This is a genomic window from Amnibacterium setariae (assembly GCF_003581425.1).
Taxonomy (GTDB): Bacteria; Actinomycetota; Actinomycetes; order Actinomycetales; family Microbacteriaceae; genus Amnibacterium; species Amnibacterium setariae.
This window is the reverse complement of sequence record NZ_QXTG01000003.1, coordinates 1-221,782: the sequence shown is the minus strand read 5'-3', so window position 1 is coordinate 221,782 and position 221,782 is coordinate 1. Positions and strand designations below refer to the sequence as shown.

Below are 221,782 nucleotides of genomic sequence, written 5' to 3'. Positions count from 1 at the left end.
GCGCCCCGATCGGGCCGGGCGGCGCGCCGACGACGACCTCGGCACGAATCGCCGAGGATCCGCCGAGTGCTTCCGCTCAACGGGAGAGGCTGCCGCCCCCCGGAGGCGACCCGGTCGGCCGGACCGCCTCCGCGGCGCCTCAGTCGAGGAGGAAGGCGACCGCTGCGCGGGCGCGGTAGACGGCGTCGTCGAGGTCCTCCCCGGTCGCGGTGACGTGCCCCACCTTCCGGCCCGGCCGGGCCGTCTTGCCGTAGAGGTGCAGCTTCGCGGCGGGCTGGTCGGCCATGAGCAGCGGGACGCGGGCGTCGAAGTCGCCGTCGGCGGGTCCCCCGAGCACGTTGATCATCGCGCTCCACGGCGCGATCGGCTCGGTGCTGCCGAGCGGCAGGTCGAGCACGGCGCGGAGGTGCTGCTCGAACTGGCTCGTGACCGCGCCGTCGATCGTCCAGTGGCCGGAGTTGTGCGGGCGCATCGCGAGCTCGTTCACGAGCACGCGGTCGTCGGCCGCCTCGAAGAGCTCGACGGCGAGCACACCGGTGACGCCGAGGGCGTCGGCGATCCGGTGCGCGATCTCCCGCGACACCCGCTCGGTGAGCGCGGTGGCGCGCGGCGCCGGCGCGAAGACCTCGCGGCACACCCCGTCGCCCTGCACCGTCTCGACGAGCGGCCACACCGCCACCTCCCCCGAGGGGCGCCGTGCGACGAGCTGGGCGAGCTCCCGCCGGAAGTCGACGAGCTCCTCGGCGAGCAGCGGTCCGTCGGCCAGCCAGTCGTCGGCCTCGTGCGCCGCCGACACGACGCGCACGCCGTGCCCGTCGTACCCGCCGCGGGGCGTCTTCACCACGGCCCGGCCGCCGACCCGGTCGAGGAAGTCCGCGAGCTCGGCCGCGTCGGCGACCTCCGCCCACTCCGGCTGAGCGATGCCGAGCTCCTGCAGCCGGCGGCGCAGCACGAGCTTGTCCTGCGCGTGCTGCAGCGCGTCAGGGCCCGGCCGCACGGCGATCCCGGCGTCGACCAGGGCCCGGAGCACCGGCTGCGGCACGTGCTCGTGGTCGAAGGTCACGACGTCGACGCCGCGCGCGAAGGCGAGCACGGTCTCGAGATCGCGGTGGTCGCCGACCTCGGTCACCGCGATCCGGGCCGCCGCCTCGACGGACTCCCCCAGCACGGCGATGTCGACGCCGAGCTCGACCGCGGGCGGCACCATCATGCGGGCGAGCTGCCCGCCTCCGATCACTCCGACGCGCACGTGCCCGCTCCTTCTCGTCATGTGTTCAGGCCCGTTGCAGGGCTTCTCCGGGTTCTCCGGGGCAGCCGCGCCTGCGCGGCCCGGGACGTGACCTATTCTCCGACGGCGGCCGCCGCACCGGGCGACGGACCCTGGAGCAGGAGGCGCGCATGCGGAGACTCGCCGGGTCGGCCCTGCTCCGCCAGCTGACCAAGTTCGCGCTCGTCGGCGGCGTCGGCTTCGTCGTCGACACCGTGTCGTTCACCCTGCTGCGGCTCACCCCGGCGTTCGCGGGCAGCCCGCTCAAGGCGGGCATCATCTCGACGGTCCTCGCGATCATCGCGAACTGGGTCGGGAACCGGTACTGGACGTTCGGACCGCACCGCAGCACGCGCAGCGCCTGGGAGGCCGTGGAGTTCGTCGCCGTGAGCGTGCTCGGCATGCTCGTGGCGCTCGGGTGCCTCGCCGTCTCGCACTACCTGCTCGGCTTCACGACGCTGCTCGCGGACAACATCTCGAAGAACGTGGTCGGTCTCGTGCTGGGCTCGGCGATCCGCTTCCTGCTCTACCGGCACTGGGTCTACTCGCCGGCGCGGCGGAACCGCGTGGCGGCGCAGCGCGTACCGGAGCCCGTCGAGTAGGCCGGAGCTCTCCAGCGGATCAGCCCTCGACCGGATCGGCCCTCGAGCGGGTCAGGCCGACGCGGGCGTCGCCCGCTCGATGAGCTCCGAGATCGCGCGGTGCACGAGCCGGGCGCGCGGCACGTCGCGGAGGATCAGCGTGCCCTCCGCCCCGGCGTGGACGATCACGTCGCCGCTGCCGCTCAGCAGCTGCATCGGGCGGCGGCGGAGCACCGCGTCGGAGGCGCGGCTCAGCAGGAACTCGGTGCGCTCGCGGACGAGGAAGCCCTGGGTGACGATCAGGCGGCGGGTCGTGATGATCGTGACCCGGTTCAGCCAGAAGACGAGCGGCAGGACGGAGAGCAGCACCGTCAGCCCCAGGGCGACGATCGGCACGGCCGTGTTCAGCCACGGGAGCGGCAGCCGCTGCCACCAGTAGCCCGTGCCGAAGCACAGGGCGAGGAAGAACACCGCGGGCCAGACGAGGTGGCGACCCGAGCGGCGGAGGCGCACGACCACCTGCTCCGGCGCCTCTCTGGACGGCGGCAGCGACGTGGGGCGACGCTCCGTGCGCACGCGCGCGGCACCTCCCACCCCGACCGACACGGCCTATTCATACCGCAGGTGCTCGACATCGCCGGAGGCGCACGCCGCGGTGCCGAGGACCGGTCCCCGATCGACCAGGATCCGCCCCTCCGCGTCGATGTCGACGGCCTCCCCCACGACCGGCTCGCCCGCCGAGGTGACCCGGACACGGCGCCCGATCGTGTCGCTCGCGGCGAGGACCGCGGCGCGCAGCCCGCTCGCGTCCGCGTCGCCGCCCGCGCGCTCGAACGCCGCGACGAGCGGCAGCAGCCGCTCGAGCCACGCCGCCACGAGGAGGTCGGGGTCGACGGGGCCGCCCTCCTCGGCCAGCGAGGTCGCGGTCGGCACCGGGAGGTCCTCGCGCCGGGCGGCGTGGTTGAGGCCGGCGCCGATCACGACGCCGGAGCCGCGCCGTCCTGCGGCACTCGAAGGCTCCGGCAGCGCCTCCGCGAGGACCCCGCACACCTTCCGCCCGTCGATCAGCACGTCGTTCGGCCACTTCGCGCGGGCGGCGACGCCGAGCCCGCCGAGCGCCTGCGCCATCGCGGTGCCGGCCGCGAGCGACAGCCAGCCGAGCCGCGCGCGCGGCACGGCCGGTCGCAGCAGGACGGAGACGGCGAGCGAGCCGCCGGCGGGCGCGCTCCAGGCGCGGCCGAGCCGACCTCGCCCCGCGGTCTGCGCGTCGGTCGCGAGCACCGCGGGCGCGGGCCACGCCTCGGGGTCGGCGGCGACGAGCCGGACGAGCTCGGTGTTCGTCGACCCGACCTCGTCGAGGACCTCGAGGCGGGCGACGAGGGCGGCGGCGCGGGGCAGTTCCACCCGAGGCAGGCTAGGGCGGCCGCCGACGCCGCGGCGGAGCGCCGAGGCTAGGCTCGCTCCCCGTGACGGACTCCTCCGGGCCTGCGATCACGAACGTGACGACGGCCGAACGCCTCGCCGACCTCCGGGACCGCTACCACGAGGCGGTGACCGCCAGCGGCGCGGCCGCGATCGAGAAGCAGCACGCGAAGGGCAAGAAGACCGCCCGGGAGCGCATCGAGCAGCTGCTCGACCACGGCAGCTTCGTCGAGCTCGACGAGTTCGTGCGCCACCGCACCACCGCCTTCGGCATGGACGCGAAGCGCCCCTACGGCGACGCGGTCGTCACCGGGCTCGGCACGATCCACAACCGGCCGGTCGCGGTCTACAGCCAGGACTTCACGATCTTCGGCGGCTCCCTCGGCGAGGTCGCCGGCGAGAAGATCATCAAGGTCATGGACCACGCCCTGAAGACGGGCGTCCCGATCATCGGGATCCTCGACTCCGGCGGCGCCCGCATCCAGGAGGGGGTCGTCGCACTCGGCAAGTACGGCGAGATCTTCCGGCGGAACACCGCGGCGTCGGGGGTGATCCCGCAGATCTCGATCGTGATGGGGCCGGCCGCGGGCGGCGCCGTCTACTCCCCCGCCCTCACCGACTTCGTGATCATGGTCGACAAGACCAGCCAGATGTTCGTCACCGGCCCCGACGTCATCAAGACCGTGACGGGCGAGGACGTCGGCATGGAGGACCTCGGCGGCGCGCTCACGCACAACACGCGCTCCGGCGTCGCGCACTACCTCGCCTCCGACGAGGACGACGCGCTCGACTACGCCCGCACCCTGCTCGGCTTCCTGCCGGACAACAACCTCGCGGACGCCCCCGTCTACAGCTCGCAGGCCGCGCTCGAGATCACCGACGACGACCGCCGGCTGAACACGCTGATCCCGGACAGCCCGAACCAGCCGTACGACGTGCACGAGGTCATCGAGACGATCGTCGACGACGGCGACTTCCTCGAGACCCAGCCGCTGTTCGCGCCGAACATCGTGGTCGGCTTCGGCCGGATCGAGGGCCGCAGCGTCGGCATCATCGCGAACCAGCCCTCCGCGATGGCGGGCACGCTGAACATCGACGCGGGCGAGAAGGCCGCCCGGTTCGTGCGGTTCTGCGACTCGTTCTCGCTGCCGATCATCACGCTGGTCGACGTGCCGGGGTACCTGCCCGGCACGGACCAGGAGTGGACCGGCGTCATCCGCCGCGGCGCGAAGCTGCTGTACGCCTACGCGGAGGCGACCGTGCCGCTCGTCACGATCATCACGCGCAAGGCCTACGGCGGCGCCTACATCGTCATGGGCTCGAAGCAGCTCGGCGCGGACCTCAACTACGCCTGGCCGACCGCGGAGATCGCCGTGATGGGCGGCCAGGGCGCCGTCAACATCCTGTACCGCGGGGAGATCCGGAAGGCGGAGGCGGCCGGCGAGGACGTCGACGCCGTGCGGACCCGGCTCGCGAACGAGTACACCTACAACGTCGCGAGCCCGTTCCTCGCGGCGGAGCGCGGCGAGCTCGACGGCGTCATCGAGCCGGCGTCGACGCGGATCACGGTCATCAAGGCGCTGCGGGCGCTCAAGACGAAGCGGGCGTCGCTGCCGCCGAAGAAGCACGGGAACATCCCGCTGTGACCGACGCCGAGCCCCTGCCGATCCGGATCGTCTCCGGCTCCCCCACCGACGAGGAGACCGCGGCGATCACCGCGCTCGTCAGCGGGCTGCTGCTCGAGCGCGCCGTCTCGGCCACGCCGCTGCCGAACGAGCCCGTGCGGTCGAACTGGGAGCGGACGAGCCGCTCGCTCCGGGGTCCGTGGCCGGTCGAGAAGGACTGGCGGGACCGCTGATCAGCGGCGCCTTTCGGCGCCCGCGGCCCCCGAAGGGGTGCAGATCCGGCGATCAGTGAACAGGTCGGTCCGAATTTGTACCCCGAAAGTCCTCCATTCGGCCGACTGTGCATCTGCTGGGAATCCCGCACACTGGTAGCACCAAGCGCGCAGCCGACCCACGGATGCGTCGCCCCGGGCGAGAGCCGAGTCGGGTAACTCGGCTGCCCGGACAGGAAGCGGGATGTTTTCGGGTTGTCCCGCCGACTCGGGGGTGCACAGGGCCCGGTCTGGGGAGGCCGGGCCCTTCTCCTGTTCCCGGGCCTGTTACGGCTTTGCTCGAGGTTCCTGCGCGTCGGTCCGAGGCGGCTCGACCCGAGTCGTGGGCCGGGTCCTCGGGATGGCCGGCTCGTGTTCCGGCCGATGCGCGTGTCTGCGTTTTGAAGGTGTTCTGGTCACGAGTCGATCTGCGGCTGCGGGTCCGCTGCCACCAGAACACCTTCAAAACGAAGCGCTGTGATCGCTCGGGTGATCCACCCGGCCATCCCGACGACTCAGCCGACGACCCGGGTCGGGCGACCTCGGACCGACGAGCGGGTGTCAGACCGCGGCCGGGACCGGGCGCGGGAGCTCGAGCCAGAGGTCGATCTGCGGCTGCGGGTCCGCTCCGACCAGAACACCGTCAAAACGAAGCGCTGTGATCGCTCGGGTGATCCACCCGGCCATCCCGGCGACTCGGCCGACGACTCGGGCGAGAAGGCTTCGGACCGACGAGCTGGGCGTCAGACGCCGGCCGGGATCGGGCGCGGGAGCTCGAGCCAGAGGTCGACCTCCTCGCCCTCGTCCTCGAGGCCGAGGGCGGCGGCGGTCTCGTCGATGGTGATCGCGACGACCGTGACGGACTTGTCGGAGCCCCGCGGCGCCGTGCGGATGATGATCCGGTCGGAGCGCACCTGCGCCAGCTTCGCGGCCACCTCGTCGAGGATCGGCTCCATCAGCTCGGGGTCGACGTCGTCGAGGCCGCCGTCGTCGAGCACCTGCACGAAGGCCCCGCGGCGCCGGTGCTCGATCACCTGGTCGCGCAGCGCCTCGTTCAGAAGCCGGCGACCGCGGATCTCGTCGCGGATCGTCTGCTCGAGCACGCGGCACTCCTGCTTCGCGTCCTCGTCGAGGTCGCCGTCGACGTCGGCGATGTGGCGCAGCATCGGCATGGCGACGCGGCTCGTCTGCGTCAGGCGGACCTGGCGCTCGAAGTGGTGCGCGTCCTGCGCGGCCTGCCACTCGACGGCCTCGCGCTCCGACCGGGCGAACTGCTGGATGTCGCGCATCGCGTGCGAGAGCGAGCGGATGCCGAAGTAGGCCGCCGCCACCCAGAGCGCCATCGTCGCGACGCCGAGGTCCAGGACGCCCTCCGGGCCCGCCCAGAGCAGCGTCTGCGCGGCGACGAGCGCGGTGCCGATCCACGCGTGGGCGGGTCGGCGGCGCACCATCGTGAGGACGAGGAGGCAGCCGGCGGCGGCGATGTACCAGTGCTCGTCGCCCGCGGTCCGGTCCGACTCGAGCCCGCTCGCGCACAGCAGCGCCATCGCGAAGCAGACGCCGGCGTTCAGGCCGGACAGCAGCCCGTTGAGGATCGGGCGGCGATCGAGCATCGTCAGCACGAACGCGACCACGTAGAGGCCGATCGCGACCTCGACCCGGACCGGGTGCCGCGCCTCCGGCAGGGAGAGCACGCCGTTCGTGATGGTGCAGGCGGCGACGCCGGCGGCGAGCAGCGCGAGCAGGACGCGCGGGAGCGGGATCACGCGAGCACCGCCTCGTCGGCGTCCGCGGCGACGGGCGCCTTCGCGGCGGCGGGCCAGGACAGCGTGAACACGGTGCCCTCGCCGAGGGCGGTGGTGAGGTCGACGGCGCCGCTGACGCGGCTCATCCGCTCGATGATGGAAACGCGGAGGCCGAGGCGCTCGGACGCGACCTTCGCGGGGTCGAAGCCGCGCCCGCGGTCCTCGACGAGCACGCGGACGGCGTCGCCCTCCCCGCCCGCCACGAGCACCGAACGCGGCACCTCCGGCCCGCCCGCGTGCTTGACGCTGTTCGTCATCGCCTGCACGGCCGCGGACACGATCGCGTCGGCGACGTTCTCGGGCACCACCCGGCCGGCGACGTCCTGCGCCGCGAAGTCGAACGAGTCCGCGACGGCGCCGGCGTCGTCGCGGATGCGCTCCAGCAGGTCGCTCACCGGCACCTTGGGGCCGATCGAGGAGGCGACGGTCGCGCGCGAGAGCACCTTCATGGTGTGCACGGCCATCCGCGCGGCCAGGGCCCGGCCCTCGGGCGTGTGCGCCGCGGCGGCGGAGAGGAAGGTGGTGAGCACGGAGTCGTGCACGAGCGCGTCCGTGCGGGTCCGCTCCGACTCGGTCGCCTCGTCGATGCGCGCGTCGGCGTACCGGCTGAGCGCGGTCCCCTGCGCGGTGTCGACGTTGCGGGCCGCGCGTCGCACGGCGGACACGACGAGCAGCAGGCCGAACCCGACCTCGGCGACGCCGAGCGCGTCGAGCACCGCGGTGGAGCCGGTGACCGCGCCGCCGGAGGGCGAGAGGCGCAGGGCGCCGACCGCGACGGTCGCGGTGAGCACGTAGGCGACGGCGACGGGCCAGCTCGCGGCCACCACCATCAGCGCGGACGGCACGCCGGCGAGCGCGAAGAGCCAGGGCGCGTCCTGACCCTCGTACCGGCCGGGGACGGCCAGGGGCCAGACCGCGAGCGCGAGGAGGTAGACGATGCCGACGGCGAGGAAGACGGGCCGGGTCCACTGGTGCAGCAGGGCGGAGAGCGCCGCCATCAGGACCGCGCCGTAGACCGCGACCGCGAGGGCCGCCCCGACGAGCAGGTTCGTCTCGCCGGCGTTCTGGACGAGCGCCTCGAGCGTGATCGCCGAGAACAGGAGCCCGAAGGTGCTGACCATGCCGGCCAGGAGCATCTCGATGCGCCGCGTGCCGATCGGCGCGAGCCCCATGCGGGCCGCGAGGTCGCGCCCCCGGCCGTCAGTCGTCATGGACGGGGGCGTCGGGGTCGAGCCCCGGCAGGATGCCGTCCTCGACCGCCCGCCGCAGCAGGTCGACCTTCGTCGGCGCCGGGCGCCCGACCTCGACGTACTTCACGCGGATCCGGTCGAGGTACTCCCGCACGGTCGAGGGCGCGATGCCGAGCTGCTCCGCGACCATCCGCAGCGGCAGGCCCGAGGCGTACAGGTTCAGCACGTCGCGCTCACGGCGGCCCAGCTGCGCCTTCGCGAACTCGACGTCCGCGTCGATCGCGGTGGCCCACTCGAGGTTGTTCAGCACCTGGCCGGACGCCACGCTGCGGATCGCGGCCATGACGACCGCGGTCGCGGCGGACTTCGGGATGACACCGGCCGCACCGGCGGCGAGCGCCTCGCGGATGCCGGCGGCGCGGTCGGCGATCGAGTGGATCAGCACGCCGGCGCCGGTGGCCTGGATCGCCTTCACGTTGTCGGTGATGCTGACGCCGTCGCCGAGCGACAGGTCGAGCACGACGACGTCGACCTCGCGGCCGCCGAGGCGCCCGATCAGCTCCGCCACGGTCGCGCCCTCGTCGACGAACTGGTAGCCCTCGCGCATGCACGCGGCCAGCAGGCCGAGCCGCACGGACTCGTGGTCGTCCACGACGGCCACCCGCACGACGTCGGTCGCGCTCTCAGCGGTGATCGTCGACATGGGCGGGCTCCTTCCGGGACGAGGACTGCGCGAGCATAGGAGCCGTCCGGCAACCATCCGCGGCGCCCACACCGGGACGGGGATCCCCAGTACGGGGGTCGACGGCGGTCATCGGACGACCACCGGCCGGTCGAGCTCGAGCCACAGGTCGACCTGCTCCTCATCGTCGTCGATCCCGAGGGCGGTCGCGATCGGGTCGCTCGACATCCCGACGACGGTCAGGGCCTTGTCCGAGTCGCGCGGCGCGGTGCGGATGATGATGCGGTCGGACGCGATGCCGGCGAGCGCCTGCGCGACCTGGGCGAGCAGCGGCTCGACCACGGCCGGGTCGAGGTCGTCGATGCCGCCGTCGTCGTTGACCTGCACGTGGGCGCCGCGGCGGCGGTGAGCCATGACCTGCTCGCGCACGGCGTCGTTCAGGAGGCGGCGGCCGCGGATCTCGTCGCGGATGGTCTGCTCGAGCACGCGGCACTCGGCGCGGTCCTCGTCGGTCAGGCCGTCCGTCGCCGTCGCGATGCGCTGCAGCATCCCGGAGGCGAGGCGCGCGGTCGTGGCCAGGCGCACCTGGCGCTCGTGGTGGTACGCGTCCTGCGCGGCCTGCCACTCGAGGGTCTCCCGCTGGGCGTCGGAGAACGAGGCGAGGTGCTGCTCCGTCTTGACGACCGCCCAGCCGCCCGCCGCCATCAGCACGATGATCAGGGCGGCCGCGAAGACGCCGTAGCCGTTCAGGGCGTCGAACCCGCCCCAGACGTAGGTGTGCAGCAGGAGCACGGCGAGCAGCGCCGATGCGGCGACGGCGCGCCGGCGCCACAGCAGCACGACCACGAGGCAGGCGACGCCGCTGATGTACCAGGCGCCGCTGCTGTAGCTGTCGCGCACCGGGTCGAGCCCGGTGGACCCGAGCAGCGGGAGGAGCAGGCCCGAGCCGCCGACGACGACCGTGACGGGCAGGGACGCCTGGCCGGTCCGGGCGATCGCGAGGCCGAACGCGAGGCCGAACAGGCCGAGCGCGATGAGGTTCGCCATCGGCGCGACGCCCATGGCGATCGTGATGACGGCGAAGGCGGCCGTGTAGACGGCGACCGCGACGGCGATGCCGCCGGAGAACCAGCGCGGCACGGAGATCATGCGGGCACCTCGGTGCGCTCGGGTCGCGGCGCGGTGCCGCTGATGACGATGGAGCCCCAGCTGAGCGTGACGACGGTGCCGGTGCCGGCCCCGGTCCGGATGTCGGCGCGGCCGTCGACGGAGCGCATGAGCTCCACGACGGACTGCAGCGCCTCGACGCGGGGGTCGCGGCCCTCGCGGGGGTCGAAGCCCCGCCCGTCGTCGGCGAGGACGACGCGGATGCCGTCGGCGCCGAGCTCCGCCATGGTGATCGAGCGGACGGTCGCGCCCTCCGCGTGGAGCACGCTCGCGGACATCGCGTGGACCATCGAGGCGATCAGCGCCTCCGCCGCGTCCGCGGGGAGCACGAGGTCGCCGAGCGCGCCGACCTCCACCTCCCAGCCGAGGATCAGCGGGTCGAACCGCTCGACGGCCTCGCCGAGCGCCATCGAGAGCGGCACGACGGGCCCCGTCGCACCGGACTGGTTGACATGGGCGAGCACGCGGAGCGCGTTGGCCGCCATGCGCCGCGCGAGCTCCTCCGACTCGGGGTCCCGCGCCGCGGCGGCGGCGAGGAACGTCGTGAGCACGGAGTCGTGCACGAGCGCGTCCGTGCGCGTCCGCTCGTGCTCCGTGGCGTCGTCGAGGCGCGAGCGGCCGTAGCCGTCGAGCGCCGCCTGCTGGGCGGCGTCCGCGCGCTCCACCCCGCGGCGGACCGCGGAGATGAGCACGACGAGGACGAGCGAGATCACGATGCCGAACAGCGCGTTCGCCACGGCGTCGGCGACGGACAGCCCGCCGCGCACGACGAGCACGGTCGCGATGCCGACGCTGAGGGCGGCCGAGGCCGAGAGGGAGGCCGCGGGGCGGCGGAACGCGGTGGCGAGGAACGCCGCCTCGACGGGCAGCAGCCCGATGAACCACGGCATCGGGGTCTCCGGCACCGGGCCGGTGAGCGAGAAGGGCCACACCGCGACGGCGGCGCAGAACAGGATGGCCGCGCCGAGGAAGAGGCTCCTCCCCCGCGACGGGACCGCAGCGGCGACCGTGCCGAGCAGCACCGACCCGCCGACGAGCGCGACGGCGGCGCCGCCGACCGGGCCGGCCATCGTCGGCCAGCCGGCGACGAGCGCGTCGAGGGTCTGCAGGGCGTAGAGCACGCCGAAGGCGCCGACGATGACGCCGAGGTAGCGCTGGAACCGCGCCGCGCCGACCGCGGGGGTCGACGGCTCGGGCGCGTCAGTCGTCATGGACGGGGACGTCGGGGTCGAGCCCCGGCAGGATGCCGTCCTCGACCGCGCGGCGCAGGAGGTCCACCTTGGTCGGGGCGGGCCGGCCCACCTCCACGTACTTGACGCGGATCCGGTCGAGGTACTCGCGCACCGTGGAGGGCGCGATGCCGAGCTGCTCGGCGACCATGCGCAGCGGCAGGCCCGAGGCGTAGAGGTTCAGCACGTCGCGCTCGCGGCGGCCCAGCTGCGCCTTCGCGAACTCCGTGTCGGCGTCGATGGCCGTCGCCCACTCGAGGTTGTTGAGCACGGCGCCCGAGGCGACGGTGCGGATGGCGGCCATGACGACGGCGGTGGCTGCGGACTTCGGGATGACGCCGGCGGCACCTGCGGCGAGCGCCTCGCGGATGCCCGCGGCGCGGTCGGCGATCGAGTGGATGAGCACGCCCGCGCCCGTGGCCTGGCAGGCCTTCACGTTGTCGGTGATCGAGACCCCGTCGCCGAGCGACAGGTCGAGCACCACGACGTCGATCTCGCGGCCGCCGAGGCGGGCGAGCAGGTCGGCGACGTTGGCGCCCTCCTCCACGAACTGGTAGCCCTCGCGCATGCACGCGGCGAGCAGGCCGAGGCGCACGGATTCGTGGTCGTCCACCACGGCGACGCGCACCACGTCGGTGGCGCTCTCGGTGGCTTGTGCGATCGACACGACCGGACTCCTCGTTCGGGGATCAGTTGATCCACGGTAGGAGCGCCGCGTCCCCCGTGTCCCGTCCCCGTCCGGGGAGGGGCGGGCCCCAGTTCGAGCGCCCCGGAGGACGCGGGAGGAACGGCTCGCGGCGGCGGAGCGCGGGTCAGGCGTCCGGGACGAGCCGCGCCACGGCCTCGAGGTGGTGCGTGTTCGGGAACAGGTCGAACGCCTCCAGCGTCGCCGGTCGCCAGCCGCGGGACGCGAAGACGCCGAGGTCCCGCGCGAGCGCGACCGGGTCGCAGGCGACGTAGACGACCTGGGCCGGGCGGGCGTCCGCGATGGCCGCCACCACGTCCGCGCCCGCGCCGGAGCGGGGCGGGTCGAGCAGCACGGTCGCCCCCGGCCGCGGCACGGGCTCGCCGGTCAGGAAGGCGTCGACGCGTGCGGCGACGGCCCGGGCGCGCGGCAGGTCCGCGAGGTTCGCGGCGGCGTGCGCGCTCGCGCGCGGCTCGGACTCGACGGTCGTCACCCGCACGTCGCCGTCGCCGGCGAGCGCGGCGGCGAGCAGCCCCACCCCGCCGTAGAGGTCGAGGTTGTCGGCGTCCGGGTCGAGCAGCGCCGGGTCGACCGCCCGGCGGACGGCTCCGGTCAACACCGCGGGCGCAGCGGGGTGCACCTGCCAGAACCCGAGCGCCTCGAGCCGGAACTCCCGCTCCCCCACGCGCTCGACGACCGGGCCCCGGGCGTCGCGCGGTCCCGCGGCGAACGCGCCCGACCCGCTCGCAACGAGGTCGAGCTCCCGCCCCCGGGCCCGCCGCGGCAGGAGGCGCTCCGCGGCCTCGACCGCGAGCGGCAGGTCGTCGACCGGGACGACGCGCTTCGAGCGCGCGGCGAACGGGCCGACCCGCCCGGAGCGGTCGACGTGCAGCCGCACGCGGGTGCGGGACCGGATGCCGTCCTCGCGCCCGGGCACCGCCGCGACCGCGGGGTCGAGCGCCGCGACCTGCTCGGCGGTCAGGCCGCCGATCCGCTGCAGCGCGTCCCGCAGCACCTCGGTCTTCAGCCTCCGCTGCCGGGCGGGCGCGATGTGGCCGAACTCCGCGCCGCCGGCGCGCTGCGCGGGGTCGCGGTCGATCGCGGCCGCGGCCCAGACGTGCGGGACGCGGTCGGGCGACGGCTCGAGCACGCGGACGGCGTCGGCGCGCCAGAACCGGTCGTGCCGGTCGTCCGTGATCCGCGCGAGCACGCGTTCGCCAGGCAGCGAGTCGGCGACGAACACCACCCGTCCGTCGAGCTCGGCGACGGCGACGCCGCCGTGCGCGATGCGGAGCACGTCCAGCTCCACCTCGCGCCCCCGCGCTTCGTCCGCCATCCCTCAACTCTCCACCACTTCCCGCCGTAGCGTGGTCGGCCGTGCGTCTCGTGCTCGCGTCCACCTCCCCGGCCCGTCTCGCGCTGCTGCGCGCCGCGGGCATCGAGCCGGAGGCCGTGCCGCCGGGCGTCGACGAGGAGGCCGCCGTGGCCCGGGCGGAGGCGGAGCGCGGAGCGCCCCTCGCGCCGGAGGAGCTCGTGCAGCTGCTCGCGCGGCTGAAGGCGGAGGCCGTCGCCCGGGCGCTCGGCACGACGGACGCGCTGGTCCTCGGGGGCGACTCCGCGTTCGCCTTCGGCGGCGTCACCTACGGCAAGCCGCTCGAGCCCGCGGTGGCGCTCGCCCGCTGGCACGCGCAGCGCGGCGGCACCGGGGTGCTCCACTCCGGCCACCACCTGATCGACGCGCGCACGGGCGAGGGCTTCGGCGCGACCGCGCAGGCGACGGTCCGGTTCGCCGACGACCTCGACGACGACGAGCTCGCCGCCTACGTCGCGACCGGCGAGCCCTTGCAGGTCGCCGGCGCGTTCACCGTCGACGGGCTGGCCGGCCCGTTCATCGAGCGGGTGGAGGGCGACCCGTCGACCGTGGTGGGCCTGTCGCTCAGCACCCTCCGGCACCTCGTGCGCCGCACGGGGACGTCGTGGACGTCGCTCTGGAACCGAGCAGACCGCGCCTGAGGTTGTGCGAGCCGCACGCCCTCCGGGAGGGGAGTTTGTGGGAGGTCACCAAAGAGGCCCGGCGACCTGCGAATACAGTAAGGATCCATGTCGTCACCGGCGCCGCGTCGCATCACCAAGCTGCTGATCGCGAACCGGGGTGAGATCGCCGTCCGCATCATCCGCGCCGCCCGGGACGCGGGCATCGCCTCGGTCGCCGTGTACGCCGACCAGGACCGCGACGCGCGCCACGTCCGGCTCGCCGACGAGGCGTACGCGCTCGGCGGCACGACGAGCGCGGAGACGTACCTCGTCATCGACAAGCTGCTCTCGGTCGCTCGGCGCAGCGGCGCCGACGCCGTGCACCCCGGCTACGGCTTCCTCGCCGAGAACAGCGCGTTCGCGCAGGCCGTGATCGACGCCGGCCTGATCTGGGTCGGCCCGTCGCCCGAGGCGATCGAGGCGCTCGGCGACAAGGTCACCGCCCGGCACGTCGCGGAGTCCGTCGGCGCCCCGCTGGCCCCCGGCACCCTGAACCCGGTGGCGGACGCCGCCGAGGTGGTCGCCTTCGCGGAGCAGGTCGGGCTGCCCATCGCGATCAAGGCGGCGTTCGGCGGCGGCGGCCGCGGCCTCAAGGTCGCGCGCACGATCGAGAAGATCCCGGAGCTGTTCGAGTCGGCGACCCGCGAGGCCGTCGCGGCCTTCGGCCGCGGCGAGTGCTTCGTCGAGAAGTACCTCGACAAGCCGCGGCACGTCGAGACGCAGTGCATCGCGGACGCGTTCGGCACCGTCGTGGTCGTCTCGACCCGTGACTGCTCGCTGCAGCGCCGGCACCAGAAGCTCGTCGAGGAGGCGCCGGCGCCGTTCCTCACGGAGGAGCAGCGCGAGCTGCTCTACCGGTCGTCGAAGGCGATCCTCAAGCAGGTCGGGTACGTCGGTGCGGGCACCTGCGAGTTCCTGATCGGCGCCGACGGCACCGTGTCCTTCCTCGAGGTGAACACCCGCCTGCAGGTGGAGCACCCGGTGTCGGAGGAGGTCACGGGCCTCGACCTCGTCCGCGAGCAGTTCCGCGTCGCGGAGGGCCAGGCGCTCGGCTACGACGACCCGGCGCCCCGCGGCCACTCGTTCGAGTTCCGGATCAACGGCGAGGACCCGGGCAGAAACTTCCTCCCCTCCCCCGGTCCCGTGCAGTCCTTCCGGGTGCCCGGCGGCCCCGGCGTCCGCATCGACTCCGGCGTCACCACGGGCGACGTCGTCTCCGGCGCCTTCGACTCCCTGCTCGCGAAGCTGATCGTGACGGGCGCGGACCGGGCGGACGCGCTGGAGCGCGCGCGCCGGGCGCTCGCCGAGTTCGAGGTCGCCGGTCTGCCGACCGTCATCCCGTTCCACCGCGCCGTCGTCCGCGATCCCGCGTTCACGGCCGAGGACGGCCGGTTCGGCGTGTTCACGAACTGGATCGAGACCGAGTTCGTGAACGACATCGAGCCGTGGAGCGGCTCGCTCGGCGACCAGGACCCGACCGGCCCGGTCCCCGCCGACCGCCAGCGGGTGACCGTCGAGGTCAACGGCAAGCGCATCGAGGTCTCGCTGCCGACCGCCCTCGCGCGGCCCGAGAGCGCCGCGCCCGCCGCCGCTCCCCCGCGCCGCCGGTCCGCCGCCTCCCGGGCCGGCACCACGAGCGGCGACGCCGTGAAGGCGCCGATGCAGGCCACCGTCGTCAAGGTCGCGGTGACCGAGGGCCAGAAGGTCGTCGCCGGCGACCTCGTCGCCGTGCTCGAGGCGATGAAGATGGAGCAGCCGCTGACCGCGCACCGCGACGGCGTCGTGACCCGGCTCACCGCCGTGCCCGGCACGACGGTCTCCTCGGGGACGGTCCTGCTGGAGATCCTCGACGAGGTGCCCGCGCTCGCCTGAAGATCGCGGTCGACGCGAGGAGGGACCCGGCGCCGATGCGCCGGGCCCCTCTCCGTCCGTGCCGTCGGGCTAGTGCTTGAGCGCCGGCGCGCGCGTCGCGAGCGCGAGCGTGCCGTCCTTCGCGCTGCCCCACGCGTAGACGATCGCGTTCGTCCCGGCCGCCACCGGCAGCTTCGCGCTGAGCACCGTCGTGTTCGGCGACGCCGCGAGCTGCACCTTCACGTCGTAGGTGCCCGCGTAGAGCACGCCCTTCGCCTGGTGCGGGTTCTTCAGGAACGGCACGGCGACGAAGCCGTTCACGACGACGCGGACGGGCGGCGCCGCGGCGACGTGGCGGACGGTCAGGCGGGCCTGGCCGGCACCCACGGCCCGCAGGTCGTTCGTGTACTTCGTGAGGGTCGGCCTGCCCTTCTCGGTGAGGTGCGCGATCAGCGAGTAGCTCTTCGCCGACTTCAGCGACACGTGCGCCTTGAGGATCGGGTGCTTCGCGTTCTTCGCCGTCGCCGCCGTGACGCGCACGAGGTAGGTGCCCTGCTTGAGCGAGAGCGACGGGGAGAAGGTGCCGGGCTGGAAGTCGTCCAGCACGCGCTTCGACCCGACGTAGACGTCCACGGGCGTCTTCGGGATGCCGTGGAAGACGCCCACCGTGGCGGGGGCCTTGCCGTAGTGAGCGGGCTTCGCCTCGGCGGGGACCGCCAGACCGAGGGCGGCCACGAGGCCGAGAGCGGCTCCGGCCGTGAGTGCGCGTCGCATGGGACTCCTTCGTCTCCGACGTGGGCGAGGGGCCGCCCACGGGAGCACCGTCCCGCATCCCGCGCCTCGGGCGCAGGACTCATACGACCTCCGCAGCCCGTGCAGGTCCGTCGCAGGTCCAGGGGGCGCCGGCGCGGGCCGCCCGGCGCGGGTCAGGCGACGATGTGCATCGCCCTCGCGGCGTCGGTGATCGCGCCGGAGAGGCTCGGGTAGACGCTGAACGCCCGGGCGAGCTGGTCGACCGTCAGGCGGTGCTCCACCGCGAGCGCGATCGGCAGGATCAGCTCGCTGGCCCGCGGCGCGGCGATCACCCCGCCGATGACGGTGCCGGAGCCGGTGCGCGCGAAGAGCTTCACGAACCCGTCGTGCATGCTCTGGATCTTCGCGCGGGGGTTCGACGACAGCGGCAGCTTGTAGACCTCGCCTTGGGCGATCCCGTCCTCGATCTGCTTCTGCGTCCATCCGACGCTCGCGACCTCCGGCGCCGTGAAGATGTTGCTCGTCACGTTGCGCAGCTCGGTCGGGGTCACGGCGTCGCCGAGCGCGTGGAACACCGCGGTGCGCCCCTGCTGCGCCGCGACGGAGGCGAGCGGGAGGAAGGTCGTGCAGTCGCCCGCGGCGTAGACGGAGGGCCGGGAGGTGCTCGCGACCCGGTTCACGCGGATGTGGCCGCTGTCGGTCAGCTGCACCCCCGCCTCCTCGAGGCCGATGCCCGTGGTGTTCGGCACGGAACCGACCGCCATCAGGCAGTGGCTGCCCCGGATCTCGCGACCGTCGGACAGCGTCACGACGACGGAGTCCCCGTCGCGCACGACGCTCGTGGCGCGGCTGCGGGACATGAGGTGCATGCCGCCGCGGGTGAAGACCTCCTCGAGCAGCTCGGCGCCGTCCGCGTCCTCGCCGGGCAGCACCCGGTCGCGGCTCGACACGAGCGTCACCTCGCTGCCGAGCTGCATGTAGGCGGAGGCGAACTCCGCGCCCGTCACGCCGGAGCCGACCACGACGATGTGCTCCGGCACCTCGTCGAGCTCGTAGAGCTGCGTCCAGGTGAGGATGCGCTCGCCGTCGGGCAGCGCCGTCGGCAGCTTCCTCGGGCTCGCGCCGACCGCGATCACGGTCGTGTCGGCCTCGATCTCGTCGAAGTCGTGCGCCGTGCGCCCCCGGCCGGTCGAGACGACCACGCGGCCGGTCCCGTCGAGGCGGCCGTCGCCGACGACGATCCGGACGCCCGCCTGCTCCAGGTTCGTCCGCATGTCGGCCGACTGCTGCGCGGCGAGGTCCTTGAGCCGCCGGTTCACCGCGCGGAGGTCGACCGAGATCTCGGGCGCGACGTGCCGGCCCTGCTCGTTCGGCACCGAGAAGTGCACGCCGAGGCGGGCGATGCGCGCGATCGCGCCGGTCGCGTTCGCGGTGGCGATGAGCGTCTTCGACGGCACGACGTCGGTGAGCACCGCGGAGCCGCCGATGCCGGCCCGCTCGACGACGGTCACCTCCGCGCCGAGCTGCACGCCCGCGAGCGCCGCCTCGTACCCGCCGGGGCCGCCGCCCAGCACGACGATGCGGTGGTTGCGCTCGAACTCGTACGTCACGCCTGCCATTGTGGTCCGCCGCGGCGCGCCGGGCCCGCTCCACCTCGGGGGCCGGAGGCGCCGCCCCGCGACCGGTGCCGCGGGTGCGCCGCCTCCGTAGGGTGGGATCGTGACCGCTCCCTCGCTCGACGACCCCGCCACCCCGCCGACCGCCGTCGCCCAGCTCGCCGCCGCGGAGATCGCCCGCCGCACCGGCGTCGAGCGCCACGAGATCGCGCTGACCCTCGGCAGCGGCTGGGGCCGTGCCGCCGAGCGGCTCGGCGAGACCGTGGCCCGCATCCCCGCCGAGGAGGTGCCGGGCTTCACCGCCTCCGGCATCCCCGGCCACTCGGGCGTGCTCACCTCGATCCGCCTCGAGAACGGCCTGCACGCGCTCGTCATCGGCGCCAGGACCCACTTCTACGAGGGGAAGGGCGTGCGCCGCGTCGTGCACAGCGTCCGCACCGCTGCGGAGGCCGGTGCGAAGGTCATGGTGCTGACGAACGGGGCGGGCGGCATCGACCCGTCGTGGGAGCCCGGGACCCCGGTGCTCATCTCGGACCACATCAACCTCACGGCCGCATCGCCGCTCGAGGGCGCGACGTTCATCGACGTGACCGACCTCTACGCGAGCCGGCTGCGGGACCTCGCGCGCGAGGTCGAGCCGTCGCTCGCGGAGGGCGTCTACGTCCAGTTCCGCGGGCCGCAGTTCGAGACGCCCGCCGAGGTCCGCATGGCGCGGACGATCGGCGGCACGATCGTCGGGATGTCGACCGCGCTCGAGGCGGTCGCGGCCCGCGAGGCCGGTGTCGAGGTCTTCGGCATCAGCCTCATCACGAACCTCGCCGCGGGGATCTCGGACAGCCCGCTGAACCACGAGGAGGTGCTCGAGGCGGGGCGGAACGCGGAGGACCGGCTCGCGGACCTCCTGTCCCGGATCGTGCGCCGCATCGCGCAGGACCTGGCGTGACGGACGACCCCGCCGCCGCGGCACGGGCCTGGCTCGCGATCGACCCGGACCCGGCGACCCGGGCGGAGACGGAGCGCCTGCTCGAGGGCGGCGACGAGGCGGCGCTCGCCGCCGCGTTCGGCGGCCGGCTGCGCTTCGGCACGGCCGGCCTGCGCGGGCCGCTCGGCGCCGGCCCGCTCCGGATGAACCGGGTCGTGGTCCGGCAGACGACGGCCGGTCTCGCGCGCTTCCTCCGGGACCGCGAGGCGCACCCGTCGGCGGTCGTCGGCTACGACGGGCGGCACGGCTCCCGGGTCTTCGCGGAGGACGCGGCCGCGGTGCTCGCCGGCGCGGGGATCCGCGCGGTGCTGCTGCCGCGCGCCCTGCCGACGCCGGTGCTCGCGTTCGCGGTCCGGGACCTCGGCGTCTCGGCGGGCGTCATGATCACGGCGTCCCACAATCCCGCGCCGGACAACGGCTACAAGCTCTACCTCGGCGGCGCGGACGCGGGCTCGCAGCTCGTCTCCCCCGCGGACGCCGAGGTGCTCGCGGCGATCGACGCCGTCGTCGCGGAGGGCGGCGGCGCCGACGCCGGCGATCCCGCCGCGGTGGTCACCGCCGGCGAGGACGTGCTCGACCGCTACGTCGCGGCCACCGCGGCCGCGACCGCCGTCGTCGGCGGAGCGCCCGCCGCGTCCGCGCTGCCCTGGGTCTACACGGCGATGCACGGCGTCGGGCTCGAGACCGTGCGGCGGGTGCTCGACGCGGCGGGGCTACCCGTCCCGGCCGTCGTCGCCGAGCAGGCCGACCCCGACCCCGACTTCCCGATGGCGCCGTTCCCGAACCCCGAGGAGCCCGGGACGCTCGACCTCGCCTTCGCGCTCGCGGGCCGCACGGGCGCCGAGCTCGTGCTCGCGAACGACCCCGACGCCGACCGGCTCGCGGTCGCCGTGCCGGACGGAGGCGGCGGCTGGCGCCGGCTCACCGGCAACGAGACCGGGCTGCTGCTCGCGTGGCGGATCGCGAGCCGGGCGACGACCGCCGGCGGCACCCTCGCCTGCTCGATCGTCTCGACGCCCGGGCTCGCCCGGATCGCGGACCGCTTCGGGTTCCTCGCCGTCGAGACCCTGACGGGCTTCAAGTGGATCTCGCGCGCGCCCGGCCTGCTGTTCGGCTTCGAGGAGGCGCTCGGCTACCTCGTGGACCCGGACGTGGTGCGCGACAAGGACGGGATCTCCGCGCTCGTCGTGGTGCTCGCCACCGCCGCCGACCTCCGCGCGGAGGGGCGCTCGCTCACCGACCTGCTCGCCGAGGTGGAGGCCGCGATCGGCCGCTTCGACTCCGACCAGGTCGCCGTGCGCGTCGACGACGTCGCCGAGACCGGCCGGATCGTGGAGCGGCTCCGCCGTGCTGCGCCGACGGCGATCGGCGGGGTGCCCGTCGACGCGGTGGACGACCTCGCCGTCGGCGGCGCGCTGCCGCCGACCGACGGTCTGCGCTTCCGCCTCGCGGGCGGCTCGCGGGTGATCGTGCGCCCCTCCGGCACCGAGGCGAAGCTCAAGGTCTACCTCGACGTCGTCTCGACCGCGGCGACGCCGGAGACGCGCGCCGCGGAGACCGCGGCGTCGCTCGACGCGCTCCGCACCGGCGTCCGCGACCTCCTCGCCGCGTGAGCTCCGTCTCGGAGGCAGGACCTGCCTCCGAGACGGAGGGGCGGGGTCAGAGCAGGAGGCGGAGGCCCGCGGTCGCGAGGGCGGCCGCGAGCACCGCGACGAGCATGGGAGCCCGGAGCAGCCGGGCGGCGACCGCGACGACGACGCCCGCCACGACGAGCGGGTCGAACGCGGACCACCGCGGGCCGACGACCTCCACGACCACGAGCGCGGCGACCAGCGCCGGCGCGATCACGGCCACGACGGCCCGCACCCGGCGCGGGAGGGGCCTCGCCCCGAGCAGCGCCGGTCCGACGCCCTTGATGGCGGCGCTGATCAGCGCCGCGGCGGTGATGCAGACCCACACGACCGCCGTCACCGGACCTCCTCCCCCGCCAGGCCGACGAGCGCGGCGAGCGCCCCGCCGAGGAGGGCGACGCCGGGCGGCACCACGAGCAGCAGCCCGAGGGCGATCGCCCCGCCGAGCACCGCGGCGGTGAGGGCGCGACGGGACGTCCGCGCCTCCTCGAGCAGCAGCAGCGCGAAGAACGCCGGGAAGACGACGTCGAGCCCGAGGGAGCGGGCCAGCTCGGGCGGCGGCGCGACGAGGACGCCGACCAGGGTGCCGGCGACCCACAGCGGCCACTGCGGCAGCGTCGCGCCGAGGAGGAGCGACCGGTCGAACCGGCCCCCGCCCCGGTGCGCCGCGACGAACGAGGCGTCGACGACCGCCTGCCCTTCGAGCGCCCGCCGCAGCGCGTTCCCGCGGAGCGTGCCGGCCAGCGCGACGCCCATCGGCAGGAACCGCAGGTTGATGAGCGCGGCGGAGAGGATCGCGGCGCCGGCGCCCGCACCGCTGCCGAGGGCCGTCAGGAGGGCGAACTGGGCCGAGCCGGAGAACACGACCGCGCTCGCCACGACGGGCGCGACGGGGCCCCACCCCTGGTCGACCGCGGCCGCTCCGAAGGACACGGCGAGCAGGAAGGAGCCGAGCCCGAGACCGACCCCGATGCGCAGCCCGGCGCGGAAGGGTCCGTCGTCGGCCACGTCAGTCGAGGGCGTCGGCGAGCTTCGCCTCGACCTCGGCCTGGTCGAGGATGTTGTCGACCACGATCACCTGGGCGTACGTCCGGCCGATCGACGCGATCTTCTCGCTCGTCGCCAGGATCACCTGCGCGTCGTCCGCGAGGGCGGCGACGTGCTCGGCGTCGGTCGCGGTGACCACGGCCTCGATGCCGAGGCGCTGGAGCGCGCGCTGCGCGGTCACGCGGAGGATCTCGCTCGTCCCGACGCCCGCACCGCACACGGTGAGGATCTGCACCGCCATCGGCCGCCCCTACTCGATCGCCTCGAACCCGCTCGAGATGCGGTCCGCGAGCTCCTCGCGGGCCTCGAGCGGCAGGAACGCGGCCTCCGCGGCGTTCAGCTGGAACGTCAGCAGGTCGTCGAGGTCGTAGTCGAACGCCTCGGTCAGCAGCGCGAGCTCGCGTGACAGGGTGGTGCCGCTCATCAGGCGGTTGTCGGTGTTCACCGTGACCGTGAACCCGAGCTGGTAGAGCAGGTCGAACGGGTGGTCCTCGAGCTCGTCGCCCCACGCCGCGATCGCGCCGGTCTGCAGGTTCGACGACGGCGACAGCTCGAGCGGGATCCGGCGGTCCCGGACCCACCGCGCGAGCCGGCCGACGGTGACGAAGGAGCGGTCGCCCGCCCCGCGCTCGAGGACGAGGTCCTCGGCGATGCGCACCCCGTGCCCGAGCCGGAGGGCGCGCCCGTCGAGCAGCGCGGACCGGATGGAGTCGAGCCCGTCGGCCTCGCCCGCGTGCACGGTCGCCGGGAGCTGGTGCTCGGCCAGGTAGTCGAACGCGACGCGATGGCGCGAGGGCGGGAAGCCCGCCTCCGCGCCCGCGATGTCGAAGCCGACCACGCCGCGGTCGCGGTGCCGCACGGCGAGCTCGGCGATCTCGAGCCCGCGGTCGGCGTGCCGCATCGCGGTGACGAGCTGGCCGACGCGGATGGAGCCGCCGGTGCGCCGCACCTCCTCGACCCCGGCCTCGAGGCCGCGCTGCACGGCCTCGACGGCGCCGTCGAGGGTCAGGCCGCGGGCGAGGTGCTGCTCGGGGGCCCAGCGGACCTCGCCGTAGAGCACGCCGTCGTCCGCGAGGTCGAGCACGAACTCCCGGGCGACCCGTTCGAGCTGCGGCGCGGTCTGCATCACCGCGGTCGTCACGTCGAACGTGGTCAGGTACTCGACGAGGGAGCCGGAGTCCGCGCGGTCGCGGAACCACGCGCCGAGCGAATCCGGGTCGTCCGCCTCGAGGTCGATCCCGGCCTCGGTCGCGAGCTCGAGCACCGTCGCGGGCCGCAGGCCGCCGTCGAGGTGGTCGTGCAGCGACACCTTCGGCAGGGTCGCCGCGTCCACGTCCCCCCACAGAAGCCACTCCGCCACGGGGACAGGCTACCGGCGGGTCAGGCGATGCGGGCGGCGATCAGGTCGCGGGACGGCACCGCGGTGCCCGCGGGCGCGACGACCAGGGCGCCCTCGAGCGCGTCGATCGCGCGCGGGAACCGGTCCGGCTCGTCGGTGAGCAGCGTCACGAGCGGCTGACCGGCGCGCACGACGTCCCCCGGCTTCGCGTGGAGGCGGACGCCCGCCCCGTGCTGCACCGGGTCGCCCTGCCGGGCCCGACCCGCCCCGAGCCGCCACGCGGCCACGCCGACGGCGCGGGCGTCCTGCTCGGCGAGCACGCCGTCCGCCTCGGCGAGCACCGGGTGGGACTCGCGGGCGACGGGCAGCGGGGCGTCCGGGTCGCCGCCCTGGGCCCGGATCATGCGGCGCCAGGCGTCCATCGCCCGCCCGTCGTCGAGCGCGGCGGCGGGGTCCTCGCCGTCGCGGCCGGCGAGCGCGAGCATCTCGGCGGCGAGCGCGACGGTGAGCTCGCGGACGTCGGACGGGCCGCCTCCGGCGAGCACCTCGACGCTCTCCTCCACCTCGATCGCGTTGCCGGCGGTGAGGCCGAGCGGCACCGACATGTCGGTCAGCAGCGCGACGGTCGCGACACCGGCGTCGCCGCCGAGCGCGACCATCGTGCGCGCGAGCTCCTCGGCGCGCTCGCGCTCCGGGAGGAAGGCGCCCGAGCCGAACTTCACGTCGAGCACGAGGGCGCCGGTGCCCTCCGCGATCTTCTTCGACATGATGCTCGAGGCGATGAGCGGGATCGCCTCGACGGTGCCCGTCGTGTCCCGCAGGGCGTAGAGCCGCTTGTCGGCGGGCGCGAGGTCCGCCCCGGCCGCGCAGATCGCGGCGCCGACGTCCGCGAGCTGCGCGCGGAGCTCCGCGGTCGTCAGGTCGGCGCGCCAGCCCGGGATGGACTCGAGCTTGTCGAGGGTGCCGCCGGTGTGGCCGAGGCCGCGCCCGGAGAGCTGCGGGACGGCGACGCCGAACGAGGCGACCAGGGGCGCGAGCGGCAGGGTGATCTTGTCGCCGACGCCGCCGGTGGAGTGCTTGTCGACGGTCGGCTTCGCCAGATCGGCGAAGGACATCCGCTCGCCGGAGTCGATCATCGCGAGGGTGAGGTCGCGGATCTCCCGCCGGTCCATCCCGTTCAGCACGACGGCCATGGCCCAGGCGGACATCTGCTCGTCCGCCACGACGCCGCGCGTGAAGGCGTCCACGAGCCAGCGGATGCGGGCGGTGTCGAGCGCGCGGCCGTCCCGCTTCGCGGCGATCACCTCGACGGCGTCGAACGGTTCGGTCACCGCACCACGCTACCGAGGCGGCGGTGCGGCCGGGCTCAGCGCGGTACGACGGGGCCCACGGTCATGAACGAGGGGCCGGGCGAGCAGGCGACCGCGGAGGAGTCCTGCACGAAGAACGCGCGGGTCGAGTGCGGCGGGTAGACGCGGTACCCGTCGCCCTTCCGCACGGTGCAGCCGTCGAGCGGTCCGCCGTTCGTGCCGATGTTCACGACCGACAGGGGCGCCATCACGGTGTCCCCCGCCTGCAGCGTCAGGGTCCGGACCGCGGCCTGGTCGCGCGCCGCCGGCTTCCCGAGCTGCGTGCCGTCCCCGCCGCCGACGACGGAGACGCCGGGCGTGCCGCGCAGCGCGCACGGGGTGCCGCCGGTGTTCGTGAACAGGACCTGGTACGCCTCGCTGCCGGCACCGCCGCCGCCCGGGGCGGTGATCACGCTGACGCCGAGGTCCGTGCACTGGTTCGCGGGCCGTCCCGGGTCCGCGGCGGTCCGCGTGGAGGTGGGCTGCGGCGTCGCCGTCCGGGTCGTGCTCGCGGTCGCGCTGGGCGAGGGCGCGGTGCTCGAGACGCTCGGCGCGGGCGCGACCGTCACGGTGGCCGTCCGCGTCGGCTGGGTCGCCTGCGACCCGCATCCGGTCAGCGCCAGCACCAGCGCGGCGCCGAGCACCGCTCCCCCGAGGACCCGCATGCAGCGCACGCTACCGCTCGTCGCCCGCACCGATCGCCGCACGCGCGGCGGTCGCTCGGCCCTCGAGGCGCTCAGCCCTTGATGTAGGGCCTGCCGGCGGCGGCGGGCCCGCGCACCTGCCCCACGAGCCCCGCGACGGCGAAGATCGTGACGACGTAGGGCAGCATCAGCAGGAAGTCCGGCGGGACCGGGCTGCCCACGATGCCGAGCACGTTCTGCAGGTTGCTCGCGAATCCGAACAGCAGCGCCGCGAGCGTCGCCTTCACCGGGTTCCACTGCCCGAAGATGACCGCGGCGAGGGCGATGAAGCCGGCGCCGGAGGTCACGTCGCGGGTGAACGACGGCACGGACGCGAGGGTCAGGTAGGCGCCGCCGAGACCGGCGATCGCGCCGGCCAGGCTGACGTTCCAGAACCGCGTGCCGCCGACGCTGATGCCGACCGTGTCCGCGGCCTGCGGGTGCTCGCCGACGGCGCGGAGGCGGAGGCCCCACTTCGTGCGGAACAGCCCGATCGTGACCGCGACGACGCCGAGGTACATCAGGTAGACGATCACGGTCTGGCGGAAGAGGACCGGCCCGAGCACCGGGATCGCGGAGAGCACCGGGATCGCGATCGGCGAGAACTGCGGCGGGCTGTTCAGCGTCGCCGACGCCGGCACGAGGACGAGCGTGTAGAGGAAGTTCGTGAGGCCCAGCACGAGCACGTTGAGCACGACGCCGACGATGACCTGGTCGACGAGGTACTTGATCGCGAAGGCCGCGAGCACGAAGGACACGAGCATGCCCGCGACCATCGCGGCGACGAGGCCGACGATCAGCGACCGCGTGAGCGATGCGACCACGGCGCCCGTGAAGGCGCCGGCGAGCAGCTGGCCCTCGATCGCCACGTTGACGACGCCGACCCGTTCGGAGATGACGCCGCCGAGGGCGCCGAAGATCAGCGGCACCGCGAGGGCGAGCGAGCCGCCCAGCAGGCCGGGCAGCGGCACGGACTGCCCGGCGCCGGTCGTCGCCCAGGTGAGCAGGCCGACGACGAGCGCGACGGCGAAGACGACGGGCAGCCACAGCGGCTGGTGGCGGTCGCGGCGGCGCAGCAGCACCGCGGCGACGGTGCAGGCGATCGCGACGAGCGCGACGACGATCCCCGTCGCGAGGCCCGGCAGCACGACCTCGGGCAGCTGCACGAAGTCGCTGCCCGTCGCGAGGCCGAAGCGGGCGACGCCCGGCCGGGCGAAGCCGACGAGCACGACGAGGGCGATCGCGGTCAGCACGCCGTAGATCCAGACGACGCGCCAGGAGCGGCGCGGCCCGGCGGCGCCGACGACGGCACCGGTGGTGCTGGTCTCCAGCGTGGTCATGCCCGTGCTCCCTTCGGGGCCGGCAGGCGGAAGATCGCGCGCACCAGCGGCGGCGCGGCGATGAACAGGACGATGAGCGACTGCACGACCGAGACGACGTTGAGGTCGACCGCGTTCGCTGCCTGCATCGTGTAGCCGCCGTTCTGGAAGACGCCGAACAGCAGGCCGGCCCAGAAGACGCCCCACGGCTTCGAGCGGCCGAGCAGCGCGACCGTGATCGCGTTGAACCCGATGCCCGCGTCGAACGCCGTGCTGAAGCCGCTCGTGGTCTGGCCGAGCACCTGGTAGGCCCCGGCGAAGCCGACGAACACGCCCGAGATGACCATCGCGGCGATCGTCATCCGCTTGACGTCGATGCCCGCCGTCCGCGCGGCGGAGGCGTTCTCGCCGACCGCCCGCAGCTTGAAGCCGAGGCTGGACCGGTCGAGCAGGTACGCGGCCGCGAGCACGAGCAGGACGACCAGCGGGAAGCCGAGGTTGACCGGGCTGCCGAACAGCTGCGGCAGGACCGCGTCCGGCGCGGTGGGCGCGGACACCGGGGTGTTCGAGCCGGGCGCCTGGAGCACCGGCGTGTTCAGGAAGTAGTCGAGCAGGTAGAAGGCGATGTAGTTGAGCATGATCGTGACGATCACCTCGTGGGCGCCGGTCCGGGCCTTCAGGACGCCGGGGATCGCGGCCCAGAGCGCGCCGCCCAGCAGGCCGCCGACGAGCGCCGCGATCAGGTGCAGCGGCCCGGGCAGCGGGAGGCTGAAGCCGATCCAGCCGGCGACCGCGCCGCCGATGAGGATCTGGCCCTGGCCGCCGATGTTGAAGAGGCCGGCGCGGAAGCCGATGGCGATGCCGAGGCCGGCCGCGATGAGCGGCGTCGCGAAGCCGAGGCTGCGCAGCAGCGGCTGGATGCCGGCCCAGAAGCCGACCGCCGAGAAGTCGATCAGGCCGCCGCGGAACAGCGAGCCGTAGGCGCCGCCGACCGCGTTCAGCACCGCGGAGACGGTGTCGCCCGGGCGGGCGAAGAAGTAGCCCGACGCCTGGATGACCGCGGGGTTCGTGACGGCGATGAGGATCGCGCCGATGACCAGCGAGACGACCACGGCGAGCACGCTGAGCAGCGCGCTGCCGGAGAGGATCTCCCGCAGCACGCGGCGCGCGCCGTGCTCGGCCGGCCGCTCCGGCCGCTGCTGCTGCGGGTCCTGCCCGGGCTCGAGCCCCTGCGGCTCGCGGCCGGTCTCCGCGACCGGCAGCGCCTCGCCGGTCACGCCGCCACCGCCTGCGGGGCCTCGCCGGCCATCATCAGGCCCAGCACGTCGCGGGGCGTGTCCGCCGGCACGACGCCGACGACCCGCCCGCGGTACATGACGGCGATGCGGTCGGCGAGCGCGACCACCTCGTCCAGCTCGGTCGACACCACGATCACCGGCACCCCCGCGTCGCGCGTGGCGACGATCTGCTCGTGCACGAACTCGATGGACCCGACGTCGAGGCCGCGGGTCGGCTGCGCGGCGACGAACAGCCGCAGCTCCCGCGACAGCTCGCGGGCGAGCACCACCTTCTGCTGGTTGCCGCCGGACAGGCGGCCGACGCGGGTGCCGATGCCCTGCGCGCGGATGTCGAAGCGGCGCAGCCGCTCCTGCGCGAAGGCGGCGAGGTCCTTCAGCCGCAGCGCGCCGAGCCGGACGAAGGGCTCCCCGTCGGCGCGGTCGAGCATGAGGTTCTCCGCGATGGTGAACTCCGGCACGAGCCCGTCGTGCTGCCGGTCCTCCGGCACGAAGCCGGCGCCCGCGTCGAGCACCTGGCGCACGGTCCGGCCCGTCAGCTCCTCGCCGTCGAGCACGATCCGACCGGTGACCTGCGGCTGGAGGCCGAAGATCGCCTCGGTCAGCTCCGTCTGGCCGTTGCCCTGCACCCCGGCGATCGCGAGGATCTCGCCCGCGCGGACGGTGAGGCTGACGCCGTCGACGACGGGCACGCCGTTCAGGTCGTAGACGTGCACGTCGTCGAGGACGAGCGCGTCGGCGCCGGGCCGGGCCGGGGTCTTGTCGACGGTCAGCTCGACGGCGCGGCCGACCATGAGCGAGGCGAGCTCGGCGTTGCTCGCGGTGGGCTCGGCCTCGCCCACCACCTGGCCCAGCCGGATGACGGTGATGCGGTCCGCGACCTCGCGCACCTCGCGCAGCTTGTGCGTGATGAAGACGATGGCGGTGCCGGAGTCGCGGAGCTGCTTCATGATGCCGATCAGCTCGTCGGTCTCCTGCGGCGTCAGCACCGCGGTCGGCTCGTCGAACACGAGCACGCCGGCGTTGCGCGACAGCGCCTTGATGATCTCGACGCGCTGCTGCACGCCGACGGGCAGGTCCTCGATCCGCGCGTCAGGGTCGACGTCGAACCCGAACCGGTCGGAGATCTCGCGCACGCGGGCGCGGGCCGCGTCGAGGTCGAGACGGCCGCCCGCCTTCGTCGACTCGTGGCCGAGCATGACGTTCTCCGCGACGGTGAAGACCGGCACGAGCATGAAGTGCTGGTGCACCATGCCGATCCCGGCGCGCATCGCGTCGCCGGGGCCGGAGAAGTGCTGGACCTCGTCGTCCAGCAGGATCTCGCCCTCGTCGGCCTGGTAGAGCCCGTACAGGACGTTCATCAGGGTCGACTTGCCCGCCCCGTTCTCGCCGAGCAGGCAGTGGATCTCCCCCGGGGTGACCACGAGGTCGATGTGATCGTTCGCGGTCAGGGCGCCGAAGCGCTTCGTGATGCCGCGCAGTTCCAGCTTCATCGCCGTCGATCCTCTCAGGAACACGGCCGACGGGCCGCGGCGTGCAGCACGCCGCGACCCGTCGGGTTCGATCCGGGACGGATCAGTTGGTGAAGGCGGCCTTCGACGAGACGTCGATCGAGCCGTCGATGATTCCGGCCTTGATCGTGTCGAGGTCGGCCGAGAGGCCCGAGGGCAGCTTCGACTCGTAGTCGTGGAAGGACGACAGGCCGACGCCGCCGTTCTTCAGGTCGCCCACGTACTGCTTGTTGTCGAAGGTCTTCTCCTTCGCCGACTGCTCGACGACGTCCTTCGCGGCGGTGGAGATGTTCTTCAGGATGCTGACGAGGATCAGGTCCTTGGCGCCCGACGTGTCGGTGTTGTACACGTCGGCGTCCACGCCCTCGAGCACGGCGGTCTTGCCGGACGACTTGATCGCCGCGCCGGCGCCCTGGTACAGGCTGCCCGCGACCGGGATGATCACGTCGGCGCCCTGGTTCAGGAAGTTCGTCGTGAACGTCTTCGCCTTGTTCTGGTCGTTGAAGTTGCCGACGAACGTGCCCTTCTGGCTGTCCGCGTTCCAACCGAGCAGCTTGACGTTCTTGCCCTTCTGCTTGTTGTAGTACGCGACGCCCTTGGCGACGCCGTCCATGTAGATCGTCACCGGCGGGATGGCGATGCCGCCCCAGGTCGCGACCGTGCCGGTCTTCGAGTACGCGGCGGCCGCGTAGCCGCCGAGGAACGCGGCCTCGTTGGTGTTGAACACGACGTTCTTCACGTTCGGCAGGTCGATCGAGTTGTCGTCGATCATCGCGAAGTCGGTCGAGGTGCTCTTCTGCGCGGACGCCTTGACGGCGTTGACCAGGAGGAAGCCCGACGCGACGACGATGTTGCACTTCTGCGCGACCAGGTTGTCGATGTTCGACGCGTAGTCGTTCGCGGTCGCGGACTGCACCGACTTGAACTGGCTGCCGAGGTCGCTCGCCGCGGCCTTGACGCCCTCGAGGCCGAGCTGGTTGAAGGAGCGGTCGTCGAAGCCGCCCTGGTCGGAGACGATGCAGGGCAGGTACGAGGACGAGGCCGCCGCGCCGCTCGACGCCGCGCCGGAGCTCGAGGTGGCGGAGGGCGCCGTGCCGCAGCCGGTGAGCAGCGCGATGACGCCGATGGACGCGGCGGCACCGACACCGATGCGCTTCGAGAGTGAGGTCAAGGGGAACCCTTCGTCGTGGGCAGGTGGCGCCTCTCAGGCACCGGACAGCACGACAGGCTAGACGGCGCCATGACGCCGCGTGACGATCGGGCTTGCACCCGGGTCGGGTGTTACCGATCCGATACCGGAGGCCGGCCCGGGACGCTCAGCTCTCGGGGCGGGTCTCCGCGTACTGGACGAGCTGGCGCGGGCCGAAGGCGTCGGGCAGCACCTGGTCGATCGTGCGGAGGCCCGAGACGGTCTCGAGCACCATGCCGGGCGCGGCGTGCTCGACGAGCAGCTGGCGGCAGCGGCCGCAGGGCATCAGGACGCGGCCGTCGCCGTCGACGCAGGCGAAGGCGGTCAGCAGGCCGCCGCCCGTCATGACGAGCTCCGACACCATCGAGCACTCCGCGCAGAGCGTCACGCCGTAGGAGGCGTTCTCGACGTTGCAGCCGGAGACGATCCGGCCGTCGTCGACCAGCGCGGCGGCGCCGACGGGGAAGTGCGAGTACGGCACGTACGCCTTCTCCATCGCGGCGCGAGCCGCCTCCCGCAACCTGCCCCAGTCGACGTCAGCCATGCGTCCGATTCTGCCCCTGGTCCGGGCACGGGCGCGGGGCGCCCGTGCCCGGACCGGGAGGACTACAGGACGTCGGTCCTGCCGCTGAGCTTCAGGGCGTCGACGACGCTCTTCACGCGCTGGGCGTGCTCGCTCGTCGTGACGAGGAGCGCGTCCTCCGTGTCGACGACCACGATGTTCTCGACGCCGATCAGGGTGATGAGGCGGTCGCGGTCGGTGACGACGATGCCGCTCGAGGAGTCGGCCAGCACGCGGGCGTGCTCGCCGAGGATCGCGAGGTCGCTCCCCCGGCCGCCCGACTGCAGCTTCGCGATCGAGGCGAAGTCGCCGACGTCGTCCCACTGGAAGTCGCCCTCGACGGTCGCGAGCCGCCCGGCGGCCGCGGCGGGCTCGGCGACGGAGTAGTCGATCGCGATCTTCTCGAGCCCGGGCCAGATCCGGTCCACGGCGGCGCCGCGCTCCGCCGTGTCCCAGGCGGCGGCGAGCTCGCGGAGCCCGGCGACGAGCCGCGGCTTCGACTTCGCCATCTCGTCGAGCAGCGTCGTCGCCCGCGCGATGAACATGCCGCCGTTCCAGAGGTAGCGGCCCGACTCGACGTAGGAGCGGGCGGTCTCGAGGTCCGGCTTCTCGACGAAGCGGGAGACGGCGTAGGCGCTCGTCGTGCCCGCGACGTCGAGCTTCTCCCCCGCCTCGATGTAGCCGAAGCCGATGGCCGGCTCGGTCGGCACGATGCCGATCGTCGCGATGTAGCCGGCGTCGGCGACGACGATCGCCTCGACGACGGCGCGGCGGAACCGGCGCACGTCGCCGATCACGTGGTCCGCGGCGAACGAGCCGATGATCACGTCCGGCTCGCGCAGCTCGAGGATCGCGGCGGCGAGCCCGATGGCGGCCGAGGAGTCCTTGCCCTCGCTCTCGAGGACCACGTTGCGGTCCTCGAGGGCGGGCAGCTGCGCCTCGACGGCGGCGCGGTGCGCGCGCCCGCAGACGACCATCACGCGGTCCTCGCCGCTGATCGGCGCGAGGCGCTCCCAGGTCTCCCGCAGCAGCGTCTGGCCCGAGCCGGTGAGGTCGTGGAGGAACTTCGGCGCGTCCGCGCGGGACAGCGGCCAGAGGCGCGACCCGATCCCGCCCGCGGGGATGACCGCGTAGAAGCGCTCCACCGCGTCCGGCTCGGTGCCCCGCCCGGCCCAGTGCATCCCGTCCGTCATGGCGTCAGCGTAACGACGGGTCGCAGCAGGGTCTCAGCCGCGCCCCCGTTTCCGGACGCAGCGCGCCCCCTCGTGGAACGTAGGATCGAACGCGTCTGCTCCCGATCCGAAGGGCTGCTCGAACGATGGTGTCTCTCAAGCCGGCTCCCGCGCCAGGGCGCGTCCCGCTGCCGAAGGCGCCCGCCGGCACGGTGTACCGCGGGCACGAGGGCATGTGGTCGTGGGTGCTCCACCGCATCACCGGCGTCGCGATCTTCTTCTTCCTGCTCGTGCACGTGCTCGACACGGCGCTGGTGCGCATCTCGCCGCAGACCTACAACGGCGTGATCGCGACCTACAAGAACCCGATCATGGGGCTCGGCGAGCTCTTCCTCGTCGCGGCGATCGTGTTCCACGCCTTCAACGGGCTGCGGATCATCCTGATCGACTTCTGGTCGGTGGGCACCCGGCACCAGCGCGCCATGTTCTGGATCGTGATCGCGCTCTGGGTCGTGACGATGGCCGGCTTCGCGCCCCGTCAGCTGATGGTGATCATCTCCGAGGTGGCGTCCTGATGGCCACGACCTTCGACGCGCCCCGCACCTCCGCCCGCCGGGGGAACCTCGAGAAGTGGGGCTGGATCTACATGCGCGCGTCCGGCGTCGTGCTGGTCGTGCTGATCTTCGGGCACCTCTTCATCAACCTCGTCGCGGGCGAGGGCGTGAAGCAGGTCGACTTCGCGTTCATCGCCGGGAAGTGGGCCAGCCCGTTCTGGCAGGTCTGGGACGGCCTGATGCTCTGGCTCGCCCTGATCCACGGCGGCAACGGCATGCGGACGATCACGAACGACTACGTCTCGAACCCGACCGCCAACAAGCTCCTCAAGGGCGCCATCCTCGTGGCGGTCGCCCTCCTCATCGTCCTCGGAACCCTGGTGATCACGACGTTCGACCCCTGCCCGCCCAACGCCGCCCCCGGCACGCTGCCCGACTTCTGCTCGGCGCTCACCCGATGAACGCGAGGATCGAGAACCCGACCGGCCCGATCCGTCGCATCGTCGAGCGGATCACGCACCACGAGGACCGCCCCGACGCGGCCGCGACGGCGACGCCGCGGAAGGCGCCGCGCCGTCGCCCGAGCGAGACCATGGGCTGGACCGACGAGGGCCCGGACGAGCGCGAGATCGACGGGATCCTGTACCACCGGCACGACGTCGTCATCATCGGCGCCGGCGGCGCGGGCATGCGCGCGGCGATCGAGGCCGGCCCGAAGGCGAAGACGGCCGTCATCACGAAGCTCTACCCCACCCGCTCCCACACGGGCGCGGCGCAGGGCGGCATGGCCGCCGCGCTCGCGAACGTGGAGGAGGACAGCTGGGAGTGGCACACCTTCGACACGGTGAAGGGCGGCGACTACCTGGTCGACCAGGACGCCGCCGAGATCCTGGCGAAGGAGGCCATCGACGCGGTCATCGACCTCGAGAACATGGGCCTGCCGTTCAACCGGACGCCCGAGGGGAAGATCGACCAGCGCCGCTTCGGCGGGCACACCGCCGACCACGGCAAGAGCCCCGTGCGCCGGGCCTGCTACGCCGCGGACCGCACCGGCCACATGATCCTGCAGACGCTGTACCAGAACTGCGTCAAGCACGGCATCGACTTCTTCAACGAGTACTACGCGCTCGACCTCGTGATGACGGACGTCGAGGAGGGCGGCCGGATCGTCTCCCGCCCCTCCGGCGTCGTCGCCTACGAGCTCGCGACCGGCCGCATCCACGTGTTCCAGGCGAAGTCGATCGTCTTCGCGACGGGCGGCTTCGGGAAGATCTACAAGACGACCTCGAACGCGCACACGCTGACCGGCGACGGCGTCGGGATCATCTGGCGCAAGGGCCTGCCGCTCGAGGACATGGAGTTCTTCCAGTTCCACCCGACCGGCCTCGCGAAGCTCGGCATCCTGCTCACCGAGGGCGCCCGCGGCGAGGGCGCGATCCTCCGCAACGCGTCCGGCGAGCGGTTCATGGAGCGCTACGCCCCGACGATCAAGGACCTCGCGCCCCGCGACATCGTGTCCCGCTGCATGGTCCAGGAGGTCGCGGAGGGCCGCGGCGCCGGGCCGCTGAAGGACTACGTGCTGCTCGACTGCACGCACCTCGGCGCGGAGGTCCTCGAGACGAAGCTGCCCGACATCACGGAGTTCGCGCGCACCTACCTCGGCGTCGACCCCGTCGTCGAGCCGGTGCCGGTCATGCCGACCGCGCACTACGCGATGGGCGGCATCCCGACGAACGTGAAGGCGGAGGTGCTGTCGGACAACGACACCGTCGTGCCCGGCCTCTACGCCGCCGGCGAGTGCGCGTGCGTGTCCGTCCACGGCTCGAACCGCCTCGGCACGAACTCGCTGCTCGACATCAACGTATTCGGCAAGCGGGCCGGCAACAACGCGGTCGACTACGCCCGCGAGGCGTCGTTCGTGCCGCTGCCGAAGGACCCGGCCGCTTCGGTGCGCGACCTCGTCGAGCAGCTGCGCACGTCGACGGGCACCGAGCGCATCGCCGACCTGCGCAAGGAGCTCCAGGACAACATGGACGCCTCCGCGCAGGTGTTCCGCACCGACGAGTCGCTCGCGAAGGTGACCGAGGTGATCCACGGGCTGCGCGAGCGCTACCGGAACATCGGCATCCAGGACAAGGGCAAGCGGTTCAACACGGACCTGCTCGAGGCGATCGAGCTCGGCTTCCTGCTCGACCTGGCCGAGGTCGTGGTCTTCTCGGCGCGGAACCGCAAGGAGAGCCGGGGCGGCCACATGCGCGACGACTTCCCGAAGCGCGACGACGAGAACTACATGAAGCACACGATGGCGTACCTCACCGGCGACCCGCACTCGTCGGACGCCGCGGACCACATTCAGCTCGACTGGAAGCCCGTCGTCGTGACGCGCTACCAGCCGATGGAGCGGAAGTACTGATGACGATCACTGCTCTCCCCGGCGTCACCGACGCCGTCATGAACCCCGCGATCAAGCGCCGGCCCGCCGAGGGCTTCACGACGATCACGCTGATCGTCCGGCGGTTCGACCCCGAGGTGGACAGCGAGCCGCGCTGGGTCGACTACGACGTGGACACGCTGCCGACGGACCGGATCCTCGACGCGCTGCACAAGATCAAGTGGGAGCAGGACGGGTCGCTGACGTTCCGCCGCTCGTGCGCCCACGGCGTCTGCGGGTCCGACGCGATGCGCATCAACGGCCGCAACCGGCTCGCCTGCAAGACCCTGATCAAGGACCTCGACCCGACGAAGCCGATCTACATCGAGGCGATCAAGGGCCTGCCGCTCGAGAAGGACCTCGTCGTGGACATGGAGCCGTTCTTCGCCTCCTTCCGCGCCGTGCAGCCCTTCCTGCAGTCGCACACCGCGCCGCCGGAGGGCCGCGAGCGCCTCCAGTCCGCCGCGGACCGCGAGCGCTTCGACGACACCACGAAGTGCATCCTCTGCGCCGCGTGCACCTCCTCCTGCCCCGTGTTCTGGACCGACGGCCAGTACTTCGGGCCGGCCGCGATCGTGAACGCGCACCGCTTCATCTTCGACAGCCGCGACGAGGAGGCGGAGGTCCGCCTCGACATCCTCAACGACAAGGAGGGCGTGTGGCGCTGCCGCACGACCTTCAACTGCTCCGAGGCCTGCCCGCGCGGCATCCAGATCACGAAGGCGATCAGCGAGGTCAAGGCGGCGACGATCCGCCGGCCGGACAAGATCAAGATCGCCTGACGTCCGGTCCGGGACGCCGACGGCCGTCCGCCTGCACGAGCAGGCGGACGGCCGTTCCGCTTTCCGCGCCCGGACCGGCCGATCCGGCCGATCGCCGTGTGGCGCGCGGTCCCGGCCGGAGGCCCCTCGTAGCGTGGCGGCGCTGTGAGACGGAGAACTGAGGGCCCCGGGTCGAGGCGGATCCGAGCGGCGGTGACCGCGGGAGCGCTCTGCGCCGTGACGCTGGCGGGGCTGCTCGTGGCCGCGCCCGCCGACGCCGCGACGCCGAAGCCGACCGCGAAGCCGACGCCCTCCCCCACCGCGACCCCGTGGCCGGTCGGGCTCGCGATCCGCGCGCAGGTCGCCGCGGACGGCGGCGTGCTCACGCTGCCCGCGGGCGACGGGCTGCGCGACCGCACGACCGTCCGGATCCTCGCCGCCTCCGGCGGACGCGTCGACGTCGACGCGATCCGCGGGAAGAAGAAGGTGCACCTCGCCACCGGGATCGCCCTCAAGAAGGTGAAGCAGGGCTGGGCGAAGACCGTCGCGGTCGACGTGTCCGACCTGAAGGCCGGCACCTGGCGCCTGCGCTCGCAGCGCTCCGACCTGCACGGCGTCTGGGCCTGGGGCTCCACCTCGATCCGGGTCGGCTCCGGCGCGGCGACGCACGTCGCCGTCCGCCCCGCCGCGCGCACCCTCTACCCCTACCGGGACGGCTCGCTCGACGCCGCGGTCGTCACGGTGGTCGGCCAGGACGAGACGATGACCGTCGTGCCGGTCACCGGCACGGTCCGCATCGACGCCGGCCGCAAGCACGTGACGCGGAAGCTGTCGAGGGCGGGCACGGCGACCCTCCCCGTCACCGCGCTGCCGCTCGGCGCCGCGACCCTCACCACGACGGTCACCGGGCCGGCCGGGAAGAAGGCGGTGCGCCGCACGGCGCTCACCCTCGCGCCCACCGCCGTCGGCGCCCTCCGCGTCGTCCGGTCCGCCGACACCGTGCAGCCCGTGCGCGACGGCCTGCTCGACTCGGTCGTGCTCACCACCTCCGGCACGGCCTCCGGCGGCTCGAAGGCGAAGGTCTCCGGCACCCTGACGATCGCGAAGGGGAAGACGGTCGCCGCGACCTTCCCGGTGAAGGACGGGAAGCCGCACGCCTTCACCTGGAACGGCCGCGTCGGCGGGACCCTCGACGCCGGCGGCACGGTCGTGAGCGGCACCTGGACGGTCACTCTGTCCCTCCGCGGCCCGCAGGGCGTCGTGCGGACGAGGACGACGACGCTGAAGGTCACGAAGGACCACCTCCCGTACGCGGTCCGCGGCATGTTCACGCTCGCCGACGGCAACCAGCAGGGCCTGGCCGTCCGCAACGGCTCCTTCTACGTCGGCTACGACATCGGGAACGACCTCTCCCGGATCGACGTCTACGACGGCACCGGCCTGCGCGTCTCGTCGCTCGGCCCGGTGCCGATCGCGCACGTCGCCGAGCTCGCCTACTCGACGGTGACCGGCATGCTCTACGCGGCGACCGGCGGCGCGCAGACGCCGACGAAGGTGTTCGTGCTCGACCCGACGGACCCGCAGTGGAGCACGCCGACCGACCCGACCCAGGCGATCAGGCGGACCCTCGACTACTCCGGCACCCTCGGGAACAACGCGATGGTGAGCGTCGACGACGCCGGCAACCGCCTGCTGATCTTCTCCGGCGCGTCCGGCGCCTACTCGATCAGCTCCGCCACCCTGCAGGACTCGACGGACCTCGACGACGCCGGGAACCCGAAGGTGCCCGCCGGCACGATCACCGCGACCCGCGGCGTCGCCATCCGCGGCGTGCCGCAGGGCATGGACCTCGTCGGCGGCCAGCTCTGGATCTACACGAGCCTCAAGGGCAAGAACCTCGTCGAGAAGTACGACCTCGACGGCAGCGGCCTCTTCACGACGGCCGCGAGCACCGAGGGCCTCCTCTACTGGGGCGGCGAGGGCGAGGGCATGGCGACCGTGCAGGCGACGGACACCGGGAACGGCCTGCCGGCCTGGATCTTCGTCGGCGCGCACAACCCGGTGAAGGGCGGCCCCAACCTGCTGGGCCAGCTGGTCCCGGTCACCGCCGCCGACTGACCCCGCTTCCGTTCTGAAGGAGTTCCCGGGCCTTCGGCTGAGGAACTCCTTCACAACGGATCAGGCGGAGGCGGGGACCTGCCCCGCGTTCGCGGCCGCCTCGCGGGCGGCCGCGGCGCTCGGCGCGGCGAGCGCCGCGGCGGCGCGCGCCTTCGCCTCGTCGAGCGACACCGTCAGCAGCTCGGCGCGCACGTCGGCGAGCGCCGCCGGCGTCATCGAGAGGCTCTTCGCGCCGAGGCCCACCAGCACGACCGCGAGCGCCGGGTCGGCCGCGGCCTCGCCGCAGATGCCGACGCTCTTGCCGGCCGCGGCGCCCGCCTTCCCGACCTCCGCCACGAGGCGGAGCACCGCCGGGTGCCACGGGTCCTGGAAGGCCGCGACCGTGCCGAGGAGGCGGTCCGCCGCCAGGGTGTACTGCGTCAGGTCGTTCGTGCCGATCGAGACGAAGTCGGCCGACTCGAGGATCTGCGCGGCGAGCAGCGCCGCGGACGGCACCTCGACCATCACGCCCGGGGTCCGGATCCCGAGCTCGCGCGCGAGCGCCGTGAAGTACTCGCTCTCCTCGGGCTCGGACACCATCGGCGCCATCACCCAGAGGTCCGCCTCGGTCTCGGCCGCCGCCTCGGCGAGCGCCGTCAGCTGCTCGCGGAGGATGTCCTCGTGGGTGCGCAGCACCCGCAGGCCGCGCAGGCCGAGCGCCGGGTTCTCCTCCTCGCTGTCGTTGAGGAACGACAGCGGCTTGTCGGCGCCCGCGTCGAGCGCGCGGACCACGACCTTCTTGCCGGGGAAGGCCTTCAGCACGGCGACGTACTGCTCCTTCTGCTGCTGCACGGTCGGCGCCGACTTCGAGTCGAGGAACAGGAACTCGGTGCGGAACAGGCCGACGCCCTCCGCGCCGAGCTCGACCGCCTTCGCCGCGTCCTTCGCGCCGCCGATGTTCGCGAGCAGCTGGACGGTCGTGCCGTCGGCGAGCGCGCCGGGCGTGATGGGCGCGTTCGCGGCCGCGCGGCGCTCCTCGATCAGGCGGAGCGCGGCGTCGACGGCCGACGGCTCGGGGTCGACCTCGACCGTGCCGGCACCGGCGTCGACGATGACCGCGCGCCCGTCCTCGAGCGACTCGGCGCCGCTCACGCCGACGATCGCGGGGATCGACCGGGCGCGGGCGAGGATCGCGGTGTGGGAGGTGGGGCCGCCGTCCCGGGTGATGAGCGCGAGGACCTTGTCGAGGTCGAGCAGCGCGGTGTCGGCCGGCGCGAGGTCCCGGGCGACGAGCACGAACGGCACGTCCGACTCCGGGATGCCCGGGGCAGGAACACCGGTGAGCCGCGCGATGATCCGCTGGGCGACGTCGCCCAGATCGGCGGCGCGCTCGGCCATGTAGCCGCCGAGCCCGACGAGCATCACCTGGAACTCGAGGAACGCCTCGTGCACCGCGCGCTGGCCGGTGCGGCCCTGCTGGATCCGCGCGACGACGTCGTCGACGAGGGTCGGGTCCTCCGCCATGAGCGCCTGCGCCTCGAGCACGTTCTTCGCGTCGCCGCCGGCGCGGGCGCCGCGCTCGGTGAGCTCCGCGGCGACCTGCTGCAGGGCGGTCCGCGTACGCGCGACCTCCGCGTCGCGGTCGGCCGGCGACTCGCCCTCCGGCGGCTCCGGCAGCGGATCGGGCATCCGGCGGACCGGTCCCGTCGCGATCGCCCGTCCCACGCCGATCCCGTTCAACCGCATCGCCCGTCTCCTTCGCCGTGGCCCTGTCGGACAGTCGATCAGTGTAGGACCGGGGTTGTCGAGGACAACCGTGGAGGCCGCCGGAGCGCTCATCCCGCTCCCACCGGATCGGCAGCGCGCGCTCGGTAGCCTCCCGGTGTGAGCGACTCGCGCGACGACCAGGGGGTCCGCGACGACGAGATCCCCGTCCGCGCGTCGGGCGCGCAGCCGGACCCCGAGCAGCGCGCGACCGGCATCGCGGGGCTGATCCAGCGGGTGCTCGCGCTCCGGCCGGTCCGCGTCCTCCTCCACTACAACAGCGACAACGGCCCGCTCATCGCCTCGGGCATGACGTACCAGGCGTTCTTCGCGCTCGCGGGCGCCCTGTGGTTCTCGTTCGCCGTGCTCGGCTTCTCGCTGCAGGGGAACACGGCGCTGCAGGACCAGGTGTTCGGCACGATCAACCGCTTCCTGCCGAACCTGATCGCCTACGGCACGAGCACCACCGGCGCGATCAAGGGCGCCGACCTGCTCTCGGCGAGCGGGCTGTCGCTCTCCAGCGCGCTGTCCCTGCTCATCGTCCTGTACACCGCGGTCGGCTTCCTCGCGACGCTGCGCACCGCCATCCGCATCATGTTCGGCCTGCCCAACGAGGAGGGGAACTTCTTCCTCCTGAAGGCGCGCGACCTGGGCCTCGCGGTCGCCTTCGGCGCCGTCGTGCTGCTCACCGCCGTGATCACGGTCGTGAGCAACGCGGCGCTCGACTTCGTGCTCGGGCTCCTCGGCCTCGGGAACGCGGGCCCCGTGCAGCAGGTGCTGACCGCCGCGGTCGCGCTCGTCGTGCTGGCGGGGATCGAGGCCGTGATGCTGGCGGCCGCGTTCCGGATCCTGTCCGGGATCCCGGTGCCGCGGCGCCGGCTCTGGGCCGGCGCGGCCATCGGCGGCGTCGCCCTCGCCGTGCTGCAGACGCTCGCCTCGAGCCTGCTGCACCTCGGCACGAACAACCCGGTCATCCAGGGCTTCGCGGTGCTGATCGGGCTGTTGGTCTTCTTCAACTTCGCCTGCCAGATCATCCTCGTCGCCGCCGCGTGGGTGGCGGTCGGCATGCTCGACGCCGGCGTCGACGCCTCCTCTCTCTCTCCGGACCAGCGCGAGCAGTCGGAGGCGGAGCGCCTCGAGGACGCGCGGCGCCTGGTCGCCCGCGCGAACCGGCAGGCGCTCGAGGATCGCGTCCGCTCCTCCCGCGGCCTCGCCCGCTGGCGGCTGTCGCGGCAGCTGCAGCGCGAGGTGCGGGCGGAGGCGCGGCGGCGGCAGGAGGTGCCGACGGCGAGCGAGTACCGGGAGGCGCAGCAGCGCACCGGGGACCCGTCGCCCGACGAGCACGAGGTGGAGCGCGCGGACGGGTGACCGGGCCGGAGGACGTCGCCCGGTGCTCCTAGGCTTGGGCCCATGGCGCAGCAGACGGTGAGGGTCGCGACCGTCAATGTCAACGGCGTGCGAGCGGCCTTCCGCAAGGGCATGGGCGCGTGGCTCGAGGACCGCGGCGTCGACGTGCTCGCGCTGCAGGAGGTGCGCGCGGCGACCTCCGACCTCGAGGAGCTGCTCGGCGCCGAGTGGGACGTGCTGCACGACCCCGCCACCGTCAAGGGCCGCGCGGGCGTCGCCATCGCGTCGCGCGGGAAGGCCGAGATCCACCGCGTCACGATCGGCGACGAGGACTTCGACACCGCGGGCCGCTGGCTCGAGGCCGACTACGCGATCGGCGGCGAGATCCTCACCGTCGTCTCCGCGTACGTGCACTCGGGCGAGGCGGGCACGCCGAAGCAGGACGACAAGATGCGCTTCCTCGAGGCGTTCGAGCGGCGGATGCCGGAGCTCACCGCCCACAACCCGCTCTCCCTGATCGTCGGCGACCTGAACGTCGCGCACCGCAGCCTCGACATCAAGAACTGGAAGGGGAACCTGAAGAACAGCGGGTTCCTCCCCGAGGAGCGCGCCTTCTGGGACCGGTTCGTCGGCGCGGAGGACGCGGCCGACTACAACGCGGGCGGCGGGCTCGGCTGGGTCGACGTCGGCCGCCGCGCCGCCGGCGAGGTGCAGGGGCCGTACACGTGGTGGTCCTGGCGGGGCCAGACCTTCGCCAACGACGCCGGCTGGCGCATCGACTACCACCTCGCCTCGCCCGCGCTGGCGGAGCGGGTCGAGCAGGTCGCCGTGGACCGCGCGGCGACCCGGGACGAGCGATGGTCCGACCACACCCCCGTGGTCGTGGACTACCGCATCGGCGCCTGAGCCGCCCTCCCCTCCCCCTCCTTCTCCTCCCTCCTCCTCTCGAAGGACCGCCATGAGCGCCAAGCCCCGCATCTTCTCCGGCATCCAGCCCTCCGCCGACTCCCTCCACATCGGCAACTACATCGGCGCCATCCAGCAGTGGAAGGGGATGCAGGACGACTTCGACGCGATCTTCTGCATCGTCGACCTGCACGCGATCACCGTGCCCCAGGACCCCGCGGGCCTCCGCGACGCGACCCGGACGCTCGCGGTGCAGTACATCGCCGCCGGGATCGACCCCGAGCGGTCGACGATGTTCGTGCAGTCGCAGGTGCCCGCGCACGCGCAGCTCGCCTGGGTGCTGAACACGATCACCGGGTTCGGCGAGGCCGGCCGGATGACCCAGTTCAAGGACAAGTCGGCCCGGCAGGGCGCGGACGCCGCGAGCGTCGGGCTGTTCACCTACCCGATCCTCATGGCGGCGGACATCCTGCTGTACGACACGGAGCAGGTGCCGGTCGGCGACGACCAGAAGCAGCACGTCGAGCTCGCGCGGGACCTCGCGCAGCGGTTCAACTCCCGGTTCGGGGAGACGTTCGTCGTGCCGAAGCCGCGGATCCAGCAGGAGACCGCCCGGATCTACGACCTGCAGACCCCGACGGCGAAGATGAGCAAGTCGGCGGCGACGGACTCCGGCATCGTCTGGATGCTCGACGAGCCGACGAAGGTCGCCAAGAAGATCCGCTCCGCCGTGACCGACACGGGCCGCGAGGTGCGGTTCGACCGGGAGGAGAAGCCGGGCGTCTCCAACCTGCTCGCCATCCTCTCCGCGGTCCGCGGCACCACGATCCCCGCGCTCGAGGCCGAGTACGAGGGCCGCGGCTACGGCGACTTCAAGCGCGACGTCGCCGACGCGGTCGTGGCGGAGTTCGCGCCGATCCGCGAGCGCACCCTCGAGCTGCAGGCGGACCCGGCGGAGGTCGACCGGATCCTGCAGCGCAGCGCCGAGCGCGCGAACGCGCTGGCCTCGGCGAAGCTCGCGGCCGTGCACGAGCGCGTCGGCCTCTACCCCTCCCTGTGACCGCCGCCCGGTCCCGGCGCCCCGGCGTCGGGACCGGGCGCGAAACCGCTGCGCAACACGCGCGCGATAGGACTGCGGCATGCGCATCACGGCCGACATCGCGATCATCGGCGGCGGCATCGCGGGGCTCTCGCTCGCGGCCGCGATCGGCGGCCGGGCGTCGGTGGTGGTGATCGAGGCGGAGCCGGAGCTCTTCCACCACACCTCCAGCCGCTCCGCGCAGCAGATGCAGCCGACCTACGGCCCCGCGCCGGTCCGCGCGCTCACGGCGGCCTCGATCCCGATGGTGGAGGCGCGCGCCGACGCCGCCGGCCGCCGGATCTACGTCGATCGCCCGCTGCTGTGGCTGCACTACGACCCGGCGCCGGAGCGCTTCCAGCACCTGCTCGCGACCGTGCCCGGCCTCACCGCGATCGGGGCGGACGAGGCGGTGCGCCTGCTCCCCGCGCTCCATCGCGCGCCGCTCGTCGACGCGGCGGTCGACCTGTCGGCCGTCGAGGTCGACGTGCCGGTGCTGCTCGGCTGGTACGGCGACGACGCCGTCGCCGCGGGCACCCGGATCGTCGCCGGCTCGCGGGTCGCGCGGGCGGAGCGGGTCGGCGGGTCGTGGCGCCTGACCGCCGGCGACGAGGTCGTGGAGGCGCCGCTCGTCGTCGACGCCGCCGGGGCGTGGGTGGACGCCGTGGCAGGGCTGTTCGGGGTGCGCCCCCGCGGTCTCGTGCCGAAGCGGCGCACCGTCGCCGTCGCCCCCGCGGCACGACCGGTCGATCCTCGCTGGCCGATGGCGGCGGACGTCGCCGACCGCTTCTACTTCCGGCCGCGCGGCGAGGCGGTGCTCGCCTCCGCCCTCGAGGACGTCGTCAGCGAGCCGGAGGACGCCCGCCCGCTGCCCGAGGTCGTCGCCACCGTGCTGGAGCGGGTGGACGCGGTGACGGACCTCGGCCTCGGCGCCCCGATCACGACGTGGACGGGGCTGCGCACCCTCTCCCCCGACACGGTGCCGGTCGTCGGGTTCGACGACGAGGTGCCGGGCTTCTTCTGGCTGGCGGGGCAGGGCGGGTACGGGATCCAGACGTCCGCGGCGCTCGCGCAGGTCGCCGCCGGCCTGCTGCTCGGCGCCGACCACGGCCTCGACGGGCTGGCCGACGTGCCGGCGCAGCTCACGCCGAGCCGCTTCTGACGGGACGCGTCAGACGAGCGCGCGGTACCGGAACGTGAGCACGAACCGGTGCAGCGCGATCGAGGTGGCGTCGCCCACGCCGACGAAGACCGACGCGGAGGCCGGGTTCCCGGACCAGCGGATCGTCTTCCCGGTCGTCGTGCCCCGCGCCGCGGTGCGGGTCGTGTGCCCGGAGCCGACGCCGTAGGCGAGGGTGGCGCGGCCGTCGAGCCTCGACGCCTGCACGGCGACCCGCAGCTCGGGCCGGCCGAGGGCCGTCGCGGCGCGCACCGCCTTCGGCACCGACACGCTGCCGCCGACGACGGCGGCGTAGGGCGCGCCGTCGACGGCCGTGCCGGTGCGGCAGAGGACGTCGTCGATCAGGGAGCCGCACTGGCCCGCGTCGCCGGTGCCGTCGTAGGACTGCCAGCGGGTGAGGACCGCGGCGGCGGTCCGGGTCGTGGTCGCCGTGCGGGTGACGAGCCGCTTCGGGCTGACGACGACCGAGGATCGCACGGTCCTCGCCGCGCCCTGGGGGCCGCGGGCGGCGACGGTCAGCGTGTAGCGGCCGGGCTGCACGCCGCGGCTCGTCCTGCCGTTCCAGGTCAGCCGGTTGTCGCCGGCGTGCAGCGTCCAGGACTTCGCGGTGCGGCCCGCTCGGGCGAGCCTCGCGGTGCCGGTGACGCGGGCCGACCTCGGACCAGCGACGGTCGGCCGCACGGTGAAGACGACGGCGTCGCGGTAGCCGTCCCGCACGGGGTAGACGGTGGGCAGCGAGCGCCGGACGCTGAGGCCGGTGATCGCGGCGACCAGCCGCTGCACCCGGAAGGTCGCGGCGGCCGACGCGCCGTCGGTCGTGGTGACGGTCGCCGTCCAGTCCCCCGCTGCGAGCGCGGTGGTGGGCACGCGCACGACCGTGGCGCCCGCGGGCAGCGCCACGGCGTCTGCGACGACGATCGGGGCGTCCCCGGCGCGCTGCACGGCGACGGACGCGGTCGCAGCGGCCGCGGCGGCGATCGTGAGCGACTCGGTGTCGAGCCAGCCGTCGCCGATCGGCAGCGAGACGACCGGGGCCGTCGCGGAGACGACGACCTGCGCGGCGTCGGCCTGCGCGGGGACGGCCGCCCCGACGACGAGGACGGCGGCGGCGACGGAGCCGGCGAGGAGCTGCGGGAGGCGGGTGGCGGGCATGGGCTCTTCCGACGACGGCGCGGGTTCACCGGGCGATGATGGGCAGTTCACAACTGTCGCCCAGGGACCCCCGGGCGGCCAGCCCCCGTGCGAGTGCCGGGCCGACCGAGCGCCGGCGCCGGCCGCTGCGAACCCCTCCCGTGGACGCGGGCGACGAGGACGAGGCGGCGCTCGGGCTGCGTCGGATCGTCGCGGAGACCCCGGTCGGGCCCGTCGTCGCGCGGGTCGGCGGTCCCGCCGCAGGACCGGCGACCGTCCTCGTGCACGGCGCCGCCGGCTCCTGGCGGGGCTGGCTGCCGCTGCTGCGGACCGCGGCCCGGCGGGGCCGCCCGCTCCTCGGCGTCGTCGCGGTCGACCTGTCCGGCTGGGGCGAGAGCCCCGACCCGTCGCGCCCGCTCGACCTCGCGGGCGCGGCGGAGGCCGTCGGTGCCGTCGCACGGGCCGCGGGAGCGGAGCGCTGGATCGTCGTCGGACACTCCCTCGGCGGGCTGGTGGCGCTCGCCGTGGCGGACCGCGAGCCCGCCCGCACCGCGGGCGTCCTCCTCGTGTCGCCGACCGGGCCCGCGGTGCTCGCCGCGATCCGCCGTCCCCTCGTCGGCGGCGCGCGGCTCCCCTGGTTCGCCGGCATGCTGCTCGCCATGCGGGTGCTCACCGCCCTGCCGGGCGGCGGCCGTCCGCTGCTGCGCGCGCTCGGTCGCGCGGGAACGCTCGGCGCGCTCGCGGCGCCGCTCTTCGCGGACCGCCGCGCGGTCGACCGGTCGGTGCTCGAGGCGTTCGGCGACGAGACGCGGCCCGCGGCGTTCGCCGCCGCGGCGCGTGCGGCCGCGGGGCTGGACCTCGCCCGCCTGTCGATCGTCTGCCCCGTCCGGTCGGTGCGCGGGACGCGCGACGTGTTCGTGGGCCGGCGTGACGCGGCGGCGTTCGCCCGCTTCCCCGGGTTCGCCGAGCGGGTCGTCCCGGGCGCCGGGCACTTCGCGCTCGCCGAGCGGCCGGAGGCGGTGCTCGCCGAGCTCGACGACCTGCGACGTCTCGGGGCGTCGCATCCATGCGGACGCATGGGCCGCCGGGCTTAGACTTCCCCGCAAGCAACACGTGCTCCGGGGTCGGTGGAAGTCCGAACCGGCGGTCAGAGTCCGCGAACCCGCATCGCCCGCGAGGGCGGCGCGGGCCGATCCGGTGGAATTCCGGAACCGACAGTCACAGTCTGGATGGGAGAAGCACGAGGGCCGTCCCGCCTGCCGGGACGCCCAGCGGCGCCGTTCCGCGACCCCGGGAGCACCCGACGAGGGAAGGAACGCGTGGGTCCCGCTGCGGTCGACACGGACGTGCACGTCGTGCACGCGATGCGCCGCGCCCTCGAGCTCGCGGAGCGCGGCCCGGCCGGCGGTCCCAACCCGCGCGTGGGCTGCGTGCTGCTCGGCCCGGGCGGCGAGCCGATCGCGGAGGGCTGGCACCGGGGCGCCGGGACGCCGCACGCGGAGGCCGACGCGCTCGCGAGGGCGCCGCTCGGCGCCGCCGCGGGCGGCACGGCGGTCGTCACCCTCGAGCCCTGCGACCACAGGGGCCGGACCGGCCCCTGCTCGGTCGCCCTCCTCGACGCCGGCGTGCGGCGGGTCGTGTACGCGCAGGCCGACCCGAACCCGCTCGCGGCGGGCGGTGCCGAGCGGCTCCGCGCCGGGGGCGTCGAGGTCGTGGCCGGCCTGCTGTCGGACGAGGCCGCCGCGCTGAACGAGCGGTGGACCGCCGCGCTGCGGCTCGGGCGCCCGTGGGTGACCGCGAAGTGGGCGTCGAGCCTCGACGGCCGCGTCGCCGCGCAGGACGGGTCGAGCCGATGGATCACCGGGCCCGCCGCGCGCGCGGACGTGCACCGGCGGCGGGCCGAGCACGGCGCGATCGTCGTCGGCACCGGCACGGTCCTGGCGGACGACCCCGCGCTGACCGCCCGCGACGGCGACGCGCTCCTCCCCGCGCAGCCGCGGCCCGTCGTGGTCGGGCTCCGCGACGTCCCCGCGGAGGCGGCCCTGCACGGGCACCCCGAGCCCGTGCTCGCCGTGCGCACCCGCGACCCGCACGAGGCGGTCGCGGCGATCGCGGGGACCGGTGCGACGAGCGCCTTCCTCGAGGGCGGCCCGACGCTGGTGTCGGCGTTCCTCGCTGCGGGCCTCGTCGACGAGGTCCTCGTCTACCTGGCGCCGACGCTGCTCGGCGGCGACCGGCTCGCCACCGCCGATCTCGGCGTGCGGACGATCGCCGGGCAGCGGCGGCTCGCGATCCGCGACGTCGTGCGCCTGGGCGACGACCTGCTCGTCGTCGCCCGACCCGTGGAGGAGGACTGACCGTGTTCACCGGCATCATCGAGGAGCTCGGCCGCATCACCGGCTGGACCCGCACGGAGGACGGCGGCGCCCGGCTCGTCATCGACGCGCCCCGCGTGACCGAGGACGCCCGGCACGGCGACTCGATCGCGGTCAGCGGCGTCTGCCTGACGGTCGTCGACCTCGCCGACGGCCGCTTCATCGCCGACGTGATGGGGCAGACCCTCGCGGTCAGCGCGATCGCCGACCTCGGCGAGGGCGACCGGGTCAACCTGGAGCGCGCCGCGAAGGTGGGCGACCGGCTCGGCGGCCACATCGTCCAGGGGCACGTCGACGGCGTGGGCGCGGTGCTCGCGGTGCGCGACGAGGGCTCCTGGCGGGTCCTCCGGATCTCGCTCCCGGACGACCTCGCCCCGCTCGTCGTCGACAAGGGGTCGATCGCCGTGGCCGGCACCTCGTTGACGGTGTCCGCCGTCGGCGAGGACGCGGGCCACTGGTTCGAGGTGAGCCTGATCCCCGAGACCCTGGCCGCGACCACGCTCGGCGGCCTCGCCCCGGGTGCCCGCGTGAACCTGGAGACCGACGTGCTCGCCCGGCACGTCGCCCGCATGCTGTCGTTCCCGCGCGCCGCCGTGGCCGCGGAGGAAGGGGTGGCGTGATGCCGCTCGCACCGGTGGAGGAGGTCCTCGCGGCGCTCCGCGAGGGCCGCGTCGTGATCGTGGCCGACGACGAGGAGCGCGAGAACGAGGGCGACGCGGTCGTGTCCGCCGCGCTCGCGACGCCCGAGACGATCGCGTGGGTCGTGAACCACTCGTCGGGGTTCATCTGCGCCCCGATGACGAACGCGATCGCGGACCGGCTCGATCTGCCGCTCATGGTGCGGGAGAACCAGGATCCGCGCGGCACCGCCTACACGGTGAGCGTCGACGCGACCGACCGGCTGTCGACCGGCATCAGCGCCGCCGACCGCGCCCACACCCTCAACGTGCTCGCCGACCTGGACTCGACGCCGGCCCTCGTGAGCCGGCCCGGTCACGTGCTGCCGCTGCGCGCCGTGGACGGCGGCGTCCGCCAGCGCGGCGGCCACACGGAGGCCGCGGTCGACCTGATGAAGCTCGCCGGCCTCGCGCCCGTGGCCGCCATCGCGGAGATCTCGTCGCCCGACGGCACCATGACCCGGCTGCCGGGGCTGCTCGAGCTCGGCGAGCGGGAGGGCGTGCCGGTGACGACGGTCGCCGCGATCCGCGCGCACCTCGACGAGCACCCCGCGGAGTGCGACGCCGCCGCGATCACCGTGCCGCCGCCCGCGCCGCGCGTGCGGTTCGAGGTCGAGACGAACCTGCGGACCGTCCACGGCGTCTTCCGCACCCGCGCCTACCGCGACCTGCTCACGGGCGACGAGCACGTCGCGCTCGTCGCGGACGGCGAGGGCTCGCGGCCGCCGGTCGTGCGCGTCCACTCCGAGTGCCTCACCGGGGAGGCGTTCGGCTCGGCGCAGTGCGAGTGCGGCCCCCAGCTCGAGACCGCGCTGCAGCGCGTGCAGCAGGAGGGCGGCGCCGTCGTCTACCTGCGCGGGCAGGAGGGGCGCGGCATCGGGCTCATCGACAAGCTCCGCGCCTACCGGCTGCAGGAGGACGGGTTCGACACCCTCGACGCGAACCTCGCGCTCGGCCTCCCGGTGGACGCCCGCGAGTACGGCGCCGCGGCCGCGATCCTGGCGGACCTCGGCTTCGACGGGATCCGGCTGCTCACGAACAACCCGGACAAGATCGCGCAGCTCGAGGCGCACGGGGTGCGGATCGCGGCGCGGGAGCCCCTCGTGGTCGGCGTCGGCGCGGCGAACGAGCGGTACCTCGAGACCAAGCGGGACCGCATGGGACACCTGATCGACCGCCCGCACGCGGTCGACACCGAACGGAGGGCCGGATGAGCGGAGCAGGGCGGCAGAGCGGGGAGCCGATCGACGGGAGCGGCCTGACCGTCGCGATCGTGCACGGCACGTGGCACCCGGTGATCGCGGACGGGCTGCTGGAGGGCGCACGCCGCACGATCGCCGCTGCGGGCGCGACCGCGGTCGAGCACCCGGTGCCCGGCAGCTTCGAGCTGCCGGTCGTCGCGAAGGCGGCGCTCGAGGCCGGGGCGGACGCCGCGGTGGCGCTCGGCGTGATCATCCGGGGCGGCACCCCGCACTTCGAGTACGTCTCGAGCGCCGCGACCGACGGGCTGACGCGGGTCGCGCTCGACACGGGCAAGCCCGTCGGGTTCGGCGTGCTCACGCTCGACGACGAGGAGCAGGGCCTCGACCGAGCCGGGCTGCCCGACTCCCGCGAGGACAAGGGCGCCGAGGCCGCGGAGGCCGCGCTGCGCACCGCGCTCGCCCTGCGAGCGATCCGCGGGGCCTGAGCCGAGCCGCTCGCCGCCGGACTGGTCAGCGGTCGTCGGGCTCGGGCTGCGCGCCCGCGTGCTCGACGGACCGCGCTGCCGCGGCCGCCGCGGCCCGCATCGCCGGCTCGCGGTCCTCGCCGGCGGCGAGCGCCGCCGCGAGCGCCCCGCAGTAGGTGTCGCCCGCGCCCGTCGTGTCGACCACGGTGCCGGCGCGGTCGGCGGGGACGGCGATGCCGCCCCAGGCGGACCCCTCCTCGCCCCGCGTGACGAGCAGCTCGGCCGGCCGGCCACCCGCGGCGCGGAGCAGCTCCGCCTCCGACGCGTTCGCGACCACGGGCTCCGCGAGGGCCAGCACGTCCGCCGGCAGGTCGGCGTAGGGCGCGGTGTTCAGCACGACCCGGGCGCCGGCCGCGGCCGCCGTCCGAGCGGCCGCCGCGACCACGTCGAGGTCGACCTCGAGCTGCAGCAGCAGCACGTCGCCCGCGACGATGCCGCGGAGCGCGTCCAGGTCCTGCCCGCCCACCGCCGCGTTGGCGCCGGGCGAGACGATGATCGTGTTCTCGCCGTCGTCGGCGACGGCGATGAACGCGCGGCCCGTCGGACCGGGCACCCGGCGCACGCCCCGCACGTCGACGCCGAAGCGGGCCAGCCGCTCGCGGTAGGCGGCGCCCTCCGCGTCCTCCCCGACCGCGCCGATCATCCGCACCGCGGCGCCGGCCCGCGCGGCCGCGACGGCCTGGTTCGCGCCCTTGCCGCCGAACGCGAGGGCGGGATCGCCGCCGATCAGCGTCTCCCCCGGCTCGGGATGCCGCGGCACGCGCACCACGACGTCCACGTTCAACGAGCCGAGCACCCAGACGTCCGCCACGCCTCCATCGTCCCAGCACCCGGGACCGCCCGGACCTGCATCCGACGTGACCGCGGGCGGCAGGACGAGGAGAATGGTCGCTCATGGAAGGTGTCGTCATCGCGACGCTCATCGGCGTCTCGCTCTTCGTCGGCGGCGTCGTGGCGTGGAAGACGCGGCTGCCGGCCCCGCTCGTGCTGCTCGCGCTCGGCATCGTGCTCGGCTACGTCCCCGCGCTCGGCCGGATCGAGCTGCCGCCGGAGCTCGTGCTGTCCCTCTTCCTCCCCGCGCTGCTCTACTGGGAGTCGATCAACACCCCGGTCCGCGAGGTGCGGCGCAACCTCCGGGTCATCCTGATGCTGTCGATCCCGCTGGTGCTCGTGACGGCGGCGGCGGTCGCCGGCGCCGCGCACCTCGCGGCCTTCGCGTGGCCGGTCGCGATCGCCCTCGGCGCGATCGTCGCCCCGACCGACGCGACGGCCGTCGGCCCGGTCACGCGCCTGCTGCCGCGGCGGTTCCGCACCACGCTGCGTGCGGAGAGCCTCATCAACGACGGCACCGCGCTGACGATCTACGCGATCGCGGTCTTCGCCATCGAGAACCACCAGGAGGTGGACCTCGGCCGCGGCGCGCTGGCGTTCGTCGTCGCCTACGCAGGCGGGATCGTCGCGGGCGTCGTCGCCGCGGCGCTCGCCTACGGCGCCCGCCGACTCGTGCGCGGGCAGACCCTCCTCGAGAACACGGTCAGCGTGCTGACCCCGTTCGTCGCCTACCTCATCGCCGAACCCGTCGGGGCATCGGGCGTCGTCGCCGTCGTGGTCTGCGGCCTGATCCTCACGCACTTCACGCCGCGGCTCATCTCGGCCCGCACCCGCGTGCAGGCGCGCGGGTTCTGGCAGCTCGCGAGCGGCGTCGTGAACGCCGCGCTGTTCCTGCTGGTCGGCCTGCAGGCCCACGCCGTGCTCGACGGGCTCGGCGGGAACCCGGGACCGGTGCTGGCGCTCGGCCTGCTCGTCGCCGCCGTCGTGATGGTCGTCCGGCTGGTCTGGATCTACACGACCCCCTACCTGATCCGCGCGCTGGACCGACGGCCGATCCAGCGGACGCTCCGGGTCTCCGCCCGGCAGCGGCTCGTCACCGGCTGGGCCGGGTTCCGCGGCGCCGTCTCGCTCGCCGCCGCGCTCGCACTGCCGCCGGGGGACGGCTATCCGCGGGACGAGCTGATCGCGATCACCCTGGTCGTCATCGTGGTCACGCTCGTCGTGCAGGGGCTCACGATGCCCGCCGTCGTGCGGTTCGCGCGCCTGCCCGCGGATCCCTCGGAGCTCGAGGAGGAGCGGCTGGCGGAGGAGGCGATGCGCGACGCGGGGGCCGGCGCGCTCGGCCCGATGGCCGAGCGGCTCGGCACCCCGGACGACATCGTCGAGCGCGTGCGCCGCCAGTACGAGGAGGCGCATCCGCGGACGTCCGACGGACGCGCTCCGCTCTGGGCCGACGGGTCGGAGGGCGAGCTGCGGCGCGCGGTCATCGCCAAGAAGCGGGAGGCGGTCATCCGGCTGCGCGACGAGGGCCGCATCGACGACACGATCCTCCGGCGCATGGAGGACCGGCTCGACATCGAGGAGCTGCGGCTCTCCCCGATCGCCGCCGACGACTGACCTCCCGGCGGCCCGCGCCGACGGCGGTGGGAGGCTGGACGCGTGGTGCAGCGCCAGTTCCCGAAGCCCGTCGAGGTGCTCGAGCACCTCAAGTTCAAGACCCCCGAGCTCGACCGGAGGAAGGCGCGGCTGGAGTCCGCGCTGACGATCGAGGACCTCCGCACGATCGCGAAGCGGCGCACGCCGAAGGCCGCCTTCGACTACACCGACGGGTCCGCCGAGGCGGAGATCTCGATCCGCCGGGCCCGGCAGGCGTTCCGCGACGTCGAGTTCCACCCCGAGGTCCTGCGCGACGTCGCGCACGTCGACACGACCGCGACCGTGTTCGGCGCCCCGTCGGCGCTGCCGTTCGCGATCGCGCCGACCGGGTTCACCCGGCTGATGCAGACCGAGGGCGAGACCGCCGGTGCCGGCGCGGCGGGCGCCGCGGGGATCCCGTTCACCCTCTCCACCCTCGGCACCACCTCCGTCGAGGGCGTGCGGGCGGCGAACCCGGACGGCCGGAACTGGTTCCAGCTGTACGTCATGCGGCAGCGTGAGATCTCCTACGGCCTCGTCGAGCGCGCCGCGCAGGCCGGGTTCGAGACCCTCTTCTTCACCGTCGACACCCCCGTGGCCGGCGCCCGCCTCCGCGACAAGCGCAACGGCTTCTCCATCCCGCCGCAGCTCACGGTGCGCACGATCGTGGACGCGCTGCCCCGGCCGTGGTGGTGGATCGACTTCCTCACCACCCCGAAGCTCGAGTTCGCGTCCCTGTCCGACACCGGCGGCACCGTCGGCGGCCTGCTCGACATGGCGATGGACCCCACCATCTCCTTCGACGACCTGAAGGTCGTCCGCGACCTCTGGCCCGGGAAGCTCGCGATCAAGGGCGTGCAGACCCTCGAGGACGCCAAGCGGTTCACCGACCTCGGCGTCGACGGGATCGTGCTCTCCAACCACGGCGGCCGCCAGCTCGACCGCGCCCCGATCCCCTTCCACCTCCTGCCCGACGTCGCCCGCGAGGTCGGCCGCGACACCGACGTGATCGTCGACACCGGGATCATGAACGGCGCCGACGTCGTCGCGGCGATCGCGCTCGGGGCGAAGACCACCCTCATCGGCCGTGCCTACCTCTACGGCCTCATGGCGGGCGGGCGCGCCGGCGTCGACCGGGCCATCGCGATCCTCGCCGACCAGGTCGACCGCACCATGAAGCTGCTCGGCGCCCACTCCCTCGCGGAGCTCGAGCCGCGCCACGTCACCCAGCTCGAGCGCCTCGTGCCCCGCGCCCGCGGCTGAGCCCGCGCAGCCTTCGGATGCCGGATCCGGCGGAGGACGGGAGGATGCAGGGGTGACGGACGAGACCCGACGGACCGCGCCCCTCCTCCCGGCCGGGGCCCTGCGATGAGGGCCGACGCCGACCTCGACCTCCTCGGCGTGCTCGTCACGCGGCGCGGGCGGCTCATGGAGGTCGCGACGGTGCTGCGGCGGTACGGGTTCGCCTCGATCGCCGCGCAGCTCGACTCCGCGGGCGGGCCCGGTCATCGCCTCGTCCAGCGCGTGACCGACCGCTTCATCGACCCGGAGCTGGCCAGCGCGTCGGCCGGGGAACGGCTTCGGGGCGCGCTCACCGAGCTCGGCACGACCGCGATCAAGCTCGGCCAGCTGCTCAGCCTGCGCCCGGACATCGTCGGCCCGAACGTCGCCTCCGCGCTCGCCGAGCTGCGCGCCGGGGTGCCCGCCGACCCGCCGGGCCACGCCGAGGACACGGTGCGGGCCGAGCTCGGCGCCGACGTGACGGAGCTGTTCCGGGAGTTCGACCCGACCCCGCTCGCCTCCGGCTCCGTCGCGCAGGTGCACCGCGCGGTGCTGCACGACGGCACCCCCGTCGTGGTGAAGATCCTGCACGAGGGCGTGCGGCGGCGCGTGCTCGACGACCTGCAGCTGCTCAGCGCCCTCGCCGTCTGGAGCGAGGCGGTGTCCCCGATCGCGCACCAGCTGCGGTTCGCGGCGGTCGCCGCCGACTTCGACCGGAGCATGCGCGGCGCGGTGGACCTGCGCGAGGAGCTCGCGAACCTGCAGCGCTTCGGCGCGATGTTCGCCGAGGACCCGGGCGTGCGCATCCCGGTCGCCTACCCGGAGCGGTCGTCGGCGGGCGTCCTGACGATGGAGGAGATGACCGGGCACGTCGTCGACGACGGCGAGAGCGTCCGCGCCGCCGGCTGGGCGCCGGACGAGCTCGCCACCCGCACGGCGAGCATCTACCTCACGATGGTGTTCCGGCACGGGATCTACCACACCGACCCGCACCCCGGGAACTTCCTCCTGAACCCCGGCGTGATCACGATCCTCGACTTCGGCGACGTGGCCCGGATCTCCTCCTCGAAGCGCGAGCAGCTCGAGGACCTCATCGCCGCGGTCGGCGGCGGCGAGCCGAGGTCGGTCACGGACGCGCTGCTCGCGATCACGGACGCGCCGCCCGGGATCCGCGAGGACGAGGTCGTGGACGACGTCGAGGCGCAGATCACGGACCACCTGACGGGCGGCGTCGACGCGATCGACCTCGCCGCGGTGACGCGCGGCGTCGCCGTGGTCGTGCACCGGCACGGCCTGTCGCTGCCCGCCGAGATCGCGCTCGTGCTGCGCGTCGTCACCCTGCTGCAGGGCCTCGCCGCCGACATCGGCGCGGACATCGACCTGCGCTCGATCACCCGGCCCTTCGCGCTCGACCTCGCGCGGCGCCGGCTCGACCCGAAGGTGCGCCTCGGCCGCGCGGTCCGGACGGGCCGGGCCTGGGAGCGCCTCGCGGAGACGCTGCCCGGCGAGCTGAGCGCGCTGCTCGACCACATCCGGCGGGAGGGCGGCGCCGACCTGCGCCTCCGGGACCCCGACGGCATCGCCGACCACCTCGTCGACGGGCTCCTGACCGCCGCGCTCGTGCTCTCCGCCGGCGAGCTCGTCTCCCGATCGGTCCCGCCGAAGCTCGGCTCGCTCTCGGTGCCCGGCCTCGCCGTCGCGGGTGCCGCCTGGCTGCGCTACCGCTCGATCCGGGCCCGGCGGGCGGGCGCGCCGAGCGCCGCGGCGCGCCTCCGCCTCGCCGAGCGGGTCATCCGCTCCGCCCGCCGGCCGGGCACGTCCTGACGCCGGCCCGGCCGGCTCCGGGCGGCGGTCCGGTACCGTCGCACCGGCCGCGATGCCGCGGGGAACGGAGCAGCGCGTGAGCAGCACGGAGAGCCGTCGACGGACCGTCGACCCCGAGATCGCCCGTTCCTGGCTGCTCGTGAACGGCAACCGGCCCGAGACGTTCGACGCCGCCCGCGCCTCCCGCGCGGACCAGATCATCCTCGACGTGGAGGACGCGGTCGACCCGGCGAAGAAGGACCAGGCCCGGTCCGACGTCATCGCGTGGCTCTCGGCGGGCAACCGGGCCTGGGTTCGCATCAACGACCGCTCGACGCCGTTCTGGGAGCAGGACGTCGCGCAGCTCGCCGGCGTCGACGGGCTCGACGGCGTGCTGCTCGCCAAGACGGAGGCGTCGGAGCACGTCACCGAGACCTTCGACCGGCTCGGCGGCGCGGTCCCCGTGCTGCCCCTCATCGAGTCCGCCGTCGGCATCGAGGCGGCCGTGCAGATCGCGGGGGCCCGTGGCGCGTTCCGCCTCGCCTTCGGCAGCGGCGACTACCGGCGCGACACCGGCACGAGCGCGGACGACCTCGCCATGGCCTACCCGCGCTCCCGCCTCGTCGTCGCGAGCCGGGTCGGCGGCCTCCCCGGCCCGATCGACGGCCCGACCGTCGGGTCGAGCCACCCCGTGCTGCGCGAGCAGGCGCACACGACGGTCGCGCTCGGCATGACGGGCAAGCTCTGCCTCGACGTCGGCCAGCTCCCCGTCATCAACGAGGTGATCAGCCCGACCCCCTCCGACGTCGCCTGGGCCCGCGACTTCCTCGCCGACTTCGAGGCCCGCGGCCGCGTCATCCGGGACGGCAGCGACCTGCCCCGCCTGGGCCGCGCCCAGAAGATCGAGAAGCTCGCGACCGCCTTCGGCGTGAACCCGCTCTGACCCTCCGTGCCCCCGGAACGCGGGGCAGTTGACACGACGTGTAACATCCCGATAACGGCGGACCGGCACCCTGCCCCGCCGCGCCCATGTCGGGCAACTCCACCGGCCCACCGAGCCATCCCGGCTCACCGACCGACGGACATCGGAGCAGGCACTGGACAACCAGACGGATGAACGCGACCGCTCGGTGCTGGGACGCGCCGTCGGCGTGCTCGACGCCTTCGCGGGCGCGGAGAGCCCGGAGCTGTCGCTGACGGAGCTCGCGGACCGCGCCGAGCTGCCCCTCACCACCACGCACCGCCTCGCCGGTCAGCTCGTGAACGAGCGCCTGCTGGAGCGGCTGCCCTCCGGCCGGTTCCGCATCGGCCAGCACATGCAGGAGCTCGGCTCCCTCGCGCAGCGCGAGGTCGCGCCGGAGGACGTCTCGCACCCCTACCTGCAGGACCTCGCCGACGTCACCGGGCAGCCGGTGCAGCTCGTCGTGCTGGACGGCACCGACACGGTCGTCGTGGACCGCAGCGAGGGCACCGCCCCGGGCCGCGGGCCCGACCGCCTGCCCGCCCACGCCTCCTGCAGCGGCCTCGTGCTGCTCGCCGCCGCGCCGAAGCCCGTCGCCGACGCGGTGCTCGACGGCCCGCTCGAGCGCCGCTGGGACGGCACCCCGGGCGCCGTCGCGAAGGTCCGCGCCGCCGTCGAGGTCGCCCGGCGCCAGGGCCACCTCGAGCTGCGCAGCAACGCGGCCGGCACCGTCTCCGTCGCCGCACCGGTCGTCGTCGGCGACGAGGTCGTCGGCGCCCTCGGCATCAACAACGCGCCCGCCTCGCCGAGGTCGCTCGCGCCCGTCGTGCTCACCACGGCCCGGAGCATCGCCCGCGCCATGGGCGCGCCCCCGACCGGAGCCATCCCGATCATCCGCTGAGCGGGCTCGGTAGGCTCGGAGGTCCGCCGAGCCCCCGGAGCCGCCATGTCCTCGATCGCCGCCGCTCAGCCGCCCGTCAACAGCCGGGGTCGGGTGATCGTCGCCAGCCTCGTCGGCACCTCGATCGAGTTCTACGACTTCTACGTCTATGCGACCGCCGCAGTCCTCGTCTTCCCGGCGCTGTTCTTCCCGAACGACAGCCCGGCCGCTGCGCAGCTGTCGTCGTTCGTGACCTTCGGGCTGGCGTTCCTCGCCCGTCCGGTCGGATCCGTCCTGTTCGGCCACTTCGGCGACCGGGTCGGCCGCAAGGCGACGCTCGTCGCGTCGCTGCTCGTGATGGGCATCGCGACGTTCCTCATCGGCGTGCTGCCGACGTTCTCCGCCATCGGCATCGCCGCCCCCGCCCTGCTCGCCGTGCTGCGCTTCACGCAGGGCATCGGCCTCGGCGGCGAGTGGAGCGGCGCCGCGCTGCTCGCGACCGAGAACGCGCCCCGCTCGAAGCGGGCGATCTACGGCACGTTCCCGCAGCTGGGCGCGCCCATCGGGTTCATCCTCGCGAACACGCTCTTCCTCGTGCTGTCGCTCACGATGAGCGACGCCGCCTTCGCGGCGTGGGGCTGGCGCGTGCCGTTCCTGCTGTCGGCCGTCCTCGTGATCGTCGGCCTCTACGTGCGGCTCCGGCTCGTGGAGACCCCGGCCTTCACCCGGACGCTCGAGACCGGCACGCGCGCCCGCGTGCCGCTCGGCCGCGTGTTCCGCTCGAGCTGGCGGAACGTGATCCTCGGCACGTTCATCATGGTCGCGACCTACGTGCTCTTCTACTTCATGACCACCTTCACGCTGACGTACGGCACCGCGAAGGGCAGCGTCGCGGCCGGGCAGGCGGCGGCGGAGGCGGCCGGCAAGCCGTTCAACCCGGCGACGTTCCAGATCGGCCTCGGCTACCTCCGCAACGACTTCCTCGTCATGCTGATCATCGGCGTCGTGTTCTTCGGCGTCTTCACGCCGGTCGCCGGCCTGCTCGCCGACCGGTTCGGCCGCCGGCCGATGCTGCTCGTCACGACGGCGCTCATCGCCCTCTTCGGCCTGTCGTTCGAGGTCTGGTTCGGCGGCAGCGCCGGCGCCCCCGTCGTCACCACCGCGTTCCTCGCGGTGGGTCTGGCGCTGATGGGCCTGACCTTCGGCCCGATGGGGGCTCTGCTGCCGGAGCTGTTCCCGACGAACGTCCGGTACACGGGCTCCGCCATCGCCTACAACGTCGCGAGCATCCTCGGCGCCTCCATCGCGCCGATCGTCGCGGTGCTGCTCTGGCAGCGGGACGGCGACATCACGCTGGTCGGCCTGTACCTGACCGGCGCGGCCGTGATCACGTTCGTCGCGCTGCTGCTCTCGCGCGAGACGCGGGACGTCGACCTGCTCGAGGCGAGCGTGGCGGAGGCGCCCGCAGCGCCCTGACGTCAACCCGGGTTGACAGATCGTCCTCCTCGGGCGTCAACTAGAGTTGACACATGCCCGAGGAGGACGCCGTGACCGTCACCGCCGCCGAGTCCGGCGACCCGTTCGAGGTGCTGCGCCGGATCGCCGAGCAGCGCCGGGAGCTCGACCGCGCCGAGGCCGTCGCCGTGCGGCGGGCCCGCGTCGGCGGCGCCTCCTGGGCGTTCATCGCCACGATCCTCGGCGTGACGCGGCAGGCCGTGCACAAGCGGTACGGCCGCCGCTGACCCCGCTCGGCACGCGCACCCGCCGGAGCCGAGGATCATGGACGTCGACATGACCACGAGCACCGCCGCCGCGCCCCGGCGCGGCCTCCTCCGCCGATCGGCCGACAGCGGGCCCCGCGCCCGGCTCCGCGACCTCCTCCCCTACCTCGCCGAGCACCGCGGCCCGATCGCCGCGGTCGTCGTGCTGAGCATCGTCGGCGCCGCCCTGTCGCTCGCCCAGCCGCTGCTCGTCGAGCAGGTCGTCACCCGCGTCCAGCGCGCGCAGCCGCTCGGCGGCGTGGTCGGCCTGGTCGCGGCGATCGTCGCGGTCGGCGCCGTCATCTCCGGCGTGCAGCACTACCTGCTGCAGCGCACCGGCACCTCGGTGGTGCTCTCGGCCCGCACGCGCCTGATCCGGCACCTGCTGCGCCTGCCCGTCGCGGACTTCGACCGGCGCCGCACCGGCGACCTCGTGGCCCGCGTCGGCACGGACACGACGCTGCTCTACGCGGTGCTGACGCAGGGCCTCGTCGACGCGGTCGGCGGCGCCTTCACCTTCGTCGGCGCCCTCGTCGGGATGGCGCTGCTCGACCCGGTCCTGCTCGGGCTCACGCTCCTCATCGTGGTCTTCGCGATCGTCGTCGTCGGCGGGCTCTCGCGCCGCATCCGCGTCGCGAGCCGGGCGCAGCAGGACGCCGTCGGCGCCCTCACCGCGGACGTCGAGCGCTCGATCTCCGCCGTGCGCACGATCCGCGCCTCCGGCGCCACCGACCGCGAGACGGAGTCCGTGCTCGCGGGCGCCCGCCGCGCCTGGACGGCCGGGCTCGGCGTCGCCCGGGCCTCCGCGCCGGTCGTCCCCGTCGCCTCCCTGACCCTGAACCTCGCCTTCCTCGTCGTCATCGGGGTCGGCGGCTTCCGCGTCGCGTCCGGCGCGATCGGCATCGGCAGCCTCGTCGCGTTCCTGCTGTTCCTGTTCCTGATGGTGATGCCGCTCGGCAGCGCGTTCGGCGCCGCCAGCTCCGTCGCGAGCGCGCTCGGCGCCCTCGGGCGGATCACCGAGGTGCTCGACCTGCCCGCCGAGACCGCGACCGACGCCGCGGACCAGCGGCTCGAGCCGACCCGGGTCCAGGCGCCCGCCGTCGAGTTCGAGGGCGTCTCGTTCTCCTACCGCGGCGCCGACGGCGAGCGGGTCGACGTGCTGCACGACGTCTCGTTCACCGTCCCGCGCGGCACCCGCACCGCCCTGGTCGGCCCGTCCGGCGCGGGCAAGAGCACGATGCTCGCGCTGCTCGAGCGCTTCTACGACGTGGACGGCGGCGCCGTGCGCGTCGGCGGCGTCGACGTGAAGCGGCTCCCCCGCGACGTGCTGCGCAGCCAGTTCGGCTACGTCGAGCAGGACGCGCCCGCCCTCGCGGGCACCATCCGCGACAACCTGAGGCTCGCCGCGCCGCTGGCGACCGACGACGACGTCCTCCGGGCGCTCGACGCGGTGAACCTCCGCGCGACCGTGCTGAAGCATCCCGAGGGCCTCGACGCCGAGGTCGGGGAGGAGGGGGTGCTGCTCTCCGGCGGCGAGCGCCAGCGGCTCGCGATCGCGCGGGCCCTGCTCGCGGACGCGCCGATCCTGCTGCTCGACGAGTCGACGTCGAACCTCGACGGCCGCAACGAGCAGCTGCTCCGCGACTCGCTCGCGGCGGCCTCGGAGGGACGCACCACCATCGTGATCGCGCACCGGCTGTCGACCGTCGTCGACGCCGACCAGATCGTGGTCGTCGACGGCGGCCGCGCGGTCGCCGCCGGCCGGCACGAGGAGCTGCTCACGACGAGCCCGCTCTACCGCGAGCTCGCCGCCACCCAGCTGCTCGTCTGACGTCCGCCCGGCCGCCCCGCTGATCGAGGTGCGACGAAGGAGCCTCTGGATCGCCCGCGTGGCATGGTCTCGAGGCTCGCTACGCTCGCACCTCGACCAGCGGAAGAGCGGCAGAGGTCCCGCGGGGCCTCGAGATCGCCCGCACGAGCACTCTCGGGGAGCTCTGCGCTCGCACCTCGACCAGCGGAGGAGCGGCAGAGGTCCCGCGGGGCCTCGAGATCGCCCGCACGAGCGCTCTCGGGGAGCTCTGCGCCCGCACCTCCACCAGCGGAAGGGCGGCAGAGGTCCCGCGGGGGGCTCGGGGTCAGGCGAAGGGGGACGGGGTCATCGTGTACTTCGTCGAGAGGTACTCGTGGATGCCCTCGAAGCCGCCCTCGCGGCCGACGCCCGACTGCTTGACGCCGCCGAACGGGGCCGACGCGTTGGAGATGACGCCGACGTTCAGGCCCATCATCCCGGTCTGCAGGCGCTCGATCATCCGCTGACCGCGGGCGAGGTCCTGCGTGAAGACGTAGGACACGAGGCCGTACTCGGTGTCGTTCGCGAGCCGCACCGCCTCCGCCTCGTCCTGGAACCGGACGATGGACACGACCGGGCCGAAGATCTCCGTGCGGAGGATGTCGCTGCCGGCCGACACGCGGTCGAGCACGGTCGGCGCGTAGAAGGTGCCGGGGCCGTCGACCGGGCCGCCGCCGAGGCGCACCTCGGCGCCCCGGTCGACCGCGTCGCGGACCAGGTCGTCGGCCTTCGACACGGCGGCGGCGTTGATGAGCGGACCGACCTGCACGCCCTCCTCCGTGCCGCGACCGACCTTCACCGCCTCGACCTCGGCGGTGAGCCGCTCCGCGAACTCGTCCGCGACCGCCTCGTGCACGATGAAGCGGTTCGCCGCCGTGCAGGCCTCGCCGACGTTGCGGAACTTCGCGAGCATCGCACCGGTCACCGCGGCGTCGAGGTCGGCGTCGTCGAAGACGAGGAACGGCGCGTTGCCGCCGAGCTCCATCGAGGTGCGCAGCACGTTCTCGGCCGCCTGGGCGAGCAGCCGCTTGCCGACCGGGGTGGACCCGGTGAAGCTCAGCTTCCGCAGCCGCGGGTCCTTCAGGACCGGTTCGGTGAGCGCGCCGGCCGACGTGGTCGGCACGACGTTCAGCACGCCGGCGGGCAGCCCCGCCTCCTCGAGGATCGAGGCGGTGAGCAGCGTCGTGAGCGGCGTCAGCTCCGCGGGCTTCACGACGACGGTGCAGCCGGCGGCGAGCGCCGGGCCGATCTTCCGCGTCGCCATCGCGAGCGGGAAGTTCCAGGGGGTGATGAAGTAGCACGGCCCGACGGGGTGCTGTGAGACGATCGTGCGCCCCGACCCCTCCGGGTTGACGCCGTAGCGGCCGGTGATCCGCACCGCCTCCTCCGCGAACCAGCGGAAGAACTCGGAGCCGTAGACGACCTCGCCCGCGGCCTCCGCGAGCGGCTTGCCCATCTCGAGCGTCATCAGCAGCGCGAGGTCGTCCTTGCGGTCCTGCATGATCTGCCAGGCGCCGCGGAGGATCTCGGAGCGCTTCCGGGGCGCGGTCGCCGCCCACTCGTCCTGCGCGGCGACGGCCGCGTCGAGCGCCGCGATCCCGTCCTCCGGCGACGCGTCGGCGACCGAGGCGAGCACGTCGCCCGTCGACGGGTCGAGGACGTCGAACCGCTTCCCGCCGGCGGCGTCCCGCCACTCGCCGCCGATCAGCAGCCCCGTCGGGATCCCCGCCAGCAGGGCCTTCTCGTCGTCCACGGACATGTGTCGCCTCCTGCCGCCGATCCTACGGAGGCGCGGGAGGGCGGCCGCTCAGACGGTCTCGACGCCGACCGCGCGGAACTCCTCGAGCGCGGCCTCGCTGGTCGCAGGCGCGACACCGGCGACGAGGTCGGTGAGCACCCGCACGCGTTCTCCGCTCTCCAGCGCGTCGAGCGCCGACGCCCGCACGCAGTAGTCCGTCGCGATGCCGACCACGTCGAGGTCCGTGACGCCTCGCTCGTGCAGCACCTCGGCGAGGCTGCGGCCGTCGTCGGTCGTGCCCTCGAACGCGGAGTAGGCCGGCCTGCCCTGCCCCTTCTTCACGTGGACGTCGATCCCGCTCGTGTCGAGCGCGGGGTGGTAGTCCGCCCCGGTGGTCCCCGCGACGCAGTGCACGGGCCAGGTGACGGTGAAGTCCGGCGCGGCCGACGTGGCGAAGTGGCCGCCGTTGTCGCCCTCGCCGTCGTGCCAGTCGCGGGACGCGGCGACCAGCGCGTACTCGCCGCGGTGCTCCGCCAGCCAGCGGGTGATCCGCTCGGCGACGGCCGCGCCGCCGTCGACGCCGAGCGCGCCGCCCTCCGTGAAGTCGTTCTGGACGTCGACGATGAGGAGCGCACGACTCATGCGCCCATCCTGCTCTACCGCTTCGCCAGGCGGTTCCCGCAGGACCACACGTCGGCGGTCAGGGAGTCGAGGGCCTGCTTGGCCGACGGCCGCACGTTCCCGAGGGCGTAGAACGCGAAGGTGAGGGGTGTGCCGTCCTTCGCGCGGATGACGCCGGCGAGCGTGTAGCCGGTGTCGATCCAGCCGGTCTTCGCCCGCACCTTCCCGTCGGCGCGGGAGGCGGCGCCCGAGAAGCGGTCGGCGTAGGAGAGGGAGCCGGTGCGGCCCGCGATCGGCAGGCCGCGGTAGACCGGGCCGAGCCCGTCGCTCTTGTGCAGCACCTTCACGAACAGCTTCGTGAGGTAGGCGGGCGGGATGCGGTTGTCGTCGCTGAGCCCGCTGCCGTCGACGACGCGGACGCCGGTCGGCTCGATGCCGTAGGCGCGGAGCGCGGGGACGACCGCGGCGTCGATCGCGGAGAACGTGTTGCCGGTGCCGGCCTCGATCGCGGTGACGCGGGCGAGCGCGTCGGCGATCGTGTTGTCGGAGTAGAGCAGCGTCTGCTGCACGAGCGTGCTGACCGGCTGCGAGCGGACCGTGCCGAGCACCGCCGCGCCCTTCGGGGCCGTGCCCCGGGTGATCGCGACGTCGCCGAAGTAGCGCGCGAAGGCGGCCCCTGCGCGGCCGATCGGGTCGGAGCCGCGCGGCGAGGTGTTGAGGGCGGGGTTCGCCCGGTCGCCGTCGACCATCAGCGCCGTGATCTTGGGGGTGGAGCCGAGCGCGCGCTCCTTCACCTTCCACGTCGGCTGCCAGCTCGGGCCGCCGAAGTAGGAGCTGTCGAGCACGACGCGCGTGATGCGCTGCCCGGGGTGCTGCGCCTTCCACGCGGCTTTCACCTGCCGCGCGAGCGTGGAGAGGTGCGGGGCGCCCGCGTACGCGGTCGCGGTGCCGGCCGGGGTGCGCGACAGCGTGACGTCCCCACCGCCGACGAGCACGATCTCGCCGGGGCGGGAGCCCTGAACGACCCGGGTCGTGAGCCGGTGGTCGGGGCCGAGCACCTTCAGCGCGGCCGCCGACGTGAGCACCTTCATCACGCTGGCGGCACGCGAGGCCTTCGCGCCCCTGCGGTCGAAGAGCACCTCGCCGGTGCGGGCGTTGCGGACCTGCCCCTGGAAGCCCGCGAGCCGCGCGTCGGACGCCGCGCCGGCCACCGAGCAGGTGCGCGCGACGGACGCGGTCCGCGTCGTGCGGGTCGGCGTGGGCGTCGGCGTCGCCGTGCGCGCCGGCGGGGCGGCGGCCGCGGTCGAGGCGGCGTCGACCGGGGCGGCCGTGCTGGCCGCGGCGAGCGGCGAGGGGTCGCCGAGGGCGTACCCCGCGGCCCAGCCCGCGGCGACGAGCCCGACCACGACGACGCCGCCGGACAGGGCGAGGGCGGTCCGTCTGCGCATGCCCGCCAGGGTAGGGGCCCCGAACGGGGGTGCCGGGCTCCCCCGCCGGACACGACGGCCGCCGATGGCGGGGAGCCGCGCGCCATCGTCTACACTCGTCCGGGCACCTTCGCCGCCTTAGCTCAGTCGGCAGAGCGATTCACTCGTAATGAATAGGTCTGGGGTTCGATTCCCCAAGGCGGCTCCGAACCGAGAAGCCCGTCCCGTCCGGGGCGGGCTTCTCGCATTCAGCGGGTGGTCGCGGCCGCGATCTCGCGGAACTCGTCGAGCGCGCCGAGCATGCACTCCGACAGCGTCGTGGCGCCCTCGCCGGCGGCCCAGCGGCTCCAGCCGTGGCGGGCGATCGTCAGGCACAGCAGCGCGGTGAACGCGGCGCGCTCCTGCAGCGCGACCTCGTCGGGCATCCGGCCCTCGCGGAGCTCGTCGGCGCGGAGCCGTTCGGCGACGATCGCGACGATCTGCTCCCGGAACTGCTGCATCAGGGTCGCCTTGTCCCCGAACAGCCGCGACTCGCGGTGCATCAGGTCGCGGCGGAGGCGGTGCAGCTCGAAGTCCTCCTTGCCGGAGGCGCGGCCGGCCATGAGCACGACGAGATCGGTGAGCGGGTCCGCCGCGCCCTCCTGGTACCGCGCGACCTCGTCCTCGCTCAGCTCCACCGGGCCGTGGGGCGCCGTGAGGGCCTCCTCCTTCGAGGCGAAGTAGTTGAAGAAGGTGCGGGTCGAGACCTGGGCGGCCTGGGCGACCTCCTCGACGGTGACGTTGTCGAAGCCGCGCTCGAGCGCGAGCTGCAGGAGGGCCAGCTGCAGCGCCCGCTTGGTCGCGATGCGCTTCTGCTCGCGGAGGCCGGGAGCCGCGGTGTCGGTCACGCCGTCAATTCTTGCACGGACTGCAAACTTTGCGGGTCACCCGCACGTCGTGGCGGTGGGCACGACGCCGTCGACGAGGTAGCGGTCGACCCGGTCGTTGATGCACGCGACGCGGTTCCGGTACGCCGTGTGGCCCTCGCCGCGCAGGGTGAGGAGCACGCCGCCCGGCAGCTGGGACGCGACGCTGCGCGCCCACTCGACCGGCGTGGCCGGGTCCCCGGTGGTGCCGAGCACGACGATGGGCGGGGCCCCCGCCGCGGTGATGCGGCGCACGGTGCCCTGCGCCGGCACCGGCCAGTTCGCGCAGACCGGGTCGCCGAGGTCCTCGGTGTTGTCGGCCGCGCGCAGCGGGTCGGCGGCGTCGAGCTCGGCGCCCTCCCTCCGCAGCTGCGCCGGATCCTTCGTCACCGGCTTGTCGAGGCAGTTCACGGCGTAGATGGCCTCGAAGAGGTTGCCCGCGTAGCCGTTCCGCCCCCGCTCGACGTACGCGTCGGCGAGCTGCTGCACCTCGTCGGGCCGACCGCGGACCAGCGAGCCGATCGCCGTCGTGAGGGTGCTCCACTGCCCCTCGTCGTAGAGGGAGGCGTCGATCGCGGTCCGCAGGACCGCGCCGTTGACCTCGCGGCCGTCGGTCGCGCGCAGCGGCGATCGCCGCAGCTCGACCAGCAGCGACGCGACGTCGTCCACCGCGGCGTCGACGTCGTCGCCCTCGAACGGGCAGCCCGAGGTCCGCAGGCAGGCGGCGAGGTAGGCGCGCAGCGCCGACCCGAACGCCTTCGTGTTCGCGAGGGACTCCTGGAAGCTCGAGATGGAGGGGTCGACGGCCCCGTCGAGCACCATGCGGCCGACCCGCGACCCGTACCGGTCCGCGTAGAGCGCGCCGATGTAGGTGCCGTAGGAGAAGCCGAAGTAGTCGAGCCTCCGCTCCCCGAGCGCCGCGCGGAGCATGTCGAGGTCCTGGATCGTGTCGGCGGTGCCGACGTGGGCGAGCCGGCTGCCGGTGCGCGTCGCGCAGGCGCGCCCGAAGGCGACCGCGTCGCCCTCGACCTCCTTCCGCAGGACCGCACTGCCCTCGGGCAGGTCCGGGTCGCTGAAGAGGAACTCGTCGAGCTGCCGGGTGCCGTAGCAGTCGACCGGCGCGGAGGCGCCGACCCCGCGGGGGTCCCAGGCGACGAGGTCGTAGTGGTCGAGCAGGTCCTGGTCGAAGATCGAGGCGCCGCCGCCGCGCAGGAAGTCGACCCCCGAGACGCCGGGCCCGCCCGGGTTCGTGAAGAGGGTGCCGATGCGCTTCCCCGACGCGGGGCGCATCGTCAGCGCGAGCCGGATGCGGGCGCCGCCCGGCGCCGCCCAGTCCTCGGGCGCCGCAGCGGTGGCGCAGCGGAAGCCGCCGCGGCAGTCCTTCCACACCACGCGCTGCCCGTAGAAGAGGCGCAGCGCCGCCTGCACGCCCGTCGCGTCGGGCGTCGACGTGGTGTCGGGCGCCGGCAGGATCCCGCAGCCGGCCAGCAGGAGCGCCGTCACCAGCGCGAGCGCCGCGGCGGCCGCGCGCCTCACGAGGTCCTCGCGAGCGCGACGCCGATGAGCATCGCCTCGAGGGTCAGCAGCGGCGGCACGTTCGCCGGCAGCCGCCGGCGCGCGTCCGCGATCGACTCGAGCACCGCGAGGGTCGCGGCCGGCTTCGTGCGCGCGGCGAGGTCGCCGACCTGCTGCGCCCACGCGGCGTTGACAGGCGCGAGCCCGGTGCCGAGCTGCACCATGAGCACGTCCCGGTAGACGGAGAGCAGGTCGACGAGCACCCGGTCGATGCCGTCGCGGAGGCCGCGGGTGGCACGCCGCTTCTGGTCCTCCTCGAGCTGCCGGAGCACGCCGCGCAGGGCGGGCGGCACGGACCCGCCGGGCTCGACGCCGAGCGAGGCGAGGGCCTTCTGCCGCTCGGCCTCGTCCCGCTCCTGCGTCAGCGCCGTCGAGTCGGCCTTCGCGACGTCGAGCAGCCGCTGGGCGCCGCGCACCGCCTTCGGCACCGTGTCGGTCTCGAGCACGAGCCGGATGCTGTCGTCCCGACGGCTCCGGGCCTCCGGGTCCGTGGCGAGCCGGTGGGCCATGCCGATGTGGCTCTGCGCCTCCTCGGCGGCGCGCAGCGCCACGGCGGGGTCGACGCCGTCGCGCTCGACGAGCAGCTCGGCGACCTCCTGGGGCTCCGGCACCCGCAGGCGCACGACCCGGACGCGGGAGCGGATGGTCGGCAGCAGGTCCGCCTCGCTCGGCGCGCAGAGGATCCAGACGGTGCGCTCGGGCGGCTCCTCGAGCGCCTTGAGCAGCACGTTGGAGGTCCGCTCGGTCATCCGGTCCGCGTCCTCGACGACCATCACCCGGTAGCGGGCGACGGAGGGCGAGTACGCGGAGGCGCTCACGAGCCGCCGGACCTCGTCGATCGTGATCGTGACGCGGTCGGACGCGAGCACGGCGAGGTCCGGGTGCGTGCGCGCCTCGACCTGCGCGCGGACGGCCTCGTCGACGCGGCCGTCCTCCGCCCCGTCCGGGCCGAGCAGCGCGGCGGCGAACGCGTAGGCGAGGTTCGAGCGGCCGGAGCCGGGCGGACCGGTGATCAGCCACGCGTGGGTCATCACGCCGACGCCGCCGTCGGCGCGGCGCGCGTCGCGGGCGGCGGCGGTGATGGCGTCGACCGCGGCGGCCTGGCCGACGAGCTCCGCGTAGGCGCCCCGGGCGCTCACGGCCGCAGCCGCGGTTCGACGGCGGCGCGGATCGTCGCCGCGACCTCCTCGGCCGGCCGGCCGGCGTCGACGACGACGAACCGGTCGGGCGACGCGGCGGCGAGGGCGAGGAAGGCGGCTCGGACCCGCTCGTGGAAGTCGTCCTCCTCCGCCTCGAGCCGGTCCTCGGCGGCGCGGTCGCCGCGGCGCTCGCGCGCGACGGCGGGGTCGAGGTCGAGCAGGACGGTGAGGTCGGGCAGCAGCCCCTCCGTCGCCCACGTCGACAGCCCGCGGACCTCCTCGGGGTCGAGCACCCGTCCGGCGCCCTGGTACGCGACGGACGAGTCGAGGTAGCGGTCCTGCACGACGACGTCGCCCCGCTCGAGCGCCGGCCGCACGACGGTCGCGACGTGGTGCGCGCGGTCGGCCGCGTACAGCAGCGCCTCCGCGCGGGGCGCGACGTGGTCGCCGTGCAGCAGCAGCGACCGGATCTCGACGCCGAGCGCCGTGCCGCCGGGTTCCCGGGTCCGCACGACGGTGCGCCCGAGGTCGGTGAGCCAGCGCTCGAGAGCGATCGCCTGCGTCGTCTTGCCCGCCGCGTCACCGCCCTCGAGCGTCAGGAACACCCCTACGCCTTCTTCGTCGTGCGCTTCGCGGTCGTGGTGCGCTTCGCCGGCGTGCGCGCGGTGGTGGTCTTCTTCTTGGGCGCGGGGCCCTTGGCGCGCTTGTCCGCGAGCAGCTGCACGGCCCGCTCGAAGTCGACCGCCTCGACGTCCTCGCCGCGCGGGATGGTCGCGTTCGTCTCGCCGTCGGTGACGTAGGCGCCGAACCGGCCGTCCTTGATGCGGATCGGCTTGCCGCTGGTCGGGTCCGCGTCGAACTCCTTGAGCGCGGAGGAGGCGCGGCGGGCGCCGTACTTCGGCTGCGCGAACAGCTCGAGCGCACCGGGCAGGTCGACCGTGAAGATGCTGTCCTCGTCCGGCAGCGTCCGGGTGTCGGTCCCCTTCTTCAGGTAGGGCCCGTACCGGCCGTTCTGCGCCGTGATCGGCTCGCCGCTCTCCGAGTCGTCGCCGACCGTGCGCGGCAGCGCGAGCAGCTGCACCGCGGTGTCGAGGTCCACGCTGTCGGGCGACATCGACTTGAACAGCGACGCGGTGCGCGGCTTCGGCGCGTTCTTCGCCGCGGCCTTCCCCGTGGGCACCTCGTCCTCCGGGATCACCTCGGTGACGTAGGGGCCGAAGCGGCCGTCCTTCGCGATGATGGTGCGCCCGGTCTCCGGGTGCTGCCCGAGCACCCGGTCCTCCTGAGGCGGCGCGTCGACGAGCTCCTGGGCCTTCGCGGCCGTCAGCTCGTCCGGCGCGAGGTCGGGGGGCAGGTTGACCCGGCGCACGGCGGGCTCCGGCTCCGTCACCTGCCCCGTCTCCGGGTCGACGACGGGCTCGCCGGGCTCGAGCACCTCGAGGTACGGCCCGTAGCGGCCGATGCGCAGCGTGATGCCGTCCGTGACCGGGATCGAGTTGATGCTCTTCGCGTCGATCTCGCCGAGGTTGTCGACCACGGAGCGGAGGCCCGGGTGGCCGGTGTGCCCGAAGTAGAACTCGCGCAGCCAGTCGACCCGCTCGGCGTCGCCGTCGGCGATGCGGTCGAGGTCGTCCTCCATGCCCGCGGTGAAGTCGTAGGCGACCAGGTCGCTGAAGAACTCCTCGAGCAGCTTCACGACCGAGAACGCGATCCAGTTCGGCACGAGCTGGGTGCCGCGCGGCACGACGTAGTTGCGGTCGACGATCGTGGAGAGGATCGACGCGTAGGTCGACGGGCGGCCGATGCCGAGCTCCTCGAGCTTCTTCACGAGGCTCGCCTCGGTGTAGCGCGGGGGCGGCGAGGTCTCGTGGCCGTTCGCCTGCGGCTCGGACGGGGTGAGCGCCTGCCCCCGCTCGAGCTGCGGGAGGCGCTCGTCGTCGGAGTCGGCCGATCCCCCTGGGGCGCTCGAGGTGTCGCGCTCCTCGTCGCGCCCCTCCTCGTAGGCGGCGAGGAAGCCGCGCACGGTGATGACCGTGCCGCTCGCGGAGAACTCGGCGTCGCGGCCGCCCGCGTTCACGCCGACGACGACGGTCGCGGTGGATCCGGTCGCGTCGATCATCTGCGAGGCGACGGTGCGCCGCCAGATCAGGTCGTAGAGCCGCTGCTCGGTCGACGTCAGCGCGCCGCGCAGGGAGTCCGGCGTCGGGAAGACCTCGCCCGACGGGCGGATCGCCTCGTGCGCCTCCTGCGCGTTCTTCGACTTGCCCGAGTAGAGCCGGGGCGCGTCGGGCACGGTGTCGGCGCCGTAGAGCGCCTTCGCCTGGGTCCGGGCGGCCTGCGTGGCCTGGGCGGAGAGCGAGGGCGAGTCGGTGCGCATGTAGGTGATGTGCCCGTTCTCGTACAGGCTCTGCGCGACCGACATCGTCTGCTTGGCGCTGAACCGCAGCTTGCGCGCGGCCTCCTGCTGCAGGGTGCTCGTGGTGAACGGGGCCGCGGGACGTCGGCGGTACGGCTTCGTCTCGAGGGAGACGACGCGTGCTGCGGGCGACTCCGACTCGATCGCGGCGACGAGCGCGCGGGCGCCGGCCTCGTCGAGGGCGAGCGCGTCGGTCTTCAGCCGTCCGCGGTCGTCGAAGTCGCGGCTGCCGGTGGCGACGCGCTTGCCGTCGAGCCGCTGCAGCCGCGCGGTGAAGGACGAGCCCTCCTGCGGCGCGAAGCGGGCGACGACGTCCCAGTAGGACGCGGAGACGAACGCGAGCCGCTCCCGCTCGCGGTCGACGACGAGCCGGGTCGCGGCGGACTGCACGCGGCCGGCGGAGAGCCCGGGGCCGACCTTGCGCCAGAGGACGGGCGAGACCTCGTAGCCGTACAGCCGGTCGAGGATGCGCCGGGTCTCCTGCGCGTCGACGAGCGCGGTGTCGAGCTGGCGCGTGTTGTCGCGGGCCTTCGTGATCGCGTCCTTGGTGATCTCGTGGAACACCATGCGCTTGACGGGCACCTTGGGCTTCAGCACCTCGAGGAGGTGCCACGCGATGGCCTCGCCCTCGCGGTCCTCATCCGTCGCGAGGAAGAGCTCGTCCGCGTCCTTGAGGGCGCGCTTGAGGTCGGCGACCGTCTTCTTCTTCTGGTCGGAGACGACGTAGTAGGGCTCGAACCCGTTCTCCACGTCGACGGAGAACTTGCCCATCGAGCCCTTCTTGAGCTCGGCCGGCAGGTTCTTGGGCTCGATGAGGTCGCGGATGTGCCCGACCGAGGCCTGCACCTCGTATCCGGGCCCCAGGTACTTGGCGATGGTCTTCGCCTTCGCCGGCGACTCGACGATCACCAGCTTCTTGCTCCCGGGCATGGCCACCTCCTCGCACTCCGCGCGACGCCCCCGTCGACGACCGGCCGCTCCGGGGTCGCCGGGGCCGGTCCCGCACACCATACACACGGCGCCGACACCCGCCGGGCGCCGCCGGGCGGACTCGCACCCCCGCATCAGCGGGCCGGAGGGGGCCCCGCGACCGCCGCGGCGCCCACCGGGACCCCTGCGGCGGTCGCGGTCACCCGGACCCGGACGAGCTCCCCGTGCTGCTCGCAGCGCTCGAGCCGGACGCCGGCCGAGGCGACGACCTCGGCGGCCCGCGCGCAGGGCGTGCCGGTCGCGTTGCCGAGCGCCGTGTCGGCGCCGGCGAGCGCCGCGGCGTCAGCCGCCGCCACCGCCGCGCGGTGCGCGACGAGCACGGCGCCCACGACGAGCAGCAGCCCCGTCAGCACCGCGACGGCCGCGGCGATCCCGACGGCGAGCGCGGTGCCGGCGCCGGTGTCGTCCCTCACGGCCGGAGCCCGGCCAGCGCGCACGACGTCGCCTCGACGGGGACGGGCACGCCGAGCACGGTCGCGGTGCTGCCGACGACGACGCAGACCGTCTCCCCCGATCGCGTGCGGCCACGGACCTCGGCGCCGATCCGGGCCGCGGCGCCCTCCGGGGCCTCCCCGATCGCCGCGAGCCGCGCCGCCTGCGCGGCCGCGTCCACGACGCGGATGCGCTCGACGCCGACCCGGAGCCCGCCGAGGCAGGCCGCGAGCACGAGCAGCACCGCGGGGATCGCGACCGCGACCTCCGCGGTGACGGCCCCCTCAGTCCGGCATCGCGAGCGCACGAGTCACCAGGCTCAGCAGCAGGCCGCGCACCTGGTCGCTCCGCAGCACGACGACGAGCAGCGCGGCGAACCCGACGGCGGCGATCGTCGCGATGGCGTACTCGGCCGTGACCGCGCCGTCGTCCTCGAAGGCGTCGAGCCGTGCGCGCAGCAGCGGTTCGCGTTCCATCCCGTACCTCTTTCTCTTGTTCGCACGACCGCGACCTCCGTCGCGGCCCCGGCACGGGCGCGCCCATGGTGGCGCCTCCCGTGCCGGGATCACAGCGGCAGGGCTGTGGAGGAGAGGACGGCGAGCCCGACGGGCACGGCTCCGAGCAGGAGGAACGCGGGCAGCACGAGCAGCCCGAGCGGCAGGAGGAGGCGGACGGCCAAGGCCTCCGCGCGCACGCGGGCGTCCGCGAGGGCCGCCCGCCGGACCCGGTCCGCCTCGGCGAGGAGCAGCCCGACGACGGGCAGCCCCGCCCGGGCGGCGAACGCGAGCACCTCGTCGACGTCGTCCTGCACCGCGACGCCGGCCGCGCTCCCCGCGTCGGCGGCGAGCGCGCGGGCCGCCGGGACGGGGAGCCCTGCACGGACGGCGGTCGCGACGAGCTCGAGGCCGAGCCCCGTCGTCCACGACGTGGTGCGGGCGGCGCGGACCAGCCGGCGGCTCCAGAGGCCGGCGCCGGCGAGCAGGGCGCCGCCGACGGCCACGAGGACGGCGCCGACGCCGGAGAGGAGCACGCGGGGCACGTCGAAGCCGAACGCCCAGCCGAGCAGGGCGGTCGCGGGAGGGAGGGCGAGCACGAGCCGGGCGCTCGCGACCGGCCCGGCCATCGAGGCGGAGACTGCGCGGTGGAGCTCGGCCGTCCGGCGCGCGCCGGTGGCGGCGGTCCGCAGCGCCGCGGCGAGCGGCGCACCCGTCTCCGCGGCGAGGCCGACCACGGCCCCGGCGCTGCGCCATGCGGCGGAGGCGTCGCGGAACGCCGGGGCGAGCGGGGCGCCCCGCGCGGCGGCGTCGGCCGCACCGCGCGCGAGCGCCGCCGCGACGGGGTCCGCGGTGGTCGCGAGGTACGCCCACGCCGCCTGCTGCGTCGCGCCGGCGCCGACGAGGGCCCGGAGCCGCTCGAGGTCCGCCGCGACGCCGTCCGCCTCCGCGGCCGGGTCGACGCGCCTCACGGGTCGACGACCACGAGGGAGCCGTCCGCCCGGGCGGCGAGGGCGCCGATCCGCTCGACGCGCCGCAGCCCGCCCGACCGCCCGAGCTGCACGACGACGTCGATCGCCGCGAGGGCCTGCGCGCGCAGCGCCGCGGGCGGCAGGCCGGCGAGCGCGCCGAGCGCCTCCAGGCGGGCGCCGAGCCCGTCCGGGTCCGCGCAGTGCACGGTGCCTGCGCCGCCGTCGTGCCCGGTGTTGAGCGCGCTCAGCAGCTCGGCGATCTCGGCGCCGCGGCACTCCCCCACCACGATGCGGTCGGGTCGCATGCGCAGCGTCTCGCGCACGAGCGCCGCGAGGCCGACGCCGCCGACGCCGTCGCTGTTCGGCTGACGCGCCTCGAGCCCGACGACGTGCGGGTGCTCCACGACGATCTCGGCGACGTCCTCGACGGTGACGATGCGCTCGTGCGCCGGGACCTCGGCCATCAGCGCGGCGAGCAGGGCGGTCTTGCCGCTGCCCGCGGGGCCGCAGACGAGGAGGTTGCGACGGAGGCGCACCGCCTCCCGGAGCGCTGCGCCCTGCGCGGCCTCGAGCATCCCGAGGCGCTCGAGGTCCACGAGCCGCCACGGCGTCGCCGGCGCGATGCGGACGGAGACGAGCGGGCCGCCGGTGGAAACCGGCGGCAGCACGGCGTGCACCCGGGCGCCCGGCAGGCGGACGTCGACGCACGGCGTCGCGTCGTCGAGGTGGCGGCCGCCGGCGGCGACGAGCGCGACCGCGAGCCGACGCGCCTCGGCGGCGTCGAGCGGCGGCAGGTCGGGCACCGCCTCGAGCCCGTGCCCGGCGTCGCGCCAGAGGGCACCGGCCCCGTCGATCAGCAGGTCCGTGACGGCCGGGTCCTGCGCGTGGGGCGCGAGCGGGCCGAGCTCCGGCAGCCGGATCGGCGCGGGCGACGCGGCCGCCGATGGCGCGCCGGGCGGGACCGCCCCCGGGGGCGCGAGGGGCACGAAGGGCGGGACCACGCGCGCACGCTACGAGCGGCCGGGACCCTCCGCACGGCGGCCGCCTGGGGAGGAGGGGAACCGCGGCTCTGCGCCCGCCCCGGAAGCAGGGGTCAGCGGGGAAAAAGAAGGGGCGGCACCTATTGGGGGGAACAGGTGCCGCCTCAGCAGCGCCCGACTGGGGGGAATCGACAGCGCCGCAAGCCAAGCTCTTCACTCGACGTCTGCGAGTGTACCCAATTCGAGGTCCGGTGCAAGCGATACCACCGCGTGTCGACCTCGGCGTGTCGCGCATGAATCCGGGGATCGCCGTGGCACGGCCGGTCGCCGGTCCGGGCTCCTCGCGGATCCGGAGATCCTCGCCGACACGCCGTGCTGCAGGGCGCCGCCGACGGCGTGTCGCATCCGATCTCCGGATCCGCGACGGAAGTCCGGATCCGCGATCAGCGGAACTGGGCGATGAGCTCGACCTCGACGGGGGACCCGAGCGGGAGGGCGGCCACGCCGACGGCGGAGCGCGCGTGGCGGCCGTGGTCGCCGAATACGTCGACGAGCAGGTCGGACGCCCCGTTGATCACGGCGGGCTGCTGCGAGAACCCGGGCGCGGAGGCGACGAACCCGGTCACCTTGACGATCCGCACGACGCGGTCGAGGCCGCCGAGGACCTCGGCGACGGTGGCGAGCGCGTTCAGCGCGGCGGTCGCGGCGAGGTCGCGCGCCTCCTGCACCTCGACGTCCTGACCGAGCACGCCGGTCCGGGCGAGGGCGCCGTCGACGAACGGCAGCTGCCCGGAGGTGAAGACGAGGTCGCCGCTCGCGACGGCGGGTACGTACGAGCCCGCGGGCGCGGCGACGGGCGGGAGGACGAGGCCCAGCTCGGCGAGCCGGTCGGCGACGGCCATCAGGCGCCGGCCTTCTGCCGCTTCAGGTATGCGACGAGCCCGCCCTCGGGACCGACCACGATCTGGACGAGCTCCCATCCGTCGGCGCCCCACGTGTTCAGGATCGCGGTGGTGTTGTGGATCAGCAGCGGCGTGGTCGCGTACTCCCAGACGGGCATCTGTCCTCCTTTTTGGGGGTTGCGGCGGGGCGCCGGGCCGCGCGCGGACCCCGACCTAGCATCGAGCCTATGTCTGCTCGCCCTCGTCGCACCGGGTCCGCCTTCGCGGGGATCCTCGGCATCCTCGTGGTGGCCGGCGTCATGCTCACGGCCGGCGTCGCGCCCGCGATGGCGCTGACCGCCAAGGACGCCACGGGCGGCTCCGGCTGGTTCGCCCCGATCCCCGACGACCTGAAGCTGACCAACTACCAGCAGAAGACGCAGATCTACGCGAAGAGCGGCGGCAAGGACAAGCTGCTCGCGTCCTTCTACAACCAGAACCGCGAGGTCATCCGCTGGGACGACGTGCCCGCGACGGTGAAGAACGCGACGCTGGCCGCGGAGGACACCCGCTTCTACGACCACGGCGGCGTCGACCCGACCGGCATCCTGCGCGCGTTCGTGTCGAACCTGACGCACGGCGGCGGGCAGGGCGCCTCGACGATCACGCAGCAGTACGTGAAGAACGTCTGCATCCAGGAGGCGGAGCTGCTGCCGACGGAGGCGCAGGTCACCGCCGCGTACCAGGAGTGCACCGGCGGCATCCAGCGGAAGCTGCGCGAGGCCCGCAACGCGATCGGCCTCGAGAAGGTCTACGACAAGGACCAGATCCTCCTCGGCTACCTCAACATCGCCGGCTTCGGCGGCCGGATCTACGGCATCCAGGCCGCGGCGAAGTACTACTTCGACGTCGACGCGAAGGACCTGTCCGTCGCGCAGGCCGCGAGCCTCATGGCGATCGTCAACAACCCGGCCTTCCTGCGCATCGACGAGAAGGCCAACCTCCCGGCGAACAAGGTCCGCCGCGACTACATCCTCGGCGTCGAGAAGAAGGAGGGCTGGATCACCGCCGCGCAGTACCAGGAGGCGGTCCAGACCCCGGTGAAGCCCAAGATCACGCCCACCACGGCGGGCTGCGCCGGCGCGGGATCCGCCGCCTACTTCTGCGACTACGTCAGCAAGATCATCCAGAAGAACAAGACCTTCGGCGAGACGGACCGCGAGCGGTACAACAAGCTGCAGAGCTCCGGCTGGAAGATCTACACGACCCTCGACCTCGGGCTGCAGAAGAAGGCGTCCGAGGCGATGAAGACCTACGTGCCCTCCGCGTCGCCGGTCGGGACGGACATGGGCGGAGCGGCCGTGAGCGTGCAGCCCGGCACCGGCCGGGTGCTGTCCATGGTGCAGAGCAAGCGGTACGACGACACCGGCGGCAAGGGCACCGGCGGGAAGCAGTACACCGCGACCGCGGTCAACTGGAACACGGACCGGGACTACGGCGGCTCGGGCGGCTTCCAGCCGGGCTCGACCTACAAGACGTTCTCCCTGGTCGACTGGCTCGAGCACGGCCACGGCCTGAACGAGGTCGTCGACGGCAGCGGGCGCACCGTGCCCGCCGGCAACATCACGGCGTGCAAGCAGCCCGCCGCGCCGTACCCCGTCAAGAACGACGAGCCGGGCGAGGGCGGCTACCAGACGGTGCTGTTCGCCACCCAGAAGAGCGTGAACGGCGCCTACGCCTCGATGGCCGAGAAGCTCGACCTGTGCGACATCCGCGACCGGGCCGAGGACCTGCTCGTGCACCGGGCCGACGGCGACCCGCTGCAGTACAAGAACCCCTCCTCGATCCTCGGCACCAACGAGGTGGCGCCGCTGACGATGGCGACGGCCTACGCGGGGATCGCGAACAAGGGCGTGGTGTGCGCCCCGATCGCGATCGACAAGATCGTCGCGTCGAACGGCGACGAGGTGCCGGTGCCGAAGGCGGACTGCCACCGGGCGATCCCGGCGGCCGTCGCGGTCGCGGCGGGCTACGCCCTCAACAAGGTGATCACCGGCGGCACGGCGGCGGCCGATCGCTACGCGGCCGGCTCGGCCTGGAGCTTCGCCAAGACCGGCACCACGAACGACGCGATCGACACCTGGGTCGTCGGCGGGACCACGAAGGCCGTGAGCGCGGTCTGGGTCGGCAACGTCGGGAGGACCGCGCCGAAGCAGAGCCTGCGGCTGACGCGGGGCTTCCCCTACTGCCAGAACAGCACCGTCGCGGCCAACACCCGCCACTGCCTCTGGAGCGCCGTCATGGCCGCGAACCAGGCGAAGTACCCGGGCGACACCTCCTGGCCGACCCCGGAGTCGCAGTACCTCTACGGCCAGAAGATCTCGGTGCCCGACGTCACCGGCAAGGCGCCGGCCGAGGCCCGGAAGATCCTCGAGACCGCGGGCTTCCAGGTGAAGCGCGGCGGGACGGCGAGCTCCGACGTGCCGAAGGGGCAGGTCGCCGGCACCGATCCGGCGGCGGGCGGCTCCGTGCCGGGCGGCACCGTGGTCACCCTCGCGATCAGCGCGGGACCGGCCCCGCAGGCGCCGCCGGCCCCGCAGCCGGGCACCACGGCGGTCGTGCCGAACGTGATGGGGTCGCCGATCTCGAACGCGCTCGCCACCCTGGCGCAGGCCGGGTTCACGAAGGTGGACGTGCAGTGGTTCCCGCAGGGCGGCAACCTGTGCCTCGTGGCGCAGCAGACGCCGAACAACACCCCGGCCGACCCCGCCGGCACGACCGTGCAGCTGTCCGTCGCCGGAGACCAGAACGCATGCCAGCAGCAGCCGCCGGCCCAGTAGGCGCGGTGCTCCGCACGGCGGCGGTCGCGGGAGCGGCCGCCGCCGTCTGGGGCGTCGGCATCGAACGGCTCGCCTTCACGGTCCGGCGCGCGACGCTGCCCGTGCTGGCCCCCGGCTCGCGGGACCTCAGGGTGCTGCACCTGTCCGACCTGCACATGGCGCCGTGGCAGCGGCGGAAGCAGCGGTTCGTCCGCGAGCTCGCCGACCTCGAGCCGGACCTCGTCGTCGACACCGGCGACAACCTCGGGCACCCGGTCGGCCTGCTCGGGCTGAAGGCCGCGCTCGAGCCGTTCCGCGGCGTCCCCGGCCTGTTCGTCTGGGGCTCGAACGACTACTGGGCGCCCCAGCCGAAGAACCCGTTCGCCTACTTCGGCGGCCCCTCCGGCGCGCACGCGGAGCCGAAGGCGCTCGACACGGACGCGCTCGGCGCCCACCTCGGCTCGCTCGGCTGGACGAGCCTGAACAACCGGACCGCGAGGGTCGAGGTGAACGGCGTCGTGATCGACGCGTTCGGCACGGACGACCCGCACCGGGAGTACGACGACCTCGCCGCCCTGACGCCCGGCCTGCGCGGCCTGCGGTCGCGGAAGGTCCGGCCCGCGCTGACGCTCGGCGTCACCCACGCGCCCTACCGCCGGATCCTCGACGCGTTCGTCGACCGCGGCGCGGACCTGATGCTCGCCGGGCACACGCACGGCGGCCAGGTGTGCGTGCCCGGGTACGGCGCGCTCGTGACCAACTGCGACATCCCGCGGCGGCAGGTGAAGGGCGTCTCGTCCTGGACGCACGACGGGAGGACGGCCTCGCTCGAGGTCTCCGCGGGGCTCGGCACCTCCATCTGGGCGCCGGTGCGCTTCGCCTGCCGGCCGGAGGCGACGCTGCTGACCCTCACCGCCCGGTCCGTCTGAGGCGCGGCGCGTCGCTCGCAGCGGGGGCGGCGGCGAGGGGCCGGGCGGTCCGCTATCCTTGACCAGCCCGCTCACGCGGGCGACCGGGATATAGCGCAGCTTGGTAGCGCGCCTCGTTCGGGACGAGGAGGTCGTGGGTTCGAATCCCGCTATCCCGACCAGCGCCGGCCGGCCTCAGGCCGGCCGGCTCCCGTCCTCCTCCAGCGCCCGCACGGTGTGCCGATAGCCGACGCGCTCGTGGCCGACGACCTCGACCACCGCGCTGAGGGCGACCAGGCCGACGACGACGGCCAGCGCGGCCGTGTCCCCCGCGTCGCGCAGCTCGAGCGGCCCGTCCCCGCCGAGGACCGCGGCGACGACCAAGGCCAGCCCGAGCGGCAGCAGCGACAGCGCGAGCAGCGGGACGTGCGTCAGGTCCGCGGACCGCAGCAGCACGCTCCACGTCGCGAAGACGATCAGCACGACGAGCGCGACCGGCACCGCGAGGGCGAGCGCGATCTGCAGCAGCGAGAGGTGCGTCTCCTCCCCCACAGCCACCGCCGCCACGCGGAGGCCGGCGCCGACGGCCGCGATCGCCCCGAACATCGGCAGGTGCGCGTACCGCCACGCGAAGGTCCGCCCGGGGTCCCGCTCGAGCAGCGGACGCGACGGGATGAGGAAGTACGCCCACCAGAGCCCCGCGGCGAGCACGAGGCCGGACGCGGCGATCACGATCGCCGCGCCGGACCAGCCCTGCTCCTCCACGAGCGCGCCGACCGCGGCGACGGTCGCGGCCACGACCTCGCCGAGCGTGATCAGGGTGACGAGGCTGAACCGCTCGGCGATGTGCCCGGCGTTCCAGGGCACGCGCCCGACGCGGCGCTCGAGCACGACGGGCGCCGCGAGCTCGGCGAGCGCCAGCACGACGAGCGCGACGACGACGACCGGGACGGGCAGCGGCAGCACGACGGTGAGCACCCACCCGAGCTGCGCGACCGCGACGACGACGGCGTAGCCGACGTCGGAGCGGCGGTGCGCCGGGTCCTGCCGCGCGGCGCGGAGCCACAGCGCGATGAGGGGCAGCCGCATGACGAGGTAGCCGGCGACCAGGAGCGCGTTGTTCGGGCTGCGACCGTCCGCCGCCGCCGCGAACGCGACCGGCAGCCCGAAGATCAGCACGACGACGCCGACCATCTGCACGATCGTCGCGACCCGGAACAGGGCGTCGTCGTTGCCGTAGGCCGACGCGAACCAGGTGAAGCTCATCCACGCCCAGCTGATCGAGAACACCGCGAAGCCGTACGCGCCGAGGGCGGGCCCGACGTCCCCCTCCCCGATCCGGTGGGCGAGCTGCTCGGCGGCCGCGGAGAACGCGATGACGTAGACGAGGTCGTAGAGCAGCTCGAGCGGGGTCGCGCTCCGGCCGCGCTGGTCCGGGTCGCGGCCGGTCATCGGCCGCAGCCGGTGGCGCAGCTCGTCGCGCAGCCGCGAGCGCAGCTCCGGGTCGACCTCGGGCATCCGGCTCCCTCCGCCTCCGCACGCTAGCGGCTGCGCCGCGCCTCCGGAACGGGCGTGGACAGGCCGCCGCGCCTGTGGCTGAATGCACCCGTGCCCGCGCCGATCGACCTGTTCGTCGTCGCCGACGCCACCGCGTGGCGGGCCTGGCTCGACGACCACGAGGACGACTCGGACGGCGTCTGGCTCGCGCTCGCGAAGAAGGGCGTCGTCGAGCCGACCTCGCTGACCTATGACCAGGCGCTCGAGGAGGCCCTCTGCAGCGGCTGGATCGACGGGCAGAAGCGCGGCTGGGACGAGCGGGTGTTCGCGCAGCGCTTCACGCCGCGCCGCCGCGCCTCGCTGTGGTCGACCCGGAACGTCGGGATCGTCGCGGCGCTCGACGCTGACGGCCGGATGCGGCCGCGCGGGCAGGCGGAGATCGACCGGGCGAAGGCCGACGGCCGGTGGGACCGCGCCTACGCGGGGTCGTCCGCCGCGGCGGTGCCGGAGGACCTGGACGCCGCGCTCGCGGCATCCGCTCCGGCCCGGGCCCGGTTCGACGAGCTGAACCGGCAGAACCGCTACGCCGTGATCCACCGCGTCGTCACGGCGCCGAGCGCGACGGCCCGCGCGAACCGCCTGGCGAAGCTGGTCGCGCTGCTGGAATCGGGCGGGGCGCCGTACCCGCAGTGACGCGACCGGCCCGGGCGAACCGCTCGGCGAGCGCCGCGAAGGCCTCCCGCAGGGCGGGCGGCCCCACCACCTCGACCTCGGCGTCGAAGCGCCCGATGCGCGCGGCGAGCGCCGCCCAGGACCAGGCGCCGAGGACGAGGCGGCAGCGGCCGTCGTCCACGGGCTCGACGACCCCGTCCTCGACGTACGGTGCGACCGCGGACACCGGGCGGTCCAGCAGCACCTCGCCCGTGCACGCCCAGGTGCCGGGCCCGTCCGCGCCGCGGAACCGCCCGGCGAGCCACGCGACGGGATCCCCGCCCGGCACCTCCCGCGGCGTGAACGAGCCGCCCGCGTGGCTGCGCGGCACGATCCGGTCGACCCGGAAGACGCGCCAGTCGGCCCGGTCGAGGTCCCAGGCGATCAGGTACCAGCGGCCGCCGGCGGCGACGAGCGCGTGCGGCTCCGCCCGCCGCGGCGCCGCCGGGACCGCGCCGTCGCGGTCGCCGTAGTCGAACCGCAGCACGGTGCGGGCCTGCACCGCCGTCGAGACCGCGAGGAGCACGCCGGGGTCCGCGGCGGCGCCCGGCGGCGGCAGGACCAGCGCGTCGAGGGCGTCGACGCGGGCGCGGAGCCGGGCGGGCAGCACCTGCCGCAGCGTCGCGAGCGCGCGGTCGGCGTCCTCCTCCACCCCCGCGCCCACGGCGGCGGCGGCACGGAGCGCCACGGCGACCGCGACGGCCTGGTCGTCGTCGAGCAGCAGCGGCGGCAGGGCCGCGCCCGCCTCCAGCCGGTAGCCGCCGGCCGGGCCCTTCGTCGCGCGGACGTCGTAGCCGAGCGCGCGGAGGCGGTCGACGTCGCGCCGGACCGTGCGAGGCCCGACGTCCAGCCGCTCCGCGAGCAGCGCGCCCGGCCAGTCCCGACGCGCCTGCAGCAGCGACAGGAGGGAGAGGAGCCGCTCGGTCGAGCTCATGGGTCGATCCTGGCTCAAGTGGAGGACAGGGTCTGACCGCTACCGCTGGAACCGTGGTCGTCGTCGCCGGATCTCGGCGGCTTCGACCGGAAGGAACCCGATGTCCATCGCCGTCACGCCCCACCTCAACTTCCGCGGGGACGCCCGCGCCGCCCTGGAGCACTACCGCGCCGCGTTCGCCGGCGAGGTCGTCGCGATCACCTACGCCCAGATGGGGGCGCCGCACGACCCCGCGCAGGCGGACGAGATCGTCTGGGGCCAGGTGACGGCCCCGTCCGGCTTCCGCGTCATGGTCTACGACGTGCAGTCGGACCGCCCGTTCAGCCGGGGCGACAACCCCTTCTACGTCTCCGTGCGGGCGACGGACCCGCAGGAGCTCGAGGCGGCCTGGCCCCGCCTCGTCGAGGGCGGGCAGGTGCTCGTGCCGCTCGGTCCCGCCCAGTGGTCCGCCCGCTACGGGATGGCGGTCGACCGCTTCGGCATCACCTGGGTGCTCGACGTGGAGCCGACGGCCTGATCCGCGCCGGCCCGTCGCTCCGAGCGGCGGGCCAGCGCCTCAGGCGAAGTCGGCATCCGGCCCGAGCTGCTGGCCGACCACGACCGCCTCGCCGTCGAGCACGCCGCCGGACTCCGCGAGGTAGCACGCGGCGCAGAGCGACTCGTAGGCGACGTCGTTCAGGGTGTCGATCGCCACCTGCTGGCCGTCGAACACGTACCGGTCGCCTATGCGGCGGGCGTTGAAGAGCGCCTTCCGGCCGCAGCGGCAGATCGTCTTCAGCTCCTCCAGGCTGTGCGCGACCTCGAGCAGCCGGGCGCTGCCGGGAAACGCCTCCGTGCGGAAGTCGGTGCGGATGCCGTAGGCCAGCACGGGCACGTCCTGCACCACCGCGATGCGGAGCAGGTCGTTCACCTGCCACGGGGTGAGGAACTGGGCCTCGTCGATCAGGAGGCAGGCGACGGGCGAACCGGTCGCCTCCTGCAGCAGGCGGCGCTGCGCGAAGAAGAGCTCGAGCACGTCCGCGCCCTCCTCGATGAGGAAGTGGACGGGCCGGGTGACGCCGAGCCGGGAGACGATGTCGCGGTCGCCCTTCGCGTCGACCCCCGGCTTCGCGAGCAGCACCCGCTGCCCGCGCTCCTCGTAGTTGTACGCGGCCTGGAGCAGCGCGGTGCTCTTGCCGCTGTTCATCGCGCCGTAGCGGAAGTAGAGCTTCGCCATCAGATGTACCCGTCCTCCGTCGCGCGCTGGATGAGCTCCGCCTTCCGGCTCGCGGGCCGGCTCACGCGCGCGTACTTCTCGCGCACGCGGCGGAGGTAGGTCTTCGCCGTCTCGAACTGGACGTGCATCTCCGCGGCGACCTCGTTCGTGGACCGGCCGGAGGCGTAGAGCCGCAGCGCGGCCTCCTCCCCCAGGCTCAGCCGCGGCCGCTGGAGCTGCTCGGCCGCGCGCGGCAGGGGGCGCCAGTCGCGCTGCACGGGGTGCTCCGCCGTGAGCCCCATGACCTCCCGGGCGACGGCCAGCACGTCCGCGAGCGGCCGCGACTTGCCGATGAACCCGGCGGCGCCCGCGCGGAGCGCGCGCTCGCGCAGGTCCGGCGTGTCCAGGCCGGTCAGCACGATGACCCTGGCCCCGGCGGCGCGGCAGGTGCGGACGCGCGCCTCGATCGACACCGGCTCGCGCAGCTGCACGTCGATGAGCACGAGGTCCGTGGGGAACGCGGGGCTGTGCACGAGCTCGAGCCAGGAGGTCGCGGTGAGGGTCACGTCGAAGTCGGGCGCGTTGCTCCGCAGCCAGGAGGCCATGCTGTCGAGCAGCACCTCGTGGTCGTCGAGGAGCGCGAGCCGCACCGCGCGCTGGGGCGAGGGCCGGGCGGCCGGCGGTGCGGTGCGCGGCAGCCGCGCCGACCCGCCGATCACGGTAGGGACGGGCGGGAGGTCGTCGTCGACGGGCATCGGGCTCCTCGGGGGACGCGGCCGGCGCCGCTGTCCCCCGATCATGCAGCAGGGCGGCGACACCCGGCGGAGGAACCGGCGTCGGGACCCCGGACTGGGGGCACGGGGCCGCGTCAGAACAGCGTCGGCTGCGGCGCGGTCGCGACCGCCTGCACGATGCCCGCCGACCGCGACCGGGTCGTCCCCGTCGTGTCGTCGACCGCGCCGCGGCGCAGCCCGTGCTTCGTCAGCAGCGGCTCGATCCGCTCCGCGAGCCACCGCCGGTACGCCTTCGGCGCGTACGGGCCGTCGGCGTACATCCGCCGATACGCGGCGTCGTGCTGCGGGAAGTGCCGGTGCAGCCAGTCCAGGTACCACTGCCGCACGCCCGGCTTCAGGTGCAGCGCGGTCCAGACGACGTAGGACGCCCCGGCCTCGGCGATCGCGGCGAGGGCCGCGTCGAGGTGCGCCGTCGTGTCGGTCAGGTACGGCAGCACCGGCATCAGGAAGACGCCGCACTCGAGGCCCGCCTCCCGCGCGGCGCGCACGGTCGCGAGCCGCGCCGCGGCCGTGGGCGTGCCCGGCTCGACGAGCGCCTGCAGCTCCGGGTCGAAGACGGCGACGGACATCGCGAGGTCGACGGGCCCGTGCTCGGCGATGCGGGCGAGCAGCGGCAGGTCGCGCCGGAGGAGGGTCCCCTTCGTCAGCAGCGAGACCGGGGTGCCGGAGTCCGCCAGCGCCTCGAGGACGCGCGGCATGAGCCGGTAGCGGCCCTCCGCTCGCTGGTACGGGTCGGTGTTCGTCCCGAGGGCGACCGGCGACCGCGTCCAGGACGGCTTGGCGAGCTCGGTGCGCAGCACGTCACCGACGTTGACCTTGACGACGACCTCGGCGTCGAAGGCGCCCGGGTCGTCGAAGTCGAGGTACCGGTGGGTCGGCCGCGCGAAGCAGTACACGCAGGCGTGCGAGCAGCCGCGGTAGGGGTTGATCGTCCACGCGTAGGGCGTGCCGGGCACGCTGCCGGGCACCTTGTTCAGCGCCGACTTCGCCAGGACCTCGTAGAAGGTCATGCCCGCGAACTCGGGCGGACGGGAGGTCCGCACGAGGCCGTGCACGCGTGCCAGCCCGGGCAGGGCGCCCGGGGCCTCCGCCTCGAGCTGCTGTCCCGACCACCGCATGCGGCCATTCGAACACGCGTTCGAACGATCCGCAAGTCGGTCAGGCGGTGAGGCCGAGCGCCTCCGCGGTCGACGCCTGGATCCGACGGGCGTTCCGCGGGTCGTCCGAGAGCAGGCCGCCGTAGGTCGGGATGAGCTCCCGCAGCTGCGGCTCCCAGGCGCCGAGGCGCTCCGGGAAGGAGCGGCGGATCACGTCGAGCATGATCGCCGCCGCCGTCGAGGCGCCCGGGGAGGCGCCGAGCAGCCCCGCGATGGTGCCGTCCGCGCCGCCGACGACCTCCGTGCCGAACTGCAGCACGCCGCCCTTCTTCGCGTCCTTCTTGATCACCTGCGCGCGCTGGCCGGCGCCGAGCGGGTACCAGTCCGCCGGGTCCGCCTCGGGGTAGAACTCCTGGAGCGACGAGAACTTCGCCTTCCGCGACTTCGTGAGCTCGCGGACGAGGTACTGCACGAGCGCGAAGTTGTCCTTCGCCACGGCGAGCATCGGGATCAGGTTGTGCGGCCGCACCGACAGCGGCAGGTCGAGCAGGTTCCCACGCTTCAGGAACCGCGGCGACAGCCCGGCGTAGGGGCCGAACAGCAGCGACGCCTTCCCCTCGACGATGCGGGTGTCGAGGTGCGGCACGCTCATGGGCGGGGCGCCGAGCGACGCCTTGCCGTAGACCTTCGCGCGGTGCTTCGCGACGACGGCCGGGTCGTCGCAGCGCAGCCACTGCCCGCTGATCGGGAACAGGCCGTAGCCGCGCGCCTCCGGGATGCCGGCCTTCTGCAGCAGCTTGAGGGCCCAGCCCCCGGCGCCGACGAAGACGAAGCGGGCGCGGGTCTCGTGCTTGTCCATGCCGACCACGTGGCGCGAGCGGATCCGCCACGTGCCGTCCTCGAGGCGCTTCAGGCCGGTGACCTCGGTGTTGAGCCGCAGCTCCGCGCCGTCCCCGACGAGCCCGTCGATCAGGGCCCGGGTGAGGGCGCCGAAGTCGACGTCGGTGCCCGCCTCAGCCCGGGTGGCCGCCACGGGCTCGAGGCGGTCGCGGCCGACCATGAGCAGCGGCGCCCAGTCGTGGATGACCTTCGGGTCCTCCGAGAACTCCATGTCGGAGAAGAGGGGGTGGTCGGTCAGCGCCTCCCACCGGCGGCGCAGGTAGTCGACGTGGTCCTTGCCGCGCACGAACGTCATGTGCGGCGTGGAGTTGATGAAGAGCGCGTCGGAGGGCACCTTCGCGTGCCGGGCGAGCGACGCCCAGAACTCGCGGGAGATCTGGAACTGCTCGTTGACCTTCACCGCGGAGGTGATGTCGATGGAGCCGTCCGGCCGCTCGGGCGTGTAGTTCAGCTCGCAGAGCGCCGCGTGCCCGGTGCCGGCGTTGTTCCAGGGGTTGCTGGACTCCTCGGCGACACCGCCGAGCCGCTCGTAGATGCGGATGCTCCAGTCGGGCTGCACCGCGTGCAGCAGCGTCCCGAGGGTGGCGCTCATGATGCCGCCGCCGATCAGGACGACGTCGATCGTCTCGTCCTGCGCCACGGTCCGACAGCCTAGTTCGCGCGCGGCCGGTCAGCCGCCGACCACGACGGCCGCGACGAGCACGGCGCCGAGGCCGGTGACGGAGAGCACGCACTCCATCAGGCTCCAGGACTTCAGGGTCTGCCCGATCGACAGCTTGAAGAACTGGTTCACGAGCCAGAAGCCCGCGTCGTTCACGTGCGACAGGAAGACCGAGCCGGCGCCGACGGCGAGCACCATGAGCGAGATCATCGGCGCGCTCATGCCCTCCGTCAGCGGCTGGAGGAGCCCGGCCGCGGTCACCGTCGCGACGGTGGCGGAGCCGGTGGCGACGCGGATCAGCGCGGCGACGGTCCACGCCACGAGCAGGGCGGTGATCCCCTCCCCCTGGGCGACCTTCGCGATGACCTCCCCGATCCCCGTGTCGACGAGCACCTGCTTGAAGCCGCCGCCCGCCCCGACGATGAGCAGGATGCCGGCGATGGGCGGCAGCGCCTCCGTCAGCGTCGTCGAGATCCGGCGGCGGTCCATCCGGGCCGGCAGGGCCAGGAGCAGGAAGCCCGCCACGAGCGCGATCGTGAGCGCCACGGTCGGCGTGCCGATGAAGTCCGTGAGCGACTTCCAGGCCGCAGTCGAGTCGGGCGCGACGATGTCGCCGATCGCGCCGACGAGCAGCAGCGCGACCGGCAGCAGCACGCTGATCAGGGCGAGGACGAACGGCGGCCGGACGGCGTCGTCCGCGGTGTCCTCGTCGTACTGGGAGTCGGGCGCGTCGACGGGCACGAGCCGCCGGACGAGGTAGCTGAGCAGCGGGCCGGCGACGACCACCGTGGGGATCGCGACGACGATGCCGAGCAGCAGGGTCGTGCCGAGGTCGGCCTTCAGCCCCGCGATGGCGACGAGCGGGCCGGGGTGCGGGGGCACGAACCCGTGCATGGCCGACAGCCCGGCGAGGGTCGGGATCGCGACCGTCATCAGCCGGACCTGCGCCCGCTTCGCGACGAGCAGGATGATCGGCACGAGCAGCACGAGGCCGATCTCGAAGAACATCGGCAGGCCGATCAGCGCGCCGATGAGGCCCATGATCCAGGGCAGCGAGCGCTTCCCCGCCCGGGCGACGAGGGTGTCGACGATGCGGCCGGCGCCGCCGGAGTCGGCAAGCAGCCGCCCGTACATGCCGCCGAGGCCGATCAGGATGCCGACGGAGGCCGAGGTGTCCCCGAACCCCTTCGCGAAGCTCGTCACGACGTCCGGCCCGCTCGCGCCGGCGACGAGACCCGTCGTCAGGGCGCCGAGCAGCAGTGCGAGGAACGGGTGGACCTTCAGCCAGGTGATCAGCGTCACGATCACCGCGATGCCGATCAGCGCCGCGATCACCAGCTGCGGCTCGGATCCGGTGGCCTTCGCCGCGAGCAGGATCTGCATGCGCTCCTCATTCCCTTTTGAAGGAGTTTTCCGAGCGCGGCTTGAGGATCTCCTTCGAAACGGAAGAGTTCAGAGCGTGGCGAAGGCCGCGCGGAGCACGTCCGCGCCCTCGCGGCCGAACCAGAGCAGCGCCAGCGCGACCGCGGCGGCCCCGGCGAGGACCAGCAGCACCGCGGCGGTCAGCCGTGCGCGGCGCAGCGGCGGCACGCGGTCGCGCCGGAACGCGAGCACGACGGAGGAGCCCGTCGCGACGACCATGACGCCGAGCCCGACGAGCAGCACGACGGCGTAGAACGCCCCCACCGCGAGCCAGAGCAGCACCACCGCTCCAGTGCATCACGCCCCGGGCCGCGGCGCCTCCCCCTTTCGGAGGGCGGCGTGACGGACCGTCAGCGGCGGGCGAGGTTCGCCGCCACCAGCTCCGCGATCTGCACCGCGTTCAGCGCGGCGCCCTTGCGCAGGTTGTCGTTGCTGACGAACAGCGCGAGGCCGCGGCCCTCGGGCGCGCCCTCGTCCCGGCGGATGCGACCCACGTAGCTCGGGTCCTTGCCGGCGGCCTCGAGCGGCGTCGGCACGTCGGTGAGCACCACGCCCGGGGCGTCGGCGAGCAGCTCGTGGGCGCGCTCGGGCGAGATCGGCTCGGCGAACTCCGCGTTGATCGAGAGCGAGTGCCCGGTGAACACGGGCACGCGCACGCAGGTGCCCGACACGAGCAGGTCCGGGATCGACAGGATCTTGCGGCTCTCGTTCCGGAGCTTCTGCTCCTCGTCGGTCTCGTCGCGGCCGTCGTCGACGAGGGCGCCCGCGAAGGGCACGACGTCGAAGGCGATCGGGCGCACGTACTTCGTCGGCTCGCCGAGGTCGACCGCGGAGCCGTCGTGGGTGAGCGCCTCGATGTCGCCGCTCTCGACGCCGCGGCGCACCTGGCCGGCGAGCTCCGCCACGCCCGCGAGCCCGCTGCCGGACACGGCCTGGTACGTGCTGACCGTCAGCCGGGTGAGGGTCGACTCGTCGTGCAGCACCTTCAGCACCGGCATCGCGGCCATCGTGGTGCAGTTCGGGTTCGCGACGATGCCCTTGCGCGCATCCGCGAGGGCCTCGGGGTTCACCTCGCTGACGACGAGCGGCACGTCCGGGTCCATCCGCCAGGCGCTCGAGTTGTCGATCACGATCGCGCCGGCGTCCGCGAACCGCGGCGCGAGGCTGCGGGAGGCCGTGGCCCCCGCGCTGAACAGGGCGACGTCGAGCCCGGAGGGGTCGGCCGTCGCCGAGTCCTCGATGACGATCTCCTCGCCGCGCCACGGCAGGGTCGACCCCGCGCTGCGCGCGCTCGCGAAGAAGCGCACCGACTCCACGTCGAGCCCGCGCTCGTCCAGCAGCCGCCGCATGACGGTGCCGACCTGCCCGGTCGCACCGACGATCCCGACCCGCAGCCCCATCAGCGCCCCGTTCCCGCGTACACGACTGCATCCTCGTCGCCGTCGAGCCCGAACGCCGAGTGCACCGCCAGCGCGGCGGCCCTGATCGAGTCGGCCCGGGTGACGACGGAGATGCGGATCTCGGAGGTCGAGATCATCTCGATGTTGATGCCCGCGTCGAACAGCGCGCGGAACAGCTGCGCGGAGACGCCCGCGTTCGTCCGCATGCCGGCGCCGACGAGCGCCAGCTTGCCGATCTGGTCGTCGTGCTGCAGGGACGCGAAGCCGAGCGTCGCCTGCTCGGACGACAGCGCGGTGAGCACCGACTGCGCCGAGGCCTTCGGCAGCGTGAACGAGATGTCCGTCAGGCCCGTCGCCGCGGCGGAGACGTTCTGCACGATCATGTCGATGTTCGCGCCGGTGCGGGCCACGGCCGTGAAGAGCTCGGCCGCCTTGCCCGGTTCGTCGCGGATGCCGACGACGGTGATCTTCGCCTCCGACAGGTCGGTGGCGACGCCGGCGATGACCGGTTCTTCCACTGGTGCTCCGTTCTCGTCGAGCCCCGGGCCGGCCGGGTTGTAGACGATGGTCCCCTGCTTGTTGCTGAAGGACGAGCGCACGTGCAGCGTCACGCCGTGGCGGCGCGCGTACTCCACGGCGCGGATGTGCAGGACCTTCGCGCCGGCGGCGGCGAGCTCGAGCATCTCCTCGCTGGTGATGCGCGGCACGGCGTGCGCGCGGGGCACGATGCGCGGGTCGGCGGTGAAGATGCCGTCGACGTCCGTGTAGATCTCGCAGACGTCGGCGTCGAGCGCCGCGGCGAGCGCGACCGCGGTCGTGTCGGAGCCGCCGCGGCCGAGGGTCGTGATGTCGCCGGTGCCGCGGTTGAAGCCCTGGAAGCCGGCGACGATGGCGATCGATCCCTCGTCGAGCGCCGCGCGGACGCGGCCGGGCGTCACGTCGACGATGCGGGCGGCGCCGTGCTGCGCGTCGGTGATCATCCCCGCCTGGCTGCCCGTGAAGGAGCGCGCGTCGTGGCCCATGCTCTTGATCGCCATCGCGAGCAGCGCCATCGAGATGCGCTCGCCCGCGGTGAGCAGCATGTCGAGCTCGCGCGGCGCCGGCAGCAGCGTCACCCGGTGGGCGAGGTCGAGCAGGTCGTCGGTCGTGTCGCCCATCGCGGAGACCGCGACGACGACCTCGTTGCCGGCCTTGCGCGTCTCCACGATCCGCTTCGCGACGCGCTTGATGCTCTCGGCGTCCGCGACGGAGGAGCCGCCGAACTTCTGGACGATGAGCGCCACGGAGGACCTTCCACTGACTGCGGCGCCCGGATCCGGCGCCGGAACATGGTACCGGCGCCCCGTCGCTCCCCCGTCAGCGGCCGGCCGCGACGGCCCAGGCCTCGCGGGCGCGCCGCGCCGTCAGATACGCCTGCCGCAGGGCCGGGACCCGGGAGGCGCTCCGGCGCACCCGGCTCGCGAGCGACGGCTCCGGCGCGGGCAGGTCCGCCACCAGCCGGCGGAGCCGCTCGAGGCCGACGTAGCGGCGGAGCACGGCGGCCTGCCCGGGCGCCAGCGCACGGACCGCGGCGTCGTGCACCCCGAGCTGCTGCTCGAGCGTGCCCGGCTGCATGCTGATCGCGGTCACGGCGGCGACGAGGTCGACGAGCACCGGATCGGGCTCGGCGGGCCGGAGGGCGCCGCCGCCGAGCGGCACCGACTCGTTCAGCAGGTCCGCGAGCACGATCGCCATCCGGTTGCTGTTCTGGTACGGCCGCAGCCGCTGCAGCACCGCCGCGGCGCCCACCGACACCGTGCGGATCCCCATGGCGCGGGCCGTGAGCAGCGCCGTCGAGAAGCAGCTCACGACGAGCGCGACGTCGAGCGCCGAGAAGAGCGTCTCGACCAGCCCGCTCGTCGGCAGCAGCCGTACGTCGTGCCCCTCGGCCGCGAAGCCGGCGACCACCGCCGCGGTCGCGTGCGCCGCGGCCTTCGGGTGCGCCCGCACGAGCACCGGCCGGCCGGGGAGCTGCTCGGTGGCGACGCGGATCATCCGCGACAGCAGCTCGGCGTCCTCCTCCGCGGTGAGCAGCCCGAGGTCGGCGAGGTACTGCCCGACGACGACCGCGACCGGGCCCTCGACGGGCGGCGCGTCGACCCGCCCCACGGACTCGAGCACCCGCAGGAACCCGTCGAGCGGGAACGAGCGGTACTCGGGCCCGAACTCGCGCAGCACCCAGGGCTGCAGGCCGGGCACGAGGTCGAGGTGCACGACCTCGTCGACGCGGTCGCCGACGAGCGCCGGGATGCCGATGCGGGTCGGCCCGTAGGTCATCAGGCCGTCCGCGTAGACCGAGATGCGGGCGTGCTCGAACAGCCGGACCAGGGACGCTGACGCGGTGCCGTGGATCGACTCCACCCACAGCCGGTGCTCCTCCCCCTCGTCGATGCCGCACGCGGCATGCAGCTGCGCGGCGGCGAGCCGGGCGGCGTGCGTGCCCGGGCTCGGCGACCAGCCGTGCGGGTGCTCGGGCGCGATGAGGTCGTTCAGGTGGACGACCCGGCCGAACAGCCGCAGCAGCGGCGCGTACTCCGGCAGCTCGTGCACCGCGGGCACGGCCTCGAACGCCTGCACGGTGTTCGCTACGAGGAGCACGCGGTCCTCCGGCGAGCCGGTGTCGAACCGCTCGATGATCGCGGCGACGCCGCACAGCCCGAACCCGGTGGAGACCTCGAAGACGTGACGCACGGGGCGGACCGTAACCCCCGCCGGTTACCGGCGGTCCACCGTCCGGCAACCATCCGGTGACACGGTGGCCGCCCTCGACCTCCACCGGAAGGCGCCCTACCGCGTGACCCAGGCCCCTCGGCTCTCCGTCGTCGTCCCGCTGCGCGACGTGGCCCCGTACCTGCCGACGCTGCTCGCCACCCTCGCCCGCACCGAGCGGCAGGACGTCGAGCTGCTGTTCGTCGACGACCACTCGCAGGACGCGACGCCCGACATCGCGGCGGCCGCGCTCGGCGGCTTCCCGCTCGCGCGGCTGCTGCACCTCGACGCGACGACCGGTCTCTCGGCGGGCCGCAACCGCGGGCTCGCGGAGGCGACCGCTCCCGTCGTGACGTTCCTCGACGGCGACGACTGGATCGCTCCGCGCTACCTCGACGAGGCCCTTGCGCGCTTCGAGGAGCGCGACGTCGACGTGATGCGCGTCGACCACACGCGGGTCACGGGCAACCGCCGCGACGTCGTGCGGAACCCGATCGGGGTCCGCGGCCGGCCCGTCGACGTCCGCGAGCACGTCCTGCCGGTGCACCGGCCGTCGATCGTCGACTTCCCGACGGCGTGGGGCGGCTTCTACCGCCGGTCGTTCCTCCTCGAGCACGGCCTGACGTTCGCGGAGGAGCTGCTGACCGCTGAGGACCGCGACTGGTGGTGGCGCGTCCTGCTGTCCGGCGGCCGCGTCTCGTTCGAGGACCTCAACGGCTACCGCTACCGGCGCGGCGTCACGACCTCGCTCACGCAGATCGGTGACGCACGGCAGCTGCACTACTTCGACTCGCTCGAGCGGTCGCTCGTCGCCGTGTCGGCCGACCGCGAGGCGGAGCGGTTCCTGCCGAAGCTGTGGCGGGGCTACCTGGCGATCCTGCTGTCGCAGCACCGGCGGGCCGCGCGGCTGCTGCCGGCCGTGCGGCAGGAGCAGGCGCGTCGCAACGCCGACGTGCTGGCGCGGGTGCCCCGGCCGCTGCTGCACCGCATCCTGATCCAGATGTCGGGCTCCGACGTCGAGGTGCTCCGCACGCTCGGGCTCGCCGTGCCGGACCCGGAGGTGCTGCAGCTCGGGAAGCGGCGCGCGCCCGCGGACCTCGTCCCGGACGTCGACCCCGACGCCGGGTCGGGCGGCGCCGTCCGCTGAGGGGCGTCGCCCGCCGCTACGCGGCGCGCAGGAACGGGATCAGCGCGCCGTTGACCGCGTCCGGGGCCTCCTCGGCGGGGTAGTGCCCGGCGTCCCGCGCGACGACCGAGTGCACGCGGGAGACGGAGTGCGCGAGCGCCTCGGCGACCTGGCCGCCGCGACCGAACCGGCCCGCGATCGCCAGCCCGGGCATCGGCAGCCGGCGGCGCACCGCGCGCCGGACGGCGACGGCGTCCTCCTGCGCCGACCGGTAGAGCGCGAGGGTCGAGGCGAGCCGGTCGTCGGTGGCGTAGGCGCTCATGTACCCGACGTGCGCGTCGAAGTCGAGGCCGGCGGGGCCGGCGCTGCCGCCGAGGTAGGCGTCGACGGTCGCGTCGAGCCGACCGGCGAGCAGCCGCTCGGCCACGCCCTCCGGCGCCGTGAACAGCGGGAGGTGCCAGGAGGGGTACGAGTCGGACTCGTGCGCCTCCACCTCGATGCCGGGCGACACCTCCTCCTCGACGGCGATCGCGGCGACGCGGCCGGGCTGCGCCGCCGCCATGAGCAGCGCGATCGTCGCGCCGACGTCGTGGCCGACGACCGCGAACCGGCGCACCCCGATCGCGTCGAGCGCCGCGAGCACCTCGTCCGCGAGCGTCGCCTTCGCGTGGCCCCCGCGTCCGGACGACGCGTCGCCGAGCCCGCGCGCCTCGACCTCGATCGTCCGGTACCCGGCGCGGAGCAGCACGGGCACGACGTGCCGCCAGTGCAGCGCGGTGACGGGCCAGCCGTGCAGCAGGACGACGGCCGGGCCGTGCCCGGCGTCCGTGAGGGAGATGGTGGTGCCGGCGCCGATCGGGACGAGCATGCGCGATCGTAACGCCGGACCCGCACGCCGCCGCGCTGCGACGCGACCGCGTCGGGCGGGCTAGTGCTCGACCAGGCGACGGCCCTCGAAGGCGCGGCCGAGCGTGACCTCGTCCGCGTACTCCAGGTCGCCGCCGACGGGCAGGCCGGAGGCGAGGCGGCTGACGGGCACGGCCATCGTCTTCAGCAGGCGGGAGAGGTAGGTCGCGGTCGCCTCGCCCGTCATGTTCGGGTCGGTCGCGATGATGACCTCCTGCACCTCGCCGTCGGCGAGCCGCTGGACGAGCTCGCGGATGCGGAGGTCGTCGGGGCCGATGCCGTCGATGGGGCTGAGCGCGCCGCCGAGCACGTGGTAGAGCCCCCGGTACTCGCGGGTGCGCTCGATCGCGGCGACGTCCTTCGGCTCCTCGACGACGCAGATCGTCGCCCGGTTCCGGCGCGCGTCGCGGCAGATGCCGCAGCGGTCCTGGTCGGCGACGTTCCCGCAGAGGGAGCAGAAGCGGACCTTCTCCCGCACCTCGAGCAGGATCTCGCCGAGCCGGGAGACGTCGAACCCGCGGGTCTGGACGATGTGGAACGCGATGCGCTGCGCCGACTTCGGGCCGATGCCCGGCAGGCGGCCCAGCTCGTCGATCAGCTCCTGGACGATGCCTTCGTACATGGGCTACCGCACCTCGGTCGGGGTGATCACGGTCTCCTCGAGGAAGCTCGCACCGAGCAGCTCCCGCACCACGGCTTCGCCGTAGCGCTGGTGCTCGTCCGGGCGGATCGGCGGGACCGGTGTCGTGACGGCGGCAGGAGCCGGCTCGGGCTCCGCCGCCTCGGGCTCGGGCTCGGGCTCGGGCGCCGGCACGGGGACCGGAGCGCCCCAGCCGGCGGGCGGCAGGGGCTCGGAGACCACCGGGACGACCGGCGGCGCGGGCGGGGCGACGTCCGGCGCCGCGGCCCGCACCGGCACCGGCGCGACCGGGGCGCGACGCGGCTCCTCGTCCTCGTAGGGGTCCGGGGGCGGCACGTCGTCGGGCGGCACGTCCTCCGCGGGCGGGTCCGCCACGGGCGCGGTCGCGGCCGGGGTCGTCTCGGCCCGGCCCGCGCCGCCGTCGACGCGCGGCAGGAACTTCACGCGGACGCCGAGCACCTCGAGGATCGCGGTGCGGAGCACCTCGCTCACCCCGCCGCCGGTCTGGGCGGGCCGCTTGAAGCCCTCGACGTCGCTGCGGCTGACGAACGCGAGCGTGAGCACGTCGTCCTGCAGCGCCAGCGGGTAGGAGGTGTAGACGACGGCCCAGGCGCTGCGCTTCGCGCGCTGCACGGTCTCGAGGACCTCGGGCCAGGCGTCGCGGACGTGCTGGATCGTGAGCGGCGCCCCCGCCGGGCGCGCCGGCTGGGGCGCGGGCACGTCGGTCGCGGCGGCGGGCGGGGTCGCCGCCGCAGCGGCGGGCCGCGCGGGCGGGACCGGGGCCGAGGGCGGCGGCACGTCGAACGACGGCGGTCGGACGACCGGCGCCGCGTCCGCCGCCGGACGGGCGGGCGTCGCGACCGGTGCCGCCGGTGCGGCGGCCCGGGCGGGCGCCGACGCGGAGGGCGCGGCCTCGACGCCGACCCGGCGCTCGAGCCGCTCGATGCGCGTCGCCGCGGCGCCGATGTCGGTCGCGGGCACGAGCATGCGCGCGACCATGAGCTCGAGGTGCAGCCGCGGCGAGGTCGCCCCGACCATCTCGTCGAGCGCGTCGCTGATCGTGTCGGCGATGCGGGAGAGCTCGGCCGTGCCGAAGCGCTGCGCCTGCACCGTGAGCGCGGCGAGCTGGTCGGCCGGCGCACCGCGGAGCACGCTCGCCGCCGCGTCGCCGGTGGCCGCGACCACGATGAGGTCGCGCATCCGCTCGAGCAGGTCCTCGACGAACCGCCGCGGGTCCTGCCCGGTCTGCACGATCCGGTCGACGGCCGCGAACGCGCCGGCCGCGTCGCCCTCCGCGACCGCGGCGACCACGTCGTCGATGAGCGAGGCGCTCGTGTAGCCGAGCAGCGCGGTCGCGCGCTCGTACTCGACCAGGTCGCCCTCCGACCCGGCGATCAGCTGGTCGAGCAGCGACAGGGTGTCGCGGGGGGACCCGCCGCCGGCCTTCACGACCAGCGGGAGCACGCCGGCCTCCACGCGCACACCCTCCTCCTCGCAGAGGTGCGCGACGTAGTCGAGCAGCTGCGCGGGCGCGACGAGGCGGAACGGGTAGTGGTGGGTGCGGGAGCGGATCGTGCCGATGACCTTCTCGGGCTCCGTCGTCGCGAAGATGAACTTCACGTGCTCCGGCGGCTCCTCCACGATCTTGAGCAGCGCGTTGAACCCCTGCGAGGTCACCATGTGCGCCTCGTCGAGGATGAAGATCTTGTAGCGGTCGCGGGCCGGGGCGAACACCGCCCGCTCGCGCAGGTCGCGGGCGTCGTCGACGCCGTTGTGGCTCGCCGCGTCGATCTCGACCACGTCGAGCGAGCCGCCGCCGTCGCGGCCGAGCTCCACGCAGCTCGGGCAGACGCCGCACGGCGTGTCCGTCGGGCCCTCGGCGCAGTTCAGGCAGCGCGCGAGGATGCGCGCGGAGGTGGTCTTGCCGCAGCCGCGCGGACCGCTGAAGAGGTACGCGTGGTTCACCCGGTCGGTCCGCAGCGCGGTCCGCAGGGGATCCGTGACGTGCGCCTGCCCGATCAGCTCGGCGAAGGTCTCCGGCCGGTAGCGGCGGTAGAGGGCGGTGACCACTGCACGAGGGTAACCGCGGGGTCGGACAGCGCCGGGCGTGTCCGCCGACCGCGATCGGGCCGGCCGGCGGCCGGCCGAGGTCGACGCTGGACCGCCGGGCCGAGCGGGTGGAGGATGCCGACGACCGCGAGGAGGCGCTGATGACGGGCAGGATCTCGATCGACCTGTTCCTGACGCTCGACGGCGTCGGGCAGGCCCCGGGCGGACCGGACGAGGACCCGAGCGGCGGCTTCGTCTGGGGCGGCTGGCAGGCGCCGTTCGAGGACGAGGTCGTCGGCGCCGCGGTGCTCGAGCGGATCGCGGGCATCGACGCCCTGCTGCTCGGCCGCAGGACGTACGACATCTTCGCGGCGTACTGGCCGCGCCACCTCGACGCGATCGGACGGCACCTGAACGCGATCCCGAAGTACGTCGCGTCGCGCTCGCCGCGGACGCTCGAGTGGGAGGGCGCGGTGCAGCTCGGGGCCGACGTCGCGGCGGAGGCGGCCGCGCTCCGGGACCGGCACGAGCGCGTGCACGTGATCGGCAGCCTCGACCTGGTGCGCACGCTGCTCGCGGCGCGGGCGTTCGACGAGCTCGCGCTCTGGATCTACCCGGTGGTGCTCGGGCAGGGGCGGCGCGCCTTCCCGGAGGGGGTCGTGCCGACGGGGCTGACCCCGCTCGCCCCGCCGCTCGCCGGCCCCACCGGCGCCGTCCTGCTGCGCTACGGGCCGGGCGCCGACCCGACCACGGGGCGGATCGAGTCCGGCGACGACTGAGGCCTCGTAGTTCCGTGCACTCGACGGGATCCGGGCTGCATTCGCTGTGAAGTCGCTGGGCGGCGTGAGGAAGTCCGCTCCGAAGCGCTCCTGCTCATCGAAGGGCGAGCAACAGCGGCACCCGGCCGCGGCCCGAGAACGAGTGAGGAGCGGATCCATGGCCTCCGCCACGGCTTCCCAGACCACGACCGGCGCGCTGAACACGGACACGTCGCACGGCACCACCACGGTCGACGACTCCGTCGTCGAGAAGATCGCGGGCATCGCGGCCCGCCAGGTCGCGGGCGTGCACGACCTCGGCGGCGGCGCCGCCCGCGCGATCGGCGCGATCCGCAACGTCATCGGCAACCAGGACCGGGGGCAGGGCATCTCGGTCGAGGTCGGCGAGAAGCAGGCCGCGGTCGACGTGACCGTCATCGCCGAGTACCCGGTGCCGCTGCACCGCGTCGCCGACGGCATCCGCTCCGCCGTCATCGAATCCGTCGAGGGCCTCGTCGGTCTCGAGGTGACCGAGGTCAACGTGACCGTCTCCGACGTCTTCATCCCGTCGGACGACGACGACGCCGACTCGGCGCGCGTCCAGTGACCACGACGCAGACGGCGATGGCCGTCGGAGCGGTGCTCGCCATCGTCGGCATCACGTTCAACTTCGGCGCCCTGGTCCTGGTCGCCCTCGCGATCGCGATCGGCTGGGTCGTCGGACGGATCCTCGAGGGGCGCCTCGACGTCAGCGAGATCGTCGCCGCCGTCCGCGGGCGCAGCAGCTCGTCATGAGCGATGCGGCACGCGGCCGCGACGTGATCAGCACGAGGGCGATGGAGGCGGTCGTCCGCGCGGTGACCGCCGAGGCGTTCGGCGTCGCGGCGAAGGCGGTCCAGGCCGACCTCGCCGACGACGGCGGGCGGCTCGCGCTCTCCGTGCGCACGCCCATCCGCCTCGTCTCGATCGACCGGCTCCAGCACGAGCCGTCGGCGCTCCAGCGCTCCGGCGGCAGCGTGCTCGAGCGGGCCGCCGCCGCGGAGCGGACCATCGCGGACCGCGTCAGCGACATCACCGGGACCGACGTCCAGCAGGTCGGCGTGCGGATCACCGCCGCCGACGTCACCAGGGAGAGGAGGGTGCGATGAGCACCGACACCGCGCTCGCCAAGCGCGTCGTCCGACGCGAGCTGCACTCCTCGCGATCCGGGGCCGCCGTGCTCGTCGCGCTGCTCGCGCTGATCGCCACGGCCTGGATCGGCACGGAGTCGGTGCTGGCCGCCCTCGGGCAGCCGGCGCTGCTGCTGACCCCGGCCGCGATGGCCGCCGGCGTCCGCGGCCTCGCGACCGTCCCCGCGGCGGGGCTGATCACGGCGGGCGCCGTGCTGGTCCTGCTCGGCCTCGTGCTGCTCGTGCTCGCGTTCGGCCCCGGCCGGCGCGGCAAGCACGTCGTGACCGGGCCGACCCCGACGGTCGCCGACGACGCGGTCCTCGCGTCGTCGCTGTCCCGCGCGGCGGCGGACGCCGCACGGCTGGACCCCGACCGGGTCGTCGCCTCCGTCGGCCGCCGCACCGCGACGGTCCGCCTCACGCCCACCACGGGCGTCCCCGTCGACCGCGGCGCCGTCCAGCGCGCCGTCGCCGAGCAGGCCGCCGCGCTGAACGTCCAGCCCGCGGTCCGCGCCCGGGTCGTCGTCGACCGGAAGGGGAAGGTGTCGTGAACGCCACCAACCGCGGCCTGAACCGCCTGTTCCTCGCGATCACCGGCCTGCTGCTGATCGCCGCCGGCGCCGTGCCGCTGGCGCTGGCGCTGGTGCCCGCCGTCGCCTCGCAGTGGCGCGCCACGGCGAAGGACCTCGCGTCCGGCGCACCCGCGTGGGTCGCGCAGCCGACGACGGGGAAGGCGAGCGCGCTCGTCCTCGGCGTCGCGGTCGTGGCCGTGATCCTGGTCCTGCTGCTCCTGGTCTTCATGATCCGGCGCGGCGGCGGCAGGACCGGCGCCGCGATCGAGCACCGCGGCGAGAGCGGGACCACCCGGATCGACCTCGCCGTGCCCCGGAGCCTGCTCGAGGAGCACCTCGGCTCCCGCGACGAGTTCGCGGGCGTGCGCATCGCCTCCTACGAGGTGCGGGGCACGCCGATGCTGGCGATCTCCGCGCGCTGCCGGCGCGGGGTCTCCCCCGCCGCCGCGGCCGAGCTGATCGGCCGCGCGGTGACCGACCTCGAGCGCATCCTCGGCACCGACGTGCCGACCCTGGTCCGGCTCTCGGGCGGGTTCCGCCTCGGCAGGGCTCCGGCCCGCGCCGTCTGACCGCACCGATCGCAGCGGGGTCGGGCGCCGTTCGCAGGACGGCGCCCGACCCCGCTGCCGCTGCGCTCGCGACGGGCGCGGGACCGGCCCGGTGCACCAGACTCGACCCGTCGACGGCAGCGGGGAGGACCGGTTGGACGCAACGGACCGACGGATCCCGGACGCGCTCTCCGAGCGGTACGTGCTGGGCCCGCGGATCGGCGGCGGCGAGACCTCGTCCGTGCACGTCGCCCACGACCGGCTGCTCGGCCGCCGCGTCGCGATCAAGCTGTTCGACGCGCCCGCGAGCTCCGTGGAGACGCTGCGCCGCCAGGAGCGCGAGGCCCGCCTCATCGCGTCGCTCGACCACTACGCGGTGACGACGCTGCTCGACGCCGGCGTCGAGACGGCGGACCCCGCGCGCCCGCAGCTCTACCTCGTGATGGAGCACGTCCCGGGCGGCGACCTGCGCCGGGTGCTGCGGTCCGGGCGCCTCACCTGGCAGCAGGTCGCGTGGCTCGGCCACGATCTCGCGGAGGCGCTCGACGCGGTCCACGCCGGCGGGTTCCTGCACCGCGACGTCACGCCGGCGAACGTCCTCGTCGCGACCCGCGACGCGGATGCGCGGCTGCGCCCGAAGCTCGCGGACTTCGGCTTCGCGACGGAGGTCGGGGCGCTCCCCGGGCCGGACCGCTCGGCGAGCGCGACGACCGCCTACCTCGCTCCCGAGCAGCTCGAGGGGGCGGAGCCGACGACCGCCTCGGAGGTGTGGTCGCTCGGGCTCGTCCTGCTCGAGGCGCTCACCGGGCGCCCCGACCCGTCGCAGGAGGACGTCGCCGTCGAGGGCGGGGAAGGCGCCGTCGCCGTGCTCGAGATCGTCCGCGCGATGACGCGGCGCGACCCGGCCGCGCGCACGACCCTGCGTCGCGCCGCCGCCGGGTTCCAGGACGCGGTGATGGAGGAGCAGGTCCGGCGGCGCGACGCGCGGGACCCGGGACCGGCGGCGTCCGAGGCCGCTCGCCTCGCCGCGCTGCGGCGCTACAACGTGCTGGACACGCCGCCCGAGAAGGGCTTCGACCGGGTCACCCGGGTCGTCGCCCGCACGCTCGACGTGCCCGTCTCGGCGATCGCGATCGTCGACGTGGACCGGGTGTGGCTGAAGAGCCGCCGGGGCGTCGACCGGGAGGAGTTCGACCGGCCCGTCGCGCTCGCGATGACCGCGGTCGACGGCGCGGACCGGCCCTGGTCGGTGCGGGACGCGCTGCAGGACCCCGCGACGGCGGAGCACCCGCTCGTCGCCGGTCCGCCGCACGTCCGCTCGTTCGCGGCGGCCCCGATCGTCACGCACGACGGGCACCGGCTCGGCGCGCTCTACGCGGCCGACGTCCGCCCGCGCGCCTTCACCGCCGGCGAGCTGGAGACGCTCGGCGACTTCGCCGCGATCGTGATGAACGAGCTCGAGCTGCGGCTCGCGAGCCGCAGGGCGCTCTTCGACCGCTGACCCGGCCGTCAGCGCGCGGACGCGGCCCGTCGGCTGGCGAGGCGCAGCTCCAGCTCGTCCATGACGATCTCCGCGAGGTCCTCGAGGGTGCGCAGCGCCTCGCCGTCGAACTCCCGCGGCTCGAGGTCGTACACGCACAGCGAGCCGAGGTGGTGCCCGTCGCGCGTCGTCAGCGGCGCGGCCGCGTAGGAGCGGACCTTCGGGTCCCCGAGGACGACGGGGTTGTCGGCGGTCCGCGGGTCCGCGCGGGCGTCCGGGATGGTCCATGGGCCGGTGCCCGGGTCCGTGACGACGCAGAAGGAGGTGTTCCGGTCCACCGCCTCGGCGTCGTAGCCCCGCCGCGACTTCAGCCAGACCCGGTCCGTGTCGACGATCGAGATGAGCGCGATCGGCGCGCCGAGCAGCCGGCTCGCGAGCCGGGTGACCTCGTCGAAGGCCGCCTCCGGCGGCGTGTCCAGCACGTCGTAGCGGCGGAGCGCGGCGAGCCGGACCGCCTCCGCCTCCGCCTGCGGCCGCACCTCCGGGCCGCGCCGGCGGACGAGGTCGTCGACGAGCTCCTCCTGCAGCCGCACGGCGACCTCGCCCGGCCCCGGTCGCCGTGCCGGGTCGCGCGCCGTCATCGAGCGGAGCAGGGCGTGGAGGCCGTCGGGGAGGTCCGTCGGCAGGTCCGGGTCGCGGTCGAGCCGCGCGAAGGCGGAGGTCTCGACGTCGCCGGGGAACGCGACGCGGCCGCTGAGCGCCTCGACGAGCACGAGGCCGAGGGAGTAGACGTCCGAGGCGGGCCCCGCATCGCGGCCGTCGACCTGCTCCGGGCTGAGGTAGGCGGCCGTGCCGGTCACGAACTCCTCCCGCTGCACCCGCCCGACGAGCGCCGCGATGCCGAAGTCGGTCAGCTTGGCGCGGGGACGCGTGCCGACGTCGACGGCGGCGAGCAGGATGTTCGCCGGCTTCACGTCGCGGTGCAGGAAGCCGGCCCCGTGCAGGTACTCCAGCCCCTCGGCGAGGTCGTGGCCGATCGCGCACGCCTGCTCGAGCCCCAGGGGCCCCGCGGTGAGGGCGGAGCGGAGGTCCGCGCCCCGCACCCGCTCCATCACGAGGAACAGCTGCGGGCGAGCCGGATCGCCCGCCTCGACGCCGGCGTCGAACAGCGTGGTCAGCGCGTAGTGGTTCAGGCTCGCGACGATGCGCGCCTCGGTCTCCTGCTCCCGGAGGACGGCAGGGTCCGCGGCGCGGTCGTGGAACACCTTCACCGCGACGCGACGGCCGAGCAGGCGGTCCTCGGCGTCGTACACGGTGGCGCGCCCGCCCCGGCCGAGCGGCCCGGCGAGCGCGTAGCGGTCGGCGAGGACGATTCCCGCGGTCGGGTCGTCACCGGCTCCGGGCCCCACCTCGATCACCACGCCAGTGCGCTCCCCTCGTCCCCCGACCGTACCGGCGGCGCGCCGCGGTTCGGGCGGGCCCGCGCCGCCGGGTCGACGGGCGAGCCGATCCTTCCGGAGAGCGGACCCCGAGCCGACCCGGGGTAGCGTCCGCGTCGTGGCGCAGCGGTTCGAGTACGGCGACGGCCCGATGCAGTACGGCGTCCTCCGCACGGCCGACGGCCCAGCGCTCGGCACGGTCGTGCTGATCCACGGCGGCTTCTGGCGCGGCACGCCCGACTACTTCGACGGCCCCGCGCCGCTCGCCGAGGCGCTGGTCGCTCGCGGCTGGCACGTCTGGCAGGTCGAGTACCGCCAGACGCCGAACGGCGGCGGTTTCCCGGCGACCCTCGACGACACGGCCGCCGCGGTCGAGCACCTCGCCGTCGCGGCCTCCTCGCTCGGCGTCGAGCCCGGGCCCGTCGTCACCGTCGGGCACAGCGCCGGCGGCCACCTGGCCGTGTGGGCGCTGTCCCGGCCCGGAGGCGTGCTGCCGCTCGCCGGCGCCGTCAGCCTCGCCGGCGTGCTCGACCTCCGGCTCGGCGAGCGCGAGGCCATCGGCCGCGGCGCCGTCGCCGCCTTCCTCGGCGGCTCCTCGTCGCAGCACCCCGAGCGCTACGCCGCGGCGGACCCGGCGACTCGCATCGTCCCCGCGCTGCCGGTGCGGGTCGTCCACGGCCGCCAGGACGACGTCGTCCCCCTGAACCAGTCGGAGTCGTACGCGGAGGCGGCCCGTCGGGCCGGGCAGGACGTGGCGGTCGCGGTCGTCGACGCCGATCACATGGCCGTCATCGATCCGACCCGCCCCGCGTTCGACGCGCTGCTCGAGGCGCTCGACGAGATCCGCGCGACGGTCCGCTAGCCCGGGCGGCACCGCGGATCGCGGGCGGTCCGACCACGGCAGCCTCGGCATGCCGTAGAGTCGCCCGCCGCTTCGCGATGAGGACCGTCCCGTCTGGACGCCCCGCTTGAGGCGCACGTTTCGCTCTGCGAAGCAGAGACCGATTGGAGCTGCCGTGCCGCAGCATGTCCGCACCCGCCCCGGAGCCCGCTCCGCCCCTCGTCGACGCCCGCCCCTGCGCTGGCACTCGCCCGCCGACGAGCTCTGGATCGCCACGGCGGGCGGCGAGTACGCCGGCATGGCCGAGCCCGTGCGGGGCGGCGGCTACCGCGCGTTCGGGCCGACCGGCGGATCGCTCGGCTCCTTCCCGACGCTCGGGGCCGCGCTGATGGCGCTCGAGGGCCGTGCCGAGGACGACGAGCGGGCCGGTCGGCCCCTCCGCTCGGGCGCGACGCCGGCCGCGGACGCGTGAACCCCGCATGCCGCGGGCGGGGTCACCGCTTCCCGCGGTGCACCTGCCCGGGCTGCCGGGCCGCGCCCTGCATGCGGTGCGCGGCGCCGCGGGATCCGGCGGTCCTCCGGCCGCCCGGCGAGGTCCCGACCGACCGTCCGCGACCGGCGGCGCGCTAGCGCGCCGCCGGGGCCGTCGCGACGAAGCGCGGCCCGTGGTGCCCGCGGGCGCAGCTCCAGGTGAAGCCCCCGTCGGCGAGGTCGACGCCGAGGGACGGCTCGACCTCGGCGCCGCAGTTCCTCCGCGGACACGCGTCGGGCGCCGCGGTGGACGCCGGCGCCGGCGGCGCCCAGTCGGCCAGCGCACGGCGGGCGCCGCTCCGTCTCGTCACCGTCGCGCCTTCCGTCCGCAGCCGCCGCAGTGCCACGACGCGACGGGCGCCGGGCCGACGCGTCCGAGGCGCATCCGGTCCCCGCAGCGGCAGGCGCGGATGCTGTAGGAGGTCGTGTCCGGCAGGAAGGCGAGGCTGGTCATGAGGACCCGCTGTCTGGGGCACGTCGGCCCCGGTTCGAGCTCCAGCAGGTCCCGCTCGCGCCGCAGAGTGCGGGATGTCTTCGCGGGGCCACGTCGTTCTGGGGCTGGTGCGATCCTAGCGGCCGCTCCCCCTGAACGGGGGAGCGGCCGCGGACGGGCGATCCGGCGGCGGCCTCGCACCGCGTCGCCACGCGGGCCGGCACCGCGCGGGTCGGAGGACGCCGTCGGACGCGGCGCGGCCTCCGCGGCCGATCCACGCCGTTCATCTCGTGTGCGTAGCGTCCGGCTCATGCCGGAGACGTTCGACGCGGAGCAGGTCATCCTCGAGGTGACGGGGACCCTCCTGTCGAAGTTCCCGGACAAGGACCCCGCCGACGTGGAGCGTGCGGTGCGCGAGCAGGTCGAGGACCTGCAGCGCCGGCCGGTCCGTGACTACGTCTCGGTGCTGGCGCGGAGAGCGGCGAAGAAGCAGCTCGAGTCGAAGGACTGACCCGCGCGATCGACGGGCTCGGGTCCGGGAGGTCCCCGCGCGTCGAGCCGCACGGGCTCCCGGTGCTCCCCGGTCGAAGGCCATGAGGTGAACACTCGGCGATCGTTCGCGCCGGGCCCGGTCGTGGCGCTCGGACGGATGAGACGCTCGGCCCGTGCCCGCCCTCGCGCTCCAGCGGGCCTCGGCGGACCGGGACGCCGAGAAGGCGACCGCCCGACGAGGGTCTCGGCTGGAGATCCAGGCGCTGCGAGCGATCGCGGTCGGGGTCGTGGTGGCCTACCACCTGCGACCCGCGGCGCTCCCCGGGGGCTACGTCGGGGTCGACATCCTCTTCGTGATCTCCGGGTTCCTGATCTCGCGTCATCTGGTGCGGGAGGCGGAGACGACCGGCGGGATCCGGCTCGGTCGGTTCTGGGCCGGACGGGTGCGGAGGATCCTGCCGGCGGCGCTCGCGACGACCGTCGCGGTCGTCGCGTTCTCGGCGGCGGTGCTGCCGAGGACGGCGGCGGCGGAGGTCGGCGTCCCCGGGATCTGGGCAGCCCTGAGTGCCGCGAACTGGCGGTTCGCCGCCAGCTCGACGGACTACCTCGCGCAGTCCCCGGACGCCTCGCCGTTCGAGCACTTCTGGTCCCTCGGCGTGGAGGAGCAGTTCTACCTGCTGTGGCCGCTCGCGGTCCTCGTCGCATCGGCGCTCGCGCGTCGGCGTCTGCGCCCGGTCCGGCGCACCGTGCTCGTGCCGTTCCTGCTCGTGCTGGGCGCCTCCCTCGCGTTCGGCATCGTGCTCACGGCCAGCGGGTCGCCCGCGGCCTACTTCGTGACGCCGACGAGGATGTGGGAGCTCGCCGCCGGCGGTGTCCTCGCCGTGCTGCTGGCGGACCGGCAGCCGCCTCCGCGCGTGGCCGCCGTGCTGCAGATCGCGGGAGTCGTCGCGGTCGCGGTCGCCGTGATCGTCTTCACCGCCCGGACGCCCATGCCGGGCGTCGCGGCGATGCTGCCGGTGGCCGGTGCGGCCGCCGTCATCGCGGGAGGCGACGTGCGCGGGCTGCGCCGGGTGTGGGCGCTGCCACCGGTCCGGTTCGTCGGCGCGGTCTCGTACTCGCTCTACCTCTGGCACTGGCCGGTGATCGTGTTCACCCGGCTGCTCCTCCCGCAGCCGCTCGGCCCCATGTCCGCCGCTGCGGTCGTCGCGCTGTCACTCCTGCTCGCGACGGGCTCGTACCTGCTCATCGAGCAGCCGCTGCGCCGGGTCCCGATCCGACGCCCCGGACGGATCGTGGCGCTCGGCGTCGCCTGCTCCCTGGTCGTGGCGGGCATCGCCGCCGTGCCAGTCCTCACGAGCGCGGCCGCCGACGACGCGGAGCAGGACTCCCGGGCGGCGGTGCTGCGGCCGCAGGGTGCCGCGATCGGCTGGCCGCAGCTCACGCCGGACGCCACGCGCACGTGGGCTCGACCCGAGCACGTCGTCGTCCCCGCGCCGAACGCATTGAAGGACGACCTGGCCTACGGCAGCTGCACCATCGAGCCGTTGTCCACCACGTCGCCGGTCTGCGTCGCCGGCGACATCCGCAGCCGCACCACGATCGCCGTCGTCGGCGACTCGCACGTCCGCCAGTGGGCGGCCACGATCTCCCGTCTCGGCGAGGAACGGCACTGGCGCGTGATCACCGTCCTGCACAACTCCTGCCCGTTCAACCTGCTGCCGCGCCCGCTCGAGCAGGACCACCTGTCGCGGTGCACCACGGCCGTGCGGTGGGCGCTACCCGTCCTCCGTCGCGAGCACGTGTCGCTGGTCGTCACGTCCGCGTACCGCAGGTCCTATCCGGGCACCGACGCGCGGCGAGCCGCGGAGGCGTACGCCGACATCTGGCACTCCCTGCAGGCCGCCGGCATCCAGGTCGTCGCACTCGGCGACACGCCCACCCCCATGAGCGACCCGATCGACCGGGACTGCATCGTGCAACGCGACCCCGCCCGGTGCGGACTGAGCCGAGCCCGCGCGACGCAGGTCGTCGATCCGCTGCGGCTGGCCGCCGCTCGTGCCCCCGGAGTGGCGTTCGTCGACCCGACCGACGCGTTCTGCGGGACCACCTGGTGCCCCGGCGTGATCGGCAACGTGGGCGTGTACGTCGACGACAACCACGCCAGCAACACCTATCTCGGCACCGCCTACACGTGGGTCCGACAGCACATCGGCACCGCCGTCGACGACGGGCTGCACCGTCAGCGATGAAGCCCGCTCGAGACGCGTCCGACCCGGCACGGGCGCGTCGGACCCGCGGCGGTGAGCGGCGCCGGATCCGAGGGCCTTCTCGCGGGGGCCGGAGAAGGACGGAGGCCCCCGATCCGCGTCTTCTCGCGGATCGAGGGCCTCTGACAGCTGGCGGAGGATGGGGGATTCGAACTCCCCGGTGCCAACACGCATGGCAGCGCTTCCCGGTACCTCGAGGCACGGAATGACGCGGAACCCGGGGCTCCGATCGGACCGCGTCTGCATCGAGATACTCCGAGATGCCGCGTCGGTAGCACACCGATCAGCACACGAGGACTTGCGCGCTCACGCGCGAGCACGGCGGGTATCCGCACGCCGTGAGAACGACGACCCCCGCCGAGTAGCCGCTCGGCGAGGGTCAGGTCAGCAGCCGCAGGAGGGCTACAACCATGAGCACCGTAACGAAGCCGAGCACTCGTCATCAGCGGATGTCGAGCGTCGCGCTCATCAGCTCGGGCGAGCACACGTTCACCGTGGAGCGCTGCATCACGCAGCACGACGACGGTCCGCTCGAGATCTACACCCTGACCGTGCCGCCGGAGGAGGGCTCGATCCGCCTCGCTCGACGGGGTCTGCACAACGACGGACCGTTCGGCGTCGAGTTCGAGTTCGACAGCAGGACCGCGCTTTCGACCGATCGGGGCATGTGGTGGGCGCACGCGCTGCACGCGATCACCTGCCTTGCCCAGGAGCTCAACGTGCGAGCACAGCGCCTGGTCTAGAAGGTCCGGCCTCGCCCTCCGGAGCGGTCCTCGCGGATCCTCCGGAGGGCGGCGTCCGTCAGTCCCCACGGGTTCGGGGAGGGCTGGACGGTGTGCTCGGCGATGTAGGCGTCGAGCGCGCTCTTCGGGAAGACGAGGGCCCGCCCGATCTTGAGGAAGCCGATCTCGCGCCGGCGGACGAGCGCCTCGATCGTCTTGATCGTGATCGGGGCGCCGCCGAGGTACTCGACCGCTTCGGCCTTCGACAGCAGCCGGCCGTCGTTCTGCTTCTCGTCGCTCATACGCTTCACCCTGTCCGCTACGCGGCGACGCCGAGCTGCTCGAGCACGCGAGCGCGTTCATCCTGGCCGACGACGATCGTGATCTCGGTGGAGTTTCCCTTGGCTCGGATCCGGACCTTGGCGTCGAGGAGGCCGGTCAGCAGCTGTGCGATGCCGGCGAGCTGGTCATCGACCGGTCGTTGCTCTCGCCGACCGCCCGGGCCCCTGGTCGCCCGATCGGCGGCGAAGCGATCAGCGAGGGCGTCCTGCTCCTCCCCCGCCGGGCAACGAAGGAGGTCGCGTGCCTGCTGAGCGGTGATGACGCCGGCGGCGACGCGCTCCCGGAGGTGCTCCGGCAGCGCGAGGAGTCGGATGGTGTTCGAGATCTGCTCGCGCGAGATCCCGAGCAGGCGACCGAGCTCGGCCTTCGACGTCAGCCCGAGGGCCTGCATCGCGTACTCGTAGGCGTTGGCGAGGTCGATGGGGTTGAGGTCGTCGCGGTGCAGGTTCGCGACAAGACTGTCGAGGAGCGCGTCGCCGTCGGTGGACTCGCGGACGATTGCGGGCACGGTCGTGCGGCCGGCCTTGTGCGCGGCGCAGAGGCGCCGTGCGCCGTCGATGACCTCGAGCCGAGCTCCGACACGGCGGACCAGGACGGGCGTGACGACGCCGCGCTGCTCCACGGACGCGATGAGGTCGTCGACATCACCCGGGGACGTGCGCGCGTGGGTCGGTGCAAGGTCGATCGAGGTGATCGGGACCTCGGTGAGCAGCGAGACGGGGAGCCCGTCGGTGTCGCCGCCGAGGAACACGGCGATACCGACCTCGATGGACGGGACACCCTTGATGCCGGCCGCGATTGCCGCGCAGTCGCTGCAGAGCGCGGAGAGGTCGGTGGGGACCGAGGTCCACTCATCGATCTTCTGCGACCGGATGGGGTGCGCGGCGCAGATCGGGTTGAGGAGGCCGGTGTCGCGTCGGGAGACGATGTGCATGAGCGCGTCGGACCGAACTGCGGCGCGGGCGAGCAGGAACTGCAGGGACGTCGTCGCGGTGCTCATGCGGCGACTGCCTGGGCGAGGCGGGCGACGGCGGCCGCGCCGGTGAAGAGGTCGGTTGCGAGCTCGGCGCGTGCGTCCTCGTCGAGGAGGCCGGCGTCCAGGCGCTCGATGAGCTCCTGCAGGGAAGCGATGATGAGGAGCTGCGCCTCGTCGAGCGCTGCGTCCGCCTGTGCTGTCGTCATAGCGACACGCTACAGCGGTGTAGTGCAACCGCTACGCCCCCTGTACTAGGGTGCCTGCCGCCCCTATCGTGGGGTAGTGGCCAACCTCGACGCTCTGCTCAAGGACCTGGCCGAGGCGTCCGACGTGATCGCCTCACTCGATCGAGACCGTGCTGCCGCTGTTGCCCGCCGCGACGCTGTCGTTCGCGAGGCAAGCAAGGCGGGCGCCACGTGGGTGAAGATCCGCGAAATCACCGGCATGAGCCCGACCACCATCAGCAAGGCGCTCAACGGCCGCGCATGACAGACGACCCGCTCGACACCGCGCTCCCGAACTGCCCTCGCTGCCTCCATCGGCTCGAACCCGCCGGCGACCCGCCCGACCTCTACTGGGTCTGCAGCTGCGGCGTCACAGCGATCGAAACCGGTGCTGAATGAACCCGGACCTCCTGCCGCTCATCGAGGAGGCGGTGATTCCAGCTGCCGCAGATCTAGTCGAAGCCCGCGCGGCGATCCTCGCAGTGCTGAGCTCGCAAGCGACGGCGACGCAAGAGTTCTTCATCCGGCACCTGCTCGAGCGCCGCGAACTGACCCTCGGCACCGACAGAGATCCGCCTCTCCAGGTGCAGCGCGCCGCGGACGGCACGCCGCAGGTCGATCGCGACGATCCCGTCCTTGTGCGCGCCAGGATCGGCCGGGCTGTTCTGGAGGCGCTCGGAGTTCTTGCCGCGGACGGATTGATCATGCAGGCGTCGGGGAGCTACTACGGCCCCGGCACCGACAGCATCGGTGTGCACGATGTGGCTCGAGGCATGACCGGAGGGGTCACCTTCGTGACAACCGTTCCGGCGTTCGGCGGAGACGGGTGGAACTCGCCCTGGCGGCTCACACGACCCGCCAACCACCCGGTGCAGGAGATCGCGCGCCTGGAACTCGTCGACGGCGTCGAGGACCTCCTTGGACCTCGCGGCGTCACGGTGCTCCGCGAAGCCGTCCGCTGCTTCCAGCGCGGTCTGTACCTCGCGGCCGTCGACCTGCTGGCCGCAGCGAGCGAGGCAGCGTGGTTCACACTCGGGTCGAAGGTTGAGGGCAACGCCGCCCTGCGTCGCTCGATCCGATCGGGCAGGGACGCTGGCGAGGTCATCGCGGGGACAGTGAAGGCTCTTCGAGACGGAGCCGTGCTTGGCTCGACCGTGCTGACAGAGCTGCACGCCCGCGCTGGGCATCTCCGCGAACTCCGAAACTACGGGCTGCACCCGCTCGGCGCGGTCCGCGAGGAGCACGAGGACGCTTTCACTGAGGCTGGCGCCGCGCTGCTGTTCATGGGGACCCGGTCCTACTTCTTGACCCTGCACACGGCACTCGAGGCCCTGCAGGCGCCCCCTGCGCAGTAGGCGTAGGAACGCGTCCGAGGCTGTCGGTACGGTCCGCGACGTGAGCGACGAGCAGACGGCGGTCGAGTGGGGCGGAGTCCGCATCGACCTCGCACACGTGCACGAGTCCACGCGGCGGTCGATGATCCGCGAGGCGCAGCGGTGGATCGCACAGGGGCAGCGGCCGCCGATCCTCACCGTGAAGGACGACGGCGTCGACGTGTCCACACGCCCCGAGTTGTGGCCAGCGCGCGTGCGCGACTATCGCGGGCTCGGGCGCGTGGAGTGGGTCGCCGAGTGACGTCGGCGGCCCCGGGTACCGTCCGTCCATGGCGATACCCGAAGCCGGCCGTCTTGCCGGCCATGTTCTTCTGGATGCCGTCGCCGCATGGGACCCAAGCGCAGAGCTCGAGGTCAACGGTCGAGCACTGAACCTCGCGCTCGAGCGGTTGGGCGAGATCGGCGCAGTTGAGGTCCACGTCGACAACGCCGCCCGCTCCATCCAGACCGACGCGTCGAACTTGGTGGGCCCCGCGGTGCAGCTGCTACTTCACGCCGTGCAGCTCGCGGCGCTTCGCGGTCCATCGGAGCAGGTCGTGATCGCCGACCTACGTCGAGGGCTCGACGCCGACTAAGGGGCTCGAGATGGCCGGCCACGCGCCTTGAAGTCGCTGCCGGACCGGACGATGCAGGAACGCGCTACACCCCTGGTCCCTGCCCACCACCTTCGCCGCGGCTAAGCAGACACGCGAGGGGTCTGCCACGAGGCACGGAGCTGAGGCTGGACCGGCGCCTGGACCTGCGGCTGGAACTGCAGGCGATCGCGCTCGACCAGCCGCTCGCTGCCGTTCTCGACCCGACTCTCGGCACCGGGCAGCCGGTACTCACCATGCCCAGTGCGCTCGAGGAAGTCCTCCGAAGCCATGCGGGAGAGCAGATTCGAGACGAAACCGCGGGGGTCAGCCGACTTCGTCGTCCAACCGCGGCGAAGTAGCGCGTGGTAGACGTCGCCCGTCTTGAGCCCCTGCCCGGGACTGCCCTCGAAGACGGACAGAACGAGGGCCCTGTTGCCGGAAGGCTCAGCGTCGGCTTCCTGGCCAGCGTCATCAGCATCGGCGACGGCCTGCCCGTGGTCGTCCGGAGCCTTGAGGGTCTCCCGCAGGCGGAACCGGTCGACTCGGTGCTCGAGACCCTCGATCAGCTGATCCGTCTCAGCCAGCGCTCGAGCGCGCTCGACGCGCTCTTCACGGAGCTGGCGCAGTACCTCTTCGATCGCGGTCATGGCACCAGGGTAGGTGAAGTTCACCGGTGACGGAAGGTGAATTTCACCGATGTGGTGATCTCGGGTTGAAGTTCACCGCCGCGACATCTACCGTGATGACCGAAGGCCGACCCCCATGCGGGTGCCGGCCTTCGACTGAGTGATCTTGCGAGAGGAGGTACGGCACATGCCGCCGCCATAGAGGTGGCGGACCGTTCGATCAGGTGCAACTGGTCGGGCGGTCCGTCCGCCTCTACCCGGGCCGGGGCTGTGGAGCCAGGCGTCCCTTTGGAAGATGCCCTAGCGGGTTCGAACCCCGTCCGGTCCACTGCGATCGTATCCACGCCGTGATCTATTCGCCAACAGTGCGGCGATCTATTGCGCGTTCTATCGCGTTCGGATGCAGTCCCCATCACGTCGCGCATCAGGAGTTCTGTCGCGCGAGGCTGGCGATGAACCCGTCGAGGTACGGGCCCCACTCGGGCACGTCCCGCAGGACGTTGACGACCTCGAGCAGCTGCCCCAGGACGTGTCCTAGCGCGCGGAAGATGCTGGGCGCGTCCTCGACCTGAACGCTCGGGAAGGAGTCGGCCACGTAGGTCGCGACGAGCTCCGGAGACTCTCTCGCCGCGGTGAGCAGTGCGATCGTGATGGCGCGCAGCTCTTCGGCCGGGAGGTCGAATCGGCCGCTGTCCTCGATGTACTCGGTCAGGAGACCCTCACCTTCGGGATGTTGACGCCGGCGATCGCGCGTCGCGCCTTGGTCGCGATGCCGTCCGCGACCTCGTCCCGCGTGTAGCCCATCGGCCCGTTGAAGATCTGCGTCACCGGGGCTGGCGCTACCCCTGGCGCCATCGCGACGGACGACGCCGCGGCGCCCACGATCGGGCGCGGCACGAGGTTCTCGATCGCGGATTCGACGTTCCCCTGCTGTCCAACGAGGCCGTTGACGAAGCCCTGCCCGGTCTGGTCGCCGAGCTCGGCGAACACGCGCGACGGCGAGTGGATGCCGAGGACCTTCTTCAGCCTGTTGACCGCGTTCTTCCCGAGCTCGCCGATGACCTTGTCGAGGTCGGACGCCTTGCCCTTGATCCCGTCAGCGAAGCCGGCGGCGACCTGCGCGCCGGCGCCCTTCGTGAGCGCGGACGTGTTGATCCCGAGGACCTTCACGGACTGCGCCATGGCGGTCTCGAGCAGCGCGATCGCGGCCTGGTTGTCGACGATCTTCGCCTTGATCCCGTCCACCGTGCCCTGCGCGGCGTCGACCCCGGCCTGGTAGAGCACGGTGGAGGTCTGCGTGCCGAGGGACTGCCCGACGGTCGCAAGCTGGCTCTGCAGTCCGGCGACCTGCTGCACGAGCGCGGGCCCGCCCTGCACGAGCTCCTGCGCGGCGCCGATCCCGCCGCCGGCGACACCCTTCTCGACGATCTGGCTGTAGGTCGTGTCGTCGACGCCGAACGACTTCAGCTGCCCGAGCAGGGTCTGGAACGTCTGCGTCTGGCTGATCGCGTCCTGCAGGTTCTTGATGATCGCGGGGCCGGCGGACTGCGTGGCGGCGACCTGCGCATCGTTCAGCTTCGACTGGGTGTTCGCGATCTGGTCGCTGTAGTCGGCGACCTTGCCCATCTGCTCCGCGAGCGTCGAGGCGAGGTCGATCCGGTTGCCCTGCAGGTCCGCGAGCTTCGAGGCGTAGTCGGTGCCGTAGGCGGACAGCGACGCGATCTGCTGGTCGACGACGGCGAGCTTCGCCCGCGTCGTGTCGGCTTCCTTCGACGCGTCGGCCTGGCTGGACGCGAGGTCGCCGAGGTTCGTCTGCAGCTCGGCGATCGAGTCCGACGCGGTCTTCCGCGCGTCGACGACGTCTGCGTAGGCGTCCGTGATGTTGCCGAGCCCGATGGTGGTGGCCTTCACCTGCGCGGCGAAGTCGTCGCGGACCTTGACCGCGTCGGCGAGCTTGTCCTGCGCGGCCTTCAGGTCGCCCGCGAGCTTGTCGCGCCGGCCCGCGAGCGAGGTGAGCTGGGCGGTGTCGGCCTTCAGCGTCGCGATGAGGTTCTTGCGCTGCTTCGGGCTGACGTCTGACGCGCGCCCGAGGTCGATGACGAGCTTCCGCTGCTCAGCGATCTGGTCCCGCAGCTTCGCTGCGGACGCCTTCCCGGACTTCGTCGAGGTGTTCGTGGCGGCGAGCTGCTTGTTGAGCTTGATCAGCTTCTTCTGCGAGGCCTCGCGCTGGTCGCCGAGCTTCGTGAACGCGTCGGTCACCTGGTTCACCAAGCTCGTCGCTGCGTCCTTCACCTGCGACTGGGACCCGGCGAGGCCCTTCACGAGGCCCTGCCCGACGTAGCGACCGATCGACGCGAACACGCGCGAGGGGGACCGGATGCCGAGGAGGTGCTTCGCCCAATCGATCGCGCCGTTGACGACGCCGCCGATCGCGCCGAGGACGGCCTTCGCGTTGTTGCGGATCCCGTTCGCGAGGCCGGAGACGATCTGCCCACCGATGGTCAGGACGGTGTTGATCGAGCTCTTCAGGATCGCGACGCCGGCGTTGACGATGCCGGTGAGCGCGGCGCCGACGATGCCGATCGCGCCGCGGAGGACGCCGACGACGAGGTTGATCGCGCCGGCGACGATGCCCTTCAGGCCCCGCCACGCCTGCGCGAAGTTCCCGGTCAGCAGCCCGACGACGACGTTGATGACGCCGGTGACGATCTGCAGCGCGGCACGGATGATCGGCACGATCGCGCCGAACACGGCGGTGATGATCGGCAGCAGCGCCCGGATGGCGCCGGCGAGCACCGTGCCGAGGATCTGGATCACCGGCGTGATCGCGGGGATCAGGGCTCGCAGGATCCCGATGACCGGCGGCAGGACCTGCTGCACGAGCTGTATGAAGGCGGGCAGCAGCGCCGCGAGGAGCCGACCCGCGAGCTGCACGACCACGCCGATCAGGGGCGCCGCGGCGCTGACAACGGTCGTCAGGACGCTGGCGACGAGGCCGATGATCGGCGTGAGGACCTGCAGCGCCTGTGTCAGGGTGCTCGCGAGCATCGTCGCGAGCTGCGTGACGACCGGCACGACGGACGAGAGCACCGGCCCGAGCGCGCCGGCCAGCGTGGTGACCAGCATCGTGATGGCCGGCATCAGCTGGCCGAGCAGGTTCGACGCGAGGCCGAGCAGCGTCCCGAGGAGTCCGTTGATCGCCGTACGGAAGGTCTCGTTCGACGCGTACGCGGCGGTGAGCAGCGTGATGAGGATCCCGACCGGGCCGGTCAGGAACCGGAACGCGCCCGCGATCTGAGGCAGCAGGCTCGCAAGGGGACCGAAGCTGGTCGCAAGCCGGGCGATGATCGCCGGGAAGTTCGAGGTGACGAGGAAGGCGGTGATGCCGGCAGCGAGGCCGCCGATGAGGGGCAGCAGGGGCTGGATGCCCGCAGCGATGCTCCCGAAAGCGGCTTGGGCTGGCGGGCCGATCGTCTGCAGCACCGACCCGATTCCCGCTGCGGCCTTCGCGCCGAGGCCGAGGGAGCCGGCCCAGGCGACGACCTTCGATGCCGTCCCGACGAGCGCGGTGAGGGCCGGCATGGCGGCGGTGGCGATCTCCTCGCCGAAGTCGCCGACGGCGTCCTGCAGCTGGTAGAGCTGCCCGGAGAAGGTCGCCCGGTAGGCGGCGCCGGAGCCGCCGAACTCCTTGTTCAGCTCGGCGAGGATCACCTTCTGCGCGCCGATCTTGTCGCCGGAGGCCTGCAGCGCCTTGACCTGCGCCTGCTGCTCCTTCGTGAAGGTGACGCCGGAGCGGGTCAGGCGGGTCATCCCGGCGGCCGGGTCGTTCAGCGCCTTGCCGAGCAGCATCGCCGCGGAGGGCACGTCGGTGCCGAGCGCGCGCGCCATGTCGACCGCGGCCGCGGTCGTCTGGTTGAAGACGTCGTTGCCCTTGCCGGCCTCGTTCCTGATCCCGCGGAAGGTCAGCAGCAGGTTCGCGCCCTGCTGGATCGACTCCGCCTGGGTGGACGTCTGCCCCTCGAGCGACTGCGCGAGCGCGTTCACCTGCTGCGCGGTGACGTTCGCGGCGCCGCCGGTCGCCTTCACCGCGGAGGCGGACTGCGCGTTCAGCGCCTGCCAATTCGCGACCGCGCTGATGCTGTCCGTGACGTAGCCGGTCAGCTTCGCGATACCGAGGCCGGCCGCCGCGATCCCGACGTACGGCGTCACCGCGCCCAGCACGCCACCGACACCCTTCGACAGCAAGCCGCCCGTCCGCTTCCCCGCGGACAGAGCCTCCTTGTCGAGCGGGCTGCCTGCACCGAGACTCTTCGAGATCTCGCCCTGCACCCCCTTCATCGACGGGACGATCTGGACGTAGGCGCGGGCGAGCTCGACCGACATCAGCCGGCGCTCCCAGCCGCGCGCGCACGCTCCTCGGCCTCGAGCCGATCCAGAGCGGGCTGCCCGTCGACCAGCCCGACGTCCGCCACGCCCTCGCTGCCCGGCACGCGCCGCCATCGCGCGTAGCGCGCGTCCTTGCTATCCGCGACCGTGACCCGGCCGCCCGTCTCCGGATCGATGAACGTCGACATCGTCATCTCCTTCTCTCGCTCGCAGGGAGGAGCGCACACGTCACGGCGTCCACTCCTCGTCCGGCGTCTGAGCCGCATCGGCAACTGGGGACTTCGTGGCCGCGTCGATCGCCTCGATCTCCGCTGCAACGTCGACGAGCCGGCGCGACAGCGGTGCGAGCTCGCGCGCTCCGACGCCCTCGTCGAGCTGCGCGGCGATGTGGTCTCGCAGCGCGACGAGCAACTCCCGCCGATTGCCCGAGCGCGCAGCCGACGCGATCGGCTTCGGCTTCACAGCCCGCCGCCGCGGCGTCCCTCCCCCAACTGGCTCCACAGCACGCACCGACACCTCAGGCACCGCCCCTGGGTGAAATTGCCGTATGAGTAAGAGCCCTATGCCTGGTGGCGGGCCGTGAGGGGGCGGGGAGGGGCTCCTCCCCTGGTGTGCTGACGAGGGCGACGTGTCGGCAGCGGACTGGGCAGCACGGCTCAAGGTGCTCGTCGAGCGTCACCATCTGCGTTTTGTGCCGCTCAGAGGAGACGGGCCGAGTAGGCGGCGGTTCGCCGCAGGAGGTAGTTCGCTGTGGTCGTGCCCTGCTGGATCTGGGCGAGCAGGGCCAGCTTGGAGCCGGTGGCCGGGTGCTCGCTTTCGTAGGCCCGCACCACGCCCTGGTACCCGCGGACCGCGGCGACGCGAATGATGGCTTGCGCAAGGTGCTTGTCGCCGGCTCGTTCGGCTCGCTCGAGGAGCGCCTCTGCCTCCTTGGAGTCCTGGAGGCGGTCCGCGCGGTCGTCGGCGTCGCGTCGGCTGATGATCTCGGACGGGTCGGTCGTGCTCGTGTAGCCGAAGACGCTGCGCTCGAGCGAGGTGGTCTTGTCCTTGATCGCCTTCACCTCGGCTGCCTTGAGCTGGTCGAGTCGGGTCTGGGCGCTGTCGCGCAGGGTGGCGATCTGCTCGCGTCGGCCCTGATCGCTGAGGTTGGGGTCGGCTTCGATCGCGCGCTTGGCGGCGCCCAAGTTGCGCTGGACGGTGGCTGCCTCGTCGCGGAGCTTGTCGAGGCCATGGTCGAACTGGGTGAACTCGTCGGTCACGCGGTGCTCCTTCGGTAGGCGTCGAGAGCGGCTGTTGGGATGCGCCAGCGGGCTTGGTGCTTCTCGGCTGGGAGTCGGTGCTCTCGGATACCCCGACGGATGGTGTCGGGCTTGACTCCCAGCCGAGCTGCTGCCTCGGCTGGCGTGAACCAGTGGACCGCGGGTCGCGCGTCCGTCGCGCGCGGAGTCGCGTCGACGCGATCGAGCCAGGCCATCGCGACTTTATGGATCGCCTGAAGGGTGGCGTCGACGTCCGGGTCGTCGCCTCGGATGCTGCCGCGGAGGCGGTTGAAGTCGAACTCGCGCTCGAGGAACAGGCAGATCGCCGGCGGGAGGACGACGCCTTGCACAAAGCCTGGCGCGCTCATCGGGTGTACCGGTCCGCGATGCGCGCCAGGCGGTCGAGCTCGACGAGGCAGGCCGAGACGGTGGCGTCGGGAAGGTCGAGTTGCTGAGCGATCATCGCCGGTGTGGCCTCGTGCTCGTGGAGTTCGGCGACCTTGCGCAGCAGCGCGCGAGGCGGAGTGCTGAGTTCGGGGTCGGTCAGCAGCGCCGCGCTCGTGGCGACGAGGTCTCCGACGAGTAGGGGCACGTTGGTGCCGGCTTGCTGCGCTCGAGCGCGGAGCCGGCGGTTGACGTCGGGCGCGACTCGGATGGTGATCTCGGTCATCGGGGTCGCTCCTCGGGGTTCGGCGAGCGTTGCGCTGGAAACGGTGGGAGGTCGGGATCGAGGTCGATGGCGACGATCTCGTGTGCGCCTTCGCACCCGGGTCCGCAGCCGAAGACGTTGAACTCGGCGAGAAGCGTGTGTGCCCAGCGGAGGCGTTCGACGAGGACGACGCGGGCGTCGGGGCAGGTGATGACGATGGCGAGCTGTCCGCGGCCGGTGACCGAAGCGCCGGGCCACGCGCAGCGCGCGAAGTAGGTCGAGTTCCGGTGACGCTTCGAGCAGTGGTGCTGCTCGACGACGGGGATCACGCGACCTCGGACGGGCGCGGGCTGATGTCGGGCTGCGCCTGAAGGAGGTCGATGAAGCCGAGTTCGTGCTGGAGCGAACAGCCCATGTCGCACTTCTCGGCATCGATGCGCTGCAGCTCGGCGACGGCAGCAGCCTTGCTCCCGTGCAGCGAGATCGACGAGATGAGACAGCGCGAGAGGACGACCCACTGCCCGTTGCCGCGGATCGGGATCCAATTGGGGAAGGCGCACTGCGCGAAGCTCGCGCCTGAGAGGTGTCGAGATCGGCACCGGTGCCAGCGGTACCGCTGAGGGCTCACGACCCACCCCCAAGGAGAACCCTGCTGCTCTTGCGCGCGTGCGCGTCCAGGTGGGTAGTGGTCATTGCAGGTAGTTCCGGTCCTTCAGATAGAGGGGACGGAGAACGTCCGCTGTTGAGGACGGTGACCGTCCCGTGTACCGGACGGTCTTCGTCGGAATTCGGACGGTCTTCGTCCCGTGTACCGGACGGTCTTCGTCCCCCTCTTTCCGACCGCGGTCGCTGTCGTGAGTTGGTGTCGATCGGGTCGAGCGTGAGCTTCCACTCGGCGGTCTTCCCCGGTGAGGAGCGACGCATCCTGGTGATCAGGCCAGCCGCTTCGAGCGCACGGAGCGCTCGCTTCACGGCAGCCTGCGCGGCCTTCGCACGCTCCTCGTCGTCGAGCTCGTCGAGGACGTAGCCGAGACCGCCGGCGGCGGTCTGCCAGCCGGCGAAGTAGGTCATGGCCGGCCGGTCCCCCTGCGTCCTGTCGGTGACGGTGAAGGCCATGTGCAGCAGCAGGACGCGCGCGGCGTGCTTCTCGCCGAGGCGGTAGGACTGGTTGAAGGCGGCCCGCACCGCCTCGAGCCCCACGGCTATCGCTGGGACGGGATGAGAGCGGGCTGCGCCGTGAGCAGTGCGAGCAGCGGCTCCCGCGGGATGACGACGCGGCGCCCGATGTGGATGGCCGGAATCGTGCCCGCTGCGATGCCGGCCGTGATCGTTCTGGGGTCACAGTCGAGCAGCTCTGCCGCGTCTGCTCGCGTGATCGTCGCCGCTTTCGACCGACGAAGTTCGTCCAAGTTCACGGCCCGCTCCGTTTCTTATAGCCGCCCCTAGAGGCGTTGCAAGGAACGTAGGGGCACCCCCTTGTGGGTGTCAAGTATCGGGCGCTACGTTTCTTGTATGGCATCCGAGCGGCAGCGCGGGAACGAGATCGGGCCCACCGGGGTCACGGTGGCGTTCAACCTCCGCCGCCTCAGGACGAGCGCTGGCCTCGATCTGCGTCTGATGTCGAAGCTCCTCGGTGAGCTCGGCCGACCGATCTCTCCGGCCGCCCTCAGCCGAATCGAGAACCTCGAGCGCCGCGTCGACGCCGACGACCTGATCGTCATGGCGCTGGCGCTCGAGGTGAACCCGAACGCGCTGCTCCTACCGCCGACAGGGCATCCAGCGAAGGTGATCGAGCTCGGTCCGACCGTGCGAGTCAACGCCGACGAGGCATGGCGGTGGGCGCGAGGCGAGCACACGATCGGGAGCGCCGCAGCCGGTCGCGCTGCGATGGACGAGTTCCTCGAGCGGGCGCCCGGGACGCCAGAAGCCGAACGGTGGGCGATCGTCCGCGAGCTGCTCGAGGCGGAGCACCTGAAGTTCCGTGCTCGGGTGACGCCCGGTACGCCGGCAGACGCCGGCCCCTCGGTGACCGACGACCCGGGCGGGGATCGTGGCTAGGTCGCGGCGCCGCGGTCGCGGCGCCCTCTACCGGTACAAGACGGCGGCTGGCGAGCGGTGGCGCTGGCAGCTCTACGTCCCCGTCGACCTTGACGACCCGGACGGCGAGCAGCGCCGCGTTGGCGGCGGCGGGTTCCGCACGATGGACGACGCGGACGATGCCCTCCGAGAGGCCGTGCGGAAGCTCCGTGCGCAGGAGGCGTTCGCGTCAAAGGGGGTGCCGACGATCGCCGCCTTCGCCGAGCAGTGGCTTGCTGGGCTCGAGCTGGCGCCGTCGACGCTGCAGGGGTACCGGAAGATCATCCGGAACCACATCGCGCCGCACATCGGCCGGATGCAGGTCGACAAGGTCACCGCGACGCGAATCGCGCGCCTCTACCGCGAGCTCCGCGAGAGCGGCCGACGCGACAGCACCGGACTTGGAGAGCCATTGTCGGCGAACTCGGTGCAGAAGGTTCACGTCGTGCTCGGCGCGATCCTGCAGGCCGCCGTCGACGACGGCCTTGTGCCGACGAACCCCGCGCGCCGGACGAGGACCGTGAAGGCGCCGACCGGGAAGGTGATCCGGGCAGCGCGGCCGGAGATCACTACGTGGAGCGCGAGCGAGCTGCGCTCCTTCCTCGACTGGAACCGCGAGGTCTTCAACGACGATCTGCACGCCCTCTGGCGCACGCTCGCGTTCACGGGGATGCGCCGCTCCGAGTCCCTGGCGCTGCGGTGGGCGGACGTCGACTTCGAGGGCGGGCGGCTCAGCATCCGACGCGCTGCCGACGTCACGACCCGCAACGCCGTCAAGACCACGAAGTCGGGGCGGAGCCGCGTCATCGACCTCGACGAGGCGACCCTCGCGATGCTCCGCAGCTGGCGCGCACTCCGCGGGACGATCAGCCTGGCGCTCGCTCGCCCCGACGCCTACGTCTTCGGCAACCTGACCGGCGAGGTGCGCTCCCCCAACGAGGTCGGCCGGCGCTGGACCCGACGCGTCGCCGCGGCTCAAGCGGCACTGCCGGGGCTGGCCAGGATCACGTTGAAGGAGCTGCGGCACACGCACGCGACGCTGCTGCTCGAGGCCGGCGTGCATCCGAAGGTCGTGCAGGAGCGCCTCGGCCACGCCTCGGTGATGATCACCATGGACATCTACTCGCACGTGACGCCGACCGTGCAGAAGGCCGCCGTAGACCGCTTCTCCGCGATGCTCGGAGGCGCGTAGCACATGGGTCAGCACACGGCTGGAACGACGAAGCCCCTGACCTGGACAGAAGTCTTGGTCAGGGGCGGAACGCCTACTGCGGAGGATGGGGGATTCGAACCCCCGAGGCTGTTACACCAACACGCTTTCCAAGCGTGCGCCATAGGCCACTAGGCGAATCCTCCTGAGCCGTGCCGGAGCACGGAGCCGCGGAGCATCCTACCGGCACGACGGACCGCTCCGCCGTCGCGTACACTTCGAGACGGCTCCCCGCGTGGCGCCATCCAGGCCAACTCCCCCAGGGCGGAGACGCAGCAAGGGCAACCGGGCTCTGGCGGGTGCGCGGGGGGTCCTTCTTCGTTCCGGAGCCGTTCGGCCCGGCTGCGCTCGGCCGCCCCGCCGTCTGGGGACTGCTCGCCGCCGCGTCGTCCCCGTACGGTGCTGGGCATGACGACGGCCACCGCGGATCGGACCCTGCGCCCGCTCCGGCACCTCGCCTGGCGCACGACGGCGGCCGGCAACATCGCGCTCGTCGTCCCCGGCGCCGCCGTGGCGGTCGTGCTGGCGATCGGCGAGGGCCGCCCCGTCGTGGCCGGCGTCGTCGCGCTCGCCGCCCTGGTCGTCGCGGGCTTCGTGATCCTGCCGGCGCTGCGGATCCGGACGACGCTCGAGGCCGACGGCATCACGACGCACTGGAAGCAGCGCATCGGCCCCCTCCGCGTGCCGCGGTCGGCCGTGCGCCGAGCGGTGATCCGCACGATCTACAACGGCGACGGCGTCACCACGAACCGGCACCTGTTCCTGCTCGACGCGACCGACCGCACCGTCTACCGGATGAACGACCGCTGGTGGACCGACGAGCAGCTGCTCCGGGTCGCGCACCACTTCGACGTGCCGCTCGACTCGCAGAGCCAGCCCGTGCACCTGGCGGAGATCCGGCGCACGGCGCGGCAGCAGCTCAACTGGGCGGAGCGGCACCGCTGGTCGGCGACGTTCCTGCTCGTGGTGATCGCGTTCCTGCTCTGCCTCGCCTTCGCCGCCCTGACCGCCGGCGCGCTCTGACGCGTCAGCGCTCGGACAGCCCCCACGGCTGCCCGTAGCCGCCCTCGGCGACCGGAGCCGCCATCAGGTCCAGGTAGGGCTTCGCGTCGAACGCCTCCGGCCCGAGCACGCCGGTCCCGCTCCACTCGCCGCGGGCGAGCAGCTCGAGGGCGATCACGGGGTTGAGGGCCGTCTGCCACACCACGCACTGGCTCTCGTAGTCGCGCATCGTTTCCGCGTTGTCCGACACGTGGTACAGGTACACGGCTCGCGGCTCGCCGTCCTTGCCGGTGCCGGTGACGTAGGTGCCCGCGCACGTCTTGCCCTCCATCCGCGGCCCGAGGGTCGCGGGGTCCGGCAGCGCCGCGGCGACCACGTCGCGGGGCGCGACCTCGACCGGGCCGCCCGCGCTGCGCACCCGGATCGGCACGGTGGAGGCGAGGCCCAGGTCGCGCAGGGTCCGCAGGACGCCGATGAACTCGGCGCCCAGGCCGTACTTGAAGGTGACGCGCTTCGCGTCGAGCCAGCGCGGCATGAGGAGCACCTCCTCGTGCTCGACGTTCACGCACTCGACCGGGCCGATGCCCTCGGGGAAGTCGAACACCTCCGGCTCGCTGAACGGCGCCGTCGTCGTCCAGCCGCTGTCCCGCTCCCAGATCACGGGCGGGTTGAGGCACTCCTCGAGCGTGGTCCAGATGCTGAAGGAGGGGGCGAAGATCTCGTTCCCCTCGTCGTCGCGCACCACGAGGTTCGCGCCGTCGCGCACGCCGAGCTCGTCGACGGACGAGAAGAGGTGGTCCACGGCGTACCGGGCGAAGACGTCGCTGAGGCCCGGCTCGACGCCCATGCCGACGAGCGCGAGCCGCCCCTGCGACTCCCAGTCCCCCGCCTGCGCGAACTGGTCGTCCCCGAGCTTGACGCCCGTGGTGGAGAAGGGGTCGGTCGGGTGGGGCTCGGACAGGCTCATCGCCATGTCGAGGTAGTCCGCCTCCGCGGCGATCGCCCCGGCGAAGACCGACGGGACGAACTTCGGCTCGACCGCGTTCATCACGTGGGTGATGCGGTTCGCGCGGGCGACCGCCGCGACCGCGTCCGGGTCGGACGCGTCGATCCGAGTCGTCGCGAACCGCGATGCCACCTCGGCGCCGTGCCGCTCGGCGATCCAGGCGACGGTCCGCTCCGCGCGGGAGACGTCGTAGTCGCTCACGACCACCGCCTCGTAGAACGACCGGGTCGCGGCGATCTTCGCGATCGCGTCGCCCACTCCCCCGGCCCCGACGATGAGGATGCGCATGGAAGGGAACCGTAGCGGTTCCCCTCCCGCACGGTGCAGGACGACGGAGATCGCTCCGCTCGACGATCGGATCCGCAGCGGATCCGGGTCGAGCGGCGCGATCTCCGCCGTGCTGCCGGGTCAGGCCCCGGCGACCGCCGAGCCGGAGGTCAGGTCGTAGACCGTCACGCCGCCGATCGTCGTCGAGGTGAAGTTCGCCTCGACCCACGCGGCGATCTCGGAGGACGCGCTGGAGCCGCCGTTCGACCGCCCGATGCCGCCGCCGCCGATGAACCAGTGCACCTTCCCGTCCACCACGTACTGCTCGAACTCGGCGAGGGTCGGCGACGGGTCGCTGCCGTTGAAGCCGCCGAGCGGCATCACGGCCTCGCCGGACGCGAGCTGGTAGCTCGCGGCGTTCTGCGACCCGACCGCGGCCGCCGCCCAGGTGTAGTCGGAGGCGTTCGACTGCAGCGCCCGGACGAGCGCCGACGCGACCGTGGTGTCGCCCCCGAGCAGCCCGCCGGCGCCCCCGCGCATGCCGCCGGCGAAGCCCTGGGTCGTGGCGCCGAAGCCGCCTTGCGGGGGCTGGAAGCCCTGCGCGCCCTGGCCGCCGAACCCGCGGAACGTGCCCTGGCCGAAGCCCTGCCGCATGCCGCCGCCGAACCCGCCGCGACCGCCGAAGCCGGCCGCGACCGCCGGGCCCGCGGTCGGCAGCGAGCCGGTGTGCGCGGTGAGGGTCGTGTTCACCGACCAGGCGAGGGGCGCGGCGAGCGCCGCGACGAGCGCGGCCGCGACCGCGATCGGGGTGAAGGCACGGAGGACGGGCAGCGCGATCAGCGCCACGGCGGCGAGCACGCCCGCCATGACCACGACGACGCGGAGCCACGGCAGGAAGCTCGACGCCTGCGCCATGAGCACGACCGACCACCAGGTCGTGCCGAGCACGACGACCGCGGCGATGATCCGCGCCCAGAGGGCGCCGCGGCGCTGCCAGAGCAGCCACCCGCCGGCGCCGACGAGGCCGCCGATGGCCGGCGCGAGGGCGACCGAGTAGTAGGGGTGGATGATGCCGGCGCCGAAGCTGAAGGCGAGGCCGGTGACCACGAGCGTGCCGCCGAGCAGCAGGACCGCGACGCGCGCCCCGTCGACCCGGGGGCGGCGCCACAGCACCACGACGCCGACGACGAGGAGGGCGAGCGCGGCGGGCAGCAGCCACGCGATCTGCGTGCCGAACTCGCCGGAGAACAGCCGGCCGATGCCGGTCTCGCCCCACATGCCGCCGCCGGCGTTGCCGCCGCCGCCCGTGACCGAACCGGTCTCGTTCCCGGTCAGCCGGCCGAGGCCGTTGTAGCCGAAGGTGAGCTCCAGGAAACTGTCGTCCTGCGACCCGCCGATGTACGGCCGCGTGCCCGCGGGCACCAGGGTCACGACCGCGACCCACCAGCCGGCGGAGACGACGAGCACGCCGAGCGCACCGAACAGGTGCGCGAAGCGGGTGCCGAGGCGGCGCGGGGAGGCGTAGAGGTACACGCCGACGAGGACCGGCAGGATCAGGAACGCCTGCAGCTGCTTCGTCAGGAACGCGAAGCCGATCGCGACGCCCGCCCACAGCACCCAGCGCACGCGCCCGTCCTCGATCCCGCGCATCGTCAGGTACGTCGCGAGGGTGACGAGCAGCACGAGCAGCGCGTCCGGGTTGTTGAACCGGAACATCAGCGTCGCGACCGGGGTGAGCGCGGTGACGGCTCCGGCGATCAGGCCGGCCTGCGGCGAGAGGTGGCGCCGGACGATCGCACAGACGAGCGCGACGGTCAGCACGCCCATGATCGCCTCGGGCAGCAGGATGCTGAACGACGAGAGCCCGAAGAGCCGCACCGACAGCGCCATCACCCACAGGGAGGCGGGCGGCTTGTCGACGGTGATCGAGTTGCCGGCGTCGGAGGAGCCGTAGAGGAACGCCTCCCAGTTCGAGGCGCCGGCCTGCACCGCCGCCGAGTAGAACGCGTTGGCCCAGCCGTTCGCCGACAGGTTCCAGACGTAGAGCACGGCGGTCAGCGCGAGCAGCCCGAGGAAGGCGGGCCGCACCCACGCGGCGTCGGCCGCGCGGCCGCGCCACAGGGCGAGCAGGAGCGCGCGGGCGCGGGCGCTGCGCGGCGATCGGACGGCGCGCGCGGTCGCGGGCGGCGTGCTGGCGGTCGAGGTCACTGGACGAGCTCCTTCGTGGTGGTCGGTTCCGGCGCGCCGCGGCGGGCCGGGGTCTCGGGGGCGACGCGGCGGGAGCGGAACACCCAGCCGCGGAGGAGGACGAAGCGAACGACGGTCGCGACGAGGTTCGCGCCGGTGAGCACGAGGATCTCGGCGAGCGGGGACGCGTGCGGGGTGGTCGAGTGCAGCGCGAGCAGCGATCCCGACGTGATGCACCAGGCGATCCCGAAGACCACGAGGCCCTGCAGCTGGTGGCGCACGACGCCGAGCCGGTCCGTGACGCCGAACGTGAACCAGCGGTTCGCCCAGGTGTTGCCGATCGCGGTGGCGAGGAGGGCGAGGAAGTTGGCCGCCTGCCCGCCGAACAGCGGCCGCAGCAGCAGGTAGAGCAGCGCGTAGGCGAGCGTGGACGCCCCGCCGACGGCGCAGAAGCGGATCACCTGGCTGCCGAAGCTGGGCCGCGCGGCCGGCGCGAGCGGGCGCCGGCCCAGCTCCTCCGCGATCGCCTCGACCGGGATGCGGTGGCGGGTCAGGTCGGCGAACAGGCGGGCCATGCCCATCAGGTCGTCCTTGGCCGTGCGGACGATGTCGACGCGGCTGTCGGGGTCGTCCTGCCAGTCGACGGGCACCTCGTGGATGCGCAGGCCGCTCCGTTCGGCGAGCACGAGCAGCTCGGTGTCGAAGAACCAGGAGTCGTCGCGGACGAGGGGCAGCAGCCGGTCGGCCGCGGGCTTCGTGATGGCCTTGAACCCGCACTGGGCGTCGGAGAAGGAGGCGGACAGCACGGTCCGCACGAGGCCGTTGTAGGAGCGGGAGATGAGCTCGCGCTTCGTGCCGCGGACCACGCGGCTGCTTCGGCTGAGGCGGGTCCCGATCGCCACGTCCGAGTGGCCGGAGAGCAGCGGCGCGATCAGCGGCGACAGCCCGGCGAGGTCGGTCGAGAGGTCGACGTCGAGGTAGGCGAGCACGCGGGCCTCCGACGCGCCCCACGTCGTGCGGAGCGCGAGGCCCCGGCCCTTCTGCTCGAGGTGCGTGGCGACCACGTCGGGGAGGCTCTCCGCCAGCCCCTCCGCGACCTCGGAGGTCGCGTCGGTGCTCGCGTTGTCGACGATCGTGATGCGCCAGGAGACGGGCAGGTGCTCGGTGAGGTAGGCGTGAAGGCGCCACACGCTCTCCTGGAGCACGTGCGCCTCGTTGTGGACGGGCACGACGAGCTCCACGTCGAGGTCCGGTTCGCGTTCAGGCATGCGGAGGAGGTTCGGCGCCACCCCTTTCGGCTTCCTATGACGCCTCGATGAGCGCTCGACGACACCGCAAGAAACCGTTGAGAACGCACCACGACGTGGGGTCGCACCTCCGCGCGTCCGTCGGTCGAGGCCTCTCCGCCCGCGAGGTGCTTTCGGCACGGGCGCGGAGCGCCCGGCTCAACCACCGGGTTCCGCCGCCCGAGGTAGGAGAGCAGCGCGCCTCGAGGCCGCCCTCCCCCGTTGGTCGAGGTGCGAGCGCAGCGAGCCTCGAGACCACCCCGCACTGGTCAGGCGGACAGGTTCACCGGCGGCACCGGACCGCCCGGCCGACGCCTACCCCTGAGATCGACATGCGGTGGTGGGGTCCACCACCATCTCCCGTCCTCCCGCGCGACCTGCCATCCGTGCTCGTCGTGGAGTCGATGTCATCGCCAGCAGAGCAGTATCCCGTTCTCGATCGACGTCGAGCCGTATCCCGCTGGATCGATGTGGACGGCGTCGCACCCCGGTTCATACCCATCCGAGCACGCGGCACCGACACGGCATCCCGTTCTCGGCCAGAACTTTTCCGCTCAGCGGGACGGCGTGTCCTCGTGCGGGGAAAGCGGACGAGTGCGGTCGAAACGGACCGACTTGCTCCGGATTCCTGCCGCTTCGAGGACCTCAGAGCGGCACGAATCCGGAGCAGGTTCGAGGCAGTGGTCTCGAGGCTCGCTGCGCGCGCACCTCGACCGACGGGGTGGGTGCGGGGTGGCGCCGGGTCGACGAGCCCGGCACGAGGCGTCGAGCGGGCGGGGAAACGTCGCATCAGGCGGGCTGGATCTCCGCGTCCTCCGCCTCCTGCTCGGCCGCGAGCCGGGCGTAGAGGCCGCCGAGGCGGACGAGCTCGTGGTGCGTGCCGCGCTCGACGATGCGGCCCGCGTCGACGACGAGGATCTCGTCCGCGTCGACGATCGTCGAGAGCCGGTGCGCGATCGCGATCGTGGTCCTGCCCGCTGCCGCGGTGTCGAGGGCCTCCTGCACCACCCGCTCGGACACGGAGTCGAGCGCGCTCGTCGCCTCGTCGAGCACGACGACGGGCGGGTTCTTCAGCAGCACACGGGCGATCGCGATGCGCTGCTTCTCCCCGCCGGACAGGCGGTACCCGCGCTCCCCCACCACCGTGTCGTAGCCGTCGGGGAACCGCTCGATCGTGTCGTGCAGGTTCGCGGCCGCCGCGGCGGCCCGGATCTCCTCGTCGGTCGCGTCGGGCTTCGCGTACTTGAGGTTGTCGCGGATCGTCGCGTGGAAGAGGTAGGTCTCCTGGCTCACGATGCCGATCGAGCCGAGCAGCGACTCCTGCTGCAGGTCCTTCACGTCCACGCCGGCGAAACGCACCGAGCCGGAGGTCGCATCCCACAGCCGCGGCACGAGGTACCCGATGGTCGTCTTACCCGCACCGGACGGGCCGACGAGCGCGACGGAGGCGCCGGGCTCGACGGTGAATGTCACGTCCTCGAGGATCCGCACCGGCTCCTGACCCGGGCCGCCCGGGTAGGCGAAGCCGACGTGGTCGAACTCGACGGAGCCGAGGCGGGCGTCGCGCGGCACGGGGCGCGCGTCGGCGCGGTCCGTGATCGCGGGGCGGAGGTCGAGGTACTCGAAGATCCGCGCGAACAGCGCCGAGGACGTCTGCAGGTCGAGCGCGACGCGGAGCAGGCCCATCAGCGGCCACGTCAGCCGCGCCTGCACGGTGGTGAAGGCGACGATCGTGCCGGCGGTGATGTCGCCGCCGTTCGCCAGCAGCAGGCCGGAGACCAGGTAGACGAGCGCGGGCACGATGAGGAGGAAGACCTGCACCGTCGCGAAGAAGCCTTGCCCGGTCATCTCCTGCCGGATCTGCAGCTTCAGCTGGCGCGTGCTCTCGGCCGTGTACCGGTCGGTCTCGTGCCGCTGCCGGGTGAAGGCCTTCGCGAGCAGGATGCCGGAGACGCTCAGCGCCTCCTGCGTGATGGCGGACAGCTCGGAGAGCGACTCCTGCGTCTGCGTCGCGATGCGCGCGCGGCGCTGACCGACGCTGCGCTGCACCACCGCCAACAGGGGCAGCAGCACGATCGCGACGAGGGCGAGCTGCCAGCTCAGCAGGAACATCGCGACGAAGGCCGCGATGACCGTGACCGTGTTGCCGACCACCGAGGACACGGTGTTCGACAGCACGTTCGCAACGCCGCCGACGTCGTTCGCGAGCCGAGACTGGATCACACCGGTGCGCGTGCGGGTGAAGAAGCCGAGCTCCATCTGCTGCAGGCGCGAGAAGAGGCGCTCGCGGAGGGAGGCGGTCACGCCGTTCCCGATCGTCGCGGTCAGGTAGGTCTGCCAGACGCCGAGCAGCTGCGAGACGAGCCAGACGAGCACCATCGCGCCGACGATCTCGGCGAGGCGCTCCAGGTTCGGGCCCCCGCGCGGGAACAGGCCCTGGTCGAACGCCTGCTCGGTGAGCAGCGGCGGCAGCACCGTGAGGCCCGCGGTGATCAGGACCAGCACGATGGTGAGCGCCAGCGGCCGCCGGTAGGGCTGGAACAGGTCGCGGATCCGCCGGCCGAAGTCAGGGATGCGCGGCGCCTTCTCGTTCTCCGCGCGGAGGGCGTCGGCGTCCTGCCGGGATGCTCGGACCGCCCTCATGCTCACCGGTGAAGGGTAAGCGGCCTCGGAGGACGACCCATGTCGTGTTCTCGGACCGCGATCAGACGGGCATCGGGCGGCTCGCAGGCTCCGCTCCTACGGTCCGGCCATGACCGACAGCACTCCCACGTCGTCCTCCGGCACCGGCGCCGCCGACGACTCCCGCCTCACCGTCGAGGACACGGGCTCGACGACCGATCCGGCCGACCTCGCGCGCGACGGCTCAGCCGACCGCGGCGCCTCGAGCGGCGCCCCGGCCACCGCGGTCGCCGCGGGCGGCTCGCACGCCGTGCGGCCCGGGTCCGACGACGCCGACCGCACCGGCGACGCGGACCACAACGACCACGACCACAGCGACCATCTCGGGAACGACCACCACCACGGCCACGAGGGTCACGACCACGACCACGACCACGACCACGACCACGACCACGACCACGACCACGACCACGACCACGACCACGACCACGACCACGACCACGCGAGCACCGGCACCGGCGGGGCAGACGGCCTCTCGGCGCTCCAGGGCGACGACATCGGTCACGTGTTCGACCAGACCAACGGCGTGATCGACGGGCTCGAGGGCGACTCCGACGGCACCGCCGCCAGCGACGACGCGAGCCGTGCCGAGCGCGCGGACGAGAACAGCACGCTCGACGGCCGCGACGGCTACGTCACCGAGCGCGACGACCGCTGAGGCAGTACATGCCGCTCGGGTGATGCGTCAGCCGACGCCGTGCAGCACCGCGTCCAGCGCGGCGCGGTGGTGCACGGCGTCGCCGACGTACAGCGCCGCGTGGTCGGGCAGCCCGCGGGCGGCGGCGTGCTCGGCGAGGTCGTCGAGCAGCGGTCCGACCGCGCCTGCGATCGCGCCCGGCTCGACGTCGCCGTAGGCGCCCGCGAGCAGCCGGAGGCGTCGTCCCCGCTCCTGGATCGGCGTCGGCCGGCCGTCCTCGTTGCCCGGCGCGGTGAGCGGCACGAGCCGGTAGGCGAGGTGCGCGAGGTCCCGCACCCGCGGCCCCGGCGCCGCCTGGTCGAGGTCGATGACCCCGGTGATCGCGTCGCGGTCGAGCACGAGGTTGTGGGGCGCGAAGTCGTTCACCGCGATCACCTCGACGGGCTCGCGGACCGGCTGCTGCCAGACGGCGTCGTCCGGTGCGAAGCCGACCGACGCGTCGTGGAGACGGCGCAGCACCGCGGCCGCCTGCGCGAGGAACGCGTCGCTCCAGACCGGCTCGGGCAGCGGGTAGGCGGGCACCGCGCCCGGCAGGAACGCGAGCACCTCTCGGCCCTGCTCGTCGAACCCGAACGGCTCGGGCACGAGGTCGACGCCGTGCGACCGGAGGTGCCGCAGGTACGCGTGGACCGTCGGCGTCCACGGCCCCGCCACGCGGTGCACCCGGTCGCCGAAGCGGACCGGCGCGTTGCTGTTGCCGCCCTCGAGCGGGACGCCCTCCATCGCCGCTACGCCGGGTCGCGCAGCCACGCCGTCGCGTCGGCGGGCAGCACCCGGCCCGCGCCGATCGGCGCGCTCGACAGCAGCACCTCCCCCGGCGGCAGCTCCGCAGGGGCCCCGAACGCGGTGATGCAGCGCCAGCCGCCGTCGCGCTCGAACTCGATCACGCCCTCGCGCCCGTCGACGAAGCGCACGCCCTCGCCGGCGAGCAGCCCGGCGCGGACCGCGAGCGCCTCGCGGTACCGGTTCAGCACGGACGCCGGGTCCGCGTCCTCGACCGCCACCGCGTAGCGGCCGAACCAGGCGGGCTGCGGCAGGTGCGCGCCGCCGGCGCCGAAGCCGAACGACGGGCCGTCCGCGGTCCAGGGCAGCGGCACGCGCGCCCCGTCCCGGCCCTTCTCGACGTGTCCCGTGCGCTCCCAGATCGGGTCCTCGAGCGCCTCCGGCTGCAGGTCGGCGACCTCGGGCAGCGCGAGCTCCTCCCCCTGGTACAGGTAGGCCGAGCCGGGCAGCGCCAGCAGCAGGAGCGAGCCGGCGAGCGCCCGGGCTGCGCCGCGCTCGCGGTCCTCGACCGGCGACGTGCCCTGCGACAGCAGCCAGGCGTTCAGGTCGGTGCCGGCGGGCAGGCCGAAGCGGCTCGCGTGCCGGACGATGTCGTGGTTCGACAGCACCCACGTCGAGGAGGCGCCGGCCGCGCGGGCGCGCTCGAGCGCCACCTCGATCGACCGGCGGAAGGCCGCCGCGTCCCAGGGCTCGAGCACGAGGTCGAACTCGAACGTCTGCCCCAGCTCGTCCGGCCGCGCGTAGAGCGGCAGGCGGGACGGGGCCGCCCACGCCTCGGCGACGGCGGAGCGGGGCGGGTCGTACTCGTCCATGACCTTCCGCCAGCCGCGGAAGATCTCGTGCACCTCGTCCCGGTCGAACAGGACGTCCGTGCCGTCGTCCTTCAGCACGTCGCGGGCGATCCGCGGGTAGCTCGGCAGCGGCTCGGTGAGGTCCTTGGCCAGCGCGTGGGCGACGTCGACGCGGAAGCCGTCGACGCCCCGGTCGGCCCAGAAGCGGAGGATGCCGTGGAACTCCTCCCGCACCTCCGGGTTGCTCCAGTCGAAGTCGGGCTGCTCCGGCGCGAAGAGGTGCAGGTACCACTGCCCGCCCCGTCCTGAGCCGCTCGAAGGGTCGGGCACCCGGGTCCATGCGGACCCGCCGAAGTGGCTCACCCAGTCGGACGGGGGCAGCTCGCCGTGCTCGCCGAGCCCGTCGCGGAACACGTACCGCGCCCGCTCCGGCGAGCCGGGTGCGGCGGCGAGGGCCGCCTGGAACCACGCGTGCCCGGAGCCGGAGTGGTTCGGCACGATGTCGACGACGATCCGGATCCCCTCCGCGTGCAGGGCGGCGACGAGCTCGTCGAACTGCGCGAGCGTGCCGATGCGGGGGTCGACGTCGCGGTAGTCGTCGACGTCGTAGCCGCCGTCCGCGAGGGCGGAGGGGTAGAAGGGGCTCAGCCAGACGGCGTCGATCCCGAGCCGCGCGAGGTACGGCACGCGGTCGATCAGCCCGGCGAGGTCGCCGATGCCGTCGCCGTTCCCGTCGGCGAAGCTCCGCGGGTACACCTGGTAGACGACGGCGGTGCGCCACCAGTCGGCATCGGTCAGGTCTCGGGTCCGCGTCGACACGAGGCAGCACTGTAGGGCTGGAAGCGCTTCCAGGCATCGGCGCGCCAGGATGACCGCGTGCCCTCCGACCGGGAGCGGGTCGACGCCGACCCCCAGCTGCTGGCAGCCGTGCGCGCCGGGTACGACGGCGACGCGGACGTGCTCGACGTGCTCTGGTGGCTCGAGCACCCGGGCGAGCCGACCCCGGCAGGCCGCGAGGACCCGGCGGTGGACCTCGAGCGGCGTCGGCGCGCGCTCTACCGGCCGGGCGCGCCCGTCGACGGCGCGGACCGGGTCGCTGCGGCGGAGCGGGCGGCGCAGCGCGACGCGGAGTCGGCCCGTCGAGCCGTGGCCGCGGCGCTCGCCGCGCACCGGCCGACGAGCCGCGCCCGGGAGGCCGCGCGGTCCCACCCCCGCCGGCTGCTCGCGGCGGTCGGCGTCGCGGGCCTGCTCGTCGGCTCCGTGGTCGGCGCGCTGGTGGCGCGCCCGCCCGGGCGGCCCGCCGCGCTCGCCGTGCTCGACCGCGCGCAGCGCGCCGACGACCGGCCGCCGTCCTCGGCCCCGCTGCCCGACGGGATCGCGCCCTCGAGCCTGCGCCTGCTCGGCTCGTCCTCCGCGAGCGGCACCGAGGTCTTCGCGGCCCGGGCGCGGGACGGGCGCGTCTGCCTCGTCGCCGTCGTGCTCGCCCTCGAGTTCCACAGCACCTGCACGACGGAGTCCGCCTTCGCGCTGGACGGCCTGCGGCTCGCCTACGACGCGCGGGTCGACCCCGCCGACCTCTCCGGCGCGGTGCGGATCCAGGAGATCACCGCCACCTGGTCCCCCGGCGGCGCAGTGCGGTTCTGACCCGCCGGTAACCGATCGGTCACGACCGATGTAAACGCTTGCAACTTCCAGCCGCCCTCTCCTACAGTCCCCGGACGAGGCACTTCGCGTGCCCTCCCGATGCACCACGTGCAGCACACGACTCGATGAGGAGTTCAATGAAGAAGGCGATGCGCGCCACGGCCGCAACCGTGACGCTTCTGCTCGGAGGGCTCGGTCTCGCGGCCTGCTCGAGCTCGACCACCACGACGCCGGGCGGCACCAGCTCGACCATCGCGAAGAGCGAGTACGGCCCGATCACGGTCGTCCAGGGCAAGGACAACAACGGCGTGCTGCCCAAGTACGCGGCCATGTGGAACGAGAAGCACCCGGACCAGAAGGTCACCTACAAGGAGCAGTCGGACCAGGCCGACCAGCAGCTGCAGGACCTCCTGCAGAACTTCCAGCAGAAGCTGACCGACTACGACGTGGTCTCGACCGACGTCGTGTGGACGCAGCAGCTGGCGTCGCAGGGCTACCTGCAGCCGCTGACCGGGGCCTACAAGCTCGACGAGTCCGGCGTCATCCCCGCCGTGCTGAACACCGCGAAGTACCGCGGCATCCAGTACGCGGCGCCGTCGTCGACGGACTCGCAGATCCTCTACTACCGCAAGGACTGGCTGGGCGACCGGCCCGTGCCGAAGACGTACGAGGAGATGTTCAAGCTCTGCGACATCGCGAAGTCGAAGGGCGCGGGCTGCTACTCCGGCCAGTACGCGAAGTACGAGGGCCTCACCGTGAACTTCTCCGAGGCCGTCAACTCGGCGGGCGGCACCGTCGTGAACGACAAGGGCGAGCCCACGCTCGACACCCCCGAGGCGAAGCAGGGCCTGCAGACCCTGGTCGACGCCTTCAAGGACGGCGACATCCCGAAGGCCGCGATCACCTACCAGGAGGAGCCGGGCCGGCAGGCCTTCGAGGCCGGGAAGCTGATGTTCTACACGAACTGGCCGTACCAGTACTCGCTCACCACGACGGGCGACCAGTCCTTCGCGAAGAAGAACCCCGACGCCCTCGGCATCGCCGGCTTCCCCGGCAAGTCGAGCCTCGGCGGCCACAACTGGGCCATCAGCCAGTTCTCGAAGCACAAGGGCACCGCGCTCGAGTTCCTGAAGTGGTACCAGTCGGAGGAGATCCAGAAGTTCGGCGTCGAGAACGCCTCGAGCGCGCCGGTGCTCTCGAGCGTCTACGAGGACCAGGACCTCGCGAAGAAGTTCCCCTACCTGCCGACGCTGAAGGACTCGCTCGACAACGCGGTCCCGCGGCCGGGGTCGCCGTACTACCAGGCGGTCTCGACGGCGATCCAGAACAACGCCTACGCGGCGCTGCAGGGGTCGAAGTCGGTGGACCAGGCGCTGACCGACATGTCGACGGCCATCAAGCAGGCCAGCGGCAGCTGATCCCAGCCCACCATCGAGGGGGTCCGGCTCGCGGGCCGGGCCCCCTCGTTCTGCTCGGTCGACATTCAAGGGAGCATGGATGACTACAGCAACACCTCCGGCACCGCCCCGTCCGAAGGACGTGACGGAGGCCGGGCGGGCCAGCCTCGAGGCCAACCGCCGCCGCATCACCCGCACCAGCTACGCGCTGCTCGCCCCGACGATCGTGGTCATGGCCGTGATCGTCGGCTACCCGATCGTCCTCTCGGTGATCAACTCGTTCCAGGCGGACGCCCGCCTGGACCCCGCGACCGGCTTCTTCGTCACGGGCGGGTTCACCGGTCTCACCAACTACGCGCACTGGCTCCTGCAGCAGTGCTCGACCCCCGCCGGCACCGCCGCGTGCGCGCAGGGCAACCTGGGCGCCAGCTTCTGGACGGCGACGTTCAACACCTTCTTCTTCACGGTGATCACCGTCGCGCTCGAGACCGTCATCGGCCTCTGGATGGCGATCATCATGAACCGCAACTTCCGGTTCCGCGGCCTGCTCCGCGCCGCGGTCCTCGTGCCGTGGGCGATCCCGACGGCCGTCACCGCGAAGCTGTTCCTGTTCATCTTCGCGACCGCCGGCATCATCAACGCGCTGCTCGGCATCGAGGTCATCTGGGGCGCCGACCTGTGGGCCTCCCGGTTCGCGATCATCATCGCCGACACGTGGAAGACCACGCCGTTCATGGCGCTGCTGATCCTCGCGGGCCTGCAGCTGATCCCGGAGGACACCTACGAGGCCGCCCGCATGGACGGCGCGACGACGGTGCAGCAGTTCTTCCGGATCACGCTGCCGCTGCTGCGCCCCGCGCTCGTGGTCGCGGTGCTGTTCCGCACGCTCGACGCGCTCCGCATGTACGACCTGCCCGCGATCCTCACGGGCGGCGGCGGCGGCCGAGGCGACGCGACGACGACGCTGTCGATCCTCGTCGTCCGCGAGATCCAGAACACCGCGGTCAACTCCGCCGCGGCGCTCTCCACGATCACCTTCCTGATCGTGTTCGGCGTCGCGTTCCTCTTCATCCGCGTGCTCGGCGCCAACCTCACCGGCGGCGAGAAGAAGTCCAAGAAGGTCGCAGGCGTCCGATGACCACCGTCGCAGGTCCCACCACCGCCGCCGCGGAACGGCCCGTCTTCGACGACCGCGCCGCCTCTCGCGTCCGCGCCCGCCGGCGGCGCGCGGCGGGCAGCTCGGTCCGCACCGGCATCCAGGCGGCCCTGATCGTCATCTGGTGCCTCCTGCCCGCGTACTGGATGCTCATCACCGGCTTCCGGCGCTCGGACACCGTCTACGAGACCACGCTGCTGCCCACGACGCCGACGTTCGACAACTTCATCCAGGCGTTCAACCCGGCCCGCAACCAGCTCGGCCGCGCGCTGCTGAACAGCTTCGGCATCGGCGTGCTCGTCACCGTGATCGCGCTGGTCGTCGGCGTCTCGGCGGCCTACGCGATCGCGCGGCTCAACTTCCCCGGCAAGGGCCTCATCATGGGCGCCGTCCTCGGCGCCTCGATGTTCCCCGGCGTCGCGCTGCTGACCCCGCTGTTCAGCCTGTTCACGCAGCTGAACTGGCAGGGCAGCTACCAGTCGCTGATCATCCCCTACATCGCAGGGGCCCTGCCGCTGACGGTGTGGACGCTGAACTCGTTCTTCCGCGAGATGCCGTGGGAGCTCGAGGAGGCGGCCCGCATCGACGGCTGCACCGCGGCGCAGGCCTTCCGGATCGTGATCCTCCCGCTGGCGGCGCCCGCGGTGTTCACGACCGCGATCCTCGCCTTCATCGGCAGCTGGAACGAGTACCTGCTGGCGAGCGTGCTCTCGAACACGCAGACGCAGACCGTCACGGTCGCGATCGGCAACTTCGTCGGCAGCCAGCCGCGCGAGATCCCCTACGCCACGACGATGGCGGCCGGCTCGGTCGTCACCATCCCGCTCATCATCCTGGTGCTGATCTTCCAGCGCCGCATCGTCGCGGGCCTCACCGCGGGCGGTGTGAAGGGCTGATGGACGGCAGGAGGCGGCGGTCGATCAAGGAGGGCTTCGACCTCGGCGTCGGGTTCTTCGGGTTCTTCACCGCCGCCTTCTGCGTGATCACGCTCGTGTACGAGATCCTGCGGCAGGATGCGCTCGGGTGGGCGCTCGGGACCCTGGTGCTCGGCCTCGTCACGGCGGCGATCTGGTGGTCGCGTCAGGCGGTGCTGCGCCGGATGGACCGCGCCGTCTCGGAGATCGAGCAGGACCGCTAGCGAGGAGGCGTCAGGAGGTGCCGATGACCAGCATCCACGACGTCGCGCGCCGCACCGGCGTCTCGATCGCGACGGTGTCCCGGGCGCTGCGGGGGCTGCCGAACGTCTCCCCCCGCACCCGCGAGCTCGTGCAGGCGGCCGCCGCCGAGCTCGGGTACGTCCCCTCCCCCTCCGCGTCGGGGCTGTCGGGCGGACGCCACCGCGCGGTCGCCCTGGTGATCCCCTCGACGGGCCGCTGGTTCTACAACCGGGTCGTCGAGGGCGCCGACAGCGTGCTGCGCGGCGAGGGGTTCGACACGTTCCTCGTCATCCTCGCCGCGACGATGCGGAACCGGCAGGACCTGTTCCGCAACGCGCTGCTGCGGAAGCGCTCCGACGCGGTGATCGCGCTCGGCATCGACTTCACCGTGGCCGAGAAGGAGGAGCTGCGAGATCTCGAGATGCCGGCCGCGGTCGTCGGCTCGGCGGTCCCCGGCGTGCACAGCGTCGGCGTGGACGACGCGGCGGCGGCGACGGCGGCCGTCGAGCACCTGCTCGGGCTCGGCCACCGCCGCATCGGCCACATCGGGGGCGAGACCGCCTACGGCATGGACCGCAGCGTCGGCGAGGACCGGTCGACGGCCTGGCGGGAGGCGCTCGAGCGGCACGGGATCGCCCCGCACCCGTCGTGGCACGGCCTCGGGCAGTTCCTCATGCCGCCGGCGAAGGCCGCGACGACGCGGATGCTGCACGGGGAGGAGCCGCCGACGGCGATCTTCGCCGGGTCGGACGAGATGGCCTTCGGCGTGCTGGTCGCCGCCGCCGAGCTCGGCCTCCGGGTGCCCGAGGACCTCTCCGTGATCGGCATCGACGACCACGACTGGAGCGAGTCCTACGGGCTCACGACGATCCGGCAGGACCCGTACGAGCAGGGCAGGACCGCCGCGCGCACCGTGCTCGACGCGCTCGCCGGGGTGGAGTCGCCGATCCTCACGCGCCGATCGGGCTTCGAGCTCGTGCTGCGGCGCAGCACCGGGCCGCTCCCCCGCGGCTGAGGCAGGTCGGCCTCCGTCAGCGCGGGGCGCGCTCGCGCTCGACGCGCTGCAGCCACTCCGTGACCGGTCGGCGGAAGGCCAGCACGTCCGCGACGGCGAGCACGACGGCGACGAGCAGCCCCTGCAGGTTGAGCGGCACCACCGCGAGCACCGTCAGCAGCAGCAGCCAGACGCGCGCGCGACGGTGCCCCGCGCGCAGCCGCAGACCGGTCCAGACCAGCAGCGCGACGTAGACGACCGCGATCGCCAGGGCGACCAGCGCCACGACCAGCAGGGTCTGCTCGAGCGACGCCGCGGAGACGCGGCGCGCGGCCGCCGCCTGCTGCTCCCGGTCGACCGTCGGGTTCACCTGGAACAGGATCAGCACGGCGAACGCGAGGACGCAGACGCCCGCCGTGACGACGAGGCCGAACGCCGCGTCGACGAGCCGCGGACGATCGGCGACGGCGCCGGGCTCGCTCGACATGGTGCTCCTTCCGGGGCGGGAACCGCGACTGTAGCGCGGGAGACGACGAAGGGCGCCGCCCCCGGTCGGGAGCGACGCCCTTCGCGTCGTGAAGACGGTCCTACTTGAGGGTCACCGTGGCGCCGGCGGCCTCGAGCTGGGCCTTGGCCTTGTCGGCGGTCTCCTTGTTCGCGCCCTCGAGCACGGGCTTCGGGGCGCCGTCGACCAGCGCCTTCGCCTCGCCGAGGCCGAGGGAGGTCAGCGCGCGGACCTCCTTGATGACCTGGATCTTCTTGTCGCCGGCGGCCTCGAGGATGACGTCGAACGAGTCCTTCTCCTCGACCTCCTCGGCGGGGGCGGCGGCGCCGCCACCGGCAGCCGCGACCGCGACGGGCGCGGCGGCGGTGACCTCGAAGACCTCTTCGAACTTCTTGACGAACTCGGAGAGCTCGATGAGCGAGAGCTCCTTGAAGCCCTCGATGAGCTCGTCGGTGCTGAGCTTGGCCATGGTGGCCTCCTTCTGAACTAGGGGTTGTTGGGGTTCCTGGACGGCCGTCAGGCCGCCTGCTCCTGCTTGTCGCGCAGCGCGTCGACCGTCCGGACGGCCTTCGACAGCGGCGCGTTGACCACGTACGCGGCCCTCGTGAGCGTCGCCTTCATGGCGCCGGCGGCCTTGGCCAGCAGCACCTCACGGCTCTCGAGGTCGGCGAGGCGGTTCACCTCGTCGGCGGAGAGCGGCGCTCCGTCGAAGTAGCCGCTCTTCACGACGAGGAGGGGGTTCGCCTTGCTGAAGTCACGCAGCGCCTTCGCGACGGCGACGGTGTCGCCGTGCACGAACGCGATCGCGGACGGACCGGCGAGCTCGTCGTCGAACGACGAGATGCCGGCGTTGTTCGCCGCGATCTTGGTCAGCGTGTTCTTCACCACGGAGAACGTCGCGTGCTCACGGATCTGCGTGCGCAGCTGCTTCAGCTGCGCCACCGTGAGACCGCGGTACTCGGTCAGCAGAGCGGCGTTCGAGCTGCGGAAACCCTCCGTCAGCTCGGCGACCGTCGCGTCCTTCGTCACCATGCGTCTCCTCCCGTCTTCTCAGACCGAATGACCCGACGCGGGACAAAGCAAAAGCCCCGGGCGCAGGAGGCCGCGGGGCTCCGTCGCGCTCGGCGCGACGGTCTTCCAGGTTCCCTGCGCAGGTCGCCGGGCTGGGCCCGGGCCTTCGGTCCCTGCTGGGCAGGGACGACCGGCGGTCTTCGGTTCGGGATCAGTGTACCCGACGTCGGGACGACTCGGCGCACCCGCCCGGACGCGCGGAAGCGGGGACCCGGCACGAGCCGGATCCCCGCTTCCGGGGCGGACGAGGGTCAGCGGGCGGTGCGGCCCGTGCCGTCGTCGTCGGTGGTGATCTCCTCGTGGCGGACGTCCTCGGTGACCTGCTGCTGGTCGGTCACCGTCTCCTTGTCGAGCCGCACGCGCTCGACCGGCACGGTCTCCTTCTGGACGACCGGGCGCTCCTCGGTCAGGACGACCTCGTGCTCCTCGTCGGAGAGGTCCGGGCCGTCGAAGGCGGCGCCGCGGTTCGCGTCCGTGATCGGCTCGCGCTCGATGCGGACCTCCTCGTGCTGCACCGGCACGTTCACGGTCTGCTGGTCGGTCACGACGTACTTGCGCAGGCGCGCACGGCCCGTCTCGACCTTCTGGGTGCCGACGTTCAGGCGCTCCTCCGATCGCGTCATCGCGTCGTCGGTGGTGGGGCCGGAGGTGTCGTGGCCGACGGTGCCGCGGTCGGTCGTCGAGTCGTAGCCGGCCTCGCGGTCCGCGCCGGAGCCGGCGTTCCCGACGGTGCCCTCGCCGCCGCCCGCCGCGGTGTAGCGGTCGCGGTCCGACGCGATCGGGTCGTCGACGACCGATCCCCCCGTCGTGCCGCGGTCGCGCAGGCCGCCGTCATCGGTGGAGCCGGACGTCCCGTGGCCCATGCCGTAGTAGTCGTAGAGGCGCTCCTGCTCCTGGGGCGACAGCTCCGCGTCGGGGTCGACCCGCGGGGCGTCCTTGACCCGGTCCTTCGAGAACGCGAGGTGGAGGGCGTTCTGGTCCCAGTCGGCGCCTTCGAGCGGGACGAGCGACTCGGACGTGCCGAAGAGGCCGGACTTGACGCTGACCCAGACGGGCCGGTTCGCGTCCTGGTCGATGTACACCTGGCCGACCTTGCCGATGCGGTCGTTGTCGGGGCCGACGGCCTCGGACCCGATGATGGCGTCGATGTCCTGGGTGGCGATCATGGTTCTCCCTTCTCGGCACCGGCTCACGACCGGTGCGATCCAACGCTGCGGGCCCGGCCTGGAACGCCGGTGGCCGTCCCCTGGACGGGGGGTCGGTCCGAGCGGTGAACACGCCCGCGTCCACCTGGGTGCGAGCCGACGCGTGCACGGAACGACGAGGTCGGGCGCCGGACGGGGAGGATGAGCGCATGGCCTGGCCCGTCACCGCGTCCCGCACCGTCTACGAGAACCGGTGGATCCGGGTCGACGAGGAGGACGTCGTGCAGCCGGACGGCGCTCCCGGCATCTACGGCGTCGTGACGCTGAAGAACGACGCGGTGTTCGTCGTGGCGGTCGACGACGAGGACCGGGTGCTCCTCGTCGAGGTCGACCGGCACACCGTGGGCCCCTCGCTCGAGGTGCCGGCCGGCGGGTCTGACGGCGAGGAGCCGCTCGTCGCCGCGCAGCGGGAGCTGCGCGAGGAGACGGGGTTCGCCGCCGGCGCCTGGACGCGCCTCGGCGGCATGACCGCGCTGAACGGGGTCTGCCGGGCACCGGAGCACGTGTTCCTCGCCCGCGACCTGCAGCCCGTCGCGTCCGCCGAGGCGGCGCAGCGCGAGGAGGGGATCCGGGCGCTGGTGCGGGTGCCGCTCGCCGAGGTCCCGGACCTCGTCGCGGCGGGGCGGCTCACCGACTCGGAGACGCTCGCGGCGCTGCTCATGGCGCTCACCGCCCTGCGCCGGTTCGCCTGACCCCGAGCCCCGGCCCTGGGCCGGTCGGCGGGAGCGGCGTCGGTAGGCTGCGGTCGCCTCGACGGAAGGAGAGGTCGTGCCCGTCCGCTCCGCAACGCCGCGCCGGTGGGGCCCGGCGACGACGGTGCTCATCGGGTACGCGGCCGCCGTCGGCTCCGGTTTCGCCCTCCTCTCGCTGCCCGTCGCGAAGGCCGGCCCGGGTGCGGCGGCACCGCTCGACGCGCTCTTCACGTCGATCTCGGCCGTCAGCGTCACCGGGCTCGTCACCGTCGGCACCGCGGAGCACTGGACCGTCTTCGGGCAGGCGGTGATCCTGCTGCTGGTGCAGGTCGGCGGCCTCGGGATCATGACCCTCGCCTCGCTGATCGGCCTCGCCGTCGCACGGAAGCTGTCGCTCGGCTCGAAGCTGACGACCTCGGCGGAGACGCAGGGCGTCGGCATCGCCGACGTCCGCCGGTTCATCACCGGCGCGATCGCGGTCTCGCTCGCCGTCGAGGCGATCGGGGCGCTGCTGCTCACGGCGTGGTTCGCCACGGCCGGCGGCTTCCCGCCCGCGCGGTCGCTCTGGTACGGCGTCTTCCACGCCGTGTCCGCGTTCAACAACGCCGGGTTCACGATCCTCCCGCGGGGCCTGATCCCGTTCGTGGGCGACCCCGTCGTGTGCCTCGTCCTCTCGGCGCTCGTGCTGATCGGGAGCCTCGGCTTCCCCGTGCTCGACGAGCTGCGCCGCTTCCCGCGGACGCCGCTGCGCTGGAGCATGAACACCCGCCTCGTCCTCTGGGGCACCGCGGTGCTGACCGTCACCGGCACGGTGTTCATCACCGCGGTGGAGTGGGCGCGCGCCGCCACCTTCGGCCCGCTCGACTGGCCGGTGAAGCTGCTGGCCGGGTTCTTCCAGGCGGCCCAGACCCGCAGCGGCGGCTTCGCGACCGTGGACGTGGGGCGGCTCGACGGCGCGACGCTGATCGTGATGGACGTGCTCATGTTCATCGGCGGCGGCCCGGCCGGCACCGCGGGCGGCATCAAGCTCACGACGTTCGGCGTCCTCTTCTTCATCCTCGTCGCCGAGATGCGCGGACGCACCGCCGTCAACGTGTTCGGCAAGCGGCTCTCCCGGGCGGTCCACCGCCAGGCGATCACGGTCTCCCTCGTCGCGGTCGGGGCGATCGTCGCGTCGACGATCGCGCTGGCCCTGCTCTCCGACGAGCCGGTCGACCGGCTCGCGTTCGAGGCGGTGTCCGCCTTCGCCACCGCGGGCCTGTCGACCGGGCTGACCGGGGACCTGCCGCCCGCCGCGCAGGGGCTGCTCCTGCTGCTGATGTTCGCGGGCCGGCTCGGGCCGATCCTGCTCGCCTCCGCGCTCGCGGTGCGGGTGCGACCCCTCACGTACGAGTTCCCGAAGGAGAGGCCGATCATTGGCTAGGGACGACGGCACAGCGACGAACGGAGGCCGACCGTGGTGAGGCTGCGCGGGCTCGGCACGGGCGAGCGCCTGCGGGCGGAGGCGGACTCCGTCGCCGTCATCGGGCTCGGCCGCTTCGGCTCCGCCCTGGCGCTCGAGCTGATGGCCTCCGGCACGGAGGTGCTCGGGGTCGACACGAGCGAGGAGCTCGTGCAGCGCATGAACGGCCGGCTCACCCACGTCGTCCGCGCCGACAGCACGCAGGAGGAGACCCTCCGCGAGCTGTCGATCCCGGACTTCGAGCGCGTCGTGGTGGCGATCGGCACGGATCTCGAGGCGAGCATCCTGACCGCCTCCCTCCTGCTCGAGTTCGGCGTGCCGCAGATCTGGGCGAAGGCCGTCAGCGACCCGCACGGCGCGATCCTGCACCGGCTCGGCGTCCACAACGTCGTCTACCCGGAGAAGGACATGGGGCGGCGCATCGCGCACCGCGTGCGCGGGAACCTGCAGGACTTCGTCGAGCTCGGCGACGACTTCGCCGCGGTGCGCACGCGGCCGCCCGCCGACCTGGTGGGCCGGACGGTCGCGGAGGCGCGCACCCGGGACACGCGGGGCGTGACCATCACCGCGATCAAGCGGCCCGACGGCGGCTGGGACCACTGCACGACCGACTCCGTGATCGGCGCCGACGACCTGCTCCTCGTCACGGGACCGACCAGGAAGGCGGAGCGGTTCGCGTCAGGACGGTGACGCGGGCGGACCGCGGGCGCTGGTGGCGCTTCGCCCTCCTCGCCGCGATCACCGCCCTCGTCCTCGTGCCCGTCGCCTCCCCCGTCGTGATCGCGGCGCAGCGGAGCGCGCCGTTCGGCGGCCTGCTCCCGGCCCTCGCCGGGGTGTTCGCGAACCCCGAGGCCGCGACCTGGTTCGGCAACAGCCTCGCGGTGGCGGGTGCGACGGTGCTCGCCGCGGTCGCGCTGGGCACGCCCGCCGGCTACGTCCTCTCCCGCGTCGCCGGCAGGAGGGTGGACGCCTTCGCGCTCGTGGTGTTCGCGATGCAGGCGCTGCCGACCGTGCTGCTGATCGTGCCGCTCTTCGTGCTGTTCGCGCCGCTCGGCCTGGTCGACGACCTCGGCGGCCTCGTGCTGCTCTACGTCGGCCTGACGATCGCGGTCGCGACCTGGACGATGACGACCGCGGTGGACGCCGTGCCCGTGTCGCTCGAGGAGGCGGCCTGGCTCGACGGGTGCTCGCTGTTCGGCGGGTTCGTGCGGGTGGTGCTGCCGAACGTCGCGCCCGGCGTGCTGGCGACGGCGATCGTCACGTTCCTCTTCGTCTGGAACGAGTACCTCGTCGCGCTCGTGTTCCTCCCGAGCGAGGGGAACTGGACCGTCGGCATCGGCGTCGTCAGCGGGCGGGTCGGCGCGTTCGCCGTCGCCGCGATGATCCCGCCGCTCGTCGTGTTCGCGGTGCTGCACCGCTTCTTCCGGTTCGGCGGCGTCGCCGGGGCCCTCGCCGACCGCTAGGTGCGGAGCACCTCGGCGCAGACGCTGACCTGCGGGCGCCCGTCGACCTCGAAGTCCTCGACGAGGCGCAGACCGGCCGCGCCCGCGTCCTCGATGCGCGACTCGGCGACGCCGCTCACCACGGCGCCGCCGGCGACGAGCGCGTGCACGAAGGAGACGCGCAGCCGGTCGCCCTCGCGGGTGCCGACGAACCGGCCCTCCGCGACGGTGTCGCCGACGTAGTCGCCCCAGACCACGCCCGCGGCCTCGTGGTACCGGAAGCGCGTCGGCGCCTCCGGGTCCACGCGGCTCGCGGTGGAGGAGACCATGTCGAAGACCCGCCCGTCGAGCGAGACGTCCACGCGGCCCTCCCCGCTCAGCTCGGGATGTAGTTGAAGTGGTCCGGGTCCGGACCGGTGCGCTCGTCGCGGTTCAGCGTCGTGATGTCGGTCATGTCCTCGTCGCTCAGCTCGAAGTCGAAGAGCTCGAAGTTCGCCTGCACGCGCTCGCGCGTGACCGACTTCGGGAAGACGATGTCGCCGCGCTGGATGTGCCAGCGCAGCACGACCTGCGCGGTGGAGCGCTCCACCCGCCGGGCGATCCGTTCGATCGTCGGGTCGTCCAGGACCTTGCCCTGCGCGATGGGCGACCACGCCTCGGTCGCGATCTGGTGCTCGCGGTCGTACGCGCGCATGTCGTCCTGCGTCAGGTACGGGTGGATCTCGATCTGGTTCACCGCGGGCACGACCGTCGTCTCGGCGAGGAGGCGGTTCAGGTGGTGCTGCTTGAAGTTCGAGACGCCGATGGCGCGGACCTTGCCGCCCGCGTACATCTGCTCCATCGCCTTCCAGGTCTCGACGAAGTCGCCGACGCCGGGCAGCGGCCAGTGCATCAGGAAGAGGTCGACGTAGCCGAGGTCGAGGGTGCCGAGCGTGACGTCGAACGCGGCGAGCGCGTCCTCCGGGTCGTGGAAGCCGTTGTTGAGCTTGCTCGTGACGAAGATCTCGGAGCGGTCGATGCCGGACTCGCGCACCGCCTGCCCGACGCCCTCCTCGTTGCCGTACATCTCCGCGGTGTCGATGTGGCGGTAGCCGATCTCGAGCGCGGTCAGCGTCGCGGCCTTCGTCTCCTCCGGCGGGATCTGGAAGACGCCGAACCCCAGCTGGGGGATCTCGACGCCGTTGTTCAGCGTGATGTTCGGGACGTTCGCAGCCATGCTCCGAGGTTAGGACGAGGCCGCTGAGCGCTCTCCGGACGGCGGCTGGGCGACCCGGGTCAGGTCGACCGTGACGGCCTCGTGGTCGGAGAGGTGGTCGCCGGACACGAGCACCCGGTCGATCCGGTACTCGGTCGGCACGAGGAAGTAGTCGTCGTTCTCGTGCGACGAGGGGTGCGACTGGTACCGGGCGACGCTCGAGGTGAGCACGGCGTCGTGCCACAGGCCGGCGTGCCGCTCGAGGTGGTCGACGTTGAAGTCGCCGCCGAGGATGCGCCGCTCCTCCTTCTCCCCCAGGATCTCGAGCACCTCGCCCAGGTGGTGGAGCGCGAAGTCGTCGCGCACCGACAGGTGCACGTTCGCGAGGGGCCAGACGCCGTCGTCGGCCCGCACGTCCGCGAGCTGCACGATGCGCTGGTGCGGGTCGCCGTCCTCGTGCCGCAGCGCCAGCGTCTGGGTCGCGTCGACGCGCGCCTTCGACAGCAGCGCGAGGCCCTCGCGGTAGACCGGGTGCGTGCGGCCGCGCTGCAGCCGCGTGATCGCCTCGTGCCGGACGGGCATGCGCAGCTCGCGGTTCAGCAGCTCGACGGGCGAGAACGGGGACACGTCCGGGAGGAAGACGACCTCCTGGAACAGGATCACGTCCGGCGCGAGCTCCTGCAGGTACTCGAGGATCTGCGGCGAGCGCGCGTCCCAGTCGAAGAACCCGCGGAGGTTCAGTGTCGTGATGCGCATCCGACGATCCTCGCGGACGCCGCCTCAGTGCTCGGGCGGGCGGACCAGCTCGTCCCAGCCCTGCTGCGGGGAGTCCGCGTGCTCGCGGTACACGTACTGCGACGGCAGCTTCCGCTCGGAGCTCGTCCAGTCGATCGCCGGGCGGCGGCGCTCCTCCGGCACGTAGCCGAGGCGGTACACGGCCATCAGCTCGAGCTCGTCGGGCACGCGGAGCAGCTCGACGATGCGGTCCCACTGCCCGGGCACCTCCATCGGGAAGGAGACGAACTGGATGCCCATGCCGAGCTCGACGGTCGTCAGCCAGACGTTCTCCATCGCGGCGCCCATGCTGAAGAGGGAGTAGAAGGAGGAGAGCTCGCCCGGGCGGTACTCGCCGCGGTCGAGCATCACGCCGAGCAGCAGGGGCGAGCCGGCGACGAGCCGCCGGTTCTCGGCGCCGAGCGTCTGCGGCACGTGGAGCGAGTTGATCAGCTTCTGGCCCCGCGGGGTGAACGCCTGCGAGGTGAACGGCCGCAGCGGCGCGGGCAGCCGGTCGAACAGCATGCCGTCGCGGCGCCGCGCCATCTCCGCCTTCGAGAAGCGGAAGTACGGCTTGTACCGCTCGAAGAACGTGCCGTTGCTCATCGCGGTGGTCATGCTCGCGCCCGAGATCTCGGCGACGGACTCGATCGTCTCGCGCGACTCGACGATCACGAACCGCCACGGCTGGCTGTTCAGCTGGCTCGGCGCCCGGCCGGCGACCTCCATGAGGATCCGCTGGTGCTCCTGCGAGACGGGGTCGGGCAGGAACGCCCCGTTGGTCGTGCGGCGGCGGCGAATCGCGTCGAGCAGCTCCATCAGCGGTGCAGTTCCTTCCCGGGCGCGAGGAGCGCGCCCGCGTACCAGGGGGCGGCCGCGAGGCCGGTGGCCGCGTGGGCGCCGTGGCCGACGCGCGGCAGCAGGGCGAGCGGCACGAGCGCGGGCGCCAGCAGCCAGCCGCGCGGCGAGCGCTGCGCGAACGCGCCGAGGATCGCGGCGACGGTGAGCGTCGACGTCACGACGTACAGCGCGTGGTGCGTCCACCGGTGCCGGCTCGTGTCCACCAGCCGGGTCTGCACGGCGGTGCCGAGCGCGACGTTCGCCAGGTAGGCGCCGCCGGCCGCCGCGACGAGGGCTCTGGGCGACGGCACGCCCTGATCCTGCCCCTTCCCGCTGAACCCGCTGCGGGATTCCGCGGATCCGGAGATCCCCCGCGGATCCGGATCCTTCGCGCGACACGCCGCCCTGCGCCCTCCTGCGACGGCGTGTCGCTCGAGAACTCCGGATCCGCGAGACCCGTGTAATGCGGGCGCAACACGTCCTGGGGTGGGATGGCCCGATGGACCTGCCGACGCTGACCGAGGTGCGGCTGCCCGCCTCGCGGGCGGACCTGGCGCTGTCCGCGACCGTGGTCCCGCTCGGTGGCGGCACCTGGCTCTACTCGGAGCCGCAGGACCACCTGACCGGGCTCGTCGACCTGACCGCGCTCGGCTGGACGCCGTGGGAGCGCCGCGAGGACGGCGGGCTGTCGGTCGCCGCCACCTGCACGATCGCGGACCTCACCCGCATCCCCCCGACCGCGGGCTGGCGCGCCCTGCCCCTGTTCCGGCAGAGCGCCGAGTCGCTGCTGCAGTCGTTCAAGATCTGGAGCTCGGCGACCGTGGGCGGCAACATCGCGACCGCCCTCGCCGCGGGCGCCCTCATCGGCCTCGGCGGCGCGCTCGACGCCGAGCTCGTGGTCTGGACGGTCGACGGCGGCGAGCGCCGGCAGCGGGTCGCCGACGCGGTCCTCGCGCAGCGCACGACCACGCTCGTGCCGGGCGAGGTGATCCGCTCGATCGAGTTCGCGCCCGGGCCGCTCGCCGCCAGGACGGCGTTCCGCCGCATCGCGCTCTCCCCGCTCGGGCGCGCGGGCACGGTCCTCACCGCCCGGCGCGACGAGGACGGCGCCTTCGTCCTGTGCGTCACCGGGGGCACGACGCGCCCCGAGGTGGTCCGCTTCCCGGACCTCCCCGCCGCCGACGAGCTCGCGGCCGCGATCGGCGTGATCCCCACCTGGTTCACCGACGCGCACGGCGCCGCCGACTGGCGGGAGGCGGTCTCCCGCCTGCTCGGCGAGGAGATCCGGCAGGAGCTCGCATGAGGTTCGAGGTCGACGGCGAGCCGGTCGAGGCCGACCCCTTCCCCGGGCAGTGCCTCCGGACCCTGCTGCGCGCGACGGGGCGCACGGCCGTGAAGAAGGGCTGCGACGCCGGCGACTGCGGCGCGTGCGGCGTCCTGCTCGACGGCGAGCCGGTGCACTCCTGCGTCGTCCCCGCGCACCGCGCTGCGGGGCGCGCGGTGACGACCGCGGCGGGTCTCGGCTCCCCGGAGCACCTCGCGCCGGTCCAGCAGCGGTTCGTCGACGCGGCCGGCTTCCAGTGCGGCTTCTGCACGGCGGGCATGGTCGTCACCGCGAGCACGGAGGAGGTCCGCCACGCGGACGAGGCCGACCTGCCGCGGCTGTTCAAGGGCAACCTCTGCCGCTGCACGGGCTACCGGAGCATCCGCGACGCGCTCGCGGGCCGCGGGACGACGGAGGAGCGCGGCGCGGCCGGCGGCGTCGGCCGCGCGGTCCGCGCGCCCGCGGCCGAGCGGATCGTGACCGGGCGCGAGCCGTACACGCTCGACCTCGCCACGACGGGGCTCGCGCACCTCGCGGTGCTGAAGAGCCCGCACCCCTCCGCGCGGATCCGCCGGATCGACACCGCAGCGGCGCTCGCGATGGACGGCGTGCTCGCGATCCTCACCCACGAGGACGCCCCCGCCGTGCTCTTCTCGACCGGGCGGCACCAGAACCGGCTCGAGGACCCGGACGACACGCTCGTGCTCGACCCGGTCATCCGGTTCGCGGGCCAGCGGGTCGCCGCGGTGGTCGCGGAGACGGTCGGGATCGCGGAGGCGGCGTGCCGCGCGATCGCCATCGACTACGAGCTCCTCCCCGCGGTGTTCGACCCGGAGGAGGCCCGCTCGCCCGGCGCCCCGCTCGTGCACGGCGACAAGGACGCGCTCGCGAGCCGGATCAGCGAGCCGCAGCGCAACGTCGTCGCGCAGAAGCACGGCGAGACCGGCGACGTCGAGGCCGCGCTCGAGGCCGCGGACGTCGTCGTGTCCGGCACCTGGCGCACGGCGCGGGTCGCGCACGCGGCCCTCGAGACGCACGCGACCCGGGGCTGGCTCGACGCCGACGGCCGGCTCGTGCTGCGCACCTCCACCCAGGTCCCGTACCTCGTGCAGGCGGAGGTCTGCCGCCTGTTCGGGCTCGAGCCGGACCGCGTCCGCGTGGTCGCCGCCCGGGTCGGCGGCGGCTTCGGCGGCAAGCAGGAGCTGCTCACCGAGGACCTGGTCACCCTCGCCGTGCTGCGCACGGGCCGCCCCGTGCAGTACGAGTTCACCCGCGAGGACGAGTTCACGATCGCGCCGCTGCGGCACCCGAAGCGCGTCGCCGTGACGCTCGGCGCGACCGTCGACGGCGTGCTCACGGCGATGGACGTCGACGTGCTCGCCGACACGGGCTCGTACGGCAACCACGGACCGGGCGTCCTCTTCCACGGCAGCCACGAGTCGATCGCCGTGTACCGCGCCCCGAACCGACGGGTGCACGCGGAGTCGGTGTACACGAACAACCCGCCGTCGGGCGCCTTCCGCGGCTACGGCCTCGGCCAGGTGATGTTCGGCCTCGAGTCGGCGATGGACGAGCTGGCCCGCCGGCTCGGGATCAGCCCCTTCGAGCTGCGGCGCCGGAACGCGATCGCGCCGGGCGACCCGATCGTCGTCACCGACCCGGACGAGGAGACGGATCTGCAGTACGGCGGCTACGGGCTGCCGGAGGCGCTCGAGCTGACCGAGGCGGCGCTGGCCGAGCCCGGCGAGCCCGAGCCGGACGGCCCCGACTGGCGCCTCGGCTCCGGCATGGCGCTCGGGATGATCGCGACGATGCCGCCGCGCGGCCACTTCAGCGAGGTCCGGCTCGCGCTCGAGCCGGACGGCGGCCTCGCGCTCGACGTCGGCACCGCCGAGTTCGGCAACGGCACCACGACCGTGCACGCGCAGATCGTCGCGGAGCTGCTCGCGGTCGCGCCCGAGCGGGTGCGGATCCGGCAGTCGGACACGGACGGCGCGCGGTACGACACGGGCGCCTTCGGCTCGGCCGGCACGGTCGTCGCCGGGAAGGCCGTCCACCTCGCCGCGCTCGCGCTGCGCGACCGCGTGCTCGCCGCCGCGGGGCCCGGCGCCGAGCTCGGCCCGGACGGCGTCCGCACCGCCGCCGGCCTCCGCCCGCTCGGCGACTTCGCGCCGCTCGGGACGACCGGCACGGCCGACGGCACGCCGCGCGGCCTCGCCTTCAACGTCCACGGGTTCCGCGTCGCGGTGCACACCGGCACCGGGGAGGTGCGGATCCTCAAGTCCGTGCAGGGCGTCGACGCCGGCACGGTGCTGAACCCGGAGCAGCTCCGGGGCCAGGTCGAGGGCGGCACGGCGCAGGCGATCGGGTCGGCGCTCCACGAGGAGGTGGTGGTCGTCGACGGCCACGTCCTCACCCGGACCCTCCGGAACTACCACATCCCTCAGATGGCGGACGTCCCGGACACGGAGGTGCGCTTCGCGTCCACCTACGACGACCTCGGGCCCTTCGGCGCGAAGTCGATGAGCGAGGCGCCGTACAACCCGGTCGCCCCGGCGCTCGCGAACGCGATCCGGGACGCGATCGGCGTGCGCCCGCACGAGCTGCCGATGACCCGCGACCGGGTCTGGCGCCTGCTGCACGGCTGACGGGCCGCCCGGCGAGCGTCCTGTCGACGCGCACGACGAACGGCGCGGACAATGGACCGGCCATGACCGACGCCCTCGTGCCCCGCCGCTTCGCCGCCCTCCGCGACCCGCAGTGCGCGATCTACCTCGTCGGCGCGGCGCTGATGATGATGGCCGACAACATCGAGCACGTCATCACGTACTGGGTGCTCTGGCAGCGGTTCCACTCCCCCGCGCTCGCGGGCTTCGAGGTGATCAGCCACTGGCTGCCGTTCCTGCTGCTGTCCGTGCCGTTCGGGCAGCTCGCGGACCGGTACGACTGCCGCCGCATCATCCAGATCGGCGCCGTGCTGTTCGCGCTCGTGTCGATCGCGTGGGGCGTGCTGTTCGCGACCGGCACGCTCACCGTCTGGGCCGCCTGCGTGCTGCTCGTGCTGCACGGCACCGCCGGGGCGCTGTGGGGCCCGGCCGAGCAGCTGATGCTCCACGACTTCGTCGGGCCGGCGGAGCTGCCGAGCGCGGTGCGCCTCAACTCGACGTTCCGCAGCCTCGGCATCCTCTTCGGCCCGGTGGTCGGCGCGGTGCTGCTGGTCGGGCTCGGTGCCGAGGCCGGCATCTTCGTCAACGCGCTGTTCTACATCCCGCTGATCGTGTTCCTCTTCGTGACGAAGGTGACGGGGCACACGCGCGACGCGCACGTGCCGCGGCCGCGGGCGGGGTTCCGGGAGGCGTTCAGCACGCTCCGGCTGATCCGCACCGATCGAACCCTCGTGTCGATGCTCGTGCTCGCGGGGCTCGGCTCGTTCTTCATCGGGGCCTCGCTGCAGACGACGATGCCCGCCTTCGCGGACCGGTTCGGCGCGGGCGACGGCATCGCGTACAGCGCCCTCCTCTTCGCCGTCGGGGCGGGTGGCGTGGTCGGCGGCGTGCTGCTGGAGGCGACCCGGCGGATCCCGTCGACGGTCGGCGCGGCGGTCGTCAGCACCTTCGCCTACGGCGTCGCGATCCTGCTGTTCGCGCTGACCGGCTGGTACTGGATCGCGCTCCTCCTGCTGTTCGTCGCCGGCGCGGCGAACCTCGCGTCGATGTCGATCTCGCAGACCGTCGTGCAGCTGCTCGCGCCGCCCGCGGAGCGCGGGCGCGTGGTCGGGCTCTACGGCGTCTCCGCGAACGGGCTGCGGATGGGCAGCGGCCTCACGGTCGGCCTGGTCGGCCAGGCGATCGGGGTCGGCCCCGCACTCGCCTGGAGCTCCGCGGCGCTGCTCGTGGGCACCGCCGTCGCGGGCGCGGTCGCGGCCAGGGGCCGCACCCGCCGCATCGCCGCGGCGCGCTGATTCCGTTTTGAAGGAGTTCTTGCGCGCTCGGCGCGAGAACTCCTTCAAAACGGACGCAGTCGGTCAGAACGACGCGGTGCCGTCGAGGACCGTGCGGGTCGCGCCCGCGATCCAGACGCGGTCGTCCTCCTGCGTGACGACCACGCGGCCGTCCGCGCCGACGCGCGTGCCCTGGCGGACGGTGTAGCCGCCGGTCGCGCGCCCGCTGCCGAGGAACCACAGGGCGATGCCCGCGTTGAGGCTGCCCGTCACCGGGTCCTCGGGCACGCCGAGACCGGGCACGAACGCGCGCACCTCGTAGTCGGCCCGGCCGCCGGCGCCGTGCGGCCCGACGACGCCGGTCGGGATGCGCATCCGCTCGAGGTCCGGCTGGATCTCGAGCACCGCGTCCGCGTCGCGGAGCAGGACGGCGAGCCAGCCCGGGCCGTTGTCGACCCACTCGGCCGCCACCACGTCCCAGGGGCCGATGCCGAGGCCCTCCGCGACCCGGGCGATCTCCTCGTCGTCGGCCGGGCCGCTGCGCAGGAAGGGCGGCGCAGCGAACGCCCACCCCTCGTCGGTGCGGCGCAGCTCGACGAGCCCGGCGGCGCACTCCTGCACGAGGCGGTCCGCCGTCGAGCCCGTGCGCTCGGCCCAGGCGTGCGCCGAGCCGAGCGTCGGGTGCCCGGCGAAGGGCAGCTCGGACGCCGGGGTGAAGATGCGGACCCGGTAGTCGGCGCCGGGCGCCGTCGGCGGGAGCACGAACGCCGTCTCCGACAGGTTCGTCCAGCGGGCGAACGCCCGCATCGCCGCCTCCGGCACGTCGGCCGCGTCGAGCACGACCGCCAGCGGGTTCCCGGCGAGGGGTGCCGCGCCGAAGACGTCGACCTGACGGAAGGGCAGCGCCCCTGCCGTCACGGGACGAGGGGACGGAACCGCTGCTGCACGGCCTGCGGGCCGTACGGGTACACCTCGGCCTGCGGCGTGCTCACCTCGGTGAGCCGCGCGAGGGCGTCCGCCCCGAGGTCGAGGTCGACCGCCGCGATGTTCTGCTGCAGCTGCTCGACCGTGCGCGCGCCGAGGATCGTGCTCGTGATCGCGGGCTGCGCGTCGAGCCAGGCCAGCGCGACCGCGGCGGAGGTGGTGCCCGCGCCCTCCGCGACCTCGCGGACCGCGTCGAGCACCGCCCAGGTGTGCTCGTCCTCGCTGCGAGGACCCCACGCCTCCATGCCGCGCTCCGGGTTCTCGCCGAGCCGCGTCGCGCCGGTCGGGGCGGTGCCGCGCGTGTACTTGCCGGAGAGCCAGCCGCCGGCGAGCGGCGACCACGGCAGCAGGCCGATGCCCTGGTCCAGCGCGGCGGGCACGATCTCGTGCTCGATGCCGCGGACGAGCAGGCTGTACTGCGGCTGCAGGGTGACGGGCGGGGCCCAGCCGTGCACCTTGGCGATCCAGGCCGCCTTGGTCAGCTGCCAGCCGAGGTAGTTCGAGAAGCCGTAGGACTTGATCTTCCCGGCGCGCACCGCGTCGTCGAGGAAGCGGAGGGTCTCCTCGATCGGGGTGAGCGCGTCCCACGCGTGGATCTGGTACAGGTCGACGCTGTCGACGCCGAGCCGGGCGAGGCTCGAGTCGAGCGCGTCGGTCAGGTGCCGCCGGGAGGCGCCGTAGTCGTTCGGGCCGGGCCCCATCGGGAACCGCCCCTTCGTGGCGATCACGAGCTGCTGCGCCTCGGTGGGGTGCGCGGCGAGCCAGCGGCCGATGATCTGCTCGGAGACGCCCTTCGTGTAGACGTCGGCGGTGTCGAGGAAGTTGCCGCCTGCCGCCACGTAGGCCTCGATGATCGCGCCCGAGGTCTCCTCGTCCGCCTCCGCGCCGAAGGTCATCGTGCCGAGCGCCTGCACGGAGACGACCGTGCCCGTGTTCCCCATGGTCCTGTACCGCATGGGCCGAGTCTCCTCGCCCGTGCTGGACGCTCCCGGAGGGGACCAGGGCATCCGGGCCGCCGGGTCGGAGGTCTCGAGGCTCGCTGCGCTCGCACCTCGACCAGCGGGGCGGCCGGCGGGGGTCAGAGGGCGCGGGCTCCCTCCGAGGGGAGGACCGTGAACGGGACGGGCTCGTGCCAGCCGCGGTCCGCGAACACCTGCACCACGTCGGCGGCGAGCGCGTCGGCCTCGTCGGCGGGCAGGAGCGCGATGGCGCAGCCGCCGAAGCCGCCGCCCGTCATCCGCGCGCCGAGCGCGCCGGCGGCCTGCGCCGCCTCGACCACCGCGTCGAGCTGCGGCACCGAGATCTCGAAGTCGTCGCGCATCGACGCGTGGCTCGCGTCCATCAGCTCGCCGAACCGGACGAGGTCGCCCGCCTTCAGCGCCGCGACGCTCTCGAGCACGCGGGCGTCCTCGGTCACGACGTGCTTGACGCGGCGGTACGTGACGTCGTCGAGCAGGGCCCGGGCGCGCGGGAGGTCGTCGACGGTCAGGTCCCGCAGCGCGGGCACGCCCATCGCCTCGGCGCCGCGCTCGCACGCCTCGCGGCGGTCGCGGTAGCCCCCGGTCGCGTGCTGGTGCTCGACCTTCGTGTCGACCACGAGCAGCACCAGGCCGGCCGCGTCGAAGCCGAGCGGCACCTGCTCGACCGCGAGGCTGCGGCAGTCGAGGAACACCGCGGCGTCCCGCTCGCCGAACACGCTCGCGGACTGGTCCATGATCCCGGTCGGCGCGCCGACCGCGATGTTCTCCGCGCGCTGACCGATGCGGGCGAGCTCGGCGCGGTCGAGCCCGATGCCCCACACGTCGTCCAGCGCGACCGCGACCGCCATCTCGATGGCCGCGGAGGAGGACAGCCCGGCGCCGACCGGCACGTCCGAGTCGACTGCGACGTCGAAGCCGCGCCGCGCCGCGCCGGGGTGCCGCTCGCCGATCGCCCACGCGACCCCGAGCGGGTACGCGGACCAGCCGCCGAAGTCGCGCCGGTCGACCGCGTCGAGGTCGGACTCGACGAGCGCGCCGCCGAAGGTCGAGACGAGGCGGATGCGGCCGTCGTCGCGCGGCGCGAGCGCGATCGTCGTGGCCCGGTCGATCGCGAACGGCAGCACGAACCCGTCGTTGTAGTCGGTGTGCTCCCCGATGAGGTTCACGCGCCCGGGCGCGCGCCAGAACCCGGCCGGCTCGGCCGCGAAGGTCGTGCGGAACAGCCCTCCGGCGCCCTCGGTCCCCGCGGTCACAGCGGGCGCTCCGCGTCCGCCGTCGCGAGCGCCGCGCGGAGCCGCTCCGCGGTCTGCTCGGGTACGAGGTCCCCGATCCAGGCGCCCATCGCGGCCTCGCTGCCGGCGAGGAACTTCAGCTTGTCGGCCGCGCGCCGCGGCGACGTGATCTGCAGGTTCAGGCGCACCCGGTCGCGGTGGGTCGACACCGGGGCCTGGTGCCACGCGGCGATGTACGGGGTCGGGGTGTCGTAGAGGGCGTCGACGGCGCGCAGCAGCCGGAGGTAGACGCCGGCGAGCTCGTCCTTCTCCGCCTCGGTCAGCTCGGTGAAGTCGGCGACGTGGCGGTTCGGCAGGAGGTGCAGCTCGACCGGCCAGCGCGCCGCGAACGGCACGAACGCGGTGAACGAGTCGCTGCGGAGCACGACGCGGTCCCCGGCCTGCTCGAAGGCGAGCAGGTCCGCGAACAGGTCGCCGTCGTACGCGTCGACCTGCCGGAGGAGCGCGGTCGTCCGCGGCGTCACGTAGGGGTAGGCGTAGATCTGGCCGTGCGGGTGGTGCAGCGTGACGCCGATCGCCTCGCCGCGGTTCTCGAACGGGAACACCTGCTGCACGCCGGGCAGGGCCGAGAGCGCGCCGGTGCGCTGCGCCCAGGCCTCCACGACGGTCCGGGCCCGGTTCACGGAGAGGTCCGCGAACGAGCCGGCCGTGTGCGGGTCGAAGCAGACGACCTCGGTGCGGCCGACGGAGGTGCGGGTGCGGCCGACCGCGAGCGCTGCGAGGTCCGTGAGCCCCTCCGGCGCGCCCTCGGCGTCGCCGAGCGCGGGGCCGAACGACGGGGACCGGTTCTCGAACACGGCGACGTCGTACTGCGCCGGGATCTCGGACGGGTTCGACTCGGACTGCGGCGCGAGCGGGTCGAACTCCGCGGGCGGCAGGAACGCGCGGTTCTGCCGCGCGGACGCGATCGACACCCAGTCGCCCGTGAGCAGGTCGAGCCGCATCGTCGCGGTCGGCGGGCGCGGGTCGAGGTGCCGCGGGTCGGCGCGGCGCTCCGTCGGCAACGTCGTTCCCGCGTCGTCGAAGTAGATGAGCTCACGGCCGTCCGCCAGGTGCGTCGGCCGAACCGCGATGTCCGCCATGGTGCCTCTCCGGCCCCGGTCCTCGAGGCCCGGAGCAGCCTAGCGAGGGCGCGCTCAGGCGGATCGGAGCCGGGCGCGCAGCCCGGCGCGCACCGTCGGCCACTCGTCGCGGACGATCGAGTAGACGACGGTGTCGCGGAGGGTGCCGTCCGGCATGATCCGGTGGTTCCGCAGCACGCCGTCCTGCTTCGCGCCGAGCGCCTCGATCGCGCGGCGCGACTGGCGGTTGTGCCAGTGCGTGCGGAACTCGACGGCGATGCAGTCGAGGTCCTCGAACGCCCGCGTCAGCTGCAGGAGCTTCGCCTCCGGGTTCACCTTCGTCCCCTGGGCGGAGGCGCCGAGCCAGGTGGCGCCGATCTCGACGCGTCGGTTCGGGGCGTCGACGTCCCAGTAGGAGGTCATGCCGACCGGCGTGCCGTCCGGCAGGCAGGTGGCCCACGGGACCATGCGGCCGCGGGCGTGGTCCGCGATCCGCTCCTCGATCGTCGCGGCCATCTGCCCCGGGGCGGGGACCCACGTGGTCCACTTCCGCCAGACCTCGCCGTCGGCGGAGGCGCGCGCCAGGCCCTCCACGTGCTGCGGCCCGAGCGGCTCCAGCCGCACGTGCTCGCCGACGAGGAGGACGGGGTCGAGGATCGCGCCGGTCACCCGCCCATCGAACCGCATGCGGGCGACGAGGTCAGGCGCGGCGCCGCCCCGTGACCGCACCGTAGATCAGCAGGGCGATGATCGCGCCGATGATCGACCCGATGATCCCGGACGGCTGCAGGAACCCGTCGCCGGCGTCCTTCCCGAAGATCAGGAAGCCGAGGAAGCCGCCGACGAAGGAGCCGACGATCCCGAGCAGGATCGTCGCGCCGATACCCATGCTCTGCCGGCCGGGCACGATCGCCCGGGCGATGAAGCCCGCGATCAGCCCGACGATGATGACGGTGATGAGGGTGCCGATGACGCCCATGACGGCCTCCTGTCCTGCGCGTCCGAGACGCGCGTCCTCGATCCGGAAGTCGGATCGCCGTCAGTCGACCAGCGGCGCGATCCCGGCGGCACACCCCTGGGGGTGTACTTTCCGGCCATGACGGACGTCGAGGCCCCGCCGATCACGATCGCGCTCGTCGACGACTACGACGTCGTCCTGATCGGCCTCGCGCACCTCTTCGACGCGCACCGCGACCGCGTCGTGGTCGCCGAGATCGACGCCAACGCCGCCCTCGACGACCGGATCGACGTCGTGCTCTACGACTCGTTCGCGCAGCCGGAATCCGACCACGAGGAGGTCGCCGCGCTGCTCGGGAGCGACGGCGCCGGCTGCGTCGCGCTCTACACCTGGAACTTCCACCCCGAGCTGGTCGAGCAGGCGCTGCGTCTCGGCGCCCGCGGCTACCTGTCGAAGGCGATGGGCGCGGAGGAGCTCGTGGGCGCCATCGAGCTCATCCACGCGGGCGAGGTCGTGGTGACCGAGGTGACGGGCCGCGTGCGCAGCGCCCCGGGCCTCGACTGGCCCGGTCGCGAGCAGGGGCTCACGGACCGCGAGTCGGAGATCCTGGCCCTGATCACGCAGGGCAAGAGCAACGCGGAGGTGGCACGGCTGACGTACCTCAGCCCGAACACCGTGAAGTCCTACATCCGGTCCGTGTACCGCAAGATCGGCGCGGACAGCCGGACGCGGGCCGTGCTGTGGGGCGTGGCCAACGGGTTCACCCCGGACCACCACCGGATCGACCACTGGCTCGGCGGCCCCTGACGGGTGCGCCGACGACGGACGGAAGGCGGGGAGAGCGGGATCCCGGCCCGCCTCCCCCGCCCGGTCCGGTTACTCCTCGAGCTTGAGCGCGACGCCCAGGGCGAAGAACGTCGGCGCCCAGTGGCCGACGAAGATGCCCCAGCGGTCGGACTGCGCCTTGTCGCGCGGGTCCTTCATCTGGGACAGCCCCCACGACGCGAAGCTCAGCCCGATGGAGACGAAGCCGCCCCAGTAGGCGTACTCGCTCTTGAAGCCGGCATCGACCAAAGCCTTGATGGGGTTCATCCGAGTCCTTTCGACGCGGATCACCCTGGCATCAGCGGGTCGGCGAAGGCTGGACGTCGGGTGCGAGCAGCCCGTCGGTCACCGAGACGGCGACCCGGCGCAGCGCGCGCTTGTCGTCCGGGTCGATCTTCGAGAAGACCGCGGCGTCGAGCGTCTCGACGTAGCCGCAGGAGGCCGCGGCGAAGGCGTCGGCGCCGGCATCGGTCAGCACGACCCAGGTGCCGCGGAGATCGGTCGGGCAGTCGGCGCGCTCGACGAGCCCGCGCTCCGCCATCCGCCGGACCTGGTGCGAGATCCGGCTCTTCTCCCAGCCGAGCACCTCGGCCAGCGCGCCGGCCCGGAGGCGGCGCCCCTCGGCGTCGGCGAGGCTGCGCAGCACGTCGAAGTCCGCGGCGGAGATGCCCGCGTCGCGCTGGAGGCGCTGCTCGAGCGCGCGGTCGACCTGCGAGCGCATGCTCGTGACCTCGCGCCACATGGCCCAATCGGCGGGGTCCAGGCCCATCCCCTGCGACATGCCTGAATGGTATCACCTGGTCGTTGACGTGTCACCGGTTCGGCTATATTGGTGGACGGATCAACCGTTCCCGTGAAAGGAAACCATGGCCGACCTCAAGATCGCCGTCATCCTCGGCAGCACCCGCGAGCCGCGCAACGGCGCCGCCGTCGCCGACTGGGTGGTGGCCAAGGGCGCCGAGCGCGCCGCAGCCGACTACGAGCTCGTCGACCTCCGCGACTACCCGATGCCCTTCTTCGAGGCGCCGGTGTCCCCCGCCTACGTGCCGCCGACCGACCCGGCCGTCGTCAAGTGGGCCGACAAGGTGGCCGAGTTCGACGGGTACGTCTTCGTCACGCCGGAGTACAACCACAGCTTCTCCGCCGTGCTGAAGAACGCGCTCGACTCGATCTACCACCCCTTCAACAACAAGGCCGCGGCCTTCGTCAGCTACGGCGCCTACCAGGGCGCCCGCGCGGTCGAGCAGCTCCGCCTCGTCGCCTCCGAGCTCCAGCTCGCGCACGTCCGCCAGCAGCTCGGCTTCAGCCTGTTCACCGACTTCGAGAACATGTCGACGTTCACGCCGGGCCCGCAGCACGACGCGAGCGCGGACATCATGTTCACGCAGCTCGAGGCGTGGACCGGTGCGCTGAAGTCCATCCACGCGAACGAGACCGTCCCGGCCTGAGCCTCGGCTCTCCGGACCCGGCAACGCCCCGCTCCTCGACGAGGAGCGGGGCGTTGCCGTGTGTGGGAGCCGGTGGGACGGCCGTCAGCCGGAGGCGCGTTCAGCGCCTCCGGTACGGCACGGCTTCGGATGCGCTCGCGCATCCGAAGCGATCAGCCCAGGGCTTCGGCGAAGAAGTCCTTCATCGCGGTCCAGCTGCGGCGGTCGGCGCGCTCGTCGTACGCGGCGCCGTGGTCGGGCGCGTCCGCGGTCGGCACCGTGAAGGCGTGCATCGCGCCCGAGTAGGTGACCACCTGCCAGTCGAGGTCGGGCGCCGTGCGCATCTCGTCCTCGAAGGCCTTCACGGCCTCGTCGGGCACGACCGGGTCCGCGGCACCGGTGAGGACGAGCAGCTTCGCCCGGATCCTCGCGGCCTCCCCCTCCGCGCCGGTGGGGAGGCCGCCGTGGAAGCTCACCACGGCGCGGAGGTCCGCGCCGATGCGGGCGAGCTCGAGGGCGGAGGAGCCGCCGAAGCAGTACCCGATCGCTGCGAGCCGCTCGGTGTCCGCCGCGGGCTCGGCCTGCAGCCGCTGCAGCGCGGCGGCCAGCCGGCCGCGCCACAGCTCGCGGTCGCCGTAGAACCGGCCGGCCGCCTGGGACGCCTCGGCGTCGGAGGGGCGCAGGTCGGCCCCGTAGACGTCGGCGGCGAACGCGACGTAGCCGATGCGGGCCAGCATGTCGCAGCGCATGCGGGTCGCGTCCGTGACGCCGAGCCAGTCGTGCACGACGAGCACGGCGGGCAGCGGACCGGTCGCGTCGCCCGGCACGGCGAGGTAGCCGCGGGCCGGCGTGCCGTCGGCGTCGTAGTCGACCTCGGTGCCGACGACACCTCCGGCGGGCTCGGGTTCGCGGTCGAGGACGGTCTGCAGCACGGCGTCGTAGGTCATGCCGTCATCCTCGCCCGCGGTTCCCGAGCGCCCGCGCAGGGCCGGATCCGTCACATGCCGGAAAGACGGCGCTGCTTGAATCGCGCCGACCCGACCGTCTGGAGCGCCATGACCGACCTCGTGATCGCCGCCGAGCGCGTGCTCGTCGACGGCGCCTTCCGCCCCGCCGCCGTCGTCGTGGAGGGCGGCACGATCGCCGCGGTCGGGGCGCTCGAGGACGCGCCCGCCTCCGCGGTCCGCCTCGCGCAGGACGAGGTCCTGCTGCCCGGCCTCGTCGACACGCACGTGCACGTGAACGAGCCCGGCCGCACGGAGTGGGAGGGGTTCCGCACGGCGACCGCCGCCGCTGCCGCGGGCGGGGTCACGACGCTGATCGACATGCCGCTGAACTCGATCCCGCCGACCGTGGACGTGCCGGCGCTCGAGGTGAAGCGGGCCGCCGCCGCGCCCGCGTCCTTCGTCGACGTCGGCTTCTGGGGCGGCGCGGTGCCGGCCTCCCTCGGACACCTCCGGCCGCTGTGGGACGAGGGCGTCTTCGGCTTCAAGTGCTTCCTGGCGCCCTCGGGCGTGGACGAGTTCCCGCACCTCGAGCGGGCGGGGCTCGACGCGGCGCTCGACGAGCTCGCCGCCTTCGACGGCCTCCTGATCGTGCACGCGGAGGACCCGGACGTGCTCGCCCGGCACGAGAACGCGGGCGGACGGCACTACCCCGCGTTCGTCGCCTCCCGGCCCGAGGAGGCGGAGACGGCGGCGATCGCGGCGGTCGTCGACGGCCTGCGCCGCACCGGCGGCCGCGCGCACGTCCTGCACCTCTCGGCCGCCTCGGCGCTCCCGCTCATCCGCGCCGCGAAGGCGGAGGGGCTGCGGCTCACGGCCGAGACCTGCCCGCACTACCTCGTCTTCGACGAGGGCGGGATCCCGGACGGCGCGACGCAGTACAAGTGCTGCCCGCCGATCCGCGACGCGGCGAACCAGGACGCGCTCTGGGCGGCGCTGCTCGACGGCACGATCGACCTCGTCGTCAGCGACCACTCCCCCTCGACGCCGGAGCGGAAGTTCGCGGGCGACGGCGACTTCCAGGTCGCCTGGGGCGGGATCGCGGGCCTGCAGTTCGGGCTGCCGGCGGTGTGGTCCGAGGCGCGGCACCGGGGCGTGCCCCTCGAGCGGGTCGTGGGCTGGTTCTCGCAGCGCTCGGCCGACTTCGTCGGCCTGACCGATCGAGGGCGGATCGCCGCGGGGGCCCGGGCCGACCTCGTGGTCTTCGCGCCGACGGCGCCGCACCGGGTCGTGCGGGAGGAGCTGCGCTTCCGCAACCCGGTCAGCGCCTACCTCGACCACGACCTCGTCGGCGTCGTGCGGCGCACGTACCTCGCGGGCGCCCCCGTCGACCTGGACGGTCCGCCGCGGGGCCGCCTGCTCACCCGCCCCGCCTGATTCCGTTTTGAAGGAGTTCTCGCCGCGATTCGCGCAGAACTCCTTCAAAACGGAATCAGCGGTGCCACTCGTACGGGGTCGTGGTGGACACCTTCACGAAGCCGCTGCGCTCGAGGATCGGGCGCGAGTACTCGGTCGAGTCGCTGTTGATGAAGCGGACGCCGCGCCGCACCGCGGACTTCGCCCGTGCGGCGGTGAGGGCGCGGTAGATCCCGCGGCGCCGCCACGCCGGGTCGGTCGCGCCGCCCCAGACCCCCGCGAAGTCGATCCCGGGCACGGGCTCGAGCCGGCCGGTCGACACGACCCGGCCGTCCGCCTCCGCGACCCACAGCTCTGCGCCGCGCGCGATGCGGTCGAGGAGGTCCGCGACGCGCGCCTCGTCGGGCTCGTCGCCGAACAGCCGGTCGGCCGCGTACGAGGCGACGCGGACGTCCTCCTCGTCGGTCACCGACCGCAGGGTCACCCCGTCGGGCAGCGGCAGGTCGAGCGCGAGCAGCTCGGCCGCGCCGAGCATGATCGACTCCGGCTCCTGCGGCTCGAAACCCGCGCGCACGAGCGCCTCGTGCAGGCCCTCCGCCGCGTCGTGGCCGCGCGTCTTCCACTCGATCTCGACGACCGACGGCTCCGCGGCGACCATCGCGAGCGCGGCGCGGACCAGGCCGTCGACGCCCTTCGGCGACAGGCCGCCGAGGTCCCGGTAGGAGATGAAGCCGCGGCCGCCCGCGAACACCCCGATCCAGAGCGGGCCGAGGCGGAACCGCTGCGCGGCGCCGAGCGCCTCCGCGTCGCCGCGGAGCTGCTCGTCGTAGGCGCGGAGGAGGTCGTCGGCGTCGGTCATGCGCATCCCGTGGTGAAGGGGCCGAGGCCGACCCGGAGTCGTTACACGCGGGACACATCGCGATGCGAGAGTCGCCGCATGTCGATCGTGCTCGGTCCCCACCAGTACGGCAAGGCGGAGACGCGGCTCGTCCGCATCGTCCGCGACTCGCCGCGCCACGAGATCACGGACCTCAACGTCTCCTCCGCCCTGCGCGGACCGTGGGAGGAGGCCTACCTCGACGGCGACCAGCGGCGGGTGCTGCCGACCGACACGCAGAAGAACAGCGCGTACGTGTGGGCGAAGAAGGTGGCCCCGGACCCGATCGAGGTCTACGGCCTCGCGCTCGCGCACCACTTCGTCGACGACGTCGAGCCGGTGGAGGGCGCGCGCGTCGAGATCGAGCGGTACGACTGGACCCGCGTCGAGGTCGACGGCCGGCCGCACGACCACACCTTCGTGCGCACCGGGCAGGAGGTGCGGACGGCCGCGATCACCCTGGAGGCGGACGCTACGCACGTCGTCCAGGGGTTCAAGGACCTGGTCGTGCTGAAGAGCACGGGCAGCCACTTCAAGGACTTCCTGGTCGACGAGTACACGACGCTGCAGCCCACGGACGACCGGATCATGGCGACGTCGCTGACCGCGCAGTGGCGGCTGACCGACGCCGCGGCGGACACCGACTGGAACGGCGTGTACGCCGCGGTGAAGGCGCTGATGCTGGCGGAGTTCGCGACGCTCGACTCCTTCGCGCTCCAGCAGACGCTCTGGCACATGGGCCGCGCGGCGCTCGAGGCGTTCCCCCCGATCGCCGAGATCCGCCTCGTCGCGCCGAACAAGCACCACTTCCTCGTCGACTTCTCGCGCTTCGACGAGCCGAACGAGAACGAGGTGTTCCACGCCGACGACCGCCCGTACGGCCTCATCCAGGCCTCGGCGGTGCGCGAGGGCGCGGCGCCGGCGGGCGAGGCCTGGCACGGCTACACCGGCCTGGTCTGAGCACCGTCGCGCTCCACCCGAGCGATCCAGCAGGACCTCGTCGATCCGGCAGGACGGGACGGGCGCGGGGGTCCTGCTCGACCGAGAATGTCCTGCTCGATCGCTCCCGAGGGCCGGTCATCGCCAGGATGGGCGCATGCCCGCGCTCGTGCTCTTCGACCTCGACGGCACGCTGGTCGACGGCGCGGGGCTCCCGTCCGCCATGCGGGCGACGTGCGAGGCGATCGCGGCCGAGGTGCCCGGCGTCTCGCCGGACGAGCTGGTCGCCGCGAACACCGCGGTGTGGCAGCGGCGCTGGCCGGAGGTCGAGGACGACTACATGCTCGGCGGCCGTGCCGGCGAGGAGATCGGCCGGGAGGCGTGGCGCGAGACCCTCGCCGAGTGCGGGCTGGAGGACCCGGCCCTGCTGGAGCGCGCCTGGTCGGAGTGGCGACGACAGGAGCGCGCGTCCCTCCGCCTCTTCCCCGACGTGCTGCCCGCCCTGGACCGGCTCGCGGCGGAGGGGATCCGCGTCGGCATGGTCACGAACGGCTCCGGCGCGGTGCAGCGCGGCAAGCTCGACGCGGTCGGGCTGACCGGCCGGTTCGATCCGCTGACGGTGTCGAGCGAGGCCGGGGTCAAGAAGCCCGACCCGGCCGTCTTCGCCGTCGCGCTCGCGGCCGCGGGGATCGGCCCCGAAGACGTGTGGTTCGTGGGCGACAACCTGTGGCACGACATGCCGGGCGCCCTCGAGACGGGCATCCGCGGCGTCTGGCTCGACCGCGCGGGCGTCGCGCTGCCGCCCGACGGCCCGCGGCCGGACGCCGTCATCCGCTCCCTCGACGAGCTGCTGCCCGAGCGCTGAGGCGGGGTCAGGACCCGCGGTAGGTGCTGTAGCTGAAGGGGCTCAGCAGCAGGGGCACGTGGTAGTGCTCGGTGCCCGAGAGGCGGAAGTGCACCTGCACCTCCGGGTAGAAGCTCGGCCGCCCGGTGGCGTCGAAGTAGTCGCCCGTCGCGAAGGTGAGGCGGTGGATGCCGCCCTCGAGGCGGTCCGGGCCGAGCTCGGGGATGCGGCCGTCCTTGTCCGTCGCCCCGCTGCCGACCTCGCTCCACCCGTCGGCCGTCTGCCGGTCCAGCGTCACGCCGACGCCGACGGCGGGCGTGCCGAAGGCGGCGTCGAGCACGTGGGTGGTGACCTGGCTCATGCGTCCTCCCCGAACAGCGCGCGGAGGCGCAGCGCGGCGATCTGCCGCAGCTGGTCCTTCGCCTCCGCCGTCTCCGCGGCGTCGTCGTTCTTGAGCCGCCGCTGCAGCTCGTCGAGCACCTCCTGCCGCGACCGGCCGGCCGCGCGGATCAGGAAGACGCGGCCGAAGCGCTCCTCGTAGACCTCGTTGCCCCGCGCGATGGCCGCGTCGACGCCCTCGTCGTTGCGGCCCAGCCCCGCCTGCTCGCCCGCGGACAGCCGGGACGAGGCGCCCTCGCCGGCGGCGCGCTCGCCGATCCGGGGGTGGTGCCCGACCGCCTCGTCGAGCTCCGCGTCGGTGAGGTCGGCGGCGGCCCGCTCCCCCGCGTCGACGAGCACGTCGAGGGAGGCGTAGGGCGACCCGGCGGCGACCTCGTCGACCCACCGGGCGATGCCGAGGGCGGCCGACAGGCGGTCGCGGGCGTCGGGCGAGGCGGCGTCGATCACCCGGCTCAGACTAGGCCGTCGGCTCCGCCGGGACCGGGGCGGCTGCGGGCCGAGCGATCGGCCGGGCGGCGCCCGACGCGAGGCCGGCCGCCGCGATGAGGACGAGCACCACGAGCAGCGCGAGCAGGATGCCCGTGTGCTCGCCGATCAGCCCGATGAGGGGCGGACCGACGAGGAACGCGGTGTAGCCGATGGTCGCGACCGCGCCCACCGTCGCGGTCGCCGTCCGCGGGTCGTCGGCGGCCGCGGACATCCCGACGGGGAAGCCGAGGGAGGCGCCGACGCCCCAGAGCACGACGCCGACGATCACGATCGCGTCGACCGGGACGACGATCACGAGCAGCAGGCCGACCACGGCGAGCGCGGCCGAGGCGCGCAGCACGGGCACCCGCCCGAAGCGGTCGAGCACGAAGACGCCGCCGATGCGGCCGGCCGTCATCGCGGCGAGGAAGAGGCTGAGCACGGCGGCGCCGCCCGCGTTGTCGAAGCCGTGCCCGTCCACCATCGCGAGGCTGAGCCAGTCGTTCGCGCTGCCCTCCACGAACGCCATGCCGAGCACGATGACGCCGATCAGGATGACCCGCGGGTCCTTCCAGACGGCGAGGCGGCTGCGGAAGCCGCTCGGGCCGGGCTCGGCGCCCTCCTCGAGCGGCTGCTCCGCGGGCTGCAGGAAGCGCACGAGCACGAGGTTCACGACGAGCGCGACGATCCCGATGGCGGTGAAGTGCACGCCGATCGGCACGTCGAGGTGCTCGAGGAACGCGCCGATCGCAGCGCCGAGCACGGTGCCCCCGGAGAAGGCGGCGTGGAACAGCGGCATGATCGTGCGGCCGATCGCGCGCTCGTTCGCGGCGCCCGACAGGTTCATCGCGACGTCGACGACGCTGGCCAGGCCGAGCACGATGAGCACGAGGAAGATCGGCAGGAACGCCGGGACGAAGGCGACGATCGGGCCGAGCAGGATCATCCCGGCGGCGACGGCGCTGTAGACCCAGAGGATCGTGCGGGTCGCGCCGAGGCGGGCGACGACGTGGCTCGCGGCGACGACGCCGACGATCGAGCCGGCGCTCATGCCGAGGATCAGGAAGCCCATCTCCTGCGTGCTCGCGCCGAGCAGGTCCCGCACCGTCGGCACCCGGCTCGCCCACGTCGCGAACACGAAGCCGCAGAGCGCGAAGATCGTGAAGACCGCGTCGCGCCAGTGCCGCAGCTCCGCGGAGGGCCGCGTCCGGGTGGTGCTCATCGGGAGAACGGTACGGGCCGCAACCGCTTGCGGGCGAACAGGAGGAACGGCATGACGGACGTCGTCGGGCTCGTGCTCGCCGCCGGTGCGGGCGACCGCTTCGGCGGCCCGAAGTCGCTCGCGCGGACGCCCGACGGCGAGCCCTGGGTGGCGCGCGCGGTGCGCGTGCTGCTCGCGGGCGGCTGCGACGCCGCGGTCGTGGTGCTCGGCGCGGGTGCGGACGAGGCCGAGCCGCTCGTGCCTCCGGAGGCGACGGTCGTGCGAGCCGCGCACTGGCGCTCCGGGATGGGCGCCTCCCTCGCCGAGGGCATCGCGGCGCTGCCGGAGGCGGACGCGGCGCTGATCTCGCTCGTCGACCTGCCGGGCATGCCGCCGGCCGTCGTCGAGCGGGTCCTCGAGCGGGGCGTGCAGCGGGAGGCGCTCGTCCGCGCGGCCTACGACGACCGGCCGGGGCATCCGGTGCTGCTCGGCCGGGACCACTGGGACGGGTTCCGGGAGGCGCTGCACGGCGACGAGGGCGGCCGGCGGTACCTCGAGCTGCACGACGTCGCCTGGGTCGAGTGCAGCGACCTCTACGACGGCGAGGACGTCGACCGCCGCTGACCGGCGTCAGGCGCCGAGCTCGCCGAGGTCCGCGTAGGCGGCCCGCACGGCCGCGACCCGCGCCGCTCCGGCGCCGTCGAGCCCGGCGAGCACCCGGCCCGCGAGGGCGCTGACCAGGGCCAGCGGCGCGGCGTAGGAGTCGAACGGCGACGCCGACTCGATCGCGGCGTCGAACCGCCAGTCCGCGGGCGTCGGCCCGAGCGAGGGGTCGGCGAGCAGCAGCGTGCGGGAGGGCGCGGTGTCGAGCGCGCGGAGCACGTCGTCGAACGAGGCCGGCCGCCGCCGCAGCCCGACGACCACGACGACGTCGTCCGCGCCGAGCCCGACGAGCTCCTCCCCCAGCGTCTGCCCGTGCTCCGGGACCAGCCGGACGTCGGGCCGGGCCTGGACGAGCGCCTGCCGCAGCAGCATCGCGACCGGGAAGCCGGACCGGAAGCCGAGGACGACGACCTGCCGGGCGACGGCGACGGCGTGCGCCGCGGCGTCGAGCGCGGCCCGGTCGGTCTCGGCCGCGAGCCGCTGCACGTTCGCGGCGTCCCGCGAGGCCTGCGCGGCGACCGCGTCGTCCGGGTCGTCGACGACGACCGGCAGCCCGGCGCCGCGCTGCGCGCGCAGCAGGTCCCGCGCCTCCTGCGCGCCGGCGAAGCCGAGCCGCTGGAATGTGCGGGAGACGGTGGCCTTCGAGACGCCGGTCCGGCGAGCGAGCTCGGCGGCGTTGTAGAGCGCGGACTCGTCGGGCCGCGCGCGGAGGAAGCCGGCGACGCGCTGCTCCTGCGGCCCGAGCGCCGTCCAGGCCGCGTCGATGCGCTCGACGAGCGTGCCCGGCGCGGTCACGCCGCGTCCCGGCGGGCGACGGCGCGGACCGCCGCCTCGAAGGCGTCCAGCGCGGCCGCCGTGTCCTCGAGGGTCACCGTCTCGTCGGGGTGGTGGCTGACGCCGTCGTTCCCGCAGCGGAGGAAGAGCATCGCGACGCCGGTCACGTCGGCCACGGCCATGCCGTCGTGGCCGGCGCGGCTCCAGATCCGCATCGGGGTCGCGTCGCCGGTCGCGCGGACCCCCTCCTCGACGGCGGCGACGAGCGCCGGGTCGCACGTGGTGGCGTCCGCCCGGTAGAGCTCCTCCGCGCTCCAGGTCGTGCCGCGTCGGGCGCAGACCTCCTGCGCGACCGCCTCGATGCGGGCGAAGGCGGCGTCGCGGGCCGCGTCCGTCTCCGCTCGGAGGTCGAGCGAGAACCGGCAGATCCCGGGCACGACGTTGATGCCGCCGGGGTAGGCGCGGATGCGGCCGACCGTGCCGATCGTGCCGGTCTCGATGGCGACCCGCTCGACCGCGGCGACGATCTCGGCGGCCGCGACGAGCGCGTCGCGGCGCCGGCCGTAGGGGGTCCCGCCGGCGTGGCCGGCGCGGCCGGTGACCTGCAGGGCGAAGCGCCGCGCGCCCGCGATGGCGGGCACGACCGCGAGCGCGCGGTCGGCGTCGAGCAGCTGCGGGCCCTGCTCGATGTGGGTCTCGAGGTAGCCGACGAGCTCCTCGGGGCGGCGTGCGGCCTCCCCGATCCGCGCCGGGTCGAGCCCGAAGCGGGTCATCGCCTCCGCGACCGTGACCCCGCCGCGGTCGGCCGTGGCGAGCCAGGCGTCGTCGACCCGGCCCGCGAAGGCCCGGGAGCCGAACAGCGCGTTCCCGAACCGGGTGCCCTCCTCGTCGGTGAACGCGACCAGCTCGAGCGCGAACGGCAGCGCGCCCGGCTCGATCCGGTGCGCGACCTCGATCGCGAGCAGCACGCCGAGCATCCCGTCGTACCGGCCCGCGTCGGTGACCGTGTCGAGGTGGCTGCCGAGCACCAGCGCGGGGAGGCCGGGCCGCGCGCCCTCCATCCGCCCGCAGAGGTTGCCTGCGGCGTCCTGGTGCACGACGAGCCCGGCCTCGCGCATCCACTCGCCGACGAGGGCGTTCACCGCGCGGTGCTCCTCGGAGAACGGCACGCGTTCGAGCGCCCCGTCGAGCGAGGAGAAGCCGGCGAGCACGTCGCAGCGCTCGAGGGCCCGGGCAGCGCCGGTCATGCGGCCGCCCGGTAGACGTCGAGGGCCGCCTCGGTGCCGCCGCCGGTCGGCACGCCGACGCCGTGGCGCCGCAGCACCGCCTCCAGCGCGGCGAGGGTGACGAGCACGGCGTCGCGCCGGGCGTTGTACCCCATGGTCCCGATCCGCCACACCTTCCCGTGCAGCGGGCCGAAGGAGGTGCCGATCTCGATGCCGTAGTCCGCGAGCAGCTCGGCCCGCACGGCGTCGCCGACGACGCCCTCGGGGATCCGCACGCCCACGACGTTCGTCATGCGGTGCGCGAGGTCGCCGAACGGCTCGAGCCCGAGCCCCTGCACGCCGGCGAGCATCGCGCCGCCGTGCAGCCGGTGGCGGGCGACGGAGGCGTCGAGGCCCTCCTCGAGCAGGATGCGGGCGCACTCGCGGGCGCCGTAGAGCATCGTCGTGGCCTCGGTGTGGTGGTTGAGCCGCTTCGGTCCCCAGTAGTCGAGGATCTGGCCGAGGTCGAAGTAGTTGGAGCGGATCCGGTCCTGGCGCACGGGATCGCCCTCGACCCGGATGCCGGCCTCGATGCTCTTCCGGGACTCGATCACCGCGACGGCCCGCTCGGACAGGGTGATCGGTGCGGAGCCGGAGGGCCCGCCGAGGCACTTCTGCAGCCCCGCGGTCACGGCGTCGAGCCCCCACTCGTCGGTCCGGAAGTCGTTGCCGCCGAGCGACGCGGTCGTGTCGCAGTAGAGCAGCGCACCGTGCTCGCGGCAGATCGCACCGAGGCCCTCGAGCGGCTGCGCGACGGTCGTGGACGTGTCGCCGTGCACGATCGCGACGAGCGCCGGACGCACCTCGCGGACCGCCGCCTCGATCGCGGCCGGGTCGAAGACCTCGCCCCACGGCACGTCGATGGCGTGCACCTCGGCGCCGCAGCGCTCCGCGATCTCGACGAGCAGGTGCCCGAAGCGGCCGAAGCGGGGCACGAGCACCCGGTCGCCCGGCGTGATGAGGGAGACGAGGGCGGCCTCGATACCGGCGCGCGAGGTGCCGTCGACGAGCAGCGTCGCCTCGTTCCGGGTCGCGAACACCTCGCGGTAGAGCGCCTGCGTCTCGGTCATCGTCGCCGTCATGAACGGGTCGTACTGCCCGACGAGCTGTGCGGACATCGCCTGCAGCACGCGCGGGTACATGGAGATGGGGCCGGGCCCCATCAGCAGCCGGGCGGGCGGGTCGATCGGACCGGCGGGCATCCTGCCTCCTTGGAACGGACGTTGCTGAAGCCGATCGTACTGGAACAGGTGTTTCAGGCAGGTGTCGAGGTGGTCTCGACGCGCGCCGGCCGGCCGCGTCCCGCTGATCGAGGTGCGAGCGCGGCGAGCCTCGAGGTCACCCCGCAGGCCCGACCCGTCAGCGCTCGAAGGCGGCCGCGCGGTGGACGAGGGCGTCGTCGCCGTGCCGCGGGCCGACGAGACACACGCCCAGCGGCGCGCCATCGACCTCGAGCAGCGGCATGGAGAGCGCCGGTGCGCCGAGGATCCCCGCGACGCAGGTGAGCCGGAGGGTGCGGGCGCGGACGGCGTCGACGGCGGTCGGATCGGCGGTCGCCTGCGGAGCGGGGGACGCGGCGGACGGCAGCACGAGGATCGCGCCGTCCAGCGCGTCGGCGAACCGCTGCCGGTGCCGCTCGACGGCGGCGCGGGCACGGGCGGCCTCGCCGTCCGTGATCCCGGCCGCGACGCGGAACCGCTCGGCGACCGCGCCGCGGACGGCGTCGGGATGGGCGGTGAGCCACCCGCCGTGCACGCCCCAGGCCTCGTGGGCCTGCACGACGCGGAAGGCCTCCTGCGCCGCCGCGACGTCGCCGAGGTCGACCTCCTCGGCCGACGCGTGCGCCGCGGTCCAGGCGCCGAACGCCTCCTGCACGGCCGGGTCGAGGTCGCCGAGGAGGGCGGGCGCGACGACGAACCGCTCGGGCGCGGGCTCGGCCGGCGCACCGGCGCCCGACACGCGGGAGGCGACGGCGAGCGTCGTGCGATCGCGCGTCAGCCAACCGATCGTGTCGAAGCTCGGTGCGAGCGGGACCAGGCCGTCCCGCGTGACGCGGCCGTGCGTGGTCCGCAGCCCCCACAGCCCCTGGTAGGAGGCGGGCACCCGGATCGAGCCGCCCGTGTCGGTGGCGAGGCCGATGTCCGCCTGACCGAGCGCGACCGCCGACGCCGGTCCGCTGGAGGATCCGCCGGGCAGGGCGCCGGGCACGCGGGCGTTCGGCGGGGTGCCGTGGTGCGGGTTCGCGCCCGCGATCGAGTAGGCGAGCTCGTCGGTCCGCGCGAGCCCGGTCACGTCGGCCCCGGCGTCGAGCAGCACCTGGACCGCCGACGCCGTCGCCGGCTCGGGGCGAGCCGATGCCAGCCAGGCGGGCACGCCCGCGCCGATGCGGTGCCCGGCGAGCGCGAAGAGGTCCTTCACGGCGACGCGCGCGCCGGACAGCGGGCCCTCGTCGCTGCCGGCGACGAGCGGGGTCCCGACCTCGCGCCACACGCGGCCGTCGACCGCGGGCGCCGGCGCCGACACGTGGGCGACGAGCACCTGCCAGCCCCGCTCGCCGCGGCGCCAGACCTGCGTCTGCTGCCCCCGGCCGCCGGTCCGCGGGACCAGCTCGGCGACCACGACGGCGTCGTCCTGCCCGAGGACGCGGACGTGCACGGCGGCGATCCGCCGCTGCGGCGCGCCGCCGCGGCCCCGGCGGAAGGCGGAGATCGCGTCGTGGCCGACGAGGAGGCCCCCCGCGTCGCCGCGCAGCGTCCACGGGCCGTCCGCGAAGAGCGCGTCGAGCCCGGGCACGTCGTCCGCCATGAGAGCGCGCTCGTACCGCCAGAAGGCGTCGAGCAGCCCGGCGGGCGGGTCGGCGTCCGCCCGTACCGGCGCCGTGGCGTCGACGTCAGGCATCGAAGTCGGCGACCCGGATCTTCGCGTGCACGCCCTTGACCAGGTCGACGACCTGCGAGATGTCGAAGTCGGTGGCCGCGGAGAGGTAGGCGAGGGCGTTCGACCGGTCCATGCCGAACCGGGCATGCAGCAGCTCGATCGCCGCGCGGACGCAGTGCTGGACCGCCTCGTCGAGGTCCTCGCTGAGCCCGGTCGGCACGAGGTACTCGGGCGTCTCGACGAGGGGGCCGGTGACGACGCCGTAGGCGTCGAGCGCCTCGGAGCGCGGCACGACGGTGAAGCGGAGCGTCGCCCGCAGCGACGCCTCCATCGCGGTCAGCGCGACCTCGCCGTCGCCCTGCGCGAAGTGCGGGTCCCCGACGTACGCGAGCGCGTCCTCGACCTGCACCGGCAGCAGCAGCGAGGTGCCCGCGACGAGCAGGTTGACGTCGATGTTGCCGCCGTAGGCGCCCGGCGGCACCGAGTGCGGCCGCTCGTCCCCCGCCGCCGCGACGCCCATGATCCCGAGGAACGGTGCGAGCGGGAAGCGGGCGACGGCGTCCGAGCCGGCCGCGCGCGGCAGCAGGCCGACGAGCCCGCCGTCGCGCTCGTCGACCGCCGCGAAGACGCTGACCGACTCCTCCCCCTCCGGGTACTCCCCCGGCAGGGCGCCGCGCCCGTGCCGGTTGGAGACGACGCCGTACGGCACCCGCGGCTCGAGCTCGAGCACCTCGATCCGGAGGAGGTCGCCCGGCTGGGCGCCCCGCACCGCGATCGGGCCCGTCACGACGTGCGGCCCGTCGAGCTCGTCCCGCGCGCACTCCGCCGCGACGCGGATCGCGTCCTCGAGCACGAGCCGCCGCGGCACGCCCTCCCTGGCGAAGAACGCGACCGGATCCTGCCCCTGGTCGGGCAGCAGCCCCTCGTGCGAGAGCGTGTCGACCGTGACGACCTCGCCGGAGGCGATCGACAGCACCGGCTCGTCGGCGCCGCACGGCAGGCGGCCCCAGAGCACGGTCTCCGGGGTGGAGGGCAGGTAGATCCGGGCGTCGGTCCCGGGCTGGACCGCGGTCCACCCCGACAGGTCGAAGCGCATGCCACCTCCGCGGGTCCGGGTCGGCCGATCGTATCGGGCCGCGCGGTCGCGCCGATGGGGTCCCGGGAGCCGCGGACCGCTTGGATGGGGGCGCACCAGGAGGGACCCCACACGATGCTGCGCGACCAGGACAGGCTCCACCTCGCCCTGATGCTGATCCTCACCTTCTCGACGGGCGTCGTCGACGCGATCGGCTACCTCGGGCTCGACAAGGTCTTCACGGCGAACATGACCGGCAACGTGGTGATCCTCGCCATGGGCCTCACGGGGCAGGACGACCTGCCGATCGTCGGCCCGCTCGTGGCGCTCGCGGGATTCGTCGTGGGCGCGGCGGTCGCCGGCCGGCTCCTCCGCGCCATCCCGAAGGGGTGGCACCGCCGCGACACGGTCGTGCTCGCGATCGTCGCTGCGCTGCTGCTCGTGGCGCTGATCCCGACCGCCTTCGCGACCTCGACGCCCGCCGACCCCGCGATCGGGCTGCCGGTGACCGCGCTGCTCGCGGTCGCGATGGGCATGCAGGCGGGCGCGGCCCGGCACATCGCGGTCACGGACGTGACGACGGTCGTGATCACCTCCACGCTCGCGGCCCTCGCGTTCGACTCGCGGCTTGGGCGGCACACGGGCCAGACCTGGTTCCGGCGCCTCGCCGCGGTCGTGCTGCTCGCGCTCGGCGCGCTGTCCGGCGCCGCGCTGCTGCTCATCGCGTTCTGGCTGGGCCTCGCGCTCGCGGCGCTGCTGCTCGTCGTCGTCGCCGTGCTCGGTGCGGTCGGCAGCCGTCGGGCCCCGGTGGCGGCCGCCGCCGGTAAGTAGAGTGCAGCAGACCGCGCGGGCCCGGCCCCGTGCGGCGGAAGCTCCCCAGGAGGGCCATTCGTGAGCGGCGTCGTCACCCTGACCCCGGCACCGGTGCTGGACCGGACCTACCTCGTCGCGTCGATGGCGCCCGGCAAGGTGAACCGGGCCATCGAGGTGCACGAGTACATGAGCGGGAAGGGCCTCAACGTCTCGCGCACGCTGCACGTCGCGCGGCACCCCACCGCGGCGGTCATGCCGATCGGGCGGGACGACGAGCACCTCCTGTTCCGCACCCCGTTCCCGCACATCCTGCGGATCATGCCGATCCAGGGCCGGATCCGCGTGAACACCGCGATCGTCGAGGACGGCGGCCGCACGACCAACGTGAACCAGTCCGCGATCCCGATGTCGACGACCGACTGGAACCGCGTCGTCGACCTCACGGTCGAGCAGATCCAGGACATGGACGCGGACTGGCTCTGCGCCTCCGGCACGCACCCGTTCAACAGCGACACGGACGACTACGTCGACATGACCGGACTGTTCGAGCGCGTTCGGGAGGCCGGCGCCCGCGTCGCGCTCGACACGAGCGGCGTTCCGCTCGACCGCCTCGTCACGAGCGGCCTCGTGAACCTGATCAAGCCGAACGCCGACGAGCTCGCGAACCTCGTCGGGCGCAACCTCGCGACGATCGGCGAGGCGCTGGAGGCGGGGCGAGAGCTCAACCACGGCGGCGTGGAGGTCGCGCTCGTGTCGCTGGGCGCCGACGGCGCGCTGGCCATCACCTCCGACGACGCGGTCTGGGGCGCGGCGGTCGCGCCGCAGCTCGTGAACACGACGGGCGCCGGCGACGCGACCCTCGCCGGCTTCCTCGGCAACTCGATCCGCGAGGACGGCAGCCACGAGCTCGACCTGGAGCGCGCGCTCGCGACGGCGGTGTCCTGGGGCGCGCTCGCGGTCTCCCTCCCGACGACCCTGATCACGGGCCTGGAGGACGCGCCGGTGCCGACGGTCGCGGCGCCGGACCCGGAGCGCGTCCTGCTCGAGGCCACCCACCTCACGAAGAAGTAACCCCTCCGTTTCTTCCTCCAGTCGGGGATCTACCGCCGCAGGCGCCGGATCCCCGGAGGTAGGAAGAGAAGATCGAGATCAAGCGGGCTGGGGCTGCTTCGCCTCGGCGGGCTGCTGCACCGGCAGCTGCACGGTGAAGATCGTCGTGCCCGGCTCGGAGGCGACTGACACGGTGCCGTGGTGCGCCTCCACGACCGCGTTCACGATGGAGAGGCCGAGCCCGGTGCTCCCGGTCGACCGCGCGCGCGAGGAGTCGCCGCGCACGAACCGGCCGAACAGCTGCGGCCGCAGCTTCTCGGGGATGCCGGGGCCGTCGTCCCGCACCCGGGCGAGCACGTGCCCGTCGCGGGGCTCCGCGAGCTCGACGACGACCCGCGTGCCCGCGGGCGTGTGCACGCGGGCGTTCGCGACGAGGTTCGTGAACACCTGCTGCAGCTTGGCGGCGTCGCCGCGCACGATGACGGGCTCGTCGGGGATGTCGAGCTCCCACTCGTGGTCCCGGCCCGCGGCGTTCGCGTCGCTGACCACGTCCACGAGCAGGCGCGACAGGTCCACGTCGGTCGTCGCGAGCTCGCGCTCCGCGTCGAGCCGTGCGAGCAGCAGCAGGTCCTCGACCAGGCTCGTCATGCGCTGCGCCTCGGACTCGATGCGGCCGATGTTGTGCTGCACGTCCTCGGACAGGTCGCCGCCGAACCGCCGGGTGATCTCCGCGTAGCCGCGGATGGAGGCGAGCGGCGTGCGCAGCTCGTGGCTCGCGTCCGCGACGAAGTTGCGGACCTTCTCCTCGCTCGCCTGCCGCACCTCGAGCGCGCTCTGCACGGAGTCGAGCAGGTTGTTCAGCGCCGAGCCGACCTGGCCGACCTCGGTGTGCGGGTTCGTGTCCTCCTCCGGCACGCGCTCGGGCAGCTCGACGTCGCCGCGCTCGAGCGGCAGCGACGCGACGTTCGACGCGACCGCGGCGACCCGCCTTAGGGGCCGGAGCGCGCGGCCGATGATCAGCGCGGCGAGGAGTCCCGCGAGGACGATCGCGAGGATCACCACCGCGGCGACCGGTGCGAGCACGCCGGCGATCTCGGTGTTCAGCAGGCTCGTCGGCTTGCCGACGACGAGTACGCCGTTGGATCCGCCCGGCCCTACGGGCGCCGTGGTGAACCGGTACTCGCGCGGCCCGACGTCGCCGGTGGCGAAGGCGGCGGGCGCGCCGGTACGGAGACGATCGGAACCCGCCGACGACTCCACGTTCTGCAGCTGCCGCTGCGTCAGCTGCACGGCGTCGTTGGTGCCGAACTGCACGCCGGCGGCCGTGGCGTACGTCGGGTAGTAGGCGACGATCGTCCCCGGCTCGACGCCGTACTGGCCGGAGGCGATCTGGCCCGAGCTCGCCAGGGATCGGCTGATCCCCTGCACGCTGTTCGCCAGCTGGTTGTCGAAGTTGGCGACGAACGACTGCTTGATGACGAACGCCATGACGCCGCCGACGAAGACGCTCGTCACGGCGACGAGCAGCACGGTCAGGGCGATGAGCCGGCTTCGCAGCGTCCAGCTCGAGAAGTGCATGTTCGGTCTCCGCTCGCGCGGAGCGGTCACTCCGCGGCTTTCAGCATGTACCCGGCGCCGCGGACCGTGTGGATCATCGGCTTGCGACCGGCGTCGATCTTGCGACGGAGGTAGGAGATGTAGATCTCGACGACGCTCGACTTGCCGCCGAAGTCGTAGTTCCAGACCCGGTCGAGGATCTGCGTCTTCGACAGGACGCGGCGCGGGTTGCGCATCAGGTAGCGGAGCAGCTCGAACTCGGTCGCGGTGAGGTCGATCTGGTCGCCGTCGCGGGAGACCTCGTGGCTGTCCTCGTCGAGCACGAGGTCGCCGACGACGAGGCGCGGGTCCTCCTCCTCGCTCGCGGTGAGCATCGAGCGGCGGATGAGGCCGCGGAGCCGTGCGACGAGCTCCTCCAGGCTGAAGGGCTTGGTGACGTAGTCGTCGCCGCCCGCGGTGAGGCCGTTGATCCGGTCCTCCAGCGAGTCCTTCGCGGTGAGGAACAGCACGGCGGTCTGCTGACCGTCCTGCCGCACGCGGGACAGCACCTGCATGCCGTCGATGTCCGGCAGCATCATGTCGAGCACGATCGCGTCGGGCCGGAACTCGCGGGCGAGCGTGAGCGCATGGCGCCCGTCGGCCGCGGTCTTGACCTCCCAGCCCTCGTACCGGAGGGCCATCTGGAGCAGGTCGGTGAGCGTCGGCTCGTCGTCGACCACGAGCACGCGGATCGGGCTGCCGTCCGGGTGCTTCAAGCGCGGGCGGCTCTGGGGGGAGGCGTCGGAGGCTGCGGGTCGAGTCATGCTCACTCCTCCAGGAGACCGCGGAATCCTATGAAGCGCTTGTGGCTCCGTGATGCGGATCTTGGGAATGCATGATGCTCCGCACGAGGCCGTGATGAGAAGCCCCGGCCCCGCGTTTCCCTGAGCGTGACGCGGCCGTAACAGGGCGGGAACACGCGCTGGATTGGATGGAGCACGCAGCACCAGGCCCAGGAAGGGACCGGAGGCACCATGACGCTCCACGAGGAGATCGCGACGGCGGCCTCGGCGACCGACCGCGAGACGATGCGGGCCGTCGTGCTCGACCACTTCGGCGACACCGGCGGTCTGCGGATCGCGGAGGTGCCGCGCCCCGTCCCGGTCGTCGGCGAGCTGCTCGTCCGGGTGATCGCGGCGGGCCTCAACCCGATCGACGTGAAGACCCGCGCCGGGTCCGGGGAGGCGGCCGGCGTCGCCGGCTTCCCGGCGGTGCTGGGGCACGACTTCAGCGGGGTCGTCGTCTCCTCGCCGTACGAGGCGTTCCGGCTCCAGCCCGGCGACGAGGTCTACGGCCTGAGCGGCGCACCCCGCTCCACGGGCAGCTTCGCCGAGTACCTCAGCGTGCCCGCGCAGCACGTCGCCGAGAAGCCGAAGGTGCTGTCCCACGCGGACGCGGCGGCGCTCCCCCTCGCGGCGCTCGCCGCCTGGGGCGCCGTGGTCGAGCTGGCGAAGGCCCACGAGGGCCAGCGGCTGCTCGTGCACGCCGGCGCCGGAGGCGTGGGGCACCTCGCCGTGCAGCTCGGCGCCTACTTCGGCGCGCACGTCGTCGCGACCGCGTCGGGGCCGAACACCGGCTGGCTGCGCGAGCTCGGAGCGGCGGAGGTCGTGGACCACACGACGGAGCGGTTCGAGGACCTCGTCGCGCCCGTGGACGCGGTGATCGACCTCGTCGGCGACCGCGCGGACCACACCGGACCGCGCTCCCTCGGGGTGCTGCGCCCCGGCGGGCTGCTCGTCAACGTGCCGAGCGGCAGCTGGCCGACGCTCCTCGCCGACGCCGAGGCGGCGGGCGTCCGCGCGACGACGTACCGCACGGTGCCGGACGCGGCGACGCTGTCGGTCATCTCCCGGCTCGTCGACTCCGGCGACCTGCGCGTCGCGGTGCAGGAGGTGTTCCCGCTCGACCGGATCGCGGAGGCGCAGCGCCTCGTCGAGGGCGGCCACGTGCGGGGCAAGGTCGTCGTCCGCATCTGCGACTACTGAGACCCGCGCGCACCTCCCGCCCGGGGACGCGAAGAGCGGCAGGCCCGGAGGGACCTGCCGCTCTCCACGAACGCGATGTGCCGGTCGTCAGCCGCAGCGCGTTCAGCGCTGCGGTACGACACCGGCTTCGATCCGCTCGCGGATCGAAGCCCGTGAACTCAGACGAGCTCGGCGACGTCCAGGGGGATGCCGGGACCGAAGGTCGTCGAGACCGACGCCTTCTGGATGTAGCGGCCCTTGGCGGCGGACGGCTTCAGGCGGACGATCTCGTCGACCGCGGCCTTGAAGTTCTCCGCCAGCGCCTCCTCCGAGAAGCCCGCCTTGCCGACCACGAAGTGGACGTTGGAGTGCTTGTCGGTGCGGAACTCGATCCGGCCGCCCTTGATCTCGGACACGGCGCGGGCCGCGTCCGGGGTGACGGTGCCGGTTCGCGGGTTCGGCATGAGACCGCGCGGGCCGAGGACGCGGCCGAGACGACCGACCTTGCCCATCATGTCCGGCGTCGCGACCGCGGCGTCGAAGTCGGTCCAGCCGCCGGCGACGCGGGCGATCAGCTCGTCGCCGCCGACCTCGTCGGCGCCCGCGGCGACGGCGGCCTCGGCGGCCGGGCCGATCGCGAACACGATGACGCGCTGCGTCTTGCCGGTGCCGTGCGGGAGGGAGACCGTGCCGCGCACGATCTGGTCCGCCTTGCGCACGTCGACGCCCAGCTTGAGGGCGACCTCGACGGTCGAGTCGAACTTGGCCGACCCGGTCTCCTTGGCGAGGTTCAGCGCCTCGTCAGCAGTGTAGAACTTGCCGGCCTCGATCTTCGCGGCCGCGGCGCGATACGCCTTGCTCTTCTGTGCCATGACTTCCGCCTCCTACTGCTCGACCGTGATGCCCATGGACCGCGCGGTGCCGGCGATGATGTTCGCGGCCGCGTCGAGGTCGTTGGCGTTCAGGTCGGGCTGCTTGGTCTGCGCGATCTCGCGGACCTGCTCGCGGGTGAGGCGGCCGACCTTCGCGGTGTGCGGGGTCGACGAGCCCTTGGCGACGCCGGCGGCCTTCTTGATCAGCTCCGCGGCGGGCGGGGTCTTGAGGACGAACGTGAAGGTCCGGTCCTCGTAGACGGTGATCTCGACCGGGATGACGTTGCCGCGCTGCGACTCGGTCGCGGCGTTGTACGCCTTGCAGAACTCCATGATGTTGACGCCGTGCTGACCGAGCGCGGGGCCGATCGGGGGCGCCGGGTTGGCAGCGCCGGCCTTGATCTGGAGCTTGATCAGGCCGGTCACCTTCTTCTGGCGAGCCATGCTTCTTCTCCTTCTTCGAAGACGTGCAGCGGCTGCTGCGCGCCTGCTCCCACCGCCGCGCCGATGCGCGGTGTGGTGCCGTGGACCCGCGATGCGCAGGCCGACGGACGATCTTACGCCGAAACGGGACGAGTCCGAGCGGCCGCCGTCAGCCGGCGGGCACGGTGTGCATGAACACAGTGCCCGCCGGTACGGCACAGGCTTCGATCCGCTTGCGGATCGAAGACCATGAACTCAGAGCTTGGTGACCTGCTCGAAGGACAGCTCGACCGGCGTCTCGCGCTCGAAGAGCGAGACGAGGACCGTGAGCTTGCCGCTCTCCGGCTTGATCTCGGAGATCGTGCCGGGCAGGCCCGCGAACGAGCCCTCCTTGATCGTGATGGTCTCGCCGGTCTCGAAGTCGACCTCGGCCGGGATCGGCTGGCGGGCCGTCGCGCCGCGGGCGCCCTTCGTCGCGCCGGCGCCGGCCTTCACCGGGGCCTCGGCGACCTGCACCGTGCTCTTCAGCATCTCGAACGCCTCGTTGAAGCGCAGCGGCGTCGGGTTGTGCGCGTTGCCGACGAAGCCGGTGACGCCCGGCGTGTGGCGGACGAGCGACCACGACTCCTCGTTCAGGTCCATGCGGACGAGCACGTAGCCGGGGATGCGGACGCGGTTGACCAGCTTGCGCTGGCCGTTCTTGATCTCGACCACGTCCTCCATCGGGACCTGGACCTCGTAGATCGCGTCCTCCTGCGCGAGCGTCGTCTTGCGCTGCTCGATGTTCTGCTTCACGCGCTTCTCGAAGCCGGCGTAGGAGTGGATGACGTACCACTTGCCGAGCTTGCCGCGGAGCTCCTGGCGGAAGGCCTCGTAGGGGTCGACGTCGGCGTCCTCCGCCTCGGCGTCGAGCTGGTCCTCGGCGATGTCGGCGCTGATTGCCTCGGACACGCCCTCGGTCGAACCGGCGGCCGCGGCCTCCTCGAACGCCTCGTCGCTCTCGTCGTCGGTCGCCTCGGCGGCGGCCTCGTAGTCGGCGGGGTCGTGCACCTCGAGCGCCTCGTCGACGGCGCGGTCGGCGGCCGGGTCGGCCGCCTCCTCGATCGCCTCGAGCTCCTCCTCGAAGTCCACGTCGTCCTCGTCGGCGTCCGTGAGCAGGTTCAGCCGCTCGCCGCGCGTCGCCTCGGCGAGCTCCTCCTGCGCGCTGGGCAGGTGCGAGTCGTCGGTGAAGTCGAGCGCGGGGTCGGCCTCCTCGGGCCCGGCGTCCTGCTCGTACTCGGGCTCGAGGTCGAGGTCGTCGCGGGGGTCTCTGGCCACGGTTCGGATTCCTTCTGGATCGATGACGTCTGTCGTGCCCGCGGGGGTGCGCGGGCAGCGGCGTGCGGTGTCGCGGGCGCCGGTCAGCTGGAGCCGGCGAACACCCACACCACGAGCGCGCCGAACGCGATGTCCAGCACGTACACGATCGCCATCATCACGACGACGAAACCGAGCACGACCGCGGTGTAGGTGACGAGCTCGCGCCAGGTGGGGGTGACCACCTTGCGCAGCTCGGCGACGACCTGCCGGAGGAACAGGGCGATCCGGGCGAAGGGACCGCGCCGAGCCTGCCGCTCGAGCTTCGCGACCGCGACGACGTCCTCGCCGGGCTCGTCGAGCACTCTGCGTGCCACCTGCGTCCTCCTCTCGCCGCTGTTCTTCTCGCAGGGCGGACAGGACTCGAACCTGCAACCTGCGGTTTTGGAGACCGCTGCTCTACCAATTGAGCCACCGCCCTAGGGCTGCTCGCAGGGCAGGGACGTGCGAACGCCTGCACCCCACGGGCGCCGCAAGTGTAGCAGCGGCCTCCGGAGGCGCCGCGGGCGCGCCGTCAGAGCCCGACGCTGCCCTGCATGATCCCGCCGTCGACGACCACCGTGGTGGCGGTCATGTACGAGGCGCGGCCCGACGCGAGGAACACCGCGACGTCGGCGATGTCGCTCGCCTCGGCCAGGCGGTGCAGCGGGATCGCGTCCTGCAGCTTCCCGAGCAGGTCCTCGTTCGAGGTGGTCGAGGCGTTGATGGGCGTGTCGACCGCTCCGGGCGCGATGTTCACCATCCGGATGCCGTGCTGCCCGAGCTCGACCCCCGCGGTGCGGGTGAGCATGCGCATGCCGCCCTTGGAGACGCAGTAGGCGATGTTGCCGGGCATCGGCCAGTCCTCGTGCACGGAGGAGATGTTGAGCACGAGACCGCCGTCGCCCTGCTCGATGAACCGCTTGGCGGCCGCCTGCGAGGCGAAGAACGCGCTCTTCATGTTGACCGCCATCACCTTCTCGTAGTCCTCCTCGGTCGTGTCGAGCAGGGACTGCCGGGTCTCGATGCCGGCGTTGTTGACGAGCACGTCCAGGCGCCCGAACGAGTCGACGGCGGTCTGCATCATCCGGTGCAGGTCGTCCGACCTGGAGATGTCGGCCTCGACCCCGACCGCCTTGCCGCCCGCGGCCTCCACCTGCCGGATCAGCTGCTCCGTGGCGTCCTCGTGGGCGACGTAGTCGACGACGACGTTCGCCCCCTCCGCCGCCATCGCGAGCACGATGGCCTTCCCGATGCCGGAGTTGCCCCCGGTGACGACGATCGACTTGCCCTCGAGCAGCACGGTTCCCTCTTCCTCGCGCCGACGACCGGCGCCCTGCGATGGTTCGTCGTCGGACTGGACCTCCGCCTGAACGCCGCTCGGCGCAGCCTGAACGCCGGCTCGGGTGCGCCGGTAGGCTCGGTGACCGTGCCTCGCACCGCTCCGGCCCCCATCTCGCCTCGCATCGCCGCCATCGCCGAGTCCGCGACGCTGAAGGTCGATTCGAAGGCGAAGGCGCTGAAGGCCGCGGGACGCCCCGTGGTCAGCTACGCGGCGGGCGAGCCCGACTTCGACTCCCCCGCCCACGTCGTCGAGGCCGCCGAGCGGGCCGCCCGCGACCCGCGCAACCACCACTACACGCCCGCGCCCGGCCTGCCCGAGCTGCGCGAGGCGATCGCGGCGAAGACGCTGCGCGACAGCGGCCTCGAGGTCTCGCCGGCGCAGGTCATCGTCACGAACGGCGGCAAGCACGCCGTCTACCAGACCGTGCAGACCCTGGTCGGCGAGGGCGACGAGGTCCTGATCCCCGCCCCGTACTGGGTGACCTACCCGGAGGTCGTCAAGCTCGCGGGCGGCGTGCCCGTCGAGGTCTTCGCGGGCGCGGACCAGGAGTACAAGGTCACGGTCGGGCAGCTCGAGGCCGCGCGCACCCCGCGCACGAAGCTGCTGATGTTCGTGTCGCCGTCGAACCCGACCGGCGCGGTCTACTCGCCGGAGGAGACCCGCGCCATCGGCGAGTGGGCGCTCGAGCACGGCATCTGGGTGATGACCGACGAGATCTACCAGAACCTCGTCTACGACGGCGTGAAGGCGGTCTCGATCGTCGAGGCCGTGCCGGAGCTCGCCGACCAGACGGTGCTCGTCAACGGCGTCGCGAAGACCTACGCGATGACCGGGTGGCGCGTCGGCTGGATGATCGGCCCCGCCGCCGCGATCAAGGGCGCGAACGACCTGCAGTCGCACCTCTCCTCGAACGTGAACAACGTCGCCCAGCGCGCGGCGATCGCGGCGCTGACCGGCCCGACCGAGCCGATCGAGGCGATGCGGCAGGCGTTCGACCGGCGGCGGAAGGCGATCGTCGACGGGCTGAACGCGATCCCCGGCTTCCGCACCCCGACCCCGCAGGGCGCCTTCTACGTCTACCCGGACGTGACCGCGCTGCTCGGGAAGGAGTGGGGCGGGGTCGTGCCCACGACCACCCTCGAGCTCGCCGACCTGCTGCTCGAGCGGCTCGAGGTCGCGGTCGTGCCGGGCGAGGCGTTCGGCCCGAGCGGCTACCTGCGCCTCAGCTACGCGCTGGGCGACGACCAGCTCGCGGAGGGCGTCCGCCGCCTCGCCGACTTCTTCGGCTGACCCTCGCGGATCCGCAGATCCTCCGCGGATCCGCAGATCTGACCCGACACGCCGCATCCGGAGGCGCGCCGTCGGCGTGTCGGGCAGTTCTTGCGGATCCGCGAAACGGTCCCTCGTGACGAGGAGCGTGACCCGGGGGCCGTCCCGGCCCTAGCGTCGGCGTCGTGCACCCCGTGACCGCCGCGCTCCGGCTCGTCGTCGCCCTCCTGGTCGTCGCCGCGGTCGCGGCGACGTTCGCGGCCGTCGCCCCGGTTCCGCTCGCGAACTTCTTCGGGTTCTTCACCGTGCAGTCGAACGTGATCGGCGCCGTGGTGGCGGTGGTCGGCGCCGTGCGCCTGCTGCGCGGCTCGCCGGCCACCACGGGCTGGGTCGTCGTGCGGTGGTGCGCCGCGACGTACCTGCTGATCGTCGGGGTCGTCTACTGGACGCTGCTCGCGCCGGTCGACGCGGCGGGCGGCATCCCCGTGCCGTGGGCGAACGTCGTCCTGCACGCCGTGACCCCGGTCGCGGCGCTCGTCGACCTCGTGCTCGCGCCGGACCGCCGCCCCCTCCCGGCTCGGCTCCTGCCGGTCGTGCTGGCCTACCCGCTCCTGTGGATCGCGGTCGTGCTGGTGCGCGGCGCGACCGACGGGTGGGTGCCCTACCCGTTCCTCAGTCCGGCGCAGGGCTACGGCGTCGTCGCGGGCTGGGTCGCCCTGGTCGCCGGCGCGTTCGCCGGGGCGGCGGCGCTGCTGCGCCTCGTCCTGCGCGCGCCGACGCGAAGGACCGCCTGAGACCCTCGATCAGGCCGCGGCGGTACGGAAGCGGCGGATGCGCGGGCCGACGAGGTCCGCGAGCCGGAAGCCCGGCCGCACCTGGGGCGGCGTCGCGCCGACGTCCCCGGGCCAGCGCGTGGCCGCGACGCGGCGGTCGAAGTGCTCCGGGTCCTGACCGGGCGCGTAGACGTGCTGCAGCCCGTGCGCGCCGAGGAACTCCGCGAACCGGTCGAAGCGCGCCTGGTGGCGGTCGTTGAAGGCGGTGAAGTCCGCCTCCTCGTAGAGCTCGGCCGCGTCCGTGTCCGGGCCCGTCTGCTTCATCAGGCGGTGCGGGATGTCGTAGAAGCGCACGAGCTCGAGCGTGCGCGAGTCGTGCGCGAGCACCGTCGCGGGCGTCCCGGCGAGCAGCGCGGCGATGTTGCCGTGGATGCGGGTGCCGAGGCTGTAGTCGAAGCCGGCGAGGTAGCGGATCCACGGCTCGGGGTCGACGAAGAAGCTCGTGCGGCCGTCGCGGACCAGCGGGTGCGCGTGGTGGGTGGGCAGCCGGGTCTGGTCGGTCTTCGTCTGCGCGGGTCGGTGGTCGCGGTCGAGGAGCATCCCGAGCGCGTCGCGGTGCTGCGCCGCGTAGCGGAGGTTCGGGTACCGCTCCATGTGCCGCTCGACGATCGGCACGAGGCCCGGCACGTACGGGGAGAGGTTGAGGCTGATGCGCGACTCGGCGGTGAGCGCCGGCACCCGCTTCTCGACCCGCAGCCCGGGGCCCTTGAGGAAGACCGAGGGGCAGCCGATCACGTCGACGTCGCGGAAGCCGAGCCCGCGGAGGTAGCCCTCCGTGAACTCGCCGCGGACGCCGATCGAGGGCGCGTGGTCGAGGACCGCGCGCACGAAGCGCTGCACCGACGCCTTGACGCCGTCGAGGCGCTCGACCTTGCCGTCGAGCCGCAGCTGCGCGCCGACCCCGAGCACGGTGACGGGCACGGTCAGCGCCTCGATCGTCTCGGACATCCGGTCGAGCGTCTGCTGGTAGCTCGGTCGGAACGCGTTCGCGAGCGGGATGACGACGTGGTCGGCGGTCGCGTTGATCCGCTCCGCCTCCGCCCGGCCGCCCTTCATGCCGCCGACCTCGATCTCGGTGCCGGCGGTCTGGAGCAGCTTGTAGCTCGCGCTCGAGAAGAGGAGGTTGCCGACGTTGTCGCCGATGAGGTTCCGGCGGTAGACCGTCGTCGGACGGGCCACCCGGAAGGGATCCTTGTGCGCTCGCAGCAGGATGCGTGTCACCGGTCGGCCCCTTCCGCCCCCTCCGTTCGAGGGGCGCAGCAGGACGGTAACCGCGGACCTGATCCGGACATGGACGGCACGCCGTCCATGTCCGGCGACCGGCCGCGAGCCGGGTCAGACGGTGGCGCCGATGAGGTTCGGCTCGGGGTGCAGCACGACGCCGAACTCGCTCTGCACCCGGTGCTGGATGTAGCGGGCCAGCTCGACGACCTGCGCCGCCGTCGCGTGGCCGCCGTTCACGATCGCGAGCGTGTGCTTCTTCGAGATGTGCGCGTCGGAGCCGGGCAGCCGGAACCCGCGCTGCACGCCCGCGTGCTCGATGAGCCACGCGGCCGACAGCTTGACCCGCGGCTCGCCCGCGCGGTCCGGTCGCGGCGGGAGCGCGGCGCCGAGCGGCACCACGACGTCGGGCTCGTCGCCGGAGGTCGGCCAGCGCGGCGCGTCCCGGGGCAGCGTCGCCGCGAAGTGCTCGCTGACGATCGGGTTCGTGAAGAAGGAGCCGACGCTCACCGACTCGGGGTCCTCGGGGTCGAGGACCATCCCCTTCCTGCTGCGGAGGGCGAGCACGGTCTCGCGGAGCGCGGCGATGGGGACGCGGCCACCGAGGGGCACCCCGAGGGCCTCCGCGAGCTGCGCGTAGGCGACCGGCGAGCTGAGCACGGGGCCGTCGCCGACGGCGCGGTGGAGCACGAGGTCGATCGACAGGACCACGCCCGCGAGCCCCTGCTTGAACACGCTCGTGCGGTAGCCGAGCCGCAGCTCGGAGGCGGGGAGCCGGCGGATCTCCCCGGTCTCGCGGTCGAGGAACTCGACCGCGGCGAGCGTGGCCGCCAGCTCCTGGCCGTAGGCGCCGATGTTCTGGATCGGGGCGGCGCCGCAGGAGCCGGGCACGCCGGAGAGCGCCTCGATGCCGCTCCAGCCCTGCTCGACGGCGACGGCGCAGAGGCCGTCCCACGACTCCCCCGCCTGGACGCGGATCCGCACGGGCTCCCGCTGCTGCACGGGGCGCAGCGAGCGCTCGAGCGTGCGGAGGCGGTCGGCGTCCGTCGCGGGCGGTCCCGCCACGGCGTGGGCGGCGCCCTCGAGGCGCTCGATGCCGCGGGTCGCGACGACGAGCACCGTGCCGTCGAAGCCCTCGTCGCCGATCACGACGTTCGAGCCCCCGCCGAGCACGAGCAGCGGCTCCTCGTCGGCCCACGCGCTCAGGGCCGTCCGCACGACCTCGTCGACCGTGGTCGCGACGACGACCCGGCGTGCGGGCCCGCCGACGTGCAGGGTCGTCAGGTCGGCGAGCCGCAGGTCCTGTCCCGCGGCGGCGTCGGCGCTCATCGGTCCTGCTGCCCCAGCGCGACGCGGACCTGCGCCCGCCCGAGCACGGTCTGGCCGGCGACCTTCGCGGTGACGTCGATGCGGGCCTCGTCGTCGGTCAGCTGCCCGACCTTCGCCTCGATCTCGAGGCGGACCGAGCCCTCGGGAGGCACCGGCACGGGGCGGGTGAAGCGCACCCCGTAGTCGCGGATCCGGTCGGCACCGAAGCGCTCCACGACGGGCTGCACGGCGAGCCCCATCGTCAGCATCCCGTGCGCGAGCACGCCGGGCAGGCCCACGGAGGTGGCGACGTCGTCGCGGTAGTGGATGGGGTTGAAGTCCCCGGACGCGCCCGCGTAGCGGACGAGGTCGTCCCGGTCGAGGTCGAAGCCGCCGGTCGCGACGACGTCGCCGACCGAGAGCCGCTCGCCCCCGGCGCTCACGCGTCGCCCCGGATCACGAGCGTCGAGGTCGCCGTGACGACGTGCTGACCGCCGCCGTCGCGCAGCACCGACTCGGCGGTGACCATGGCGTTGCCGCCGAGCGCCTTCACGTCGGTCACCGTCATCGTGGCGGTCAGCAGGTCGCCCGCCACGATCGGGCGGCTGAAGGCGAAGCGCTGCTCGCCGTGCACGACCCGGGAGAAGTCCACCCCGGCCGTCTCGTCGGCGAGCAGCTGCGCGAGGGTCAGGTCCTGGACGACGACGGGGAACGTCGGCGGCGCGACGACGTCCGCGTACCCGGCGGCGAGGGCGGCCTCCGGGTCGAGGCTGAGCGGGTCCGAGGAACCGACGGCGCGGGCGAACTCGCGCACCTTCTCCCGCCCCACGAGGTAGGGCTCGGTGTCGGGGTACACCCGGCCCTGGAGATCGTTGGCGAGGGTCACGCCTGCATGGTAGTCACGCGCACCGGCCGCCCAGGCGATGCACGAGGCCGCTCACGGACACTCGTGGGATGACCACCACCTCCCTCCCCGCCCGCCTGATCGGCTCCCGCTCGGTCTCCGCGATCGGCCTCGGCGCGATGCCGCTGTCCATCGAGGGCCGCCCGGACGAGCCGCGCGCGATCGCCACGATCCACGCGGCGCTCGACGCCGACGTCACGCTGATCGACACCGCGGACAGCTACCACCTCCTCGCCGGCGAGGTCGGCCACAACGAGCGCCTCATCCGCGCCGCGCTCGACTCCTACGAGGGCGACGCGAGCCAGGTGCTCGTCGCCACGAAGGGCGGTCACCTCCGCCCGGGGGACGGCTCCTGGACGCAGGACGGCTCCGCGCGGCACATCATCGAGGCCGCGGAGGCGTCGCGGCAGGCGCTCGACGTCGAGGCCATCGACCTCTACCAGTTCCACCGCCCGGACCCGCGGGTGAAGTTCTCGGAGTCGGTCGGGGCGCTCGTGCACCTGCTCGACGACGGCGTGATCCGGATGGCGGGGCTGTCGAACGTCAGCACCGACCAGATCGAGGAGGCCATGGAGCTCACCGACGGCCGCATCGTGTCGGTGCAGAACCAGTTCTCGCCGTCGTTCCGCTCGTCGCTCGACGAGCTGCGCCTCTGCGCGGACCTCGGCCTCGCCTTCCTCCCCTACAGCCCGCTCGGCGGCATCGGCAACGCGCCCGGCCTCGGCTCGCAGAACGCGGCGTTCCAGACCGTCGCCGACGTGCACGGCGTCAGCCCGCAGCAGGTCGCGCTGGCGTGGGAGCTGTCGCTCGCCCCGGTCGTGATCCCGATCCCGGGCGCCTCGCGGCCGGAGACGATCCGCGACTCCGCCGCCGCGGCGACGCTCGAGCTGACGGACGAGGAGCTCGCCACCCTCTCCGCGTGATCCGCGTCGTCGCGCGGTCCCTGTGCCGTCGCGCGGTCCGCATGCGCACCGCGTGACGCCCGGGCCACCGCGCGACGACCGGCCGGGTACGGCGAAGGGCCCCTGCGATCGGGATTCGCAGGGGCCCTTCGTGACCGTGGTCAGCGATCGGTGATCGACCTCGTCACTGGCAGCTGTCGCACTGCAGCAGATCCATCGGGTCGACCGGAATCGCGTAGCCGTCGATGCTCTCCGTGTCGAAGTTCATGACCGCTCCTTCCGCTCGCTGCCGTCGACCTTCCCCAGTCGGCGGCGGGTGTGCACTGCTCCCGCACGATGTGCGGCCCCCGCTCGAGGAGCGAGTGGAACCACTATATCCCGGGGGGTCCGGAGAATCGAGCCCCTAGATGTTGTGTCGGAGGGTTCTCAGCGTGTCGCCCGGAACCATGCGGCTCGACGGGCTGCGGAACACGCTCGGGCGGCGTGTCGCGGGCTGGACGCCACGATCCCACGCCCCTCGGACAGGGGCTCGGAGCGCCACGCCGCCACCGCCTCGTGGCAGCGGAAGGGCGGCCGGCGCACCCCTCCGGCGCGAGGCGACACGGAGCCGGCAGGCGGAGAGGGAGCGGGGAGCGGGATGCTAGAGTCGTCGTCGCTTCCGGCCCGGCGACGGGCTCGATGCAGGCCCCGATAGCTCAGTGGTAGAGCATCTCCATGGTAAGGAGAAGGTCAAGAGTTCAATCCTCTTTCGGGGCTCGGACAGGCCGGTCGCGCACCCCGCGGCCGCAGGTCCTCGCGGCGGGGTAGCTCAGGTGGTTAGAGCACACGGCTCATAATCGTGGTGTCGCGGGTTCAAGTCCCGCCCCCGCTACGCCAGGCCCGGATTCCTCTGGAACTCCGGGCCTTCGCCGTCGTCGGGGCACCCGCGGCTCCCCTCCGTCAGGCGCGGTGCGCACGACAGTCCTTCCGTGCCGCAGTACCGGAGCAGGGGGCCGGGAGGCACCCCGCCCGGGGGATGTGCCGGCTGCGCCGCGTCCGTACCGTCGGGAGATGAGCGTCGCAGTCCCGTCCATCCGCAGCACCGAGCCGCGCACCACCCGGTCCGGCGGAGCGCAGGCGGCGCACGCCCAGGACTACGCCGTGCTGATCGGGCAGGTGAAGGAGTCGGGCCTGCTGGATCGCCGTCCCGGCTCGTACGCCCTCCGCGGCATCGTGCTGGCCGCGCTGTTCGCCGTCGGCCTCGCCCTGCTGCTCACGCTCGGTCGGACGTGGTGGCAGCTGCTCGTCGCGGCCTACTTCGCAGTGCTCTGCACCCAGGTCGCCTTCCTCGCGCACGACAGCGCGCACAAGCAGATCTTCTCCTCCGGGCCTCGCGGCGAGCTCGTCTCACGCGTGCTGGCCGACCTCGTGGTCGGTCTCAGCTACGGCTGGTGGATGAACAAGCACACGCGCCATCACGCGAACCCGAACACGCTCGGGCGCGACGGGGACATCCTCCCGGGCGCGATCGTCTTCGTTCCCGACGCGGAGGCCCGCCCTTCGGGACTCCGCCGTCGCCTGACCGCGCGCCAGGGGTACTTCTACCTGCCGATCCTCGCCCTGGCGGGCGCCGACCTGCACCTGAGCGCCGTAAACGCGGTGCTGGGCGGGGAGAAGCACCCCCATCGACTGCAGGAGGGCGTGATGATCGCGATCCGACTGATCGGCTTCGCGGCCCTGCTCGTCCTCGTGCTCGGCCCGCTGCTCGGCACCGTCTTCCTCCTCGTGCAGGTCGCGCTGTTCGGCGTCTACATGGGCGGCACGTTCTCGCTCAACCACACCGGCATGCGCATCATCGGCCGCGACGAGAAGGTCGACTACCTCCGCAGACAGGTGCTCACCTCGCGGAACATCAGCGGCGGTCTGCCGATGGAGCACGTCATGGGCGGCCTGAACCTCCAGATCGAGCACCACCTCTTCCCGTCGATGCCGAGCGCCAACCTGCGCCGCGTCCGGCCGCTCGTCCGAGCGCACTGCGCACGGCTCGGCATCGCCTACGAGGAGAACCGGTTCGGCACGGCCTGGGGGATCGTGCTGCGCCACATCCACCAGGTCGGCGTCCGTCACGCCGACCCGTTCGACTGCCCTGCGGCGCGGACCCTCCGCACCGCCTGATGCGCGCCGCGCTGGAGCCCCGGTGACCGGGCCCGTCATCCACCGAGCGGTCCCCTGCCCTCGTGCGGGCTGCGACGCATGGGCGATCCTCGCGACCGCCGAGGAGGCCGGCGACGGCGCGTCCGCGTGGCGATGCTCGAACGGGCACACGGGGCCGCGCCTCTGGGCAAAGGCGCGCCCGGACTGACGGCGGGACCGTGCGCCGCCTCCGCCGATCGACCTCCGGCACCGGGGCCACGACGACGGACCGCCGCGGGGATGCATTGCGGACGCTTCACGTCCGGTACCTGCGGTTGCGATCGAGATGCGGACCGATTCCGTCCGGATCTGCTTCTACCGTCGACCGCATGAACAGCGCGAACACCACGACCGCACCCGCGGTCCGACCGAGTGGTCCGATCACCACCCTCGCCCTCGTGCGACTGACCCACGGGCCGGTGGGCTGGGCGGCCCACGCCCCGGCGCTCGTCCTGTGGGCGCAGCATCGCCTGCGCCGATCCCCGGTCGCGTCGGGCGCGACCGTCCCGACCCCTCCCCGCCGCGACCTGCCCGGCCCCTTCTGCTGATCGAGGCCGCCGGAGCGCCCTAGCCTGCTGCGATGGAGGACAGCCCGAGCCCGACCGCTCGGGCGATCCGGGCGCTCGACGTCCTCCGGCTGCATCCGGGGATCTCCGCGGAGGCCCTCGCGGAGCGCCTCGGGGTGACCGAGCGCGCGGCGCGCCGGTACGTCGCCACCCTCCGAGACGCCGGCATCACGATCGAGGGCGCCCGCGGCCCCTCAGGCGGCTACCGCCTCGGCCGGGGCACGACGCTCGCCCCGGTCGGCTTCACGGAGGAGGAGGCGCTCGGCCTCGTGCTCCAGGTGCTGGGCGGCAGGCCGGAGGCGGGACGGGACGACGACCTGATCGGCGGCGCGCTGCAGAAGGTCGTGCGCGCACTGCCCGACGCGGTCGGCCGGCAGGCGGCGCTGCTCCGTGAGCGCGCGGCCGCGACCCCGGACGAGCGGGCCGACCAGCAGCCGGACCCGCTGCTGACGAACGAGCTGATCGGCGCGATCGCCGCGCGCCGCGGCGTGGTGATCGAGTACCGCAGCGAGCGCGGCGCGGAGCTGGAGCTCGACGTCGACCCGTGGAGCGTGGTCGCGCGCCACGGCCGCTGGTACCTGCTCTGCTGGGCGCACCACGTGGACGCGATCCGCACCTATCGCGCCGACCGGATCCGGTCGGTGCGGCGCACGACCCGCCGGTTCGACCCGCCGGACGACCTCGACCCGGTGGCCGCGCTCGGCGAGAACCTCGGCGCGGGGTGGCGCTACCCGACGCGGGTGGTGTTCTCCGCTCCGATCGAGGAGGTGCGGCCGTGGATCCGGCCGCCGATGGGCCGGCTCGAGTCGCACGAGGCGGGCTGCGTGCTGGTCGGCACGACGAGCAGCCCCGGCATGTACGCGCGGGAGTGGCTGTCGGTCGTGCCGTTCCCCTTCCGCGTCGAGGGCGGGGAGGAGCTCCGTGCGGCGGTCGTCGAGGTCGCCCGCCAGTTCACCGCCGCGGTGGACGATCCCGACGAGCCGACCTGACCCTCCTCCGGCCGACGGGCCGGGCCGGCTCTTCGCGGGGGCGCGACGAGCCCTTGACGTGCTACTTGTTCTTTGCAAGTGTGGACGCCGTCCACATCGAGGGTCGATGCGGACCGAGGAGGCCCCGATGCCGTCGATGTTCGTCAACGTGCCCGTCACCGACCTGGAGCGCGCGAAGGCGTTCTACGAGGCGATCGGCTTCACCATCAACCCGCTGTTCACGGACCACAACGCGGCCTGCGTCGTGGTCGAGCCGGACCACAGCTACTTCATGATCCTCACGCGGGAGTTCTTCCAGACGATGACCGAGCTCCCGATCGGGGACCCGGCGAAGAGCCCCACCGCGGGCACCGCGATCTTCGTCGAGAGCCGGGACGAGGTCGACGCCCGGGTCGCCGCCGGCGTCGCCGCGGGCGGGAAGCGCCTCGGCGAGCCGCAGGATTTCGGCTTCATGTACCAGCAGGGCCTCGCCGACCCCGACGGGAACGTCGTCGACTTCGGATGGATGGACCCCCGGGCCGCGGAACAGGGCCCCGAGGCGTTCACGAGCCAGCAGCAGGCCTGACGCCGCGATGGCGGCGCGCGACTACGGCCAGTCCTCCGGGATCACCCGGGCCCTCGAGCTGATCGGCGAGCGGTGGGCGCTGCTCATCGTGCGCGACCTCCTGGTCGGGCCCCGCCGGTACGGGGAGCTCGCCGCGGGCCTCCCCCGCATCCCGACGAACATCCTCGCGTCCCGATTGAAGGAGCTGCAGGAGGCCGGCGTGCTGCGTCGAGCGCCGCGGTCGCGGGTGATCGTCTACGAGCTGACGCCGTTCGGCCGGGAGCTCGAGCCCGTGGTGCTCGCGCTCGGCGCCTGGGGGTTCAAGGCGATGGGCGGCGCCCGCGACGAGCAGGCGATCAGTCCGGACTCGATGACGATGGACCTGCGCAGCGCGTTCCGGCCGGAGGCGGCCGCCGGGCTGCCGCCGACCGCCTACGCCGCACGGCTCGACGCCGCCGAGCTGCTCATCCGCGTCGACGGTCCCGCGCTCGACGTCCAGCGCGGGCCGGGCCCCGCGGACCTCGTGTTCGAGGGCGGCCGGGCCATCCACCGCCTCATCACCGGCGAGATCGCGCCGCAACGCGCGATCACCGACGGGCTCGTCCGGGTCCGCTCGGGCGACGGGCTGCTCCTCGACCGGTTCGCGACGACGTTCCGACTGGCGGCCTGAGGGCCGAGGGCGGCGCGGTCCCCGAGCCGGAACGGCGTCCGCGGACGCCGACGCCGTCCCTCATCCCGCGTCGCCCTCCGCCGGCTCGGCCCGCCGGACGCGCCAGGCGACCGCCGCTCCCCCGACGACCGGGAGCAGCCCGAGCAGCCGTACGGGCCAGCGCAGGCCCGGAGCGAGCAGTGCGACGAGGGCGACGACCAGGTAGACCGCGCCGTGCACGGGCCCCAGGATCCGAGCGACGACCAGGTCGTGCACCGTCACGAGGTTGGCCAGCAGCGCGGCCAGCGTGACCAGCTCGAGGAGGCCCAGCGCCACGAGCACGGGCCGTCCGCGCCGCATCATCGCTCCGGAGCGCCGGGCTGCAGCACCATGAGCACCAGGACGACCACCCAGAGCAGGTTGAAGACCCCGACGAGCGCCGCCGCGGACGCGACCTCGCGGCGGCCGGGCGGGCGTCGCAGCATCGCGGCCTGGCCGGGGACGATCCGGACCGCGAGCAGCACGCCGGCAGCGACGGTCAGGCCCAGCGCGACGACGAGCCAGGCCTCGTCGAACTTCCCCCACAGCAGCCCCAGCACGATGCCCGCGACCGGGACCGAGACGGCGAGCAGCCCGTACACGCGGGAGACGCGGTGCAGGAGGCGCGCCGCGTCCGCGCTGCGGCGCTCGTCGCGGGGTCGCCGCGCCTCTCCGACACCGAGCGGCACGGCCGCCGGGAACAGCGATGCCGACACGGCGGCGGGCCCCACGAACAGGACGGCCGCGAGCACGTGCACGACGAGGAGGACGGGGCCCACGCGGAACTCCTTCAGTTCGACTGATGCTGGCATCAGCCTAACTGAAGGTCAGCGTCGAGGAGGACCTTCCCGTGCCGCGCGGCGGAGCGCTTCCTCGAGCGGCGCGAGCGGCGGCCCGGCGAACAGCTCGGCGTCGAGCCGCTCGACCGCCGCCGCCATCTCGTCGAGCAGATCGCGACCGCCGGCCGACACGGAGAGGTGCGCAGCGACGCCGGTCCCGGTCTCGGCGGCCTCGACCAGCCCCTCGTCGATCAGCGCGCGGACCAGCGCGTGCGCGCTCTGCACGGTGATGCCCGATCGACGGGCGATCTCGCTGTAGGAGATCTGCGCCGTACCGGCGATGTGCCCGAGCACCGCGTACTTGCGCAGCGTCAGCCGGCGCGAGCGCAGTTCCGCCTCGAGGCGCCGCTCGGCGATCGACGCGAGCGCGAGCAGCGCCACGGTCGGGCTCTCGCGCCGCCCGGCCGCCTGAGGTCCGTCCACTGCTCCGACCCGACCGGCCGTCAGGCCCGCGGCAAGAGGAGGTCGGCGCGGTGCGCCCGGGCGGCGACGCGTCCCGTCTCGGTGCTGGTCATGGCTGCCTCCGGCTCCCGACCGCGGTGCCGCCGTCGCGCCCACGAGCGTGCCACGGTCGAGTGACCGGCGGCGATCGGCGCCCCCGCCGATCTCGCCGGACGACCCTCCCCCGCTCAGCCCGCCGGGATCCAGACTCGCATCGCGTCGGCGCCCCGGTTCGCCCAGGCGAAGTACGGCACCGCACGGATCGGCACGGGCTCCCGCTCGACTCCGTCGTCCTCCCCGCCGCCGAGGGCCGCGTAGGGCTCCGGTCGCTCGACGTGCCGGTGCACCCAGCCCGACGCCAGGACCACCGGCGCCGCGAGCGCCGCGTCGGACCCGCCGAGGCGGAGCGGTGCGTCGACGTCGAGGTGGAGGTCGTCGACCTGCGCGCCCACCGGCAGGTCGACCTGCTCGACCGCGAAGACGAGCGGACCCGCAGCGATGGCGACGGAGTCGCGGATGCCGTCGATGCGGTCGTCGGCCGCGATCAGCCGCGGCGCCGTCGGCAGCACCAGCTCGAGGCGGTCACCCGCGCTCCACAGCCGGCGCCGGCGCGCGAGCCCGGGTTCGACGGGCTCCCCGTCGAGCGTCGCGCCCGACGCCCAGCCGGGCACGCGGAGCCCCAGCTCCGCCTCCCCCTCCGGCGCCGACCGGACGGTGACGAGCACGCGCCCGTCGCGCGGGAAGTCCGTCTCGACGTCGAGGACGAGGCCGGCGCCGCGGACCGTGCCCTGCACGTACTGGTGGACCTGCAGCGAGTCCCCGTCGACGCCGGTGGTCGCGACGTAGGCACCGAGGCTCGACAGCGTGCGCATGATGTTCGGCGGGCAGCAGGCCGTGCTGAACCAGCCGAGCCTCCCGTTCACGGGGTTCCGCTGATCGTCCGGCTCGGCGCCGTTCCGCACCTGCAGCGCGTTGACGTAGAAGAACTCGCCGCCCGCGAGCGAGACCCCGGGCAGCATCCCGTTCAGCAGCATCCGCTCGACCTGGTCGGCGTACCGCTCGTCTCCCGTCGCGACGAGCATGCGGTGCGCCCACTGGAGGCCGCCGATCGCCGCGCAGCTCTCCGCGTAGGCGCGGTCGGACGGCAGCTCGTACGGGTCGCCGAACGCCTCGCCCTCCCAGCGGGCGCCGAGGCCGCCCGTGACGTACTGCTTCGTGCCGACCATCGCCGCGAACTGCCGGGCGACGGCGGCGAGCAGCTCGTCCTCGCCGGTCTCGATCGCGACGTCCGCGGCGCCCTCCGCCAGGTACACGGCGCGCACCGCGTGCCCCTCGACCGTGGTCGCCTCCCGGACGGGCACCCGGTCGGAGAAGTAGGTCGAGTCGCGGCCGTAGGCGGCGACCGTTCCGCGGCCGCGCGCGTCCACGAACCAGCCCGCCAGGTCGAGGTAGGCGCGGGTGCCGGTCTCCCGGTACAGCTCCACGAGCGCGGTCTCGATCTCCGGGTGGCCGTCGAGCTCGTGCGAGCCGTCCGGCCCGAAGGTCGCGACGAGGTGGTCGGCGAGCCGGACGGCGACGTCGAGGAGCGCCGTGTCCCCGGTGCCGCGACGCTGCGCGACGGCGGCCTGGACGAGGTGGCCGGCGCAGTAGAGCTCGTGGGTCCAGCCGAGCTCGGAGTAGCGGGCGATCCCCCGCAGCTGCACCACGGAGTCGAGGTACCCGTCCTCGGCCTGCGCCGCGGCGACCAGTCGGGTGAGCTCGCGCTGCCGCTCGAGCAGGGCCTCGTCCCCCGTGCGCGCGATCTCCCATGCGACCGCTTCGAGCCACTTGTAGACGTCCGAGTCGGCGAAGACGTCACCGACCGCCTCTCCCGTGCCGCCGCCGGCCGCCCGTTCGAGGTTGCCGACGTTGCCGGCCCGGTGCAGCTGGTCCCACCCCTGCGGGATGGAGACGGCGGCGTTCGCGGCCAGCCGCTCGGCCCAGAAGCCGCCCGTGATCGTCGCCCCGTCGACGCCGACCGGTCGCAGCGCGGCGGTGCCCCCCGCCGTCGGCGACAGCGGCCCCTTCACCACGTCGTCCACGAGGCCCCTCTCCTTCATGCGCGCACCGCGGTGCGCAGCAGCCGCTCGTGCGGGCTCGACCACGACGCCAGCACGGTCCGGAGATCGTCGCGGATGTCGGTGGCCAGCGCCTGGTCGCGGGCGTCGTCGATGAGCGCCGGGATGTCGACGGTGGTCCGCGTCTCCGCGGACCGCACCGCCGCCTCCACCATCGCGAGCGTCCAGACGTTCGCGTGGATCTCGCCGGAGGGCGAGGCGCCCGACCGGACGGCCGCCAGGAACTCGGCGAGGGATCCCTCGATCGATTCGTGCGGGGCGGGGACGACGTCGAGGCGCTCGACCGGCCCGTCGCCCTCCTGCACCTCGACGGCGGACTCGCCGTCCCAGGTGACCGTGCCCCGCGCGGTCCCTGCGCGCCACGAACCGTTCCAGGAGGTCTCGAGGCCTGGCGCGACCCAGCTGCCGAAGTACTGGAACCGCGCCCCGCCCTCGAACTCGAAGAGGGCCTCGGCCGCCGCATCGCCGCGGAACCAGCTCCACGACGGGTTGAACGAGCGGCAGTCGACGGTCAGCGGCACGCGGTCGAGCACCGCGCGGGCCACGTCGAACGAGTGGATCGCCATGTCGACGAGCAGGGGGTGGTCCATCTCCTCACGGAACCCGCCGAAGTGCGGCGCCTTGAGGAACTCGGTGCTGAGCAGCTCCGCACCGCCGAGGTCGGCGGCGCGACGGCGCAGCTCGTCGAGCGCTGCGTAGTAGCGGCGCGACTGGCTGACCATGAGCAGGCGCCCGGTGGTCTCGGACGCCGCGACCAGGATCAGCGCGTCCCGGACGGTGGGCGTGACGGGCTTCTCGCACAGCACCGGGTAGCCCGCGTCGAGCGCCGCGAGGTTGACGGGGAGGTGCGCGACGGGCACCGTCACGTCGACGATCCCGTCCGCGCCCTCGGCCCGGGCGAGCGCGACCGCGTCGGTCCCGGACGCCACGGAGGGGCCACGCGCGGCCAGCGCGGCCTCCACCGCGCGCGGGTCGAGGTCGACCAGGCCGACGAGCTCGGCGTCGTCGGCGCGGTCGATCGCGCGGATCCACGCCCGGCCCATCTGCCCCGCCCCGACGAGCACGAGGCGCAGGGGCGCGCTCACGAGCGTGCCACCCGGTCGTCCGCGTTCATCGCACCGCGGTAGTCGTGCCCCTCGAAGAACTCGCCGGACTCGTAGCGGAGCAGGGTCGGCAGCGCGGGTGCCGGGAGGGCGGGCGCCACCCAGTCCACCCCGTTCGCGATGACGCGTCGCACGTCGGGGTGGTGGTAGACGGGGAAGTCCTGGTCCCCGGGGCTGAAGTAGAAGATCTTCCCGTGGCCGCGTCGGAAGGTCATGCCGCTGCGGAACACCTCCCCGCCGGAGAACGAGCTGATGAAGACGAGCTCGTCGGGCACCGGGACGTCGAAGAACTCGCCGTACATCTCCTGCTCCGGGATGACGATCGGATTCGGCACCCCCTGTGCGATCGGGTGCGTCGGGTTGACCGTCCACACGAGCTCGCGGTCGTGCTCGCTGCGCCAGCGCAGGGTGCAGGTGGTGCCCATCAGCTTCACGAAGAGCTTCGACCAGTGCCCCGAGTGGAGCACGACGAGCCCCATGCCCTCGAGGACGCGCTGGTGCACGCGCTCCACCACGTCGTCGCGCACCTCGCCGTGGGCGGCGTGCCCCCACCAGACGAGCACGTCCACGTCGGCGAGACGGTCCGCGTCGAGGCCGTGCTCGGGCTGGTCGAGCGTCGCGGTCGACACCGAGACCGACCCGCCGAGGTGCTCCTCGACGGCGGACCGGATCGTCTCGTGCATGCCGTCCGGGTAGAGGGCCCTGACGTGCTCCTCGACCTGCTCGTGGCGGTTCTCGCCCCACACCACGACGGTGCGAGGTCGATCGTTCTGGCCCATGCGGACCGTCCTTCCTTCCGAGGCCCCGCGCGACGCGGGGAGGTTCACTTGACGGCGCCGCCGAGCGCGCCGGCGGCGATGTACCGCTGGGCGACGACGAGGAGCACCGCGGCGGGGAGCGACGCGAGCACGGCCGTCGCCATGACGGGTCCCCAGTCCGTGACGTTCGAGCCGATGTAGTTGTAGATGCCGAGCGTGATCGGCCGCACCGCATCCGTCGACGTCAGCGTCAGCGCGATGAGGAAGTCGCCCCACGCGCCCAGGAACGTGAACAGCGCGGCCGTGACGATGGCGTTGCGGCTGATGGGCACCACGATGGAGAGGAACGCGCGGAAGTCGTTCGCCCCGTCGACGAGCGCCGCCTCGACGAGGCTCGGCGGGATCGACTCCATGAAGGCCCGCATCAGCAGGATCGAGAACGGGATCTGCACGGCGCTGTCCGCGAGGATCAGGCCCGCGTAGGTGTTCAGCAGGCCCACGTCGTTGAACAGCGTGTAGAGCGCGTTCGCGATCACGATCGTCGGGATCATCTGGGTGACGAGCAGCACCAGCAGGAACACCCGCGTCCCGCGCATGCGGAACCGCGCCAGCCCGTAGGCGGCCGGCGTCGCGACGAGCAGCGTGACGACGACGGTGCCGAGGCCGATGATCATGCTCGAGACGAAGTTGCCCCCCTGCTGCTGGAACGCGGCGACGTAGCCCGAGAACGTCGGGTTCGTCGGGAACCACGTCGCCGTCGCGGCGCCGGCCGTGGCCTGCAGGCTGCTGTTCACCATCCAGTAGACGGGGAACACCATGAGCCCGAGGAACACGATGCCGAGCGCCGTCATCGGGATGGACCGCGCCCGCCCGCGGTGCTTCCGCGGCAGCGGCACGCGGATGGTCGTCGAGGTCATTCGTCGGCCGCCTTCCGGGAGATCGAGATGTAGACGACGGCGAAGAGGAACGACACGACGATCAGCACGTTGCTGATCGCGGCCCCGATGCCGAACTCGAAGTTGACGAACGACTGGTGGTACGCGTTCGTCGCGAGCGTCTGGGTGGAGTTCGCCGGTCCGCCGCCGGTGAGGCCGAGGATGATGTCGACGACCTTCAGGGTGTAGACGATGCCCAGCACGATGACGACGCTGACCACCGAGCGGATGGACGGCCACGTGACGTACCGGAACGCCTTGACCCCGGTGGCGCCGTCGAGCGACGCCGCCTCGTAGAGCTCCGGCGGGACGGACTGCAGGCCGCTGTAGAGGATCGTCGTGTTGAACGGGATGCCGAGCCAGATGTTCACTCCGATCACCGCGACGAGCGCGAGGCCCGGGCTGACCAGCCACGGGACCGCCGGCACGCCGAACAGCCCGAGGAACTGGTTGATCGCGCCGCTGTCCTGGTCGAGCAGCCACTTCCACACCGCGCTCGAGGCGATCAGGGGCAGCAGCCACGGCAGGAGCAGCAGCCCGCGGAGGAATCCGGACAGCGGGAAGTTCCGCCGGAAGAACAGTGCGAGCCCCAGGCCGATGACGAACTGCATCACGATCGAGCCGATCGTGAACAGCGCGGTGTTCACGAGCGTCGTCGTGAACACCGCGCTGCCGAAGGTCTGCGCGTAGTTCGCGAGGCCGACCCACGGCGCCTCGCCGGTGAAGAAGGTCCTCGTCGTGTAGTCCTGGAAGGACATGAGGACGTTCTTCACCACGGGGTAGCCGAAGAAGACGGCGACGAACACCACCGCCGGGGCGATGAACAGCCACCGGGTGACTCCTGAGGCGAGCCTCGCCCTGCTCCTGCCCGGTCGCCCGGAGGCGACCAGCGGACCGGCGGCGACCCCCGCCCGTGCGGACACGGTCATCGTGCTCCTCCCCTCCGCGAGCGGAGGGAGGGGGCGGCGCCCGAGCGGGTCGCCCCCTCCCGTCGCATCACTGGCTCTGGGACTGCGCCTGCTGCAGCGCGGCGGACGGGGCGGCCTTGCCCGTGAGGGCGAGCTGCACGGCGGTGTAGATCTTCGTGGCGGCCTTCGGCCAGTCGGGTCCGAGCTCGCCGGTGCGGGCGCGGGCCGTCTTCACGGTGGTCACGAACGACGCGACCTGCGGATGCGACTTCGCCCACTCGTCGGCCGCCGACTCGTTCGTCGGCACGTTGCCGGTGACGCCGGCGATCGTGGTCTGCATCTTCGCGGAGGACAGGCAGCCGACGAACTTCGCGGCGAGCTTCATCCGGTCCTTGTCGCGCGTCTGCGGGACGGTGAACGCCTCGCCGCCGAGCGGTGCGACGGTCGGGTCACCGGTCCGGGTCGGGATCGGCACGCTGTCGAACTCGAGCCCCTTCGCCGCGTTCAGGGACGGCAGCTGCCAGGGGCCGTTGATCATCATCGCGGCCTTGCCCGCGATGAACTGGTTGTCGACGTCGGCCTGGGCCCAGTTGATCGAGCTCTTCGACATCGCGCCGTCGTTCTGCAGGTCGAGCACGAACTGCAGCGCCTGCGTGGCCTGCGGGGTGGCGATGTCCTTCTCGTCCCCGCCGTTCGACCAGAAGAACGGCAGGAACTGCCAGGTGCCCTCGTACGTGTTGATGTTGCTCATCGCGAAGCCGTAGGTCTTGCCGCTGGTCAGCTTCTTCGCGGCGGCCCGCAGCTCGTCCCACGTCTTCGGCGGGGTGACGCCGGCGTCGGACAGCAGCTTCTTGTTGTAGTAGAGCGCGATCGAGTTCGTGACCGGCTCGAGGCCGTAGAGGTCGCCCTTGTAGGAGTTCGCGGCCTTCACGGCCGGCACGAGCCCGTCGGCGTTCAGCCCGTAGTCGTTCAGGGGAGCGAGCGCGCCCGACGCCGCGATCTGCTGCACGTCGGGGTTGTCGAGCATGAGCACGTCGGGCAGCGTGCGCGACGACGCCTGCTGCAGCACCTTGGCGATGAGGCCGGCACCGGCGACGTGGTTGATCTTCACCTTGGCGCCGACCTGCTTCGCGCACGTCTGGTAGATCGGGTCGTAGCTCGCCTGGTAGTAGTCCTCGATCGTCAGCGTGGAGCCGCCGCCGCCACCTCCTCCTCCCCCTCCGGAGCCGGACGAGCAGGCGGTCAGTGCGACGGGGACGAGCGCCACGGCGGCGGCCGCGGCGATGATCCGGATCGGGTTCATCTTCGGTGAGCTCCTTTGCTGCGGAAGGCGGGACGGGCGGGGCTGCGTCAGGGCGCAGCGGTCCCGCGTCGTCGGTCAGGTGATGTGCTTCGGTGCGTGGACGAGCGCCCGGCGGGACCGCGGAGGAGCACGGCGGGCAGCGGAAGGGAGCGCTCACTCGTCGTCGACTGATGACGCACCGCTCTTCGATCCCCGTCGATCGCGCCGCCCCGGTCGGGCGTTGCGGAGCATCATTCGCCCGGCCCGTCCCGGCTGTCAACGATTTTTTTAAGCGCTTTACCGAACCATTCGCCGCGCTATGGTCGACCGCGAGGAGATCGCCGATGGTGCGGATGCAGGACGTCGCCGAGCGCGCGAACGTCTCCATCGCGACCGTGTCGTTCGTGGTCAACGGGACGAAGCGGGTCTCCGAGGCGACGCGGGCCCGGGTCGAGTCGGCCATGACCGAGCTCGGCTTCACCCGCAACGTGCTCGCTCGAGCGCTGGCCAGCCGGCGGTCGCGGATCATCGCGCTGCTGTTCCCGGAGCTCGACACCCGCGGCAACGCGAGCGCGATGGAGTTCGTCCACGGCGCGTCCGTCGGCGCGGCGGAGCGCGACCACCACCTGGTGCTCTGGCCCGTCGCGAACGACCCCGCCGCGCTCCGCGAGTACCTGGACGGCGGCCTCGTCGACGGCGTGCTCGCGATGGAGGTGCAGCTCGAGGACCCGCGCGTGCCGATGCTCGAGGCCGCCGGGATCCCGTTCGTGCTCATCGGCCGGACGGCGGACCCGAGCGCCTACGCCTACGCGGACATCGACTTCGAGACGACGGCGCACGAGAACCTGGACCACCTCGCGGGGCTGGGCCACGAGCGCATCGCCCTCGTGCTCGAGCACCCGGGTGCGCTCGGCGAGTCGGCCTACGGCCCGCCCGTACGCCTCGAGCGGGCGTACCGGGAATGGGCCGTCGCGCACGGCGCGACAGCGGTCGTCGCCATGACGGCGAGGGATCCGGCCGGCGGAGCCGAGCTCGCGGAGGACCTGCTGCGCGACCACCCCGACGTGACCGCCGTGCTCATCGCGAACGACGAAGCGGCCCCCGGACTGCTCCGCGGCATCCGGGCGACCGGTCGCTCCGTGCCGAGGGACGTCTCGGTGCTGGCGCTCGGCATGGCGTCCCGGACGGCGGCGCTCTGCGAGCCTCCGCTCGTGCACTCCGCGCCGCCCGGCTACGACCTCGGGCACGCCGCCGCGCGGGCCCTCATCGACCTGGTCGAGGACGCGGACGCGGAGCCCATCCGCACCCTGCTGCCCTGCGTGCTCGGCGAGGGCGCGAGCGTCGCGCCGGTCCGGACGACCCTCCCCTGACTCGATCATCCCGATCGCGGCATATGTTCGCCGCGGCGCGTGCCGGGCCGCGCGACGCGGCCCGGCACCCGGGTCCGGTCAGGCGCGGAGCCACTCCAGCAGGTCCGCGTTGATCACGTCGGCCTGCGTGGTCGGCATGCCGTGCGGGAAGCCCGGGTAGGACTTCAGCGTGCCGTTCTGCACCAGCTCGGCGGACAGGGGCCCGGAGTCGGCGTAGGGGACGATCTGGTCGTCCTCGCCGTGCATGACGAGCACGGGCACCGTGATCTTCTTCAGGTCCTCGGTGAAGTCCGTCTGCGAGAACGCGACGATCCCGTCGTAGTGCGCCTTCGCGCCGCCCATCATGCCCTGGCGCCACCAGTTCTCGATGATCGCCTCCGACGCCTCGACGCCGGGCCGGTTGTAGCCGTAGAAGGGCCCGGACGGCAGCGCGCGGTAGAAGTTCGACCGGTTCGCGGCGAGCTGCGCCTGCAGGTCGTCGAAGACGCTCTTCGGCAGGCCGCCCGGGTTCGACTCGGTCTGCACCATGATCGGCGGCACCGCGCTGATCAGCACGGCCCGCGCGACGCGGGACTCCCCGTGCTGCGCGATGTAGTGCACGACCTCGCCGCCGCCGGTGGAGTGGCCGACGTGGATCGCGTCGTGGAGGTCCAGGTGCTCGGTGAGCGCCGCGAGGTCCGCCGCGTAGTGGTCCATGTCGTGCCCCTCGCCCGTCTGGGTCGAGCGGCCGTGCCCGCGCCGGTCGTGCGCGATCACCCGGTACCCGTGCTGGAGGAAGAACAGCAGCTGCGTGTCCCAGTCGTCGGCCGACAGGGGCCAGCCGTGGCTGAACACGATCGGCTGTCCCGACCCCCAGTCCTTGTAGAAGATCTCGACACCGTCGTTCGTGGTGATCGTCCCCATCGGTCCTCCTCCTCGGCGGCGCGCGGCGCATCGCTCCGGGGCCCTCCCGGAGGCGCTCCGGTCCTCGAGCCGGAGCCTGCCGACACCGTGTGAACAGTCGACGACGGAAGCGTGCACCGACGCAAGCGGGTGCCCACGACGCCCCCGGCGTCAGGCGAGGTGGCGTCGCAGGAAGTCGAGCTCGCGGGGGAGGTCGTCGAGGCCGCCGCCGTCGTGGCCGTTGTACTGCCAGACCGTCATCTGCTTCTCGCCCGCCCAGGCGTTGTACGCCGCGTAGACGGTGGAGGGCGGCGTGATCTCGTCCATGAGCCCGACCGTGAAGTCGCCCGGCACCGACGCGCGCTGCGCGAGCAGGGACGAGTCGAAGTAGGCGAGGGTCGACAGCGCCTCGTCGGCGCGGCCGCGGTGGATGCGCAGCCAGTCGGTGACCTCGCGGAACGGGTAGGCGTCCGTGATGACGATCGCCCGGGGGAAGTCCGCGAGGAACGGCACGCGCACGAGCGCCGCCTTGACGTGCGGCGAGAAGGCGCTGGCCGCGATCGCGAGCGCCCCGCCCTGGCTCCCGCCCTTCACGGCGATCCGGTCGCCGTCGACCTGCTCCAGCTGCCTCGCCGCGTCGACGGCCAGCACCGCGTCGGTCATGAGGCGCCGGTAGTAGTAGGTCTCGGGCGAGCCGATGCCGCGGGTCATGACGCCCGGAGCCTGCGCGCCGGTGTCGGGCGCGACGTCCGGGGTGTCCCCCGGGCTCCAGCCCGACCCCTGCCCGCGGGTGTCCATGTGCAGGTGCGCGAACCCGGCGGAGGCGAGCTGCAGCTCGTCGACGGCGTGCCCCCGGCCGCCGCCGTACCCCACGTACTGCACGACCGTCGGCAGCGGCCCCGTCGCGCCCGCGGGGACGCGCAGCCACGCGCGGATCGGCTGCCCCTCGAAGCCCGAGAAGGTCACGTCGAACACGTCGAGGGTCGTCAGCCCGGTGTCCACCGGCACCACGACGGGCGGCGCCGCCTTCGCCCGGGACGCGTCGACGGTGCGGCGCCAGAAGGCGTCGAGGTCGTCCGGGGCGACGGCGGAGGTGCGGAGCGACTGCAGCTCGGCGAGCGGGAGATCCGTGTACACGGCACGAATCATCCCGCCACCGGGCTGGGCGCGACGATCAGCGGGCGATCGCCGCGACCAGCGCCTTCTGCAGGGTCGTCAACGCGTCCTTCGGCGACGTCTTCGCCGCGACCACCGTCTGCGCGAAGTTCGTCATCGGCGTGGTGCTGTCGACCGTCGTGACGTTCGCGAACAGGGCCGCGCCGCCCGGGGCGGCCCAGGTCTTCGCGACCGGCTGCCAGACGTCCACGATCTTCGCCGCGTTCGCGTCGGAGCGGAACTCGGGCGTCTCGGCGATCGACTTCAGCACGGGCAGGCCGACGCCGGTCTTCTGCGTCCACAGCGGGGCCATCGCCTTGTAGTAGTAGGTCAGGAACGCCTCCGATCCCTTCTGGGTCGGGGTGTTCGTGTACATCATGATGTTGTTCGGGAACGACAGCGTCCCCTTCGTGCCGGCCGCGGCGGTCAGCGGCTCGCCCACCACCACGTCGGTCAGCAGCGAGCCGCCGAGGTTGGCCGCGAGGCCCGGGGCCTCGATCTGCATGCCGAACTTGCCGGCCTTCCACTGCGCCTGGGTGTTCGAGGTCGAGTAGCCGGTGCTCTTCGGGTCGGCGTAGCCCTTGCGGACGAGCTCCTGCACGTACTCGATCGCCTGGATGTTGGCGGGGGTGAGGAGGTTCGGCTTCTGCTCCTCGTCGAAGATGCCGCCGCCGTTGTTGATCATCAGGCTGACGATCGCCTGGAACGCGTTCCCCTGCGCCCCGGCGCTCAGGCCGAACCCGTAGACGCCGATCTTCTTCAGCGCGGCGCACGCGTCGAGGTTGGACTGCCAGTCGGTCGGCACGTCCGCCCCGGCCTTCTCGAGCAGGGACTTCGAGTACCAGAGCACCCGCATGTCGAGGTTGTAGGGCACCGCCGCGTAGCCCTTCGGCGTCTTCATCGTGTCGAGGATCCCGGGCAGGAAGTCGTCGTAGATGCCGTTCGACTTCCAGGAGTCGAGCAGGTGGTCCGCGTACGCGATCTTGCCCTGCTTGGCGAACGAGAAGGCCTGCGTGCCGCTGCCGCTGCTGACCGCCGGCCCGGTGTTGGAGGCGACGGCCGTCGAGAACGTCTGCGTGAAGGCCTGCCACTGCACCGACTGGTACACGGCGTCGGGCAGCTTCCCCGACGGCTTGTACGCCTCGGTGATCTTCTTGTCGAGCGTCGCGAACGCGGGCGCGCCCCAGGGCATGTTCCAGAACTTGATCGGGCCGCTCGCGCCGCCGCCCCCGCTCGAGCACGCCGCCAGGCCGAGCGTCGCGAAGGCGCTCCCGGCGAGTGCGGCGAACGCGCGCCTCGAGATCTGCGTGGTCGTCGTCGACATGCCGCCTCCTCCCGCCAGCGCCTTCGCTGACGATCTCCGCCGACTTGCGCAACAACAGGCCGGACGATGCTTGGTCCACCGATGATGCATGGCGGGATCACCCGGCACAAGGATCCACGCCGCTTCTTCGAGTTGCGCAACTCCACCCCTAGAGTGCTGCCGTGTCCGCACCCCCGCCGGTCGACGACCGCCGCCGCACGCTCGCCGACGTCGCCGCGCTGGCCGGCACGAGCGTGCCCACCGTGTCGAAGGTGCTGCGGGGCGGCACGGACGTCTCCGCGGCGACCAGGAGCGCGGTCATGGAGGCCGTGCGCGAGACGGGGTACGTCCCCCGCCCCGGCCGGCCCGCGCGCGGCCTCGAGCCCGCGATGGTCGACTTCGTGCTGAGCGACGTGCACGGCAGCTGGGTGCACCAGGCCCTCGGCGGCGTCGAGGAGGCCGCCACGGCGATGGACCACGACGTCGTGCTGACGATCGCGCGCCGCGACGGGGCATGGGTGCAGCGGGTCCTGCGGCGCAGCTCGGCCGGTGCGGTGATCGCGCTCGTCGACCCCACGCCCGCGCAGCTCGACGTGCTCCATGCCGCGGGCCGGCGCTTCGTGCTGATGGACCCGATGAGCCGGCCGCCCGAGCACGCGGCCAGCGTCGGGGTGACCAACTGGGAGGGCGGGCGGTCCGCCGCCGAGCACCTGATCGGGCTGGGCCATCGCCGGTTCGCCGCGATCGGCGGCGGCCGCACGCACCGCTACAGCCAGGCCCGCATCGACGGCTTCCGGTCGGGCCTCGCGTCGACCCCGGGCGCGGCCCTGGTCGACGTCGGCTACGCGGACTGGCGCCGCGAGGACGCCGCCGCGGTCGCCGAGCCGATGCTCGCGCGCGCCGACCGGCCGACCGCCGTCTTCTGCTGCAGCGACCTCACGGCAATCGGCGTGTACGACGCGGCGCACCGGGTCGGCCTCCGGGTGCCGGACGACCTCAGCGTGATCGGCTTCGACGACCTGCCCGAGGCGACCTGGGCGGCGCCGCCGCTGACGACGGTGCGGCAGCCGATCGCGGACCTGGGCGCGGCCGCGGTGCGGATGCTCCTCCGGCTCGCACGCCAGGACGAGGGCGCGCAGCCGCCGCACGAGGAGCTGTCGACGCGCTTCGTCGTCCGCGCATCGACCGCGCCGCCCGCCGCCTCAGCGGTGCCGCTGCGCTGACGGGTCAGCGGTCGAAGAGGACGCGCCGGCCGAGCAGGCGGAGGTCGAGCTCGCGCATCGTCACCGCGGCGAGGTCGGCGAGATCCGCCGTCTCCTCCTCCGTGAACGTCCGCACGCGCCGGTCGAGCGCCGCGATCGCCCCGATGGTGTGCCCGTCGAAGGTGGTCAGCGGCGCCGCCGCGTACGCGCGCAGCTGCGGGTCGGCCTCGAGCAGGGGGTGGCCGTCGGCGCGCTCGTCCGCCGTCAGGTCGGGGGCGGTCCAGCCGGTCCCGGAGGTCACGGTCTCCGCGGCGAACGAGGCGTTCCGCGGCACCTGCGCGAGCTCGAGCCCGCGGTGGGACAGGAACCACTCGCGGTCGCCGTCGACGATCGAGACCAGCACGAGCGGCACGTCGAGCAGGCGTCGGGCGAGGCGCACGATCCGCTCGACGGCCTCGTCGGTCCGGGTGTCGAGCACGCTGACCCGCCGCACGGCCGCGAGCCGCTCGGGCTCGGCGTCCGTCAGCACGTCCGGGTCCACCCGACGCGCCTCGACGAGCCCGGCGACGAACGCGTCCTGCAGTGCCACGGAGGCCTCGGCGGCGGTGGGCCGATCGGCGGGGTCACGGGCCGTCATCGCCGCGAGCGCCCGCGCGAGCACCTCGGGCACCGAGTCGGGGATCTCGGGGTCGCGGTCGAGGCGGGCGAGGGCCGACTCGTCGACGCCGCCCGGGAAGACGACCGCGCCCGTGACCGCCTCGAGCAGCACGAGCCCGAGGGCGTAGACGTCCCAGGCGGGCGTCGGGTCCTGCCCGAGCACCTGCTCGGGGGCGAGGTAGGCGGCGGTGCCGGTCGTGAACTCCCCCTCGGCCGCGCCGCCGATGATCGTGGCGATGCCGAAGTCGGTCAGCTTCCCGCGGATGCGGGAGGAGGGGCCCCGCCGGGCGAGGAGCACGTTCGCCGGCTTGATGTCCCGGTGGAGGAAGCCCGCGTCGTGGACGGCTTCGAGGCCCTGCGCCAGGTCGGACCCGAGCGTCGCGGTCTGGCCCGGGGTCAGCGGCCCCTCGCGCAGCCGGCGGCGCAGGTCGGTGCCGGCCACGCGCTCCATCACGAGGAAGATGCGGGGGCCCTCGGGGTCGCTGGTGTCGACGCCCGCGTCGAACAGCGTCGTCAGCGCGAAGTGGTCGAGACCGGCGACGAGGCGCGCCTCCGCCTCCTGCAGGCGGACCTCCTCGGGCGACGTCGCGGTCGCCGTGAAGAGCTTCAGCGCCACCTTCCGCCCGAGCAGCGGGTCCTGGGCCTCGTAGACGGTCGCGCGGCCGCCGCGGCCGATCACCTCGCCGATGCGGTACCGGCCCGCGACGGCGGGCGGTTCGGTTCGGGGCATCGAGCGGTCCTCGGACGGTGCGGCACCGGACGGGTGGTCCCGGCTCCAGCATCGTCACACATCCGCGGAGCCGACCTCCGCGCCGGACGGGTCAGGCCGGGGCGCCTGCGTACTGCAGCTCGGCGCTCGCGAGCAGCGCGAGGTCCCGCAGGATCTCGGGATCGAACTCGTCCTCGCAGCGGGGCTCCCGGTCGAAGACGGACAGCGTGCCCATCGCGGAGCCGTCGGCGAGCTCGAGCGGGTGCGCGGCGAAGAAGCGCACGCCGCCGCCCGGGCGGACGTCGCGCGCGGGTCCGGCGTCGGCGAGCGTGTCGAGGACGACGAGCGGGCGGACGGCGGCGGCGCGGACGCACGCCTGGTCGGTGAGCGCGGGGCCCACGGCGGCGAGCGTGCGCGTGCGGCCGCCGACGAGCACCGCGATCGCGGCGGACCCGACGAGCAGGGCCGAGGAGGCGATGGCGGCGATGCGCTGCAGGTGCTCGGCGACGCTGTCGTGCACGACGGGCTCGACGGGAGCGATCGCGGGGCGGTCGAGCACGCCGAGCAGCGCGGCGCCCACTCGGTCGGCGACGAGGCCGGCGGGGCACTCGCCCGGCCGCGGCGCGATCCGGATCTCGTCCCAGCCGATGACCGAGCCGACGGCGACCGTGGTGGCCGGGCCGCTGCAGATGGCGCCGTCGGACACGCCGAGCACGCGGGTGACCCGGGCGATCCGCTCGATGACGCGCTGCACGCGCGCGGAGAGCGGCGAGCCGCCGAGATCCGGGAGCAGCACCACGGCGTCGTAGGCCGCCATGTTCCAGGCCCCGCCGAACGAGCCGAGGAGCTTGAGGACCCTGCCCACGCCGCAGACCACGTCGAGCTCGATGCCGCGACGCGTGGAGAGCCAGAGCCGGTCGAGCAGGCGGACGGGCGCGCGGTGCTCATCGGCCGAGCCCGTCGCCTCGAGCCAGGTGCGACCGGCGAGGAGGAGGATGCGCGCGCCGTCCGGGCCGGGGCGCGTGAGCCGCGCCGCGGTCAGATCCGTCGTCGACACCCGCCTCCTCCTTCCCGTCCGAGCGGACGCACCATGCTGCAGGGCGGACCCTGCGCGAGCGCTGCGGGTCAGGCGGGCGGGCGGTCGTCCGAGCGGCCGGGGAGCCGCGGCATGTGGATCTCGCCGGGATCCACGTCGACGTCGCCGTCGTCCGTGTAGTCGCCCGTGCCGGGCAGCAGCCGGATCGCCGACCGGTCGATGTCCGGGTCCTGCAGGGCCGGGCTGTCGTCCTGGTCGTCCTGCAGCTCCTCCGTCTCGCGCTCGCTGGAGGGGCTGTAGTCGGTGTCGTACCGCTCCGACGGGTCGGCCTCGGGGTCGGACTGGATCGGATCCTCCGGGTGCTTCCTCATCGCGCCGACAGTAGGGCCGCCGGCTCGGAGCGCGCTCAGGCGCCGAGCTCCCGGAGCGAGGCGAGCAGCTCGTCGACGACGTCGGCCTGGCCGGCGATGGTCATGCGGTGGTTCGCCGCCGGAGAGTCGAGGCCGCGGACGACGCCGCCCGCCTCGCGCACGAGCAGGGCGCCGGCCGCCTGGTCCCACGGGTTCAGGCCCTGCTCGAAGTAGGCGTCGATGCGACCCGCGGCGACGTAGGCGAGGTCGATCGCCGCGCCGCCCGCGCGCCGCAGGTCCCGCACGCGCGCGAGCAGCGGCTGCGCGACCCGCGCCTGATTCGTGCGGATCTCCTGCGTGTAGTGGAAGCCGGTGGCGACCAGCGCGCGGTTCAGCGGGACCGCCTCCCGCACCTGCAGCCGCCGGTCCCCCACGAAGGCGCCCCCGCCCGCGGAGGCGGTGTAGAGCTCGCCGAGCTGCGGCGCGGCGACCGCGCCGGCGAGCGCCGTCCAGGTCTCCGGGTCCGGGTCGCCCTCGACGACCGCGATCGACACCGACCAGTTCGGCAGGTCGTAGAGGTAGTTGACCGTGCCGTCGATGGGGTCGACCACCCAGGTGAGCCCGCTCGTGCCGGCCTCGCCGCCGGACTCCTCGCCGAGGAAGCCGTCTGCCGGCCGGAGCGCCGCGAGGCGGCCGCGGATCAGGTCCTCGGTCGCGCGGTCCGCCGCCGTGACGATGTCGATGGGCGACGACTTCGTGGCCGCGACCTCCACGCCCTCCCGCCGGAGCCGGGCGGCGAGCGCGCCGGCCTCCTCCGCCACGGAGCGGGCGATCTCGAGCAGTTCCTCGTGAGCCATGCGGCAAGCCTGCCGTACCCGCTTCCGCGCCGCCGGGCAGGGCGACCACCGCTTCATAGGGTCCTCCCAGCGGACTCCAGCGGGACGCATGGCGGGCGCAGGAGGCGCTCTTCGGAGGGAGGCGTTGCATGGGGTCCGTGAACGACCAGAACCCCTTCGACGTCGCGCCCGACGACGAGCGTCGTCCTGCGGCGGACGCCGCGCACCCCGAGGCTCCCAGCGCGGACGCGACCGCGCCCCTCCCGACCGGGCCGACCGCCGCAGCCGCGGACGCCCCCGTCGCGGACACGGCCGCATCGGACGGCACCGAGCAGGCCCGCCGCAAGCACCACCGGTTCGCGGCGCTCGGCATCGCCGCCGCCGTGATCTTCACGGCGGGCGCCGGAGGCGGAGCAGTCGCGTCGCTCGCGCTCGCGCGCAGCACCACCGCGACGAGCGCCGACGGCGGCTCGGGCTTCTCCTCCGGCCAGGGCGGGACGGGCGCGCAGGGCGGCACGAACGGCTCGCAGGGCTTCGGCGGTCAGGGCTTCGGCGGCTCGCAGGGCGGCTTCGGCCGGTTCGGGCAGGGCTCGCAGGGCGGTCAGAGCGGCCAGGGCTCGTCCGGATCCTCCGACAGCGGCTCGACCACCGCGACGGCCGCCCAGGTGAAGGGTCTCGTCACGATCGTCTCGCAGCTGGGCTACGAGAGCGGGGAGGCGGCCGGCACCGGGATCATCCTCACGTCGAACGGGCGCATCCTGACGAACAACCACGTGATCGACGGCTCCACCGCGATCGAGGTCACGGACGAGTCGACGGGGCGCAGCTACGCGGCGAAGGTCGTGGGCACGAACGCGACGAAGGACGTCGCGGTGCTGCAGCTCGAGGACGCCTCCGGCTTGACTCCTGCGGACATCGCGACGAGCGACCCGTCGGTCGGCGACGGGGTGACCGCGGTGGGCAACGCGAACGGCACCGGGACGCTGAGCGCGGCGACGGGCGAGGTCAGCGCGCTCGGGCAGACCATCACCACCTCCAGCGAGGGCTCCGCGCAGGGCGAGACGCTGCACGACCTCATCGAGATCAGCGCCGACGTCGTCTCCGGCGACTCGGGCGGCGCGGTGGAGAACGAGGACGGCGACGTCGTGGGCGTGACGACGGCGGCGTCCTCCGGCTCCGCCGACGTGACGGGCTACGCGATCCCGATCGACGCGGCGCTCGGCATCGCGCGGCAGATCGTCGCCGGCGACGACACGAGCGAGATCACGATCGGCCTGCCCGCCTTCCTCGGCGTCTCGCTCGACCCGACCGAGACCGACCGCGCGGTGGTCGGCGAGGTGCTCTCGGGCACCGCCGCCGCGGACACCGCCCTCGCGAAGGGCGACGTGATCACGAAGGTGGACGGCACGACGATCTCGGCGAGCGACGCGCTGTCCGCCGCGATCAAGCAGCACGCGCCGAGCGATCGGGTGACGATCACCTGGACCGACGCCGACGGCGGCAGCCGGACCGCGACGGTGACGCTGACCGCGGGACCGGCGGACTGATGACGAGCGACCCCAGGACCTGGGCGGCGGAGCACTCCGCCGCCCTCGTCGGGCTCCCCTCGGCCGCCGCCGAGCAGGAGGTGGAGGACGCGGGGCTCCGCCCCCGCATCGCGGGACCGGACGTGGTGCTGACCCTCGAGTACCGGCCGGACCGCATCACCCTCGTCACCGACCGGGCCGGTCTGGTGACGGAGGTCGTCCCGGGCTGACCTCGCGCCTCGTGCACCGCTCCGCGGCTCATGCGACGCCGCGCGGCGTCACACGAGCCGCTCCGCGTCGCACGACGAAGCTCGGGCGCGCACCTCGAGCGAGCGCGGCGTAGTCGGCGAGCGTCGCGCGCGGCACCGACGGCTCCACGCCCACGCGCTGCAGGACGCGGCGGAGGAGGTCAGGCCGCCGTGACTCCGCCCAGCCCCAGCGCGCGAGGCCGGCCACCCGCGTCCGGACCTCGTCCTCGCGTCGCTTCTCCTTCACCACCGCCCGGCCCGCACCCGCCGGAGCGAGCCGCGGGTCGAGGTACTTCACGTCGCCGTCGGCCTCGCCGCCGACCCGGACCTGCGCGAACAGGAAGTCGAGGAACACCTCGCTGCCGTCGTCGAGCACGAGCCGGTGCTGGAGGCGTGGAGGCGCGATCCCGAGCCGCAGCATCAGCGCGCGACTGCCCGACTCGGCCGCGGACTCCCCGCCGGGGTGGGCGAAGGCGACGACCTCTCGGATCCGCCGGGCGGCCCGCCGCGGTGCCACCAGGTCGTGCGCCGCCTCGAGCTCCTCGCGCACCGTCCCCAGGCGCAACGCGGCGTCGGCGGCCATCACGCCCTCGTCGAAGGGTGCGCCGCCGGCGATGTCGACGACCGTCCGGGCGATCGAGGTGACGAGGATCCCGCCGATCCGGACCACCTCCGGCGCGGTCACGGGCAGCAGGTGCGCCGTCACGCCCTCCTGCCCGCGCTCACGGCGATCGCCGACGGCCGTGTGCACCGAGGCGAGGCGCGCTCGGAGCACCGGCAGGCCGTGCGCCACGGCCGCGGAGAAGGCGGAGAACACCACGGGGCCGCGGGCGACCGCCGCGAAGGCGCGCATCCGCACGAGGTGCTGGTCCTCGGGCGTCATCGCGGCGAACGCCTCCCGCTCGACGTAGGCCCCCTGCCGCAGTCGCACCAGCAGCCCGCGTCCGACGTCCCGGGTCAGCTCCCGTCGCTCGCCGCCGCCGTGCGAGCCCTCGCGGACGACGATGATCTCGAGCTGCCACGGGTTCACGCGGGCATCCTGACGACCTCCCGGCCGTGCCGACGCGCTGCCGCCTGGGGAGGAGTCGATCCCGCTCCCTCCGGTCGGATCGATCCGCTCGTGCGACGCGGAGCGGCTCGTGCGACGCCGCGCGGCGTCGCAGCAGCCGCTCCGGGTTGCACGAGGAGGCGTGCGGCGCACCCGACGGCGCGCACCCCCCAGGGGGCGTTTTGTACACTCCTCCACCGTGACCGACGAGCCGGCCGAGCTGTTCCGCGACCAGCCCGTCTCCTACTCGTACCGGGAGTCGCCGGCCTCCGTCTGGCGCAACCGCGTCGGCGTCACGTCGCTGCTCTTCAGCGTCGCCATGGGGCTCTCGTACCTCCTCGGCCGACCGCGCAGCTGAGGCGCACCCCGCGAACGCCAGCAGCCCCGGTCCTCGCTGCTCGCGTGGACCGGGGCTGCTGTTCGCCGTGGCGGGTGAGGGATTCGAACCCCCGAAGGCTGAGCCGGCTGATTTACAGTCAGATCCCTTTGGCCGCTTGGGTAACCCGCCTGGCTGCTCGGGCCAGCCTGTGCAGGCTGGCCCGAGGCGCCTGACGAGGATACCCGTCGCCGGAGCGCGCGCGAAACCACGCGTCCAGGGCGCGCAGCGCGTGCACCCCGAGGCGGCCGTGCGTGCCGACGCCCGGGCGCCGGACCGGCCCAGTCGCTCGGGCGGCGGGCCTCCTAGAATCGCGGCCCATGGCCGATAGCTCGTTCGACGTCGTCAGCAAGGTGGACCAGATGGAGGCGGACAACGCCGCCAACCAGGCCCGCAAGGAGATCGACCAGCGCTACGACTTCAAGGGCGTCGGCGCCTCGCTCGAGCTGAAGGGCGAGCAGTTCCTGCTCAGGGCCTCGAGCGAGGAGCGGGTGAAGGCCGTGCTCGACGTGCTCGAGTCGAAGCTCATCAAGCGCGGGATCTCGCTGAAGTCGCTCGACGTGGGCGAGCCCTTCCCCTCCGGCAAGGAGTTCCGGATCGAGGCGAAGCTGAAGAACGGCATCGACAGCGACAACGCCAAGAAGGTCACGAAGCTCATCCGCGACGAGGGCCCGAAGAGCGTCAAGGCGCAGATCCAGGGCGACGAGGTCCGGGTGCAGTCGAAGAGCCGCGACGACCTGCAGGCGACGATCGCCCTGCTGAAGGGCGCGGACCTCGACCTCGACCTGCAGTTCGTGAACTTCCGCTGACCCGCCCGAGCCCCCGTTCTCGGGCTCGGGCGGCCTTCAGGGCGCCAATACACTCGCAGCATGGGTGCCGGTCTGTCGCTGGCGCTGCCCTACGTGATCGTCGCCGTCGACATCGCGATCCGGGTGCTCGCGGTGGTCTTCGTGCCGAAGAACCGCCGACCGGCGACCGCGACGGCCTGGCTGCTCGCGATCTTCTTCATCCCGTACGCGGGCGTGATCGCGTTCCTGCTGTTCGGCAGCACGAAGCTGCCGCGGCGCCGCCGGCGGAAGCAGCAGCAGATCAACCGGTACGTGATGAACGCGACGGAGGGGATCCGGCTCGCGGAGGAGCTGCCCGAGTGGCCGCCCTGGTTCGCCTCCCTGACGGCGCTCAACCGCCGGCTCGGCGCGATGCCCCTGCTCGGCGGCAACACGGCCCGGCTCTTCGGCGACTACGACCGCTCGATCCACGAGATGGCGGCGGCGGTCCGCACGGCGGAGCACTTCGTGCACGTGGAGTTCTACATCCTGTCGGCGGACGCGACGACGGCGGTCTTCTTCGACGCGCTCGAGGACGCGGTGCGCCGCGGCGTGAAGGTGCGGGTGCTGCTCGACCACATCGCGTCGCTCCGCGTGCGCGGCTACCGCCGCACGCTGCGCCGGCTGAAGACGATGGGCGCCGAGTGGCATCTGCTGCTGCCCGTGCAGCCGTGGCGCGGCCGCTACCAGCGCCCGGACCTCCGCAACCACCGCAAGGTGCTCGTCGTCGACGGCCGCATCGGCTTCATGGGTTCGCAGAACATGATCGATCGCAGCTACGACCGCTGGACGAACCGCCGCCGCGGTCTGCAGTGGAAGGACCTGATGGTCCGGCTCGAGGGCCCGGTCGTCGCCGAGCTGAACACGATCTTCCTGTCCGACTGGTTCTCGGAGACCGACGAGCTGCTCGAGCGGGAGGCGCGGCAGTCCGTCGCCCCCGTGGGCGACGAGGATCTCGACTGCCAGATCGTGCCGAGCGGGCCGGGCTTCGAGGGCGAGAACAACCTGCGGCTGTTCAACGGCCTCATCTACGCCGCGCAGCGCCGCATCGTGCTCGTGAGCCCGTACTTCGTCCCCGACGACTCGATGCTCTACGCCGTCACGACCGCGGCGCAGCGGGGCGTGGAGGTCGAGCTGTTCGTCAGCGAGATCGGCGACCAGGCGGTCGTCTTCCACGCGCAGCGCAGCTACTACGAGACGCTGCTCAAGGCCGGCGTCGTGATCTGGATGTACCGGAAGCCGACGATCCTCCACGCGAAGCACTTCACGATCGACGACGACGTCGCCGTGGTCGGCTCCAGCAACCTCGACATGCGCTCGTTCACCCTCAACCTCGAGGTGTCGATGATGGTCCGCGGCAGACCGTTCGTGCAGGACCTCCACCAGATCGAGGAGGGGTACCGCCGTGCCGCCCGGCGACTCACGCTCGACGAGTGGGAGACGCGGCCGCTGCGCTCGTCCGTGCTCGACAACGTCGCCCGGCTGACCGCCTCCCTGCAGTAGCCGCGGAGCCCGCCGAGGCGCCGACGGCGCCCGTACCGTGGAGCCGTGAAGACGCCGCCGCGCCCCGTGGTCCGGAACGCCGCCCGGGTGCTGCTGCTCGACCCCGACGGCCGCGTGCTGCTCGTGCGCGGCGGGGACCCCGCCGATCCGGAGGCCGGCACCTGGTGGCTGACGCCCGGCGGCGGGCTGGAGCCGGGCGAGGACGCGAGGACGGCCGCGCTGCGGGAGGCGTTCGAGGAGACCGGGCACCGCGTCGAGCGGCTGACCGGCCCGGTCGCCCGCAGGTCCTCCGTGTTCCCCTTCGACGGCCGGCTGATCGAGCAGCGGGAGCAGTACTTCACCGCCCGAGTCCCCGCGTTCGAGCCGACGACGGCGGGATGGACCGAGCTCGAGCAGCGGGCCCTGAGCGGGTTCCGCTGGTGGACTCTCGCGGAGCTCCGGGCGACCGAGGAGACGGTGTTCCCGGAACGCCTCGCCGACATGGTGTCGGAGGCGCTGCAGTCGTCCTGAGGCGCCTGGTGGTCTCGAGGCCCGCTGCGCTCGCACCTCGACCAGCGAGGAGGGGTCGACCCGCGGGGACGTGCGGAGCTATGGTGAGCCCGATCCCGAGAGACGGAAGGAGCGTGAGCACGATGGCTGTCCCTTTCGCGCGCCCCCACGCCCCCGTCCTTCCCGAGGTCGCCGCCTGAACTGAACCGTGGCGGCCTCCCGTTCTCCGGAGACCACCACCCATGACGTTCGACGCGTTCGCGCTCGACGGGCAGCTGCCCGACTACGAGCCCGACGACGACCAGCGCTGGTCCACCTGGGCCGCCGCCACCCCCACCGAGCGAGGACCGCGGCCCTGGCCGGACTGGCTCGAGACCTCCTCCGCCGCGCTCGACACTGAGCTCGGCATCGTGAAGTCCGGGAAGGAGGCGGACCTCTTCCTGATCGAGCGGGCCGTCCCCGGGACGCCCGGCAGCCTGCTGGCCGCCAAGCGGTACCGGGGCAGCGACCACCGCGAGTTCCACCGCTCCTCCGCGTACGAGGAGGGCAGACGGATGCGGAACACCCGCGACGCGCGCGCCGTGGCGCGGAAGTCGTCCTACGGCCGCGAGGTCGCCGCTGGGCACTGGGCGATCGCCGAGTTCGACGCCCTGTGCCGGGCCTGGAACGCCGGCGTGCCCGTGCAGTACCCGGTGCAGATCAGCGGCACCGAGGTGGTGATGGGATTCATCGGCGACGGCCGCGAAGCGGCGCCCCGGCTCGCCCAGACCCGCTTGCGCGGCGCCGACCTGGAGGATCTGTTCGCCCAGGTCCGCGCCATCCTCTCCGCCTTCGCCCGCGGGGGCTTCGCCCACGGGGACCTGTCGGCGTACAACCTCCTCGTCCATAACGGACGAGTCGTCGTGATCGACCTGCCGCAGATCGTCGACCTCGTCGCGAACCCGCTCGGAGCGGACTTCCTGCACCGCGACGTCGTGAACGTGTGCGACTGGTTCCGCGGACGCGGCCTGACCGCGGACCGGGAGGAGGTGTTCGGCGCGGTGCTCGCCGAGGCGTGGTGATTCGAAGCGCGCCCGCAGGCCGACGGCCCTACGGTCCGGACATGGCATCCAGATCGCTCAGAGTCGAGTTCCTGCCCACCGATTCCGTCGCCGGCGTCCGCACCGAGGACCCGCGCGCGGAGGTCCACGACGTGTCCCTGCCCGACGACGTCGACGGGGTCCCCGAGCTGCTCGAGAACCCGCACGTCGACTTCCCCGGCACCTGGCGCCTCGTCGGCGACGGCGTCGAGGGCGCGCACCGCTACCAGCGGGTCGACCGCCTCGGCGAGGACTCGAGCACGAGGGCCGGCTGAGCACGCAGAAATGCGAAGAGGGGGAGGCCTGCCCGCAATCGCTTGCGGGCTGGCCTCCCCCTCCCNTTTCCCTCTCGCTATGGCCGCCGAAACACTATGGATGTTCCGTCGATCCCCTGGCCACCGAGTGCTCGGTGGCGGGGTCCCGACCGTCCATCGGGAACCACATAGTGGACGCGAGCAACAGCACTCATGCTCCAACCCTGGGGGTTGGGGTGTTGTCAAGTCATCGGCTTATTAGTACCGGTCAGCTGCACAGGTCTTTCGTCCCTGCTTCCACATCCGGCCTATCAACCCAGTCGTCTACTGGGAGCCTCTCACCCTCAAGGGGCATGGAAGTCTCATCTTGAAGACGGC

Annotated in this window: 228 protein-coding genes, 8 tRNA genes, 1 rRNA gene, 1 other RNA gene and 1 riboswitch; of the genes, 100 read left to right on the top strand and 138 right to left on the bottom strand. The window is 73.5% G+C overall.

Annotation, left to right across the window (positions count from 1 at the left end; genetic code table 11):
* Positions 1 to 139 precede the first annotated feature (139 nt).
* On the bottom strand, positions 140 to 1,270 hold the full coding sequence (locus D1781_RS16770; RefSeq protein ID WP_119483649.1) for a 5-(carboxyamino)imidazole ribonucleotide synthase: 1,131 nt from the start codon (positions 1,268 to 1,270) through the stop codon (positions 140 to 142).
* A gap of 128 nt (positions 1,271 to 1,398) precedes the next feature.
* On the opposite strand from D1781_RS16770, the gene D1781_RS16765 reads away from it, so the two are divergent.
* Positions 1,399 to 1,869, top strand: coding sequence for a GtrA family protein (locus D1781_RS16765; protein ID WP_119483648.1), 471 nt, complete (start codon positions 1,399 to 1,401; stop codon positions 1,867 to 1,869).
* Positions 1,870 to 1,920: 51 nt separating this feature from the next.
* Here the strand turns inward: D1781_RS16765 and D1781_RS16760 are convergent, their stop codons facing one another.
* A complete protein-coding gene (locus D1781_RS16760) occupies positions 1,921 to 2,424 on the bottom strand; it encodes a PH domain-containing protein (RefSeq protein WP_158590147.1) in 504 nt (167 codons plus the stop codon).
* A 33-nt stretch (positions 2,425 to 2,457) separates the two neighbouring features.
* Positions 2,458 to 3,252: a biotin--[acetyl-CoA-carboxylase] ligase gene (locus tag D1781_RS16755; RefSeq protein WP_119483646.1), complete on the bottom strand. Its 795-nt coding sequence runs from the start codon at positions 3,250 to 3,252 to the stop codon at positions 2,458 to 2,460.
* 62 nt (positions 3,253 to 3,314) lie between these two features.
* On the opposite strand from D1781_RS16755, the gene D1781_RS16750 reads away from it, so the two are divergent.
* Positions 3,315 to 4,916 carry an acyl-CoA carboxylase subunit beta gene (locus D1781_RS16750; protein WP_119483645.1) on the top strand — a complete coding sequence of 534 codons (1,602 nt, stop codon included), beginning with the start codon at positions 3,315 to 3,317 and terminating at the stop codon, positions 4,914 to 4,916.
* Entirely contained in the window at positions 4,913 to 5,128 is a 216-nt protein-coding gene (locus tag D1781_RS16745) for an acyl-CoA carboxylase subunit epsilon (protein WP_119483644.1), read from the top strand. Before D1781_RS16750 ends, D1781_RS16745 begins: the two co-directional genes overlap by 4 nt.
* Before the next feature lie 761 nt (positions 5,129 to 5,889).
* Here the strand turns inward: D1781_RS16745 and D1781_RS16740 are convergent.
* The 7 genes from D1781_RS16740 to D1781_RS16710 form a co-directional block, all read right to left on the bottom strand.
* Positions 5,890 to 6,912 carry a hypothetical protein gene (locus tag D1781_RS16740; protein ID WP_119483643.1) on the bottom strand — a complete coding sequence of 341 codons (1,023 nt, stop codon included), beginning with the start codon at positions 6,910 to 6,912 and terminating at the stop codon, positions 5,890 to 5,892.
* Positions 6,909 to 8,162: a sensor histidine kinase gene (locus D1781_RS17670; protein WP_158590146.1), complete on the bottom strand. Its 1,254-nt coding sequence runs from the start codon at positions 8,160 to 8,162 to the stop codon at positions 6,909 to 6,911. Before D1781_RS17670 ends, D1781_RS16740 begins: the two co-directional genes overlap by 4 nt.
* Positions 8,152 to 8,844 carry a response regulator transcription factor gene (locus tag D1781_RS16730; protein ID WP_119483642.1) on the bottom strand — a complete coding sequence of 231 codons (693 nt, stop codon included), beginning with the start codon at positions 8,842 to 8,844 and terminating at the stop codon, positions 8,152 to 8,154. Before D1781_RS16730 ends, D1781_RS17670 begins: the two co-directional genes overlap by 11 nt.
* A 108-nt stretch (positions 8,845 to 8,952) precedes the next feature.
* A complete protein-coding gene (locus D1781_RS16725; protein WP_119483641.1) occupies positions 8,953 to 9,972 on the bottom strand; it encodes a hypothetical protein in 1,020 nt (339 codons plus the stop codon).
* Positions 9,969 to 11,201, bottom strand: a complete 1,233-nt coding sequence (locus D1781_RS16720; protein ID WP_119483640.1) for a sensor histidine kinase — start codon at positions 11,199 to 11,201, stop codon at positions 9,969 to 9,971. Before D1781_RS16720 ends, D1781_RS16725 begins: the two co-directional genes overlap by 4 nt.
* Entirely contained in the window at positions 11,191 to 11,850 is a 660-nt protein-coding gene (locus D1781_RS16715) for a response regulator transcription factor (RefSeq protein ID WP_119483754.1), read from the bottom strand. The genes D1781_RS16720 and D1781_RS16715 overlap by 11 nt, the downstream gene beginning before the upstream one ends.
* A 181-nt stretch (positions 11,851 to 12,031) precedes the next feature.
* Positions 12,032 to 13,240, bottom strand: a complete 1,209-nt coding sequence (locus D1781_RS16710) for a class I SAM-dependent RNA methyltransferase (RefSeq protein ID WP_119483639.1) — start codon at positions 13,238 to 13,240, stop codon at positions 12,032 to 12,034.
* Between the two features lie 41 nt (positions 13,241 to 13,281).
* Here D1781_RS16710 and D1781_RS16705 point away from each other — a divergent pair, with 41 nt between their 5' ends.
* Both D1781_RS16705 and D1781_RS16700 read left to right on the top strand, forming a co-directional pair.
* Positions 13,282 to 13,917 carry a Maf family protein gene (locus D1781_RS16705; RefSeq protein WP_119483638.1) on the top strand — a complete coding sequence of 212 codons (636 nt, stop codon included), beginning with the start codon at positions 13,282 to 13,284 and terminating at the stop codon, positions 13,915 to 13,917.
* A gap of 87 nt (positions 13,918 to 14,004) precedes the next feature.
* Positions 14,005 to 15,810 carry an acetyl/propionyl/methylcrotonyl-CoA carboxylase subunit alpha gene (locus D1781_RS16700; RefSeq protein WP_119483637.1) on the top strand — a complete coding sequence of 602 codons (1,806 nt, stop codon included), beginning with the start codon at positions 14,005 to 14,007 and terminating at the stop codon, positions 15,808 to 15,810.
* Between the two features lie 69 nt (positions 15,811 to 15,879).
* Here the strand turns inward: D1781_RS16700 and D1781_RS16695 are convergent, their stop codons facing one another.
* On the bottom strand, positions 15,880 to 16,563 hold the full coding sequence (locus D1781_RS16695; RefSeq protein ID WP_119483636.1) for a DUF4397 domain-containing protein: 684 nt from the start codon (positions 16,561 to 16,563) through the stop codon (positions 15,880 to 15,882).
* A gap of 152 nt (positions 16,564 to 16,715) precedes the next feature.
* Positions 16,716 to 18,152 (bottom strand): NAD(P)H-quinone dehydrogenase, encoded by a 1,437-nt coding sequence (locus tag D1781_RS16690; RefSeq protein WP_119483753.1) that lies wholly within the window; start codon positions 18,150 to 18,152, stop codon positions 16,716 to 16,718.
* A 109-nt stretch (positions 18,153 to 18,261) separates the two neighbouring features.
* On the opposite strand from D1781_RS16690, the gene D1781_RS16685 reads away from it, so the two are divergent.
* Complete coding sequence (locus D1781_RS16685; protein ID WP_233551500.1) at positions 18,262 to 19,101, top strand: purine-nucleoside phosphorylase; 840 nt, start codon at positions 18,262 to 18,264, stop codon at positions 19,099 to 19,101.
* Entirely contained in the window at positions 19,098 to 20,753 is a 1,656-nt protein-coding gene (locus D1781_RS16680) for a phospho-sugar mutase (protein ID WP_119483634.1), read from the top strand. Before D1781_RS16685 ends, D1781_RS16680 begins: the two co-directional genes overlap by 4 nt.
* 46 nt (positions 20,754 to 20,799) lie before the next feature.
* Here D1781_RS16680 and D1781_RS16675 read toward each other — a convergent pair whose 3' ends face one another.
* The 12 genes from D1781_RS16675 to D1781_RS16620 form a co-directional block, all read right to left on the bottom strand.
* Positions 20,800 to 21,111 (bottom strand): AzlD domain-containing protein, encoded by a 312-nt coding sequence (locus tag D1781_RS16675; RefSeq protein ID WP_119483633.1) that lies wholly within the window; start codon positions 21,109 to 21,111, stop codon positions 20,800 to 20,802.
* Entirely contained in the window at positions 21,108 to 21,779 is a 672-nt protein-coding gene (locus tag D1781_RS16670; RefSeq protein ID WP_199706726.1) for an AzlC family ABC transporter permease, read from the bottom strand. Before D1781_RS16670 ends, D1781_RS16675 begins: the two co-directional genes overlap by 4 nt.
* Before the next feature lies 1 nt (position 21,780).
* Positions 21,781 to 22,059 (bottom strand): PTS sugar transporter subunit IIB, encoded by a 279-nt coding sequence (locus tag D1781_RS16665; protein WP_233551498.1) that lies wholly within the window; start codon positions 22,057 to 22,059, stop codon positions 21,781 to 21,783.
* Between the two features lie 9 nt (positions 22,060 to 22,068).
* Complete coding sequence (locus tag D1781_RS16660) at positions 22,069 to 23,178, bottom strand: adenosine deaminase (protein WP_119483632.1); 1,110 nt, start codon at positions 23,176 to 23,178, stop codon at positions 22,069 to 22,071.
* 20 nt (positions 23,179 to 23,198) lie between these two features.
* Positions 23,199 to 24,488 carry a thymidine phosphorylase gene (locus D1781_RS16655; RefSeq protein ID WP_119483631.1) on the bottom strand — a complete coding sequence of 430 codons (1,290 nt, stop codon included), beginning with the start codon at positions 24,486 to 24,488 and terminating at the stop codon, positions 23,199 to 23,201.
* Positions 24,489 to 24,523: 35 nt separating this feature from the next.
* Positions 24,524 to 25,171: a DUF4232 domain-containing protein gene (locus tag D1781_RS16650; RefSeq protein WP_119483630.1), complete on the bottom strand. Its 648-nt coding sequence runs from the start codon at positions 25,169 to 25,171 to the stop codon at positions 24,524 to 24,526.
* 71 nt (positions 25,172 to 25,242) lie between these two features.
* Positions 25,243 to 26,529 carry an ABC transporter permease gene (locus D1781_RS16645; RefSeq protein ID WP_119483629.1) on the bottom strand — a complete coding sequence of 429 codons (1,287 nt, stop codon included), beginning with the start codon at positions 26,527 to 26,529 and terminating at the stop codon, positions 25,243 to 25,245.
* A complete protein-coding gene (locus D1781_RS16640) occupies positions 26,526 to 27,785 on the bottom strand; it encodes an ABC transporter permease (RefSeq protein WP_233551496.1) in 1,260 nt (419 codons plus the stop codon). Before D1781_RS16640 ends, D1781_RS16645 begins: the two co-directional genes overlap by 4 nt.
* Complete coding sequence (locus D1781_RS16635; RefSeq protein ID WP_119483628.1) at positions 27,782 to 29,296, bottom strand: ABC transporter ATP-binding protein; 1,515 nt, start codon at positions 29,294 to 29,296, stop codon at positions 27,782 to 27,784. Before D1781_RS16635 ends, D1781_RS16640 begins: the two co-directional genes overlap by 4 nt.
* 82 nt (positions 29,297 to 29,378) lie before the next feature.
* Positions 29,379 to 30,485 carry a BMP family lipoprotein gene (locus tag D1781_RS16630; RefSeq protein ID WP_119483627.1) on the bottom strand — a complete coding sequence of 369 codons (1,107 nt, stop codon included), beginning with the start codon at positions 30,483 to 30,485 and terminating at the stop codon, positions 29,379 to 29,381.
* 145 nt (positions 30,486 to 30,630) lie between these two features.
* Complete coding sequence (locus D1781_RS16625; RefSeq protein WP_119483626.1) at positions 30,631 to 31,047, bottom strand: cytidine deaminase; 417 nt, start codon at positions 31,045 to 31,047, stop codon at positions 30,631 to 30,633.
* Positions 31,048 to 31,109: 62 nt separating this feature from the next.
* Positions 31,110 to 32,258, bottom strand: coding sequence for a mannose-1-phosphate guanylyltransferase (locus D1781_RS16620; RefSeq protein WP_233551494.1), 1,149 nt, complete (start codon positions 32,256 to 32,258; stop codon positions 31,110 to 31,112).
* Positions 32,259 to 32,383: 125 nt separating this feature from the next.
* On the opposite strand from D1781_RS16620, the gene sdhC reads away from it, so the two are divergent.
* From sdhC to D1781_RS16595, 5 genes are all read left to right on the top strand, one after another.
* The gene (sdhC, locus tag D1781_RS16615; RefSeq protein ID WP_119483625.1) at positions 32,384 to 32,812 is read left to right on the top strand and encodes a succinate dehydrogenase, cytochrome b556 subunit; all 429 of its coding nucleotides are present in this window, start codon (positions 32,384 to 32,386) and stop codon (positions 32,810 to 32,812) included.
* Positions 32,812 to 33,252: a succinate dehydrogenase hydrophobic membrane anchor subunit gene (locus D1781_RS16610; RefSeq protein WP_119483624.1), complete on the top strand. Its 441-nt coding sequence runs from the start codon at positions 32,812 to 32,814 to the stop codon at positions 33,250 to 33,252. Before sdhC ends, D1781_RS16610 begins: the two co-directional genes overlap by 1 nt.
* Positions 33,253 to 33,383: 131 nt before the next feature.
* On the top strand, positions 33,384 to 35,204 hold the full coding sequence (sdhA, locus tag D1781_RS16605) for a succinate dehydrogenase flavoprotein subunit (RefSeq protein WP_119483748.1): 1,821 nt from the start codon (positions 33,384 to 33,386) through the stop codon (positions 35,202 to 35,204).
* Between the two features lie 38 nt (positions 35,205 to 35,242).
* Positions 35,243 to 36,004, top strand: a complete 762-nt coding sequence (locus D1781_RS16600; RefSeq protein ID WP_119483747.1) for a succinate dehydrogenase iron-sulfur subunit — start codon at positions 35,243 to 35,245, stop codon at positions 36,002 to 36,004.
* 192 nt (positions 36,005 to 36,196) lie between these two features.
* Positions 36,197 to 38,101 (top strand): hypothetical protein, encoded by a 1,905-nt coding sequence (locus D1781_RS16595; protein WP_119483623.1) that lies wholly within the window; start codon positions 36,197 to 36,199, stop codon positions 38,099 to 38,101.
* A gap of 60 nt (positions 38,102 to 38,161) precedes the next feature.
* On the opposite strand, the gene ptsP is transcribed toward D1781_RS16595, so the two are convergent.
* A complete protein-coding gene (ptsP, locus tag D1781_RS16590; protein WP_119483622.1) occupies positions 38,162 to 39,826 on the bottom strand; it encodes a phosphoenolpyruvate--protein phosphotransferase in 1,665 nt (554 codons plus the stop codon).
* Between the two features lie 138 nt (positions 39,827 to 39,964).
* On the opposite strand from ptsP, the gene D1781_RS16585 reads away from it, so the two are divergent.
* From D1781_RS16585 to D1781_RS16570, 4 genes are all read left to right on the top strand, one after another.
* On the top strand, positions 39,965 to 41,212 hold the full coding sequence (locus tag D1781_RS16585) for a YihY/virulence factor BrkB family protein (RefSeq protein ID WP_119483621.1): 1,248 nt from the start codon (positions 39,965 to 39,967) through the stop codon (positions 41,210 to 41,212).
* 42 nt (positions 41,213 to 41,254) lie between these two features.
* Complete coding sequence (locus D1781_RS16580; protein WP_119483620.1) at positions 41,255 to 42,097, top strand: exodeoxyribonuclease III; 843 nt, start codon at positions 41,255 to 41,257, stop codon at positions 42,095 to 42,097.
* Between the two features lie 52 nt (positions 42,098 to 42,149).
* Positions 42,150 to 43,157, top strand: a complete 1,008-nt coding sequence (gene trpS / locus D1781_RS16575) for a tryptophan--tRNA ligase (RefSeq protein ID WP_119483619.1) — start codon at positions 42,150 to 42,152, stop codon at positions 43,155 to 43,157.
* Between the two features lie 79 nt (positions 43,158 to 43,236).
* Positions 43,237 to 44,337 (top strand): NAD(P)/FAD-dependent oxidoreductase, encoded by a 1,101-nt coding sequence (locus D1781_RS16570; RefSeq protein WP_119483618.1) that lies wholly within the window; start codon positions 43,237 to 43,239, stop codon positions 44,335 to 44,337.
* A gap of 9 nt (positions 44,338 to 44,346) precedes the next feature.
* Here D1781_RS16570 and D1781_RS16565 read toward each other — a convergent pair whose 3' ends face one another.
* Complete coding sequence (locus D1781_RS16565; protein WP_119483617.1) at positions 44,347 to 45,507, bottom strand: hypothetical protein; 1,161 nt, start codon at positions 45,505 to 45,507, stop codon at positions 44,347 to 44,349.
* 140 nt (positions 45,508 to 45,647) lie between these two features.
* Between D1781_RS16565 and D1781_RS16560 the strand changes: the two genes are divergently transcribed.
* The 5 genes from D1781_RS16560 to ribH all read left to right on the top strand — a co-directional run bounded on the left by D1781_RS16560 (position 45,648) and on the right by ribH (position 50,225).
* Entirely contained in the window at positions 45,648 to 46,580 is a 933-nt protein-coding gene (locus tag D1781_RS16560) for an alpha/beta fold hydrolase (RefSeq protein ID WP_233551492.1), read from the top strand.
* A 16-nt stretch (positions 46,581 to 46,596) separates the two neighbouring features.
* A riboswitch (FMN riboswitch) is annotated at positions 46,597 to 46,731 on the top strand.
* Between the two features lie 119 nt (positions 46,732 to 46,850).
* Entirely contained in the window at positions 46,851 to 47,843 is a 993-nt protein-coding gene (gene ribD, locus D1781_RS16555) for a bifunctional diaminohydroxyphosphoribosylaminopyrimidine deaminase/5-amino-6-(5-phosphoribosylamino)uracil reductase RibD (RefSeq protein WP_119483746.1), read from the top strand.
* Between the two features lie 2 nt (positions 47,844 to 47,845).
* Complete coding sequence (locus D1781_RS16550) at positions 47,846 to 48,481, top strand: riboflavin synthase (RefSeq protein ID WP_119483615.1); 636 nt, start codon at positions 47,846 to 47,848, stop codon at positions 48,479 to 48,481.
* The gene (ribA, locus tag D1781_RS16545; RefSeq protein ID WP_119483745.1) at positions 48,481 to 49,752 is read left to right on the top strand and encodes a GTP cyclohydrolase II; all 1,272 of its coding nucleotides are present in this window, start codon (positions 48,481 to 48,483) and stop codon (positions 49,750 to 49,752) included. Before D1781_RS16550 ends, ribA begins: the two co-directional genes overlap by 1 nt.
* Entirely contained in the window at positions 49,749 to 50,225 is a 477-nt protein-coding gene (ribH, locus tag D1781_RS16540) for a 6,7-dimethyl-8-ribityllumazine synthase (protein ID WP_119483614.1), read from the top strand. The genes ribA and ribH overlap by 4 nt, the downstream gene beginning before the upstream one ends.
* Before the next feature lie 25 nt (positions 50,226 to 50,250).
* On the opposite strand, the gene D1781_RS16535 is transcribed toward ribH, so the two are convergent.
* Positions 50,251 to 51,075 carry a PfkB family carbohydrate kinase gene (locus D1781_RS16535; RefSeq protein WP_119483613.1) on the bottom strand — a complete coding sequence of 275 codons (825 nt, stop codon included), beginning with the start codon at positions 51,073 to 51,075 and terminating at the stop codon, positions 50,251 to 50,253.
* Between the two features lie 83 nt (positions 51,076 to 51,158).
* Here D1781_RS16535 and D1781_RS16530 point away from each other — a divergent pair, with 83 nt between their 5' ends.
* The 8 genes from D1781_RS16530 to D1781_RS16495 all read left to right on the top strand — a co-directional run bounded on the left by D1781_RS16530 (position 51,159) and on the right by D1781_RS16495 (position 61,246).
* Entirely contained in the window at positions 51,159 to 52,712 is a 1,554-nt protein-coding gene (locus tag D1781_RS16530) for a Na+/H+ antiporter (RefSeq protein ID WP_119483612.1), read from the top strand.
* A 42-nt stretch (positions 52,713 to 52,754) separates the two neighbouring features.
* Positions 52,755 to 53,993, top strand: a complete 1,239-nt coding sequence (locus D1781_RS16525) for an alpha-hydroxy acid oxidase (RefSeq protein ID WP_119483611.1) — start codon at positions 52,755 to 52,757, stop codon at positions 53,991 to 53,993.
* A gap of 105 nt (positions 53,994 to 54,098) precedes the next feature.
* Complete coding sequence (locus D1781_RS16520) at positions 54,099 to 55,835, top strand: ABC1 kinase family protein (RefSeq protein WP_119483610.1); 1,737 nt, start codon at positions 54,099 to 54,101, stop codon at positions 55,833 to 55,835.
* A gap of 52 nt (positions 55,836 to 55,887) precedes the next feature.
* Positions 55,888 to 56,757, top strand: coding sequence for an HpcH/HpaI aldolase/citrate lyase family protein (locus D1781_RS16515; protein ID WP_119483609.1), 870 nt, complete (start codon positions 55,888 to 55,890; stop codon positions 56,755 to 56,757).
* Positions 56,758 to 56,944: 187 nt separating this feature from the next.
* Positions 56,945 to 57,676, top strand: coding sequence for an IclR family transcriptional regulator (locus D1781_RS16510; RefSeq protein ID WP_119483608.1), 732 nt, complete (start codon positions 56,945 to 56,947; stop codon positions 57,674 to 57,676).
* Positions 57,677 to 57,721: 45 nt separating this feature from the next.
* Entirely contained in the window at positions 57,722 to 59,131 is a 1,410-nt protein-coding gene (locus D1781_RS16505; RefSeq protein WP_119483607.1) for an MFS transporter, read from the top strand.
* Positions 59,132 to 59,184: 53 nt separating this feature from the next.
* Positions 59,185 to 59,397 (top strand): hypothetical protein, encoded by a 213-nt coding sequence (locus D1781_RS16500; RefSeq protein WP_119483606.1) that lies wholly within the window; start codon positions 59,185 to 59,187, stop codon positions 59,395 to 59,397.
* A 49-nt stretch (positions 59,398 to 59,446) separates the two neighbouring features.
* Positions 59,447 to 61,246, top strand: coding sequence for an ABC transporter ATP-binding protein (locus D1781_RS16495; protein WP_119483744.1), 1,800 nt, complete (start codon positions 59,447 to 59,449; stop codon positions 61,244 to 61,246).
* 304 nt (positions 61,247 to 61,550) lie between these two features.
* Here the strand turns inward: D1781_RS16495 and D1781_RS16490 are convergent, their stop codons facing one another.
* The 3 genes from D1781_RS16490 to D1781_RS16480 are packed head-to-tail and all read right to left on the bottom strand — an operon-like array spanning position 61,551 to position 65,071.
* Positions 61,551 to 63,023, bottom strand: a complete 1,473-nt coding sequence (locus D1781_RS16490; protein ID WP_119483605.1) for an NAD-dependent succinate-semialdehyde dehydrogenase — start codon at positions 63,021 to 63,023, stop codon at positions 61,551 to 61,553.
* Positions 63,024 to 63,071: 48 nt separating this feature from the next.
* The gene (locus D1781_RS16485; protein ID WP_119483604.1) at positions 63,072 to 63,644 is read right to left on the bottom strand and encodes a nicotinamidase; all 573 of its coding nucleotides are present in this window, start codon (positions 63,642 to 63,644) and stop codon (positions 63,072 to 63,074) included.
* A 14-nt stretch (positions 63,645 to 63,658) separates the two neighbouring features.
* Positions 63,659 to 65,071: a D-alanyl-D-alanine carboxypeptidase/D-alanyl-D-alanine-endopeptidase gene (locus D1781_RS16480; protein WP_119483603.1), complete on the bottom strand. Its 1,413-nt coding sequence runs from the start codon at positions 65,069 to 65,071 to the stop codon at positions 63,659 to 63,661.
* A gap of 111 nt (positions 65,072 to 65,182) precedes the next feature.
* Between D1781_RS16480 and D1781_RS16475 the strand changes: the two genes are divergently transcribed.
* Positions 65,183 to 65,255, top strand: a tRNA-Thr gene (locus tag D1781_RS16475).
* Positions 65,256 to 65,298: 43 nt separating this feature from the next.
* Here D1781_RS16475 and D1781_RS16470 read toward each other — a convergent pair.
* From D1781_RS16470 to D1781_RS16415, 12 genes are all read right to left on the bottom strand, one after another.
* On the bottom strand, positions 65,299 to 65,937 hold the full coding sequence (locus D1781_RS16470) for a TetR family transcriptional regulator (protein WP_119483602.1): 639 nt from the start codon (positions 65,935 to 65,937) through the stop codon (positions 65,299 to 65,301).
* A 36-nt stretch (positions 65,938 to 65,973) separates the two neighbouring features.
* Positions 65,974 to 67,491 (bottom strand): alpha/beta hydrolase, encoded by a 1,518-nt coding sequence (locus D1781_RS16465; protein WP_119483601.1) that lies wholly within the window; start codon positions 67,489 to 67,491, stop codon positions 65,974 to 65,976.
* Positions 67,488 to 68,669 (bottom strand): DNA polymerase III subunit delta', encoded by a 1,182-nt coding sequence (locus D1781_RS16460; RefSeq protein ID WP_119483600.1) that lies wholly within the window; start codon positions 68,667 to 68,669, stop codon positions 67,488 to 67,490. The genes D1781_RS16465 and D1781_RS16460 overlap by 4 nt, the downstream gene beginning before the upstream one ends.
* The gene (tmk, locus tag D1781_RS16455) at positions 68,666 to 69,274 is read right to left on the bottom strand and encodes a dTMP kinase (RefSeq protein WP_119483599.1); all 609 of its coding nucleotides are present in this window, start codon (positions 69,272 to 69,274) and stop codon (positions 68,666 to 68,668) included. Before tmk ends, D1781_RS16460 begins: the two co-directional genes overlap by 4 nt.
* Positions 69,275 to 69,276: 2 nt before the next feature.
* Complete coding sequence (topA, locus tag D1781_RS16450) at positions 69,277 to 72,015, bottom strand: type I DNA topoisomerase (RefSeq protein WP_119483598.1); 2,739 nt, start codon at positions 72,013 to 72,015, stop codon at positions 69,277 to 69,279.
* A gap of 134 nt (positions 72,016 to 72,149) precedes the next feature.
* A complete protein-coding gene (locus D1781_RS16445; protein ID WP_119483597.1) occupies positions 72,150 to 72,488 on the bottom strand; it encodes an Rv3654c family TadE-like protein in 339 nt (112 codons plus the stop codon).
* A complete protein-coding gene (locus tag D1781_RS16440; RefSeq protein WP_119483596.1) occupies positions 72,485 to 72,814 on the bottom strand; it encodes a TadE family type IV pilus minor pilin in 330 nt (109 codons plus the stop codon). The genes D1781_RS16445 and D1781_RS16440 overlap by 4 nt, the downstream gene beginning before the upstream one ends.
* Entirely contained in the window at positions 72,792 to 72,983 is a 192-nt protein-coding gene (locus D1781_RS16435) for a DUF4244 domain-containing protein (protein WP_119483595.1), read from the bottom strand. Before D1781_RS16435 ends, D1781_RS16440 begins: the two co-directional genes overlap by 23 nt.
* Positions 72,984 to 73,072: 89 nt before the next feature.
* On the bottom strand, positions 73,073 to 73,972 hold the full coding sequence (locus D1781_RS16430) for a type II secretion system F family protein (RefSeq protein WP_119483594.1): 900 nt from the start codon (positions 73,970 to 73,972) through the stop codon (positions 73,073 to 73,075).
* A complete protein-coding gene (locus D1781_RS16425; RefSeq protein WP_119483593.1) occupies positions 73,969 to 74,973 on the bottom strand; it encodes a CpaF family protein in 1,005 nt (334 codons plus the stop codon). The genes D1781_RS16430 and D1781_RS16425 overlap by 4 nt, the downstream gene beginning before the upstream one ends.
* Positions 74,974 to 75,395: 422 nt before the next feature.
* On the bottom strand, positions 75,396 to 75,854 hold the full coding sequence (locus tag D1781_RS16420) for a RidA family protein (RefSeq protein WP_199706724.1): 459 nt from the start codon (positions 75,852 to 75,854) through the stop codon (positions 75,396 to 75,398).
* A complete protein-coding gene (locus D1781_RS16415) occupies positions 75,854 to 76,012 on the bottom strand; it encodes a DUF4177 domain-containing protein (protein ID WP_119483592.1) in 159 nt (52 codons plus the stop codon). Before D1781_RS16415 ends, D1781_RS16420 begins: the two co-directional genes overlap by 1 nt.
* Before the next feature lie 69 nt (positions 76,013 to 76,081).
* Here D1781_RS16415 and D1781_RS16410 point away from each other — a divergent pair, with 69 nt between their 5' ends.
* The 3 genes from D1781_RS16410 to D1781_RS16400 all read left to right on the top strand — a co-directional run bounded on the left by D1781_RS16410 (position 76,082) and on the right by D1781_RS16400 (position 79,742).
* On the top strand, positions 76,082 to 78,673 hold the full coding sequence (locus D1781_RS16410; RefSeq protein WP_119483591.1) for a transglycosylase domain-containing protein: 2,592 nt from the start codon (positions 76,082 to 76,084) through the stop codon (positions 78,671 to 78,673).
* Positions 78,646 to 79,581, top strand: a complete 936-nt coding sequence (locus tag D1781_RS16405; RefSeq protein ID WP_119483590.1) for a metallophosphoesterase — start codon at positions 78,646 to 78,648, stop codon at positions 79,579 to 79,581. Before D1781_RS16410 ends, D1781_RS16405 begins: the two co-directional genes overlap by 28 nt.
* A gap of 84 nt (positions 79,582 to 79,665) precedes the next feature.
* Positions 79,666 to 79,742: transfer RNA gene (locus D1781_RS16400), tRNA-Pro, on the top strand.
* Between the two features lie 13 nt (positions 79,743 to 79,755).
* On the opposite strand, the gene D1781_RS16395 is transcribed toward D1781_RS16400, so the two are convergent.
* On the bottom strand, positions 79,756 to 81,078 hold the full coding sequence (locus D1781_RS16395; RefSeq protein WP_119483589.1) for a low temperature requirement protein A: 1,323 nt from the start codon (positions 81,076 to 81,078) through the stop codon (positions 79,756 to 79,758).
* Between the two features lie 90 nt (positions 81,079 to 81,168).
* Between D1781_RS16395 and D1781_RS16390 the strand changes: the two genes are divergently transcribed.
* Positions 81,169 to 81,750, top strand: a complete 582-nt coding sequence (locus D1781_RS16390; RefSeq protein WP_199706722.1) for a YdeI/OmpD-associated family protein — start codon at positions 81,169 to 81,171, stop codon at positions 81,748 to 81,750.
* Here the strand turns inward: D1781_RS16390 and D1781_RS16385 are convergent.
* On the bottom strand, positions 81,662 to 82,702 hold the full coding sequence (locus D1781_RS16385) for a helix-turn-helix transcriptional regulator (RefSeq protein ID WP_119483588.1): 1,041 nt from the start codon (positions 82,700 to 82,702) through the stop codon (positions 81,662 to 81,664). The genes D1781_RS16390 and D1781_RS16385 overlap by 89 nt on opposite strands.
* A 100-nt stretch (positions 82,703 to 82,802) precedes the next feature.
* On the opposite strand from D1781_RS16385, the gene D1781_RS16380 reads away from it, so the two are divergent.
* Positions 82,803 to 83,219 (top strand): VOC family protein, encoded by a 417-nt coding sequence (locus D1781_RS16380; RefSeq protein ID WP_119483587.1) that lies wholly within the window; start codon positions 82,803 to 82,805, stop codon positions 83,217 to 83,219.
* Between the two features lie 39 nt (positions 83,220 to 83,258).
* On the opposite strand, the gene D1781_RS16375 is transcribed toward D1781_RS16380, so the two are convergent.
* From D1781_RS16375 to D1781_RS16335, 9 genes are all read right to left on the bottom strand, one after another.
* Positions 83,259 to 83,918: a thymidine kinase gene (locus D1781_RS16375; RefSeq protein WP_119483586.1), complete on the bottom strand. Its 660-nt coding sequence runs from the start codon at positions 83,916 to 83,918 to the stop codon at positions 83,259 to 83,261.
* Positions 83,918 to 84,652, bottom strand: a complete 735-nt coding sequence (locus D1781_RS16370; protein ID WP_119483585.1) for a response regulator transcription factor — start codon at positions 84,650 to 84,652, stop codon at positions 83,918 to 83,920. The genes D1781_RS16375 and D1781_RS16370 overlap by 1 nt, the downstream gene beginning before the upstream one ends.
* A gap of 113 nt (positions 84,653 to 84,765) precedes the next feature.
* Positions 84,766 to 85,809 (bottom strand): Rv2578c family radical SAM protein, encoded by a 1,044-nt coding sequence (locus D1781_RS16365; protein WP_119483584.1) that lies wholly within the window; start codon positions 85,807 to 85,809, stop codon positions 84,766 to 84,768.
* 40 nt (positions 85,810 to 85,849) lie between these two features.
* Positions 85,850 to 87,328, bottom strand: a complete 1,479-nt coding sequence (locus tag D1781_RS16360; RefSeq protein ID WP_119483583.1) for a malate:quinone oxidoreductase — start codon at positions 87,326 to 87,328, stop codon at positions 85,850 to 85,852.
* A gap of 30 nt (positions 87,329 to 87,358) precedes the next feature.
* A complete protein-coding gene (locus D1781_RS16355; protein ID WP_119483582.1) occupies positions 87,359 to 88,732 on the bottom strand; it encodes a GntP family permease in 1,374 nt (457 codons plus the stop codon).
* A 69-nt stretch (positions 88,733 to 88,801) separates the two neighbouring features.
* Complete coding sequence (locus D1781_RS16350; protein WP_119483581.1) at positions 88,802 to 89,056, bottom strand: hypothetical protein; 255 nt, start codon at positions 89,054 to 89,056, stop codon at positions 88,802 to 88,804.
* A 65-nt stretch (positions 89,057 to 89,121) separates the two neighbouring features.
* Complete coding sequence (locus tag D1781_RS16345; protein WP_119483580.1) at positions 89,122 to 90,171, bottom strand: aspartate-semialdehyde dehydrogenase; 1,050 nt, start codon at positions 90,169 to 90,171, stop codon at positions 89,122 to 89,124.
* Complete coding sequence (locus D1781_RS16340) at positions 90,171 to 91,454, bottom strand: aspartate kinase (protein ID WP_119483579.1); 1,284 nt, start codon at positions 91,452 to 91,454, stop codon at positions 90,171 to 90,173. The genes D1781_RS16345 and D1781_RS16340 overlap by 1 nt, the downstream gene beginning before the upstream one ends.
* Positions 91,455 to 91,527: 73 nt before the next feature.
* The gene (locus D1781_RS16335; protein WP_119483578.1) at positions 91,528 to 92,901 is read right to left on the bottom strand and encodes a polysialyltransferase family glycosyltransferase; all 1,374 of its coding nucleotides are present in this window, start codon (positions 92,899 to 92,901) and stop codon (positions 91,528 to 91,530) included.
* A 64-nt stretch (positions 92,902 to 92,965) separates the two neighbouring features.
* Here D1781_RS16335 and D1781_RS16330 point away from each other — a divergent pair, with 64 nt between their 5' ends.
* Positions 92,966 to 94,066 (top strand): glycosyltransferase family 2 protein, encoded by a 1,101-nt coding sequence (locus tag D1781_RS16330; RefSeq protein WP_119483577.1) that lies wholly within the window; start codon positions 92,966 to 92,968, stop codon positions 94,064 to 94,066.
* A gap of 16 nt (positions 94,067 to 94,082) precedes the next feature.
* Here the strand turns inward: D1781_RS16330 and D1781_RS16325 are convergent, their stop codons facing one another.
* Genes D1781_RS16325 through D1781_RS16315 form a run of 3 tightly spaced genes read right to left on the bottom strand, consistent with a single transcriptional unit; the run spans position 94,083 to position 97,661 of the window.
* Positions 94,083 to 94,913 carry an alpha/beta fold hydrolase gene (locus D1781_RS16325; RefSeq protein WP_119483576.1) on the bottom strand — a complete coding sequence of 277 codons (831 nt, stop codon included), beginning with the start codon at positions 94,911 to 94,913 and terminating at the stop codon, positions 94,083 to 94,085.
* 60 nt (positions 94,914 to 94,973) lie between these two features.
* A complete protein-coding gene (gene recR / locus D1781_RS16320; protein WP_119483575.1) occupies positions 94,974 to 95,573 on the bottom strand; it encodes a recombination mediator RecR in 600 nt (199 codons plus the stop codon).
* Positions 95,574 to 95,576: 3 nt separating this feature from the next.
* Entirely contained in the window at positions 95,577 to 97,661 is a 2,085-nt protein-coding gene (locus D1781_RS16315; protein ID WP_119483574.1) for a DNA polymerase III subunit gamma and tau, read from the bottom strand.
* Between the two features lie 140 nt (positions 97,662 to 97,801).
* Between D1781_RS16315 and D1781_RS16310 the strand changes: the two genes are divergently transcribed.
* The 7 genes from D1781_RS16310 to D1781_RS16280 all read left to right on the top strand — a co-directional run bounded on the left by D1781_RS16310 (position 97,802) and on the right by D1781_RS16280 (position 102,188).
* On the top strand, positions 97,802 to 98,419 hold the full coding sequence (locus tag D1781_RS16310; protein WP_119483741.1) for a dihydrofolate reductase family protein: 618 nt from the start codon (positions 97,802 to 97,804) through the stop codon (positions 98,417 to 98,419).
* Positions 98,420 to 98,576: 157 nt separating this feature from the next.
* Complete coding sequence (locus D1781_RS16305) at positions 98,577 to 99,005, top strand: Asp23/Gls24 family envelope stress response protein (protein ID WP_119483573.1); 429 nt, start codon at positions 98,577 to 98,579, stop codon at positions 99,003 to 99,005.
* Positions 99,002 to 99,193: a hypothetical protein gene (locus D1781_RS16300; RefSeq protein ID WP_119483572.1), complete on the top strand. Its 192-nt coding sequence runs from the start codon at positions 99,002 to 99,004 to the stop codon at positions 99,191 to 99,193. Before D1781_RS16305 ends, D1781_RS16300 begins: the two co-directional genes overlap by 4 nt.
* On the top strand, positions 99,190 to 99,546 hold the full coding sequence (locus D1781_RS16295) for a hypothetical protein (protein WP_147392131.1): 357 nt from the start codon (positions 99,190 to 99,192) through the stop codon (positions 99,544 to 99,546). Before D1781_RS16300 ends, D1781_RS16295 begins: the two co-directional genes overlap by 4 nt.
* Positions 99,543 to 100,118, top strand: coding sequence for a hypothetical protein (locus tag D1781_RS16290; protein WP_119483570.1), 576 nt, complete (start codon positions 99,543 to 99,545; stop codon positions 100,116 to 100,118). Before D1781_RS16295 ends, D1781_RS16290 begins: the two co-directional genes overlap by 4 nt.
* Positions 100,115 to 100,708: a hypothetical protein gene (locus D1781_RS16285; RefSeq protein WP_119483569.1), complete on the top strand. Its 594-nt coding sequence runs from the start codon at positions 100,115 to 100,117 to the stop codon at positions 100,706 to 100,708. The genes D1781_RS16290 and D1781_RS16285 overlap by 4 nt, the downstream gene beginning before the upstream one ends.
* A 133-nt stretch (positions 100,709 to 100,841) precedes the next feature.
* Positions 100,842 to 102,188, top strand: coding sequence for a protein kinase domain-containing protein (locus D1781_RS16280; protein WP_158590145.1), 1,347 nt, complete (start codon positions 100,842 to 100,844; stop codon positions 102,186 to 102,188).
* A gap of 8 nt (positions 102,189 to 102,196) precedes the next feature.
* On the opposite strand, the gene D1781_RS16275 is transcribed toward D1781_RS16280, so the two are convergent.
* Positions 102,197 to 103,588 carry a protein kinase domain-containing protein gene (locus D1781_RS16275; RefSeq protein ID WP_158590144.1) on the bottom strand — a complete coding sequence of 464 codons (1,392 nt, stop codon included), beginning with the start codon at positions 103,586 to 103,588 and terminating at the stop codon, positions 102,197 to 102,199.
* Positions 103,589 to 103,724: 136 nt separating this feature from the next.
* Between D1781_RS16275 and D1781_RS16270 the strand changes: the two genes are divergently transcribed.
* Entirely contained in the window at positions 103,725 to 104,468 is a 744-nt protein-coding gene (locus tag D1781_RS16270) for an alpha/beta hydrolase family protein (RefSeq protein ID WP_147392130.1), read from the top strand.
* Between the two features lie 154 nt (positions 104,469 to 104,622).
* Positions 104,623 to 104,919, top strand: coding sequence for a hypothetical protein (locus D1781_RS16265; RefSeq protein WP_119483565.1), 297 nt, complete (start codon positions 104,623 to 104,625; stop codon positions 104,917 to 104,919).
* A gap of 154 nt (positions 104,920 to 105,073) precedes the next feature.
* Here the strand turns inward: D1781_RS16265 and D1781_RS16260 are convergent, their stop codons facing one another.
* A complete protein-coding gene (locus tag D1781_RS16260; protein ID WP_119483564.1) occupies positions 105,074 to 105,289 on the bottom strand; it encodes a hypothetical protein in 216 nt (71 codons plus the stop codon).
* A 432-nt stretch (positions 105,290 to 105,721) separates the two neighbouring features.
* Here D1781_RS16260 and D1781_RS16255 point away from each other — a divergent pair, with 432 nt between their 5' ends.
* The 3 genes from D1781_RS16255 to D1781_RS16245 all read left to right on the top strand — a co-directional run bounded on the left by D1781_RS16255 (position 105,722) and on the right by D1781_RS16245 (position 108,913).
* Positions 105,722 to 105,922: a three-helix bundle dimerization domain-containing protein gene (locus D1781_RS16255; RefSeq protein ID WP_147392129.1), complete on the top strand. Its 201-nt coding sequence runs from the start codon at positions 105,722 to 105,724 to the stop codon at positions 105,920 to 105,922.
* Between the two features lie 154 nt (positions 105,923 to 106,076).
* Positions 106,077 to 108,152 (top strand): acyltransferase family protein, encoded by a 2,076-nt coding sequence (locus D1781_RS16250; RefSeq protein ID WP_119483562.1) that lies wholly within the window; start codon positions 106,077 to 106,079, stop codon positions 108,150 to 108,152.
* A 428-nt stretch (positions 108,153 to 108,580) separates the two neighbouring features.
* Entirely contained in the window at positions 108,581 to 108,913 is a 333-nt protein-coding gene (locus D1781_RS16245; protein ID WP_147392128.1) for a hypothetical protein, read from the top strand.
* Here the strand turns inward: D1781_RS16245 and D1781_RS16240 are convergent.
* Genes D1781_RS16240 through D1781_RS16230 form a run of 3 tightly spaced genes read right to left on the bottom strand, consistent with a single transcriptional unit; the run spans position 108,910 to position 110,416 of the window.
* On the bottom strand, positions 108,910 to 109,194 hold the full coding sequence (locus tag D1781_RS16240) for a helix-turn-helix domain-containing protein (protein ID WP_119483560.1): 285 nt from the start codon (positions 109,192 to 109,194) through the stop codon (positions 108,910 to 108,912). The genes D1781_RS16245 and D1781_RS16240 overlap by 4 nt on opposite strands.
* Positions 109,195 to 109,211: 17 nt before the next feature.
* Complete coding sequence (locus D1781_RS16235) at positions 109,212 to 110,234, bottom strand: ParB/RepB/Spo0J family partition protein (protein ID WP_119483559.1); 1,023 nt, start codon at positions 110,232 to 110,234, stop codon at positions 109,212 to 109,214.
* Entirely contained in the window at positions 110,231 to 110,416 is a 186-nt protein-coding gene (locus D1781_RS16230; protein ID WP_119483558.1) for a hypothetical protein, read from the bottom strand. The genes D1781_RS16235 and D1781_RS16230 overlap by 4 nt, the downstream gene beginning before the upstream one ends.
* Before the next feature lie 76 nt (positions 110,417 to 110,492).
* Between D1781_RS16230 and D1781_RS16225 the strand changes: the two genes are divergently transcribed.
* The 4 genes from D1781_RS16225 to D1781_RS16210 all read left to right on the top strand — a co-directional run bounded on the left by D1781_RS16225 (position 110,493) and on the right by D1781_RS16210 (position 112,403).
* Positions 110,493 to 110,699, top strand: a complete 207-nt coding sequence (locus D1781_RS16225) for a hypothetical protein (protein ID WP_119483557.1) — start codon at positions 110,493 to 110,495, stop codon at positions 110,697 to 110,699.
* A 130-nt stretch (positions 110,700 to 110,829) separates the two neighbouring features.
* Positions 110,830 to 111,789, top strand: coding sequence for a hypothetical protein (locus tag D1781_RS16220; protein WP_119483556.1), 960 nt, complete (start codon positions 110,830 to 110,832; stop codon positions 111,787 to 111,789).
* Positions 111,790 to 111,829: 40 nt separating this feature from the next.
* The gene (locus D1781_RS16215; protein WP_119483555.1) at positions 111,830 to 112,069 is read left to right on the top strand and encodes a hypothetical protein; all 240 of its coding nucleotides are present in this window, start codon (positions 111,830 to 111,832) and stop codon (positions 112,067 to 112,069) included.
* A gap of 28 nt (positions 112,070 to 112,097) precedes the next feature.
* Positions 112,098 to 112,403, top strand: a complete 306-nt coding sequence (locus tag D1781_RS16210; protein WP_119483554.1) for a hypothetical protein — start codon at positions 112,098 to 112,100, stop codon at positions 112,401 to 112,403.
* Positions 112,404 to 112,504: 101 nt separating this feature from the next.
* Here the strand turns inward: D1781_RS16210 and D1781_RS16205 are convergent, their stop codons facing one another.
* The gene (locus D1781_RS16205) at positions 112,505 to 113,050 is read right to left on the bottom strand and encodes a hypothetical protein (RefSeq protein WP_147392127.1); all 546 of its coding nucleotides are present in this window, start codon (positions 113,048 to 113,050) and stop codon (positions 112,505 to 112,507) included.
* Positions 113,051 to 113,288: 238 nt separating this feature from the next.
* Between D1781_RS16205 and D1781_RS17665 the strand changes: the two genes are divergently transcribed.
* Positions 113,289 to 113,357, top strand: a tRNA-OTHER gene (locus D1781_RS17665).
* A 96-nt stretch (positions 113,358 to 113,453) separates the two neighbouring features.
* Here the strand turns inward: D1781_RS17665 and D1781_RS17660 are convergent.
* The 11 genes from D1781_RS17660 to D1781_RS16160 form a co-directional block, all read right to left on the bottom strand.
* The gene (locus tag D1781_RS17660; RefSeq protein ID WP_158590143.1) at positions 113,454 to 113,624 is read right to left on the bottom strand and encodes a hypothetical protein; all 171 of its coding nucleotides are present in this window, start codon (positions 113,622 to 113,624) and stop codon (positions 113,454 to 113,456) included.
* Between the two features lie 113 nt (positions 113,625 to 113,737).
* Positions 113,738 to 117,412 (bottom strand): phage tail length tape measure family protein, encoded by a 3,675-nt coding sequence (locus D1781_RS16200; protein WP_158590142.1) that lies wholly within the window; start codon positions 117,410 to 117,412, stop codon positions 113,738 to 113,740.
* Entirely contained in the window at positions 117,412 to 117,603 is a 192-nt protein-coding gene (locus tag D1781_RS17655; protein ID WP_158590141.1) for a hypothetical protein, read from the bottom strand. Before D1781_RS17655 ends, D1781_RS16200 begins: the two co-directional genes overlap by 1 nt.
* A gap of 40 nt (positions 117,604 to 117,643) precedes the next feature.
* Entirely contained in the window at positions 117,644 to 117,877 is a 234-nt protein-coding gene (locus tag D1781_RS16195; RefSeq protein ID WP_119483551.1) for a hypothetical protein, read from the bottom strand.
* A 236-nt stretch (positions 117,878 to 118,113) separates the two neighbouring features.
* Positions 118,114 to 118,674, bottom strand: coding sequence for a hypothetical protein (locus D1781_RS16190; RefSeq protein WP_119483550.1), 561 nt, complete (start codon positions 118,672 to 118,674; stop codon positions 118,114 to 118,116).
* The gene (locus D1781_RS16185; RefSeq protein WP_119483549.1) at positions 118,671 to 119,042 is read right to left on the bottom strand and encodes a helix-turn-helix domain-containing protein; all 372 of its coding nucleotides are present in this window, start codon (positions 119,040 to 119,042) and stop codon (positions 118,671 to 118,673) included. Before D1781_RS16185 ends, D1781_RS16190 begins: the two co-directional genes overlap by 4 nt.
* On the bottom strand, positions 119,039 to 119,344 hold the full coding sequence (locus D1781_RS16180; RefSeq protein ID WP_119483548.1) for a hypothetical protein: 306 nt from the start codon (positions 119,342 to 119,344) through the stop codon (positions 119,039 to 119,041). The genes D1781_RS16185 and D1781_RS16180 overlap by 4 nt, the downstream gene beginning before the upstream one ends.
* Positions 119,341 to 119,652 carry a hypothetical protein gene (locus tag D1781_RS16175; protein WP_119483547.1) on the bottom strand — a complete coding sequence of 104 codons (312 nt, stop codon included), beginning with the start codon at positions 119,650 to 119,652 and terminating at the stop codon, positions 119,341 to 119,343. The genes D1781_RS16180 and D1781_RS16175 overlap by 4 nt, the downstream gene beginning before the upstream one ends.
* Positions 119,649 to 119,951, bottom strand: coding sequence for a hypothetical protein (locus D1781_RS16170; RefSeq protein ID WP_119483546.1), 303 nt, complete (start codon positions 119,949 to 119,951; stop codon positions 119,649 to 119,651). The genes D1781_RS16175 and D1781_RS16170 overlap by 4 nt, the downstream gene beginning before the upstream one ends.
* Positions 119,948 to 120,523, bottom strand: a complete 576-nt coding sequence (locus tag D1781_RS16165; protein ID WP_119483545.1) for a hypothetical protein — start codon at positions 120,521 to 120,523, stop codon at positions 119,948 to 119,950. Before D1781_RS16165 ends, D1781_RS16170 begins: the two co-directional genes overlap by 4 nt.
* Positions 120,524 to 120,525: 2 nt before the next feature.
* Entirely contained in the window at positions 120,526 to 120,738 is a 213-nt protein-coding gene (locus D1781_RS16160) for a helix-turn-helix domain-containing protein (protein WP_119483544.1), read from the bottom strand.
* A 97-nt stretch (positions 120,739 to 120,835) separates the two neighbouring features.
* Here D1781_RS16160 and D1781_RS16155 point away from each other — a divergent pair, with 97 nt between their 5' ends.
* Both D1781_RS16155 and D1781_RS16150 read left to right on the top strand, forming a co-directional pair.
* Positions 120,836 to 121,381: a helix-turn-helix domain-containing protein gene (locus D1781_RS16155; protein WP_119483543.1), complete on the top strand. Its 546-nt coding sequence runs from the start codon at positions 120,836 to 120,838 to the stop codon at positions 121,379 to 121,381.
* Positions 121,374 to 122,591 (top strand): tyrosine-type recombinase/integrase, encoded by a 1,218-nt coding sequence (locus tag D1781_RS16150; protein ID WP_119483542.1) that lies wholly within the window; start codon positions 121,374 to 121,376, stop codon positions 122,589 to 122,591. The genes D1781_RS16155 and D1781_RS16150 overlap by 8 nt, the downstream gene beginning before the upstream one ends.
* Positions 122,592 to 122,670: 79 nt before the next feature.
* Here D1781_RS16150 and D1781_RS16145 read toward each other — a convergent pair.
* Positions 122,671 to 122,755, bottom strand: a tRNA-Ser gene (locus tag D1781_RS16145).
* Between the two features lie 76 nt (positions 122,756 to 122,831).
* On the opposite strand from D1781_RS16145, the gene ffs reads away from it, so the two are divergent.
* Positions 122,832 to 122,928, top strand: an RNA gene (ffs, locus tag D1781_RS16140) — signal recognition particle sRNA small type.
* 89 nt (positions 122,929 to 123,017) lie between these two features.
* The gene (locus D1781_RS16135) at positions 123,018 to 123,632 is read left to right on the top strand and encodes a hypothetical protein (RefSeq protein WP_119483541.1); all 615 of its coding nucleotides are present in this window, start codon (positions 123,018 to 123,020) and stop codon (positions 123,630 to 123,632) included.
* A 4-nt stretch (positions 123,633 to 123,636) separates the two neighbouring features.
* Here the strand turns inward: D1781_RS16135 and D1781_RS16130 are convergent, their stop codons facing one another.
* From D1781_RS16130 to D1781_RS16115, 4 genes are all read right to left on the bottom strand, one after another.
* Positions 123,637 to 124,905, bottom strand: a complete 1,269-nt coding sequence (locus tag D1781_RS16130) for a saccharopine dehydrogenase family protein (RefSeq protein WP_119483540.1) — start codon at positions 124,903 to 124,905, stop codon at positions 123,637 to 123,639.
* 120 nt (positions 124,906 to 125,025) lie between these two features.
* Positions 125,026 to 127,092, bottom strand: a complete 2,067-nt coding sequence (locus D1781_RS16125) for an ArnT family glycosyltransferase (RefSeq protein WP_119483539.1) — start codon at positions 127,090 to 127,092, stop codon at positions 125,026 to 125,028.
* Complete coding sequence (locus D1781_RS16120) at positions 127,089 to 128,339, bottom strand: bifunctional glycosyltransferase family 2/GtrA family protein (protein WP_119483740.1); 1,251 nt, start codon at positions 128,337 to 128,339, stop codon at positions 127,089 to 127,091. Before D1781_RS16120 ends, D1781_RS16125 begins: the two co-directional genes overlap by 4 nt.
* A gap of 807 nt (positions 128,340 to 129,146) precedes the next feature.
* Positions 129,147 to 131,000: an ABC transporter ATP-binding protein gene (locus D1781_RS16115; RefSeq protein ID WP_119483538.1), complete on the bottom strand. Its 1,854-nt coding sequence runs from the start codon at positions 130,998 to 131,000 to the stop codon at positions 129,147 to 129,149.
* Positions 131,001 to 131,109: 109 nt separating this feature from the next.
* On the opposite strand from D1781_RS16115, the gene D1781_RS17650 reads away from it, so the two are divergent.
* On the top strand, positions 131,110 to 131,697 hold the full coding sequence (locus D1781_RS17650) for a hypothetical protein (RefSeq protein WP_158590140.1): 588 nt from the start codon (positions 131,110 to 131,112) through the stop codon (positions 131,695 to 131,697).
* Between the two features lie 27 nt (positions 131,698 to 131,724).
* Here D1781_RS17650 and D1781_RS16105 read toward each other — a convergent pair whose 3' ends face one another.
* Positions 131,725 to 132,486: a phosphotransferase gene (locus D1781_RS16105; protein WP_147392125.1), complete on the bottom strand. Its 762-nt coding sequence runs from the start codon at positions 132,484 to 132,486 to the stop codon at positions 131,725 to 131,727.
* A complete protein-coding gene (locus D1781_RS16100; RefSeq protein WP_119483535.1) occupies positions 132,465 to 134,129 on the bottom strand; it encodes a glycoside hydrolase family 13 protein in 1,665 nt (554 codons plus the stop codon). The genes D1781_RS16105 and D1781_RS16100 overlap by 22 nt, the downstream gene beginning before the upstream one ends.
* Before the next feature lie 57 nt (positions 134,130 to 134,186).
* Here D1781_RS16100 and D1781_RS16095 point away from each other — a divergent pair, with 57 nt between their 5' ends.
* The 6 genes from D1781_RS16095 (at position 134,187) to D1781_RS16070 (ending at position 139,679) form a co-directional block, all read left to right on the top strand.
* The gene (locus D1781_RS16095) at positions 134,187 to 134,954 is read left to right on the top strand and encodes a hypothetical protein (protein ID WP_119483534.1); all 768 of its coding nucleotides are present in this window, start codon (positions 134,187 to 134,189) and stop codon (positions 134,952 to 134,954) included.
* Between the two features lie 137 nt (positions 134,955 to 135,091).
* Complete coding sequence (locus tag D1781_RS16090; protein ID WP_233551488.1) at positions 135,092 to 136,372, top strand: ABC transporter substrate-binding protein; 1,281 nt, start codon at positions 135,092 to 135,094, stop codon at positions 136,370 to 136,372.
* A gap of 79 nt (positions 136,373 to 136,451) precedes the next feature.
* On the top strand, positions 136,452 to 137,489 hold the full coding sequence (locus D1781_RS16085; RefSeq protein WP_119483533.1) for a carbohydrate ABC transporter permease: 1,038 nt from the start codon (positions 136,452 to 136,454) through the stop codon (positions 137,487 to 137,489).
* On the top strand, positions 137,486 to 138,403 hold the full coding sequence (locus tag D1781_RS16080) for a carbohydrate ABC transporter permease (RefSeq protein ID WP_119483532.1): 918 nt from the start codon (positions 137,486 to 137,488) through the stop codon (positions 138,401 to 138,403). The genes D1781_RS16085 and D1781_RS16080 overlap by 4 nt, the downstream gene beginning before the upstream one ends.
* Positions 138,403 to 138,645 carry a hypothetical protein gene (locus D1781_RS16075; RefSeq protein WP_119483531.1) on the top strand — a complete coding sequence of 81 codons (243 nt, stop codon included), beginning with the start codon at positions 138,403 to 138,405 and terminating at the stop codon, positions 138,643 to 138,645. The genes D1781_RS16080 and D1781_RS16075 overlap by 1 nt, the downstream gene beginning before the upstream one ends.
* A 23-nt stretch (positions 138,646 to 138,668) precedes the next feature.
* Complete coding sequence (locus D1781_RS16070) at positions 138,669 to 139,679, top strand: LacI family DNA-binding transcriptional regulator (protein WP_119483530.1); 1,011 nt, start codon at positions 138,669 to 138,671, stop codon at positions 139,677 to 139,679.
* Between the two features lie 16 nt (positions 139,680 to 139,695).
* On the opposite strand, the gene D1781_RS16065 is transcribed toward D1781_RS16070, so the two are convergent.
* The 4 genes from D1781_RS16065 to D1781_RS16050 all read right to left on the bottom strand — a co-directional run bounded on the left by D1781_RS16065 (position 139,696) and on the right by D1781_RS16050 (position 142,400).
* Positions 139,696 to 140,145 (bottom strand): hypothetical protein, encoded by a 450-nt coding sequence (locus D1781_RS16065; protein ID WP_119483529.1) that lies wholly within the window; start codon positions 140,143 to 140,145, stop codon positions 139,696 to 139,698.
* Between the two features lie 100 nt (positions 140,146 to 140,245).
* The gene (rplL, locus tag D1781_RS16060) at positions 140,246 to 140,632 is read right to left on the bottom strand and encodes a 50S ribosomal protein L7/L12 (RefSeq protein WP_119483528.1); all 387 of its coding nucleotides are present in this window, start codon (positions 140,630 to 140,632) and stop codon (positions 140,246 to 140,248) included.
* A gap of 47 nt (positions 140,633 to 140,679) precedes the next feature.
* Complete coding sequence (gene rplJ / locus D1781_RS16055; RefSeq protein WP_119483527.1) at positions 140,680 to 141,195, bottom strand: 50S ribosomal protein L10; 516 nt, start codon at positions 141,193 to 141,195, stop codon at positions 140,680 to 140,682.
* 290 nt (positions 141,196 to 141,485) lie between these two features.
* Positions 141,486 to 142,400: a DUF2382 domain-containing protein gene (locus D1781_RS16050; protein WP_119483526.1), complete on the bottom strand. Its 915-nt coding sequence runs from the start codon at positions 142,398 to 142,400 to the stop codon at positions 141,486 to 141,488.
* 188 nt (positions 142,401 to 142,588) lie between these two features.
* Here D1781_RS16050 and D1781_RS16045 point away from each other — a divergent pair, with 188 nt between their 5' ends.
* The 4 genes from D1781_RS16045 to D1781_RS16030 all read left to right on the top strand — a co-directional run bounded on the left by D1781_RS16045 (position 142,589) and on the right by D1781_RS16030 (position 146,056).
* Entirely contained in the window at positions 142,589 to 143,131 is a 543-nt protein-coding gene (locus D1781_RS16045; RefSeq protein WP_119483525.1) for an NUDIX domain-containing protein, read from the top strand.
* A 76-nt stretch (positions 143,132 to 143,207) separates the two neighbouring features.
* Positions 143,208 to 144,554, top strand: a complete 1,347-nt coding sequence (locus tag D1781_RS16040) for a TrkH family potassium uptake protein (protein ID WP_119483524.1) — start codon at positions 143,208 to 143,210, stop codon at positions 144,552 to 144,554.
* Positions 144,555 to 144,587: 33 nt separating this feature from the next.
* The gene (locus D1781_RS16035; protein WP_233551486.1) at positions 144,588 to 145,283 is read left to right on the top strand and encodes a potassium channel family protein; all 696 of its coding nucleotides are present in this window, start codon (positions 144,588 to 144,590) and stop codon (positions 145,281 to 145,283) included.
* Positions 145,280 to 146,056, top strand: coding sequence for a carbohydrate ABC transporter permease (locus D1781_RS16030; RefSeq protein WP_119483523.1), 777 nt, complete (start codon positions 145,280 to 145,282; stop codon positions 146,054 to 146,056). The genes D1781_RS16035 and D1781_RS16030 overlap by 4 nt, the downstream gene beginning before the upstream one ends.
* Here the strand turns inward: D1781_RS16030 and D1781_RS16025 are convergent.
* The 5 genes from D1781_RS16025 to D1781_RS16005 are packed head-to-tail and all read right to left on the bottom strand — an operon-like array spanning position 146,053 to position 149,155.
* Positions 146,053 to 146,397: a hypothetical protein gene (locus D1781_RS16025; RefSeq protein WP_233551484.1), complete on the bottom strand. Its 345-nt coding sequence runs from the start codon at positions 146,395 to 146,397 to the stop codon at positions 146,053 to 146,055. The two genes, D1781_RS16030 and D1781_RS16025, sit on opposite strands and share 4 nt — an antisense overlap.
* 14 nt (positions 146,398 to 146,411) lie before the next feature.
* Positions 146,412 to 147,251 carry an aldo/keto reductase gene (locus tag D1781_RS16020; protein ID WP_119483522.1) on the bottom strand — a complete coding sequence of 280 codons (840 nt, stop codon included), beginning with the start codon at positions 147,249 to 147,251 and terminating at the stop codon, positions 146,412 to 146,414.
* A gap of 9 nt (positions 147,252 to 147,260) precedes the next feature.
* On the bottom strand, positions 147,261 to 147,986 hold the full coding sequence (locus D1781_RS16015) for an endonuclease/exonuclease/phosphatase family protein (RefSeq protein WP_119483521.1): 726 nt from the start codon (positions 147,984 to 147,986) through the stop codon (positions 147,261 to 147,263).
* A gap of 24 nt (positions 147,987 to 148,010) precedes the next feature.
* On the bottom strand, positions 148,011 to 148,823 hold the full coding sequence (locus D1781_RS16010) for a nitroreductase family protein (RefSeq protein WP_119483520.1): 813 nt from the start codon (positions 148,821 to 148,823) through the stop codon (positions 148,011 to 148,013).
* Positions 148,823 to 149,155 (bottom strand): hypothetical protein, encoded by a 333-nt coding sequence (locus D1781_RS16005; RefSeq protein ID WP_119483519.1) that lies wholly within the window; start codon positions 149,153 to 149,155, stop codon positions 148,823 to 148,825. The genes D1781_RS16010 and D1781_RS16005 overlap by 1 nt, the downstream gene beginning before the upstream one ends.
* 188 nt (positions 149,156 to 149,343) lie before the next feature.
* Here D1781_RS16005 and D1781_RS16000 point away from each other — a divergent pair, with 188 nt between their 5' ends.
* The 3 genes from D1781_RS16000 (at position 149,344) to D1781_RS15990 (ending at position 154,129) form a co-directional block, all read left to right on the top strand.
* Complete coding sequence (locus tag D1781_RS16000; RefSeq protein WP_119483518.1) at positions 149,344 to 150,147, top strand: FAD binding domain-containing protein; 804 nt, start codon at positions 149,344 to 149,346, stop codon at positions 150,145 to 150,147.
* Complete coding sequence (locus tag D1781_RS15995) at positions 150,144 to 152,816, top strand: molybdopterin-dependent oxidoreductase (RefSeq protein ID WP_119483517.1); 2,673 nt, start codon at positions 150,144 to 150,146, stop codon at positions 152,814 to 152,816. The genes D1781_RS16000 and D1781_RS15995 overlap by 4 nt, the downstream gene beginning before the upstream one ends.
* A 62-nt stretch (positions 152,817 to 152,878) precedes the next feature.
* Entirely contained in the window at positions 152,879 to 154,129 is a 1,251-nt protein-coding gene (locus tag D1781_RS15990) for an MFS transporter (RefSeq protein ID WP_199706720.1), read from the top strand.
* A gap of 63 nt (positions 154,130 to 154,192) precedes the next feature.
* On the opposite strand, the gene D1781_RS15985 is transcribed toward D1781_RS15990, so the two are convergent.
* The 6 genes from D1781_RS15985 to D1781_RS15960 form a co-directional block, all read right to left on the bottom strand.
* Entirely contained in the window at positions 154,193 to 155,026 is an 834-nt protein-coding gene (locus tag D1781_RS15985) for a PhzF family phenazine biosynthesis protein (protein WP_199706718.1), read from the bottom strand.
* Entirely contained in the window at positions 155,023 to 156,048 is a 1,026-nt protein-coding gene (locus D1781_RS15980) for an aldo/keto reductase (RefSeq protein ID WP_119483516.1), read from the bottom strand. Before D1781_RS15980 ends, D1781_RS15985 begins: the two co-directional genes overlap by 4 nt.
* Positions 156,049 to 156,170: 122 nt before the next feature.
* Positions 156,171 to 157,325, bottom strand: a complete 1,155-nt coding sequence (gene galK / locus D1781_RS15975) for a galactokinase (RefSeq protein WP_119483515.1) — start codon at positions 157,323 to 157,325, stop codon at positions 156,171 to 156,173.
* Positions 157,322 to 158,446, bottom strand: a complete 1,125-nt coding sequence (gene galT / locus D1781_RS15970; RefSeq protein ID WP_119483514.1) for a galactose-1-phosphate uridylyltransferase — start codon at positions 158,444 to 158,446, stop codon at positions 157,322 to 157,324. Before galT ends, galK begins: the two co-directional genes overlap by 4 nt.
* Before the next feature lie 54 nt (positions 158,447 to 158,500).
* The gene (locus D1781_RS15965; RefSeq protein WP_233551482.1) at positions 158,501 to 159,094 is read right to left on the bottom strand and encodes a GNAT family N-acetyltransferase; all 594 of its coding nucleotides are present in this window, start codon (positions 159,092 to 159,094) and stop codon (positions 158,501 to 158,503) included.
* A 31-nt stretch (positions 159,095 to 159,125) separates the two neighbouring features.
* The gene (locus D1781_RS15960; RefSeq protein ID WP_119483513.1) at positions 159,126 to 159,404 is read right to left on the bottom strand and encodes a GlsB/YeaQ/YmgE family stress response membrane protein; all 279 of its coding nucleotides are present in this window, start codon (positions 159,402 to 159,404) and stop codon (positions 159,126 to 159,128) included.
* A gap of 117 nt (positions 159,405 to 159,521) precedes the next feature.
* Between D1781_RS15960 and D1781_RS15955 the strand changes: the two genes are divergently transcribed.
* On the top strand, positions 159,522 to 160,190 hold the full coding sequence (locus tag D1781_RS15955; protein ID WP_119483512.1) for a LuxR C-terminal-related transcriptional regulator: 669 nt from the start codon (positions 159,522 to 159,524) through the stop codon (positions 160,188 to 160,190).
* Between the two features lie 69 nt (positions 160,191 to 160,259).
* Here the strand turns inward: D1781_RS15955 and D1781_RS15950 are convergent, their stop codons facing one another.
* The gene (locus D1781_RS15950) at positions 160,260 to 160,475 is read right to left on the bottom strand and encodes a hypothetical protein (protein ID WP_119483511.1); all 216 of its coding nucleotides are present in this window, start codon (positions 160,473 to 160,475) and stop codon (positions 160,260 to 160,262) included.
* 31 nt (positions 160,476 to 160,506) lie between these two features.
* Complete coding sequence (locus tag D1781_RS15945) at positions 160,507 to 160,989, bottom strand: MarR family winged helix-turn-helix transcriptional regulator (RefSeq protein ID WP_119483510.1); 483 nt, start codon at positions 160,987 to 160,989, stop codon at positions 160,507 to 160,509.
* Positions 160,990 to 161,074: 85 nt separating this feature from the next.
* On the opposite strand from D1781_RS15945, the gene D1781_RS15940 reads away from it, so the two are divergent.
* Positions 161,075 to 161,656 (top strand): NADPH-dependent FMN reductase, encoded by a 582-nt coding sequence (locus tag D1781_RS15940; RefSeq protein WP_119483509.1) that lies wholly within the window; start codon positions 161,075 to 161,077, stop codon positions 161,654 to 161,656.
* A gap of 152 nt (positions 161,657 to 161,808) precedes the next feature.
* Here D1781_RS15940 and D1781_RS15935 read toward each other — a convergent pair whose 3' ends face one another.
* Entirely contained in the window at positions 161,809 to 162,582 is a 774-nt protein-coding gene (locus tag D1781_RS15935; RefSeq protein WP_119483508.1) for a dienelactone hydrolase family protein, read from the bottom strand.
* A gap of 108 nt (positions 162,583 to 162,690) precedes the next feature.
* Between D1781_RS15935 and allB the strand changes: the two genes are divergently transcribed.
* Positions 162,691 to 164,016 carry an allantoinase AllB gene (gene allB / locus D1781_RS15930; RefSeq protein WP_119483507.1) on the top strand — a complete coding sequence of 442 codons (1,326 nt, stop codon included), beginning with the start codon at positions 162,691 to 162,693 and terminating at the stop codon, positions 164,014 to 164,016.
* A 55-nt stretch (positions 164,017 to 164,071) separates the two neighbouring features.
* On the opposite strand, the gene D1781_RS15925 is transcribed toward allB, so the two are convergent.
* Positions 164,072 to 164,854: a GNAT family N-acetyltransferase gene (locus D1781_RS15925; RefSeq protein ID WP_119483734.1), complete on the bottom strand. Its 783-nt coding sequence runs from the start codon at positions 164,852 to 164,854 to the stop codon at positions 164,072 to 164,074.
* A gap of 78 nt (positions 164,855 to 164,932) precedes the next feature.
* Between D1781_RS15925 and pucL the strand changes: the two genes are divergently transcribed.
* Entirely contained in the window at positions 164,933 to 165,832 is a 900-nt protein-coding gene (pucL, locus tag D1781_RS15920; protein WP_119483506.1) for a factor-independent urate hydroxylase, read from the top strand.
* A 136-nt stretch (positions 165,833 to 165,968) separates the two neighbouring features.
* Complete coding sequence (locus D1781_RS15915; protein ID WP_119483505.1) at positions 165,969 to 166,676, top strand: HAD family hydrolase; 708 nt, start codon at positions 165,969 to 165,971, stop codon at positions 166,674 to 166,676.
* Between the two features lie 7 nt (positions 166,677 to 166,683).
* On the opposite strand, the gene uraH is transcribed toward D1781_RS15915, so the two are convergent.
* From uraH to D1781_RS15900, 3 genes are read right to left on the bottom strand one after another with little or no spacing between them, the layout of a single operon-like run.
* A complete protein-coding gene (gene uraH, locus D1781_RS15910; protein ID WP_119483504.1) occupies positions 166,684 to 167,016 on the bottom strand; it encodes a hydroxyisourate hydrolase in 333 nt (110 codons plus the stop codon).
* Positions 167,013 to 167,501, bottom strand: coding sequence for a 2-oxo-4-hydroxy-4-carboxy-5-ureidoimidazoline decarboxylase (uraD, locus tag D1781_RS15905; RefSeq protein ID WP_233551480.1), 489 nt, complete (start codon positions 167,499 to 167,501; stop codon positions 167,013 to 167,015). The genes uraH and uraD overlap by 4 nt, the downstream gene beginning before the upstream one ends.
* A gap of 10 nt (positions 167,502 to 167,511) precedes the next feature.
* Positions 167,512 to 168,744 (bottom strand): MFS transporter, encoded by a 1,233-nt coding sequence (locus D1781_RS15900; protein ID WP_119483502.1) that lies wholly within the window; start codon positions 168,742 to 168,744, stop codon positions 167,512 to 167,514.
* Between the two features lie 51 nt (positions 168,745 to 168,795).
* Here D1781_RS15900 and D1781_RS15895 point away from each other — a divergent pair, with 51 nt between their 5' ends.
* Positions 168,796 to 169,347, top strand: a complete 552-nt coding sequence (locus D1781_RS15895; RefSeq protein WP_119483501.1) for a nucleotidyltransferase family protein — start codon at positions 168,796 to 168,798, stop codon at positions 169,345 to 169,347.
* Between the two features lie 6 nt (positions 169,348 to 169,353).
* Here the strand turns inward: D1781_RS15895 and D1781_RS15890 are convergent, their stop codons facing one another.
* The 5 genes from D1781_RS15890 to D1781_RS15870 all read right to left on the bottom strand — a co-directional run bounded on the left by D1781_RS15890 (position 169,354) and on the right by D1781_RS15870 (position 175,398).
* Entirely contained in the window at positions 169,354 to 170,181 is an 828-nt protein-coding gene (locus D1781_RS15890) for a MurR/RpiR family transcriptional regulator (RefSeq protein WP_158590139.1), read from the bottom strand.
* On the bottom strand, positions 170,178 to 171,407 hold the full coding sequence (locus tag D1781_RS15885; RefSeq protein WP_119483499.1) for an allantoate amidohydrolase: 1,230 nt from the start codon (positions 171,405 to 171,407) through the stop codon (positions 170,178 to 170,180). The genes D1781_RS15890 and D1781_RS15885 overlap by 4 nt, the downstream gene beginning before the upstream one ends.
* Positions 171,404 to 172,627 (bottom strand): pyridoxal-phosphate-dependent aminotransferase family protein, encoded by a 1,224-nt coding sequence (locus D1781_RS15880; RefSeq protein WP_119483498.1) that lies wholly within the window; start codon positions 172,625 to 172,627, stop codon positions 171,404 to 171,406. The genes D1781_RS15885 and D1781_RS15880 overlap by 4 nt, the downstream gene beginning before the upstream one ends.
* A 157-nt stretch (positions 172,628 to 172,784) precedes the next feature.
* Complete coding sequence (locus D1781_RS15875; protein WP_119483497.1) at positions 172,785 to 174,323, bottom strand: AtzH-like domain-containing protein; 1,539 nt, start codon at positions 174,321 to 174,323, stop codon at positions 172,785 to 172,787.
* A complete protein-coding gene (locus D1781_RS15870; protein WP_119483496.1) occupies positions 174,316 to 175,398 on the bottom strand; it encodes an acetamidase/formamidase family protein in 1,083 nt (360 codons plus the stop codon). Before D1781_RS15870 ends, D1781_RS15875 begins: the two co-directional genes overlap by 8 nt.
* Before the next feature lie 114 nt (positions 175,399 to 175,512).
* Between D1781_RS15870 and D1781_RS15865 the strand changes: the two genes are divergently transcribed.
* Both D1781_RS15865 and D1781_RS15860 read left to right on the top strand, forming a co-directional pair.
* Positions 175,513 to 176,208 (top strand): YoaK family protein, encoded by a 696-nt coding sequence (locus D1781_RS15865; RefSeq protein ID WP_119483495.1) that lies wholly within the window; start codon positions 175,513 to 175,515, stop codon positions 176,206 to 176,208.
* A 60-nt stretch (positions 176,209 to 176,268) separates the two neighbouring features.
* Positions 176,269 to 177,261, top strand: a complete 993-nt coding sequence (locus D1781_RS15860; protein ID WP_119483494.1) for a 1-phosphofructokinase family hexose kinase — start codon at positions 176,269 to 176,271, stop codon at positions 177,259 to 177,261.
* Positions 177,262 to 177,339: 78 nt separating this feature from the next.
* On the opposite strand, the gene D1781_RS15855 is transcribed toward D1781_RS15860, so the two are convergent.
* Complete coding sequence (locus D1781_RS15855; RefSeq protein ID WP_119483493.1) at positions 177,340 to 178,818, bottom strand: sensor histidine kinase; 1,479 nt, start codon at positions 178,816 to 178,818, stop codon at positions 177,340 to 177,342.
* Between the two features lie 26 nt (positions 178,819 to 178,844).
* On the bottom strand, positions 178,845 to 179,600 hold the full coding sequence (locus D1781_RS15850) for a response regulator transcription factor (RefSeq protein WP_119483492.1): 756 nt from the start codon (positions 179,598 to 179,600) through the stop codon (positions 178,845 to 178,847).
* Positions 179,601 to 179,810: 210 nt separating this feature from the next.
* Here D1781_RS15850 and D1781_RS15845 point away from each other — a divergent pair, with 210 nt between their 5' ends.
* Positions 179,811 to 180,821, top strand: a complete 1,011-nt coding sequence (locus D1781_RS15845) for an NADP-dependent oxidoreductase (RefSeq protein ID WP_233551472.1) — start codon at positions 179,811 to 179,813, stop codon at positions 180,819 to 180,821.
* A gap of 158 nt (positions 180,822 to 180,979) precedes the next feature.
* Here D1781_RS15845 and rplA read toward each other — a convergent pair whose 3' ends face one another.
* The 6 genes from rplA to D1781_RS15815 form a co-directional block, all read right to left on the bottom strand.
* Complete coding sequence (gene rplA, locus D1781_RS15840; protein ID WP_119483491.1) at positions 180,980 to 181,672, bottom strand: 50S ribosomal protein L1; 693 nt, start codon at positions 181,670 to 181,672, stop codon at positions 180,980 to 180,982.
* Positions 181,673 to 181,684: 12 nt separating this feature from the next.
* The gene (gene rplK / locus D1781_RS15835) at positions 181,685 to 182,116 is read right to left on the bottom strand and encodes a 50S ribosomal protein L11 (protein ID WP_119483489.1); all 432 of its coding nucleotides are present in this window, start codon (positions 182,114 to 182,116) and stop codon (positions 181,685 to 181,687) included.
* Positions 182,117 to 182,350: 234 nt separating this feature from the next.
* A complete protein-coding gene (gene nusG, locus D1781_RS15830) occupies positions 182,351 to 183,412 on the bottom strand; it encodes a transcription termination/antitermination protein NusG (protein WP_119483487.1) in 1,062 nt (353 codons plus the stop codon).
* 83 nt (positions 183,413 to 183,495) lie between these two features.
* Positions 183,496 to 183,768 carry a preprotein translocase subunit SecE gene (secE, locus tag D1781_RS15825; RefSeq protein WP_119483485.1) on the bottom strand — a complete coding sequence of 91 codons (273 nt, stop codon included), beginning with the start codon at positions 183,766 to 183,768 and terminating at the stop codon, positions 183,496 to 183,498.
* A gap of 31 nt (positions 183,769 to 183,799) precedes the next feature.
* Positions 183,800 to 183,872, bottom strand: a tRNA-Trp gene (locus D1781_RS15820).
* A 93-nt stretch (positions 183,873 to 183,965) separates the two neighbouring features.
* Entirely contained in the window at positions 183,966 to 184,733 is a 768-nt protein-coding gene (locus D1781_RS15815) for a glucose 1-dehydrogenase (protein ID WP_119483732.1), read from the bottom strand.
* 126 nt (positions 184,734 to 184,859) lie between these two features.
* On the opposite strand from D1781_RS15815, the gene D1781_RS15810 reads away from it, so the two are divergent.
* On the top strand, positions 184,860 to 186,065 hold the full coding sequence (locus D1781_RS15810; RefSeq protein WP_158590138.1) for a pyridoxal phosphate-dependent aminotransferase: 1,206 nt from the start codon (positions 184,860 to 184,862) through the stop codon (positions 186,063 to 186,065).
* 164 nt (positions 186,066 to 186,229) lie between these two features.
* The gene (locus D1781_RS15805) at positions 186,230 to 186,838 is read left to right on the top strand and encodes a Pr6Pr family membrane protein (protein WP_119483480.1); all 609 of its coding nucleotides are present in this window, start codon (positions 186,230 to 186,232) and stop codon (positions 186,836 to 186,838) included.
* A 9-nt stretch (positions 186,839 to 186,847) separates the two neighbouring features.
* Here the strand turns inward: D1781_RS15805 and D1781_RS15800 are convergent, their stop codons facing one another.
* From D1781_RS15800 to D1781_RS15785, 4 genes are all read right to left on the bottom strand, one after another.
* Positions 186,848 to 188,056, bottom strand: coding sequence for a polysaccharide pyruvyl transferase family protein (locus D1781_RS15800; RefSeq protein WP_158590137.1), 1,209 nt, complete (start codon positions 188,054 to 188,056; stop codon positions 186,848 to 186,850).
* A 156-nt stretch (positions 188,057 to 188,212) separates the two neighbouring features.
* Positions 188,213 to 189,427 (bottom strand): UDP-N-acetylmuramate dehydrogenase, encoded by a 1,215-nt coding sequence (locus tag D1781_RS15795; protein WP_119483476.1) that lies wholly within the window; start codon positions 189,425 to 189,427, stop codon positions 188,213 to 188,215.
* Complete coding sequence (locus D1781_RS15790) at positions 189,424 to 189,849, bottom strand: MaoC/PaaZ C-terminal domain-containing protein (RefSeq protein ID WP_119483474.1); 426 nt, start codon at positions 189,847 to 189,849, stop codon at positions 189,424 to 189,426. The genes D1781_RS15795 and D1781_RS15790 overlap by 4 nt, the downstream gene beginning before the upstream one ends.
* The gene (locus D1781_RS15785) at positions 189,846 to 190,292 is read right to left on the bottom strand and encodes an FAS1-like dehydratase domain-containing protein (RefSeq protein WP_119483472.1); all 447 of its coding nucleotides are present in this window, start codon (positions 190,290 to 190,292) and stop codon (positions 189,846 to 189,848) included. The genes D1781_RS15790 and D1781_RS15785 overlap by 4 nt, the downstream gene beginning before the upstream one ends.
* A 68-nt stretch (positions 190,293 to 190,360) precedes the next feature.
* Here D1781_RS15785 and D1781_RS15780 point away from each other — a divergent pair, with 68 nt between their 5' ends.
* From D1781_RS15780 to D1781_RS15740, 8 genes are all read left to right on the top strand, one after another.
* Positions 190,361 to 191,233, top strand: coding sequence for an aldo/keto reductase (locus D1781_RS15780; protein ID WP_119483470.1), 873 nt, complete (start codon positions 190,361 to 190,363; stop codon positions 191,231 to 191,233).
* Positions 191,234 to 191,896: 663 nt separating this feature from the next.
* A tRNA-Thr gene (locus D1781_RS15770) sits at positions 191,897 to 191,968 on the top strand.
* Between the two features lie 41 nt (positions 191,969 to 192,009).
* A tRNA-Met gene (locus D1781_RS15765) sits at positions 192,010 to 192,083 on the top strand.
* Positions 192,084 to 192,262: 179 nt separating this feature from the next.
* The gene (locus D1781_RS15760) at positions 192,263 to 193,366 is read left to right on the top strand and encodes a fatty acid desaturase family protein (protein ID WP_119483466.1); all 1,104 of its coding nucleotides are present in this window, start codon (positions 192,263 to 192,265) and stop codon (positions 193,364 to 193,366) included.
* Positions 193,367 to 193,713: 347 nt separating this feature from the next.
* On the top strand, positions 193,714 to 193,932 hold the full coding sequence (locus D1781_RS15755) for a hypothetical protein (RefSeq protein ID WP_119483464.1): 219 nt from the start codon (positions 193,714 to 193,716) through the stop codon (positions 193,930 to 193,932).
* Between the two features lie 32 nt (positions 193,933 to 193,964).
* Positions 193,965 to 194,939 (top strand): helix-turn-helix transcriptional regulator, encoded by a 975-nt coding sequence (locus tag D1781_RS15750; protein ID WP_119483463.1) that lies wholly within the window; start codon positions 193,965 to 193,967, stop codon positions 194,937 to 194,939.
* A 127-nt stretch (positions 194,940 to 195,066) separates the two neighbouring features.
* On the top strand, positions 195,067 to 195,504 hold the full coding sequence (locus D1781_RS15745; protein WP_119483731.1) for a VOC family protein: 438 nt from the start codon (positions 195,067 to 195,069) through the stop codon (positions 195,502 to 195,504).
* A 7-nt stretch (positions 195,505 to 195,511) separates the two neighbouring features.
* On the top strand, positions 195,512 to 196,153 hold the full coding sequence (locus D1781_RS15740) for a winged helix-turn-helix transcriptional regulator (RefSeq protein WP_119483461.1): 642 nt from the start codon (positions 195,512 to 195,514) through the stop codon (positions 196,151 to 196,153).
* Between the two features lie 60 nt (positions 196,154 to 196,213).
* On the opposite strand, the gene D1781_RS15735 is transcribed toward D1781_RS15740, so the two are convergent.
* From D1781_RS15735 to D1781_RS15695, 9 genes are all read right to left on the bottom strand, one after another.
* Positions 196,214 to 196,474 carry a hypothetical protein gene (locus D1781_RS15735; protein WP_233551470.1) on the bottom strand — a complete coding sequence of 87 codons (261 nt, stop codon included), beginning with the start codon at positions 196,472 to 196,474 and terminating at the stop codon, positions 196,214 to 196,216.
* A gap of 17 nt (positions 196,475 to 196,491) precedes the next feature.
* A complete protein-coding gene (locus D1781_RS15730; RefSeq protein ID WP_119483457.1) occupies positions 196,492 to 196,950 on the bottom strand; it encodes a hypothetical protein in 459 nt (152 codons plus the stop codon).
* Between the two features lie 48 nt (positions 196,951 to 196,998).
* Positions 196,999 to 197,433: a MarR family winged helix-turn-helix transcriptional regulator gene (locus D1781_RS17645; RefSeq protein WP_158590136.1), complete on the bottom strand. Its 435-nt coding sequence runs from the start codon at positions 197,431 to 197,433 to the stop codon at positions 196,999 to 197,001.
* A gap of 206 nt (positions 197,434 to 197,639) precedes the next feature.
* The gene (locus D1781_RS15720) at positions 197,640 to 199,532 is read right to left on the bottom strand and encodes a glycoside hydrolase family 127 protein (protein ID WP_233551469.1); all 1,893 of its coding nucleotides are present in this window, start codon (positions 199,530 to 199,532) and stop codon (positions 197,640 to 197,642) included.
* A 14-nt stretch (positions 199,533 to 199,546) separates the two neighbouring features.
* Positions 199,547 to 200,653 (bottom strand): Gfo/Idh/MocA family protein, encoded by a 1,107-nt coding sequence (locus D1781_RS15715; protein WP_233551468.1) that lies wholly within the window; start codon positions 200,651 to 200,653, stop codon positions 199,547 to 199,549.
* Positions 200,650 to 201,450: a ThuA domain-containing protein gene (locus D1781_RS15710; protein WP_119483453.1), complete on the bottom strand. Its 801-nt coding sequence runs from the start codon at positions 201,448 to 201,450 to the stop codon at positions 200,650 to 200,652. Before D1781_RS15710 ends, D1781_RS15715 begins: the two co-directional genes overlap by 4 nt.
* Positions 201,451 to 201,494: 44 nt before the next feature.
* On the bottom strand, positions 201,495 to 202,346 hold the full coding sequence (locus D1781_RS15705; protein WP_119483451.1) for a carbohydrate ABC transporter permease: 852 nt from the start codon (positions 202,344 to 202,346) through the stop codon (positions 201,495 to 201,497).
* A complete protein-coding gene (locus D1781_RS15700) occupies positions 202,343 to 203,293 on the bottom strand; it encodes a carbohydrate ABC transporter permease (protein ID WP_119483449.1) in 951 nt (316 codons plus the stop codon). Before D1781_RS15700 ends, D1781_RS15705 begins: the two co-directional genes overlap by 4 nt.
* Before the next feature lie 67 nt (positions 203,294 to 203,360).
* Positions 203,361 to 204,575: a sugar ABC transporter substrate-binding protein gene (locus D1781_RS15695; protein WP_119483447.1), complete on the bottom strand. Its 1,215-nt coding sequence runs from the start codon at positions 204,573 to 204,575 to the stop codon at positions 203,361 to 203,363.
* Positions 204,576 to 204,898: 323 nt separating this feature from the next.
* On the opposite strand from D1781_RS15695, the gene D1781_RS15690 reads away from it, so the two are divergent.
* A complete protein-coding gene (locus D1781_RS15690; RefSeq protein WP_158590135.1) occupies positions 204,899 to 205,924 on the top strand; it encodes a LacI family DNA-binding transcriptional regulator in 1,026 nt (341 codons plus the stop codon).
* 78 nt (positions 205,925 to 206,002) lie between these two features.
* Here the strand turns inward: D1781_RS15690 and D1781_RS15685 are convergent, their stop codons facing one another.
* The 3 genes from D1781_RS15685 to D1781_RS15675 all read right to left on the bottom strand — a co-directional run bounded on the left by D1781_RS15685 (position 206,003) and on the right by D1781_RS15675 (position 209,285).
* The gene (locus D1781_RS15685) at positions 206,003 to 206,827 is read right to left on the bottom strand and encodes an alpha/beta fold hydrolase (protein ID WP_119483443.1); all 825 of its coding nucleotides are present in this window, start codon (positions 206,825 to 206,827) and stop codon (positions 206,003 to 206,005) included.
* Positions 206,828 to 206,977: 150 nt separating this feature from the next.
* Positions 206,978 to 207,943 carry an acetylxylan esterase gene (locus D1781_RS15680; protein WP_119483442.1) on the bottom strand — a complete coding sequence of 322 codons (966 nt, stop codon included), beginning with the start codon at positions 207,941 to 207,943 and terminating at the stop codon, positions 206,978 to 206,980.
* Between the two features lie 37 nt (positions 207,944 to 207,980).
* A complete protein-coding gene (locus D1781_RS15675) occupies positions 207,981 to 209,285 on the bottom strand; it encodes an ABC transporter substrate-binding protein (protein WP_119483440.1) in 1,305 nt (434 codons plus the stop codon).
* A 161-nt stretch (positions 209,286 to 209,446) separates the two neighbouring features.
* Between D1781_RS15675 and D1781_RS15670 the strand changes: the two genes are divergently transcribed.
* On the top strand, positions 209,447 to 210,487 hold the full coding sequence (locus D1781_RS15670) for a LacI family DNA-binding transcriptional regulator (protein ID WP_119483438.1): 1,041 nt from the start codon (positions 209,447 to 209,449) through the stop codon (positions 210,485 to 210,487).
* Between the two features lie 4 nt (positions 210,488 to 210,491).
* Here the strand turns inward: D1781_RS15670 and D1781_RS15665 are convergent, their stop codons facing one another.
* The 4 genes from D1781_RS15665 to D1781_RS15650 all read right to left on the bottom strand — a co-directional run bounded on the left by D1781_RS15665 (position 210,492) and on the right by D1781_RS15650 (position 214,075).
* Positions 210,492 to 211,853: a protein kinase domain-containing protein gene (locus D1781_RS15665; RefSeq protein WP_119483437.1), complete on the bottom strand. Its 1,362-nt coding sequence runs from the start codon at positions 211,851 to 211,853 to the stop codon at positions 210,492 to 210,494.
* Between the two features lie 91 nt (positions 211,854 to 211,944).
* Positions 211,945 to 212,889: a hypothetical protein gene (locus D1781_RS15660; protein WP_119483435.1), complete on the bottom strand. Its 945-nt coding sequence runs from the start codon at positions 212,887 to 212,889 to the stop codon at positions 211,945 to 211,947.
* Between the two features lie 68 nt (positions 212,890 to 212,957).
* The gene (locus D1781_RS15655; RefSeq protein ID WP_119483433.1) at positions 212,958 to 213,239 is read right to left on the bottom strand and encodes a hypothetical protein; all 282 of its coding nucleotides are present in this window, start codon (positions 213,237 to 213,239) and stop codon (positions 212,958 to 212,960) included.
* Positions 213,240 to 213,274: 35 nt separating this feature from the next.
* Positions 213,275 to 214,075: an inositol monophosphatase family protein gene (locus D1781_RS15650; protein WP_119483431.1), complete on the bottom strand. Its 801-nt coding sequence runs from the start codon at positions 214,073 to 214,075 to the stop codon at positions 213,275 to 213,277.
* A 137-nt stretch (positions 214,076 to 214,212) separates the two neighbouring features.
* On the opposite strand from D1781_RS15650, the gene D1781_RS15645 reads away from it, so the two are divergent.
* Positions 214,213 to 215,601, top strand: coding sequence for a S1C family serine protease (locus tag D1781_RS15645; RefSeq protein ID WP_147392124.1), 1,389 nt, complete (start codon positions 214,213 to 214,215; stop codon positions 215,599 to 215,601).
* Positions 215,601 to 215,810, top strand: a complete 210-nt coding sequence (locus tag D1781_RS15640; protein WP_119483428.1) for a hypothetical protein — start codon at positions 215,601 to 215,603, stop codon at positions 215,808 to 215,810. The genes D1781_RS15645 and D1781_RS15640 overlap by 1 nt, the downstream gene beginning before the upstream one ends.
* A gap of 28 nt (positions 215,811 to 215,838) precedes the next feature.
* Here D1781_RS15640 and D1781_RS15635 read toward each other — a convergent pair whose 3' ends face one another.
* Complete coding sequence (locus tag D1781_RS15635) at positions 215,839 to 216,858, bottom strand: hypothetical protein (protein ID WP_119483426.1); 1,020 nt, start codon at positions 216,856 to 216,858, stop codon at positions 215,839 to 215,841.
* Positions 216,859 to 217,075: 217 nt separating this feature from the next.
* Here D1781_RS15635 and D1781_RS17640 point away from each other — a divergent pair, with 217 nt between their 5' ends.
* Positions 217,076 to 217,234, top strand: coding sequence for a hypothetical protein (locus D1781_RS17640; protein ID WP_158590134.1), 159 nt, complete (start codon positions 217,076 to 217,078; stop codon positions 217,232 to 217,234).
* Between the two features lie 68 nt (positions 217,235 to 217,302).
* On the opposite strand, the gene D1781_RS15630 is transcribed toward D1781_RS17640, so the two are convergent.
* Positions 217,303 to 217,384: transfer RNA gene (locus D1781_RS15630), tRNA-Tyr, on the bottom strand.
* 188 nt (positions 217,385 to 217,572) lie between these two features.
* Between D1781_RS15630 and D1781_RS15625 the strand changes: the two genes are divergently transcribed.
* From D1781_RS15625 to D1781_RS15605, 5 genes are all read left to right on the top strand, one after another.
* Positions 217,573 to 218,061, top strand: coding sequence for a YajQ family cyclic di-GMP-binding protein (locus D1781_RS15625; RefSeq protein ID WP_119483424.1), 489 nt, complete (start codon positions 217,573 to 217,575; stop codon positions 218,059 to 218,061).
* Between the two features lie 60 nt (positions 218,062 to 218,121).
* Positions 218,122 to 219,582 (top strand): cardiolipin synthase, encoded by a 1,461-nt coding sequence (cls, locus tag D1781_RS15620; protein WP_119483422.1) that lies wholly within the window; start codon positions 218,122 to 218,124, stop codon positions 219,580 to 219,582.
* Between the two features lie 45 nt (positions 219,583 to 219,627).
* Positions 219,628 to 220,092, top strand: a complete 465-nt coding sequence (locus tag D1781_RS15615) for an NUDIX hydrolase (protein ID WP_119483420.1) — start codon at positions 219,628 to 219,630, stop codon at positions 220,090 to 220,092.
* Positions 220,093 to 220,313: 221 nt separating this feature from the next.
* Positions 220,314 to 221,132, top strand: a complete 819-nt coding sequence (locus tag D1781_RS15610; protein WP_119483418.1) for a serine protein kinase RIO — start codon at positions 220,314 to 220,316, stop codon at positions 221,130 to 221,132.
* 41 nt (positions 221,133 to 221,173) lie between these two features.
* A complete protein-coding gene (locus D1781_RS15605) occupies positions 221,174 to 221,425 on the top strand; it encodes a hypothetical protein (protein ID WP_119483416.1) in 252 nt (83 codons plus the stop codon).
* Positions 221,426 to 221,642: 217 nt separating this feature from the next.
* On the opposite strand, the gene D1781_RS15600 is transcribed toward D1781_RS15605, so the two are convergent.
* Positions 221,643 to 221,782, bottom strand: a 23S ribosomal RNA gene (locus D1781_RS15600); the annotation flags it as partial.

Coding starts and splice junctions, on each gene's coding strand:
- D1781_RS16770 (WP_119483649.1), bottom strand. CDS start 1,270: ATGACGAGAAGGAGCGGGCACGTGCGCGTCGGAGTGATCGGAGGCGGG.
- D1781_RS16765 (WP_119483648.1), top strand. CDS start 1,399: ATGCGGAGACTCGCCGGGTCGGCCCTGCTCCGCCAGCTGACCAAGTTC.
- D1781_RS17670 (WP_158590146.1), bottom strand. CDS start 8,162: ATGACGACTGACGGCCGGGGGCGCGACCTCGCGGCCCGCATGGGGCTC.
- D1781_RS16730 (WP_119483642.1), bottom strand. CDS start 8,844: ATGTCGACGATCACCGCTGAGAGCGCGACCGACGTCGTGCGGGTGGCC.
- D1781_RS16725 (WP_119483641.1), bottom strand. CDS start 9,972: ATGATCTCCGTGCCGCGCTGGTTCTCCGGCGGCATCGCCGTCGCGGTC.
- D1781_RS16720 (WP_119483640.1), bottom strand. CDS start 11,201: ATGACGACTGACGCGCCCGAGCCGTCGACCCCCGCGGTCGGCGCGGCG.
- D1781_RS16710 (WP_119483639.1), bottom strand. CDS start 13,240: ATGGCGGACGAAGCGCGGGGGCGCGAGGTGGAGCTGGACGTGCTCCGC.
- D1781_RS16700 (WP_119483637.1), top strand. CDS start 14,005: ATGTCGTCACCGGCGCCGCGTCGCATCACCAAGCTGCTGATCGCGAAC.
- D1781_RS16695 (WP_119483636.1), bottom strand. CDS start 16,563: ATGCGACGCGCACTCACGGCCGGAGCCGCTCTCGGCCTCGTGGCCGCC.
- D1781_RS16665 (WP_233551498.1), bottom strand. CDS start 22,059: ATGGCGGTGCAGATCCTCACCGTGTGCGGTGCGGGCGTCGGGACGAGC.
- D1781_RS16650 (WP_119483630.1), bottom strand. CDS start 25,171: ATGCGGGTCCTCGGGGGAGCGGTGCTCGGCGCCGCGCTGGTGCTGGCG.
- D1781_RS16645 (WP_119483629.1), bottom strand. CDS start 26,529: ATGACCACGCTGGAGACCAGCACCACCGGTGCCGTCGTCGGCGCCGCC.
- D1781_RS16635 (WP_119483628.1), bottom strand. CDS start 29,296: ATGAAGCTGGAACTGCGCGGCATCACGAAGCGCTTCGGCGCCCTGACC.
- D1781_RS16625 (WP_119483626.1), bottom strand. CDS start 31,047: ATGGCTGACGTCGACTGGGGCAGGTTGCGGGAGGCGGCTCGCGCCGCG.
- D1781_RS16620 (WP_233551494.1), bottom strand. CDS start 32,258: ATGACGGACGGGATGCACTGGGCCGGGCGGGGCACCGAGCCGGACGCG.
- sdhC (WP_119483625.1), top strand. CDS start 32,384: ATGGTGTCTCTCAAGCCGGCTCCCGCGCCAGGGCGCGTCCCGCTGCCG.
- D1781_RS16610 (WP_119483624.1), top strand. CDS start 32,812: ATGGCCACGACCTTCGACGCGCCCCGCACCTCCGCCCGCCGGGGGAAC.
- sdhA (WP_119483748.1), top strand. CDS start 33,384: ATGGGCTGGACCGACGAGGGCCCGGACGAGCGCGAGATCGACGGGATC.
- D1781_RS16600 (WP_119483747.1), top strand. CDS start 35,243: ATGAACCCCGCGATCAAGCGCCGGCCCGCCGAGGGCTTCACGACGATC.
- ptsP (WP_119483622.1), bottom strand. CDS start 39,826: ATGCGGTTGAACGGGATCGGCGTGGGACGGGCGATCGCGACGGGACCG.
- D1781_RS16580 (WP_119483620.1), top strand. CDS start 41,255: ATGGCGCAGCAGACGGTGAGGGTCGCGACCGTCAATGTCAACGGCGTG.
- trpS (WP_119483619.1), top strand. CDS start 42,150: ATGAGCGCCAAGCCCCGCATCTTCTCCGGCATCCAGCCCTCCGCCGAC.
- D1781_RS16570 (WP_119483618.1), top strand. CDS start 43,237: ATGCGCATCACGGCCGACATCGCGATCATCGGCGGCGGCATCGCGGGG.
- D1781_RS16565 (WP_119483617.1), bottom strand. CDS start 45,507: ATGCCCGCCACCCGCCTCCCGCAGCTCCTCGCCGGCTCCGTCGCCGCC.
- ribD (WP_119483746.1), top strand. CDS start 46,851: ATGCGCCGCGCCCTCGAGCTCGCGGAGCGCGGCCCGGCCGGCGGTCCC.
- ribA (WP_119483745.1), top strand. CDS start 48,481: ATGCCGCTCGCACCGGTGGAGGAGGTCCTCGCGGCGCTCCGCGAGGGC.
- ribH (WP_119483614.1), top strand. CDS start 49,749: ATGAGCGGAGCAGGGCGGCAGAGCGGGGAGCCGATCGACGGGAGCGGC.
- D1781_RS16530 (WP_119483612.1), top strand. CDS start 51,159: ATGGAAGGTGTCGTCATCGCGACGCTCATCGGCGTCTCGCTCTTCGTC.
- D1781_RS16520 (WP_119483610.1), top strand. CDS start 54,099: ATGAGGGCCGACGCCGACCTCGACCTCCTCGGCGTGCTCGTCACGCGG.
- D1781_RS16515 (WP_119483609.1), top strand. CDS start 55,888: ATGCCGCGGGGAACGGAGCAGCGCGTGAGCAGCACGGAGAGCCGTCGA.
- D1781_RS16505 (WP_119483607.1), top strand. CDS start 57,722: ATGTCCTCGATCGCCGCCGCTCAGCCGCCCGTCAACAGCCGGGGTCGG.
- D1781_RS16500 (WP_119483606.1), top strand. CDS start 59,185: ATGCCCGAGGAGGACGCCGTGACCGTCACCGCCGCCGAGTCCGGCGAC.
- D1781_RS16495 (WP_119483744.1), top strand. CDS start 59,447: ATGACCACGAGCACCGCCGCCGCGCCCCGGCGCGGCCTCCTCCGCCGA.
- D1781_RS16490 (WP_119483605.1), bottom strand. CDS start 63,023: ATGTCCGTGGACGACGAGAAGGCCCTGCTGGCGGGGATCCCGACGGGG.
- D1781_RS16485 (WP_119483604.1), bottom strand. CDS start 63,644: ATGAGTCGTGCGCTCCTCATCGTCGACGTCCAGAACGACTTCACGGAG.
- D1781_RS16480 (WP_119483603.1), bottom strand. CDS start 65,071: ATGCGCAGACGGACCGCCCTCGCCCTGTCCGGCGGCGTCGTCGTGGTC.
- topA (WP_119483598.1), bottom strand. CDS start 72,015: ATGCCCGGGAGCAAGAAGCTGGTGATCGTCGAGTCGCCGGCGAAGGCG.
- D1781_RS16435 (WP_119483595.1), bottom strand. CDS start 72,983: ATGGAACGCGAACCGCTGCTGCGCGCACGGCTCGACGCCTTCGAGGAC.
- D1781_RS16420 (WP_199706724.1), bottom strand. CDS start 75,854: ATGGCCGTCGCCGACCGGCTCGCCGAGCTGGGCCTCGTCCTCCCGCCC.
- D1781_RS16415 (WP_119483592.1), bottom strand. CDS start 76,012: ATGCCCGTCTGGGAGTACGCGACCACGCCGCTGCTGATCCACAACACC.
- D1781_RS16410 (WP_119483591.1), top strand. CDS start 76,082: ATGTCTGCTCGCCCTCGTCGCACCGGGTCCGCCTTCGCGGGGATCCTC.
- D1781_RS16405 (WP_119483590.1), top strand. CDS start 78,646: ATGCCAGCAGCAGCCGCCGGCCCAGTAGGCGCGGTGCTCCGCACGGCG.
- D1781_RS16395 (WP_119483589.1), bottom strand. CDS start 81,078: ATGCCCGAGGTCGACCCGGAGCTGCGCTCGCGGCTGCGCGACGAGCTG.
- D1781_RS16385 (WP_119483588.1), bottom strand. CDS start 82,702: ATGAGCTCGACCGAGCGGCTCCTCTCCCTCCTGTCGCTGCTGCAGGCG.
- D1781_RS16380 (WP_119483587.1), top strand. CDS start 82,803: ATGTCCATCGCCGTCACGCCCCACCTCAACTTCCGCGGGGACGCCCGC.
- D1781_RS16375 (WP_119483586.1), bottom strand. CDS start 83,918: ATGGCGAAGCTCTACTTCCGCTACGGCGCGATGAACAGCGGCAAGAGC.
- D1781_RS16370 (WP_119483585.1), bottom strand. CDS start 84,652: ATGCCCGTCGACGACGACCTCCCGCCCGTCCCTACCGTGATCGGCGGG.
- D1781_RS16365 (WP_119483584.1), bottom strand. CDS start 85,809: ATGCGGTGGTCGGGACAGCAGCTCGAGGCGGAGGCCCCGGGCGCCCTG.
- D1781_RS16355 (WP_119483582.1), bottom strand. CDS start 88,732: ATGCAGATCCTGCTCGCGGCGAAGGCCACCGGATCCGAGCCGCAGCTG.
- D1781_RS16345 (WP_119483580.1), bottom strand. CDS start 90,171: ATGGGGCTGCGGGTCGGGATCGTCGGTGCGACCGGGCAGGTCGGCACC.
- D1781_RS16325 (WP_119483576.1), bottom strand. CDS start 94,913: ATGCTCGTCCCGATCGGCGCCGGCACCACCATCTCCCTCACGGACGCC.
- recR (WP_119483575.1), bottom strand. CDS start 95,573: ATGTACGAAGGCATCGTCCAGGAGCTGATCGACGAGCTGGGCCGCCTG.
- D1781_RS16310 (WP_119483741.1), top strand. CDS start 97,802: ATGACGGGCAGGATCTCGATCGACCTGTTCCTGACGCTCGACGGCGTC.
- D1781_RS16305 (WP_119483573.1), top strand. CDS start 98,577: ATGGCCTCCGCCACGGCTTCCCAGACCACGACCGGCGCGCTGAACACG.
- D1781_RS16295 (WP_147392131.1), top strand. CDS start 99,190: ATGAGCGATGCGGCACGCGGCCGCGACGTGATCAGCACGAGGGCGATG.
- D1781_RS16290 (WP_119483570.1), top strand. CDS start 99,543: ATGAGCACCGACACCGCGCTCGCCAAGCGCGTCGTCCGACGCGAGCTG.
- D1781_RS16255 (WP_147392129.1), top strand. CDS start 105,722: ATGCCGGAGACGTTCGACGCGGAGCAGGTCATCCTCGAGGTGACGGGG.
- D1781_RS16245 (WP_147392128.1), top strand. CDS start 108,581: ATGAGCACCGTAACGAAGCCGAGCACTCGTCATCAGCGGATGTCGAGC.
- D1781_RS16240 (WP_119483560.1), bottom strand. CDS start 109,194: ATGAGCGACGAGAAGCAGAACGACGGCCGGCTGCTGTCGAAGGCCGAA.
- D1781_RS16235 (WP_119483559.1), bottom strand. CDS start 110,234: ATGAGCACCGCGACGACGTCCCTGCAGTTCCTGCTCGCCCGCGCCGCA.
- D1781_RS16230 (WP_119483558.1), bottom strand. CDS start 110,416: ATGACGACAGCACAGGCGGACGCAGCGCTCGACGAGGCGCAGCTCCTC.
- D1781_RS16220 (WP_119483556.1), top strand. CDS start 110,830: ATGAACCCGGACCTCCTGCCGCTCATCGAGGAGGCGGTGATTCCAGCT.
- D1781_RS16210 (WP_119483554.1), top strand. CDS start 112,098: ATGGCGATACCCGAAGCCGGCCGTCTTGCCGGCCATGTTCTTCTGGAT.
- D1781_RS16205 (WP_147392127.1), bottom strand. CDS start 113,050: ATGACCGCGATCGAAGAGGTACTGCGCCAGCTCCGTGAAGAGCGCGTC.
- D1781_RS16200 (WP_158590142.1), bottom strand. CDS start 117,412: ATGTCGGTCGAGCTCGCCCGCGCCTACGTCCAGATCGTCCCGTCGATG.
- D1781_RS17655 (WP_158590141.1), bottom strand. CDS start 117,603: ATGTCGACGTTCATCGATCCGGAGACGGGCGGCCGGGTCACGGTCGCG.
- D1781_RS16185 (WP_119483549.1), bottom strand. CDS start 119,042: ATGAGCGCGCCAGGCTTTGTGCAAGGCGTCGTCCTCCCGCCGGCGATC.
- D1781_RS16180 (WP_119483548.1), bottom strand. CDS start 119,344: ATGACCGAGATCACCATCCGAGTCGCGCCCGACGTCAACCGCCGGCTC.
- D1781_RS16155 (WP_119483543.1), top strand. CDS start 120,836: ATGGCATCCGAGCGGCAGCGCGGGAACGAGATCGGGCCCACCGGGGTC.
- D1781_RS16135 (WP_119483541.1), top strand. CDS start 123,018: ATGACGACGGCCACCGCGGATCGGACCCTGCGCCCGCTCCGGCACCTC.
- D1781_RS16130 (WP_119483540.1), bottom strand. CDS start 124,905: ATGCGCATCCTCATCGTCGGGGCCGGGGGAGTGGGCGACGCGATCGCG.
- D1781_RS16120 (WP_119483740.1), bottom strand. CDS start 128,339: ATGCCTGAACGCGAACCGGACCTCGACGTGGAGCTCGTCGTGCCCGTC.
- D1781_RS16115 (WP_119483538.1), bottom strand. CDS start 131,000: ATGAGGGCGGTCCGAGCATCCCGGCAGGACGCCGACGCCCTCCGCGCG.
- D1781_RS17650 (WP_158590140.1), top strand. CDS start 131,110: ATGACCGACAGCACTCCCACGTCGTCCTCCGGCACCGGCGCCGCCGAC.
- D1781_RS16090 (WP_233551488.1), top strand. CDS start 135,092: ATGAAGAAGGCGATGCGCGCCACGGCCGCAACCGTGACGCTTCTGCTC.
- D1781_RS16085 (WP_119483533.1), top strand. CDS start 136,452: ATGACTACAGCAACACCTCCGGCACCGCCCCGTCCGAAGGACGTGACG.
- D1781_RS16080 (WP_119483532.1), top strand. CDS start 137,486: ATGACCACCGTCGCAGGTCCCACCACCGCCGCCGCGGAACGGCCCGTC.
- D1781_RS16075 (WP_119483531.1), top strand. CDS start 138,403: ATGGACGGCAGGAGGCGGCGGTCGATCAAGGAGGGCTTCGACCTCGGC.
- D1781_RS16070 (WP_119483530.1), top strand. CDS start 138,669: ATGACCAGCATCCACGACGTCGCGCGCCGCACCGGCGTCTCGATCGCG.
- D1781_RS16065 (WP_119483529.1), bottom strand. CDS start 140,145: ATGTCGAGCGAGCCCGGCGCCGTCGCCGATCGTCCGCGGCTCGTCGAC.
- rplL (WP_119483528.1), bottom strand. CDS start 140,632: ATGGCCAAGCTCAGCACCGACGAGCTCATCGAGGGCTTCAAGGAGCTC.
- rplJ (WP_119483527.1), bottom strand. CDS start 141,195: ATGGTGACGAAGGACGCGACGGTCGCCGAGCTGACGGAGGGTTTCCGC.
- D1781_RS16050 (WP_119483526.1), bottom strand. CDS start 142,400: ATGATCGCCACCCAGGACATCGACGCCATCATCGGGTCCGAGGCCGTC.
- D1781_RS16045 (WP_119483525.1), top strand. CDS start 142,589: ATGGCCTGGCCCGTCACCGCGTCCCGCACCGTCTACGAGAACCGGTGG.
- D1781_RS16020 (WP_119483522.1), bottom strand. CDS start 147,251: ATGGCTGCGAACGTCCCGAACATCACGCTGAACAACGGCGTCGAGATC.
- D1781_RS16015 (WP_119483521.1), bottom strand. CDS start 147,986: ATGCGCATCACGACACTGAACCTCCGCGGGTTCTTCGACTGGGACGCG.
- D1781_RS16010 (WP_119483520.1), bottom strand. CDS start 148,823: ATGGAGCTGCTCGACGCGATTCGCCGCCGCCGCACGACCAACGGGGCG.
- D1781_RS16000 (WP_119483518.1), top strand. CDS start 149,344: ATGGACCTGCCGACGCTGACCGAGGTGCGGCTGCCCGCCTCGCGGGCG.
- D1781_RS15995 (WP_119483517.1), top strand. CDS start 150,144: ATGAGGTTCGAGGTCGACGGCGAGCCGGTCGAGGCCGACCCCTTCCCC.
- D1781_RS15990 (WP_199706720.1), top strand. CDS start 152,879: ATGACCGACGCCCTCGTGCCCCGCCGCTTCGCCGCCCTCCGCGACCCG.
- D1781_RS15980 (WP_119483516.1), bottom strand. CDS start 156,048: ATGCGGTACAGGACCATGGGGAACACGGGCACGGTCGTCTCCGTGCAG.
- galT (WP_119483514.1), bottom strand. CDS start 158,446: ATGGCGGACATCGCGGTTCGGCCGACGCACCTGGCGGACGGCCGTGAG.
- D1781_RS15960 (WP_119483513.1), bottom strand. CDS start 159,404: ATGGGCGTCATCGGCACCCTCATCACCGTCATCATCGTCGGGCTGATC.
- D1781_RS15955 (WP_119483512.1), top strand. CDS start 159,522: ATGACGGACGTCGAGGCCCCGCCGATCACGATCGCGCTCGTCGACGAC.
- D1781_RS15950 (WP_119483511.1), bottom strand. CDS start 160,475: ATGAACCCCATCAAGGCTTTGGTCGATGCCGGCTTCAAGAGCGAGTAC.
- D1781_RS15945 (WP_119483510.1), bottom strand. CDS start 160,989: ATGTCGCAGGGGATGGGCCTGGACCCCGCCGATTGGGCCATGTGGCGC.
- D1781_RS15940 (WP_119483509.1), top strand. CDS start 161,075: ATGGCCGACCTCAAGATCGCCGTCATCCTCGGCAGCACCCGCGAGCCG.
- D1781_RS15935 (WP_119483508.1), bottom strand. CDS start 162,582: ATGACCTACGACGCCGTGCTGCAGACCGTCCTCGACCGCGAACCCGAG.
- allB (WP_119483507.1), top strand. CDS start 162,691: ATGACCGACCTCGTGATCGCCGCCGAGCGCGTGCTCGTCGACGGCGCC.
- D1781_RS15925 (WP_119483734.1), bottom strand. CDS start 164,854: ATGACCGACGCCGACGACCTCCTCCGCGCCTACGACGAGCAGCTCCGC.
- pucL (WP_119483506.1), top strand. CDS start 164,933: ATGTCGATCGTGCTCGGTCCCCACCAGTACGGCAAGGCGGAGACGCGG.
- D1781_RS15915 (WP_119483505.1), top strand. CDS start 165,969: ATGCCCGCGCTCGTGCTCTTCGACCTCGACGGCACGCTGGTCGACGGC.
- uraH (WP_119483504.1), bottom strand. CDS start 167,016: ATGAGCCAGGTCACCACCCACGTGCTCGACGCCGCCTTCGGCACGCCC.
- D1781_RS15900 (WP_119483502.1), bottom strand. CDS start 168,744: ATGAGCACCACCCGGACGCGGCCCTCCGCGGAGCTGCGGCACTGGCGC.
- D1781_RS15895 (WP_119483501.1), top strand. CDS start 168,796: ATGACGGACGTCGTCGGGCTCGTGCTCGCCGCCGGTGCGGGCGACCGC.
- D1781_RS15885 (WP_119483499.1), bottom strand. CDS start 171,407: ATGACCGGCGCTGCCCGGGCCCTCGAGCGCTGCGACGTGCTCGCCGGC.
- D1781_RS15880 (WP_119483498.1), bottom strand. CDS start 172,627: ATGCCCGCCGGTCCGATCGACCCGCCCGCCCGGCTGCTGATGGGGCCC.
- D1781_RS15875 (WP_119483497.1), bottom strand. CDS start 174,323: ATGCCTGACGTCGACGCCACGGCGCCGGTACGGGCGGACGCCGACCCG.
- D1781_RS15870 (WP_119483496.1), bottom strand. CDS start 175,398: ATGCGCTTCGACCTGTCGGGGTGGACCGCGGTCCAGCCCGGGACCGAC.
- D1781_RS15865 (WP_119483495.1), top strand. CDS start 175,513: ATGCTGCGCGACCAGGACAGGCTCCACCTCGCCCTGATGCTGATCCTC.
- D1781_RS15855 (WP_119483493.1), bottom strand. CDS start 178,818: ATGCACTTCTCGAGCTGGACGCTGCGAAGCCGGCTCATCGCCCTGACC.
- D1781_RS15850 (WP_119483492.1), bottom strand. CDS start 179,600: ATGACTCGACCCGCAGCCTCCGACGCCTCCCCCCAGAGCCGCCCGCGC.
- D1781_RS15845 (WP_233551472.1), top strand. CDS start 179,811: ATGACGCTCCACGAGGAGATCGCGACGGCGGCCTCGGCGACCGACCGC.
- rplA (WP_119483491.1), bottom strand. CDS start 181,672: ATGGCACAGAAGAGCAAGGCGTATCGCGCCGCGGCCGCGAAGATCGAG.
- rplK (WP_119483489.1), bottom strand. CDS start 182,116: ATGGCTCGCCAGAAGAAGGTGACCGGCCTGATCAAGCTCCAGATCAAG.
- D1781_RS15795 (WP_119483476.1), bottom strand. CDS start 189,427: ATGAGCGCCGACGCCGCCGCGGGACAGGACCTGCGGCTCGCCGACCTG.
- D1781_RS15780 (WP_119483470.1), top strand. CDS start 190,361: ATGACCACCACCTCCCTCCCCGCCCGCCTGATCGGCTCCCGCTCGGTC.
- D1781_RS15760 (WP_119483466.1), top strand. CDS start 192,263: ATGAGCGTCGCAGTCCCGTCCATCCGCAGCACCGAGCCGCGCACCACC.
- D1781_RS15755 (WP_119483464.1), top strand. CDS start 193,714: ATGAACAGCGCGAACACCACGACCGCACCCGCGGTCCGACCGAGTGGT.
- D1781_RS15750 (WP_119483463.1), top strand. CDS start 193,965: ATGGAGGACAGCCCGAGCCCGACCGCTCGGGCGATCCGGGCGCTCGAC.
- D1781_RS15745 (WP_119483731.1), top strand. CDS start 195,067: ATGCCGTCGATGTTCGTCAACGTGCCCGTCACCGACCTGGAGCGCGCG.
- D1781_RS15740 (WP_119483461.1), top strand. CDS start 195,512: ATGGCGGCGCGCGACTACGGCCAGTCCTCCGGGATCACCCGGGCCCTC.
- D1781_RS15710 (WP_119483453.1), bottom strand. CDS start 201,450: ATGGGCCAGAACGATCGACCTCGCACCGTCGTGGTGTGGGGCGAGAAC.
- D1781_RS15705 (WP_119483451.1), bottom strand. CDS start 202,346: ATGACCTCGACGACCATCCGCGTGCCGCTGCCGCGGAAGCACCGCGGG.
- D1781_RS15700 (WP_119483449.1), bottom strand. CDS start 203,293: ATGACCGTGTCCGCACGGGCGGGGGTCGCCGCCGGTCCGCTGGTCGCC.
- D1781_RS15695 (WP_119483447.1), bottom strand. CDS start 204,575: ATGAACCCGATCCGGATCATCGCCGCGGCCGCCGCCGTGGCGCTCGTC.
- D1781_RS15690 (WP_158590135.1), top strand. CDS start 204,899: ATGGTGCGGATGCAGGACGTCGCCGAGCGCGCGAACGTCTCCATCGCG.
- D1781_RS15685 (WP_119483443.1), bottom strand. CDS start 206,827: ATGGGGACGATCACCACGAACGACGGTGTCGAGATCTTCTACAAGGAC.
- D1781_RS15675 (WP_119483440.1), bottom strand. CDS start 209,285: ATGTCGACGACGACCACGCAGATCTCGAGGCGCGCGTTCGCCGCACTC.
- D1781_RS15665 (WP_119483437.1), bottom strand. CDS start 211,853: ATGCCCCGAACCGAACCGCCCGCCGTCGCGGGCCGGTACCGCATCGGC.
- D1781_RS15655 (WP_119483433.1), bottom strand. CDS start 213,239: ATGAGGAAGCACCCGGAGGATCCGATCCAGTCCGACCCCGAGGCCGAC.
- D1781_RS15650 (WP_119483431.1), bottom strand. CDS start 214,075: ATGGCTCACGAGGAACTGCTCGAGATCGCCCGCTCCGTGGCGGAGGAG.
- D1781_RS15640 (WP_119483428.1), top strand. CDS start 215,601: ATGACGAGCGACCCCAGGACCTGGGCGGCGGAGCACTCCGCCGCCCTC.
- D1781_RS15625 (WP_119483424.1), top strand. CDS start 217,573: ATGGCCGATAGCTCGTTCGACGTCGTCAGCAAGGTGGACCAGATGGAG.
- cls (WP_119483422.1), top strand. CDS start 218,122: ATGGGTGCCGGTCTGTCGCTGGCGCTGCCCTACGTGATCGTCGCCGTC.
- D1781_RS15610 (WP_119483418.1), top strand. CDS start 220,314: ATGACGTTCGACGCGTTCGCGCTCGACGGGCAGCTGCCCGACTACGAG.
- D1781_RS15605 (WP_119483416.1), top strand. CDS start 221,174: ATGGCATCCAGATCGCTCAGAGTCGAGTTCCTGCCCACCGATTCCGTC.